The following is a 223,605-nucleotide window of genomic DNA, read 5'->3' on the forward strand; positions in this document are numbered from 1 at the left end:
TGCTCCACGACGGCGTCGAGGAGCAGCACGGTGTCGTCGTACCGCTTCTGGGTGCGCTCGGTCAGCTCCGCCGTCCGCGCGAGCAGCCGACCGATGCTAGGAACGGCGTAGGTGCGGTACAGGGCCAGCTCCAGGGCCCGGGCGTAGTCCCAGGGAAATTCGAACGCCACGCTGAGCCGGTAGATCTCGACGGCGTCCGCCACCGGGTCCATCCGACGGATCCGCTCGAGCCGCTCGAAGCGCTTCACCGCGCCGTCCCCCTTCTGTCGCCGGAACTCCAACTCTACGTTGAACTGCAGCAGATGGACGATCGACGGCAACCCCGTTCAGGGGGAAGGTGGGGCACGTGTTCGACGCGATACGCAAGTACACCGCCAGATTCCGTATCTCCTCGCACGCCGGGGCCGCGGGCGCTCGGGAACGGCGTGCACACAACTTGTTCGAAGCCGCGGCCGCCTATGTGGCGGCCTGCGCGGAGGACGACCAGGACCGCATCGACGAGGCGGCGACCTGGGTGTCGCCGGAGGCGCTGTCGTTCGGAGTGAACGAGTTGGCGTGCCGGGCCGTCCTCGCGATCGCCCGGGAGCGTGACGAGTCGCCCGGGGCGGTGGCGCGCGACCTCCTCGGGCTTCCGGCGGCCTGAGACGAACGCTTCCGATCGGCGGGCATTTCGCCCCCGTCCAGGTGGAAACCTGCAGCTCCGCGTGGTGTGCGGAGTCGTGACAAGGGCCTTCCGCTCGCACTAGGGTGCGCGCCGATGGACGAACGACTGGGAGGCAGGGATGGCCGGAACCGACGATGAGGCCGTCGCCGCCGCGGACGAGGCGCTGTATGTGCTCACGGCGGTGCTGCTGACGCCTGCGCAGTTTCCGAGCGTGCTGGGCGACGACTACCCGGAGGCCTGTGCGGCGCTGGGCCTCGCGCCACGCGCCGACGGGTACGGCCTGGTGCTCGGCCAGGGCGGTGACGGTGCCCGCTGGACGGTGGCGATCGACGACGTCTCGCTGGTCGCCGTGGCGATCGCGTCCTGGGACTGCGGCATGGAGTACGAACTGTCGCCGGACGAGAGGACCGTCGTGGCCGCCCTGCCGGGCTGGCCGCTGGCGGTCGCCGTCGCCGCGCCCGGGGTGCCCGCGCCGCACGATCCCTCGCCCGAGGTCGCGGACGGGCCCGCCCTGACTCCGCCGGACACCAGTACCTGGGGGCCGGCCCAGCGGCGGCTGGGCGCCGACGAGATCGCGCTGCAGTGGGCGGTCTGGCGGGAGCAGATCGGTGACGACCACTTCCGCTCGTCCGACAAACCGGCCGAGACGCCCGACGAGCCGGCCGAGCCGACGGAGACCGCCGCGGACAGCGAGGAGGGCCTGCCGGAGGGCGGCCACCAGGGCGTCCGGCGCGTGCTGACGGAGGCGCGTGCCTACATCGACTCGCCGCCGCCGCTCGGCCGCGTGCGCTCGTCGTTCGCCCCCGGGGACGCCCGGACGCTGCGCGCCGACGGTCCCGGGTGGTCGATCGTGGCCCGCACCGACGACATCGCGTTCGTCCTGCTCGACGAGGAGCCCGGGGAGGTCCTGCCGGTGGGCCGGGGCCCCGAACTGCCCAGCCTGCTGGAGGCGCTCGACAAGATGGCCGTGCGGCCGAACTGACCGCTCCGGGACCGCGCCTCTCACGGAAGCGCGGTCCCCGACGGCGCCGGGCGCGTCCTCGGTCTCGTCGGCGAACGGATCAGGCCCCTCGGCCCGTCCCTCAGCGGCCGATCTCCTTGCGTGCGACCCGGCGGAGCCTGCGCCGCTGCGAGGGGTCCAGCGTCAGGTAGGCGGCGGCCGGAACCCCCACCACGATCAGGAACGCCACCCACCAGGGAAGCCATATCAGCAGGATGAGACCGACCGCCACACCCCCTGCGGCGATCTTCGCGTTCTTGGACATCAGCGTCGCCTCCTTCACGGCCACTGCCGCTCTCTACTCCGAGAACGGCCCCGCGCTCCCCGCGGTTCCGGATCCCGACCCTGAGACATCCCTGAGACGCGCCCCCTAGTGGCTCAGGTCACAGGGTAAGCCTTCGGCGTGAGCGTCCGGAGTGCCGCGGTCCGACAGTCCGGTGTGCTGCGGTCCGGCACCTCCGGGCGGGTGGTCAAATTTGACCATGTCAGCCATCCGGCGGTCTGCGGGAACGACCCGACGAGCGGTGGACGCCGCTAGTTCATCCCCGGGTCGTACGGCGTTCCTCCGGAGGCCCAAATCTGGCCGCAGTCAACGCACTTGCTCCCAGGAGGCCCGATGTCCCCGTACGCCACCGGCCGGCGCCGTGTCCGCCGTTCCCTCACCGTGGGCCTGCCCACGGCCCTGGCCGCCGCCCTCGTGGCCGCGGGGACGGCCACGGCGACGCCGTCCGGGGACGCCCGTGTCATCCGCACGGCGACCCTCGGGGAGATCCCGCTCGGCGCGTTCAGCAACGCGCTGCTGCCGGGTACCGTCGACGACGACCACGGAGTGGATCTCGGCGGCATCGGCAGCGACATCTACCCGGCGGGCCGCAAGGGTGAGTACTGGACCGTCACCGACCGCGGCCCGAACGGCCAGATCAAGGTGGACGGCAAGAAGCGCCGGACGTTCCCGGTGCCGGGATTCGACCCGGCCATCGTGAAGATCCGGGTCTCCGGGAACACCGTCGAGGTGATCGACGCGATTCCGATCACCACGTCCTCGGGGAAGGCCGTCACCGGGCTGCCCGACCGGAAGAGCCGCGACGAGGCGCCGTACACCTACGACGCCACGACCCCGCTCTCGTACGACCCGAACGGTCTGGACACCGAGGGCATCGTGCGGGCCGCGGACGGGACCTTCTGGCTGGTGGACGAGTACGGACCCTCGCTCGTCCACGTCTCGGCGCGCGGGAAGGTGCTCGCCCGCTACGTGCCCAAGGGGCTGAACCTCGCCGGAGCCGACTACCCGGTGGTGGAGGCCCTGCCGGCCATCCTGTTGCACCGGAAGATCAACCGCGGCTTCGAGGGGCTGGCACAGCTTCCCGGTGGCGACCTGGTGATGGCTCTGCAGAGCCCGCTCTCGCTGCCCGACGCGGACTCCGGGGACGCCTCGCGCACGACCCGGCTGCTGCGCTTCTCGCCGCGGAAGAAGGCCGTCACCGCGGAGTACGCCTACCGCTTCGACCCGGTGAACGTCGTCGATCCCTCTGAGGACGACACGTCCGAGCTGAAGATCTCCTCGGTGGTGGCCGTAGGCGGTGACCGGCTCCTGGTGGAGGAGCGCACCGACAAGGCGGCCCGGCTGCAGCTGGTCAGGCTGGGACACCGGGCCGACATCCTCGGCGGCCCCTGGGACGACGACACGACGTCTCCGTCGCTCGAGCAGCTGGACGACCCGGCAGCCGCGGGCGTCTCCGTACTGGCCAAGCGGCTCGTGGTGGACCTCGGCAAGGTGAGCGGCGTGCCGGGGAAGATCGAGGGCATCGCGCGCGTGGACGACCACACGCTCGCCCTCATCAACGACAACGACTTCGGCATGACCGACGGCGCGGGCGCGTTCGACGCCCAGGGCCGCCTGGTCGACAGCGGCATCAGGACGACCGTGACGTACGTCCGGCTGCCCGGGAGCCGGTGAGGCACGTCAGGGGAGTTCGTCCGAGAGAGAGGGCAGAAGGGACTCGAAATCGCTCGGGAGTGTGCTCGGCAGTCCCGACGGCAGTCCGCTCGGGAGGGTGCTGGGCAGTCCCGAGGGCAGTCCGCTCGGCAGCCGCGACGGCAGCCTGCTGGGCAGCTCGGTGGGCAGGCTGAAGGAGGGCCGGGGAGCGCGGCTCGTGCCCGTGCCGCTCCCGTCCGGCCCCTTCTCGTCCTGCGAGCCGTGGTGCCGGGAGGCCGTCAGCACCACGGTGAGGACGGCTGCGGCGACCACCAGAAGGGCCAGCAGGGCGAACAGCGGGCCACGGCGCCGCCGGGCGGGCTGGGGAGGCAGGAATCGGTCCGGCCCGCCCGACGGGGGCGGGCCGTAGCCGCCGTGCGGCGGTCCGAAGCCATCGGGCGGGGGCGGGGTGCCGCCGCCCGGCGGTTCGGGCGGCACGGGAGGTACGGGCGGCAGGGACATACCGTCCAGAGTCCCCACCGCCCGGTCACGGGGCCACCCGCGCGCGGAAGCTGATACCGGCTCATGCCGTGGACCGCACGATTCCGCGGCACCCCGCGCGGAGAGCTGTCAGCCGGACGTCCTGCTGAAACTCCCGAAGGCCGCAGGCACGCGCGCGGCCGGCTCGAAAAGGCCTCCCCCCGCGCGCGTGCGCAGTCAGCCCCGCGCGCCCAGCAGGTGGTCCATCGCCAGCTGGTCGAGACGTTCGAAGGCCATCCCGCGCGCGGCGGCCGCCTCCACGTCGAAGTCCTCGAAGGCCGTGCGGTCGCCGAGCAGGGCCTGCAGACCGTCGGCCGCGGTCGGCAGCGCCAGCTGGTCCAGACGCGAGGCGCGCAGCGCGTCCTGGACCTCCGGATCGGCGCGGAAGGCGGCCGCACGCTCCTTCAGCACGAGGTAGTTGCGCATGCAGCCGGCCGCCGACGCCCACACGCCGTCGAGGTCCTCGGTCCGCGGCGGCTTGAAGTCGAAGTGGCGGGGCCCTTCGTAACCGGCGCTCTCCAGGAGGTCGACGAGCCAGAACGCGGCCCGCAGGTCACCCGCACCGAACCGCAGGTCCTGGTCGTACTTGATGCCGGACTGCCCGTTGAGGTCGATGTGGAAGAGCTTGCCCGCCCACAGGGCCTGCGCGATCCCGTGCGGGAAGTTGAGCCCGGCCATCTGCTCGTGCCCCACCTCCGGGTTGACGCCGTACAGCTCCGGGCGCTCCAGGCGCTCGATGAACGCCAGCGCGTGGCCGACCGTGGGCAGCAGGATGTCGCCGCGCGGCTCGTTCGGCTTGGGCTCGATGGCGAAGCGGAGGTCGTAGCCCTGGGCGGTGACGTACTCACCGAGGAGGTCGAAGGCCTCCTTCATGCGGTCGAGGGCGGCGCGGACGTCCTTGGCGGCGCCGGACTCGGCGCCCTCACGACCGCCCCAGGCGACGTACGTGTGCGCGCCCAGTTCGGCGGCGAGATCGATGTTCCGGATCGTCTTGCGCAGTGCGTAGCGGCGGACGTCCCGGTCGTTGGCGGTGAACGCGCCGTCCTTGAAGACGGGGTGCGTGAAGAGGTTCGTGGTGGCCATCGGGACGGTCATGCCGGTCGCGTCCAGGGCCTGCCGGAACCGCTTGATGTGCGACTCGCGCTCGGTGTCGGAGGACCCGAAGGGGATCAGGTCGTCGTCGTGGAAGGTCACCCCGTGGGCGCCGAGCTCGGCCAGGCGCTGCACCGTCTCGACCGGGTCGAGGGCACGGCGGGTGGCGTCGCCGAACGGGTCCCTTCCCTGCCAGCCGACGGTCCACAGGCCGAAGGTGAACCTGTCCTCGGGGGTGGGCTGGTAGCTCATGCCGCGGCTCCTTGCTGGGTACGACTATTTCGTCATGGCCGTTTACAAATTAGTATGCAGACGCACCTCTGGGAAGAGACAACGTGTCTTTGACGACACGGCGTCTTCGACCATCGTCGGCGGATGCCGTCGACAGATGTCTCAGCCAGCTCACAGCACATCCCGCAGATCCGCGGAAGAGGAGAGCCCGATGTCAGCAGCCGAGGGTCCGCTCGTCGTCGGCGTGGACACGTCCACCCAGTCCACGAAGGCGCTGGTCGTGGACGCAGCCACCGGGGAAATCGTGGCGAGCGGCCAGGCGCCGCACACCGTGACCTCCGGTGCGGGCCGGGAGAGTGATCCGCGCCAGTGGTGGGCCGCCCTGCGCGAGGCGCTGCGCCAGTGCGGTGAGCCCGCGCACGAGGCGGCCGCGGTGTCGATCGGCGGCCAGCAGCACGGCCTGGTCACCCTGGACGAGCGGGGTGAGCCGGTTCGCCCGGCGCTGCTCTGGAACGACGTCCGCTCGGCGCCGCAGGCCCGCCGGCTCGTCGAGGAGCTGGGCGGCCCGAAGGGCTGGGCGGAGCGCACCGGCAGCGTGCCCGGAGCGTCGTTCACGGTGACCAAGTGGGCGTGGCTGGCCGAGCACGAGCCGGAAGCGGTTCGCGCCACGAGTGCGGTGCGGCTCCCCCACGACTACCTCACCGAGCGTCTGACCGGTCAGGGCACCACGGACCGTGGCGACGCCTCCGGCACCGGCTGGTGGGCGTCCGGCACGGAGGCGTACGACGAGGAGACGCTGGCGCACGTGGGGCTCGATCCCGCGCTGCTGCCCAGGGTGGTGCGTCCGGGCGAGGTGGCCGGCACCGTGCGCGAGCACCACGACCTGCCGTTCTCCAAGGGCACCCTGGTGGGGCCGGGCACCGGTGACAACGCGGCCGCCGCGCTGGGCCTCGGGCTGCGGCCGGGCGCCCCGGTGCTGAGCCTCGGCACCTCGGGCACCGTCTACGCCGTCTCCAAGCACCGCCCCGCCGATCCCACGGGCACGGTGGCGGGCTTCGCCGACGCGCACGGGGACTGGCTGCCACTGGCCTGCACCCTGAACTGCACGCTCGCCGTGGACCGGATCGCGGCCCTGCTGGGCCTGGACCGGGAGGCCGTCGAGCCGGGAACCTCCGTCACCCTGTTGCCGTACCTGGACGGCGAGCGCACCCCGAACCTGCCGAAGGCCTCCGGCCTGCTGCACGGCCTGCGGCACGACACGACGCCCGGCCAGTTGCTGCAGGCGGCCTACGACGGCGCCGTGCACGCGCTGCTCGGCGCGCTCGATCTGGTGCTCGACGCGGAAGCGGACCGCAGCACCCCTCTCCTGCTGATCGGCGGCGGAGCCCGGGGCACCGCCTGGCAGCAGACGGTGCGGCGGCTGTCGGGGCGGCCGGTCCAGGTCCCGGAGGCCGGGGAACTGGTCGCCCTCGGTGCCGCTGCGCAGGCCGCCGGCCTGCTGACCGGCGAGGACCCGGCGGCGGTGGCCCGCCGCTGGAACACGGCCGCGGGGCCGGTGCTGGAGGCCGTGGAACGGGACGAGGCGACGCTGGCGCGGATCAGCGGGGTACTCTCCGACGCGGCCCCGCTGCTGGAGCGGGGGACCGAATCGAGCTGAGCCCGGCGTAACCACGAAGCCGAGCCCGCCCGGGACGAGGATCGACGCAGGCATGACAGCACCGCTGCACGAGGGCCGCCCGCCCGGTACCGGACGCGCCCTGCCCGACACCCAGCAGGGCATGCGCCGGCGCAACCTGGCCCGGGTGATGCACGCCGTCAGCGCCCAGGGCCCGCTGTCCCGGGCCGCGGTCGCCTCGCGCATCGGCCTGACACGTGCCGCGGTGTCGACCCTCGTGGACGAGCTGATCCGCTGGGGGCTGCTGGAGGAACTGGGCCCCGAACGGCCGGGCCGGGTGGGCCGCCCCGGATCGGCGCTCGCGGTGAGCGGGCGCGGTCCGGCCGGAATAGGTGCTGAGGTCGGCGTCGACCATCTCGCGGTGTGCGCGGTCGACCTGCGTGGCACCGTCCGGGCCCGGGCCGTGCGGCACGCAGCGAACCGGGGCCGCGCCCCGGAGCCGGTGATCGAGGAGCTGACGGCGCTGGTCCGCACCGTCGTGGCCGAGGCGGACCGGGACGGGCTGTGGCCCGCCGGTCTCGCGGTCGCCGTGCCGGGACTCGTGGCGCGGGACGGCCGTACGGTCGTGCGCGCCCCGAACCTCGCCTGGAGCAACACGGACCTCGGCCCCCTGCTGCCCGCCGGACTGCCCCTGACCGTCGACAACGAGGCCAACTTCGGCGCGCTGGCCGAACTGTGGCTCGGGGGCGGCACACCGCGCGACTTCCTGCATGTGTCGGCAGAGATCGGCATCGGCGCCGCGGTCGTCGTGGACGGACGACTGCTGCGCGGCACGAGAGGGTTCGCGGGCGAGCTGGGCCATGTGCCCGTCCACCCCGACGGCCCCCCCTGCCCGTGCGGCGGGCGCGGGTGTCTGGAGCAGTACGCCGGTGAGGAGGCGGTGCTGCGAGCGGCCGGGCTGGAGCCGCACGAGGACGTGGTCGGCCTGCTCGCCGGACGTGCGGAGAAGGGTGACGAAGACGTGCGGCGGGCGCTGCGGGACGCCGGTACGGCGCTCGGCATAGCCCTGACCGGGGCGGTCAATCTGCTCGACCCCGAGACGGTCGTCCTCGGCGGGGCACTCGCCGGCCTCTCCCCCTGGCTGCTGCCGTCGCTGGAGGACGAGCTGACGGGCCGCACGGCGGGACCGGCCTGCCCGGTGTCGGTGTCCGAGCTGGGCCCCGAAGGTCCGCTGCTGGGCGCCGCCCACTCCGTCGTCCGGGCCGTCCTCGACGATCCGGCGGCGGTGGCGGAACGGCCCTGACGGCCTGGTCTCACTCCATCGGGTGGCCGAGTTGTCCACAGCTCGCGCGTTGTCCACGGAACCGCGGCGCACTCTTCTGCCCAACTCGCCCGCGCCGTACCGTGATTCGCACGAGGCGCGGCCGCCGGGACTTCGCGGCGCAGCGCTCGCGGGACGAGAGGACACACGCGTCGAGTCGGCGTCCGCCGGCACACATCGGGGGGACACATGCGCGGGGAGACGACCGGGGCACTGCGGCGGGACGCCATCGGGCTGCGCGAGGTTCTGTTCCAGAGCATCACGGCGATGGCGCCGGCCGCCGCGGTGGCCGCCTCGATTCCGTCGGGAGCCGCCTCGCCGGCGGCAGTCTGCCCCTGGCCGTGCTGATCGCCCTGGTGGCCTGCCTGTTCACCGCGTCCTGCGTGGCCGAGCTGGCACGCGAGTTACCCGCTGCGGGATCGGTGGCCACCTACGCTGCCCGGGGTCTCCATCCGGCCGTCGGCTTCCTCGTCGGCTGGGGTTACGTCTTCGTGGAGATGCTGGTCCCGCCACTGCTGTTCCTGCAGCTGGGCTTCACCACGGCGGACACCCTGCACGAGGAATGGTCCTCGTATCCGGCGGACCTGTGGTGGCCTTGGTCGCTGGCGGGCGCCGTAGTGATCGCGGCCGCCGGATACCTCGGCGTCCGCGCCTCGGCCCGCTTCGGCACCGTCCTCGGCATCTTCGAGATCCTCGTCCTGCTGGTGTTCGCCGGCTTGCTGATCGGCAAGGCGGGTGACGCCAACACGCTGTCCGTCTTCGGCACGTCACACACCGCCGACGGATACTCCGGGGTCGGCGGGGTCTTCGCCGGGTCCGTGTACACCGTCCTCGCGTTCGCCGGGTTCGAAGCCGCGGCGCCGCTCGCCGAGGAGACCCGCGACCCCCGCCGGACGATGCACCGCGCGGTCCTCGGAGCGGCCCTGGGCATCGGTGTGTTCTACGTGGTCACGACGTACGCGATGACCGTGTACTTCGGCCCCGACCGCTTCGCCGGGTTCGGCGCGTCGGGCGCCGCCTCCTGGGAGGGCGTGGCCCGGGCCTCGTTCGGTTTCTTCTGGGTGCTGGTGTTCCTGGCGGTGGTCAACTCGACGATCGCCAACGCCAACGCGTGTTCCAACGTCTCGACCCGCACCGCCTTCGCCCTCGCCCGCATCCGGGTGCTGCCCCGTCTGCTCGCCACGCTGCATCCCCGGCACCGCTCCCCCGTGGTGGGGGTCGCGGTCCAGACCGTCGTCGCGGTCGGCGCGGTGCTGGGGCTCGGTCTCGCCTACGACCCGGTGACCGCGTTTCTGCTCCTGGCCACGGTGATCGTCACCGTCGTCGTCGGTGTCTACATCGTCGTGAACCTGGCCTGCGCGGGCTACTTCCTCCGGTGCGGCCGGGAGTCGTTCAAGCCGCTACGGCATCTGCTGTTCCCGCTGCTGGGCATCGCCGCGTTCGTCCCGGCACTGCTGACGGCCGCCGGGATCCCGGTGTTCGACTTCGTGACCGAGCTCTCGGCTCCGGTGTCGTACGCGGGTCCGGTGGTCGGCCTCTGGATGGCGGCCGGCGCGCTGGTGCTCCTGGTGCTGATACGGCGTCACCCCGAGCGGATAGCCGCGACCGCGCGGGTGCACGTCGAGGAACCCGACGCGGTCGGCAGCGCCCGGGACGGGACCGCGTCCCGCTGAACCGCGGGCGACGGATCGGGGACGCCCCGGAGGGACCCGAGCCGTGGCCGACGCCGGCGCGCGACGGCTGTGCGGCCGACAGCGCGGCGGCACGCCGTCAGGCAGCTCCACCGCCATCGCGCCGCAGCGGAGCACGTCAGCCGGCCCCGCCCGCCACTCCTCCGCTCCTTCTCGGCGGAAGGAACCGAGGCGCCCCTCCACGACTGCTCCTCGACGGTTTCCGCACCGATGACCGACCCAGCAGAAAGGACCGATGCCGCGATGACCGACCCCCGGATCCTGACCGTGCGCCCGGAACCGGACGAGTACGCCTGGACGTTCGGCGGTGCTCCCCCGGTGGCCCGGATCGAGCCCGGAACGGTGCTCGACCTCTACACGGAGGACTGCTTCGCGGGCCGTGTGCGGTCCGAGAAGGACCTCGTCTCCGAGGTCTGCGAGTTTCCCTTCCTCAACCCGCAGACCGGACCCTTCCACATCGAGGGTGCCGAGCCCGGGGACACCGTCGCCGTGCACTTCGTGTCCGTCGAACCGGCCCGGGACTGGGCCGCGTCGACCACCGTCCCCCTCTTCGGCGCCCTCACCTCGACCCACGCCACGGCCACCCTGCAGCCCCCGCTCCCGGAGCGGGTCTGGATCTGGCAGCTCGACCGAACCCGGCGCACCGCCCTCTTCCGGGCACAGGACAGCGACATCGAGCTGGAACTGCCCCTGGACCCGATGCACGGCACCGTGGGCGTGGCTCCCGCCAACCTCGAGGTGCGCTCGGCCCTGGTCCCGGACGCGCACGGCGGGAACATGGACACGCCCGAGATGCGGGCCGGGGTCACCTGCTATCTGGGGGTCAATGTCGAAGGTGCCCTGCTCAGCCTCGGTGACGGCCACGCGCGGCAGGGCGAGGGCGAGACCTGCGGGGTGGCCGTGGAGTGCGCGATGAACACAGTGGTGATCGTCGACCTGCTCAAGGGCGTCGCCACTCCCTGGCCCCGGCTGGAATCGGACACGCATCTGATCTCGACCGGCTCGGCGCGCCCACTGGAGGACGCGTTCCGGATATCGCAGCTTGACCTGGTGCAGTGGCTGGTACGCGACTACGGGTTCGGCGAGCTGGACGCCTACCAGTTCGCGACCCAGGCGGTCGAAGCGCCGTTGGCCAACGTGTGCGACACCAACTACACGTGCGTGGCCAAGCTCCGCAAGGAGTGGCTGCCCGCACGGGAGACCTACCGCGGCCTGCACGCGCGGCTGCGGGAGACGGCCCGGACGCTCCGTATCTGACGCCGCATCAGCCACCCTGGCATGTGACGTCTCTCCCCCCACACCCGCTTCCGAAAGGCGGCCGCCGATGGACACCGACCGGTCCGGACCGCAGCTCAGCAGACGACGCGTCCTGAGGGGCGCGGCACTCGCCGCCGTCCCCTACACATTGCTCCCCGACGCCCGTGCGGGCGCACAGGGAGCCGTCGACTATCCCAAGGCCGAGTGGCAGCCGGCGAGCACCGGCAACTACACCTCCTCCGACCGCCCCGGCGCCTACGCCGTCGACCGGGTGATCATCCACGTCACCCAGGAGACCTACCCGGACACCCTGGCCATCTTCCAGAACCCGCAGAAGAAGGTGTCCGCGCACTATGTGGTCCGCTCGGCGGACGGGCACGTGGCCCAGTGCGTGCGGGAGGCCGACGTCGCCTGGCATGCCGGCAACTGGGACTACAACACCCGCAGCATCGGCATCGAGCACGAGGGCTGGGTGGACCGGCCCGACTACTTCACCGACGCCCTCTACGAGCAGTCCGCGCAGCTGACGGCGGCGATCTGCGCCCAGTACGGCATCCCCAAGGACAGGGAGCACATCATCGGCCACTACGAGGTGCCGGGCTCCGACCACACCGATCCGGGACTGTACTGGGACTGGGTCCGCTACATCAGACTGGTCAATTTCGTCTAGGAGGACGTCGAACCGGTTGTCGGCGCGAACACGGCGCGTGACGATGGTCCCAGCCGTTTCACCGTCCGGGGAGGACGAGTTGACCGATCCGTGGGTGGCCCTGGAGCCGGGGGCCGACCCCGCCGAGCGAGTCCGGGTGCTGCGCCGGGCGCACGAGACGTTCACCACGGCGGGCACCGTGCCGCGCCCGGTGCGGTCGGTGGTGGCCGAGTCGTGGCGGCGCAGCGCACGGGCCGGCGTGGGGCCGGACGGCTCCGCGAGCGTGGAGCTGACCGACGGCGATCTCGGCGCCTACCGGGCCGAGCACCCCCTGGCCCGGGTGATGCCGCTGTTCCGGGAACTGATGGGTACGTTCGCCGCCGACGGGGAGCACCTGCTCGCGGTGTGCGACGCCTACGGCAGGCTGCTGTGGGTGGAGGGGCACTCGGCGACCCGGCGCAGGGCGGACGGAATGAACTTCGTGCCGGGGGCACGCTGGTCGGAGACGGCGGTGGGCACCAACGCGCCGGGTACCGCGGTCGCCCTCGACCGGCCGGTGCAGGTGTTCGCGGCGGAGCACTTCATACGCCGGGTGCAGCCGTGGACCTGCGCGGCCGCGCCGGTCCACGATCCGCACACCGGCCGGGTGCTCGGCGCCGTCGACATAACTGGTGGTGACGGGCTGGCGCATCCGCACAGTCTCGGCTTCGTCCAGGCGGTGGCGCGGGCCGCCGAGTCGCAGCTCGCGCTGCTCGCACCGCCTCCGCCTGCCGAGGACGGCGCCCTGCTGAGCGCACTCGGCCGTGACGAGGCCGAACTCCGCGTGGACGGCCGCGCGATCAGGCTCAGCCGCCGGCACAGCGAGATCCTCGTCCTGCTCGCCCGGCATCCCGAGGGGCTGACCGGGGACGAACTGCTGTGCGCGCTGTACGCCGACGAGTCGGTGACACCGGTGACGCTCCGTGCCGAACTGGCCCGGCTGAGGCGCCTGGTGGGGCCGGGGCTGCTCGCGTCACGGCCGTACCGGCTGACGGCGGCGGTCGAGTCGGACGCCACCGTGGTGGAGCGGCGGCTCGAGACGGGCGCGCTCACGTCGGCGGTGGAGGCGTACTCCGGCCCGCTGCTGCCGGGTTCTCAGGCTCCGGCGGTCGTACGGCTCCGGCGTCGCCTGGCCGACGGCCTGCGGATGGCGCTCGTCGCCCACCGCGACCCCGATCTGCTCGCCGACTGGGCGCACGCGACGTGGGGTGAGGACGACCTCGATGTGTGGCGGGCGCTCGCGGCGGTGCGGCCCACGGCGCCGGTGCGGGCGCGGCTCGCGGCACTGGAGGCCGAGCTGGCCGCCCCGGCCCGCCGGACCACCGTGCCGTCCCGCGGCGCAACGTACCTGCAACGTCCGCCCGCCTAGCCTCGCGCCGAGAGCTGCCCAACGGCGGGCAGCGCTTCTCCGGGAGGCAGACCAGCATGACCCGTTACGCGGCGCCCGGCACCGAGGGCGCGATCGTCTCCTACCAGGCGCGCTACGACCACTTCATCGGCGGTGAGTACGTGCCGCCCGTGCGGGGGCAGTACTTCGAGAATCCGTCGCCGGTCAACGGGCAGCCGTTCACCGAGATCGCGCGCGGTACGGCGGAGGACGTCGAACGGGCGCTGGACGCGGCGCACGAGGCCGCGCCCGGGTGGGCCCGCACGTCGGTGACGGAGCGCTCCGACATCCTGCGGAAGATCGCGGACCGCATGGAGGCCAACCTCGAGTCCCTCGCGGTGGCAGAGAGCTGGGAGAACGGCAAGCCGGTGCGCGAGACGCTGGCGGCCGACATCCCGCTCGCCATCGACCACTTCCGCTACTTCGCGGGCGCCATCCGTGCGCAGGAGGGCTCGCTGGGCGAGATCGACGACGACACGGTGGCGTACCACTTCCATGAGCCGCTGGGGGTCGTCGCGCAGATCATCCCGTGGAACTTCCCCATCCTGATGGCCGCCTGGAAGCTCGCGCCGGCGCTGGCCGCGGGCAACGCGGTCATCCTGAAGCCGGCGGAGCAGACCCCGGCCTCCATCCACTACTGGATGAGCCTGATCGCGGACCTGCTGCCGCCGGGCGTGCTCAACATCGTCAACGGCTTCGGAGTGGAGGCCGGAAAGCCTCTGGCCTCCAGCCCACGCGTGGCGAAGGTCGCGTTCACCGGAGAGACCACGACCGGGCGGCTGATCATGCAGTACGCCTCGGAGAACATCAAGCCGGTGACGCTGGAGCTCGGCGGCAAGTCGCCCAACATCTTCTTCGACGACGTCTGGGCGCACGACGACGACTTCCGGGACAAGGCCCTCGAGGGCTTCACGATGTTCGCGCTCAACCAGGGCGAGGTGTGCACCTGCCCGTCCCGGGCGCTCGTCCAGCGCGGCAACTACGCCGAGTTCCTCGAGGCGGCCGTGGCCCGCACCCGGCAGATCAAGCCGGGGCACCCGCTCGACACCGACACGATGATCGGCGCCCAGGCCTCCAACGACCAGCTGGAGAAGATCCTCTCCTACCTGGACATCGGCCGGCAGGAGGGCGCCAAGGTCCTCACCGGCGGCGAACGCGTCGAGTACGACGGCGAGCTGAAGGGCGGCTACTACGTCCAGCCGACCATCTTCGAGGGCGACAACCGCATGCGGATCTTCCAGGAGGAGATCTTCGGCCCCGTGGTGTCGGTGGCGTCGTTCGACGACTTCGACGACGCGATCAAGATCGCGAACGACACGCTGTACGGCCTGGGTGCGGGCGTGTGGACCCGGGACATCAACACCGCCTACCGCGCGGGCCGCGCGATCCAGGCGGGCCGCGTCTGGACGAACTGCTACCACGCCTATCCGGCACACGCGGCGTTCGGCGGCTACAAGCAGTCCGGCATCGGCCGCGAGACGCACAAGATGATGCTGGAGCACTACCAGCAGACCAAGAACCTCCTGGTGTCGTACTCCCCGAAGAAGCTGGGCTTCTTCTAGGCCGCTGGAAGGGGCGCCTGGCCTGGGAGCACTCCCGTCAGGCGCCCTTTCGGGCGTACTCCTGCGGCCGTCACCCGGGCGGCCCATCGGCGGCGCTCGGCACGCTGCTGAATGTCCGGTTCAGGGCGCTTTCGAACAGAGCATCGGGGGTGAACCGCCGCCGGCCGGGTAAGCGCGTCTACTCGACGGCATCGAGGAAGGGGAGAACCATGACAGTGGATCCCGAACCTGCCGAAGCTTCGCTCGCCGCGGAGCATGTGGCCGAATCGATGATCGAGTTGTGGCAGCGGGCCCACGAGGACGTCGCGCCGACGATTTCGGCCGAGCAGATGCGCGGTCTGCTCGTGCTGGAGAACGACCCGGGGTATCCGGCCGGAATCGCCAGGGACCTCGGTGTGGACCCGGCTTCGGCGACGGAGCTGTTCGGCCGGCTGGAGCGGCGCACGCTGGTACGGCGCGCTCCGTCCGGCGAGTTCCGGCTCACCGGAGCCGGAAAGTGCGTGCTCGAAGCGACGCGTCAGCGCCGTCGGCAGCTTCTGGAACAGACCCTGCTCACGTCCGCGGCACCGGACCGCCCGGTGCTGCGCGACGCGATCAACCAGCTGTACGGACTGGTGAGCCCGGTGGCCCGGGTGCCGCGCAGCCGCTCGCCGCGCTGACCCGGCTCGGCGCCGGTCTCCCGTGCGCGACTAGCCGGCGTCGTGAACGACGGTGACGGCCCGCGCGGGCCCTGGGGTGCGCCGGGTCGCGTCGAGGTTCCAGTCCAGGCGCAGGACGGCGAGGTCGTCGGTGTGCCGGTCGGCGTTGAGAGTGCGGGTTCTCGCGACGAGCTGGTCGAGGTGGGTACCGGGGTCGGGAGCGCGGACATCGCAAGGCCGATGCCGGTGCCCGGATAGGCGTCCTTGGTGTGCAGCAGCTGGAAGAGGACGAAGACCTTCTCCTGGGACTCGGGCGCGATGCCTATGTGTCGCCGACCGCGAACTCCCACATCCCGTCGGCCGGGGTGGCGCTGAAGTGGTGCGCGGCGGCCGGTCGGGACTGCGGAACTTGATGGCGTTCGACAACAGGTTCTGCCGGAGCATGCCCAGTTGGGTGGTGTCGCCGACGACCTCGGGCAGCCCGTACTGACCACGTCCTCCGCACCCGACGACGTCACCGGCGCCTACCGCCACCACGCCAACGCCTACGTCACCAAACCGGTCAACCTCGAAGAGTTCGAGGCGGCGGTCCGCAGCATCGACACCTTCTACCTCGACATCGCCGTCAAGCCTCCGAGGGAGTAGGGAGCGACCGAGCGGGGGGGGCAGCGCACTGCTTGTCCTACGAATGGGTGGGTACAGCGTTTGCGTGAGTTGATTTCCGTCCGGTTCAGGGGTTCCTGAAAGTGATCTGTTCGTGACGCGGCTCGGTGATGCCGGAGACGGCCAGGCATCCGCGGGCGGCGACGGCCCGGAAGCCGCCGCGCTGGAGCTCGCCGAGGCCGTGGAGAGTCTGTCCGACCTGTGGTCGGCCGCCCCACAGAGGGCGAGCATCGTCCTGTCGCCTCATCAGTTGCGGGGCCTGCGGATCCTGGAGGCCGTGCCGGGGCTGAACCTCACCGCCCTCGCGGAGCGCATGGACATCGGCCTCCCCACGGCCAGCCGGCTGTGCGACCGCCTGGAGGCGGCCGGTCTGCTGGAGCGGGTACTGCATCCTCACAAGCGGCGCGAAGTGCGGCTGACCCTCACGGGCCATGGCCGGAACGTACTCGCCGAGGTGGCCGCACGGCGGGCGCGGGCGCTCGCCGCCGTCCTGGCGACGATGCCGACCGTCGAACGTGCGGCACTGGTGCGGGGCATGCTGGCGTTCCTCAGGGCCCAGCGACACGGGGCCGGCCAGGGCGACGGCTCCGGCGCGAGCGAGGAGTGACGGACGGCGGACACCCCGCGGTGACGGACGAGTGCGCGACGGCGCCGGTCCGGTCCCGTACCGGAGCCGCACCCAGACGCCGCCGTGTGTCAGCCCGTCGCGGTCACTGGTCCGCCGGGCGGCCGCGCCAGTCCAGGCAGACCACGAGCGCGTCGTCCTCCGGAACGGCCTCGCCCCGATGGCCCGTCAGCTCGCGCAGGATGGAGCGCGGCACTTCGGCGGCGGGCAGCAGCCGGGTGGACTGGATCGCCCGGGCGAGAGCGGCGTCTCCATAGGTCTCGCCCTTCGGCGAGGCCACCCCGTGCACACCGTCGCTGACGAAGACGAGCCGATCGCCGGGCTCGACCTGGAACTCCTGCGCCACGTAGTCGGTCTCCTCGAACATGCCCAGCGGCAGCTGGGCCTCGAAGGCGACGCGCTCCACCGTGCCGCGTCGCAGGCGCAGCAGTTGCGGGGAACCGGCGTCCACCACACGCGCCCGCCCGGTGACCAGATCGAAGTCGAACATCAGCACGGACAGATAGCAGCGCCCCCGGTAGTGGGCGTAGACGGCCTGATCGGCCAGGGCGGCCTGGTCGGCGATGGAGATGCCGGCCCGCCGCGCGTTGCGCAGGGCGTTGATGGCGAGATTCGTCAGCAGGGACGCCTCTATACCCTCGCCCATGCCGTTGGTGACGTACAGCGTCAGGTGGTCGGCGGTGGCCGACCAGTCGTAGTTGTCGCCGAAGATGGCGTAGGCGGGCTCCAGTTGAGCGGCCAGGTCGTACTCGTGGCGTGAGCACGAGCGGCCGGGCAGAAGCTGCCACTGCATCTCGGCGGCGAGGGTGAGCCGGTCCTTGCGCCGCGCCTGCAGAAACAGGTCCGTGTCGCGTTCGGCCACGAACACCTCGCGTCCCAGCACCTCGGCGATCTCGCGGAGTTCGTCCTGGTGGCGGCGGGCGTGGTCGCTGTCGGGCAGGGTCACGGACAGCACCCCGATCCGGTCGCCCCGCACGGTGACCGGCAGGTGCAGGCGCACGCGGCCGTCCGGGAGGCTCTCGGCGTAGCACTGCTGCGAGCCGAACGCACGCCCCTCCGGGCTGTTGTGCACCGACACGGGGGCACGTGTATGGGGCAGCACGGACACCGGCTGCAGCACGGTCAGGCTGTAGTCGGCCATGAACAGCTCGACGGCCTCCGACGCATACTGCTCGAGGAGTACGCGGCGGACTTCGTCGTGCAACTCGTGGGGAGCCGCTGTGCGCAGGGCGCGTTCAGCGACGACGAATCTCTTCACGATGAGCGATGAACCAATCTCTTGCCGGACATGGTGTGAGCCTCGACCGACGAGGCGATGTTCCCCCGGGCCGCGCGCCGCTCGTGCAGGGCCTCTGACGCGCTCCGGTCGTGCGGGGCCTCTGCCGCCCACCCGTACCTAGTACGCTGGCGGGCACCCCAGTGCCTGCGAAAGTGTGACTGTGACTGCCTTCCACCGCCGCCCGGAGCCCGAAGAGATCGCACACGTGACCTCCACGGCCGCGGTGCTGCTGGAAGTCCTGTGGGGCCGCGCCTCCACCGCGCCGGCCTCCGCCTCCCAGCTGCGCCTGCTGCATATCCTCGAGCACAACGACGGCATCAACATGCGCAGTCTCGCCGAGTCCCTGGCCTCGACGCCGCCGTCGACCAGTCGGCTGGTCGACCGACTGCAGGCCGCCGGCTTCGTGGAGCGCGAGAACAGCCCCGAGGACCGGCGCGAGGTGCGGCTCCGCCTGAGCGGCCGGGGGCGCGCCTTCCTCGCCGACCTGCGAGCGCGCCGGGAAGCGGAACTGAGGACGGTCCTCGACCTGATGCCGGCGTCGAAACGGACGGCACTGCGGGAGGGGCTGGAAGCGTTCTGTGCCGTGGCCGCCGCGCAGATGCACGGCGACTCGCACGGGTCCGGGAGAAGGACGGCCTGAACCTCCCGGCCGGCCACGGCCGTTTCCCCGGCCCCGTGGCCCGCACACGGAGCGACCTCCGCCGACCGGAGCATCTCGGATCCTTCCCCGTGCACATCTGACACGGTTACTTTGTTGTCTCCCGACCATAGTTGTCAAACGGCAACAGTGTGCGCCCGGTGATCCTCGGTGGACGCTCTGCGGCCCTCTCAGAACTCCGGTTACCCCGTGCGGCGGCCTATGCGCGGTGACTGTGGTGCACCTCTCGGCCGAGCCCTGGGTCAGCTCCGTTCAGGTGACGCCACAGAGGGCGGGGCCCGCGTCGCCGATGTGCCGGGGGATCATGAGCAGGGCGGCGGGGCCCGAGGAGTCGATCCAGGTCAGGCCGCGGAAGTCCAGCCGGACCTCGCTGGGTCGCGGATGGCGCTGGAGATGCCGGACGACCGTGTCCACCAAGTCGTCGCCGGTGCCGCAGTCCAGCTCGCCCGCGATGTGCGCGGTCCACAGGGTGGGTTGGCCGGTGATCTCGACGTGGAACTCGGTGGGCGCGTGCTCGGTCATGCGTCGGCGGTCGGTCCGGGGGCGGGGTCGGTGGGGCGGCTGCGTATCGTACGGGTTCCGTCTCGGAGCAGGCTCAACGCGCTGGAATGGTCACGCGGTTGTTCGGCCAGGACGTCCGGGCCCGCCGGCCGGGAGCGCGCCGGCACGTCCGCCGCGCGGCGCGCATCGGGGGCCGTCGATCGGCTCCCAGGGCTCGGGGGGGCTGCCGTCGGGACCGAGGGCCCGGCCCCCGGCCACGGCCGGGATCCCGACTGCCTGGCGGGCCGTGTCGAGCAGCAGCGTTTGCTCGTCGGTCCCGTCGGCCGGGGCGTCCCGGACGACGGCCACGGCGTCGTACTCGTCACCGGCCGCGACGGCCTTTCCCCGCCGGTCGCGGAGCGCGACCCCCTCGGCGGGGTGGGTCATCCGCCACTCCTGGGACGCGGATGCCGGGCGTCGCCGTCGACGGCCGACAGGGGGCCGGTCCTTGGGGCGCTGACGGCGAGGACCGCCATGTCGTCGTGACGGCCCGTTCCGAGCCACTGGGCAGCGAGCATCTGGACGCGTTCCACCACGGCCTCCGCCGGCATGCCCGCGCACTCCGCCAGCGCGCGCCGCAGCCGGTGCTCGCCGAAGAACTCGTCACCGAGCGGCCCGCCACGCGCCTCGGTGATCCCGTCGGTGTAGAGCAGGCACGTCTCCCCCGGCGCGAGCGTGGTCTCGACCGTTCGGGCGGTCGCCGCGGGCAGCGCACCGACGAGGGTGCCCCGGGTGGGGACGTGCTGCACCTCGCCGTTGTTGCGGACGATCAGGGGCGGCGGGTGCCCTGCGCTCGTCAGCCGCACCCGCACGCGACCTCCTCGACGGCTCACCGAGGCAAGCACCAGCGTGGCGAACCGCGTGTGATGGGAGGTCAGCAGGGCGCCGTTGAGCAGAGTCAGGACCTGCTGGTGGTCCGCCGCGAGCGGCAGCAGCGCGTGCAGGGTGTTGCGGATCTTGCCGGTCAGCACGGCCGCGTCCAGGCCCTTGCCCGCCACGTCACCGAGGACGACGAAGGTTTCCCGCACGGGATCGGCGCCCGGGTGGAAGTCGTAGAAGTCCCCGCCGACGCGTTCGTGGTCCTTGGCCGGACGGTATCCGGCCGCGTAATCCACTCCGTGCACCCGATGCAGGGCCGGGGGGAGCAGTTCCCGCAACAACGTGGAGGTGACGGCGGCCTGTTCGGAGTACAGCCGGGCCGCCGAGAGGGCGGCGCCCGCCCGTGCGGCGAACAGCCGGACGAAGACCTCCTCACCGCCGGAGAAGGACCTCTCGGTGCTGGAACGCAGCAGGACCAACGCTCCCGCGGGCACCCCGTGTCCGGGCAACGGGGCGATGATGACGGAACCCACCGCCCCCGAGAATCCTTCGGGAAGCAGCCAGTCCGGGATGTCGTCGGGGTTGATCCACCGCGCCGGAACGGGCGGGAAGCCCCGTAGTGCCTCGCCGAGGCCGGGAACGCCGCGCGGATCGATCTTCCGGGTCACCTGCGTCACGGGCCCGCCGCGCCGTGCGTACGTCAGGGGGTGGCGCCGGCCGTGCGCGGGAGCGACGAACACGGCCGCCTCGGCCAGATGTTCGGCGGCCATGGAGGCGACCGCCTCCATACAGCGCGGTGGGTTCAGGGTGGACAGGAACGTGCTGGAGACCTCCGCCAGGACGCGGGACCGCTGCTGCGCACTGTGCAGAGCCCCTTCGGCCAGGCGGCGGTCGGTTTCGTCGACCAGCCACCACACCACGTCCCCACCGGCGGACGGAGAGGGGTGCGCCTCGAAGACGCGCTCCTCGATGGCGCCCGTCAGCGGGGCGGGTGTGGAGCCCGTCCCCGCGTCGACGACGCTTCGGTGCGCGTCGGACAGCCAGGCCGGGACGATGTCGTGGAGCCGGTCACCACCCGACGCGTCCGGCAGCAGCGCGCCGGCGGCCCGGTTGAGCTGCACCAGACCGCCGTGCCGGTCTACGACCAGTACGGGACAGGGGGCCTCGCCCCACGTCACACCGACACTGGCGGCGGCGTCGCGCGGGCGGGCCGGAGAGCCGCGGAAAGCGCACACAAGCAGGGGCACGCGTCGTGCGCACCCCACCACCTTCCTGCGCTCGGAAATAGATGCCTTACGGCAACAGTTCCGCATCCGGCTGTCAGGCGCAAGCCGCTTCACACGGTCGATACCGACGGGCCGGGGAGGTGACCCTGCCAAGGGACCGGTCGCCCGCGTATGCGAATCGAGTTCACGCACCTTTGCCTTCGGTGAGAGCGATGCGGACGGTGACCCTCTTGCCCACCGGCTCGCGCTGCACCTCGAAGCCCTCGGCGACGGCCAGGACGATCTCCAGGCCGTGTTGGCCGACCCGGCCGGGTTCGGCAGCCCGGGCCACCGGCAGCACGGGATCGGAGTCCCAGACCGACACCTCGACCCGGCGGCCGACGATCCGCAGGTCCATCAGGATCGGTCCCGGCGCGTACTTGCAGGCGTTGGTGACCATTTCGCTGACGACCAGCTGCGTCAGGTCGAGCGCCCGGGCCGGGACCGCGACGCCGTGTTCGGTCTGCGCGTGCGTCAGGAACAGCACGGCCCGGCGTCGTGCCTCGGCGATACAGCCGACGCCTCCGTCGAACGCCGCGGTGGCCCGTACCGGCTCGTGGGCCATGGCCCACGAGCCGTGCGCGCGGGCCGCGGAACCCGCGGAAGCCGACTTCACCACGTTCACGTGGCCGCCTGTACCCGCCTTCTCCGGCTCCATGGCTCGGATGGTGTTCGAGGACGGGGCGGTCAGCGGGTCGTTAGCATCCCTTCCCTGAGCCGCTTGAGCGTACGGGAGAGCAGACGCGACACATGCATCTGGGAGACGCCGAGGCGTTCCCCGATCTGGGCCTGTGTGAGCTCGTCGACGAAGCGCAGATGCAGGATCAGCCGGTCCCGCTCGCCCAGTTCGGCGATCAACGGGGCCAGGGCGTGGAAGTCCTCCACCAGTTCCAGCGCCGCGTCCTCGGCCCCGATGAAGTCCGCCAGTGCGGTCTCGCCGTCCTCGCTGCTGCCGATCGTGGCGTCCAGGGAGGCCGAGTTGTAGCCGTTGGACGCCAGCCGGGCCTCGATGACCTCCTCCTCGCTCAGGCTCATCAGCTCCGCCAGCTCCTTCACCGTCGGCGTACGGCCCAGCCGGCTGCGCAGCTCCTCGGTCGCCCGCGCCAGTTGGACCCGGGCCTCCTGCAGGCGCCGGGGGACGTGCACGGCCCAGGAGGTGTCCCGGAAGAACCGCTTGATCTCTCCCACGATGTACGGCACGGCGAATGAGGTGAACTCCACCTCACGGGACAGCTCGAACCGGTCGATCGCCTTGATCAGGCCGATCATGCCGACCTGGACGATGTCCTCCCGCTCCTCCGGCCCCCGGCTGCGGAACCGGGCCGCCGCGAAGCGGACCAGGGACATGTTCATCTCGATGAGCGTGTTCCGGGCGTACTGGTATTCGGGCGTACCCTCCTCCAGCACCGCCAACTGGTCGAAGAACACCCGGGACAACGCGCGGGCGTCCTGGGGAGCCACAGCGGAAGGGTCCGTCAGTTCGGGCAACTCGGCCACATCGGGTGCCGTCCGCGCGTCCGTCTTCACCATGCTCGCCCTGGTCAAGGTATTCCCCTCCCGCATCCGTACGGCATCCACGCCGACGACCTGTTGACGACGCCCGCGTACCCGGCTCCGCGCTGCGCATTCCTCCGGGGTTCGAGCGGATGTCCCACCCGCCTCGCTCATCAGCCACCCGCGGTGCGCAGCGCCGCGTCGCGGGAGTCGGTGATCGTGAAGTGGTCGTAGGTACCGCTGATCGTGAGCAGCCGGGCGACGCTGTCCTGGAGCGGGCCGCAAAGGACGAACGCACGGCCGCCGGCGTGGTGCCGCTGGTGCGCGTCGAGGAGGGAGCGGAGCAGTTGGCTGTCGCCGAAGGTCAAGCCTGTGAGATCGACCACCGTGGCCGGCAGACCGCACTCGTCCGCCTCGGTCCAGGCCGCCGCGAGCAGATCACACTCGTCGTAGTCCATTTCGCCGCGAACCGTGACCTCGATGACACGACTGTGCCGTACGACCCGCACGACCGTCTCTGACTCCCACTGCATCCCGTCATCCTGTCACCCTTCGGCCGACGGCGGCGAGCCCGCTCCAGGAGGACGGTCATGCCTGTGACGTGGGCCGTTTCCGGCCCGCGCGGCCGGTGGCCGGTGGCCGGTTCACGGGGGAGAAGGCGACACTATTCACGAAGAAGAAGCAGTCCGCGACCGACCGGCGGGCACGGCCGAGAGCCTGGGCGGGTGACGACGGCGGTGTCATGACGAGGCCGGTGGCTACCGGACGCCGACCTGGTCGATGGTGCTCAGTACCTCCTGAGCCACGCCGTGCTGGCCCTCCCGCTCCATGGTGAGGGCCAGACGCCGCAGGAACGCGTTCTTCAGGGCGTCCTCCTCATCGGGGTCGATGGTCTGCCGCTGAAGGGCTATGGAGATCGCTTCGAGGAATCCGTCGGTGTCGACCTCGGCCTTGCGCCGGTAGTAGTCCGCTCCGATGCGGCTGCGGTCGGAGGAGCCGGCCACCCCCTGCGGCACCCGGTAGAGACAGGGAACGGACGGCAGATAGGCAACCGACGTGCCTCCCGCGGACATACGGAACCAGGCGTGTGCGTCCTCGGAGGCGCGCACGTGCGGGAAGCCGTGGCTGAGGGCCAGTTCGGTGCGCACCGCGACCGTCGACGTGAGCGTGGTGTACCCCGTGTCGACGCCCATGCGGATCCACGCGCCCGGCCCCTCGACCGGGTCGTCGCGGTGTGACTCGATGATTTCCAGCAGCGAAGGCGTGAGCCGTGCGGGCGGGACGAGGGCGCCGGCCTCGTCGATGACGGAGAACGTCGAATACACGAAGTCCACATCGGCGCGCTCGTCGAAGGTCCGGCGGGTCACCTCCAGACGCCGGTGATGCGCGATGTCGTCCGCGTCCTGGAACAAAACGAAGGGCGAGCCGTGCTCCCAGGCCCACTGGACGCCCACATTGCGGCAGAATCCCTGTCCGCGGTTCACGTCCTGCTGCAGGACGGTCGTCCGGTCCGGGTGGCGGTCCTGTAACGCCCGCAGCCGTTCCCGGTCCTCCGCCCGTGGCGAGGCGTCGTCGACGATGACCAATTGCCAGTCCTGGTCGGTCTGCCGGTGCAGACTCTCCAAGCTCTGCGTCAGATACGCGTCCGCTCCCGCCGAGTCCGCGTAGTGCGGCATGACGAAGGTGGCGGTTGTCGGAGAAGCCATTTTTCCCTGCCTCGTCTTTCGTCGAAAGTCCGGTGCCACACGGTGCTGATCATTCAGGTGCCGGCGCGCGGTGGCCACAGAGCCCACGCACGCAGGACCACTTCGGCACCGTAGGCCCAGCACTCCGAGGTGGACGGCGCCCTCGTCCCCGACGATCTGCGGTGTCTGGTTCTTGGGGGCCACCGTGCGGCAGGTCAGGCGCGCACGGCCCCGAAGTGACATCCCCTGTATCGGGCGCCGACAGAGCTTGGCAACTATTTGTCTCCGATCGGCAACTCCTTTGCGCAGACCACTTGGCACCCCCCCCGATGAACTGGCAAATACAGGAGGGCGAGGGCGCCGCCGTCTCGGGCAATCATCCACGCATGGTCATCACACCGGCCGACGGCCGCGCGGGCATCGACGCCGCGCTGGTACGACGCCTGATCGCCGCTCAGTTCCCGCAGTGGGCCGGGTTGTCCGTGGTCCCCGTGGAGGTCGACGGCTGGGACAACCGCACCTACCGCCTCGGTGACGACATGTCGGTCCGGCTGCCCACCGCGGCCGGCTACGTCCCCGCGGTGGACAAGGAGTGCACGTGGCTGCCACACCTGGCGCCGTCCCTGCCCCTCGCCATTCCCACGGTCCTGGCCAAGGGAGCCCCGGACGAGGGATACCCCTTCCCCTGGTCCGTACGCGGCTGGCTGGACGGGAGGGCCTCCGCCCCGGAACGCATCACCGACATGGCGCAGTTCGCGGTCGCCGTCGCGGACTTCCTCCTGGCCCTCCAGCGCTGCGACACCACCGGCGGCCCCCTCGCCGGGGCGCACAGCTGGTACCGCGGGGCGTCGCCGGCCCACTACGACGACGAGACCCGCCGCTGCCTGGCCGCCCTCGAGGGCCGTATCGACACAGAACGGGCCGCCGAGGTCTGGGGGGCCGCCCTCGCCGCCGAATGGCGGGGTACGCCCGTGTGGTTCCACGGGGACATCGCCGGCGGCAATCTGCTGGTGACGGACGGTAAGTTGACGGCCGTCATCGACTTCGGCACCTCGGGGGTCGGCGACCCCGCCTGCGATCTGGTGATCGCGTGGACGATGTTCTCGGGCGACAGCAGAGACGCGTTCCGGCGCACGGTCGGCCAGGACGCCGGCATGTGGGCCCGGGCCCGCGGCTGGGCCCTGTGGAAGGCGATGCTGGTCCTGTCCGAGTGCATCGACACCGATGAGACCTCGGCCGCCGTCAACCGGCGCGTGGTCGACGAGGTCCTCGCCGACCACGGGCGCTTCGCCTAGACGGATGCCGGCTCGCCGAGGTGCTCGAAGACGGGGCATGACCGTGTCGTCCAGCACCTCGGCGGCGTCCCGGCCCCGGCCGTTCGGGCCGGGGCTGACCGGCGACGGTGAGGTCCGCGGAGCGCAGTTCCTCGACCCCGCCCGGAAGCGGTCGATGGTGTGGCACAGCCCCTCCTCCAGCCCCTCCTCCAGCCCCTCCTCCAGCCCCTCCTCCAGGCCGCCGACAGGACGCCGACCCAGGGTCCGGCCGGCCCGCTCGACGGCCGGGCGGCGCCGCGGCGGGTCGTCCTGGGGCAGCTGCCGGGGGCGACCGGCGCGGAGACCCCCGGTCATGCGACTGCACGCGTTGCGGCAGGCGGGGCGCCGGGTGCCCGGTGACGTGGCCGTGGCCGGCTTCGACGACTCCCCCGTGGCCGCCGACTCCGACCCACCGCTGACTTCCGTGCGGCAGCCGCTGGAGGAGATGGACCGGGAGATGGACCGCCTCGTGATCGCCCGCCTCGACAACGAGGAAGTGAGGGAACCGCAGGTGGTCCTGCGCCCCGCGCTGGTCGTACGCCAGTCCGCGTGAGCGCCCGCGCACGGCAGGGGCGCGATCACCGACGGATCGAACCCGCCGGTAACCGCGCTCGGCCGCGCCGCCGGCCGACCGTCTCGAAGATCGACCGCCCCGTCGGCCGACCCCTTCGAAGATCCGCCGACCACCCGCGGCAGCCTCCTCAGGCCGCCCATGCCCTTGCTCCCCTCCCCCGCCGACGTCGCGAGCGCGCGGCGGGCGCCCGCACCGGGAGACGGCCCGACCACGCGGTGGGCACCCGCACCGGAGGCGGCGGCGCCGACGTCCGGCGGCGTCGATCGGGGTGCTGGTCGGCGCCGCCGTGGCATATGCCCGGCCTCGTGGACGCTCAGCTCCCGCCCCTGCCCGCCGAAGGGCCGTTTCATGGCATATGACCCGCCTCGACGGCACCGGGATCCCTGTCCTGACCCGCTGGAAGGCCCACCATTCGGGTGATCCACGGTGCGGCCCCGGTGCCGCGAGGAGCCGGGGAACACGGGCCTGTCGAGCGTTCCGGGCTCGACCGGTGGTCGATTCGAAGTGGCAGCGTGCCGATGCCGGGCCGAGACTGAATTTGGCGGTTCGTGATCAGGAAAAGAGCACGCGCCTCGAGCTTTTCCATGGCTCGGTGAGCCGTTTTCCTCTGTGCTCGAGGGCCCCGCACCCCGCCACCGGCGGCCCTCGGCGACCCAGACGTTCTCCAGGAGTTCGAATGGTGGAGCAGTCCTCCGAGGTCCATATAGCCGGGCCGGACGAAGGCATCGTCACCAGGCGGAATGACGCCGGCACGGCAGGGACGGGCGTCGAGAGCGCCCTCGCGGACGCCCTGGCCGCCGTCGTGTGCGCCGACCGCGTCGCGGTCGACAGCCACTTCTTCCAGGATCTCGGTGCCAACTCCCTGGTGATGGCCCAGTTCTGCGCGCGCGTCAGGAAGAGAGTGGACCTGCCGTCGCCGTCCATGAAGGACATCTACCGGCACCCCACGATCCGGAGCCTGGCGGCAGCCCTCGCGACGGCCGCCCCGCATCCGGCCGCGTCACCGGCCCCCGCCGCACCGTCGACGCCGGAGCAGTCGCCGGCTCCGGTGACGCGGGCGAGCCGGTGGACCCATGCCCTCTGCGGAACGTTCCAGCTGCTGGCGTTCCTGACCTACTCCCTGGTCGCCGGGTTCATCACCGCCGCAGGATACGAGTGGGTGGCCTCCGGTTCGGGCCTGGCCGGCATCTACCTGCGGTCGTTCCTGTTCGGCGGCCTCGGCTTCATCGCTCTCTGTCTCTTCCCGATCATCGCCAAATGGCTGCTCGTCGGCCGCTGGAAACCCGGGGAGTTCCCCCTCTGGGGCCTGTCGTATCTGCGCTTCTGGCTGGTCAAGGTACTGCTGCACGCGAATCCGATGATTCTCCTCGTCGGGACTCCGCTGTACGTGCTGTACCTCCGGGCGCTCGGCGCACGGGTCGGCAAGGGTGTCGCCATCCTGTCCCACTCCGTCCCGGTCTGCACCGACCTGGTCACGATCGGTGCCGGCACCGTGATCCGCAAGGACTCCTTCCTCCTCGGCTACCGGGCGCACGCGGGGCGCATCCAGACCGGCCGCATCACAATCGGCCGCGACGCGTTCATCGGCGAGAAGACCGTCCTGGACATCGACACCTCGATGGGCGACGGCGCACAGCTCGGGCACGCGTCCGCCCTGCACCGGGGCCAGGCGGTCCCGGACGGTCAGCGCTGGCACGGGTCGCCGGCGCAGCCGACGGAGACCGACTACCTGCGGGTCGCCCCGGCCGCCTGCGGCACCGGGCGCCGGTTCTGGTTCGGCCTCGGCACGCTGCTCCAGCTGTTCCTGCTGTACATACCGCTGACCGTCGGCGGGCTGTACATGCTGTTCACCGGCGTGCCGGCGATCGGCAGGCGCCTCGACCCGCAGACGGCCGCGCTGTCGCGGCCGGAGCTGATCGACGACGCGCTGATCCTGTCCCTCGTGCTGTTCTTCGGCTTCCTGGTGCTGGGCCTCGTCGCGCTGCGCACCGTTCCGCGGCTGCTGAGTCTCGCCGTCAAGCCGGACCGCGTGTATCCGCTGTACGGATTCCACTACGCGGTGCACCGGGCGATGGCCCGCATGACGAACATCAGGTTCTTCACCTGGCTCTTCGGTGACAGCTCCTACATCGTGTACTACCTGAGAGCGATCGGGTACGACCTGTCGCACGTCGAGCAGACCGGGTCGAACTTCGGCACCGAGGTGCAGCACGAGAACCCCCTGCTGGTCTCCGTCGGCAGCGGGACGATGGTGGCCGACGGACTCTCCATCATGAACGCGGACTACTCCAGCACGTCCTTCCGGGTGTCCCGGGCGTCGATCGGTCCGCACAACTTCCTGGGCAACAACATCGCCTATCCCACGGGCGCCAGGACGGGCGAGAACTGCCTGCTCGCGACGAAGGTGATGGTTCCCCTCGACGGCGAGGTCAGGGAAGGCGTGGGGCTCCTCGGTTCGCCCAGCTTCGAGATCCCCCGGTCGGTGGAGCGCGACTCACGGTTCGACGACCTCAGGACAGGCGACACACTGCGCCGTCGTCTCGCCGCGAAGAACCGCTACAACCTCCGCTCTATGATCCTGATGCTGTTCGCCCGCTGGGTGCACACCTTCGTGCTCACGCTCTTCGCGCTCGTCTCCGTGGACATGTACGGCGTGGTCGGACACGTGGTGATCGCCCTGTATCTGGCGGTGACGCTCGCCTTCTCCCTCGCGTACTACGTCCTGGTGGAACGCTGCATCAACTGGTTCCGCGCGCTGCGGCCCCGGTTGTGTTCCATCTACGACCCGTACTTCTGGTGGCACGAGCGCCTGTGGAAGGTTCCGGACCGGCACCTCGTCATCCTCAACGGAACGCCGTTCAAGAGCCTCGTCTGGCGGCTGCTGGGGGTGCGCATCGGCCGCCGGGTCTTCGACGACGGCTGCTATCTGACCGAGCGGACCCTCGCCACCATCGGGGACGACTGCACCCTCAACGCCGGCAGCAAGATCCAGTGCCACTCGCAGGAGGACGGCACCTTCAAGTCCGACGTCATCACGCTCGGTGCCGGCTGCACGCTGGGCGTCGGCGCCCACGTGCACTACGGCGTCACGATCGGCGACGGCGCGGTGCTGGCGCCCGACTCCTTCCTCATGAAGGGCGAGGAAGTTCCCCCGCACGCCCGGTGGGGCGGCAACCCCGCCGTGGACATGCCGGATGCCGCCGAGCAGTCCTGCGGCACCGTCCCGGCGACACCACCGTCTTCGGCCGACGCCGCCGCGACGACCGCGAGTTGAGGAAGGCCATTCGATGGGAACGCACGTGGAAGCGGACCGGGAGTTCTGGAGCCGGGTGCTGACCGCCGGCGGTGCCACCACGGTGCCGCGATGGGTGCGGGAGCCGGTTCCGGGAGCGGCCGAGTACGAGGCGGTCGTGCCGGACGGCGTGGCGGACGAGGCGCGTGGACTGGTCCAGCGGTCGGGAGTGCCGGTCAGTGCGCTGCTGCTGGCCGCGCACGCCAAGGTGCTGGCCGCGCTGTCCGGTGAGCCCGAGGTGGTGACGGGGTACGCCGCCGGGGTGCGGGGCGAGCCGCTGCCGTGCCGTCTGGTGGTTCCCCCCGGGTCCTGGCGCGCACTGGTGTCGGCCGCTCACCACGCCGAGGCCGAGGTGCTCGCGCACCGGGAGTTCCCGGTGGACGAACTGTGGCGGGAGCTGGGTGCGGCGGAGCCGTCGTACGAGGTGGTGTGCGGCCCGATGGAGGCCGAGGACGCCCTGGTCGACCACGGCGTCCTGCACGTGCGCTGGGCCGACCGGGAGGGACGGCTCAGGCTCCGGCTGCGGTACCGCACGGACCTCCTGGACGCCGAGGCCGCGGCCCGGATCGCCGGCTACCACCTCTCGGCGCTCCGGCTGATGACGGCCGACGTGGACGCCGACCACACCCGGCAGAGCCTGCTGTCGCCCGAGGAGGTGCGCGAGCAGCTGGAAGGGCTGGCCGGGCCCCACCGGCCGCTGCCGGACGCGCGGGCGCACGAACTGTTCGAGCAGCGTGCGCGGGCGCACCCGGACACGGTGGCGGCCGTGCACGGCGAACGGGAGTGGACCTACGGCGAACTCGACGCGCGCGCCAACCGGCTGGCACGTGCGCTGCTGGCGCGGGGACTGGGCCGCGAGGACGTGGTCGCGGTGGTGACCGAACGCCATCTCGACTGGCTGGCCGCGACCCTGGCCGTCTTCAAGGCGGGCGGCGCGTACCTGCCGATCGAGCCGCACTTCCCGGCCGGTCGCATCGCGGCGACCCTGTCGCGGGCCGATTGCCGGCTGGTCCTGACCGAGTCCGGCAGCACCCGGACACTCGACGAGGCACTGGCCACGCTGCCGGGGACCCGGCGGCTGCTGATCGACGACGCGTACGCCGAACCGCACGCCGACAGTGCCCCCGGGGTGAGGGTCGACGCCGGCCAGCTGGCCTACATCTACTTCACGTCCGGCTCCACCGGTGAGCCGAAGGGCGCGATGTGCGAGCACGCGGGCATGCTCAACCACCTCTTCGCCAAGATCGACGACCTGGGGATCGGCGAGGGGTCCGTGGTGGCGCAGACCGCCCCGCAGTGTTTCGACATCTCGCTGTGGCAGCTGGTGTCGTCGCTGCTGGTGGGCGGCCGGACGCTGCTGGTCGGGCAGGACGTGATCGTGGACGTGGAGCGGTTCGTCGACACCCTGGTGCGCGGCCGGGTCGCTGTGGCGCAGCTCGTGCCCTCCTATCTGGAGGTCGTCGTCGCGTACCTGGAGCAGCGTCCCCGCGCCCTTCCGGACCTGCGGTGCGTGTCGGTGACCGGCGAGGCGCTGAAGCGGGAGCTGGTCCAGCGCTGGTTCGCGATCCAGCCGGGGATCAGGCTGGTCAACGCCTACGGGCTGACCGAGACGTCGGACGACACCAACCACGAGGTCATGGACGAGGTGCCCGAGCGCGTACTGCTGGGGCGCGCGGTCAACAACGTCCGCGTCCACGTCGTGGACGAACACCTGTCACTGGTGCCGCTGGGTGCCCCGGGACTGATCGCGTTCTCGGGTGTCTGTGTGGGCCGGGGCTACGTCAACGACCCCGAGCGGACCCGTGAGGCCTACCGGAAGGACCCGTACCGGCCCGGCGAACGGCTCTACCTCGGGGGCGACTGGGGACGCTGGCAGCCCGGCGGCAAGCTGGAGTTCCTCGGACGGCGGGACAACCAGGTCAAGATCCGGGGCTTCCGCATCGAGATCGGCGAGATCGAGAACGCCCTGCTGCGAGTGGCCGGGGTGCGGGACGGCGCGGTCGTCTGCACCGAGCGGGCCGACGGGAGCAAGCACCTGATCGCCTTCTACACGGGCGGCCGCCGGCAACCGGACGAGCTCCGCGAGGCGCTCGGCACGGTGCTGCCCGCCTACATGGTCCCCTCCGCCTTCCACTGGCAGGAGAGCCTCCCGCTGACCGCCAACGGCAAGACCGACCGCAAGGCCCTGACCGCGCTGGCCGAACGGACGGAAGCACCGGCCGCCGAGGGCGACGCGCCCCTCGGGCACGACCGCGCGCCGCGCACGCCGACCGAGCGGAAGCTGGCGGCGACCTGGGCCGGTCTGCTGGGCGTGCCCGAGCACCGGATCGGCCGGCAGGACCACTTCTTCGACTCCGGCGGCACCTCCCTGACGGCCGTCAGACTCACCATCGCGCTCGACCGCGCGGTGTCGCTCAAGGACATCACCCGGCACCCCGTCCTCGCCGACCTGGCCGCCCTCCTCGACGGCGCGGCCCGGCAGCATCCGGAGCTGCTCCAGCCGCTGTCCCCGGCGGGCGGTGCGCCGGAGTGCGCGCTGGTCTGCTTCCCCTACGCGGGTGGCAATGCCGTCAACTACCAGCCGATGGCGAGCGCGTTGGCGGGCAGCGGCATGGCGGTCCTCGCTGTGGACCTGCCCGGTCACGACCTGGCCGCCCACCACGAGCCGTTCGCGTCGATCGAGCAGGTGGCGGAGCGGGTGGCCGACGAGATCACCGCGCGTGGCCTGACCCGGGTCCTGCTGTGGGGTCACTCGTCGGGCACCGCGCCGGCCCTGGAGACGGCCAGGAGACTCCTGGAGCGCGGGGTGGACGTGACACGGGTGTTCCTCGGTGCGCAGCTGCTCGGTACCGCCCCCGACCGGCGCGCCGCCGTCGGCGAACTGACGAGCCTCGGCGACGCCGAGATCGCCGCTCGGCTCGCCGCGGACAGCGGCTACACCGAACTCGCGGAGCTGAACGAGCGGCACGCCGAGCACATCGGCGCCGCCTACCGGCACGACTGCGTCTCCGCGCACCGCTACTTCTGCGAGGTCCTGGACAGCGGCCGGCCGGCGAAGCTGCCCCTGCCGGTCTCGGTGGTGGTCGCCGCCGACGACCCGCACACCTCCGGCCACGCCCGGCACCACCGGGACTGGCTGCTCCTGGCCGAGCACGTGGACCTGCACGAACTCCCCGACGGCGGCCACTACTTCACCCGCACCCGCCCGGCCGAGGCAGCACAGGCCGTCCTGGGTGTCGTGGCACCGCTGGCCTCCTCCTGAGACGCAACCGAAGGGATACCGAGATGTCGTCCTCACCCTTGGCAGCACCCCTCGACGTGGAGCTGCGGCCGGACAGACCCGCGATCCTGCATGTCGAGGGTCCACCGGACGCGCCGAGTTGGGCGGCCGCGCACCGCGAGTCGGTGCGCGCGCAGGTCGCCGAGCACGGGGCGCTGCTCGTGCGCGGCCTGGAGCTGCGCGAGACCTCCCAGGTCGGCGCCGTCTTCGAGGGGCTCACCGGTGGTCTCATGCGGGAGCGGGAGGCCTTCGCCCCACGTGAGGCGTACGGCCCTGGCCTGTACGCCTCCACGACGTGGCCGGCCAACCAGCCGATGTGCATGCACCACGAACTGAGCTACACGCTGGAGGTCCCCGGCCTCATGCTGTTCGCGTGTCTCTCCGCGCCCACTCAGGGCGGGGCGACCGCCGTGGCCGACGCCGAAGAGGTGCTCCAGGCCCTGCCCACGGGGCTGACGGAGCGGTTCGAGCGTGAGGGCTGGCTGCTGACCCGCAGCTACAACGACGAGATCGGGGCGTCCCTGGCGGAGTCGTTCGGCACCGACGACCGCGCCGAGATCGAGCGCTACTGCGCCGCCAACGCCATCGACTTCACCTGGACGCCCAACGGCTCCCTGCACACCGAGCAGCGCCGCAGCGCCGTCGTACGGCACCCGCTCACGGGCCGGCGCTGCTGGTTCAACCAGGTCGCCTTCCTCAACCAGTGGACGCTGGACCCGGAGGTCCGCGAGTACATGGTGGACGTCTACGGCGAGGACGGGCTGCCCTTCAACACCCGCTACGGAGACGGCAGCCCGATCGGCGAGGACGTCGTACGGCTGCTCAACACCGCCTACGAAGCGCACACCCGGCGCGAGCCCTGGCAGGCCGGTGACCTGATGCTCGTCGACAACATCCGCACCGCGCACAGCCGGGAGGCCTTCACCGGTGAGCGGCAGGTGCTGGTCGGCATGGCCGAGCCCCGCCGCCTGGCCGACGGCTGCCCCACCCCGGAGGCGAGCCGGCGATGACCCACTCGATGTCAGCGGCCGCCCGGTCGGCCACGCCGCACGCGGCCTCGGTGCCGACGTTCGCGGTCATCTCCGGTACGCAGGTGCAGGAGGCGCTCAGCGGGCGCGAGAAGGAGATCGTGGAGCTGGTCGAGGCCACCTACCGGCTGCACGGCGCCGGGGACTCGGTGAACCCCCCGTCGTACTTCCTGCGCTTCCCGGACCGTCCCAGCGCACGGATCATCGCGCTGCCGGCCTCCATCGGCGGGTCGGTCCACGTGGACGGCCTGAAGTGGATCTCCAGCTTTCCGGACAACGTGGGTGCCGGGCTGCCCCGGGCCTCCGCGGTCCTCATCCTCAACGACCCCGAGACGGGCTACCCCTTCGCCTGCCTGGAGAGCTCCATCATCAGCGCGACCAGGACGGCGGCGTCCGCCGCGCTGGCCGCGGACTGGTTCAGCCGCTCCCGGCCCCGCCCGAGGCGGATCGGGTTCTTCGGCACGGGCCTGATCGCCCGCTACATCCACACCTTCCTGGCCGGCACCGGCTGGACCTTCGACACCATCTTCGTGCACGACGTGTCCGCCGACAGCACGGCCGGCTTCCGCGGCTATCTGGACCAGGCCGGGACCGCCGCGAAGGTCACCGTCCACGAACGCGCCGAGGACCTCGTCCGCTCCAGCGACCTCGTGGTCTTCGCCACCGTGGCCGGTGCGCCCCATGTCACGGACCCGGCCTGGTTCGCCCACAACCCGCTGGTCCTGCACATCTCGCTGCGCGACCTCGCGCCCGAGGTCCTGCTGGGCTCGGCCAACTTCGTCGACGACGTCGAGCACTGCCTGAAGGCCGACACGTCGCCCCACCTGGTCGAGCAGCGCACCGGCAACCGCGACTTCCTGAACGGCACCCTCAACGACGTGATGCTCGGCCGTGCCGCCCCGCCCACCGACCGCCCGGTGATCTTCTCGCCGTTCGGACTCGGCGTCCTCGACCTCGCCGTCGGCAAGTACGTCTACGACGAAGCAGCAGGGGCGGGCAACCTCCGCCTCATCGACGACTTCTTCCACGACCTGCGCCGGTACGGCTGAGGCTGTCGCCCTCGGCCCTGGCACCAGGAGGCCCACCGTGCCCGTAATTTCCGCTCCCCATGATTTCAACGAAGGCCGGCTCTTCGTCGACCTCGAGTCGATCTTCGGACACCCCCTCTACCTGAAGTGCGAGGGTTTCAACTTCGCCGGCTCCATCAAGTTGAAGGCCGCGAACGAGATGGTGGAGAGCGCCGAGCGGGACGGGGTCCTGACGCCGGATTCCATCCTCGTCGAATCCTCCTCCGGGAACCTGGGCGTGGCGCTCAGCATGATCGCCGCGAGCAAGGGCTACCGGTTCCTGTGCGTGACGGACTCCCGTTGCAACCTGTCGACCAGACTGCTGATGGAGGCGCTCGGCAGCCAGGTGCACGTCGTGGCCGACCTGGACGAGAACGGCGGGTTCCTCGGCACCCGGATCGAGTACGTCCGCTCGCTGTGCGCGTCCGACGAGCGGTACGTGTGGCTCAGCCAGTACACCAACTCGGGCAACTGGCGGGCGCACTACCGCACGACGGCGCCGGAGATCGCCGCTCACTTCCCGCGGCTGGACGTGCTGTTCATCGGCGCGGGCACCGCCGGGACCCTGATGGGCTGCGCGCGCTACTTCCGGGAGTGGCACCGGCCCGTGCGGATCGTCGCCATCGACAGCGTGGGCTCGGTGGCGTTCGGCGGCGAGCCGGGCCGCCGGATGATCCCCGGCCTGGGGATGAGCATGGTTCCCCCGCTGCTCGACGAGTCCTTCGTGGACGAGGTCATCCAGGTGGAGGAGGCGGACACCATCCGTACCTGTCACCGCATGGCCAGACGGGGCTTCCTGTTCGGCGGCTCCACGGGGACGGTGGTCAGCGGCGCGACGGACTGGCTGGCCCAGCACGACACGCACGGCCTCACCGCGGTGGCCATCGCACCCGACCTCGGCGAGCGGTACCTCGACACCATCTACCAGAGCAACTGGCTGCAGGACCTGTACGGCGATCACATACTCGACTCCGAACAGGTGAGCACCACGTCCGAGAAGAACAAGGCCGGCTCGCGGGCGCCGAGCCGCCGGCCGAGACGGTAGCGGCGCCTCCCTCGGGCCACGGCGCGGAGCCGACAAGGGCTCCGCGCCGCTGGTCCGCTCCGGTCCGCTCCGGTCTTAGGAGGCGCCGAAGGCGTCGACGCCCGTCAGCTCCGCGGACAGCGCCCACAGCCGCGCCGCCTGTTCGGGGTCCGTCGCCCAGGCCTTGACGCCGAAGCGCTCGTCGCCCTCGGACGCGGGCTCGGCGATGTCGCAGTCCTCGAGGTAGACGCCGCCCGTGCCCTCCAGCTGGGGCGAGGTCGCCGCCCACACCTGGGTGGCCGCGCCCTGCTGCGGGGACTTGAAGCCCTCGGGGTTGAGCACGTTGCCCTGCTCGTCGATCCAGCCGCGCTCCACCATCTCCTCCTTGGGCAGGTGCCGCTGGAGCGGGGTGATGATGCCGCCCGGGTGGAGCGAGAAGGCGCGCACGCCGTGCTCCTTGCCGAGCCTGTCGAGCTGGACGGCGAAGAGGACGTTCGCCGTCTTGGCCTGGCCGTAGGCCTCCCACTTGTCGTAGCCGCGCTGCCAGTGGACGTCGTCCCAGCGGATGCCGGAGAAGTGGTGGCCGCGGGAGGAGACGGCGACCACCCGGGCGCCGCCGGGTTCGATCGCCGGCCAGAGCCGGTTCACCAGGGCGAAGTGCCCCAGGTGGTTGGTGGCGAACTGGGCCTCCCAGCCGGGCCCGACCCGGGTCTCCGGGCACGCCATGATCCCGGCGTTGTCGATCATGATGTCGACGGTGCGGCCGGAGGCGAGGAACCGCTCGGCGAACGCCCGCACGCTCTCCAGGTCCCCCAGGTCGAGCTCGTCCAGTTCGACGCCGCCCACGCCCGCCAGCGCCTCCCGGGCGGCGTCCGGACGGCGGGCCGGCACGACGACCTCGGCGCCCGCCCTGGTCAGCGCCCGGGTGGTCTCCAGGCCGAGTCCGGAGTAGCCGCCGGTGACGATCGCGAGCTTTCCGGTGAGGTCGATGCCCCGGAGGACCTCGTCGGCGGTGCTCTCGGCGCCGAACCCCGAGCCGATCTTGTGCTGTGCAGTGGTCATGACCGGAACGCTACGAATTGGAGCGCGCTCGAAGTCAAACGGAAACGCCCGTACGGCCCTGCCGGCGCGTGCACCCCGGTCATGTCCTGGCCTCCTGGCTGTCCGCGGCGGTGACGGTGTGGGACGGTGCCGGTACCGCCCCGGGCCGGCGGTAGACGTACGGCGGTGCCTCGGGCCGGCCCCCGTCGGCCAGGTCGCGGACGAGGTGATGGTCGGGGGACAGCGCGCACGCCGGGTCGGTGCGGGTGGCGTCGCCGGTGAGCGCGAACGCCTGGCAGCGGCAGCCGCCGAAGTCCTCCTCGCGGCGGGGGCACTCGCCGCAGGGGCCCGTCATCCAGCCGGTGCCGCGGAAGCGGTTGAAGGCCGGGGACCGCTCCCAGATCCAGGCGAGCGGACGGTCGCGCACATTGGGCGGTTCGAGGTCAGGCAGGGAGGCGGCGGCCGGGCAGGGCAGCGCGGTGCCGTCCGGTGCGACGGTGAGCGAGACCGCGCCCCAGCCGCCCATGCAGGGCTTGGCGACGCCGTCGAAGTAGTCGGGGACGACCCACACCAGGTCGATGCGCCCGGCGAGTTGGTCCCGGCGGCGTTCGACGGTCTCCCGGGCGCGGGCGAGCTGGTCGCGGGTGGGCAGCAGCGCGGCGCGGTTGAGCAGGCCCCAGCCGTAGAACTGCGTGTTGGCCAGCTCGATGCGGTCCACTCCCCAGGCCATGCCCAGCTCGATGAGCGCGTCGACGGCGTCGAGGTTGTCGCGGTGCAGTACGACGTTGAGGCCGAGCGGGAGCCCGGCCCGGCGGACCAGAGCCGCGGCCCGTTCTTTCGCGGCGAAGGAGGAGGGGCGTCCGGCGATGCGGTCGTTGGCGCCGGACTCGGCGTGCTGCACGGAGAGTTGGACGCTGCGCAGCCCGGCCCCGGTGAGCGCGGCCAGCCGGGCCTCGTCCAGGCCGGTGCCGCTGGTGACCAACTGGGTGTAGATCCCGGCGGCTTCGGCGGCGGCGACGATCCGCTCGAGGTCGTCCCGCAGCAGCGGCTCGCCGCCGGACAGATGCGTGTGCACGATGCCCAGCTCACCGGCCTGGCGCAGCACGTCGGTCCACTGGTCGGTGGTCAGTTCCGTGGAGCGACGGGCCAGTTCGAGCGGGTTCGAACAGTAGGGGCAGTGCAGCGGGCAGGCGTGGGTGAGTTCGGCGAGCAGCGCCCAGGGGCGTGCGGGGTTCCCGGCGGAGACGGCCTTCACGTCGGTCACCTGAGCCAGCCCTCCTGCCGCATGCGGTCCAGGAATGAGGGGACGGTGGCGGCCACCGGTGCGCCGGGGAAGCGCCCGGCCAGCTCACCGACGATCCCGTGCACGGTACGGGTCCCGTCGCACAGGCCGACGACGGTGCCGGCGTGTCCTTCCAGGACGACCACGCGTTCCGGCATGACCAGCAGGTCGGCGCCGCGTACGGCGTCGTGCCGCAGCGCCAGCGCGGGGGCGAGGGCGGGGCACCACTGGTTGTCGGGCTCGGGCATCACACGCGCTCCCGCCGGTCGTCCCGGTGCTGCGGTCCGGCCTGCTCGGGCCGGCCGGCTCGCTCGTCCTGCCCGTCGGGCTCGGGCCGGCCGGCGTGCTGCACGGCGTCGAGCAGGGCCCACAGCACGTCGCACTTGAAGGAGAGCGCGGCCACGGCCCGTTGCTGGTCCCGGCGGGTGCGGGCCCACTCGAGGACGAGTTCCAGCGCCTCGGCGCTGTCGCGCCGGCCCTGGTCGACGCGGGTGCGGAAGTAGGCGAGCCCGTCCTGGGCGATCCAGGAGTAGTGGCGCTCGAACGCCTCGATGCGCAGGCGCATCAGGTCGGGAGCGGTCAGCTCGGTGAGCGAGGCGGCGACGGCCTCCAGGGGTGAGCGCAGGCGGCAGAAGTTGACGTAGCCCTCGACGGCCAGCCGTACGCCCGGCAGTACCTCCTCGCCCGACAGCAGGGTCCGGCGGTCCAGGCCGGCCGCCTCGCCGAGTCGCAGCCAGCGCTCGATGCCGCCCTCGGCCTCGCCGCGCCCGTCGTGGTCCTCGATCCGCCGCACCCACTTGCGCCGCAGCCGCGACGAGTCCAGCTTGGCGACGATCAGCGCGTCCTTGACCGGAATATGACGCTGGTAGTGGAAGCGGTTGGTGATCCAGCGGCGCAGCTCGGCCGGGGTGAGATCGCCCTGGTGCATGCGGACGTTGAAGGGATGGCGGTCGTGGTAGCGCCCCTGGCCCACCTCGCGCAGGCGGGCCTCGAACTCGGCGGGGCTCCAGGGCTCCGTCGGCGGGACAAGTGTCGTGGTCACAGCTCGATCACCATTCCGTCTTCGGCCACCTCGAGGCCCAGCCGGGCGAGCCGCTTGTGCTGCGGTGCGGCGGGGTCGACGAGGGGATTCGTGTTGTTGAGGTGCGTGTAGAGACAGCGGGCGGACAGCGTGGCGAGGATGCGCGCGGTGCCGCCCGGTCCGTCGATGGGCAGGTGGCCCATGCCCGTGGCGGTGCGGGTGGAGATGCCGGTGTGGCGGGGCTCCGCGTCGTCCCAGAAGGTGCCGTCGACGATGACGCAGTCGGCCTCGGCGGCGGCCTGCCGCAGCGCCTCGGACCATTCGGCCACGGCGGGTGCGTAGAGGGCGGATCCGCCGGTGGCCGGGTCGTACAGGTGCAGCGCGACGACCCAGGCGTCGTGCCCGGGGGCGTCGGCGGCGTAGCGCGGGCGCTTGCCCGAGACGGGCACCGCGCTGATCCGTACGCCGGATGCGTGCGCGTCGGCGGTCAGCGGCCGCGCGCCCCGGCAGTCCAGTTCCCGCCAGGTCAGGTCGGTGTAGGGGGTGAGCACCCGGCTCAGGCGCAGTCGGTCGTCGAGGGCCTGGCGGACCGGGGCGGTGGCGAGGATCTCCAGGCCGTCGGCCTCGCGCAGCCGCCAGATGCCCAGGGTGTGGTCGAGTTCGGCGTCGGTGAGGACGACTCCGGCGATCGGCGTCTGCCGGGGCCGGGGCCCCGGGGTGAGGACCGGGTGGGCCTCGATCTGGTCGCCGATGTCGGGGGTGGCGTTGACGAGGTACCACCGGCCCTCGTCGGCACGGACGGCAAGCGAGGCGTGTCTGCGGCGCCGACCTGAGTGGGCGCGTGCCCCGGAGCACCCGGGGCACGCGCAGTTCCACTGGGGGATGCCGCCGCCGGCCGCGGTGCCCAGCACCTGCAGCAGCATGCCGGCGGCTAGCGGACGCTGAGCGAGTAGGCGGTGACCTCGAGCGCGGTGTCGACGATCGCGTACCCGGGCGTCTGCCACGCGGTCTGCTCGGTCTCCTCCGCGGTCCCGGCCGCCTGCTCGACCTGCTCGATGGCTTCGTTCATGGTGCGTACCTTCCTTTCGGCAAGGGTGAGTTGACCCTCCCTGGTCGGGAGGGGGGTCTTCACTTGAGGGTCACCTGGAGGACGAGGTCCATACCGGGGCCGCGGTCGCTCGTGCCCAGCCAGAGCTGGTCGGCGCCGGGTACCTTGGCAATTCCGCGCAGCCGCCCGTAGACATTGGTGTAGTACGACGTCGCCGGTCCGATGTTCCGACCGGAGGAGTCGATCGGCAGCGACCACAGCCGCTCCCCGCGCAGGGCCGTCGCGTAGATGACGTCGTTGACGATGGCGATCTGGCCGGGTACTCCGCCCTGGGCCGGATTCCAGACGAACTTGGGATTCGTCATGCCCTTGGCGGAGCACGGGCCCTCGCAGGCGGGCCAGCCGTAGTTCCTGCCCGGCTCGATCTGGTTCAGTTCGTCCCAGGTGGCCTCGCCGATCTCGTCCTCCCACAGCCTGCCGCGCGCATCCCACGCCAAGCCCTGGGGGTTGCGGTGACCGAGGCTGTAGACACGATTGCCGAACGGGTTGCCGGGCGCCGCCGCACCGGTCCTGGTGATGCGCAGGATCTTCCCGTTGAGGGAGTTCGGGTCCTGTGCCAGATTCCCGGTCAGGGCATCGCCGGTGGTCACGTACAGATATCCGTCGGGTCCGAAGGCGATCTTGCCGCCGTTGTGGTCCCCACCCCGCTTGATTCCGTCGACCAGGACGGAGTAGCCGCTGAGCGTGGAGCCGTTGAAGCGCATCTTCACGACACGGGTGTCGTTGGCGGCCGTGTGGACGAAGAACACGTCCTGGTCCGTCGTGCCGTTCCAGGTCGGTGAGGGCGCGACCCCCAGCAGCCCGCCGACGCCCACCCCGGGGCCGCCGGTCCCGATGGCCGTGTAGGGCACCGTCCCCACCAGCTTCTTGGTGCCGTCCCGCTCCTGCAGATAGACCTGGGACGTGTGACGCTCGGTCACCAGTGCTGCCCTGCCGCTCGGCAGGAAGGAGATGGCCCAGGGCCTGGTCCACTTGTCGGAGAGGGTGGACACGCCCGACGGCGAGCCGCCGACGACCGCTCGGGCCTCTGTCCCGGGGCCCGTCGCCGATGGGGCCGCGGTCGCCGGCGGCTGGACGGCGATGAGAAGAGCGGCTGCGGCGGTGCCCGCGGCTACGCCCGGACGGACGCGACGCAGCGCCGAATGCGCCAAGCGTGACATGTGATGCCTTTCTACCGTGTCTGACGGCCGCATGATGCGTGACGGGAATGGTGCGACCGAATGCGAACGACAGGTGCGCTCAATGAGTATTGAGCGCGCCCCTTGAAACGATGACCAGTCGGACCCCGCCATCCAGCTGACGGGCTATTCCGTGGCGACGCGAATACTGCGGCGCGGCTGGACAAAGGGTTCACGAAAATGATCCTGGGCTCGACTCGCCGACCACCGGTGCACCGGCGTCGGAAATCCCCTCCTACGAGTGACCGGTCGTCATGGCAGTTGGGGCAGCGTCACTTCCGGAATCGACTGAGCGTCCACGGGCGGCCATGGATCTACCGCTCGGGCGAGCAGTCGGCCTGGCCGCCGACGGGCTGCTTCGGCGTGCCCGGGGCGGCCGAGGCCGCCGCGGGGCTCGGCACGGACGCCGTGGCGGGCGTCGGGCTCGGGGACTCGGCCGGGCTCGGCGACTCGTGCGTGGACCGGCTCGGACCGAGGCACGGAGGCGGGAGGGCGGGGGCTGTCGGCTGGGACGCATCGCTCGCGCTCTGCGCCCCGATACAGTCGACGAACTGCACGAAGCCGGGCCGGTCGACGCCGTCCGCGACCACGAAGTCACGGGCCGGGTGGCTGCGGAACAGGCACATGTCGTAGCGGGCGACCGCCGGAGGGGTGTCCTTCGGTGCGGCCGTGCGGTACTCGTGGCGGCCCACCAACTGGCAGGAGTCGTAACGGATCAGCGGTCCGCGCGGACCCACCGTGTAACGATGCGGGCGGACGTCGGCGGAGAAGTCCCGGTAGCCGAGGGCGGTGTCGTCGCAGTCGCTGAAGTGGACCGTCCCGCTCTTCCACACGCAGTCGATGACCACCGCGTCGGGATTGCGCACCTCGAAACGGATGTCCTGGGCGTGGAACCGCTGCACCGAGTCATGGTGCTGGGCGACGGGGAAACGGAAGAAGGTGCTGGTGGTGCCGTAGGCCTCGGTGCTCTGCGGGCGTTTGCCGGTGATGATGTACGAGCCGCCCCGGCAGGCGATCGATCCGCCGTAGGGGAATTCCAGGAAATTCCCCCACTCGTATTCGACTTTCATGTCGGTGAACCAGTAGTTGAGGAACTGGTCCTGGTCGTTCGGTTCCTCCTGACCGCGCCGTGTGAGCCCCGAGTAGAGAAACGCCCGGCGATAACTCCCGCCGACCCGGCACGCCTCCCATCGCATCTCCGAATTGGTGTTCGTGCCGTCCAGGGCGAGCCCGTACTCCCATTCCCCGGACCACTCGCACTCCGAGAACCGGTAGTCCTGCGCCTGCCCGGTCGAGTACGAGTTGAAGAAGGAGGCGCCGGGCGTGGCCGAGCGGAACGTCATGCGCTCGAAGGAGAGGTTCGACCAGACGTCCTCGTTGCGGCAGAGATGGGAGCCGGGCCCGGTGTCCGGGCGGAACACGAGGGTCGTCATGCGCTTGCCCGCCCCGGAGAAGCGCAGGCCGTTCGCGGGCCGCGGCGGAGCGGTGCCGTTCAGCAGCGCGTGCGGACGGGTGATGAGGAACTCGCCGGCCGGGATCTCGATGACGACGCGTCCGACCCTCCCGGAGACGCGGGCGGCGGCGAACGAGTAGGCGATCTCGAACGCTCCGGTGTCGTCGGTCCGCCCGTCGCCGACCGCCCCGAGGTCGGCCACGTTGACCACGGATTCCGGCAGCGCCGGGGAGCGTCCGCGCCCGGACGGGGTGCCGAGGGCGGAGGCGCCGGGGGTGGACAGGGACGTCGCGGCCAACACCGACGCTCCGCCGCGCAGCAGATGCCGACGGCTGACACAGGACATTTCGCCACCCGTTTCCGTCATCGTCTCCTTCTTTCGGGTGCGTTCCTATTCCTGGGAAGCCAGCACGTCCTCCTTCGCCTCCGCCGCGCTCTGCCGGCCGCCCGCGTCCGGGGACACCAGTTCCAGGGCACCGCGCAGCAGGGTGCTGGAGGTGTGCATGGTGTAGGGAAAGTAGACGACGTCGACGCCGACCTGGGCGAAGCGGCGTTCGAGGGCCTGCCACTTGGCCGTTCCCCGCCAGTCGTCGCCCTTGAAGACGACATGGAAACCGATCTCCTCCCACCTCTCGAACTTGTCGTCCTCCGACTCGACGACGGCCTCGTCGACGTGGCGCAGGCTGCGGACGATCTCCAGGCGCTCGGCGAGCGGAATGACCGGGGACCGGCCCTTCATCCGCCGGGCCAGATCGTCGGAGGTGACTCCCACGACGAGGCGGTCGCAGTGCCGGCGTGCCTCTCGCAGGATGTTGAGGTGCCCGATGTGGAAGAGGTCCCAGACCCCGGGCGTGTACCCGATGCGTGTCAGGCTCACGTGGCACCCGCCGCACCGTCGGTGGCCCTCCCGGGCACGGCGACCTTCAAGGGGGCGGACTTCCGTGAGGTGTTCGTTCCGTCCGTCACCTCGATCGTGTACTCGTGGCTTGTACCGGCGGGCACCGAGTCGGTGTAGCTCATCGACGGACGGTTCCAGAAGGTGGACGCCGAGCGCTGGCTCGAGACGGGCCGCCCGTCCCGGTAGAGCCGGTAGGTCAGCGCGGCGGTGTCCCGGTCCCACGAGGCCTGCCAGCGGACTGTGACCTCGCCGGGGGTCGCGGCGGCCAGCTCGAGGGACGGAACCCGCGGCGCCCCGGTGTCGGGTCCGGTCCCGAAGCGGGTGATGCTCTGCTGCGGTCGGTCGTTGACCTCGGTGAACTCGCCGCCGACCCACAGGGTGTCGTGCGCCAGCGTCATGGCGCGGGGCCCCAGCGCCTCCCCCAGGCCGTTGTCGGTGTCGGGGAACCAGTGCAGGATCGCCCCGTTGTCGACCGACTGGGCCAGCAGGTGCTGCCGGTGCGAGCCCCGGTCGCCCCGCTCGGGGAATCCGCCGGGTGCCCCCGCGCAGTTGTGCGCGTGCGAGCCGCTGTAGAGAACACCGCGGTGCAGGAGCAGGGCCTGGGTGGCGCCCTGGCAGTCGTCCTTCCACACCATGCCGCCGTCGTCCAGACGGCCCGCCATGCGGCCGTCGTAGGAACCCGGACCGTGGCCGTCACCGCCCAGGTAGAAGCGGGTGTCGTCGTGCGTGATGGTCCTCACCGTCGAGTTGGACGGGATCCAGCCGGGAAAGGAGCGCACCGTCGCACCGGTGCCCGGGTTCAGGGCGGCCAGCGCGTGGCTCCCCTGGCCGTTGGCCGTGTCGAAGTCGCCTCCGACGAGGACCTCGTGGTGCGACGGTACGACCGACAGGGCGCGCACCGTGCGGTCGAGGTCCGCCGTGAACGGCAGCACTGAGCCGGTGGGGGTGAGGGCCGCGACATGCTTCCTGGCATGGCCGCTGATCCGGTCGAAGTCACCGCCGAGATACACGGTGTCGCCCGTCGCGTCGATGGCCCGTACGGTCGCGGACACCCCCGGCCTGAAGTGCTTGCGCAGGGAGCAGTCGGCCGTGTTCAGGGCGACCGCGCTCGCCACGCCGGTGGTTCCGACCTGGCTGAAGGAGCCGCCCACGTACAGCACCCGGCCGTCCGGCGAGGCCTTGAGGGCGCGTACGGTGTCGTCGCCGCCGGTGAACGTCGGCGCGCAGGGCAGCAGGGCGCCGGTCGCGGCGTCGAACGCGGCGAAGTTGCGGCGCCGGACCTCCCCCTGGCCGGGAGCGGCGCCCGGCGGCCGCACGGAGTCGAAGGTGCCCCCGACGTAGACGACACCGCGCGCGGCGGCCAGCGACCAGACGATGCCGTTCGTCTGCCAGGTGGCCAGTGGATCGGCGGTGAACGAAGTCCTGGGTGCTGCGTCGGTGGCCGCGGCGAGTGAGGCGTTGGACAGGGCGGCGGAGCATAGGAGGGAGGCGGCGACAGCCTTGGCGGCCGCGTTCGTCGGGAGCTTTCTCAGGCGCAATGGACACCCCGGATAGCAGTGATGTGGGCGGCGCACGGGGAATGGCGCGGGGGCTTCCCGGACCAGGAGCCGGTGACCCCGCGTGGACTCATGCGGCACGACGGCGCAGCACTCCGACCAGTTCACTCACTCCCAGCGACTTCCGATACCACCACAAATTAGTACCAAATGTGCACATTCCAAAAGTCATTCCCACGGCGAGTCCTGACGGAGTGTCACCTGCCCAGGTGCGGACGGCCGCCAGCACCACCGAGACGACCAGCCCGACACCGAGGGCGGTCGTGTAGCCGCGGTCCACGGTCGTGAAGCCGAGCCGCCGGCGGATGAGCAGGGCTGCCGCGAGGTTCTCCACGATGATGGCGGCACCCCAGGACACGGCGGCGCCGAGGGCGCCCCACGCCGGCACCGCGAGCAGTCCGACGGCCAGTTGCACCGTGAACGCGGCTGCGGTGATGGCCAGATGCCAGGAACTCTTGCCCGCCATGAGCAGCACGGTCTGCGCGTTGCCGACCGCGACGTTGACCATCGAGGCCACGCACAGCGCGACAAGGGCGGGCGCGCCGTGGGCGAACTCCGCTCCGAAGAGCGACAGTACGGTCCGGGGGAAGCCGGCGATGAGGACGAACAGCGGCCACGAGAAGAGCACGACCCAGCAGGTCGAGACGTGGTGCAGGTGGCGGGCCTCGGCGACCTCGTCGACGGCGAGCAGCCGGCTGATCTCGGGTGCCACGGCGAGCCTGATGGCGAGTTGCAGCAGGGTGCCCGCGGTGACGACGCGGCCGATGGCGGTGTAGACGCCCGCCTCGGTGCTGGTGGACAGCGCCGACAGCAGGATGACGCCGACCCATACGGCGCTGATGTCGAAGACGGAGGACACCGCGCGTGGTGTCGAGAAGCGCCAGAAGGCCCGCCAGGGCGCGGCTCCCTGCCCGGCCGGCGGCGCCGTCGTGCCCCGTGCGGCACGGCAGCGGCGCAGGGCCAGCCACGCGGCGACGGTCCCGGCCAGGGCCGGCAGCAGCCAGGCCGCTGCCAGCGGCAGCATCCCGGGCGCGTAGTACGCCACGGGAACGGCGATCAGCACCCGCAGCACGGGCTTGCCGATCTGCTCCACGCCGACGAACGGCACCACCGTGCCGTGGCCCTGCGTGGCGCCGAGCAGGACCAGTCCGACGGTGGCGGCCGGCAGGAACAGCGCGAAGAGCCGGACCAGGGTGACCGCCTCGGCGGACCCCAGGTGCGGCAGGAGCGTGGTCGCCACCGCGGGGAACAGCAGCAGGGGCAGGGCGGCCACGGTGGCGGCCACGGCCGCCGGTACGACGGCCGTGCGCAGCAGGGCGCCGACCGAGCGGCCACCGCCCACGGCGAGGTCGCGGGACACGAAGCGGATGAGCCCGGTGTCGGCCCCGAGCTTGCAGGTGTTGCTGAGGATGGTGAACAGGCCCACGCCCGTGAAGACCGCCCCCGCCCCGCCCGCTCCGACGGCGCGGGTGATGAGGCCGACGAAGAGGAAGGCGAAGACGGCGTTCGTCGCGGAACCCGCCACCCCCCACCACCCGCCCCGTGCGGCGGCGGCGACCCCGCTCGGGGCCGTGGCCCGGGCGGGGGTGGGCGCGGTCTCGCCGGGCGCGGTCACCCGCGGGAGACCGTGAGCGTGTCGTCCGCGGGGAGTTCCACGAGCTGCGCGGCAGCCTCGTCCGCGGGACGGCGTGCGAGGCTGCGGCGCAGAACGGCGCGCAGGTTTCCGCGGGGACGGCCGGTGTCGAGCACGGCGCCGAGGAGGGTCCCTCCCGAGCAGCCGATCAGCTCGTACGCCCGTCTGAGGTCGTCCCGCCGGGTGGCGCCGAGACCGGCGACCAGGAGTACCCCGTCGACGTGCTGGGCGACGGCCAGCGCGTCGGTGTGCTCCAGGAGCGGCCGGGTGACGACGACCGCCGTACGGGAGTCGGCGCCGGGCAGCATCCGGCGGACCGCGGCGGCCACGCCCGCCTGGACGTGCGCACCGGTGCCGCCGCTGGAGCAGCAGGCGAACCGGCCGGCGGTGCCGGCGTCGACGAGGACGCCGCCTTCGGGCAGGGACTCCTCCTGCGCCGCGCGGGCGCCGTCCGGCACCAGCGGCAGCCCGGGCGCGAGGCCGGGGGCGTCGGGATCGGCGTCCACGAGCAGCACCTCGTCCCCACACTCGGTCAGGGCGGCGGCCAGGTTCACGGCCACCTCGCCGGCCGCGGCGCCTCGCCGGGGGGCCACGACGAGTACCCGCCCGGCGCCTGCCGGGAGCCCGGTCCTGCGCAGCCGGTAGGCGAGGGCGCGGTAGGCCTCCGTGCGGTCGCCGCCCTTCCGGCCGACCGTCAGCAGGCCGGCGGCCCCGTCGTTCGCGTCGTTCGCGTCGCTGTCGTCGTTGTCGTGGGGCAGCATGCCGAGCACCGGAGCGCGCAGCGCGGTCCGGACCTCCTCGGCCGACCGGATCCGGGAGTCGAAGGCGGAGCGCAGCCAGGCCAGCAGGATGCCGAAGGCGAGACCGCCCGCCAGTGCGAGCATGAGCAGGACCGGTCGGCCTGGCCCCGACGGCAGGGTGGGCGCCTCGCCCCTGCGGACGATGTCGCCTCCTTCGGTGTCACGGGAGTTGATGTCGGAGACGCGCTTGTGGAGGGCGGCGAGCTCGCTCTGCGCGGTGGTGGGGTCCCCGCCGTCCTCCTCCGTCTTCTTGGCCTGCCGGGCCACCGCAGCCATCTGCTCCTCCACACCGTGGGTGGCCCGCTTCAGGGCGGCGTCGTTGCGCTCCTTGCGGTCGGCCAGATAGGCCTCGGCGAAGGCGTTGGCGCCACGTGCCGCGCGCTCGGGGGTCCTGGCGGTGAACTCGAAGCGGAGCACCTGGGACTTCGCCGGGTTGGTGATGCGCAGATCGTCCCCGAGCGCCGCGGCACTGCTTTCGGGCTCCCCCAGGGCGTGCCCCGCGCGGATGGCGACCGCGGCACTGGCGGCGATCTGCTGCTCGGTGCCCATGCTGACCTGGCTGTCGGCGGCGACGCTGACCGTGCCGAAGGGATCGGCGGTGGAGCGTACGAGGACCTCGCTCGTGGAGGCGTAGGTGTGGGCGCGGGCCATCGCGAGGGCCACCCCGCCGAGCAGTCCCAGGACGATCCCCAGCGCGATCAGGGCGCGGTGGCGCAGCAGTCGGCGCAGTTGGTCGCGTAGCTGTTCCGGCTCGTCGTACGGGTCGTCGAAGTGGATGGGGCCGGTCACGAGTGCCCTCCTGTTCCGGGGATCGGTGCGTGGCGGGTGGGTGCGGTGGGCATCGCCGACGGGAACCGGGATGCCCGGGCCGTACGGGTGGTGATGAGCAGCGGGACGGTCACCAGCAGCGTCAGCGGGCCCACGATGCCGAGCAGGCTGCCGCGCAGGAAGACCAACTGGTAGAAGGCGAAGGCCGGGACCAGGAGTGCCGCTAGGGTCCCCGGCCGGCCGCGCAACCGGTGCCGTACGTCGTCCATGCGGCGTCCGGCGGCGCCGAGCAGGAAGAAGACCAGGGCCACCGATGGCGGGCCGGCCCACAGATAACTCTCGATCCACAGGGGCGCGGAGAGGTTGAGGAAGTCGTAGCCCGCGTACCGGGCCAGTGCGATGCCGGTGTCCTCCGGCTTGTCCGGCCACACCGAGCGCGGGACCGGGAACAGCGGCGGACCCAACGCGCTCTGGGGTTCGAACCCCTTTTCCCGCGCGTAGTCGATGCCGGTCTGCACCTGCTGGAAGGCGTCGTAGTCGCCGTTGGTGGTGAACTGCTCGGCGAGGGAGACCACGGCGACCTCTTCCCGCTCGCTGTAGCGGAAGTAGTCGCTGTACGGGAAGACGAGGAGGACGGCCGCCATGACGGTGGCCGCGATGACGCGGAAGGCGCGGGGCCGGCACAGCCGGGGCGTGATGAACAGCAGGGTCAGCAGCACCGTGCCGGCCCAGAACCGCGGCTTGCTCACGGGGTTGTTGACGACGACGTTCAGCACCACCAGCAGCGGCAGCAGCAGCACACGGACACCGCGCAGCAGCCGGTCGCCGCGTGGCCGGGTCGGCAGCCGCAGCAGACCCACCAGCGCCCAGAACGCGGGCACGGACAGCGACCAGTTGCGCAGGGCCTGCAGGAAGGCGTCGTCCGAGTTGTCCATGGCACCCGCTTCCCGCAGTGCCTGACGGCTCGTGAAGTAGGCCTGCAGTCCGCCGGGTTGGCCGGGGATCAGCACCACGGCGAGGGCGAGGGCGAGTGCGCACAGCGACACCAGGCGCCAGGGTGAGAGGCGGCGGGAGAGCAGCCGCTCGACCGGCCCGGGTGAGGTGGCACCCGGGCGGGCGGCGCGCGCGTGCTCCCGGCGGGCGGCGACGGCCGTGCCCGCGCTGTGGGCGAGGAGCCCGAGTTCGACGACGGCCACGGCCGTGAGGGAGGTTCCCTCGTCGGCCCGGTAGGGCCACGGGTAGGCGTCGGTGGCGAGCATGGCCAGGGGTGCCAGGCCGAACCAGATGTAGGCGAAGATCCAGAAGCCCAGGGCGACGAGCCGCACCCGGGTCGCGGTGAGTACACGGGTGAGCGCCACCCCGGTGTGCACGACGACGGCACTCTGCAGAGCGAGCGCCGCCGACACGTGCGTGCCGCGTGACTGGAGGATCAGGCCCGGCAGCAGGACGACCAGCGTCCCGGTCCACAGCGAGACCGCGGCCACACTGCGCACGCCGGCGTCCCGCGTCCCGACTTCTCCGCTACTCGGACATTTCGGCTGAAACATCATCGACAGCTTTATAACGCTCTTTCTTGGCGAATCACCCCAGGCGCGCGCGAATCGGTGACTCCGCGCGGCCGTCCGCGAAACACAGTCATCGGGTGACTGCCGGAGGTCGAGCGGCGTGCCATTTACCGCAAATCACCACAAATATGTATTGCTACTCGCTGAAAGGTCACCGTGCGGACCGGCGATGGACCGAAGTGACATTGCGCGGGAGGGCCGCTGACCGCACATCAGATCTCCGGACAGAGGAGTTGCCCATGAGCAAGCAGGTCGACGTCGTCGTAGCCGGTGGCGGGGGATTCATCGGCGGTCATCTAGTGGGCGGCCTGCTGGCCGAGGGGCTGACCGTCCGCTGCATCGACATCAAGCCGCGGCACGAGTGGTACCAGGTCCACGACGCCGCGGAGAACGTGATCGCCGACCTGTCGCTCCTCGACGACGCGCGGGCGGGCGTCCGGGGCGCACGGCAGGTGTACATGCTGGCCGCGGACATGGGCGGCATGGGCTTCATCGAGAACAACAAGGCCGCCTGCATGATGTCGGTGCTGACCAGCACGCACATGCTGCAGGCCGCGCACGAGAGCGGTGTGGAGCGCTACTTCTACTCGTCCTCCGCCTGCGTCTACGCCGCCGGCCGGCAGACCGACCCGAACGTGACCGCGCTGCGGGAGGAGGACGCCTATCCGGCGCAGCCGGAGGACGGCTACGGCTGGGAGAAGCTCTTCTCCGAGCGCATGTGCCGCCACTACACGGAGGACTACGGGTTCACCACCCGCGTGGCCCGCTACCACAACGTGTACGGCCCGCACGGCACATGGGCGGGCGGCCGGGAGAAGGCACCGGCCGCGGTGTGCCGGAAGGTGGCCGAGGCGGTCCTCAGCGGAGACCACCGGATCGAGATCTGGGGCGACGGCCTGCAGACCCGTTCCTTCATGTACATCGGCGACTGCCTGCACGGCACTCGAATGATCATGAACGGAGACAGCGGCGTACCGGTCAACCTCGGCTCCTCGGAACTGGTGACCATCAACCAACTCGTCGACACCGTCGAGGAGATCGCCGGTATCCGCTGCGAGCGCAGCCACCGGCTCGACGCCCCGCAGGGCGTGCGCGGCCGCAACTCCGACAACACCCTGATCCGCGAGATCCACGGCTGGGAGCCGTCGATCTCCCTGATCGACGGCCTGGAGAGGACCTACGCCTGGGTCTACGACCAGGTCAAGCGCTCCCAGCAGTGATGCCGGGCCACGCGCGAGGAGACGGAGAGCCGATGCGCGTCTTCGTCCACGACTACAGCGGACACCCGTTCCAGGCCCAGTTGAGCCGGGAGTTGGCGCGCCGGGGCCACGACGTCGTCCACTCGACCTGTACGGCCTACGTCTCCGGCAAGGGCAACCTCGCCGCGGACTCCGGCGGCCCGCGCTTCGTGACCATCGGGGACGGCACGAGGCTGAGGAAGGAGGCCTATTTCCACCGGCTGCACCAGGAGACCCGGCTCGGCCTCGAACTGGCGCGTCAGGTGCACCGCGAGAGGCCCGACGTGGCGCTGCTGTCCAACCTGCCGATCCCGACGCTGGCCGTGACCGCGGCCGTGCTGGGCAGGCTGCGCATCCCGTGGGTGCTGTGGCACCAGGACGTGACCGCGGTCGCGCTGAAGAGCTTCGCCGCCGCCGGGGTCGCGAAGTCGATGGGCGTCGCCGCCAGGGTCTTCGAAGCGGCCGAGAAGTGGTCCGCGCGCCGGGCCTCGGCGGTCGTGGTGATCGCCGACTCCTTCGTGCGGGTCCACGAGGCGTGGGGCACCGCCGACAAGGTCACGGTCATTCCCAACTGGGCGCCGCTGGACGAGATCGTCCCGGTGGCACGGGCCAACGCCTGGTCGGACGAGCACGGTCTGAACGGCGTGCGGACGGTGCTGTACTCGGGCACCCTGGGGCTGAAACACAATCCGGAGCTGCTGGTGCGGTTGGCCGAGCGGCTGCGTGACCGGGGTGTTCCGGTGCGGCTCGTCGTCGTCAACGACGGCCCCGCCGTGCCCGTTCTCAGGGAGGCGGCCGCGGCCCGCGGGGTCGATCTGGCCCTGCTGCCCTTCCAGCCCTACGGGCGGCTGCCCGAGGTGCTGGGCACCGGTGACGTCCTCGTCGTCCTCCTGGGCCCGGACGCGGGGCAGTTCTCGGTCCCGTCCAAGACGTTGTCCTACCTGTGCGCAGGGCGGCCGGTGCTCGGTCTGATGCCCGGCGACAACCTTGCCGCGCGGCTGCTGTCACAGGCGGGGTCGGCGGTGTTCCCGCCGGAGGAGCCGGCGCTGGACGGTGCGGCCGCGTGGGTCCAGGAGATCCTGTCCGACCCGGCCCGGGCCGAGCGGCTGGGCAAGGAGAGCCGCGCGCTGGCGGAGCGGGAGTTCGCCCTGCAGGGCTGCGCGTCCCGCTTCGAGGACATCCTGCGCACGGCGAGCCGGGCTCCGCTGCGCTGAACGGCAGGGGGCCGGCTGCGCTCGGCGGCCGGCCCCCTGCCGTCGTCCTCGCAGCTCAGCGCGGCCGGCCCCGGTAGAGCTCCTCCAGCCGGTCCACGACCGCGCGGATCGAGAACACCTCGTCGATCGCGCGGCGGCCCGCGTCGGCCATTCTGCGGCGCAGTTCTCCGTCCGCGAGGAGCGTGGCCACAGCGTCGGCCAGCGCCTCCGGGCTGCCGTCGGTCACCGAGGCCGCTTCCCGGCGGGCCAGTTCGGCGGCGATGCCGCTGCTGTCCGTGCACACCACGGGCGTACCTTCGGCGAGCGCCTCCAGGACCGTCATCGGGAACGGCTCGCGCACGCTCGGCAGCACGTACACCGCGGCCCTGCGGTACGCCGCCAGCGCGGCGGAGTGGTCCAGCGCGCCGCCGTAGGCGACCACGTCGGTCAGGCCGCGCTCCGCGATGAGCCGGCGCACCCCCGTGAGGGAGCCCTCGTCGGCGCCGTGGAGCGTGAAGCGGGCCTCGGGCAGTTCCTTGTGGACCAGGGCGGCCATCTCCACGAACGCCTCGGGACGTTTGCGCGGGTGCAGCCGGGCCAGGAAGACCACCTCGTGCTCGCCGCGCGGCGGCCGGTCCGCCGTGTCGGCCGGCACACGCAGGCCGTTGGGCAGGCGGACCAGTTCCGGGCCGCGCGGGCCGAGCACCGCGGACAGTTCGCGGCGTTCCCGGTCGGTGAGCACCAGGCAGGCGCGGGCCCGGCGCAGCAGGGGCACGAACAGCCGGTCGAAGACGCGCGCGGCCAAAGCCGTGCGCGGCTCGACCATGCCGTGGGTCTGTGTCACGAAGTCCGCGCGCCTCAGCCGGGCCACGGCGAGCGCGGCGAGGGAGACCAGGTCGCGGCCCGCGTGCACGTGGACGGCGTCGGCGCGGCCCATGGCCCGCCACAGGTCCCGCAGCAGCAGGGGGTGCATGAGCCCGAGGCAGCCCCGGCCGGGGACGACCCGCCAGGCCGGGCGGGAGACGAAGGACACGGCTCCGACGCGCCCGGGCGCCGGTGCGGCGCCGCGCCACAGCGACACCAGCGTCACGTCGTGACCGCGGGCGGCGCACTCCTCGAGCTGCGCGGCCGCCACGCTCGTCGGACCGCCGAAGGCCCCGTCGTCGCTGACCAGCGTGACCACGTGGACCAGTCTCATGCCCGACCTCCAGCCGTCAGGACGGAGTCCTCCGGGACGTCCTGGTGGGCGACCACGCCGGCGCCCACCACCGCGCCCCGGCCGACGGTGACCCCGCGCAGCACCACGGCACGGGCCGCGACCCAGCTGCCCGGCTCCAGCCGGATGGGGCCGTTGTCGAACTCGAAGGTGGCGGAACGACGGCGGTGGCTGCCGGTGCACAGCAGTGCGCTCTGGGAGACGCAGCAGTCGCTGCCGATGGTGACGGGCTCGAGGTTGAGGATCCAGGCGCCCTCGCCGATCCACACGTCGTCGCCGACGTCCAGCTTCCACGGCCAGTGCACCCGCACGCCGTGTCGGATCAGCACCCGCCGGCCGACGCGGGCGCCGAAGGCACGCAACAGCGCCGGCCGCCAGCGGGCGGGGAACCACCACTTGGCGAAGAGCAGATGGAGGGCGGCGAACCAGGCGGCCTGGACGAGCAGGGGGCGACCCTTGTCGTATCCGGCTCCGGTGAAGCCGCGCAGGGATCGGGCCACGACGGGCCGGTGGGCCGGGCCCGTCACGGGGTCACCGGGTGGCGGGGCGGCCGCGGTCTGCGCCATGAGAGTGTCCTTTTCCGAGGGCCGAGGCGTCCACATCCCTGATCCTTCACGTGGGGGCGGGGCGACGGCCCGTGATTCCGGCGTGTTGGCGGCAGGCTTGCCCGGATGGCGGATCGGTTCCCCCGGAACGCACCGGCCGGGTGGTGCCACCCTGGCCGGGAACACCCTTGCTCAGTAGGCGCCTTGCCCGTTGAGGACCGCGCGTACGGTGCGGGCGATCACGTTCATGTCCACGGCAAGGGACCAGTTGTCGACGTAGCGCAGGTCGAGCGCCACCGTCTCGTGCCAGGACAGGTCCGAGCGTCCGCTCACCTGCCACAGCCCGGTCAGGCCCGGCTTGACGCTGAGCCGGCGCATCTCCACCTGGTTGTACTTGACGACTTCCTCGGGCACCGGGGGGCGCGGCCCGACCAGGGACATGTGGCCGAGGAGGACGTTGAACAGCTGGGGCAGCTCGTCGAGCGAGTAGCGGCGCAGAACACGTCCCAGGGAGGTGATCCGGGGGTCGCGGCGCATCTTGAACATGTGGCCGTCGTTCTCGTTCGCCGCCTCCAGCTCGGTCTTGAGCCGGTCCGCGCCGACCACCATGGTGCGGAACTTCCACATGAGGAAGCGGGTGTTGTGCCGGCCCACCCGCGTCTGCCGGTACAGGGCCGGGCCGGGTGAGCCCAGCCGGACGGCCAGCGCCAGCAGGAGCAGCAGCGGCGAGAGCAGCATGATCAGCAGCAGAGCGCCCACGCGGTCCACGGCGGCCTTGAGCAGCGTCGGCGTGCCCCGGCGCAGCGGCGGCACGATGTGCAGCAGGGTGAGTCCGGCCGCCGAGGTGAGCCGGACCCGCCGGCGGGCGACGTCGATGATGCCGGGCAGCACGACGAGCGGGCACCCCCGGTCGTGCAGCGTCCAGGACAGCAGGCGCAGCCGTTCCCCCGACAGGTGCGGGCCGGGCACCACGAAGACCAGGTCGGCCGCGAAGGTGTCGGCCGCCCCGAGCACCACCGTGGCGTCCTGATCGGGGGTCTCGGGCGCCTCGCGGGGCAACCGCAGGTCCACGGGCACGCCGGAGAGCACCTCTCCCTCCCCGACCGGACAGGATCCGACGATCACGTACGCGTGGTCGGTGCGCTGGGCGAGCTGCGCGACCACGGCGTCGACCGTCGGGCCCTCACCGACCACCAGGACGTGGCGCAGCGCGCGGCCGGCCCGGCGGGCGGCACGCAGATGACGGTGGATCAGCTTCTGACAGACCGTCGTGAGGATCAGCGCGGGGATCAGCGCCGTGAAGGCTTCGGCCGGCGCACTGTCCAGGCCGCACACCACCCGCAGCGCGGCCAGGGCTCCGACCAGGACCAGCCAGTCCCTGGTGACGGCCCGCAGAACGCCCCCGTCGCCCCAGGCAGAGTGGGTGTACCGCTTGCCGACCACCCTGATCAGCGGCCACAGCAGGGCGGCGGCGGCCGCCAGACGCAGGGGGTGGGGCTCGCGGACGTCCACGATCGCCGCCGCGACCGGCAGCGCCGCGCCGGCCAGGTCCACACCGATCGACAGGGGTCCGTACCAGCGCGCCTGGGCGCCGTCCGGGTGGGCGGGCCGGCGCGGCAGGGGAACGGATACTTCTCGGGATGCCGCGAGTCTGAACGGCCGCATGCCACTCCTTCGGAGCTCCAATCGCAGACAACAGGCGCGGCCCACCCGCAGAGTTCACTCGCGGGTCGAACGCACCTTCATGCGATCTTTATATCAAGCGATAGACAACTATTTCGGATTTGCCCCCACTGTGATGTTGGGACAGACACCGCATGAGTGATCTCCTGCTGCACAGTGCCGCCATGGACGACGCGACCGCCGGCGGCCGGCCGGTCCGTCGGCCCCGCCCCGCCCACCGGATCGTCCGGTGAAGGCGCCGTCCACCCGGCCGGGCGTCCGTTCCCGCCGCGCGGTCCTCACCCTGACCGGCGCCGTCGGCATCGCCGGGGCCGCCGCCCTCACCCTCGTCCTCCCCTACGGGGAACGCGGCGCACCGGCCCACGCCGGGCACCCGGCCGCGGGCGCCTCGGCCCGCCCGGGCGGCGAGGTGCCGTCGCCCGGGGCCCCGGGCATCGGCGATCCGCTCGTGCCACTCGACGGCAACGGCGGGTACACGGTTCGCCGCTACACCCTCGACTTCGACTGGCTGGCCCCCGCCACGCCGTTCCCCGCGACCGCCACGATCAGCGCCACCGCCACGCAGGCCCTGTCCCGCTTCGACCTCGACTTCGCGGGCAACACGCTGCGCGCGGTCACCGTCGACGGCGCGCCGGCCCGGGCGGTGCGCCACGGCGACGAGCTGGTCATCACCCCGGCGAAGCCGATCGCCCGCGGGCGCGCGTTCTCCGTCCGGGTCGCCTACACCGCGGACCCGACGCAGCGTCGGCACCGCGACGACGCGATCCAGGACTACGGCTGGGTGCCCACCCCTGACGGCACCCTGCTGTCGCCGCAGCCCAACGGGGCCAGGATGATCTTCCCGGCCGACGACCACCCCAGCCTGCGCGCGCCGTTCACCTTCCGCGTCACCACCCCACCGGGCCTCACCGCGGTGGCGGGCGGCAGGCTCGTGGAGCGCGTGCGGCGACCCGACGGACGAATCCGGTGGACGTACGACTCCGAGCATCCGGTCGCGGCCCAGCTGGTCCAGCTGGCCATCGGCAGGTTCGCCGTCGTGCACGGCACCGGCCCGCGCGGACTGCCCGTCCGGGACGTGGTCCCGCAGGACCTGGTCGACGGCACCGAGGAGTACCGCTCGCTCACCCCCGAGCACCTGGCCTGGCTGGAACAGCGGCTCGGCCCGTATCCCTTCCGCCGCTACGGCGTACTGGTCGGGAACGGCGACCTGCCGGTGGCGCTGGAGACGCAGTCGCTGTCCGTCGTGCCCAGTGCCGACCTGCTGGGCGACCGGGTCGACGCCGAACGCAACCTCGTCCACGAACTCACCCACCACTGGACGGGGGACAGCGTGGCGATCCGGCGGTGGTCCGACCTGTGGCTGAGCGAGGGCCACGCCCGGTTCTACGAGCGCCTCTACTCCGACAGCCACGGCGGCCCCGACCTCGAGGACGCGATGCGGGCCGCGTACGAACAGCACGACCAGTGGCGGCACGACGACGGAGCGCCCGCCGAGCCCACCGAGCGGACCCTGTTCCGCCAGATGCGCTACGACGGCTCCGCGCTGGTGCTCTACGCGCTGCGCCAGAAGGTGGGCGAGGACACCTTCGCCCGGATCGAGCGGTCCTGGGTGACGACGTACCGGGGCCGCGCAGCCGGCACCCGAGACTTCGTCAGACTGGCGTCCGACGTGGCCGGACGGGATCTGACGCCCTTTCTGAACCCGTGGCTGTACGGGCCGCACACCCCGCCCATGCCCGGCCGTCCCGACTGGCGGGTGGACCCGGTCGAGGAGGACTGATCCCTCCCCCGCGGGGACGGACGGCCTGCCGCCGACCGGGTGGCCTGTGCCCGGCCGCTCCTCCACGCCGGTGACGCTCGGCGCGACGCGGCGCGCGAGGCACGGAAACGTACAAGGGGTGACGCGCAGGGCAACCTCCATTGCCCTGGTCGCATTTGTCCTGGCCTCACCGAACCCGTTGGAGGCAGCCCGCATGAAAAAACGCGTCGCCCCACGCGTCTCCCGTGCCGTACGCGGACACCGGCGGATCATCTGCGTGACCGCTTCGGCGGCGCTGCTGGTGCCGTTCCTGATCGACCGCTCGGCCGACGTCGGCGTGCCGGCCGACCAACGTCTGCAGGACGACTACACGGCCGCCGCGGACGAGTACCACGTGCCCCGAAGCGTCCTCATGGGAGTGTCCTACCTGCAGTCCCGGTGGGACTCCCATCAGGGCACCCCGAGCGTCGTCGGCGGCTACGGGCCGATGCACCTGGTGGACGCCCGCAAGTCCCCGGCACGGAAGTCCCCGCAGTCGTCCGCCCTGCCGAGCGCCGCGGCGGCGGGGCCACCGGCCTCGCACGAGACGAGCCCACCGGCCCGGCCCGCCGCACAGTCGGCGGACCTGCAGCGGGCCGCGATCCTGACCGGACTTCCGGCCACACAGCTGCGCACGGACGCCGCCGCCAACGTGCGCGGCGGCGCGGCCCTCCTCGCGGCGACCCAGCGGCAGCTCGGCAAGGCGCTCAGCGCCAACCCGGCGGACTGGTGGGACACGGTGACTCGCTTCCCGGGCACGAGCGACCCCGGCTCCGCGCAGACCTACGCGAACGACGTCTTCGACGTGATCCGGCAGGGCGCGGAACGCGTCACCGACACGGGACAGCACGTCACCCTCCCCGCGAGCCCCGGCGTTCGCCCGCGCGCTCCGCTTGCGCAGGGCGGGCCGCGGCCGAAGAACGTCGAGTGCCCGCCCGAGCTGTCCTGCTCCTGGCTCGGCGCGCCCTACGTGAGGATCGACGACGAGGCGTACGGCAACCACGACCTGGCCGACCGCCCCAAGGACCAGCGGATCGACTACATCGTCATCCACGACACCGAGGCGCCCCTGGCGTCGATGCTCCTGACCATCCAGGATCCGGAGGAGGCGTCGTGGCACTACTCCATCCGCTCCAGCGACGGGCACGTCACCCAGCACATCAAGACCAAGGACGCGGCCTGGCACTCCGGGAGCCAGTTCGTCAACGCCCGCTCGATCGGCGTCGAGCACGAGGGCTTCCTCCGGCACCCCGACGCCTGGTACACGGAGCAGATGTACCGGTCCTCGGCCCGGTTGGTGCGGTACCTGGCGAAGAAGTACCAGGTTCCGATGGACCGGCAGCACATCTTCGGCCATGACAACGTGCCGGCCCCGACCGAGGACAGCATCCCGGACATGCACGACGATCCCGGCCCCTTCTGGGACTGGCGGCACTACTTCGACCTGCTCGGCGCGCCGCTGAAGGCAACGGCCGGACCGGACAGCGACATCGTGATGATCCTGCCGGACTACGCCCGCCACAAGCCGCGTTTCACGGGGTGTGCCAAGCCCGGTGTGCCGTGCGCGCCGCACGGCTCGAGCGCCGTCCGGCTGCACAGCGACCCGGACGACAACGCCCCGCTCATCCAGGACCCGGGCCGGCGCCCGGGCGGCGAGGACTCCACGGAGGACGTCAACGACCTCGGCTCGCGGGTCTCGGCGGGTCAGACCTTCGCGGTCGCCGGGCGCAGCGGTGACTGGACGGCGATCTGGTTCCAGGGCCACAAGGCGTGGTTCAAGAACCCGAAGGCCCGTCCGACGGCCGTCGGTGAGCGCGGCCGGGTGGTCACCCCGAAGGCCGGCCTGAAGGAGATCTCCGTGTACGGCCGCGCCCTCCCGGAGGAGGACGCCTACCCGGAGGGCATCGACGAGCAGCCCGAGTCGCCGCTCCCCTACTCCCTGCGCGCGGGCCAGCGGTACGTGACCCAGTCCCGGGTCCTCGGTTCCTACATCGACCGGTCGTCCTTCGGCGACTCGCCGGCCCCGGTGGTGCAGGGTCAGGAGGCGTACTACGAAATCCAGTTCGACCACCGGCTCGCCTACGTCCGGGCGAGCGACGTGGACGTCCTGACCCCGCGGGCCACCGCGGTCCCGTCCCGGGACAAGGCCCGCTCCCCCCAGAGCTGACCCGGCCGGGGCCCGGCCGCTCAGAGGCCGGCGGCCCGGTGCGTGGGGCGGCCCGCCACCACCGTGAGCAGGACCGGAAGGTGGGCCAGCTCGCCGTCGGGTACCTCCAGCGGGTTCTCGGCCAGGACGGTGAGGTCGGCGCGGTGACCGACGGCGAGCCGGCCGGCGAGGTTCTCCTCGCCGGCCGCCCAGGCGGCGTTGAGGGTGATGCCCTGGAGCGCCTGCAGTGCGGTGAGGGCCTGTGCGGGTCCGTGCGGGGGCAGGGAGAGGTCGGCGGGGCGGCGGTGCCGGGCGCCGGCCATGACCTGGAGCGGCGGGTACGGAGCGATGGGCCAGTCGGAGCCGAGGACCACGCGCGCTCCGGCCGCCCACAGGTCACGGCAGCGGAACGCGCGCGCCGCCCGCTCCTCGCCGAGCCGGCGCGACCAGTTGTCGGTGTGGTCGGCCCGGGTGAACTCGCAGCAGTGGGTGGGCTGCATGGACGCGGCCACGCCGAGCCGCGCGAACCGCCGTACGGTGTCGTCGGGGACCGTCTCGATGTGCTCGACCCGGTGCCGTACCGGGGCCGGGCTCTCCGCGTGGGCCTTCTCCACCGAGTCCAGCACATGCCGTACCGCCGCGTCACCGATCGCGTGGGTGGCGGTGGGCACGCCGGCGCGGTGGAGGGCGGCGACGACCTGGGTGTAGCGCTGCGGGTCGGGCCAGTGGGCGTGGGCCGACTCGCAGTGGCAGTCGGGGGCTTCCAGCCAGGCGGTGCCGTTGTCGATGGTGCCGTCCATGAACAGCTTCACGCCGGCGACCCGCCACAGCGCGCCCCCGGTGCCCTGCAGCCGGACCAGTCCGGCGACGGCTTCGTCGTCGTCCTCCGGCCGGCACCAGGGGGCGACCCGCAGCCGCAGGGGCAGCGCGTCCGCGGCCTCCAGCGCGGCGTAGACCGACTGGCTCGCGCCGTTCGCGTCCATGGCGTGGCCGCCGGTCAGGCCCGCCGCGGCCATGGCCCGCAGCACCTCGGCGGTACGGGCCCGCACCTCGGCCTCGGTGGGGCGGGGCGCGACGGACTCGACGAGTTCGCATGCCGCGTCCTCCAGCAGCAGTCCGGTGGGCCGTCCGTCGGCGTCGCAGACGATCTCGGAGCCCTGGGCGAACTCCCGCGGGCCGTCTACGCCCGCCAGTTCCAGTGCGCGGCCACTGGCCAGTACGGAATGTCCGTCGAACAGATCGACGAGGGCGGGAACACCGTCGAGGACCGGGCCGAGAGCGGCCGCGGCGACCGGCTCGCCGCCGAAGGCGTTGGGGTCCAGGCCCCAGCCGCGCAGGTCGCCAGCGGGTCGTCCGTGTGGAACTCCCCCGCGGCGACGCCCTCCCGGACCAGGCCCTCCAGTCGCCCGCGCCAGGCGGACTCCTGCTCGGCGACCCGGTCCCGCAGAAGGAGGCGGTGGCCGGCTGGACCGCGCTCGGCGGGTTCCTGCCCGGCACCGCGGTCTGCTGTCTCGGGGCGTTCGCGGCGACCGCGGTCGACATGAGCGACCCGCAGAGAGCGCTGGCGCGGCTGCTGCCCGGCTGGTTCCGCCCGGTGTTCCTGCTCGCGCTGGTCCTCGGCACCGTGGCCCTGAACGCCCTGACCGCCTACAGCGCCGACCCCGCCCTGCAGGCCGTCGGCATCCGCGTCCGGCGCTCGCTCAGCGTCCTGGTCGACGGAGCCGTCTCCGTCTCGCTGACCCTGTACGCGCTGCTCGTGTCCGACTTCCTGGACACGGTCGGGAACGTCCTGCAGCTGACCGTGGTGCTGCTCGGTCCCAGCATGGCCGTCTACGCCACCGACATCGTGCTGCGCCGCAACCGGTACGACGGCATCGCCCTCGCCGACGAGACCCCGGGCAGCCCCTTCTGGTACTCCGGCGGGGTCAACTGGTCCGGCGCGCTCGCCCTCGCGGCGGGTGTCGCCGCCTCCGCCCTGTGCGTCGACACCGTGTACACCGGGCCGGTGGCCGCCGCCCTGGGCGGCGTCGACCTCGCCCTGCCCGTGGGGTTGGTGGTGGCCTCGGGCGTGTACGCGGTGTCACGGCGCGGGATACGCGGGACGGGCTGACCGCGGCGGCCGCGACGTCTCACACGTCGCCGAGGAAGCCGGGATCGGCAGGTCCCATCTGCCGGGCGAAGTCCGCTGCCACGCCCAGGACTTCATACATCGCCACGGCACGCCTGCTGGTGGCCGCGAGGTCGTCGTGCGCCTCCTCGGACCACAGGAACGGGTAGACGGACAGCCCCTGCGAGAGGTCCAGGGCGGCGGCCTCCTCGCGCCACCCCGGCGGGCGCAGGCCGTCGTAGGGCCCGACAGCAGCCACCACACCCAGGTGGAGTGGCCCATGTCCATGGCCTCCCACTCCAGGGTGTCGGGGGCGAAGTAGGTCATCTGCCCGGGGGCGCCCGGGCGACCCGCGGCGGCCGGGTCGTGGCCGTTCAGCGCGAACACCCCGCCGAGCACGTCGTGTCCGACGACGAGCCCGGACGCCGGGTGCCAGGCGGGATCGAGCTCCGCCGGGAACCGGTTGACCAGGCCCAGGCTCGGCAGACCGCCGGTCGCCACCGAGCCGCCGCCGAACACCCGCACCCACCCGTCGTCCAGGACGAGTCCGCCGCAGTGCAGCACCAGCGCGCCGAGCGCCGAACGCGCGGTGACCTGCATCTGCAGGAGGCACCGGCGGCCCTCTTCGGGGGCACCGGGCAGCACACGGACCGGTGTCGCAGCGGCCGCGAGCATCTCCTGGACCTCCGGCCAGGCCGGATCGTCCACCTGCGTCAACTCGTCGATCTCCCGCACCGCAGGATCATGGCACGCCCGCCGCACCGGGTCCGCGGGCCCCCCGGGCCGGCCCCGGCCGCGCCGGGCGGCCGTCCGCCTACGGGCGGCTCCTGCCACCGGATAGGCTGCCCGCACCGTCCGCCCGCCGTTCGTCCGCCGTTCGTCCGACAAGTGGAGCCGCGAGATGTACGTACGCCGAGTCGTGCCCAACGTCCGGTCGACCGAACTGGCCGAGAGCGCGGAGTTCTACGGGGTCATGGGTTTCGAGGAGGTCATGAACCACGGGTGGATCGTGACCCTCGCGTCCGCCGGGAACCCGGCCGTCCAGCTGAGCCTGATGCGCGAGGACCGCACCGCGCCCGTCGCCCCCGATCTGAGCATCGAGGTGGAGGACGTCGACGCGGTCCACACGGCGATGCGGGAGCGCGGCGCGGAGATCGTGTACCCGCTCACCGACGAGGAGTGGGGGGTGCGACGGTTCTTCGTCCGGGACCCCGACGGCAAGGTGGTCAACGTCCTCGGGCACCGCTGACCCCGGACCCGGTCCAAGGACGCCCGCTGGACGCACCGCTGACGGTCCGTGAGACTGGGTCGCGCCCTACGCTCCCGGCTCTTCAGGACGGTGACCATGGAAGAGGTAGTCCCCCGCGTCGAACTGACCCCGCGGGCCGCCGAGCTGGTGCGCCGGCTGCGTGCGGAGCACGGCCCCCTGATGTTCCACCAGTCCGGCGGGTGCTGCGACGGCAGCGCGCCCATGTGCTACCCGGACGGCGAGTTCCGCACCGGCGGCTCGGACGTGCTGCTCGCGGAGCTGGCCGTGGAGGGCGTCGAGGAGCCCGTGACCTTCTGGATGTCCCGCAGCCAGTACGAGGCCTGGAGCCACACCCGGCTGATCGTGGACGTGGTACCCGGACGGGGGAGCGGTTTCTCGCTGGAGGCACCCGAGGGAGTGCGTTTTCTCACCCGTTCTCGCGTAGTCGACGCCTAGCCACCCCGCGGGCCATCGCCGTCTGGTGCACTTCCCCCCAGTACTGGGACAGTTGACGAGGCATCAGGGGGCACAGTGACGCGCGATCGACGGCAGACGACAGCGGGCAGATCGGTTCTCACGGTTCTCACGGCGTTCGGTGTGCTGGCCGGTGCGGCCCTGACGGGGGCGGGACCGGCCGGTGCCGTACCGCTCGGCGATCGCATCGCGCCGGGCGTCACCTACCGGCAGTTCGACATCCACGCGGCCGCAGGGGAGGCGCACGCCCACCTGCTGACCGTCGACCTGGCCAACCCGCACGTCCGTCTGGACCTGCTGTACCCGGGAGCGGTGGCGGCCCGCGCGACCGTCTCGAGGCTGGCCGACGCGGCCGGCGCCGTCGCCGGGGTCAACGGCGACTTCTTCGACATCACCGAGACCCAGCACCCGGGCGTCGAGGCCACGGGCGCGAGCGTGGGACCGGCGATCGCGGACGGGCACGTGCTCAAGGCGGCGGTGCCGAACGGCCAGCGGTTCGGACCCGCGCTGCCGCCCGGCACCAGCACGCGGGACGTCCTCGGCGTGGGCGCCGACCGGCGCGCCCACCTGGACCGCCTCACCCTCACCGGCACCGTCAGCACGCCGCAGGGACGGCTGCCGCTCAAGGGCCTCAACCAGTACGCGCTGCCGCAGAACTCCGTCGGCGCCTTCACCTGGCGCTGGGGCAGCGCCTCCCGGGTGCGCGCCATCTGCGGCACGGACACCGACCGGGCGGCCGGGTGCAGCGCGGACACCCACGAGGTGACGGTGCGGGGCGGCCGGGTGGTCGCCGCCTCCGACACCCCGGGCAGCGGCACGATCGCCTCGGGCACCACCGTTCTGGTGGGCCGCGAGGAAGGCGCGCGGCAGCTGCGCAAGTTGTCGCCGGGCGACCGGGTGTCCGTCACGCACGCCCTGGTGGCGGCCACGGCGAAGGTCCCGTACGCGTTCGCGATCGGCGGCTACCCGGTCCTGCGGAACGGCAGGCCGCTGTCCGGTCTTGACGACACGACCTCCGCCGTACGCACCGTGGTGGGCTTCAAGGGCGGCGGACGGCAGTTGCTGCTGCTCGCGCTGGACGGGGCCGCCGCCTACCGCACCGGCATGACCATCGCCGAGGAGGCGGCCACCATGCGCGAGCTCGGCGCGTCCGCCGCGTTCAACCTCGACGGCGGCGGCTCGACCGAGATGGTCACCCGCGCTGCGGGGGCGAGCGCGGTGGAGGTCCGCAACCATCCGAGCGGCGGCGCCGAGCGCCCCGTGGCGAACGGCGTCGGCGTCTTCTCGTACTGACCCGGCCCGATCAGGGTTTGAGACTGCTCACCAGGTCGGCCGTCGCGGTCAGCCCGCTGTGGATGGTGGGCGCCATGCTGGTGCTGGCCAGGTAGAAGCCGAGCAGCATGCACACCAGGGCGTGCGAGATCTTCAGCGCCCCGTTGCGCATGAAGATCACGGCAATGATCAGGAGCAGCAGCACCACAGAGATGGAAACGGCCATCGGGAACCTCCTCCGCCACGCCCCATGAGCGGCGTTCGGCCGCAAGTGTGACGTAGCGGAGGGTTCGTCCGGGCGGCTGACGTGTCCGCCGATCGAGTGGTCTTATCCGGACTGGTGTGCGTCGAGGAACGCCTCCAGACCCGCGAGGTCGTCGGTGTTGAGCTGGTCGACGCCGGCGGCGAGCAGCTCCGTCCACAGGGCGTCCCGGGCCGGGCCCGCCGTGTCCGGGGTGGCCCAGAACCGGATCCGCTGCCCGCGCGCGTGGGCGGCGCCGGTGATGCCGCGCAGCTTCTGCCGCTCGGCGTCCGGGAAGGCGCCCTCGCCCTGCCAGGTGAAGTTCAGCGTCCAGTTGTCGCTGATCAGCGGGATGAAGGAGGCGGGCGCCGCGCTGCCGAGGTCGGTGAGCCGGCCGTCGTAGAAGGCGCGGCGCTCGGTCTGGGCCTCCATCGGTACGCGGGCGGCGCGGTCGCCGGAGATGACGGCGGTGACCGGACCGGGGTTGACACGGCCGTGCGCGTAGGTGGTGAACAGGTGCGGGTGGCGCCTGAGGTGCCGGTCGAGTTCGAGGTACGTCGAGGAGCCCTCGGTCTTGATGTCGATGAGGAGCTGGACCGGCCGGCGCTGACCCCGGTACACCGAGCCCTGGTTGGCCCTGACGCGGGCGGCGAGCGGGTCGAGGTAGAGGGATTCGAGGGTGCGGGTCGGATCCAGCTCGGAGGCGTCGTGGCCGACGAGGAGCTGGTCGCCGACGAGGAAGATGTCGGCCTCGACGCTGCCGAAGCGGTGGTCGAGGGCGTCGAACAGGGGCCGCGGGTGCTCGTAGTCGTTGTGGGCGTGCGCGTGCCACAGCGGGCGCGGGCCGCGGTGGCCCCCGCCCGCCCAGGCCTGGGCCGGGGGAAGGGTGATCGCGCCCGCGAGGGCGGCGCCGAGGGTGGTGAGGGCTCTGCGACGGGTGGTGAGGGCCATGCGCTGCCTCCCTTGGGGTGCCGGATGGGACCGAAGGGAGTATGCGTTCGACACACACCCAACGGCCCCCATCCGGACGGGAGTTCGCCCTCTGTTCACTTGTGGCCGGCGAGCGGGGCAGCCGGCTCGGGGGTGCGGGGAACCGTGCGCCCGGCTCCACCGCACCCGCCGCCGACGAGCGTCGGTCAGGGCCCCAGGATGTCGACCAGTTCGGCCAGTGCCTCCCGGTGGGCGCCCGCGGTCCCGTAGGCGATCGAGTCGGCCTTGGCCCGCTTCAGGTACAGGTGGATCGGGTGCTCCCAGGTCATACCGATACCGGCGTGGAGCTGCAGCGCCTCCTCGGCGGCGTGGACGGCGACGGGCGCCGCGTACGCCTGGGCGACGGCGACCGACACGTCGGTGTCCTCGCCGGAGGCCAGCGCGTCGGCGGCGGCACGGGCGGCGGCCCGGAGGTTGACGACCTCCAGCCACAGCTGGGCGAGCCGGTGCTTGAGCGCCTGGAAACCGCCGACCGGCCGGTTGAACTGCTTGCGCTCCTTCAGGTACCGGACGGTTTCGGTCAACGCCCAGTCGGTGAGGCCGAGTTGCTCGGAGGCGAGCAGCCCGGCGGCACTGCGCAGGGCGCGTCGTACGGCGGGTTCCGCGTCGCCGATGCGGCGGCCGGGCGCGCCGTCGAGGGTGACGGTGGCGAGCGGGCGGGTCAGGTCCAGAGAGATCTGCGGGGTGACGGTCACCGCCTCGGCGGCCACGGCGTACAGCCCGCCGTCGTCGGCCGGGACGAGCAGGACGTCGGCGGCGGCCGCGTCCGCGATGCCGGACAGCTCCCCGTGCAGGGTGCCGTTCTCCAGCCGTACGGCCTTCGGGGCGGCGCCCGGGGACACGTGCAGCCCGACGGCGAGGGCGCCGATGGTCCGCCCGGAGGCCAGCCGGCCCAGCAGCTCCTCGTCCTCGCAGGCCAGCAGGGCCTCGGTGGCCACGACCGCGCTGGTGAGGTACGGCACGGGAGCCACTGCCCGGCCCAGCTCCTCCAGTACGACCGCGACTTCGCGGTGGGTGGCGCCCTGGCCGCCCTGCGCCTCGGGCACCAGCAGCCCGGCGAGGCCCATGCCCTCGGCGAGGGACTTCCACAGGGCGAGGTCGTGCGGGGCGTCCGACTCGGTGCGGACGATCACATCGGGCGCCGCGCAGTGGTCCGTGAGCAGGTCGCGGACGGCTGCGCGCAGCGCCTCTTGCTCCTCGGAGTAGAGGAGATCCGGCTGGGTGCTCATCGGGCCAGGTCCTTCCAGGCGACGTCCTTGTCGGTGCGCGGCTCGGCGGGCAGGCCCAGGACGCGCTCGGCGACGATGTTCAGCAGGACCTCGCTGGTCCCGCCCTCGATGCTGTTGCCCTTGGAGCGCAGGTAGCGGTAGCCGGCGTCACGGCCGGTGAAGTCCACCAGCTCGGGGCGGCGCATGGTCCAGTCGTCGTACAACAGGCCCTCCTCACCGCGCAGTTCGACTTCCAGGCCGCTGATCTCCTGATTGAGGCGGGCGAAGGCGAGCTTCATGCCGGAGCCCTCGTAGCCGGGCTGGCCGGCGACCAGCTGCTGGCGCAGGCGTTCGGCGGTGAGACGGGAGACCTCGGACTCCACCCAGAGCTTCAGCAGGCGCTGGTGCAGGTCGTGGGTGCGCAGTTCGGGGTTTTCCCGCCAGGTCCTGGCGACCGGGCCGATCATGCCGCCCTCGCGAGGCAGGCGCATGCCGCCGATGGAGACGCGCTCGTTCATGAGCGTGGTCTGGGCGACCCGCCAGCCGTCGCCGACCTCGCCGAGACGGCGTGCGTCGGGGATGCGGACGTCGGTGAGGAAGACCTCGTTGAACTCGGCCTCGCCGGTGATCTGGCGCAGCGGCCGCACCTCGACACCCGGGTCGGTCATGTCGCAGACGAAGTAGGTGATGCCCGCGTGCTTGGGCACGTCGGGGGCGGTGCGGGCGATGAGGATGGCCCAGCGGGCGATGTGGGCGCTGGACGTCCACACCTTCTGCCCGTTGACCGCCCAGGTGTCGCCCTCACGGGCGGCCCGGGTGCCGAGAGCGGCCAGGTCGGAGCCGGCGCCGGGCTCGCTGAACAGCTGGCACCAGACCTCCTCGCCCGTCCACAGAGGCCGCAGGAACCGCTGCTTCTGCTCCTCGGTGCCGTACTTCAGGATCGTCGGCGCGGCCATGCCGAGGCCGATGCCGATGCGCCGGGGGTCGTTGTCGGGCGCGCCCGCGGCCTCCAGTTCGGCGTCCACCACGGCCTGGAGGACGCGCGGGGCACCGAGTCCGCCGAGGCCCTCCGGGTAGTGCACCCAGGCCAGGCCGGCGTCGAAGCGGGCCCGCAGGAACTGAAGTCGGTCGGTGTCGGCGGGCGGATGCGCGGCCAGCAACTCGCGTGTGCGGCTGCGCAGTTCCTCGGCGTCGGTCATGCGGCGGCTCCCTTCTCCAGGACGACGGCCACCCGGCCGGTGGTCACGCCGTCGGCGACCCGCTGCACGGCGACGGCCGCGCCGTCCAGCGGCACCCGCTCACTCACCAGCGGCTTGATCGCGCCCCGCGCGGCCAGCTCGGTGAGCTGCTCGTGGCAGTGCAGGACCAGCCCGGGGTTCTTGGTGTTGTACAGGCCCCAGTGGAGCCCGAGGATCGAGTAGTTCTTCACCAGGGCGTGGTTGAGCGCGGGGCTCGGGATGGTGCCGCTCGCGAAGCCGACGACCACGATCCGTCCCTCGAAGGCGACCAGCTTGGCGGACTGCGCGTAGGCCTCGCCGCCGACGGGGTCGTAGATCACGTCGGCACCCCGGCCGCCGGTGGCCTCCTTCACGGCCGCGACGACGTCCTCGGCGCGGCGGTCGACCACCACGTCGCAGCCCAGATCCCGGGCGACGCCGGCCTTGTCCGCGCCGCCGACCACGCCGATCACCGTGGCTCCGGCCGCCTTGCCCAGCTGCACGGCCGCGCTGCCGACGCCACCCGCGGCGGCGTGCACGAGCAGGGTCTCCCCCGCTTCCAGGCGGGCTCGGCGGTGCAGACCGAACCAGCCCGTCTGATAACCGATGTGCAGCGCGGCGGCCTCGGCGTCGTCCAGCGAATCGGGCGCGGGCAGCAGGGCGCGGGCGTCTGCGACGGCGTACTCGGCGAAACCGCCGTACGGCAGTGCCGGGTTGGCGATCACCCGGCGGCCGTCCTCGGTCTCGGCGCAGATCTCCACACCCGGCGTGAACGGCAGCGGCGGCCGCACCTGGTACTGGCCCCGGCACAGCAGGGCGTCCGGGAAGTTGATGTTGGCGGCGCGCACGCGCAGCAGCACCTGACCGTCGCCGGGCGTGGGGCGTTCCACCTCCGCCAGGCGCATCACCTGGCTCGGCTCGCCGTTCTCGTGCACTTGCCATGCCTGCATGCGGGGCCTCCACGGGACTGCTTCGTCTGACCGGGTCCAACGGCATACTAAGCGGTCGCTTGCCAATCAGGGAACAGTCGATCGCGTCACGTGCGCGTCGGCCGCGCCCGTACGTGCATCCGTTCCCCCTGCGACCCGAACAGGCTCAGGAACTCCGCGGGCCCCTCCCCCGTCGACCCGAACCAGTGCGGCACCCGCGTGTCGAACTCGGCCGCCTCCCCCGCCGACAGCACGACGTCGTGCTCGCCCAGCACCAGCCGCAGCCGCCCCGAGAGCACGTACAGCCACTCGTAGCCCTCGTGGCTGCGCGGTTCCGGCTCCTGTCTGCGCTGCGGTTCGCGCACCTTGAAGGCCTGGAGGCCGCCGGGCCGGCGGGTCAGGGGCCAGAAGGTGCGGCCGTGGCGTTCGAGGGGCTTCGCCCGCACCCGGGGATCGCCGACCGGCGGGGCGCCGACCAGCTCGTCCAGCGGAACCTGATGGGCCTGGGCGATCGGCAGCAGCAGCTCCAGGCTGGGTCGGCGCAGGCCGGACTCCAGCCGGGACAGGGTGCTGACGGAGATCCCGGTCGCCTCGGACAGCGCCGCCAGGGTCACCTCCCGCTCCTTTCGGATCCGCCGCAGCCGGGGGCCCACGCCCGCCAGCACGTCGTCTGTGCCGTCGGTGCTCTCGGGGCGTTCGGTATTCATGCCCACATTGCAGAATCGGCAAAGACGTTTGTCAACGCGGCAGCGTCCGCGCGACCGTCGGCGGCGACGGTGGTCACATGACCGACAGGTACGAGGTCGTCGTGGTGGGAGGCGGCGCGGAACTTCTTTTCGCCGGCCTCGACGCGGCCGTGCGGGTGTAGACCGAGCGCCGCCGGGTCACCCTGACTGCATGCTGCTGACCCGGCTCGCGGAGGTATCCCGGGAGGTGGCCGCCACGTCGGCCAGGTCCCGCAAGACCGCCCTGCTCGCGGAGCTCTTCCGGGACGCGGAGGCGGACGACGTGCCGATCGTCATCCCCTATCTGGCCGGACGGCTCCCGCAGGGGCGGCTCGGCGTGGGCTGGAAGGTGCTGAGCCGCCCGGTGCCGCCCGCCGCCGAGCCCTCCCTGAGCGTGCGGGAGGTCGACGCGCTCCTCGGTGAGCTGGGCAAGGTGTCGGGGCCCGGCTCCCAGGCGGAACGCGCCCGGATCGTCGGCGAGCTGATGGGCGCGGCCACCGAGGGGGAGCAGCGCTTCCTGCTCGGCCTGCTCACCGGCGAGGTCCGGCAGGGCGCGCTCGACGCGGTCGCCGTGGAGGGCCTCGCCCGGGCCACCGGCGCGGACCCGGCGGACGTACGGCGGGCGGTGATGCTCGCCGGATCGCTGCAGTCGGTGGCCCAGGCGCTGCTGGCCGACGGGCCCGGGTCCCTGGACCGGTTCCGGCTCACCGTCGGCCGCCCGGTGCTGCCGATGCTGGCCCACAGCGCCTCCTCGGTCGCCGAGGCGGTCGAGAAGCTGGGCGCGTGCGCGGTGGAGGAGAAGCTGGACGGCATCCGCGTGCAGGTCCACCGGGAGGGCAGCACGGTACGGATCCACACCCGCACGCTGGACGACATCACCGACAGGCTCCCCGAAGTGACCGCCGCCGCACTGGGGTTGGCGAGCGAGCGGTTCATCCTGGACGGCGAGGTGATCTCCTTCGGCGCGGACGGCCGGCCCCGCTCCTTCCAGGAGACCGCCGGCCGGGTCGGCTCCCGGAGCGATGTGGCGAAGGCCGCCCGGGAGCTGCCCGTCTCCCCCGTCTTCTTCGACGTGCTGCTGGTCGACGGCCAGGACCTGCTCGACCTCCCGTTCGCCGAACGGCACGCGCTGCTGGCCGATCTGGTGCCCGGGCCGATGCGGGTCCGCCGGACCGTGGCGTCGGGGCCGCAGCACATCCCGGAGGCGGAACGCTTCCTCGCCGACACGCTGGCCCGGGGCCACGAGGGCGTGGTGGTCAAGGCGCTGGCCGCCCCCTACAGCGCGGGCCGGCGCGGTGCGTCCTGGCTGAAGGTCAAGCCCGTGCACACGCTCGACCTGGTCGTACTGGCCGCCGAGTGGGGCCACGGCCGCCGCACCGGCAAGCTGTCCAACCTCCACCTCGGCGCACGCAACCCGGACGGCAGCTTCGCGATGCTGGGCAAGACCTTCAAGGGCATGACCGACTCGATGCTCGCCTGGCAGACCGAGCGGCTCCAGGAGCTGGCCGTGTCCGAGGACGCCTGGGGGGTCGGGGTCCGCCCCGAACTCGTCGTGGAGATCGCCTACGACGGCTTGCAGCGCTCCTCCCGGTACCCCGCCGGCGTCACCCTGCGTTTCGCGCGTGTGGTCCGCTACCGCGAGGACAAGGGACCCGAGGACGCCGATACCGTGGAGGCCCTGCTGGCAGCCCACCCGGAGGTCGAGCCGTGACGGTGCGTGCGACGAAGCACAGTGCGGGACTGCTGTTGTTCCGGCACACCGACGACGGACTGGAGGTCTTGCTCGGCCATATGGGCGGACCGTTCTTCGCGAAGAAGGACGCGGGGGCGTGGACCGTGCCCAAGGGAGAGTACGAACCGGACGAGCCCGCCTGGGAGGCGGCCCGGCGGGAGTTCCAGGAGGAGCTGGGCCTGGCGCCGCCCGACGGGGAGGCCGTACCGCTGGGCGAGGTGGCTCAGGCCAACGGCAAGATCGTCACGGCGTGGGCGGTCGAGGCGGACCTGGACCCCGGGACGGTCGTCCCAGGAACCTTCACCATGGAGTGGCCGCCGAGATCCGGGCGGACGCAGGAGTTTCCGGAGCTGGACCGGGTGGCGTGGGTCGGTCTCGACCGGGCTCGTGAGGTGATCGTCAAGGCCCAGGCCGCGTTTCTGGACCGGCTGGCGGAGCACTCGGCCTGAACAGGGGTCTACGCGTTGCGACGGGCGCGGTCGCGCGCGAAGGTCGAAGCAAGCCCGCTCCCAGGGAGGTCAGCCATGCCCATCGCGACGGTGAACCCGGCGAACGGCGAGACGCTCAAGACGTACGAGCCCATGGGCGAGGAGGAGCTGGAACGCCGGCTCCAGCTCGCCGAGGCGACGTTCCGCACCTACCGGACGACCTCCTTCGCCGACCGCGCCCGACTGCTGAACAAGGCCGCCGACCTGCTGGACGAGGACCAGCAGGAGATCGGCCGGGTCATGACCACCGAGATGGGCAAGCCGGTCAAGCAGGCCCGCGCGGAGGCCGCGAAGTGCGCCAAGGCGATGCGCTGGTACGCCGAACGCGCCGAGGGACTGCTGGCCGACGAGGAGCCGCCCGAGTCGGACGTGCGGGACTCCGGCGCCTCCCGGGTCCGGGTCAGCTACCGGCCGCTGGGGCCCGTCCTCGCCGTGATGCCGTGGAACTTCCCGCTGTGGCAGGTGATCCGCTTCGCCGCGCCTGCGCTCATGGCGGGCAACGTGGGCCTGCTCAAGCATGCCTCGAACGTCCCGCAGACGGCCCTGTACCTGGAGGACCTCTTCCACCGCGCGGGCTTCCGGGAGGGCTGCTTCCAGACCCTGCTGATCGGCTCGGGCGCGGTCGACGACATCCTGCGCGACGAGCGGGTGAAGGCGGCGACGCTCACGGGCAGCGAGCCGGCGGGCCGCGCGGTCGCCTCCACCTCCGGCGAGATGATCAAGAAGACGGTGCTGGAGCTCGGCGGCAGCGACCCGTACGTCGTCATGCCCTCCGCCGACCTCGACCGGGCGGCGCAGGTCGCCGTGACCGCACGCGTGCAGAACAACGGGCAGTCCTGCATCGCGGCCAAGCGGTTCATCGTGCACACCGACGTCTACGACGCCTTCGCCGAGAAGTTCGTCGCCGGCATGAAGGCGCTCAGGATCGGCGATCCGCTGGAGGAGGAGACCGAGATCGGGCCGCTCTCCAGCGAGCAGGGGCGGGCCGACCTGGAGGAGCTGGTCGACGACGCGAAGCGGAGCGGCGCCCGGGTGCTGTGCGGCGGCGAGCGCCCGGAGGGACCGGGCTGGTACTACCCGCCGACCGTGCTGGCGGGCATCACCCGGGAGATGCGCATCCACCGCGAGGAGGCGTTCGGACCGGTCGCCACGCTGTACCGGGCCGGCGACCTGGACGAGGCGCTGCTGATCGCCAACGACTCGCTGTTCGGACTGAGTTCGAACGTGTGGACACGGGACGAGAACGAGGTGGAGCGGTTCGCCCGGGACCTGGAGGCGGGCGCCGTTTACGTCAACGGGATGACCGCCTCCCATCCGGCGTTCCCGTTCGGCGGCGTGAAGCGGTCCGGGTACGGACGTGAGCTGTCCGGGCACGGAATCCGGGAGTTCTGCAACATCACCACGGTTTGGCAGGGTGCGTGAGCACTGCGCGGCTACCATCCCGTTTGTGAACCGCGAAGTGACTCTGCCTCTGATCGTCGACGACCGCGGTACCTTGCAGGTGGCTGCGGCCGACGTGAGTAAGTTGTTGCGGACCGTGGGTGGGCGGTGGCTGCATCTTGTCGAGGCCGGGGAGCAGCTCGACGAGGACACCGTGGCCGCGTTGACCATTGAACTGGCAAAGCTGGCGGACCGCATCGACGTCGCCTGCATCGCGCACAGCAGTGGAGCGCCGTAGGGGTCGGGGCCGGGCCGTTGACCTGCGGGTACGGGGCGAGTTGGGCGGTCGTCGAGGCCAGTGGCGCGGCGGCCGGAGGGGCTGGGCACCGAATCCGATCCGTACCTCTTGTCCCCGATTCGGAGTAATCCGACGAGAGATCGTCGCCCCCTTGGGTGAACCTGAGTGGACCACCTTCTGACCGGCGGGCGCGAGCCTGCTGGACGGCGAAAGCAGGGACGCTCATGGCTACTTTGTGCAGACCCTCGGTGTCCGTACCAGAGCACGTGATCACGATGGAGGAGACGCTGGAGCTCGCGCGTGAACACCACGCGGACCACCCCCAGCTCGCGCTGGCCCTCCGGCTGATCGAGAACACGGGCGTCCGCACCAGGCACATCGTGCAGCCCATCGAGGAGACCCTCAAGCACCCGGGGTTCGAGGACCGCAACAAGCTCTACGAGGCCGAGGCCAAGGCCCGCGTCCCCGCGGTGATCCAGCGGGCGCTCGACGACGCCGAGCTCCTGACCACCGACATCGATGTCATCATCTACGTGTCGTGCACGGGCTTCATGATGCCCTCGCTGACCGCGTGGCTGATCAACGAGATGGACTTCTCGAGCACCACCCGCCAGCTCCCCATAGCCCAGCTGGGCTGTGCGGCCGGCGGCGCGGCCATCAACCGGGCCCACGACTTCTGTTCGGCCTACCCGGAGTCCAACGCGCTCGTCGTGGCCTGCGAGTTCTGCTCGCTGTGCTACCAGCCCACCGACCTCGGCGTCGGCTCGCTGCTGTCCAACGGCCTGTTCGGCGACGGCATAGCCGCGGCCGTGGTGCGCGGCCGCGGCGGCACGGGCGTCCATCTGGAACGCAACGGGTCGTACCTGATCCCCAAGACCGAGGACTGGATCGCGTACGACGTCCGGGCGACCGGCTTCCACTTCCTGCTGGACAAGCGGGTGCCGACCACCATGGAGCCGCTCGCCCCGGCGCTCCAGGACCTCGCGGGCACTCACGGCTGGGACGCCGCCGACCTGGACTTCTACATCATCCACGCGGGCGGTCCCCGAATCCTCGACGACCTCAGCAAGTTCCTGCAGGTCGACCCGCACGCGTTCCGGTTCAGCCGGTCCACGCTCACCGAGTACGGCAACATAGCCAGCGCCGTCGTGCTGGACGCGCTGCGCAGGCTGTTCGACGAGGGCGGTGCCGAGCACCGGGCACGCGGGCTGCTCGCCGGGTTCGGTCCCGGCATCACGGCCGAGATGACCGTGGGCCGCTGGGTCAAGGACGGCGAACAGCGATGAGCGAGGAGACCCTCACCGGGCTCCTGCCCCCGGTCCGGCACTGGCCGGCCGTCGACCTGGCCGGCACGGACTTCGACCCGGTGCTGGCCGAGCTGATGCGCGAGGGCCCGGTCAGCCGGATCCAGCTGCCCAACGGTGAGGGCTGGGCGTGGCTGGTCACCCGCTACGACGACGTGCGCATGGTGGCCAACGACCCCCGCTTCAGCCGCGAGGCGGTGATGGGCAGACAGATCACCCGGCTCGCCCCGCACTACATACCGGACCGGGGCGCGGTCGGCGTCCTGGACCCGCCCGACCACACCCGGCTGCGCCGCTCGGTCGCCGCCGCGTTCACCACCAAGGGCGTGGAGCGGGTCCGGGACAAGGCGCGCGTGATGCTGGACGAACTGGTCGACGAACTCATCCAGGACGGGCCGCCCGCCGACCTCACGGCGACGATCCTCAGCCCGTTCCCCGTCGCGGTGATCTGCGAGCTGATGGGTGTCCCGGCCGCCGACCGGCACGACATGCACATCTGGACCCAGCTGATCCTGTCCTCCTCGCACGGCAAGGAGGTCAGCGAGCGGGCCAAGCACGAGATGAGCGCCTACTTCTCCGACCTCGTCGGGCTGCGCGAGGGCGGCACGGCCGAGGACGTCGCCTCGCTGCTCGGCGCCGCCGTGGGCCGGGCCGAGGTCAGCCTGGAGGAGGCCGTAGGTCTCGCCATCCTCCTGCAGATCGGCGGCGAGGCGGTCACCAACAACAGCGGGCAGATCTTCTACCTGCTGCTGACCCGACCCGACCTGGTGGAACGACTGCGTTCCGACCCCGGGTGCCGGCCGAAGGCGATCGACGAGCTGCTGCGCTACATCCCGCACCGCAACGCCGTCGGCCTCTCCCGGATCGCCCTGGAGGACGTGGAGATCAGGGGCGTGCGGATCCGGGCCGGCGACCCGATCTACGTCTCCTACCTGGCCGCCAACCGCGACCCGGACGTCTTCCCCGACCCGGAGACCATCGACATCTCCCGCAGCCCCAACCCGCACGTGGCGTTCGGCTTCGGCCCGCACTACTGCCCCGGCGGCATGCTGGCCAGGCTGGAGTCGGAACTTCTGGTGGACGCCCTGCTGGACCGGATACCGGGGCTGAAACTCGCCGTACCGCCGGAACAGGTGCCCTTCAGGAAGGGTGCGCTGATCCGGGGTCCCTTGGCCCTGCCGGTGACGTGGTGAGCGGCGGATGACGACGACCGAGGGACTGTCGGTACCGGAAGGGCCCGCGTCACGTGGAGAGGCGCCGGCCCGGACGGATCCGTCGGCCCGGGAGTTGACCACAAACGACGGGCTGCTGGTGCCGCCGGGCCACGGCCGTGTCGTCGAGACACCGGCCCAGCGCGTGACCTTCAAGGTCACCGGCGCGCACTCGCGGATGGCCTCCACCTTCGAGGTGGAGGTCCCGCCGGGCTTCGACGTCGGCGCCCATGTGCACACGCGCAGTGAGGAGTTGTTCTACGTGCTCGAGGGCGAGCTGGACGTCCTCGCCTTCGAGCCGCGCATCCGCACCCCCGACAACTGGCAGAAGTGGGAGTCGGTTTCGGGTACCAAGGTGGTCCGGGCGACCCCGGGCACGGTCATCGTCGTACCACCGGGATGCCCGCACGCGTTCGCGAACCCGACGGACACGCCCGCGAAGATGTTCTTCCAGGCCTCTCCCCCACCGGACCACGAGCGCTACTTCGAGGAGCTGCTGGAGATCCTCGGCAACGGCGGCCCTCCCGACCAGGAGGCCATCGAAGCGCTGAGGGCGAAGTACGACATCCAGCAGCTGACACCTCTGAGGCACCGGTGAGTGTGTCCACCCCGAAGGGGCGCGGGGCTGTGATCGACATGCGGCTCCGCCGCGAGCGCGTCCAGCCACGCCGGACCGGCGAACCGCGGCGCACCGCGCCCCCATGGCACTACCGGATGGGCATCCCCGCCAGGGTCCGCGCGATGACCAGCCGCTGGATCTCGCTCGTGCCCTCGAAGATCGTGTAGATCGCGGAGTCCCGGTGCATCCGCTCGACCGGGTACTCGCGGGTGTACCCGTTGCCGCCGAGGATCTGGATCGCCTGCGCGGTCACCTTCTTCGCGGTCTCGCTGGCGAACAGCTTCGACATCGACCCCTCGGCCGCCGTGAACGGCTTGCCGTTGACCGCCATCCAGGAGGCCCGCCACACGAGCAGACGGGCCGCGTCGATCTGGGTCCGCATGTCGGCGAGCTGGAAGGCCACACCCTGGTTGTCGATGATCGGCCGCCCGAACTGCTCACGGGTCCTGGCGTAGTCGAGGGCGACCTCGTACGCGGCCCGGGCGGTGCCGACCGCCATCGCGCCGACCGCCGGCCGCGAGGCCTCAAAGGTGGCCATCGCCGCGTTCTTCACCCGCTCGCCGCCGGCCTTCGCCTTCTCCCGGGCCCTGGCCAGCCGCTCGTCCAGCTTCTCCTTGCCGCCGAGCAGGCAGGAGCCGGGGACGCGGACGTTGTCGAGGATGACCTCGGCGGTGTGCGAGGCGCGGATGCCGTGCTTCTTGAACTTCTGGCCCTGGGCGAGACCCGGCGTGCCCGACGGGACGATGAAGGACGCGTGGCCCTTCGAGCCCAGCTCCGGGTCGACGCAGGCGACCACGACGTGGACGTTGGCGATGCCGCCGTTGGTCGCCCAGGTCTTCGTGCCGTTGATCACCCACTCGTCCTTGGCCTCGTCGTACACGGCGCGGGTGCGCATGGAGGCGACGTCGGAGCCGGCGTCGGGCTCGGAGGAGCAGAACGCGGCGACCTTGACGTCGTTCGCGTCGCCGTACATCTGGGGGATCCAGGTACCGATCTGTTCCTCGGTTCCGTTGGCGAGAACGCCCACGGCGGCGAGACCGGTGCCCACAATGGAGAGGGCGATGCCCGCGTCGCCCCAGAACAGCTCCTCCATGGCCGTGGGGATACCGAGGCCGGTGGGGTCGAAGTACTGCTGCGCATAGAAGTCGAGGGAGTAGATGCCGACCTTCGCGGCCTCCTGGATGACCGGCCAGGGAGTCTCCTCACGCTCGTCCCATTCGGCGGCCGCGGGGCGGATGACGTCGGCGGCGAAGCCGTGCAGCCAGTCCCGGACCTCCTTCTGTTCGTCGTTGAGCTCCATGGTGAACTCGGCCATGTCCCCTCCAGCGGCGTTTGGTGCGGTGTTACTAGCGGTAACCCGAGTGTGTTACTGACCGGTAGGAAAAGTCAACTCCCGAGGACGCCTCGGCATCCCGTTCGATGTCAGGGGCATGGACAGTGCTAGTTTGCGCAGGCGTCACCGAATCAGCACGGGTGGGGAGAGCACATGGACACCACGCAGCGGACCGATCAGCAGCGGTCCGCCGACCGCCGACGGCGCGAGCTGCTGGAGGCCGCGGACAGAGTGGTTCTGCGTGACGGTCCGCAGGCCTCGATGAACGCCATCGCCGCGGAGGCCGGCATCACCAAGCCGATCCTTTATCGCCATTTCGGCGACAAGGGCGGGCTTTACGCGGCCTTGGCCAAGCGGCACACGGACGCCCTGCTCGATTCGCTGCGGGCGGCACTGGACGCTCCGGCCGAGCGGCGGGAGCGCGTTGAGTCCACGCTGGACACCTATCTCGCGGCGATCGAGGCACGCCCTCAGGTGTATCGGTTCCTCATGCATCCTGCGGAGGCAGGCCAGGGAGGCGACCAGGGCTTCGACGTCGGGAAGCACAGCGCCCCGCTGCTGCGGCGGATGGGTGAGGAACTGGCCCAGGTCATCGAGGAGCGGCTGGATCTCGGACCCGGAAGTCAGCAGCTGGCCCGGGTCTGGGGCCACGGGATCGTCGGGATGATGCACGCTGCGGGTGACTGGTGGCTCGGGGAGCGGCCGTGCTCCCGGGCCGAGTTGGTGAGGTCTCTCGCCGATCTGCTGTGGGGGCGCCTCGCGGCGGCTGGCGACAGGATCGGCGGTCCGGGCTTCTGACCGTGTCCTCTCGCCTGCGGGCGCGAGGGGTCTGGTCGCGCTCACGCGGCGGAGCCGCATGTCGATCACGGCCCCGCGCCCCTAGGCGGGACCACCGGCCCGGTGCCACGAAGCTCGCTCGATCTGCCTCATGAGCCTGCGGCGCCGCCGGCCGGTCACGTGGTCGGCGTACACCGTGCCGTCCAGGTGGTCGCACTCGTGCTGCAGGCACCTGGCGAAGAAGCCCGTGCCGTGCACGGTGACCGGTTCTCCGGTCACGGTGCAACCCTCGACCACCGCGTGGTCGTAGCGCTCGGTCCCCGCCTCCAGGCCCGGCAGGGACAGGCAGCCCTCCGGGCCCCGGACGACCACGCCGTCCGTGTGCACCAGACGCGGGTTCACCACATGCCCGAGATGCCGGACATCCTCGTCGTCCGGGCAGTCGTACACGAGCACCCGCAGCGGCACCCCGATCTGGTTCGCGGCCAGGCCCACGCCCTGCGCCGCGTACATGGTCGCGAACAAGTCCTCCACGAGGGCGGCCAGTTCGGCGCCGAAGTCGGTGACGTCCGCGCAGGGCTCGCGCAGGACGGGGTCCGGAAGCAGGGAAAGAGGCCGGACGCGCCCGTGGGCGCCCGGGATCGAGCCGTGTCGCATGGCGGCAAGGGTACGGTTCGTTTCAGCTCATGCCCGCCGCACAGGCATGGACCGGGATTCGGGTGTGCGAATGGATCTCGATAGGCTGAGGTCCACACCACGCTGCCGGATGGCCCCAGGCGCGGCGCGTACGCAAGGAGGATCGAGAACTGATGGCAGGCAACTCGGACCCGCTCTCGCCGCGGGCCAAGCTGGCCGTGACCGCGGGCAAGGCGGTCGCTGCGGCATCCCGCGCCGCCGGGCGCGGCAGCGGGTCGGTGATCGGTGGCCGGGTCGCGCTGAAACTCGACCCCGACCTGCTCGCCCGGCTCGCCCAGAACCTGGACGTCGTCCTGGTGTCGGCGACCAACGGCAAGACCACGACCACGCGGCTCATCGCGGAGGCGCTGCGCGCCGCGGGCCCGGTGGTGTCGAACGCGCTCGGCGCCAACATGCCGGCCGGTATCACCTCCGCGCTCTCGGGCGGCTCGGAGGCGAAGTTCGGCGTCATCGAGGTCGACGAGAAGTACCTGGCCGGTGTGGCCCGCGACACCGACCCCAAGTGCATCGCCCTGCTGAACCTCTCCCGCGACCAGCTCGACCGCGCCGCCGAGACCCGGATGCTCGCCGAGAACTGGCGTGAGGGACTGGCCGGGTCCAAGGCCGTCGTCGTCGCCAACTGCGACGACCCGCTGGTGGTGTGGGCCGCCTCCTCCTCGCCGAACGTGATCTGGGTCGCGGCCGGGCAGATGTGGCAGGAGGACGCCTGGTCCTGCCCGTCCTGCGGTGGCGTGATGCAGCGCCCCGGCGACGACTGGTACTGCGGCGAGTGCGGCTTCCGCCGGCCGACCCCCACCTGGGCGCTGTCCGGGGACCACGTCCTCGACCCGCACGGCTCCGCCTGGCCGATCCACCTGCAGCTGCCCGGCCGCGCCAACAAGGCGAACGCGGCCAGCTCCGCGGCCGTCGCCGCCGTCTTCGGGGTGCCGCCGCAGGTCGCCCTGGAGCGGATGTACCAGGTGCAGGCGGTCGCCGGACGCTACGACGTGGTCCAGTTCCAGGACCGCGACCTCAGGCTGCTGCTGGCCAAGAACCCGGCCGGCTGGCTGGAGACGTTCTCCCTGATCGACCCGCCGCCCACCCCGGTGATCCTGTCCGTGAACGCCCGCGGGGCCGACGGCACCGACACCTCCTGGCTGTGGGACGTCGACTACACGCGGCTGACCGGTCACCCGATCTTCGTGATCGGCGACCGGAAGCTGGACCTCGCCGTCCGTCTGGAGGTCGCGAACCAGCACTTCCAGGTCTGCGACGACCTCGACCAGGCCGTCCAGGCGGCCCCGCCGGGACGCATCGAGGTCATCGCGAACTACACCGCGTTCCAGGACCTGCGCCGCCGCGTCGGCAACTGATCTTCGAAGGGCGATCACCTCATGAGCGACAACCAACTGCGGCTGGTGTGGATCTACCCGGACCTGCTCAGCACCTACGGCGACCAGGGCAACGCGCTGGTCGTGGAGCGCCGGGCCCGCCAGCGCGGCCTGGACGTGGCACGGCTGGACGTGCGCAGCGACCAGCCGATCCCGACCTCCGGTGACATCTACCTGATCGGGGGCGGCGAGGACCGGCCGCAGCGGCTCGCGGCCGAGCGGCTGCGCCGTGACGGCCATCTGCAGCGGGCGGTGGAGAACGGCGCCATCGTCTTCTCCGTCTGCGCCGGCTACCAGATCCTCGGCCACGAGTTCATCAACGACCTCGGCCAGCGCGAGCCGGGCCTCGGCCTGCTCGACGTGGTGTCGGTGCGCGGCGAGGGCGAGCGGTGTGTCGGTGACGTGCTCGCGGACATCGACCCGCAGCTCGGCCTGCCCCAGCTGACCGGCTTCGAGAACCACCAGGGCGTCACCCACCTCGGCTCCACCGCCCGCCCCTTCGCCCGGGTGAAGATCGGCAAGGGCAACGGCACTGGGGACGGCACGGAGGGCGCGTACAACGGGACGGTATTCGGCACGTACATGCACGGCCCGGTGCTGGCCCGCAACCCGCAGATCGCCGACCTGCTGCTCAAGCTGGCGCTCGACGTCAACGCGCTGCCACCGACCGACGACCGCTGGTACGAGGCGCTCCGCAACGAGCGCATCGCGGCTGCGCAGCAGCCTGCGTAGTCACCGCTGCGCAGCAGCCTGCGTGGACACTGCTAGCGCGGCAGCCCGCGTAAGCGCCACGTCAGGGACTTTTCAGCACCTTCCGGCACGCTCGTTGTGGGCCCGCCTGACGCGCCGTCCGCTCACATGTGCGGGCGCGTCCAGCAGGCGGACGCCCGCTACGGAGCCACCCCCTCACGCCGGTAGGGTGGCCGGGAATCCGCCGGACGACGTGGTCCGGTTTCCCGGCCCACGTTGAGAAGGTATTTCGGGCTATGCGCATTGGTGTCCTCACGTCCGGCGGCGACTGCCCCGGCCTGAACGCCGTCATCCGGTCCGTCGTGCACCGTGCCGTCGCCGACCACGGCGACGAGGTCATCGGCTTCCGGGACGGCTGGAAGGGCCTCCTGGAGTGCGACTACATGAAGCTCGACCTGGATGCCGTGGGTGGCATCCTGGCACGCGGCGGCACCATCCTCGGCTCCTCCCGGGTCCAGCCCTCGCACCTGCGGGACGGCGTGGAGCGGGCCAAGGGCCACGTCCAGGAACTGGGCCTGGACGCGATCATCCCGATCGGCGGCGAGGGCACGCTGAAGGCGGCCCGGCTGATGTCCGACAACGGCCTGCCCATCGTCGGCGTCCCCAAGACCATCGACAACGACATCGCTGTCACGGACGTCACCTTCGGCTTCGACACGGCCGTGGGTGTCGCGACCGAGGCCCTCGACCGGCTCAAGACCACCGCGGAGTCCCACCAACGCGTGCTGGTCGTCGAGGTCATGGGCCGGCACACCGGCTGGATCGCGCTGCACTCCGGCATGGCGGCCGGCGCGCACGCCATCGTCGTGCCGGAACGCCCCTTCGACATCGAGGAGTTGACGAAGCGGGTCGGCGCGCGGTTCGAGGCGGGCAAGCGGTTCGCCATCGTGGTCGCCGCCGAGGGTGCCAAGCCGCGGCCCGGCTCCATGGAGTTCGACGAGGGCGGCAAGGACATCTACGGCCACGAGCGCTTCGCGGGGATCGCGCGTCAGCTGTCCATCGAGCTGGAGCAGCGGCTCGGCAAGGAGGCGCGGCCGGTCATCCTCGGGCATGTGCAGCGGGGCGGGACGCCTACGGCGTACGACCGGGTGCTCGCCACGCGGTTCGGCTGGCACGCCGTGGAGGCCGTGCACCGGGGCGAGTTCGGGAACATGACGGCGCTGCGGGGGACCGACATCGTGATGGTCTCGCTGGCGGAGGCCGTGGAGACGCTGAAGACGGTTCCCGCCGAGCGGTACGACGAGGCGGAGTGCGTCCTGTAGTCCGGCCCAGGACAACCCGCCCCCGGTCACCGGCGTGACCGGGGGCGGTTCTACTCTTGGGGGCGGACAGACGCGTACAACCCCCACGAATCAGGAGCCGGCGGATGGATCACAGCGGGCACGGCATGATGATGGATCTGCCGCCGTTCACGCTGGCCCGAGGGCTTGAGTGGTCGGCGGACCCCTTCTTTCTCATCGCCTGCCTGGCCGGGCTTGCTCTGTACGGCTGGGGTGTCGTGCGGCTGCGACGGCGCGGGGACTCCTGGCCGGTCTCCCGGACCGTGTCGTACGTCGCCGGCGTTCTCACCATCGGCCTGGTGATGTGCACGAGGCTCAACGACTACGGCATGGTCATGTTCAGCGTGCACATGGTGCAGCACATGGTGATCAGCATGCTGTCGCCGATCCTGATCCTGCTCGGCGCCCCGGCCACCCTGGCGCTGCGCGCGCTGCCGGTGGCCGGCAGGGGCCGCAAGGGTCCGCGCGAGCTGCTGCTGGCGCTGCTGCACAGCCGGTACATGCGGGTCGTCACCCACCCGGTGTTCACGATCCCGCTGTTCATCGCGAGCCTGTACGCGCTGTACTTCACGCCGCTGTTCGACTTCCTGATGGGCTCGAAGACCGGGCACGTCGCGATGATGGTGCACTTCCTGGCCGTGGGTGTCGTGTTCTTCTGGCCGATCATCGGCGTGGATCCGGGCCCGCACCGGCCGGGTCACCTCATGCGGATGCTGGAGCTGTTCGCGGGCATGCCGTTCCACGCGTTCTTCGGCATCGCGCTGATGATGGCGTCGACGCCGATGGTGGAGACGTTCAGGAACCCGCCCGCCTCCCTCGGCATCGACGCGCTGTCCGACCAGAACGCGGCGGGCGGCATCGCCTGGGCGTTCAGCGAGGTCCCGTCCGTGCTGGTCCTGATCGCACTGCTGTTCCAGTGGTACGGCTCCGAGCAGCGGCAGGCCAGGCGCAAGGACCGGGCCGCCGACCGGGACGGTGACAAGGAGCTGGAGGCGTACAACGCCTATCTGGCCTCCCTCAACGCGCGCGAGGGCTGAGTACGCGGTATCCCGTCCGGGCGGGATTCGGGGCACCATGGTGGTGGACGGACCACGAGGAGGGTGTCGCGATGCCCGGTTCCACGAACGGTTCCACCAAGGCGATGGGGGCGATGACCGTCGGCGGGCTCGTCGTCGTCACGGCCTACACGGTCGCCCTCGGAAGCAACGGCTGGCTGTGGTTCGGATGGGTGGTGCTCGGGCTGCTGACGCTCGCCATGGTCGTCACCCAGTCCTAGCGTCCACCGGAGCGGGCTGCGCTGATTACAGTGCCCGCATGAACAGCAGGACCGCGTCCTTCGACGAACTCGACCGGAAGATCATCACCGCGCTGATGGCGAACGCCAGGACCAGCTTCGCCGAGATCGGTGCGGCGGTCGGGCTGTCCTCCACCGCGGTCAAACGGCGCGTGGACCGGCTGCGGGAGACCGGTGTGATCACGGGGTTCACGGCGACCGTGAAGCCCTCCGCGCTCGGCTGGCGCACGGAGGCGTACGTCGAGGTGTACTGCGAGGGTGCGGCCCCGCCCCGGCGCCTGGCGGAGGTGGTGCGCAACCACCCGGAGATCACGGCGGCCATGACGGTGACCGGTGGCGCCGACGCGCTGCTGCACGTGCGGGCGCGGGACGTGAAGCACTTCGAGGAGGTGCTGGAGCGTATCCGGGTGGAGCCCTTCATCCGGAAGACGATCAGCGTGATGGTGTTGTCCCACCTCCTCCCGGACAGTCCGGAAGCGGGGGCGACCCTCGCGGCCCCGGAATAACACCCGACAGACGCAGAAGTCGTGCGTCGTGCGCCGATACGACGCAGCGATGCTGCGCATCCGCGCAGCTTTTCTTGCTTGTCCTCCGCAACCCTCCCTTTCTACGGTGGTCTCACCCTCAGTGACACCCAGACAAGCGGAGGAAACCCTCTGTGCCCGAAAGCCGTGTGCCGCGACCTCGGCGCTTCCTCGTCTGCGAACCCAGACACTTCGCCGTGCAGTACGCGATCAATCCCTGGATGCACCCCGACAAGCCGGTCGACGTGGATCTGGCCCAGGAGCAGTGGCAGGCGCTGATCGGCGTCTACCGCGCCCACGGTCACACCGTCGACGCGGTCGAGCCGGTCCCGGGCCTGCCCGACATGGTCTTCGCCGCGAACGCGGCCTTCGTGGTCGGCGGCCGGGTCTTCGGCTCTCTGTTCCACGCGCCGGAGCGGCGCCCCGAGTCGGTCCACTACGACACCTGGTTCAAGGGGGCGGGGTACGACGTGTACCGCCCCGAGTCGGTGACCGAGGGCGAGGGCGACCTGGTGTGGACCGGCCGGTACGTGCTGGCCGGCACCGGGTTCCGCACGACCCGTGAGGCCCATCGCGAGGCGCAGGAGTTCCTCGGCCACCCCGTGATCGGCCTGACCCTGGTGGACCCGTACTTCTACCACCTCGACACGGCGCTGTTCGTGCTGGACGAGGACAACATCGTCTACTACCCGGAGGCCTTCTCGCCGGGCAGCCGGGAGGTGCTGAAGCGCCTGTATCCGGACGCGGTGCTCGCCACCCGCGACGACGCCATGGCGTTCGGTCTGAACTCCGTGTCCGACGGCCGGCACGTCTTCATCGCCCCCATCGCCGAGGCGCTGGCCGAGCGCCTGGCCGACCACGGTTACGTCCCCGTCCCCGTCGACCTGTCGGAGTTCCACAAGGCCGGCGGTGGCATCAAGTGCTGCACCCAGGAGATCCGCTGATGACCGCACCCGCGCGCACGCGCACGTCCGACGACCTGATCAAGGCGGAGGAGCCGGTCCTCGCGCACAACTACCACCCCCTGCCCGTGGTGGTGGCCCGGGCCGAGGGCACCTGGGTGGAGGATGTCGAGGGCAACCGCTACCTCGACATGCTCGCCGGGTACTCGGCGCTCAACTTCGGCCACCGGCACCCCGCGCTGATCGAGGCCGCGCACCGTCAACTGGACCTGCTGACACTCACCTCCCGCGCGTTCCACAACGACCGGCTCGCCGGGTTCGCCGAGCGGCTCGCGGGGCTGACCGGCCTGGACATGGTGCTGCCGATGAACACCGGCGCGGAGGCGGTGGAGAGCGGCATCAAGGTGGCCCGCAAGTGGGCATACGACGTGAAGGGCGTCCCGGCCGACCGGGCGACGATCGTCGTCGCGGCTGAGAACTTCCACGGCCGTACGACGACCATCGTCAGCTTCTCCACGGACGAGTCGGCCCGGGCGGGCTTCGGCCCCTTCACGCCCGGCTTCCGGGTCGTTCCGTACAACGACCTGGCCGCGCTGGAGGCGGCGGTCGACGAGACGACGGCGGCGGTGCTGCTGGAGCCCATCCAGGGCGAGGCCGGGGTGATCATCCCGGACGAGGGCTATCTGGCCGGCGTCCGTGAGCTGACCCGCCGCAAGGGCTGCCTGTTCATCGCCGACGAGATCCAGTCCGGCCTCGGCCGCACCGGCCGTACCCTCGCCGTCGAGCACGAGGACGTCGTCCCGGACGTGCTGCTGCTCGGCAAGGCGCTCGGCGGCGGCATCGTCCCGGTGTCGGCGGTGGTGGCCCGGCGCGAGGTGCTGGGCGTGCTGCATCCGGGCGAGCACGGCTCCACGTTCGGCGGCAACCCGCTCGCGGCGGCGGTCGGCACGGCGGTGGTCGAGCTGCTGGAGACGGGTGAGTTCCAGCGCCGGGCGACCGAGCTGGGCCTGGTGCTGCGCGACGGCCTGACCGAGCTGGTGGGCCGGGGCGTGACGGGTTTCCGCTCGCGCGGGCTGTGGGCGGGCGTGGACGTCGATCCGGCCATCGGCACCGGCCGGGAGATCAGCGAGCGCCTCATGCGGGAGGGTGTCCTGGTCAAGGACACCCACGGCTCCACGATCCGGCTGGCGCCCCCGCTGACCATCACGGCCGAGGAGCTGCGCTCCGCGCTCGGCGCGCTGGAGAAGGTGCTCGGCGAGGGCGACTGAGGCGGGGCAGGGGGGCCGGCGGTACCGGCCGGTCCCCCTGCCCACTCGGTCAGCCCCTGCCGGTGCCCTCGCCCTGGCCGAGGAGCCGCTTCATCTCCTTGATCTCGGCGTTCTGGGCACCGACGATGTCGCCGGCCATGCCCTTGGCGGGGCCGTACTCGCCCCTGCTCTTCTCCGTGCCTGCCATCTCGACCGCGCCCTGGTGGTGTTCGACCATCAGGGACAGGAACTTCGTGTCGAAGTCCTTGCCGGTGGCCTTCTTCAGGGCGGCCATGTCGTCGTCGCCCATCATTCCGGCCATGCCGGACATGCCGGCGTGGCCCGAGTGATCCATGCCGGACATGGGGACCTGCTCGCCCCAGGCCTTCAGCCAGCCGGTCATGGTGCGGATCTCCGGGTCCTGCGCCTTCTCGATGCGCGCGGCGAGGTCCTTCACCCGGGCCGAGGAGGCCCGGCCGTCGGCGAGCCGTGCCATCTCCAGGGCCTGCCGGTGGTGCGGGATCATGCCCTGGGCGAACGCCACGTCCTGGGCGTTGTGGGCCTTGGCGGTGGACGCGCTCGGGCTCGCGGCGCTGCCGTGGCCCGCGTGGGCGCCGGCGTCATCACCGGCGCCGCCGCAGGCGACGAGGACGAGGGAGGCGAGGCCGGTCACCGCGACGAGGGCGGCACGGCGCGTCAGGGTACGGGTGGTCATGCTGAACTCCTGCTGTTCGATGGTGTCTTCGGGCACGCGTGGGAGGACGACCGCGGCGCACGCGGTCGTCGCGGCCTCTAGATCCGCAGGAGTTGGAGTTCGGCCAGGGAGGGTGGTGCGCGGGCGCCGTCCGGCCCGGTGACCCCGCGCGAGCGGGGGACGGCGGCCGGTACCGCGGCGGTCGCGGGATCGGGGACGAGCGCGGGCAGTTGCGGGCCGCCGTTCACGGCCCCGGACGCGCAGGTGGGATCGGCGTGGTGCAGGTGGTGGCCACCGCAGTGGCCGTCGTCGCCCGGACAGTCGTCCTGGGCGGTGAGCGCGACACCCATGTGTGCGGCGCGGACATGCTCCGCGTGACCGGTGCCGCCACCGGGCGCCAGGGCGTGCATGCCCAGCAGCCCGGCCAGCACCGCGAGTACGAGCAGCGCACGCCACCGCCGCTGGGGCGGTCGCGGGGGCAGCTCTCCGGTGCTGGGCATCGGGGACATCGTACGAGGGCGTGGGCGGCGAAAGTGCCAGGGCCCGCCGGTGCGGTGGGTCCCACGGGTGCGGTGGGTCACACCGGTGCGGCGGGTCGCGCCGGGATCCCTTGACGCGAGCCCAGCCAGTCGATATGTACATGCCATTGCTTTGGTATGGACCAATCCTGTGCGGCCTCGCTCGCCGATCCGGCGCCCAACCCCCATGGAGGCAGCAATGCGAAGACCTTCGGCACTCGTCGCCCTGTGCCTCGGAGTGCTGCTCCTCGCCCTCGCCCCACCCGCCGACGCGGCGGGCTCGCCCACCGCGTCCTTCTCCACCACCTCGGCCTGGGACGGCGGTTACCAGGGCGCGTACACCGTCACCAACGGCGGCGGTACGACCCTCTCCGGATGGACCGTCGAGTTCGACCTGCCCTCGGGGACCACGGTCGGCTCGTACTGGGACGCGCTGCTGACCCGCAGCGGAGACCACTACACCTTCAAGAACCGCGAGTACAACGGCTCGTTGGCGCCCGGCGCGAGCGCCACCTTCGGCTGGGTGTCGAGCGGCACCGGCGTACCGTCCGGCTGCCGGCTCAACGGGGCGTCCTGCTCGGGCGGTTCCGGCGGCGGGGACACGACGCCGCCGGGCGTGCCGACCGGTGTGACCGTGGGCTCCGCGACCTCCTCGTCCCTGACGGTGCGCTGGACGGCCGCCACCGACGACTCCGGATCCGTCGCCGGCTACGACGTCTCGCGCGACGGCGGCACCCCGGTCGCCGTGACCGGGACCTCGTACACCGTCACCGGGCTGCAGGCGAACACGGGTTACTCGTTCCGTGTGCGGGCCAGGGACGCGGCGGGCAACGTCTCCGCCTACAGTGCGGCCGTCAGCGGTACGACCGCCTCCTCGGGCACCCAGCCGGGCGGCGGCGTGCACACCGCGCCGTACATCGACATGGGTGCGTGGCCCACGCCGAGCATGCCCGACATGGCCTCCGCGAGCGGGATCAAGAGCTACACCATGGCGTTCGTCACCGCCTCCGGATGCAAGGCGATGTGGTTCAACGCCTACGATCCGCGCGACGGCTGGGCCAAGGACCAGATCGACGCGATCAGGGCGGGCGGCGGTGACGTCAAGGTCTCCTTCGGCGGTGCCTCCGGCATCGAACTGGCCCAGGCCTGCGGCTCGGTGGACTCGCTCTACGCCGAGTACAACGCGGTCGTCGACGCGTACCACCTGACGTACGTCGACTTCGACATCGAGGGCGCGGCCGTCGCCGATCCGGCCTCGGTCACCCGCCGTTCCCAGGCCCTGGCGCGCCTGCAGCAGGCCCACCCGGGGCTGCGCGTCTCGCTCACACTGCCCGTGCTGCCGGAGGGCCTGACCGCGGACGGCGTGAACGTGGTCAAGGCGGCGCGCGACGCGGGCGTCGACCTCGACGTCGTCAATGTCATGGCCATGGACTACTACCGGAGCGTCGACTACGGTGACGCCGCCCTCCAGGCCGCGCAGAGCACCTTCACCCAGCTCAAGTCGCTCTACCCCGCCAAGTCCGACGCGCAGCTCTGGGCGATGACCGGGGTGACGCCGATGCTCGGCCAGAACGACGACGGCCACGTCTACGACCAGGCCGACGCGCGCCAACTGGTCGCCTTCGCGCAGAGCAGGCACCTCGGGGAGCTCGCCTTCTGGGAGGCGACCCGGGACCGCAATGCCTGCACCGGCGCCCTGTACCGGTGCACGAACGTCCCGCAGTCGCCCTACGAGTTCGCGAAGATCTTCGCGGGATACACCGGCTGACACACCGTCGGTGCCGCCCGGACCCGCTTGCCCGTGCCATGAGTCACCGGCGGGGCGAGCGGGCCGGGTGTCCGGGTCATCCGCGCGGACGGTGCGCGGGGGTCTGCGAGTGGCCGTACCAGTCGTGCACCACGGCACTGCCCACCACCAGGTCCTGGACCGACGCCCGGCGCCGGCTCGCGGGGATCCACACCAGGCCCAGTGGGAAGAGGAGGCACAGGACGGCCCGCAGCACGGCGGCGACCGGGCCGATCCGGAGCCCGGAGCGGGTGGTCACCCGCAGCCCCATGAGGTGGTCGCCGACGGTACGCCCGGCCGTGCCCCAGCTGCCCGCGAGATAGACGAGCGCGACGGCGGAGCCGAATCCCGCCGCGCCCCCGAGGCCGAGGTCGGGCAACTCGAGCGGAGGGCCGAGAAGCAGATAACGCAACGCCGCGTAGCCGAAGTCGACGGCCGCGACCGTACCGAGCACGACGAGGACGTCGATCAAGGCCGCCATCACGCGCGTGACGATCCCGGCCGGCCGTCCCTGGACGACCACCGAAGGCTGGGGACGCGCCACCGAGGTCACGGTGTCCCCGGTCCCCTGTCCGGTTCCCCGGACCGCTCGCCGGGCGCCGGCCCGGTCGGCGGGGCTCCCCCGTCCGGCCCGCCGCGGTGCAGCAGCCGCTCGGTGATCCGGTCCACGAACCGGTCCGCACGCGCGTTCTGCTCGCGGAAGGCGTCCAGCGTCTCCGCCGTGATGCTGCCGCCGGTGTCCCTGACGATCCGCCCGACGTCCAGCTCTTCCAGGACCTGCTCGGTGTACGTCGCCAGGTCCACGCGGGCGAGGACCGCGTCGAGGTCGATACGCCGGGCGACTCGGTCGACGTCCAGCCGGTCCACCACCGCGTCGAGGTCGACACGGGCGAGGACGGCATCGAGGTCGACGCGGGTCAGGAGGGTGTCGACGTCGACGCGGGCCAGGACGGCGTCCAGGTCGAGGCGGGCGAGGACGGAGTCGAGATCCACCCGGGCGAGCAGGGCGTCCAGGTCGACGCGCCCGGCCACACGGTTCACGTCCAGGCGGTCGGCCACGGCATCGACGTCGAGCTCGTCTACGACGGCGGCCGTGACGGCCCGGACGAACGCGCGCGCCAGGGGGCGCGCCTCGTTCCGCGCCCGTTCCCGTTCCGCCGCTCCCCGCGCGCCCCAGTGGGCGATGCGGCGGTCCACCGCGTTCAGCACCTTCGGGGGCACGAACAGCCGCGTCGTGGCGCGTGCCCAGTATCCGGCCCGGTCGGCCGTGTCCACGACCGCGGACACCGACCGCCGCTGGACCTCCAGCGCGAGACCGAGAACGGCGTCGCCCAGCGGCGTCGGCCGACCGGGGCGCGGATACCGGGGGCGCGCGGCGGCGACGGTCTCCGAGGCGATGTCGGCCAGGCCCACGACCAGTCGCGTGACGCCCATGACCACCGGCCGCGCAAGGCCGTCCCCGCCCGTCCCACCCGTCGGCGACGAGAGGGGCGAGTCGTCCGCCGTCCTGTTCACCCGGGTATCGGACCACACCGGGCCGCTCCTGCCCTCACCCGCCGGGGGTGATCCTCCCCGGGGGCGTGCGCCCTCGTCCGGGCGCAGGCGTAAGTGCTCCGGACGTCCGGCGGAGAGCAGGAATGGACCGCGCCACGCAGCATTGTCCCGCGCATGCGACTGAACTGATGGAGCGTCATCGTGCTCCGGTCCGTTCCGAGTTGTCGCCGTGCCGGGACCGTGCAATCCCTGGAGGGCCGTGATGCGTATCGACTGTCGGAAAGCATTTCCCACTTGGCCCCATACACATGACAACTGGATTCCGTCATGAACTCCACCAATGCCGCCGAAGTCGTCTGGAGGGGGCTCGCCGTGTCCTGCGCCGCAGCCAACGCGGTGGTGCACACACTGCTCGTCCCCGATCACCTGGAGGAGATGTTCTACATAGGCCTGCTGTTCGCCGTGGGAAGCGCCGTCATGGTCGTAGTCGCAGTGGGGCTCGTCGTCATGAAGCGTCCCCTGGCCGCCTGGCTGACCGGGGCACTGGTCAGCCTCGGCATGATCGTCGGGTTCGCGCTGTCACGTACCGCCGGGCTACCGGGCGGTTACTACGAAGCCGGCTGGGAAGCACCGTACGGGCCCCTGTCCGTGCTGGTCGAAGGGTTGTTCGTCGTCGCGTTCCTCGCCTGGCTCGGAGACCGGGCGGCGCACGGCGCAGCGCCCGGACTGCCCTACCGGACGGCTCGTGAGCGGGTCCCGGCGGAACGCGGCGTATCGAAGGGCTGGTGATCACCACATCCGGGACAGTGCGCCTTCCCCACCCCGGGAATACCCCTAGGGGGTAAATGGTTGGAGTGTGGTGCTCCACTCCGACAAGGGGAGGTCGACGATGGACCACACCGCACACCAGCACCAGCACCAGCACAACTCCGGCCCCGGCACTTCGTGGCGCACGGCCGCGCAGGCGACGCTGCACTGCCTGACGGGATGCGCCATCGGCGAGGTCCTGGGCCTGGTCATCGGTACGGCCGCCGGCCTGCACAACGTGGCCACGGTCGTCGTCTCGATCGCGCTGGCCTTCGTCTTCGGCTATGCGCTGACCATGCGGGGCGTCCTGCGCGCCGGACTTCCGGTCCGTCAGGCCGTGAAGGTCGCCCTGGCCGCGGACACGGTGTCCATCGCCGTGATGGAACTGATCGACAACACCGTCATCGTGGGTGTGCCCGGGGCCATGGACGCGGGCCTGTCCGAGGCGCTGTTCTGGGTCTCGCTCGCGGTGTCCCTGGTGCTTGCCTTCGCGCTGACGACTCCGGTGAACCGGTGGATGATCGGTCGCGGCAGGGGGCACGCCGTCGTGCACGCGTACCACTGACGGCCGCCCGCGCTCACCTGACGTACGCCATCCGGTCGACCCACTGAGACAGCGTGAGCGACCCGGTCAGCGCCTTGCGGGCCGGGCCGCGCCGACGGCACCGCCGGGCCGCCGCGGTCGCGTGGCGCCCGGCCGCACCGTGCCTGTTCGGCTGCCGCTGCGAGCCGGTGTCGTCGGTCAGGGCCTCGCGCAGGGCCGACAGGTGCCCGGCCACGGCGGCCAGGCAGTCGTGCTCGTCCCGGCACGGGGCGCACACCGCCAGGTGGGGGCCGACGGCACTGGCCTCCTGGGGCGCCAGAAGCTGGAGGGCGTGCCCGGCCAGCAGGTCACGGTACGCACGGCAGTCCTCGACGTAAGCAGACATGGTGGGCTCCTTTCGGTAGCCCCCAGGTTCGCTCAGGAGCGCCCCTGCGCGCGTCGTCCCCGCGCAGACACTCCTGGGTACTGCGGCCGCAGTAGCCGACAGGTGGTGCTCATACGGAGAGGGACGGGGAACCGGGTTCCGCCGTCGCGCTGACCAGGCCGCACCGGTAGGCGCTGACCACGAGCTGGGCCCGGTCGCGTGCCCCGATCTTGGTCATGGCCCGGTTCACGTGGGTCTTGGCCGTCAACGGGCTGACGAACAGTTGTTCGGCAATCTCCTCGTTCGACAGGCCGAGCGCGACGAGCCTGGTCACGTCGCGCTCGCGGGGGGTCAGGCACTCGAGCCGCTCGTGCACGGCGGCTGTGCAGGGTTCCGGCTGCGCCAGGAAGCGGGTGATCAGCGCCCGGGTGGCCGCCGGCGACAGGAGCGACTCACCGTCGGCGACCGTGCGGACGGCGTCGAGAAGTTCCTCCGGCCGCGCACCCTTGCCGAGGAAGCCGCTCGCGCCCGCCCGCAGCGCCTGCGCGACGTACTCGTCGTCCTCGAAGGTGGTCAGGATGAGGACCTTCACCGTCGCGAGCTCGTCGGCCTCGCCGATCAGCCGCGTGGCGACGAGACCGTCCATCTCGGGCATGCGGATGTCCATCAGGACCACGTCGGGTCGCCGGTCCCTGGCCAGTTCCACGGCTTCGCGGCCGTTGGACGCCTCACCCACCGTCTCCATGTCCTCGGCGGCGTCGAACAGCATCTTGAACGTGCCGCGCAGCAGTGCCTGGTCATCGGCCAGCAGTACCCGGATCGTCACGCCCGTCTCTCCTCCAGCAGTGTGTCCGGCACCGGCTCGCCCGTCGCCGAGCCGGGTCGCAGCGGCAGGTCGGCGGTCACGGTGAAGCCGCCCCCGGGCCGCGCCCGCGCGGTGAGCCTCCCGCCCACGCTCGCCGCCCGCTCACGCATGCCGATCAGCCCGTGCCCGGTCCCCGGCCGGGGTGCCTGCGGCTCGGCGCGCCCGTCGTCCTCGACGGTGATCGTCAGCCACTGCGGGCGGTAGTGCAGGAACAGGCGGGCGTGATCCGCCGCCGCGTGCTTGCGTACGTTGGTCAGGGCCTCCTGCACGATGCGATAGGCCGCCAGGTCCACCGCCGGCGCGAGGGGCTCGACGGCACCCCGCCGGGTGTGCCGGACGGCCAGGCCGGTGCGTTCGAACGAGGCCAGCAGGGCCGGCACCTGCGCCAGGCCCGGAATCGGGTCGCGGGGCGCCTCGGGATCATCGGACTGCCGCAACAGGCCCACCGTGACCCGCAGTTCGTCCAGCGCGGACCCGCTGGCCTCCTGGATGTCCGTCAGTGCGGCGAGCAGTTGCTCGGGACGCCCCCGTCCCAGATGGACGGCGACGCCGGCCTGGGCGTTGATCAGGGCGATGTGGTGGGCGACGACGTCGTGCAGCTCACGCGCGATCCGCACGCGTTCGGCCGCCACCCGCTGCTGTGCCTCCTGCTCACGGGTCCGCTCCGCGTGCTCCGCCCGCTCCTCCACGGCCGCGACGTAGGCGCGGCGTGAACGCACCCCGTCCCCGACCGCCGCCGGCAGCGCCGTCCACGCCAGCAGCGCGACGTTGTCCGGCTCCAGCCAGGAGCCCGGCGCGTGCAGGACATCCGCTCCGACCAGCAGGGCCGCCGTGGCCGCCGCCGTGGTCCAGGTGGTGCGCCGGTCCGTCCACGCGGCAACCGTGTAGACGGACACGATGACCGGGCTGATCACCAGCGGGCTCTCCCGGAAGCCGAGCAGCTGGAAGCCCACTCCGCAGCCGACCGCCACGGCCGCCACGGCGAACGGGTGCCGGCGGCGCCACAGCAGCGCGCAGCAGCCGATCGCGGCGAGCACGAGGGCGGGCCAGCGCAGCGTGAACCGGTGCTCGTGCGGAACGACGGACGCGGCCACGACCGACAGCACGAACAGCCCGGCCGCCCCGAGTGCGTTCCACATCCCGCTCCGGGCGCCTCGCCCGCTCCCGCCACCGTTGGTCGCCGCCATGGCACCACCGTAAGGACGCCGGCCGCACCCTGCCGGGTCCGCGCAACCGGTCCGCGCCCCGATCCCCAGATCCGACGGCCCGACAGGGTCTTTCAGGGGCTGAGCCCTTCGAGTGACGAGACCCCTGGCCCTGCGCCGCCCGGCGGACACGGGGCCGCAACGAGGACGCAACGGGTGGGTGGCGGCGGCCCTGCTCAGCGCGGGTCGTTCCTAGCATCAGGGGTACAGGGGGCGGCCGGCACGCTCCCCCAGGGGGAGGGGATTCCATGCGGTCGGCACTCTCGTGGCCGCTGTTCCGGCGCTGCGTCGGGATCGTCGCGGCGGGCGCGGCCCTGGCCGCGAGTTCCGGGTGCACGGTTCCCGTCGACGCCTTCGCCGGCATCTCCGTGACGGGTGACGGCCGTCTGCTCGGCGTCATGATGGTCTGCGGGCACCGGATCGACGGCGCGACCCTCTACGTGGACAGCGCCGACGTCCACGACACGGTGACCGTGGGTTCCTGGACGGCCGACCCCTCCCTCTCGGCCGGACTCGCCACCTGGACCCTCGACGCGCCTTCCCCCGGCTGGACCGCGACGAAGTCCCCCATCCACCTCACCGCCGGGACCACCTACGCCCTGTACGGCTGGACCAAGGACGACTCGTGGTCGTCGGACAGCGTCTCCTTCACCCTCGCCGACCGGGACCGGCTCACCCCCGGAACGGTCCGCTACGACACCGTCTCGGCCGACGGTGACGAAAAGACGGTCACCGTCCCCCTGGCGAAGTTCGAAGCCACGGTCTGCCAGGACGGATGACATCTCTCTCCGCCTCTCCCGCCTGATCACCCGTCAGCGCGGTCGGCGTCGGGCCGGCACCGACACGCCCGGGCCCGGTTCCCCGCGACCGCCCATGCACTTACACTGACACCCCACCAGACGCCGGTTGACCTGCTAGAACACGGCGGTTGGGCCGATCCGCCGGAGTGAGGAGCGACCCCTTGTTCTACTACCTGCTCAAGTACGTGCTGCTCGGCCCCCTGCTCAGACTGGTCTTCCGGCCCCGCATCGAGGGGCTGGAGAACGTGCCGGCGTCGGGGGCGGCGATCGTCGCCGGGAACCACCTCTCCTTCTCCGACCACTTCCTGATGCCGGCGATGCTGAAGCGGCGCATCACCTTCCTCGCCAAGGCCGAGTACTTCACCGGGCCCGGCATCAAGGGGCGGCTCACCGCGTTCTTCTTCCGCAGCGCCGGGCAGATCCCCGTGGACCGCTCCGGCAAGGAGGCGGGCCAGGCCGCGATCCGCGAGGGCCTCGGAGTGCTGAGCAAGGGGGAGCTGCTGGGCATCTACCCGGAGGGGACGCGGTCGCACGACGGGCGGCTCTACAAGGGCAAGGTCGGGGTCGCCGTGATGGCGCTCAGGGCAGGGGTGCCGGTCGTGCCCTGCGCGATGATCGGCACCTTCGAGGCGCAGCCGCCCGGGAAGGTCATTCCGAACATCCACCCCGTCGTCATCCGCTTCGGCAAGCCGCTCGACTTCTCCCGCTACGCCGGCATGGAGAGCGAGAAGGCCGTTCTGCGGGCCGTCACCGACGAGATCATGTACGCGATCCTCTCGCTGTCCGAGCAGGAGTACGTCGACCAGTACGCGGCCGTCGCCAAGGCGGAACAGGCGGCGGAGAAGAAGGAGCGCAGGTTCCCGAGGGCCCCGCTCAGCTGAACTCTGCTCTCGGCAGAAGGACTTCGGTGCGGGTGTCCCCCGTGTCTAGGGTCGCCGCATGAAACACGCTGTGGTGATCGGAGCGAGTGGGCAGATCGGCCGTCCGACGGTGGACGCGCTGGCGCGGGACGGTTGGGAGGTGACGGCCGCCTCGCGGGGCGGCGGCCGGGACGGGTCGTGGGGCGAGGGGGTGCGGGCGGTCCGGCTGGACCGTTCGGACGACGCGGCGCTCGCGGCCGTGGTGGGCGACGGCTGCGACCTGCTGGTCGACCTGGTGGCCTACGACGCCGGGCACGCACGGCAGTTGACGGCCCTCGCGGGCCGGATCGGCTCGGCGGTGGTGGCCTCCAGCGTGAGCGTGTACGAGGACGGCGAGGGACGGGGCTTCGACACCCAGGGAGAGCCCGACGGCTTCCCGGTCTATCCGGTGCCGGTGGCGGAGACCCAGCCGACGGTGGCGCCGGGCGAGGCGACCTACAGCACCCGAAAGGCCGCCCTGGAGCGTGAACTGCTCTCGGCACGGGACACGTTGGCGGCGACCTTGCTGCGGGCGGGTGCCGTGCACGGGCCGTACAGCCCGCTCCCGCGCGAGCTGTACTTCGTGAAGCGGAACCTGGACGGCCGGCGCCGGCGGGTGCTCGCCCACCGCGGGGAGAGCCGGTTCCATCCGTCGAGCGCCCGGAACATCGCCGAACTGGTCCGGCTGGCGGCGGTCCGGCCGGGGTCCCGGGTGCTCAACGCCTGTGATCCGCAGGCGCCGACGGTCGCCGGGATCGGGGCGGCGATCGACGCGGTCATGGGGGTGGAGACGGAGACGACGCTCGTGGACGGGCCACCGCCCGGGGGCTCCGTGGGCGGGACTCCGTGGTCGGTACCGCTGCCGGTCGTCTTCGACATGTCCGCCGCCGAGCGGGAGTTGGGCTACCGGCCGGTGGTGTCGTACGCGGAGAGCCTGCCGGAGACGGTGGAGTGGCTGACCGGCGCGCTGCACGGCCGTGACTGGCGGGAGCGCTTCCCGCTGCTGGCGCGGGCTTGTCCGGACGTCTTCGACTACGCGGCCGAGGACGCCTGGCTCGCCGGCGGATGACGAAGGGGCGGCCGGAGGTCCGGTCGCCCCTTGTCGTGCGTACCTCTGAGCGGTTACGGCTTGGGCGTCGCGTGCGGCGCGCAGGTCACGTCGGAGGTGTCCAGCCTGCCGTCGATCAGGTAGGCGTCGACCCGCTCGTTGATGCACGGGTTGACCAGGCCGGTCACACCGTGCGAGCCCGCGTCCTTCTCGGTGATCAGGCGGGAGCCCTGGAAGCGCTTGTGCAGTTCGACGGCGCCCTGGTAGGGGGTGGCCGCGTCACGCGTGGACTGCACGATCAGCACCGGCGGCAGGCCGCGGTGCGTCTTCACGTCCACCGGGGTCTGCTGCTTCGCCGGCCAGGTGGCGCAGGGCAGGTTCATCCAGGCGTTGGCCCAGGTCATGAACGGGTAGTCCTTGTTGAGCCGGGTGTTGTCCCGGTCCCACTTCCGCCAGCTGGTGGGCCACTTGGCGTCGGCGCACTCGACGGCGGTGTAGACGGCGTTGCCGTTCTCCGCGCTGATGTTGCCGGCCGTGTCCGACAGGTCGGGGGCGGCCGCGTCCACGAGCGCCTGGGTGTCACCGGCGACGTACTTGCTGAAGACCGTCGCCACCGGCACCCACGAGGAGTCGTAGTACGGGGCGCTCTGGAAGAAGGAGATCAGCTCGGCCGGGCCGACGACCCCGCCGAGGGGACTCTTCTTGGCGGTGGCACGCAGCTCGAGCCACTTGGCCTGGACGGCGGCGCGGGTGGTGCCGAGGTGGAAGGCGGCGTCGTTCGCGGCGACCCAGTCCTCCCAGTCCTTCCAGCGGCCCTCGAAGGCGACGTCCTGGCCCAGGTTGGCCTCGTACCAGATGTTCTCGCGCGAGGGGTTGACCACGCTGTCCACGATCATGCGGCGCAGGTGGCCCGGGAAGAGAGTGCCGTAGACGGCGCCGAGGTAGGTGCCGTAGGAGACGCCGAGGTAGTTGAGCTTCTTCTCGCCCAGCGCGGCACGGATGACATCCAGGTCGCGGGCGGTGTTCGGCGTGGTCATCTGGGGCAGCATGGCGCCGCTGTGCTCGGCGCAGCCCTCCGCGTACTCGCGGGCGAGCTTGCGCTGCGCGGTCTTGTCGGCCTCGGTGTCCGGCACCGGGTCGGCCTTGGGCGCCTTCACGAACTCCTGCGGGTCGACACAGGAGATGGGCGCCGAGTGGCCGACACCGCGCGGGTCGAAGCCCACGAAGTCGTAGGCCTTGGCGGCGTTGGCCCAGATGGCGCTCTTGGTGGTGACACGGCGCGGGAAGCGCAGACCCGAGCCACCGGGACCGCCCGGGTTGTAGACGAGCGCGCCCTGGCGCTCCTTCTGGGTGCCGGTGTTGGCGATGCGGTCCACGGCGAGCTTGATCTGCTTGCCGTACGGGTGGGCGTAGTCCAGCGGAACGCGCACCCAGCCGCACTGGATGGGCTTCTCCAGCCCCCAGTCGGCCGGGCAGTCCTGCCAGTCGATGCCGGCCTTGGCGGCACGGGCGGCGGCGATCTCGGCGCCCCGGGCCTCGCGGTCGCGGCCGTGGCGGCTGTCGGCGCTGGCCGCGGGAGCCGACACCGCGCCGGCGATCAAAGTCGCGGTGACGAGTGCTCCGGCGGAACCGAGCGCCAGCAGACGGCTCTTCGGTCTGTTGTCCCTCAAGTGGGCCCCTCCCCCTACTACTTGGCTACAAGTGGTCCGGCGGGGATCCTCTCCGCTGTGAGCCGTCCGAGAACAGGGGTCGCAGACCTTCTTTACCAATCCGATAAACGGACGATCACGTCTCGCTGAGCGGAGCACCCTGAGCGAGCATGGCCAGCGCCCCGTCCAGCAGCCGTCGCAGCGCGAGCGCGTCGGGGGCGACGGCGCTGACGAGTACGGCAGGACCGGCGAGCGGCACCAGCGCGGCACACTCCCCCAGCATCCGGGAGGCCACCGGCCGCACGGCGAACTCAGGGCGCACGACGACCAGTTGGCCCACCGAGCGGTGTCCGGCCAGCACGGCGGGGCCGTCCCAGCCGCCCGGCGCCCCGGGCCCGCAGGACAGCTGCTGGTCCAGCACGGTCCGGCCCGCGACCCGTACCGTGAGCTGGCTGGTGAGCCGCCCGGGCTCCTCCCCGAACCGGCCCAGCACCTGCTCCTCGCGCAGCACGAGGCGTGCCCCGGCGCCGAGTTCGGCCCGGGTGGTGAGATGCAGATCGCTGCCCTCGGCCGAGATCAGCTGCTCGGGCAGCCAGTGCAGCTCCCCTCCGTCGGCCACGTCGAGCCGGACGTCGTAGCGGGCCTCGCCCTTGGCCTGACCCGGGAGCGCGATGGTGGCGGCGGCGGAACCGACGTGCAGCCGGGCGCCCTCCTCCACCCGCGCGTCCACCGAAAAGCGGTCACCCCCGAGCGGGCCGCTCATCGCTCCGACGACCATCACCCGTGCCTCGCCGCCGCTCGCGCGGGTGCGGCGAAGGGCCAGCGGGCCCTCGCCGTCCAGCACCGGCAGCGCCGTACCGCCGCGTCCGTCGGGACGGGCGACGAGCCGCGCGTGCGCCCGGACGCCGGTCGTCGTCATGCCGTCCACGCGGCGAGCCGCCCCCGCACCCACGCGGCCACCTCCGCGACCCCGCTCTTCCCACGCAACGTCTGGAACACGACCGGGAGTTCGGCCCGCTGCGCCTTGGCGTCGGCGGCCATCCGGGCGAGGTCGGAACCGACGTACGGGGCGAGGTCGGTCTTGTTGACGACGAGCAGGTCGGCGGTGGTGACACCGGGGCCGCCCTTGCGCGGGATGTCGTCACCGCCGGCGACGTCGATCACGAAGATCTGCGCGTCCACGAGCCCCTTGGAGAAGGTGGCGGTGAGGTTGTCCCCGCCGGACTCGACGAGGATCAGGTCCAGCGGACCGACCGCGTCCTCCAGGTCCTCCACGGCTTCCAGGTTGGCGGAGATGTCGTCGCGGATCGCGGTGTGCGGGCAGGCGCCGGTCTCCACGGCCGTGATCCGCTCGGGCGGCAGAACGGCCTCCCGGAGCAGGAACTCGGCGTCCTCCCGGGTGTAGATGTCGTTGGTGACGACGGCCAGCGACAGCTCGCCGCGCAGCGCCCGGCACAGCGCCGCGACGGTCGCGGTCTTCCCGGACCCGACGGGCCCGCCGAGCCCGATCCGCAGCGCGCGGCGCGAGCCGTCGGGGCGATGGGCGTCCGCGCTGACGGCGGAGGCTCCGTGATGGGTCTGGTCGAGGTGCATGTACGGCTCCAAAGTCTGTTTCTGCGGTGCTTCTCGGCCCGGCCGGGGCTTCCGGTCAGGAGGCGAACAGCCGTACCGGCCAGGCCGCGTGCCACTCGGCACCGACCTCCAGCAATGGCCCCGACGCCGCGGGCAGGGCATCGACACCCTCGTCGAGCGCCCGCCGCGCCGCCTCCACGGCCGTGTCCGCGACCCGGTCCAGCTCGGGTGCCAGCCGCGCCAGTACGCCCGTCGCGTCGAACGGATCGAGGCTCAGCAGACGGACCGTGGCCGTCGCCGGCCCGCTCACGCTCTCGTACGCCGCGCAGTACGCCGCGTCCTCGGGCCCGAGCCCGGCCGCCCTGGCCGTGACCCCGAGCACCACCGGCTGGTGGGCCCCCTTGGGGAACTCCTCCGCCAAGGCGTCCAGTTCACCGGAGGGCCAGCTCGCGCGCGCGGCCCGCATCAGCTGCCGGCCGAGCCTGCGCGCGGCGGTCCGCAACGCCGGCGAGGGCGTACGGGCGTCCGCTGCCGCGTCCAGTTCCACGGGATCCACTCCGAGCACGGCGGCGGCCGCCAGCGCACCGGCGACCAGCCCGGCGGTGTGCAGCCGTCCCCGGCAGAAGTCCTCCAGGCTCGCGGCGGAGGTGATCCGTCCCGCCTTCACGGCGGCCTCCGCCCCGCCCGAGTGCGCGTGCCCTCCGGCGGGGAAGCGGCCGTCTGCCAGGACGAGCAGTGCTGCCCTGCTCATCAGAAGAGGAAGTAGCGCTGGGCCATGGGCAGTTCGGCGGCCGGTGCTGCCTCGACCAGTTCGCCGTCGATGTGCACGGCGAAGCTGTCGGGGTCGACCCGCACCCGCGGCCGTGCGTCGTTCTCCCGCATGTCCGCCTTGGTCACCCCGCGCGTCGACTCGATGGCGACGAAGCGCTTGCCCAGCTCCAGCCGCTCCGGCAGCCCGTCCTCGACGGCCATCGGGGCCACGAAGTTGACCGAGTTGGCGGCCGGCGCCCGCCCGATCGCCCCGTACATCGGGCGGGGCAGGATCGGCTGCGGCGTTGGGATGGAGGCGTTGGCGTCGCCCATCTGCGCGTAGGCGATCTGGCCACCCTTGATGACGAGGTGCGGCTTGACCCCGAAGAACGCGGGTTCCCACAGCACCAGGTCGGCGAGCTTGCCCGTCTCGACGGAGCCGACCTCGCGGGCGAGGCCCTGGGCGAGGGCGGGGTTGATCGTGTACTTGGCGACGTAGCGCCGGACCCGGTGGTTGTCCGCCCGCCCGTCACCGGGCAGCGCGCCCCGGCGCTGCTTCATCACGTGCGCGGTCTGCCAGGTGCGCAGGACGACCTCGCCCACGCGGCCCATGGCCTGGGCGTCGGAGGAGATGATCGAGATCGCGCCGAGGTCGTGCAGGACGTCCTCCGCGCCGATGGTGGACGGCCGGATCCTGGACTCCGCGAAGGCCAGGTCCTCGGGCACCGCCGGGTTGAGGTGGTGACACACCATCAGCATGTCGAGGTGTTCCTCGGCGGTGTTGACGGTGTACGGCCGGGTCGGGTTGGTGGAGCTGGGCAGCACGTGCGGTTCGGAGACGACCGTCATGATGTCCGGCGCGTGTCCGCCGCCGGCGCCCTCGGTGTGGTACGCGTGGATGCCACGCCCGGCGATGGCGGCGAGGGTGTCGCCGACGAAGCCGGCCTCGTTCAGGGTGTCGGTGTGGATCGCGACCTGGATGCCGGTCCGTTCGGCCACCGTGAGGGATGCGTCGATGACGGCCGGGGTGGAGCCCCAGTCCTCGTGCAGCTTCAGGCCGAGGGCGCCGCCGCGGATCTGGGACAGCATCGCCTCGTGCGAGACGGTGTTGCCCTTGCCGAGGAATCCGACGTTCACCGGGTACTGCTCCATCGCCTCCAGCATCCGGGCCAGGTGCCAGGGACCGGGCGTCACGGTGGTCGCCTTGGAGCCCTCGGCGGGTCCGGTGCCGCCGCCGACCAGGGTCGTGATGCCGGCGGACAGCGCCTCGTCGGCGATCTGCGGGCAGATGAAGTGGACGTGCGCGTCGATGGCGCCCGCCGTGAGGATCCGCCCGTTGCCGGCGATGACCTCGGTCTCGGGGCCGATGACCAGTTCGGGGTGGACGCCGTCCATGGTGTCGGGGTTGCCGGCCTTGCCGATGCCGGTGATCCGGCCGTCGCGGATGCCGACGTCGGCCTTGACGATGCCCCAGTGGTCGACGACGACGACACCGGTGATGACGGTGTCGGGGGTGCCCTCCGCGCGCGTGGCGCGCGACTGGCCCATGGATTCTCGGATGACCTTGCCGCCGCCGAAGACCGCCTCGTCCCCGGCGAGGCCGGGGCCGCCGGAGCGGTCCTCCTCGATCTCGATCAGCAGGTCGGTGTCGGCGAGCCGGATGCGGTCACCGGTGGTGGGACCGAACAGGTCGGCGTAGGCGGCGCGGGAGATCTCAGGCATCGAGGGCACCTCCGGTCTCGCCGCGCAGTCCGGGCACGATCCGGGCGCCGGTGAGGGGCACGAGTTCGATGTCGACGGGGATACCGGGCTCGAAGCGCACGGCGGTGCCGGCGGCGACGTTCAGCCGCTTGCCGCGCGCGGCGGCCCGGTCGAACTCCAGGCCGGGGTTGGCCTCGGCGAAGTGGTAGTGGGAGCCGATCTGGACCGGCCGGTCGGCGGCGTTGAGCACGGTCAGCCGGGTGACCTCACGGCCCTCGTTGTAGACGACCGCGCCGTCCGCGAAGAGCACCTCTCCGGGAATCATCGCGGAACCCCCTCAGATGATCGGCTCGTGGACGGTGACCAGCTTGGTGCCGTCCGGAAAGGTGGCCTCGACCTGTACGTCGTGGATCATCTCCGGGATGCCGTCCATGACGTCGTCCCTGGTGAGGAGCTTGCGGCCGGAGGACATCAGCTCGGCGACCGTGCGGCCGTCACGCGCGCCCTCGAGGATGTGCGACGTGATGAGGGCGACCGCCTCCGGGTGGTTGAGCCTGAGCCCACGGGCCCTGCGCTTCTCGGCCACGTCGGCCGCCACGTGGATCAGCAGCCTCTCTTGCTCGTGCGGGGTCAGTTGCACGTCCCACCTCACAGTCCTTGCTCCGGACCGTGCGGGGTCCGGTTGCCGCGGCCACCACGACGGGCTAGGTGTAACACACAGACAAATTGCCCGACGGTGAACAACGCGGGCAGAAAAACCCCTGGTGGCGTGGATCCGCAGGCTAGTTGGCCGGAGTTTCAGCGACGTTAACCAGACCTTGATCGACACATGACCGGGCGATGGGCTCGCTCATACCGCGCCCCTCGCCCGCGTTCCGCCCCTCGCCCGTGCCGCTACGAGGCGCCGGGCCCCCGGTGCTCGGCCGCGATCCCGAAGCGCTGCCGCTCCCGGGCCGCGGGCGAGACCTCACGGACCCCGGACACGGAGCTGACCACCTGCTGCTCCTCGGCCGGCTCGTCGAGGGTGTCGAGCCGCTCCAGGTCGGCGGCCGAGACCAGCGCGACGAGCGGCTTGCCGTGCCGGGTCACCACGACGCGCTCACCGCCGTACACCACCCGGTTGATCAGGTCGGCGAGCTCAGCCCTGGCTTGCGTCACCGGAATCTCGTAGGCCATGTGTCCATCATAACGTCATGTACATCCTGTACATTTTTTACAGAAGCGAGGCCGTCGAGGCCCTGTCGCGAGGAGGGGTATGCCCATGACCCGACCGTCCGCCCGTCACGTCCTGCCCGAGTTCTCCGAACGCACGACCGCGGGCCTGCGCACGCTGGACCCTTATTCGAAGCTGTTCGAGAACCGGGTCGTCTTCCTCGGGACGCCGCTCGACGACACCGCGGCGACCGACGTGATCACGCAGTTCATGCAGCTCGAACACACGGCGCCGGACCGGGACATCACGCTGTACCTCAACTGCCCGGGGGGCTCGTTCGGCGCGATGACGGCGGTCTACGACACGATGCGGTACGTCACCTGCGACGTGGAGACCTACTGCCTGGGCCAGGCGGCCTCGGCGGCCGCGGTGCTGCTCGCGGCCGGGACGCCGGGCAAGCGGTTCATCCTGCCCGGCGCGCGCGTGGTGCTGAAGCAGCCCGCCCTGCCCGAACCGGCGCAGGGCCAGCCGAGCGACCTCCTGATCCAGGCCGAGGAACTGGTCCGGACGCGCGGGCTGATGGAGGACATGCTCGTCCGGCACACCGGACGCGCCGCGGAGCAGGTCCACCAGGACCTGGAGCGCGACCTGGTGCTGGACGCGCCGGGCGCCCTCGCGTACGGCCTGGTGGACGGCGTCGTCCCGAGCCGCAGGGCCGCCCACGGCAGCGGGCACGCGGGGTGAGCCGCCGATGCCGCCACCGGAACTTCCGCCGCTGCCCGCGCTGACACGCGCCGAGGGCGAGTTGATCGACCGTTACCTGGAGGCGGTGGACCTGCTGGGCCGGATCAACCCGGCGCAGACCGGGGACACCTACCGCGGGCTGCGCGCGGCGCAGGCCCTGGTGCGCAAGGCGGCCGAACTGCGCGACGCGCTGGCCCTGATGCACCAGCGGGGCGAGACGGAGCTGCACGGGGACACGCTCGCACGCGCCCTGCGGGTGCTGGACGGCGAGCGCCGCACCGCGCGCGTCGTGCTCCCGCCCGACTGCGTCGCCTGATCCGGACGCTCGTCCGGCCCGCACGGTCCCGCGTGTCGACGGACCGTACGGGCCGGACTCGAAACGGCCCGAACGACGTACCCCCGGCCGGCGTATCTCCGGACCTTTTTCCCGGTGTCCCGACTTGCGCGGCAGGGGGGTTTCAGGTCCGCGAGGAGGTGCTCCGCCCCAGGTCCGGGGCTACGTGCGGGATCTGACGGCGAATCGAACACAGCTCTGTCCACCCGAACGGGTGAGTGGTGAGTAACGCCACAAATCCCCGGTTGCGTTGGGATTTTCGGACTCCTGTGAGTGAAGATCCCTGTCTGACGACAAGCCCCCGCCACCGCGGCGGGGCGGTCCGGGCGGACGCCGAGTCCTGCCGCCGCCCGGATGACCGGTCGACAGGAGTGGATCGGCAGGAGTGGAGGACCCAAGCAAGACGGGTCGCCGGAACGGATGTTCGTCGCAGACGGACGATCGTTGCGAGCAGCCCTTGGGGTGAAGCCGCGGCAACGCGGCCGGGCAACTTCGCCAGCCCGAATCCGACAGGTCATCCTTCACAGGCGGCTGACGAAGGGTTGCGCATGACTGCGCTCAATCGTGTCCCGTCGCTCATGGCCCGGGCCGGTACGGCCTCGGCCCTCACCCTCGCCGCCGTGGGTGGCTCGATCGCGGTCCCGGGTGTCGCCACCGAGGCCTCGGCCGCGCCGAGCCTCGCGACGAAGGCACTCCAGATCGCGGCCTCCAAGAAGGGCGCTCCGTACCAGTGGGGGGCCACCGGGCCCCGCAGGTTCGACTGCTCGGGGCTGACGCTGTACTCGTTCAAGAAGGCGGGCAAGAAGCTGCCGCGTACGGCCGCACAGCAGTACAACAAGACGCACCACATCTCGGCCAGGAGCCGCAAGGCCGGTGACCTGGTGTTCTTCCACTCGGGTTCGAGCGTCTACCACGTCGGCATCTACGCCGGGAAGAACAAGATCTGGCACGCCCCGCGGACCGGGTCCGTGGTGCGCCTGGAGAAGATCTGGACCAGGAGCGTCTGGTACGGCCGGGTCAGCTGACCCGGGCTCACGGCCGGAGCGGCTCCAGCAGCAGGGCCGCTCCGAGGGCCGTCAGCGCGGCCCCGGTGCCCGCCTGAAGCAAGCGGGCGGCCCGGGGCCGGCGCAGCCACCTGCCCAGCGGTGTCCTGGGCAGGGCCGGCACCGCGACCAGTACGGCCGCGACTCCGGCCACCGCCGTCCTCGTGTGCATCCGGAGGCCGCCCGCGACGCCGAGCCCGCGGACGGCGCCGGGCCGGCGGGAGACCAGGGCGCTGCGTTGCAGTCGTAGGCGGGCTCGTCGAGCTGTCGGTCGCCGACCACGACCCGCCGGCCGGGGTGACGGCATGGCGGCGGGTGAGGTGGACCCGGCGCCGACCAAGGCCCACCACCCGGGCGAGGCCGCGCCCGGGCCGGCCTCGGTCGGCCCGGATCCGGTCCTGGGAGGCCCTGCTCGCCGCGCCGGGCACCACTGCGGCGCTGCTGGTGCCGACCCCCGGGTACGCCGTGCTCCGCGCCCTCGTCGGCGCGGGGCTCGGGGCGGCCGTCGTACCGGGGATGGTGGCGTGGACCGCGGTCACTCCGGTCCGGGTGCGGCCGCTGGGGGCGGGACGGCTGCGTCGCACGATCTCGGTGGCCTACCGGACCGACGAGGCCGCTCCGGCGGCGGAGGCGTTCCGGGCACTGCTGCACGGGGGCGTTCGGCCGGACGCGGCGGACGGAGGAGCGTCAGCGCCCGTCCCGGTGAACCGTCGCACGCCCGGGGGGCGTCGGTTCCTCCGGCGCGACGGCGAGGAAGACGGACGCGGAGCCGGTGGTGGACCCGCGGGGCCGCCGGGAACGGTCGGAGAGGCCCTGGGACTCGTGCTGTCCCGTCGCCGTGGCCGCCGGCCCGGCCGGCAGGCTCCAGGGGAGTTCGATGGAGACCGTCTTGCCGCCCTCGCGGGTGGGGCGGATGCGGAGTTTGCCGCCGCACTCGGCGGTGAGCCAGCGGATGATGACCATGCCCCGCCCGTTGTCCTGCTGGACGGCGGCGGGCAGTCTCTTCGGAAAGCGCGGATGGCTGTCCGTGACACCGATGCGCAGGTGTTCGTCACGGTCCAGCGCGATGTCGACCGTGAAGGTGGGTGACTGACCGAAGGTGTGCTGTACGGCGTTGGTGGCGAGTTCGGAGACGATGAGCCGCACGGTGTCGGCCACTTCCGTGTCCGACGGCAGGCCCCACTCCGCGAGCGTGCCCACCACGTAGGAGCGGGCCGCGGAGACCGAGGCGGGATCGCTCGGCAGAGTGACGGATGCTTCCAGATGGTCTGCCATGGCGACGTCGTCCCTTTCCCACGGGACCGCAGTCCGACGAGGAGCGGATGGTTCGAGTACGGTCCCGGACTGGTGCTTCGTCGCCAGACTGCCATCACCGGCCCGGTCAGGGGAGCGATCCACCAGGATATGCATATATCTGTCGCCCAAAGCGGTGAACTCTGCGACGGGTAACCGTATTTGGGCGGCCCGGAAGGAGTAAGGAGTACCCATGCAGAACGGTCCCGCGGTACGACGCCGAAAGCTGGGCGCCGAACTGCGCACGCTGCGCACCGGAGCGGGGCTCACCAGCGGCGAGGCGGCCCGTGTCGTGGGCTGGCACCAGTCGAAGGTGAGCCGCATCGAGACCGGCGCGAGCGGCGTGAAACCGTCCGATGTCCGGTTACTTCTCGATGCCTACGGCGTGCGGGACGGACAACTGCGTGAGTTGCTGCTGGTGTTGGCGGGGTCCGAGGAGACGGGTGACCGCAGCCGGTGGTGGCATGCGTACCGTGGCGTGCTGCCGCCCACCTACCGGGACTTCATCAGCCTGGAGTCGCAGGCGAGCGGGATGCGCACCCTGGAGACCACGGTGGTCCCGGGCCTCCTGCAGACGCCCGAGTACGCCCGCGCCGTGACTCGGGCGGCCGTGGGCGCAGTGGACGCAGTGGACGAGGAGCGGCTGGACGCGCTGGTGGAGGTGCGGCTGGCCAGGCAGGACGTGCTGCGCGCCGATCCGCCGCTGAAGCTGACCGCCGTGCTGGACGAGGCGGTGCTCAGGCGCGAGATCGGCGGCCCCGAGGTGATGGCGCGCCAGCTGGAACGGCTGCTCGAGACCGCGCGGCTGCCCCAAGTGCGGCTGCATGTCCTGCCGTTCACCGCTGGGGCGCATGTCGGCCTGACCGGACCTTTCGTTATCTTCTCATTTCCGAGCACTTCTGATCTGGATGTGGTTGTCCTTGACCAGTTGACGAGTAGCCTCTATCTGGAACGGAAAGAAGACCTCATGGCCTACTCAGAGGCCTTCAACGCCCTTCAGATCCAAGCCCTTTCACCCGAGGACTCGTTGGATTACATCGCCGGGATAGGTGACGGCGCGTAAGGAGGCACCATGTCAGCACTGCCTCGGAACGTCCCTGCCAGTACCGATCTGCACGACGTGCGATGGCTGCGCAGCAGCTACAGCACCGGAGCGAACAACTGCGTGGAGACGGCCCGGCCGCACTCCGGCCCCTGGGCCGGGCTGCTCGCCGTGCGCGACTCCAAGGACCCGGCCGGACCCGCGCTGCTCTTCTCCCCCGGGAGCTGGGCGGGGTTCACGGCCACGCTCCGCTGATCCCCTGCCCCCACTTCCCTGACCAACTCGACCGACCCTACTGATCAGATCCGATCACATTCGTGCGATTCTCGGCCGTGTCACGCCGACTCATGGTCGCGTTTCGCCGATCACACGTACAGCGCGTTCGATCTCGGCTCCGGAGAGGTCCGCGCGGGCGGTCAGCCTCAGCCGTGAGATGCCGTCGGGCACGGAGGGAGGACGGAAACAGCCCACGGCCAGGCCTGCCGTACGGCAGTCGGCCGCCCAGCGCACGGCCTGCTCCGGGGACGGGGCCCGCACCGAGACCACCGCGGCGTCCGGACACACCGCCTCCAGACCCGCGGCGGTCAGACGCGCGTGCAGCTCGGCGGCGACCGCGCGGGCCCGTTCCGCCCGCGCCGGCTCGCGCCGCAGCAGCCTGAGCGCCGCCAGCGCCGCACCCGCGGCCGCGGGTGCCAGGCCCGTGTCGAAGATGAACGTCCGGGCGGCGTTGACCAGGTGGTCGATCACCCCGGCCGGACCGAGCACCACTCCGCCCTGGCTGCCCAGCGACTTGGACAGCGTGGCCGTCACGACCACGTCCTCGGCGCCCGCGAGACCGGCCGCGGCCGGGGCGCCCCGGCCGCCGTCGCCCAGCACGCCGAGACCGTGGGCGTCGTCCACGACCAGCCCCGCGCCGTGCTCCCGGCACGCCTCGGCCAGTGCCGCCAGCGGCGCCGCGTCCCCGTCGACGGAGAACACGGTGTCGGAGACGACGATCGCCTCCCCCTCGCGCGTGCCGAGCGCCTTGGCCACGGCCTCCGGGTCGGCGTGCCCGACCACCTGGGTGGTGCCCCGGGCGAGCCGGCATCCGTCGATGAGCGAGGCGTGGTTGCCGGCGTCGGACACGATCAGGGAGCCGTGCGGGCCCAGCGCGGTGACCGCGGCCAGGTTGGCGGCGTAGCCGGAGGAGAAGACCAGGGCCGCCTCGAAGCCGCAGAAGTCCGCCAGCTCGCGCTCCAGCTCGGTGTGCAGCTCGGTGGTGCCGGTGACCAGCCGCGAGCCGGTGGAGCCGCCGCCCCAGGTCCGCGCGGCCCGCGCCGCGCCCTCGGTGACCTCGGGATGGTGGGCCAGGCCCAGGTAGTCGTTGCTCGCCAGGTCCAGCAGCGGCGAGTCGGCGGGGCGCGGGCGCAGGGTCCGTACGAGTCCGGCGCGGCGACGCGCCTCGGCCTGCTCGTCGATCCAGCCGAACGCCATGGGTCCTCCGGGGCTTTTGTAGGTAGCGGACAGACCCTAGCGGGACGACCCGCCGCCCACGGTGTGGCAATACCCACACGTCGAACTGTCAGTGTTGTGCAAACTCTCCTTGGCCCGGAGCGGCCCCGTAGGACAGGATCGGCTCTCATGGACCTGCTGAACACGCTGGTGGACAAGGGGCTTCGGCGCGAGCTGCCGACCCGCGAGGAAGCTCTGGCCGTGCTGGCCACCTCCGACGACGACCTGCTCGATGTGGTGGCCGCGGCCGGCAAGGTGCGCCGGCAGTGGTTCGGCCGACGGGTGAAACTCAACTACCTCGTCAATCTGAAGTCGGGCCTGTGTCCGGAGGACTGCTCCTACTGCTCACAGCGGCTCGGCTCCACGGCCGGCATCCTCAAGTACACCTGGCTCAAGCCCGACGAGGCCTCCGCGGCAGCCGCCGCGGGCCTGGCCGGAGGGGCCAAGCGGGTCTGCCTGGTGGCGAGCGGGCGCGGTCCGACGGACCGTGACGTGGACCGGGTCTCCGACACCATCAAGGCGATCAAGGACTCGAACGAGGGCGTCGAGGTGTGCGCCTGCCTCGGTCTGCTCTCCGACGGCCAGGCCGAGCGGCTGCGCGAGGCGGGCGCGGACGCCTACAACCACAACCTGAACACCTCCGAGGCCACGTACGGGGACATCACCACCACCCACACCTACGCCGACCGGGTGGACACGGTGCACAAGGCGCACGCGGCCGGTCTCTCCGCCTGCTCGGGTCTGATCGCCGGCATGGGCGAGAGCGACGAGGACCTGGTCGACGTCGTGTTCTCGCTGCGTGACCTCGACCCGGACTCGGTTCCGGTGAACTTCCTGATCCCGTTCGAGGGCACCCCGCTCGCCAAGGAGTGGAACCTCACCCCGCAGCGCTGCCTGCGCATCCTCGCGATGGTCCGCTTCGTCTGCCCGGACGTCGAGGTGCGCATCGCGGGCGGCCGCGAGGTCCATCTGCGCACGATGCAGCCGCTCGCGCTGCACCTGGCCAACTCGATCTTCCTCGGCGACTACCTGACCAGCGAGGGCCAGGCGGGCAAGGCCGACCTGGAGATGATCGCGGACGCCGGCTTCGAGGTGGAGGGCGCCGGCGAGGTCACGCTCCCGGAGCACCGGGCGACGGCCGCCGCCGTGGGCGGCTGCGGATCGCACGAGAGCGCCGGGGGCGGCTGCGGGTCGCACGAGAGCGCCGGGTGCGGATCCGTCTGCGGCTCGCACGAGGGAACGGACGTGTGCGGTACGGCCGCTGCGCCCGCCGCGGCCGAGCCGCGCACCGACCTCGTCGCCGTCCGCCGCCGGGGCGCCGGTACGGACCTCGCGCCCAATGCCTGACCTGACCGGCCCGGGCGTGTCCGAGCTGCTGGAGCTGGACCGGCGGCACGTGTGGCATCCGTACGGTCCGATGCCCGGGCGTGCCGAACCGCTCGTCGTGGAGTCGGCGAGCGGGGTCCGGCTGCGGCTCGCCGACGGTTCGGGCGAGCTCGTGGACGGCATGTCCTCGTGGTGGTCGGCGATCCACGGCTACAACCACCCCGTACTCAACGAGGCCGCGCACGAGCAGCTGAGTCGGATGAGCCATGTGATGTTCGGGGGGCTCACGCACGAGCCCGCCGTACGTCTCGCGAAGCTCCTTGTCGACATGTCGCCCGACGGCCTGGAGCATGTGTTCCTGGCCGACTCCGGCTCGGTGTCGGTCGAGGTCGCGGTGAAGATGTGCCTGCAGTACTGGCGCTCGCTCGGCCGGCCCGGCAAGCAGCGGCTGCTGACCTGGCGGGGCGGTTACCACGGCGACACCTGGCAGCCGATGTCGGTGTGCGACCCCGAGGGCGGGATGCACGAGCTGTGGACCGGAGTGCTCCCGCGCCAGGTGTTCGTGGACCCGCCTCCGGCCGAGTACGTGGAGTCGTACGCGCAGGAGTTGCGCTCGGCGATCGAGCGGCACGCCGACGAGCTGGCCGCGGTGATCGTGGAGCCCGTGGTGCAGGGCGCGGGCGGGATGCGGTTCCACTCCCCCGCGTATCTGCGGGTGCTGCGCGAGGCGTGCGACGCGCACGATGTACTACTGGTGTTCGACGAGATCGCCACCGGCTTCGGGCGCACGGGCGCACTGTTCGCCGCGGAGCACGCGGCCGTCAGCCCCGACGTGATGTGCGTGGGCAAGGCGTTGACCGGCGGCTATCTGACGATGGCGGCCACCTTGTGCACCGCGCGCGTCGCGGACGGCATCTCGCGGGGCGAGGTGCCGGTGCTCGCCCACGGGCCGACGTTCATGGGCAATCCGCTCGCGGCGGCGGTCGCCTGCGCCTCGATCGGGCTGCTCCTCGGGCAGGACTGGCGTGCGGAGGTCGCGCGGATCGAGCGCGGCCTGCGCGAGGGACTCGCTCCGGCCGCGGACCTGCCGGGCGTCAAGGACGTCCGGGTGCTGGGCGCGATCGGGGTGGTCCAGCTGGACCACGAGGTGGACATGGCCGCGGCCACCCGGGCCGCCGTGCGGGAGGGCGTGTGGCTGCGCCCGTTCCGCGACCTGGTCTACACGATGCCGCCGTACGTCACCGGTGACGCGGACGTGGCACGGATCGCGCGCGCGGTGTGCGCCGCGGCGCGGGAGGGATGAGATGCCGGTACTGGTGATCACGGGGACGGGCACGGAGGTCGGCAAGACGGTCACGACCGCGGCCGTCGCCGCCACGGCGCTCGCGGCCGGGCGTTCGGTGGCCGTGCTGAAGGCCGCGCAGACCGGAGTCGGGCCGGACGAACGCGGGGACGCGGACGAGGTGGCGCGGCTGGCGGGTCCGGTGACGGCCGCCGAGCTGGCCCGCTATCCGGAGCCGTTGGCACCGGGTACGGCGGCCCGGCGGGCCGGGATGGCCCCGGTGCATCCGCGGGAGGTGGCCGAGGCCGCGGCCAAGCTGGCCACCGAGCACGATCTGGTGCTGGTCGAGGGTGCGGGCGGGCTGCTCGTACGGTTCGACGCCGCGGGCGGGACGCTGGCGGACGCGGCCCGGCTGCTGAACGCGCCGGTGCTGGTGGTCGCGACGGCCGGCCTCGGCACGCTGAACACGACGGAACTGACGGCTCGTGAACTGCGGTCGCGGAAACTGGAGCCGGCCGGTGTGGTGATCGGCAGTTGGCCGGACGCCCCCGACCTCGCCTCGCGCTGCAACGTCGCGGACCTGCCGGAGGTCGCCGGCGCCCCGCTGCTCGGCGCGCTGCCGGCCGGGGCCGGGGCGCTGTCGCCCGCCGGTTTCCGCGCGGCGGCCCCCGGATGGCTGGCGCCGCGCCTGGACGGGACGTGGGACGCGGAGGCATTCCACATCCGACAGGCGCCCTGACAAACCTTCCGGCCTGGGACGACAGGGCCTTGACCGAGGTTGCTGCCGTCCCGGGAGGAAGGCACTGCGCAACACACACCGGCGCCCACCCTCACGCCGCGACGTCGCGGACCTGCCCGAGACCGCCGACGCCCCGCTGCCGCCCGGCGCCGGGACACTGTCTCCCACCGGACTCCGCGCCGCGGCCCCCGGATGGCCGGCGCCGCGCCTGGACGGGACATGGGACGCGCAGGCATTCACATCCGACAGGCGCCCTGACAAACCTTCCGGCCTGGGACGACAGGGCCTTGACCAAGGTTGCTGCCGTCCCGGGAGGAAGGCACTGCGCGCACACAGTCCTCGCGCCGAGGTGAGGCACGGCAGCGGTTCGGCGGACGTCCCTTCGACACGCAAGCCGTTCGGTGGGGGTGCGACGGGGCTCCCCGGGGGACAATCACCGTAGGCCCGACCTGTCCGGGAGGTTGCCATGCGCTTGTTGTCGGCCGGTTCCGGCACGGTGGCGCGGAGCCCCGTCCACCATCCGCTCTTCGCCCGCTACTACGCCCGGCTCAGCGTGGGCGCCGAGACCCGGCTCGGGATGGCCGGGATGCGCGAGCGGCTGCTCGCCGGGCTGTCCGGGCGGGTGATCGAGATCGGCGCCGGCAACGGTCTGAACTTCAGGCACTATCCGGGGACCGTCGCGGAGGTCGTCGCGATCGAACCGGAGCCACTGCTCAGGAAGTTGGCCCTGCAGTCGGCGCTGCGCTCACAGGTGCCGGTGGACGTGGTGCCGGGGGCGGCGGAGGCCCTGCCGGTGAAGAGCGAGGCCTTCGACGCGGCCGTGCTGTCGCTGGTGCTCTGCAGCGTGCGGGACGTGACGCGGACGCTGGGCGAGGTACGCCGGGTACTCAAACCGGGCGGCGAGGTGCGGTACTTCGAGCACGGGCGGGGCGGCGGCCGGATGATGACGCTGACCCAGCGCGCCCTGGACCGGACGCTGTGGCCGATGCTGAACGGCGGCTGTCACCTGGCGCGGGAACCGGTGGCCGCGCTGCGCGAGGCCGGGTTCGAACTCGGCCCGCACCGGCGGGTGCTGATGCCGGAGCGAGGTCCGAGGCTGCCCACCTCGTACTGCGCGATCGGCGTCGCGTGGCGGCCCGAGGAGCCGGCGGAGCGCTGATCACAGGCTCCAGCGGCGCAGCTCACGGGCGATGTCGTCGATGCCCGCGTCGCCGCTCTTGACCAGCCGGGCGAGGTCGCGCACCTGCTCCGGTGTGGTGACGACCTTCAGGCCGCTGGCCACCAGGTAGGCGTAGGCGACGGCCGAGGCGAACAGCGCGTTGGAGCGTTCCAGCGCGGGCACGTGCACGAGCAGTTGCAGCAGTGCGGCGGCGCGGGCGTGCGGGGTGTCGTAGACGGGCACGCCGAATATCTCGGCCCGGTGGCGGGCGACGGCGGCGACCAGCGCACCCCAGTCGGCGACCTGCGGGTCCCCGGGCGTCCGCTGTTCGGCGAGCATGAGCAGCCAGGCGAGGTCGATGCTGAGATCGTTCAAGGGATCAGCTGCGGCCTGCTGCGGAGTCGGTGCCGCGTGCCTCGGCGAACTCCTCGGCGAACACGGACGCGTACTGCTTCATGAAGTCGGCGGCGGCGTCCACGAAGGCGCGGCCGGCCTCCCCGGCGTCCTGTCTGACCAGCTCTTCGATGTAGCGGTTGACGCTCATGCCGCGGGCCGTAGCACGCTCGCGGGCCGCGCGGGCGGTGTCCTCGTCCACGCGCACGTTCAGCTGGGTCTTCGCCATACCTCGACGCTAGCGCCGAAATGCTAGCAACGGCAAGGGGTGCGGTCCGCATCCGGAAGGTGTCCCTTACACGGTGTCCTGTCCTCGACCCCAGGAGGGATTCCGGGTGTGGAACGGGTCACACTAGGCTCGGCCGGTACGAGGGAGTCGACGACCGGGAGGCGGCCTTGTCCACACCAGCTGCGGAGCACGCGCCGGGCCGGGCACCGGACGGCGGGATCGCGGCCCGCGCCCGCGGGCTGACGAAGGCGTACGGCTCGGGCGAGACGACCGTGCTCGCCCTGGACTCGGTGGACGTGGACATCGCGCGCGGCCGTTTCACCGCCGTGATGGGCCCCTCGGGCTCGGGGAAGTCCACACTGATGCACTGCCTGGCAGGCCTGGACAGTGTGTCGGCCGGTCAGGTCTGGCTCGGCGGCACGGAGATCACCGGTCTGAGGGACCGGGAGCTGACCCGGCTCAGGCGGGACCGCGTCGGCTTCATGTTCCAGTCGTTCAACCTCATCCCGACGCTGAACGCGGCCGAGAACATCACCCTGCCCATGGACATCGCGGGCCGGAAACCCGACGAGAAGTGGCTGGACCAGGTCATCGACACCCTCGGTCTCCGGGGGCGGCTGACCCACCGCCCGGCCCAGCTCTCGGGCGGCCAGCAGCAACGCGTCGCCTGCGCGCGGGCGCTGGTCTCCCGGCCCGAGCTGATCTTCGCCGACGAACCGACCGGCAATCTGGACTCGCGGGCGGGGCTCGAGGTGCTCGGCTTCCTGCGCGACGCCGTGGACGACCTCGGGCAGACCGTGGTCATGGTCACCCACGACCCGGGCGCCGCCGCCCACTCCGACCTGGTGCTCTTCCTCGCCGACGGACGGATCGTGGACGAGATGGAGCGGCCGACGGCGGACGCCGTGCTCGAGCGCATGAAGGCGTTCGACGTGGTGCGCGGACGGCTCGGAGACGACGCGATCGCTCAGGAGGACTGACCCGGTGCTCAAGGCGACCTTGCGGAGTTTCCTCGCGCACAAGGGCCGGCTGGCCCTGTCCGCGCTCGCCGTCGTCCTGTCCGTGGCGTTCGTCGCGGGCGCCCTCATCTTCTCCGACACCGTGTCGCGCACCTTCGACCGGCTGTTCGCCTCCACCTCGGCGGACGTGACGGTCGGGCCCAAGGAGGACCTGAAGGGCCGCGCACCGAGCGGCGCGGTGCAGACCGTGCCCGCGGCCCTGAGGGAACGGGTGACGAAGGTCGACGGCGTCGCCGCGGCCCGCGCGGACGTGTCGGTGCAGAACGTGGTGGTGGTCGACGACCACGACAGATCCGTCGGCCCGACCAGCGGCGCCCCCACCATCGCCACCTCCTGGTACGTCACCCACCGCAGTCCCGTGAAGCTGACCTCCGGTCACGCGCCGCGTGGTGCGGGCGAGGCGCTGCTCGACGCGGACACCGCCGACAAGAAGCACGTGCGGATCGGCGACACCCTGACGGTGCAGGCCCAGCCGGGCACGTTCCGGGTCCGGGTCGTCGGCATCGCCACGTTCACCACCACCAACCCGGGCTCGGCCCTGGTGTTCCTGGACCCCGCGGTGGCGGCCCGCGAGCTGCTCGGCTCCGCCGACCGGGCCACCAGCATCTCGGTGGACGCGGCCAGAGGCGTGACCGACGCGGAACTCAAGCGCCGCGTGGGCGAGGCGATCGGCAGCGGCCCGTACGACCTGAAGACATCCGACGAACACGCCAAGTCGGCCGCGGCCGACCTCGGCGGTTTCCTGGACGTCATCAAGTACGTGATGCTGGGCTTCGCCGGCATCGCCGTGCTCGTGGGCATCTTCCTGATCGTCAACACCTTCTCCATGCTGATCGCCCAGCGCACCCGCGAGCTCGGCCTGCTGCGGGCGCTGGGCGCCGACCGGCGGCAGGTGCGGCGCTCGGTGCTCACGGAGGCGGTGCTGCTCGGCGTGGTCGGCTCCACACTGGGCCTCGCGGCCGGCATCGGTCTCGCGTTCGGGCTGATCCGGCTGATGCGCGCGTTCGGGATGAACCTGAAGGCCACGGAGATGGTCATCGGCTGGGGCACGCCCGTGGCGGCGTACGCCGTCGGCGTCGGCGTCACCTTCGTCGCCGCGTACCTGCCCGCGCGGCGCGCGGCGGGCGTCTCGCCGATGGCGGCCCTCGCGGACGCCGAAGTCGCGGGCGTGGGCAAGCCGTTGAAAGTGCGGGCGATCGTCGGAGCCCTGGTCGGGGCGGTGGGCGCGGCCGCGCTCGCCGGGTGCGCGACCGCCTCGAGGACCGCCTCGGCGGCCTCCCTGCTGGCCCTCGGCGTGGTGACGACGCTGATCGCGACCGTGATCGCGGGGCCGCTGCTGGTGCGGCCGGTGATCCGGGTCCTGGGCGGCGCCTTCCCCGCGCTGTTCGGGTCGGTCGGCCGGATGAGCCAGCGCAACGCCCTGCGCAATCCGCGCCGTACCGGGGCCACCGCGGCAGCGCTGATGGTGGGCCTGGCGCTGGTCGGCGGGATGTCGGTGGCGAGCGCCTCCATGTCCGCGTCCTTCGACCGGCAGATCGACAAGACGCTGGGCGCCGACTTCACCGTCCAGAACGGCAACTTCCTGCCGTTCACCCAGGAGATCACCGACAAGGTGCGCGGCACCGAGGGCGTACGGCTCGTCGTACGGCAGCGGTTCGCGCCAGTGGCGGTACGGCTGCCCGACGGCAGCCGGGTGAAGACGACCGCCGCCGGTTACGGCCGCCGGCTGGACGAGGTCGCCCACGTCACCTATGCGGCCGGGACCTCCGCGGCGGCCCTCGCGGACGGCGGCCTCGGCATGGACGCCGGCTTCGCCGAGGACCACCGGGTGCGCCTGGGCAGCACGCTGGCCGTCGAGTTCCCCGGCGGCCGCACGGCCAGGTTGCGCGTGGGCGCACTCACCGACCAGGACGGCAGCGACGGATTCGGCATGCGGGGCGGGCTGTTCCTCGGCATCGGCACCGTGCAGAAGTACGTGCCGGGCGGTCAGGACGCCGCGCTGTATGTCGACAAGGCCTCGGGCACCGGCGCCGACCGGCTGCGCTCCCGCCTGGAGCGGACGCTGAAGCCCTATCCGCAGGTCCAGGTGCGCGACCAGGCCGACTACAAGAATCTCGTGCACGACCAGATCGCCGTGCTCCTCTACCTGGTGTACGCCCTGCTCGGGCTGGCGATCGTCATCGCGGTGCTCGGTGTGGTCAACACCCTCGCGCTGTCGGTGGTGGAGCGCACCCGGGAGATCGGGCTGCTGCGCGCGATCGGGCTGGGCCGGCGGCAGCTGCGGCGGATGATCCGGCTGGAGTCGGTGGTGATCGCGGTGTTCGGCGCCGTACTCGGCCTGGGTCTCGGGCTCGTGTGGGGCGTGTGCATCCAGCAGGTGCTGGCCCTGCAGGGCATGACCGCGCTCGCGATCCCCTGGGGCACGATCGTGGCGGTGGTGATCGGCGCGGCGGTGGTGGGCATCGTCGCGGCCCTGCTGCCGGCGCTGCGGGCGTCCCGGATGAACGTGCTGACGGCGATCGCGCACGAGTGACGGCACCTACCGGCGGGCATGCCGCGGGCGTGATGGAATCGGAGGCCGAGACTCAAGTCACTTTTCACTGAGGAGAGTTCATGCCGCGTCCGTTCCGTTTCGGGGTCAGCCTGCTCACGCCCTCACCCGCCGCGGAGTGGCGGGCCAAGTGCCGTCGCGCCGAGGAACTGGGATACGACGTGATCCTGGTCCCGGACCACCTCGGCATGGTCGCGCCGTTCCCGGCGCTGGTGGCGGCCGCCGAGGCGACCGAGCGGCCCCGGCTCGGCACGTTCGTGCTCAACGCGGGCTTCTGGAACCCGGCGCTGCTGGCCCGCGAGGTCGCGACCACCGACGCGCTCACCGGTGGCCGTCTCGAACTCGGCCTCGGGACCGGCTACGTCCGGTCCGAGCACGAGACGGCCGGGCTGCCGTTCGGCTCCCCGGGCGAGCGGGTGGACCTGCTGCGGCGCACGGTCGGGGAACTGGACCGACTGCTCGGCTCCGCGGAACACCCGCCGCGTCCGGCGCAGCGGCGCGTGCCCCTGCTGATCGGCGCCAACGGCGACCGGATGCTGCGGCTGACGGCCGAGCACGCGGACATCGCGGCCTTCACCGGGGCCCGGCCCGGGCGCGCCGCGGGCACGCTGGAGCCGCTCACCGCCGGGGAACTGGACGAGCGCGTGGCCCGCTACCACACGTCGGCGGCGGGCCGGGCGGAACCCGCCGAGCTGAACCTGCTCCTCCAGCTCGTGGCCGTCACCGACGATCCGGAGCCCGTGCTGAAGCCGCTGCTGGAGCGGCAGCCCCAGCTCACCCTGGAACAGGCGCTGGCCCTGCCCATCGTGCTGGCCGGCCCCCTGGACGACGTGGTCGCGCGGCTGCGGGCGCAGCGGGAGCGGTTCGGCTTCTCGTACCTGACCGTCCTGGAGCCGTACATGGAGGCGTTCGCGCCGGTGATGGCACGGCTACGGAAGGAGTCCGCATGATGGAATTCCCGGGCGGGAGCGCTGCCCCGTGATGGGGTGACCCCATGATCGAACCGCGTATACGTGCCGCCCGGCCGAGCGACCTGGACGCCGTCCTCGCCTTCTGGAGGACGTCCGCCGAGGGGACCAGCATCAGCGACGACCGCGCCGGGGTGGAGCGGCTGGTCGACCGTGATCCCGAGGCGCTGATCCTCGCCGAGCAGGAAGGGGAGCTGGTCGGCACGGTCATCGCGGGCTTCGACGGCTGGCGCTGCCATCTGTACCGGCTCGCCGTGCATCCGGAGCGGCGCCGGCGGGGCATCGGCTCGGCGCTGCTGGCCGCGGCCGAGGAGCGGTTCGTACGGCTCGGCGGGCGGCGCGGGGACGCGATGGTGCTGGTCCGCAACGAGAGGGCGCAGCACGCGTGGCGGGCGGCCGGATACGCGCCGGAGGAGCGGTGGCGGCGCTGGGTGAAGCCCCTCACCGACTGAAGCGTGCAGGGCTCGCGGGCCGGCTCCGAAGGCCTCACGGACCGACCCCCGGGAACTCTTTGCCCATCCTTTACCATTGAGGGAGCACTCGGCCCCCATGAAAGGTTGTGAGCGTCCGCCCATGGGCGATCCTCCCGGTCCTCGACACCGCGCGATCCACCCCGCCCTGTCCGATCATGGGAGAGGGGTGACCCGATGACCGAAGTGCTGCTCCTTCTGGTGGCGATCCTGCTCTCGCTCGCCTGCGGCGCCTTCGTGGCGGCCGAGTTCTCGCTGACCACGGTGGGACGCGGCGAGCTGGAGCGGGCCGCCCAGCGCGGCGAGCGCGGCGCGGCGGGCGCCCTGAAGGCCGTACGGAACCTGACGTTCCAGCTCTCCGGCGCACAGCTCGGCATCACCGTCACCAACCTGGTGGTCGGCATGCTCGCCGAGCCGTCGATCGCCAAGCTGCTCGCCGGGCCGTTCCGGGCGATGGGGCTTTCGCCCACCACGGCGAATTCCGTCGCGCTGGTGCTGGGCACGGCGTTGTCGACCGTGTTCCTGATGGTCGTCGGCGAACTGGTGCCGAAGAACTGGGCGATCTCCTCGCCCCTCGCCGTGGCCAAGCGGGTGGGCAACCCCCAGCGCTGGTTCAGCGCCGTCTTCCGCCCCTTCATCACACACCTGAACAACACGGCCAACCGGTGCGTGCGCCGCATCGGCATCGAGCCCGCCGAGGAGCTGGCCTCCGCGCGCGGGCCCCAGGAGCTGGCCGCCCTCGCCCGGCACTCCGCCAAGGAGGGCTCCCTGGAGGCGGACACCGCCGAGCTGTTCGTCCGGACGCTGAACCTCGCCGGCCTCACCGCGGAGAACGTGATGACCCCGCGCGTCCAGGTCGTCGCCCTGGACACCCTGGCGACCTGCGAGGACGTGGCGAACGCGACCCGGGCGACGGGCCTGTCCCGGTTCCCGGTCTACCGCGGCAGCCTCGACTCGGTGGCCGGGGTCGCCCACATCAAGGACGTCCTGGCGCTGCCCGCCGAGGAGCGGCGCCACCGCTCCGTCACCCATGTGATGCGCGAGCCGCTGCTGGTGCCCGAGTCGCTCACCGTCGACCGGCTGCTGGACCGACTGTCCGGCAAGCGCACCATGGCCGTCGTCATCGACGAATACGGCGGCACGGCGGGCGTGGCGACGCTGGAGGACATCGTCGAGGAGGTCGTCGGCGAGGTCCGGGACGAACACGACCCGCACGAGACGCCCGACCTCGCCCCCGCCGGAGCCGACGAGGGGGGCCGGGCCCTGTACTCGGCGGACGGCGCCGCCCGCACCGACCAGCTCGCGCGCGTGGGTCTGCGCGTGCCCGAGGGGCCGTACGAGACCCTGGCCGGTCTGGTCGCCACCGAGCTGGGCCGCATACCCGCGGTCGGGGACGTCGTGGAGGTGTCCGGCTGGCGGCTGGACGTGGTGGACGCCTCGGGGCGCCGGGCGGCCCGCGTGCTGCTGCACGCACCGCTGGACGACGACAGGGGAGCCGAGAGAAGCGACGGAACCGCGGAGGGGGCGCGATGACCGCCGTACAGCTGCTGATCGGTCTGGCGACGCTGGTCGTCAACGCCTTCTTCGTGGGCGCCGAGTTCGCGCTGATCTCCGTGCGACGCTCACAGGTGGAGCCGCTCGCCCAGGAGGGCGACCGGCGGGCGAGGAGCGTGCTGTGGGGTCTGGAGCACGTGTCCGCGCTGCTGGCCGCCGCCCAGCTGGGCATCACCCTGTGCACGCTGGTCCTGGGTGTGGTCGCCGAGCCGGCGATCGCGCATCTGCTGGAGCCGGTGTTCCACGCGCTCGGCGTGTCCACGGGCGCGGGTCACGCCGTGTCCTTCGTGATCGCGCTGGCCCTGGCGACCTATCTGCACATGCTGCTGGGCGAGATGGTGCCGAAGAACATCGCGCTCGCCGAGCCGGTGCGCAGCGCCCTGCTGCTCGGCCCTCCGCTGGTCACGCTGTCCCGGGCGCTGCGTCCGGTGATCTTCGCGGTCAACGCCTTCGCGAACGGGTTGCTGAAGCTGCTCAGGGTCGATGCCAAGGGCGAGGTCGCGGCGACCTTCACGGACACCGAACTCGCCGAGATCGTCAAGGACGCCAGCCAGGCGGGCCTGATCGACGACCGGGCGCAGGAGCGGCTGCACGACGCCCTGGAGCTGGGCAGCCGGCCGGTACGTGATGTCGTGGTGCCGCTGGAACGGGTGGTCTACGCGCGCGTGGGCGTCACCCCGGAACAGCTGGAGCGGCTGTCGGCCGCGTCGGGCTTCTCCCGCTTCCCGGTGGTCGACGAGGGCCGCAGGATCGTGGGCTATCTGCACGTCAAGGACGCGCTGGACGCCTCGCCGCAGGACGTGCCGTTCCGGCTGCGCGACATGCGGTCCATCGCACGGGTGCGCGAGAGCACCCCCCTGGACGACGTGCTCACGGCGATGCGCCGCAGCCGGACGCACCTCGCGGCCGTGCTCGGCGACGACGGGCGGCTGGCCGGCCTGGTGACCATGGAGGACGTGCTGCGGGAGCTGTTCGGGCAGCCCGTGTGACGCCGTCGGCCGGCGGCCGGCCGAGGGCGACCGACCGACGGGTATGGAGCCGGGATACCATCGCTGTCGCCATGCACACGAATCCCACACCTCCTCCGTACTCCAGCCTGGTCGCGGTCGGCGACTCCTTCACCGAGGGCATGTCGGACCTGCTGCCCGACGGCTCCTACCGGGGCTGGGCCGACCTCCTCGCCACGCGGATGGCCGCCCGCAACCCCGGCTTCCGGTACGCCAACCTCGCCGTGCGCGGGAAGCTGATCGGGCAGATCGTCGACGAGCAGGTGCCCGTGGCGGCTGCGATGAACGCCGACGTCGTCACGCTCGTCGGCGGGCTCAACGACACACTGCGCCCGAAGTGCGACATGGGCCGGGTGCGCGGTCTGCTGACGGAGGCCGTGGAGCGGCTGGCCCCTTCGTGCGGGCAACTGGTGCTGATGCGCAGTCCGGGCCGGCAGGGTCCGGTGCTGGAGCGGTTCCGGCCGCGCATGGAGGAGCTGTTCGCCTGCGTCGACGAGCTGGCCGGGAAGCACGGCGCCCTGGTGGTCGACCTGTACGGGGCGCCCTCGCTGGCCGACCCGCGGCTTTGGGACGTGGACCGGCTGCATCTGACGGCCGAGGGGCACCGCAGGGTCGCCGAGGCGGTGTGGCAGACCCTCGGGCACGAGGCGGAGGACACCGAGTGGCGCACGCCGATGGCCGCCACCGCGCCGGCGGGCTGGATGATGCGCCGGGCGGCGGACGCACGGTTCGCGCGGCAGTACCTGATGCCGTGGATAGGACGGCGGCTGACCGGCCGCTCCTCCGGTGACGGCCGCCCGCCGAAGCGGCCGGAGCTGCTGCCGTACGAGGCCCAGGCGTAGCGTCTCCGCCATGACCACCCGGGTGATCAACCTCAGGGGCCGGATCCACGAGTTCGGCCCCCGGCTGGAGCACGCCCCCTCGGACGTGGTCTACGTCGGCCGCCGCTGGACGATGGGCGGCTGGGACCTGCCCCGGCACCCGCTGTACAACCCGTTCGCCTACGACACCCCGAAGAGGAAGCGGGACGGCACCCGGGCCGAGGTCATGGCGATGTACCGGACCCGCCTGCTGGAGCGGCCGGAGCTGCTGGACCTGGTCGCGGAACTGCGGGGCAGGACGCTGGCCTGCTGGTGCGCGCCGGAGCCGTGCCACGCGGACGTGCTGGCCGAACTGGCGGACGGGGACGACACGGACGAAGGGGCGGACGGGAACGGCCCGGGCGACGGGGCGAACGCGGACGGCGCGGACGACAGGGTGGACGGGGAGAATCCGGGCGGCCTCGGCGGCGTGGCGCACGTCTCGTAGCTTCCGCCGAACAACCCCGTGGCGCTGGCCTGCACGAATCGCCAGTAGAATCCGTCTACGTGACTTCAGCGCCCGCCAAGCCCCGCATCCCGAACGTCCTCGCCGGACGCTACGCCTCCACCGAGCTCGCCACGCTCTGGTCTCCCGAGCAGAAGGTGAAGCTGGAGCGGCAGCTCTGGCTCGCCGTGCTGCGGGCCCAGAAGGACCTCGGCATCGAGGTGCCGGACGAGGCGATCGCCGACTACGAGCGTGTCCTCGACACCGTCGACCTGGCCTCGATCGCCGAGCGCGAGAAGGTCACCCGGCACGACGTGAAGGCGCGGATCGAGGAGTTCAACGACCTCGCCGGGCACGAGCACGTGCACAAGGGCATGACCTCCCGTGACCTCACCGAGAACGTGGAGCAGCTGCAGATCCGGCTGTCGCTGGAGCTGATGCGCGACCGCACGGTGGCCGTCCTGGCGCGCCTCGGCAAGCTGTCGGGCGAGTACGCCGAGCTGGTCATGGCGGGCCGCTCGCACAACGTGGCCGCGCAGGCCACCACCCTCGGCAAGCGGTTCGCGACCGCCGCCGACGAACTGCTGGTCGCGTACGGCCGCGTCGAGGAGCTGCTGGGCCGTTACCCGCTGCGCGGCATCAAGGGCCCGGTCGGCACCGCTCAGGACATGCTGGACCTGCTCGGCGGCGACGCGGCGAAGCTCGCCGAGCTGGAGGACCGGATCGCCCGGCACCTGGGCTTCTCGCAGGCGTTCACCTCGGTCGGCCAGGTCTACCCGCGCTCGCTGGACTACGAGGTCGTGACCGCCCTGGTACAGCTGGCTGCGGCGCCGTCCTCGCTGGCCAAGACGATCCGGCTGATGGCCGGGCACGAGCTGGTCACCGAGGGCTTCAAGCCGGGCCAGGTCGGCTCCTCGGCGATGCCGCACAAGATGAACACCCGCTCCTGCGAGCGTGTAAACGGCCTGATGGTGATCCTGCGCGGCTACGCCTCGATGACCGGCGAGCTGGCCGGTGACCAGTGGAACGAGGGCGACGTGTCCTGTTCCGTGGTGCGCCGGGTCGCGCTGCCGGACGCGTTCTTCGCCCTCGACGGCCTGCTGGAGACGTTCCTGACCGTGCTCGACGAGTTCGGTGCCTTCCCGGCGGTGGTCGCCCGCGAGCTGGACCGCTACCTGCCGTTCCTCGCCACCACCAAGGTGCTCATGGGCGCCGTGCGTTCCGGAGTCGGCCGCGAGGTCGCGCACGAGGCGATCAAGGAGAACGCCGTCGCCACCGCGCTCGCGATGCGCGAGCAGGGCGCGGAGCGCAACGACCTGCTCGACAAGCTCGCCGGCGACGGGCGACTGCCGCTCGACCGCGAGCAGCTGGCGGCGCTGATGGCCGACAAGCTGTCCTTCACCGGTGCCGCCGCCGCCCAGGTCGGCGTGGTCGTCGGCCGGATCGAGGAGATCGTCAAGCAGCACCCGGAGGCCGCCGGCTACACCCCCGGAGCGATCCTCTGACCCGTTCCCCCCGCTTCACCCAGGCGGAACTGGAGGCCGCCCGCGACCGTCTCGTCCCGGACGTGGTCGCGGACGGTCTCCATGTGCTGTTCTGCGGCATCAACCCGGGCCTGATGACGGCGGCCACGGGTCATCACTTCGCCCGTCCGGGCAACCGTTTCTGGCCGGTGCTGCACCTGTCCGGCTTCACCCCGAGGCTGATGAAGCCCGCCGAGCAGCGGGAGTTGCTGTCGTACGGGCTGGGCATCACGAACGTGGTGGCGCGGGCGACCGCGCGGGCCGACGAGCTGAGCGCCGAGGAGTACGTCGAGGGCGGGCGGCTGCTGACGGCCAAGGTGACGCGGTGGCGGCCGAGGTGGCTGGCCGTGGTCGGGGTGACCGCGTACCGGGCCGCCTTCGGCGACCGCGCCGCGCAGGTGGGTCCACAGGAGCGGACCGTCGGGGACTCCCGGGTGTGGGTGCTGCCCAACCCCAGTGGGCTGAACGCGCACTGGACGGCGGCGACCATGGCGGAGGAGTTCGCGCGGTTGCGGGAGACGGCGGACACGACGGATCAGGGAGGGTCCGTTTCGGTCACCACGCCGAGGAGCTGAAGGGGCAGCTCCTTGTCCCAGTGGGACACGCCGAGCGCGACCCACCGGCCCGAGCCGCCGGCCTCCCACAGCTGGACGTCCGGCACGTGCTCACTGAGGCCGGCCCACGGCTCCTCGACGTCCTCGCCCTCCATGGTCCGGCCGAAGACGCCGCGCAGACTGAAGTGCTGCGCGGGCCCCCATCGCTGCGTCAGCCGCTCCGCCAGGCCGTCCCGGTCCGCCTCGTACTGGGCCGCCGTCTCCTCCCACGCCGTGCCGTCGTCCTCCCAGAAGTCACCACTGGTCTGTAATGCGGCTATGTGATAGCCGGGACCGCTCTCGCCGTGCTCCGACCGGCCGTACACCGCGGGGAACTCCCGGGCGCACAGCCGGTCTATGAGGGTCAGGCACTTCGCGATGTCCATGTGATCCAGTAAAGCGGGCCCCACTGACAATTGGCGTGCCGTCAGGCGTCCCTGCGCCACACGCTCCAGGCCCCCGCGAGCAGGGCGGCCGCCGTCCACAGCGCGCTCACCGCGAGTCCGCTCCAGGGGCCGAGGACGCCGTCCCAGGTGCTGTGCAGCACCACTTGACCGGCGCGGTCGGGCAGGAGGTCGGCGACGCCCGAGGACATGTCGCCGATCACGAAGGACACGATCAGCAGGAACGGGATCAGTACGGAGAGGGTCGCGACACCGCTGCGCAGCACGGCTGTGAGTCCGGCGGCGAACAGCGCCATCAGCGTGAGATGGAGGCCGCAGCCGACGGCGCCGCGCAGCCCCTCGGTCCAGTTGGGACCTGAGGCGCCGAGAACGGCCTTGCCCACCAGCAGCGTCACCAGGCCGGTGAGGAGGCCGACGGCGAGCACGGGCAGGGCGATCGCCGTCGCCTTCGCGGCGAACCAGCGCCGCCGGTCGGGCACGGCCGAAAGGGACAGCCGCAGCGCACCGTCACGGAACTCCGAGGACAGGGCTGTCGTACCGAAGGCGATCGCGGCGATCTGCCCGAAGCTGACGCCGAAGAACGCCGAGAACAGCGGGTCCGTGCCGTCGGCGTCGGCGGCGGCGAGCGCGGAGAACGCGGCGGTGAAGGCGGGGATCGCGACCAGGCTGCCGACGAGCGGGCGCAGGGTCCGGACCTTGATCCACTCGGCGTGCAGAACGGGGGCGAACGGCATGGTCAGGCCTCCTGGGGCTGTGCGGTGAACTCGGTCTCGGCGGCGGTCAGATCGAAGTAGGCCTGCTCCAAGGTGGCCTCCCGGGCGGCCAGTTCCAGTACGGGTACGCCCGCCTCGGAGATCAGACGGCCGATGTCGTCCACGCGTGCGTGCCGCACGGTCCAGGTCCCGTCCTCGCTCCGGGAGGCGTCGTGCCCGTGGCGGGCGAGCAGGTCGCCGAGTGCGGCGGCGTCGGTGGTGCGGATCCTGACCTCGGGCCGTACACGCGCGTGGATGAACTCCTGGACGGGGGTGTCGGCGAGGAGGCGGCCGCGGCCGAGGATCACCAGGTGGTCGGCGAAGGCGGCGGTCTCGTGCATCAGGTGGCTGGAGACCAGGACGGTACGGCCCTCCGCGGCGAGCCCGCGCAGCAGGGTGCGGATCCAGACGATGCCTTCGGGGTCGAGGCCGTTGGCGGGTTCGTCGAGCAGGATCACCTCGGGGTCGCCGAGCAGGGCGGCGGCGATGCCGAGCCGCTGGCGCATGCCGAGGGAGTACGTCCTCACCCGGCGTCCGGCCACCGAGGCGAGCCCGGTCTCCTCCAGGACGGCGTCGACCCGGCGCGCCGGGATGCGGTTGCTCGCCGCCAGGGCGCGCAGATGGGCGTGCGCGGTGCGGGAGCCGTGCGCGGCCCGGGCATCGAGCAGGGCGCCCACCCGGCGCAGGGGTTCACGCAGTTCGCCGTAGGCGTGCCCACCGATCGTGGCGGTGCCCGAGGTCGGCCGGTCAAGGCCGAGGACGAGCCGCATGGTGGTGGACTTTCCGGCGCCGTTGGGACCGAGGAAGCCGGTGACACGGCCCGGGCGGACGCTGAAGGTGAGGTGGTCCACGGCCCGCCGGCTGCCGTACTCCTTGGTGAGGTCTCGTACGTCGATGCTGGTCATGGCTCCAGCCTGGCCGGGTGCGGCGTTCGGCTCCTCCCCCGCCGGTGGAGATCGTCTCCCCCCTGCGGGGGAGGCCCGTTGTCGGTGCCGCCTGCGAGGATGGCCCCATGGCCCGCTTCCTGCGCCCGCTGCTGCGCGGGACGACGTACACGCGCCTGCTGCACCTGTGGGTGCCCATGCTGATGGAGAGCGTGTGGCTGTTCATCGACATGTCCAAGCCATGGGTGCCCGCGCTCGTCCTCGTTCCGGTCGGGCTCGTGCCCGCCGTGCGGGTGGGCGAGGGCGTCCAGGCCCGCCTGCTGCTGACGCCCGGCAGGGAGGAGACGGGCATCTCCGTTACCCCGTCGGCGAGTTGGCGCGACCGGGGGCGCACGGTGCTGTGGCTGGAGCTTCGGATGCTCCTGGCGGTGCCGACGACGTTCGCCTCGGTGTGGTTGCCGATCCTCACCTACGAACTGGTCCGGCTCGCCTGCGGGTACGCCAACCCCACCTCCCCGCTGCTGGCCTGGGCACGGCCGCACTGGGCGTACGGGCTGCTCGCCCCGCTTCCCCTGCTCGCCCTGTACGGAGTGGTGGCGGGCCTCGGCGCGCTGGTCACCGCCCTCGCCCGCCGGCTCCTCGGGCCGTCCGCGGGGGAGCGGCTGGCCGCACTGGAGGAGCGCACCGAGCAGCTGCTGGAACGCACCCGCATCGCACGCGAGTTGCACGACTCCATCGGGCATGCCCTGACGGTGGCGGTGGTGCAGGCGGGGGCCGCGCGGGCGGCGGGGGATCCGGAGTTCACCGAACGGGCCCTGGTGGCCATCGAGGAGACCGGCCGGGCCGCCCTCGAGGATCTGGAGCGGGTGCTCGGAGTGCTGCGCGAGTCCGAGCGGCCGGCGAGCGCCCGGCCCACACTGGCCGACGCCGACCGCCTCCTGGACTCGGCGCGCGCCTCCGGCGCCAAGGTCGACGCGGAGGTCACGGGACCGCTGGCGGCGGTGCCGGGGCCGGTCTCGCGCGAGGGCTACCGCATCCTGCAGGAGGCGCTCACCAATGTGCTGCGGCACGCGGGAGCCGTGCCGGTGCGGGTCCGCGTGTCCGTCGCCGACGGCACGCTCCTCCTGGAGGTCCGCAATCCGCTGACGGCCGCGATACCGGGCCCCGGGCGGGGCAGCGGGCTGCGTGGCATACGCGAGCGCGCCGCTCTGCTCGGGGGCAACGCCCTTACGGGGCCCGACGAAGGGGACTGGCAGGTGCGCGCGGAGCTGCCGCTCGGTTGATCTACGCTGGCCGGATGCCGGTCACCGTACTCCTCGTAGACGACGAACCCCTGGTCCGCGCGGGTCTGCGCGCCGTGCTGGAGGCCCAGCCCGACATCGAGGTGGTGGGCGAGGCGGCCGACGGGGCGGCGGTCATCCCGCTGGTGCGTCAACTGCGCCCGGACGTGGTCGCGATGGACGTCCGCATGCCACTGATGGACGGGATCGAGGCCACACGCGCGGTGCTGCGCACGGTCGACGCCCCGCCCAGGATCCTCGTGGTGACGACCTTCGAGGAGGACGAGTACGTGTACGAGGCGCTGCGCGCGGGAGCCGACGGGTTCCTGCTGAAGCGGGCGCGGCCGGCCGAGATCGTCCACGCGGTGCGGCTGGTGGCGGAGGGCGATTCGCTGCTGTTCCCCGCGTCCGTACGCCAACTCGCGGCCCGGTACGGCGGCAACCGGCCGCCGAGTGCCCCGCTTTCGGATGCCGGGTTGACGGAGCGGGAGGCGGAGGTGCTGCGGCTCATGGCGCGGGGTCTGTCGAACGCGGAGATCGCCGGCCGGCTGGTCGTCGGGACCGAGACGGTGAAGTCGCACGTGAGTGCCGTACTGGCCAAGCTCGGGGCGCGCGACCGCACCCAGGCGGTGATCGCCGCCTACGAGTCGGGGTTCGTCGCGCCGGGCTGATCCGCGGGCAGGCGGGAACTGCCGGACAGCGGGTCGGTGGCCCGCCACTCGCCGGGGTGCGCCGGGCCGAGTACGATCCGCCCAACACGGCCGCGAGCTGGAAGGACGGACGGTGGGGCAGCTGACCGGTGGCGATCCGTCGCTGCTGCGAAGGATCAATTCCGCGGTGGTGCTGCACGCGCTGCGTGCCACGGACTGCGCGACGCTCACCGAGATCGCCCGGGTCACCGGACTGTCCCGGCCGACGGTCGAGGGGGTCGTGGAAGGGCTCATCGAGGCCGGGCTCGTGGTCGAGAAGGCCGCCGAGGAGGGCACCGCACGCCGCCAGGGCCGGCCCGCCCGCCGGTTCCGCTTCCGGGCCGAGGCCGGGCATCTGCTGGGCCTGGAGATCGGCGCCCACCGGGTCGCCGCGCTCCTGTCCGACCTGGACGGGCGGGTGATCGGCGCGCAGGCCAAGCAGGTGGACGAGACGGCCCCCGCGGACGAGCGGCTGGACCGGCTGCGCGGCGCGGTGGCAGAGCTGCTGCGCCGGGCCGGGGTGGCACGCGGCTCGCTGCGGGCGGTGGGCGTGGGCACCCCGGGCATCGTGGAGGCCGACGGGACGGTACGGCTGGGCACGGCACTGCCGCAGTGGACGGGCCTGCGGCTCGGTGAGCGGCTCAGCCGCTCCTTCAAGTGCCCGGTGCTGGTGGAGAACGACGCCAACGCGGCGGCCGTCGCCGAGCACTGGAAGGGTGCGGCGACGGAGACGGACGACGTGGTGTTCGTGCTGGCCGGGCTCAGTCCGGGCGCGGGTTCGCTGATCGGCGGACGGCTGCACCGCGGGTACGGAGGGGCTGCCGGGGAGATCGGCGCGCTGCATCTGCTGGGCCGGGAGGCGACCCCGGAGACCCTGCTGTCCACCACCGACGAGCCCTTGCACCCGCTGGACGAGCAGGCGGTCGCCGAGGTGTTCGCGCTGGCCCGCAAGGGCGACCAGCGGGCACGGGCGGCCGTCGAGCGGTTCATCCAGCGACTCGTCCACGACGTGGCCGCGCTGGTCCTGGCCCTCGACCCGGAGCTGGTCGTGATCGGCGGCTGGGCGGCCGGCCTGGACGGGGTACTCGATCCGCTGCGCCGCGAACTCGCCCGCTACTGCCTGCGCCCGCCCCGGGTGGCGCTCTCCGTGCTCGGCGAGGCGGCCGTGGCCACGGGCGCCCTGCGGCTGGCCCTCGACCATGTGGAGGAGCAGCTGTTCGCGGTGGAGGGCACGGTGACGGCGCGCCGGTGAAAGGGGCGGAGACCCGGCCGGCGCTCGCCAGGCCGTTTTTCCTCCGCCTGCCCACCGCTCACCCGGCACCCGTGAAACGCCCGGCGCCCCGGTGGAGTTCCGGGGCGCGGCGAGGTGTGCGCGGTGTCAGGAGGCCCGCTGCTCGGGGTCGTGGTGTATCTCGACGTCGGGCGAGTCGCCGAAGGTGAGGCGGCAGGTGTCGGCGCGGTAGGTCGCCACGGAGAGCGCGGCGGTGCGGCCCTCGGCGAAGAAGCGGGTGGTGACCATCAGGACGGGCGCGCCGGGCAGCCGGTCGAGGTCCTTGGCGTCGTCCGCGCGGGCCGAGCCGAGCTCGACGGCACGGTCCTGGCCCTCGAGCTCCAGGCGCTGCAGCTCACGCAGCACCGCACGCGCGCGTGCCGGGCCGGACGGGGCGTCGATCGCGGTGAGGTCGGGCACCGAGGCGGCCGGGACGTAGAGCAGCTCGGTGGCGACGAGCTGTCCGTGGGACATCCGGGAGCGGCGCACGGTGTGCACGGCTTCGCCGGAACCGGTCTCCAGGGCCGCGGCGACGGCCGCCGGCGGTGCGGACTGGTCGCAGTCGACGGGCTGCCAGGCGTCCTCGCCGGCCCCCGGCCAGGTGTGCCGCTCGGTGCCGACGTCCACGCCCACGCGCGGCGGCGCCACGGTCGTACCGACACCGCGGCGGCGCTGCAGCCGGCCTTCCAGCTCCAGCTGTTCCAGGGCCTGGCGGAGCGTGGCGCGGGCCACGCCGAAGCGGGCGGCCAGGTCGCGTTCGTTGGGCAGGATCTCGCCGACCGAGAACTCGGAGTCCAGTGCCTCACTGAGCACGGTCTTGAGATGCCAGTACTTCGGTTCCGGCACCGATTCCAGCTGCGTGGTCCCCACCCTGTCCTCCGCAAGAGCCGTGGTCCGGCGGTTTTTAGCGCCCTTGTTTATTAAAGGTTGTTGCACTTATCTGCGACCATAGGGCGGCCGTCACCCTTGGTCAAGACCAATCCTCGATCCCTGGGGCGACGCACGGGCCCCGCGCCGTGGAGCGTTCACGAGGCGTTCGTACGTGGCCGCATGTGTGACATCCCGGCAAAGCCCCCGTCGCACGACGGGGGCCTGCGGGGCGCACGGCTCAGTGGCCGGCCAGGGAGTGCAGCTTGTCGGGGTTGCGGATGATGTACACCGTGCTGACGAGACCGTCGGCGACGTCCACCTGGAAGACGGTGTCGGGCTTGCCCCCGGCCAGGGTGAGCACGGCGGGGCCCCCGTTGACCTCGACGAGCCGGAAGGACAGGTCGGTCACGTTCCTGGCCGCGACGCCGGCCAGGAAACGGCCCACCTTGTCCGCGGAGTGCAGGATCCGCACCGGCGCCTTGGCCTTGCCGCCGCTGTCGGCGACGAGCCGCGCCTCGGGCGCGAGCAGGGACATCAGACCCTGGAGGTCGCCGTCGACGGCGGCCGCGAGGAAACGTTCGGTCAGATCACGGCGCTGGGCGGGGTCGACCTCGTAGCGCGGCCGCCGTTCCTCGACGTGCCGGCGGGCCCGCCCGGCGAGCTGCCGTACCGCCGCCTCGCCGCGGTCGAGCAGCGCGGCGATCTCGGCGTACGGGTAGCCGAACGCCTCCCTGAGGACGAAGACGGCGCGCTCCAGCGGCGACAGCGACTCCAGGACGACCAGCACGGCGAGGGAGACGGAGTCGGCGAGCAGGGCGCGCTCCGCGGTGTCCGGGACCGCGTCGCCGAACTCGGTGACGTACGGCTCGGGCAGCCACGGGCCGACGTACGCCTCGCCGCGCGCCTTCACCTGGCGCAGCCGGTCGATGGCCAGCCGGGCGGTGATGCGCACGAGGTAGCCGCGCGGTTCTCGGACCTCCGCACGGTCGGCGCGGGACCAGCGCAGCCAGGCGTCCTGGACCACGTCCTCGGCGTCGGCGACACGGCCGAGCATGCGGTACGCGACTCCCATGAGGAGGGGCCGGTGCTCTTCGAAGACGTCGGTCACGGTGTCGGCGCTCACCACCCCATCCCAGCCGACACGCCCCGCCGGTGTCCAGGCGGAATCGCCGTGCCAGGGAGTGGCCCGACCCAGCCGACCCTCTTCAACTTCGAGGTGCGCCGGAGGCATTGAGGGCGTGCGGGCGCGGCGGGCGCGCGGCGACCGGGGGCTACCCGCTGGTAGCAATTGCTGACAAGCTGTCTACGGCGTCCGTCAGCAGCCCAGTCGAGGAGCACCCCCATGTCCGCCACCGTCTCCTTCAAGGTCCCCACTCCGCACGGCCGGAAGGACGTGACCGTCTCCTACGCGCGCGTGGGACGCGGCGAACCCTTGGTCCTGCTGCACGGCATCGGCCACCACCGGCAGGCCTGGGACCCGGTGGTGGACATCCTCGCCACCGAACGCGAGGTGATCGCCGTGGACCTTCCGGGCTTCGGCGCGTCCCCGGGCCTGCCGGGCGGTCTGGCCTACGACCTCCCCACCACCAACTCCGTGCTCGGCGCCCTGTTCGAGGCCCTGGAGCTGCACCGCCCGCACGTGGCCGGAAACTCGCTGGGCGGCCTGCTGGCCCTCGAGCTGGGCCGCGAGAAGCTCGTGCGGTCCGTCACGGCCCTCTCCCCGGCCGGGTTCTGGACGGAGGCCGAGCGGCGATACGCCTTCGGGCTGCTGCTCACCATGCGCGGTATCGCCCAGCGGCTCCCGCTGCCCCTGGTGGAGCGCCTGTCGCGGACCGCGGCCGGGCGCACCGCGCTGACGAGCACCATCTACGGCCGTCCCGCCCGCCGTGCGCCCGAGGCCGTGGTCGCCGAGACGCTCGCCCTCGCGGGGGCCACCGGCTTCGACGCGACCCTGCGGGCCGGCAGCACCGTCCGGTTCACCGACGATCTGCCGGGCCTGCCGGTCACCGTCGCCTGGGGCACCCGGGACCGGCTGCTGGTGCGCCGTCAGGGCATCCGCGCCAAGACGATCATTCCGCACGCCCGGCTGGTACGACTGCCCGGCTGCGGACACTGCCCGATGAACGACGACCCGGCGCTGGTCGCGCGCGTGATCCTCGACGGCAGCCGCTGAACGGCACGGGCCCGGCCCCGGTCGCCCGGCTCCCGTCGTCAGCCCGGAGGACGCCCCACGGCTCAGGTGCGGGTTTCCGGCGTTCCGGGTCCTGGCTCCCGCACCGGCAGCGCGTGGTCGGCGCCCGGTGCCGCGGCGGCGCTTCGGCGGCGCGCGGCGGGCCGGAGTGCGACGGCGGGGCCCAGCGCGCCGGAGCCGAGATCGACCCCGGCGCCCACCAGGGCGCTGCCCACGGCCTGCGCGGGCCCGCAGGCGCCGGTGCCGACGAGTGGGGCGGTGCAGGCGGCGGCCACCGGGATGAGCCCGGAGAAGAGCGTGGCCCGCTCGGCGCCGAGCCGCTCCATCCCCATGTACCAGCACACGAAGCCGACGACGGTGACGACGGCCGCCTGCCACAGCAGCGCGGCCGTCTCCGTGGCGGCGGGACGGCGCAGCCACGCGCCCCCGTCCAGGACGGCGCCGGCGAGGGCGGCCTCGACGGCGGCGACGCCGCACACCGTCGCGGACAGCAGCCGCGGACCGAGCGGACGCAGCACCGGCACGGCGAGGACCGCGAACCCCACCTCGCCGCCCAGCGCACACGCCGAGACACTGATCTCCGGCCCGCCGTCCGGTTGTTCACCTGCGGTTCGCGTGCGCGTCTCGGCGCCCCAGTAGGTGTGGCTCTGCACACTGGCCGGAACCCGTCCCAGGAGGCGCAGCCATGTCACACCGTCCGTTCCCGGGCCGCCGCAGCGTACTGCGCGGCTCCCTGGCCGCGTCGGCGGCCCTGAGCCTGCCCGCGGGCCTCGCCGCGGCGCCGGCGTTCGCCCTCTCCGGCCGCCCCGAGGCGGGCTGGGGCGTGCAGACGGGCGACGTGACCGCCGACTCGGGCCTGGTATGGGTGCGTTCGGACCGTCCGGCCTGGATGATCGTGGAGACGTCGGCCACCGAGTCGTTCCGCGACCCGCGCAGATGGCACGGCCCGCTGCTGGGCGCCGACACGGACTTCACCGGCACCACCCGGCTGCACGGCCTGCCCTCCGGGGAACAGATCCACTACCGCGTGCTGCTCGCGGACCCGGACGACCCGCGCCGTACCGGCGAGCCCGTGACGGGCACCTTCCGCACCGTCTCCCGGCGCCGCCGGGACGGCGTGCGGTTCCTGTGGTCGGGCGACCTGGCCGGGCAGGGCTGGGGCATCAACCCCGACCGCGGCGGCTACCGGATCTACGACGCCATGGCGAAGCTGGACCCGGACTTCTTCCTGTGCAGCGGCGACAACATCTACGCCGACGGCCCGATCACCGCCACCCAGGCCCTGCCCGACGGCGGCACCTGGCGGAACATCACCACCGAGGAGAAGGCCAAGGTCGCCGAGACCCTCGCGGAGTACCGGGGCAACTTCCGCTACAACCTGCTCGACGAGAACCTCAGGCGGTTCAACGCCCAGGTGCCGTCGATCATCCAGTGGGACGACCACGAGGTGCGCAACAACTGGTATCCGGGCGAGGTGATCGCATCCACCGACACCCGGTACACCGAGAAGAGCGTCGACGTGCTGGCGGCGCGCGCCCGGCGGGCGTTCAGCGAGTACTTCCCGATCTCCACGCTGCGGCCGGGCGCGCGGGAGGGCCGCGTCCACCGCGTGCTGCGCCAGGGCCCGCTGCTCGACGTCTTCGTGCTGGACATGAGGACCTACCGCAACGCCAACTCGCCCGACGACCAGACGGTGGACCCGCAGGGCATCCTCGGCCGGGAGCAGCTGGAGTGGCTCAAGCGCGAGCTGTCCCGGTCGCGCGCGGTGTGGAAGGTGATCGCCGCCGACATGCCGCTGGGTCTGGTGGTGCCCGACCTGATGGAGAACAGGCCGAACTTCGAGGCGGTGGCGCAGGGCGACCCGGGCGCTCCGCTCGGCCGTGAGCTGCAGATCGCCGAGCTGCTGCGGTTCATCAAGCACCGCCGGATCACCGGCACGCTGTGGCTGACGGCCGACGTGCACCACACCTCGGCCCAGCACTACCAGCCGTCGCGGGCCGCGTTCACCGACTTCGAGCCGTTCTGGGAGTTCGTCTCCGGACCGCTGAACGCCGGTGCGTTCCCGGCCAGCGCGCTGGACGACACCTTCGGTCCTGAGCGGGTGTTCGTGAAGGCGCCGACCGCGTCGAACGTCTCGCCCGCCGGCGGCTACCAGTTCTTCGGCGAGGTCGACATCGACGGCGACAGCGGCGAGCTGACGGTACGGCTGCGCGAGCAGGACGGCACGGTGCTGTTCACGCAGACCCTGAAGCCGGGCCGGGTCGGCCAGTAGGACACCGGCGGGGCCACCGGGTCCCGTACCCTCTGAGCCGGTCCGCGCTCCGGCGTCATCCCCCGGAGCGCGGCCCGGCTCCAGGCCCGCAACTCGACTCCGGCTCTGCGGACGCGGGCCGTCGCCGCGCTGGGCGTCGCTGCGGCCGGCCGCGACGAGGTGTACGAGGAGGTGCTGCCGCCCGCCCCGGAGCCCGTGCGGCTGGCGCCCGCGCCGCCGACGGCGGAGGAGGTGGCCGAGGAGATGGGCGCGCTGCCGGCCTCCGAGGGTGACGTGGCCGCGTTCGAGCGGGCGCTGGACGGTCTGGTGCGGCACGCGTACCAGGACCCGGCCGGGTTGCGGGAGGCGCTCGTACCGGTGGTCGCGCACCGGTGGTGGGCCAGGGACGAGCACCGGCAGTGGCCGCGCACGGACGACATGTTCGGCAACTCCCGCTACGGCCTCTTCAACGCCCAGGACGGTCTCGACCTACTCCTCGCGGCCGTGCACGGCACGGTGAGCACGGCGACGCTCCGCGCGGCGAGGCGGCGGGGTCCGCAGGAACACGAGTGCACGCACAGCGGCCTCGCGCGGGTCTTCGGCTCCCGGCTCCGCGAGCTGGCGTACCGGCTGCGCACGGAACCCATGCCGCTGCTGCTGGCCACGCCCACCTGGAGCACGAGCCTGCTGGAGCCGGACGAGCTGGTGGCCCGCCTGGCCGAGTACCGGCGGCTGGACGCCCGGGTCGGCGCGACCGACTTCGCCCAGGCTCTGCTGCGGGTGCGCAGGGACGACCGCGCGGCGGCCGAGCGGGCGGCGCGGCAAGCCAGGCGCTCGGCACGCCGGAGGGGGCGCGGCTGGCCCGCCGGCTGGGCACGGGCAACACCGTTCCCGAGATCAGGCGGCGCACCAAGGGCGTCCGGATCCTGCTGGAGCTCGCCGAACTTCTAGAGCTGCAGGACGGTTTCCCGCAGGACTTCCACCGGCTCGGCCGGCCGATGTCCGTCTTCGGCGACCTCTGGCGCTGCAACCACTGGGACCACGCGATACGCCGGCACTGGCTCGCCGTGCTCCCGGAGCGGCGGGAGCTGGTCGCGGCGCGAATACTGCACGACCTGGCCGACACGGCGGTGGAGGACGACCGGGGCGCGGCGGTGCTGCCGCTGCTCGCCGAGGCGGGCGGTGCGGCGGGCGAGGCCGTGCACCTGTGTGTGGCGTACGGGCTCGGTGCCCGGCACCAGGAGGACCGGCTCGCCGCCGTGGACGCCCTGCTGGTCCTCGCCGCGCGGGGGCAGTTGGACGCGGCGCGGCTGGGCTCCGATCTGGGCGAGCTGGTGGGGCGCGGTGCGGTGAAGCCGCAGCGGCCGGCCGACTCGTTGCGGACGGAGGCGGCCACGGGAGCCGACGCGACGGTGTGGGAGATGCTCCGGCACGCGCTGCTGCCCGTTCCGCTGGCCGGCCTCGTGACCGCCCGCCCGGAGGCGGCGGCGGTGGCGGCCCGGGGCCTCGGGGACCTGATGGCGGTGGCGGCCGAATGCGCCGAGCGGTCCGGGGCACGCGGTGAGGTGCCGCACCTGGCGGCGATCGCCGCCCGCGGCGGCTCGTCCCGCCTGGTCACCGAGGCACGGCGGCTGCGGGACGCGCCGGCCGAGGAGGTGGCCGCCCGACGCGTGCCGGGATCCCCGCACACCACACCAGTAGAAATCGCAATAAAAAGGGCGGAAGCATGCTTTACCCATCGGTCACAAACCGTTCGTGATCACGCAACACCGTTCCTTCACAGTGGCTGCATGACTCCAGACATGCCTCAAGTGACCCGGGCCAGGCACGGACGGCCCGTGCACCACTGGCGGCGCGACCTCGTCGAACTCGCCGCCCTGTTCACGGCCGTCGCGGTGGCCGACGGAGTGGCGAACCTGATCGGGCACGGGCCCGACGGTCCGACGCTGCTGGTGATCTCGGCGATCGTGCTGGCCGCGACGGCGGGCTTCCACACCTGGTGGGCTCGGCGCCACGGGCACGCACCGCCGGCCGAGCATACCGATGCCCGGCCGACCGCCGCACCGCGGCCGGCCGGGCCCTCGCCGGAAGCGGACGCCTCGGAGCAGGACGTGGATGCGGCGAGCACGCTGTGGCGGATGCGGACGACGGTGAAGGACGAGCCGGGTTCGCTGGCGGCGCTCTGCGCGGCGCTGGCCGGACGACGGGTCGACATCCTCAGCCTGCAGACGCACCCGTTGGCCGACGGCACGGTGGACGAGTTCCTGCTGCGGGCGCCCCGGGCGCTGACGGCGGCCGAGATCACCCGGGCGGTCTCGCTGGCCGGGGGCGCGTCCACGTGGATCGAGCGGGCCGACGCCCACGACCTGGTGGACGCGCCCACCCGGGTCCTCGGTCTGGCGGCGCGCACCGCGCTGGACGCGGCGGAACTGCCGCTGGCACTCCGGCAGTTGCTGGGCCGGTGCACGATCCGTTCCCTGCCCGCGAGGCCAGTCGGCGGGGGCCGCGGGCCGGAGCCCGTGCCGGTCGAGGGGGTTCTCGAGGACACCGTGATGCGGCTGCGGGCGCCGGAGGGCGGCGTGCTCACCCTGGAGCGGCCCTACCTGCCGTTCACACCCACCGAGTTCGCGCGGGCCAGGGCGCTCGTGGAGCTGGACAGCCGGCTCGGTCCGCGGATCCCGCGTGGCCACGACGTGCTGACGCTGCCCGAGGGCAACGACATCGCCGTGCGCCGCGTGGACACCGGCGACCTGGCGGCGGCCCGGGCGATGCACGAGCGGTGCTCGCAGCGCACCCTCGGCATGCGGTACCACGGGCCCGTCGGCGACGCCGACCGCTATCTGACCCATCTGCTCAGCCCCCGCTTCGGGCGAACGCTGGCCGCGCAGACCCGCTCGGGTCGCATCGTCGGCCTCGGGCATCTGCTGTGGGACGGCGACGAGACCGAGGTCGCCATGCTGATCGAGGACGAGTGGCAGCGGCGCGGGATCGGCGCCGAGCTGCTCGGCCGTCTGGTGACGATGGCGGTGGAGGCGGGCTGCGAGAGCGTGTACGCGGTGACGCAGGCCTCCAACACCGGGATGGTGGCCGCGATGCGCGGTCTCGGGCTGCCCCTGGACTACCAGATCGAGGAGGGCACCCTGGTCATCACGGCCCGCCTGGACACCGTCCCCGCCGCCGCCCGGCGACCGTTCGACGCGAGCGAGCAGCGGCTCGGCGGCACGGCGCGCCGCGACTGATCCGGCTCGTCGTACGGCCCGGCGGTCTCCCGCCGGGCCGTCGTCGTGCGCAACCCCGTCAGCGCACGGCTTCCCGCAGCGGCACCGGCGTCCGGTTCCGCTCCCCCAGGGCGTGGTCCAGGTCCGCCCACAGGTCGTCGACGTCCTCCAGGCCCACCGACATCCGCAGCAGCCGGTCGCTCACCCCGGCCCCGCGCCGGTCGTCGGCGTCGACGATGCGGTGACTGATGGATGCGGGGTGCTGGATGAGGGTGTCGACGCTGCCCAGGCTCACCGCCGGGGTGATCAAGCCCACCCGGGCGATCACCTCGTGCGGGTCACCGTGCACCTCGAAGGCGACCATCGCGCCGCCGAGGCGCGGGTAGTGGACGCGGGCCACGCGCGGGTCGGCGGCGAGCCGGCGGACCAGTTCGGCGGCGCTCGCGGAGGCGGCGCGGACCCGCACCGGCAGCGTGGACAGACCCCTGAGCAGCAGATAGCCGGCCAGCGGATGCAGGACACCACCGGTGGCGAAACGTATCTGCCGAAGCCGTCCGGCGAACTCCTCGTCGCAGGCGACCACGCCGGCCAGGACGTCGCCGTGGCCGCCGAGGTACTTGGTGGCGCTGTGCAGCACCAGTCGCGCGCCCTGTTCGGCGGGGCGCTGCAGGACGGGCGTGGCGAAGGTGTTGTCGGCGAGCAGCGGTACCGAGCCGCAGGCGTGGGCGACGGCCCGCAGGTCGACCTCGGCGAGGGTGGGATTGGCCGGCGACTCGACCATCACGAGACCGGTGTCGGGGCGCAGCGCGTCGGTGATGCCGGCCGGGTCGGTCCAGGTCACCTCCGTGCCGAGGAGCCCGGCGGTCAGCAGGTGGTCGCTGCACCCGTACAGGGGCCGCACGGCGACCACGTGGCGCAGGCCCATGGCCGAGCGGGCGAGCAGGACCGCGCTGAGCGCCGCCATCCCGCTGGCGAAGGCGACGGCGGACTCGGTGCCCTCCAGCCTGGCGAGGGCGGTCTCGAAGCGGGCGACGGTCGGATTGCCGAGGCGGCCGTAGATCGGCGGCCCGGCCGGGTCGGCGCCGTCGGTGGCGAAGGCGTCGATGCGGGCGGCCTCCCCGCGGCTGTCGTAGGAGGGGTAGGTGGTGGACAGGTCGATGGGCGGGGCGTGCAGGCCCTGGCGGGCGAGGTCGTCGCGCCCGGCGTGCACGGCTTCGGTGGCCAGTGCTCTCGATGCGGTGCGTACGGCGTCGTAGGCACCCGTGCTCGCTGTGTCCATGGGCGGAAGAGTGAACAGTGAACGGTTCACCGGAATCGAACACCGTGCTACGTTCGGCCAATGGCCGAATCTGTCGTACTGGATCCGGTGGACCTCCATCTGTTGCGGCTGCTGCAGAACGACGCCCGGACCACCTACCGCGACCTCGCCGCGCAGGTGGGCGTTGCGCCGTCGACCTGTCTGGACCGGGTGACGAGGCTGCGCCGCTCGGGCGTGATCCTCGGCCATCAGCTCCGGCTCGATCCGGCGAAGCTGGGGCGGGGCCTGGAAGCCTTGCTGTCGGTGCAGGTCAGGCCGCATCGCCGGGAGTTGGTGGGGCCCTTCGTGGAACGCATCCGCGCGCTGCCGGAGTCGCGGACCGTGTTCCATCTGACCGGACCGGACGACTACCTGGTGCATGTGGCCGTGGCGGACATGGCCGATCTTCAGCGGCTGGTGCTGGACGAGTTCACCGCACGGAAGGAAGTGGCCCGGGTGGAGACCCGGTTGATCTTCCAGCAGTGGGACTGCGGACCGATGCTGCCTCCGGCCACGCCCTGAGCTGAATCAGGGATACGTGGGTGACGCAGGCATACTCCCCGTACGAGGATGGGCGCCATGTCTGAGATCCAGAGCCTGCTGCCCCGCCAGGTCGCCGACGCCTACGTGGACGACCTCATCGCCCTCGACCCCGTCACCGGTACCTACCTCGGTGTGAAGGAGAGTTCGAGCAGGCTGCCCGACTACTCCCCGCGGGGCCAGGAGGCTCTCGCGGAGCTGGCGCGGAGCACCCTCGCCCGGCTCGAGGAGGCGGAGCGGCTGCCCGGCGCGGACAGTGACGTCGAGCGTCGCTGCGGCCGGCTGCTGCGGGAGCGGCTGACCGCCGAGCTGGCCGTGCACGAGGCCGACGAGCACCTGCGCGCGGTCGGCAACATGAGCACGCCCGGCCACTCCGTGCGGGACATCTTCACGGTGACACCGGCGCAGACCGAGGAGGACTGGGCGGCGATCGCCGAGCGGCTGCGCGCGGTGCCGGCCGCGCTCGCGGGCTACCGGGAGTCCCTGGCGCTCGGTCTGGAGCGCAAGCTGTACGCGGCGCCGCGGCCGACCGCCACCTTCGTCGAGCAGCTCACCGAGTGGTCGGACACCGACGGCAAGGGCCGCGGCTGGTACGAGGACTTCGCCGCCGCCGGCCCGGAGACGCTGCGGGCCGAGCTGGACGAGGCGGCCCGCACGGCGACCGCCGCCGTGGTGGAGCTGCGCGACTGGATGCGGGACGTGTACGCGCCGGCCGTCGAGGGCGCCCCGAACACGGTGGGCCGCGAGCGGTACGCCCGCTGGGCCCGCTACTTCAACGGCACCGACCTCGATCTGGACGAGGCGTACGCGTACGGCTGGTCGGAGTTCCACCGCATCCTCGGCGAGATGAAGCGGGAGGCGGAGAAGATCCTGCCGGGTGCGGAGACGCCGTGGGTGGCGCTCGCCCACCTGGACGAGCACGGGCGGCACATCGAGGGTGTCGAGGAGGTCCGGGAGTGGCTGCAGGGTCTGATGGACCGGGCCATCGCCGACCTGGACGGCACGCACTTCGAACTCGCCGAGCGGGTAAGGCGGGTGGAGTCGCGCATCGCGCCGCCCGGCGGTGCCGCCGCCCCGTACTACACGGCCCCTTCCGAGGACTTCTCGCGTCCCGGCCGGACCTGGCTGCCGACCATGGGGCTGACCCGGTTCCCGGTGTACGACCTGGTGTCCACCTGGTACCACGAGGGCGTGCCCGGGCATCATCTGCAGCTCGCGCAGTGGGCGCACGTGGCCGAGAACCTCTCGCGCTACCAGGCCACGGTCGGCGGGGTCAGCGCCAACGCGGAGGGCTGGGCGCTGTACGCGGAGCGTCTGATGGACGAGCTGGGCTACCTCACGGACCCCGAGGAGCGGCTCGGCTACCTGGACGCGCAGATGATGCGGGCCGCCCGGGTGATCGTCGACATCGGCATGCACCTGGAGCTGGAGATCCCGGCGGACTCGCCGTTCCGTCCCGGTGAGCGCTGGACGCCGGAGCTGGCGCAGGAGTTCTTCGGCTCGCACAGCAGCCGTCCCGCGGACTTCGTGGAGAGCGAGCTGACCCGGTACCTGACGATTCCGGGCCAGGCGATCGGCTACAAGCTCGGTGAGCGGGCCTGGCTGCTGGGCCGCGAGAACGCCCGCGAGCGGCACGGCGACGCGTTCGACCTGAAGGCCTGGCACATGGCGGCCCTCTCGCAGGGCTCGCTGGGCCTGGACGACCTGGTGGACGAGCTGTCCCGGCTCTGACCCCTTCGGGGTGTCAACGCCGGAAGCCGCCCTCGGAGTTGACGACCTCACCGGTGATCCAGCCCGCCTCGTCGGTGGCCAGCCACGCGACGAGCCGGGCCGGGTCGTCGGGCCGGCCCCAGCGTCCGGCCGGGAACCGGGCGGCGACGGCCGCGTGCGCCTCGCCGGTGGCGTAACCGGTGTCGACGGGGCCGGGGTTGACGGTGTTCACGGTGATGCCGTGCTCGGCGAGGGCGGTCGACAGGGAGCGGGTGATCGAGGCGAGGGCGCCCTTCTGCAGGGCGTAGGCGATCTCGCCGGGCATGCCGCCCGCGATGTCCTGTCCGGAGGTCATCATCACGACGCGCCCGCCGGGGGTGCCCCGCGGGAGCCGGGCGCGCGAGCGGGCGTAGGCCTGGACGAGCAGCAGGACCGAGCGGGTGTCCACCGCCCAGTGGGCGTCCAGCATCGCGGCGTCGATCTCGTCCAGGGTGCCGTCGGATCCGCTCATGGCGTGGTTGGCGACGAGGATGTCGAGCCGGCCGAACTCGCTTGTGACGGCGTCGACCAGCCGGGCCGGTGCCGCCGGGTCGGCCAGATCACCGGGTCCGGAGGTGACCCGGGCCCCGGGGTCGCCGAGCGCCTCGCGCACGGAGCCGGCGACGGCCTCGGGGTCATCGGCACCCCAGGGCATCGCGGCGTCGTGCGGCACATGGTGATGCAGGTGGACACTCGCCCCGTACGCGGCGAGCCGCCGGGCGACGGCGTGGCCGATGCCGGCGCGTCGGCCGGCGCCGGTGACCAGGGCGACGCGGCCGCGCAGGGGCAGCGGTTCGCGCAGCAACCCACCGGGGGTGGGGTCGGCAGGTTCAGGCATGGACGGTCACGCTACGCAGTCTGCCGTGGGGGACGCGAGCCGATAAGAGCGGGGAGCCTCTCCCAGGGGCCCACCCACCCGTATCGCCGCCGCGCCCGAACTCGGCCATGTGGCCTCCCCCGGTGGCGGGGACGGCGCGATGTCGGCTTGCTGGTCCCGGGGCCGATGCGAAGGAGGCGGGCCGGGGATGCAGGGAAAGGGTCCGGGGCAGCAGGCGCTGGAGACCCCGCGTGCCGCCGGGCTGGCCGGAGTCGTGTTCGCGCTGTTGCTGGCGGCGACGATCATCCTGATCCGGCTCGGGTTCCCCGAGGGCGCCGAGGCGGTCACCGCTCCTGGCTTCACGGGCTCCTCCCGGCGCCGCGCGGTGCAGACGGCCCTCGAGCTGGTGCCGTTCGCCGGCATCTTCTTCCTGTGGTTCGTCGGCGCCGTACGGGAGCACGTGGGCGCGGTCGAGGACAAGTTCCTCGCCACCGTCTTCCTCGGCAGCGGGCTGGTCTTCACCGCCACGTTGTTCGGCGCCGCCGCGGCTGCCGGAGCCGTCCTGGCCCTCGCGCACCCCTCCGGCGGCAGTCCCGGAGTGCCCACCTGGGACTTCGGCCGCAACTTCGCGTACACGCTGCTGACGGGGTACGCCATGCGGATGGCGGCCGTCTTCGTGTGCTCCCTGTCGGTGATCGGACACCGCCTCGGCGTCCTGCCGCGCTGGCTCTCGGCGCTGGGCTTGCTGACCGCCCTGATCCTGCTCTTCGTCTCCTCGAAGGTGCCCTGGGTGGAACTGGTGTTCCCCGCCTGGGCACTGGTGATCAGCGTCTACATCATCGGGGCGAGCGCCCGCCGAAGGCCCCGTACCGCCGTGTCCGCGTGACCCGGCCCGGCGGCGGCTCCCCACCCGGCCGGTCGCTCACCCGAACGGCTCGCCCCAGCGGGCGAGGCCTCCGGCCGGGCTCCCATGCTGGCGAGCGGGACATGACCGCCGTCCGGAGAGCCCGCGCGCGACGCGGTGGTGCGCACCGGACCTGGCCACCGGAAGGGCGGAGCGTCGATGAGGCTTGTCGTCGATCTCAACAAGTGTCAGGGGTACGCCCAGTGCGCGTTCCTCGCGCCCGATGTCTTCGCCATGCACGGCGAGGAGTCGCTGATCTACGACCCGCGGCCGGACGAGGAGCAGCGCGAGCGGCTGGCGCGTGCCGTCGCCGCCTGCCCGGTGCAGGCGATCACGGCCGACGGTCTGGACGGTACGGGTGAGCACGCCTCGTCCGGCCGGGAGGCGTCCGATGGCCGCTGACTACATGGAGTGGCTCAGGCACGAGGGCCGGATCGTGATCGTGGGCGCCTCGCTGGCCGGCTTGCGGGCGGCCGAGACGCTGCGCGCCGAGGGCTTCGGCGGGGAACTCACCCTGATCGGCGACGAACCGTACGAGCCCTACGACCGGCCGCCGCTGTCCAAGGGTGTCCTGCTGGGCATGGCGTCGCCGCGCCACACCGATCTGCCGCACCGCGGGGAGATCGACGCGAAGTGGCGGCTCGGCGTCCCGGCGGCCGGTCTCGACCTGTCGGCGAAGCGGGTGCGGCTGGCCGACGGGGACGAGGTGGAGTACGACCGGCTGCTCATCGCGACCGGTGTCCGGGCCCGGCCCTGGCTCAAGGAGGAGGAGGGCCGGCTGGACGGCGTCTGCCTGCTGCGGACACGGGACGACGCGGTCGATCTGTACCAGCGGCTGAAGGCGGGGCCGCGCCGCGTGTTCGTCATCGGTGCGGGGTTCGCCGGTTCGGAGGTCGCCTCGGCCTGCCGGGAGATGGGCATCTCCGTCACCGTGGCGGAGCGCGCGGGTGCGCCGCTGGTGGGAGCGCTCGGCGGAGTGATCGGCGCGGTCGCCGCCGATCTGCAGACCGAGAACGGCGTGGATCTGCGTACCCGGGTCACCGTGACCTCGCTGGAGGGCGACTCGGTCGGCAGGGTGCGGGCCGTGCACCTGTCCGACGAGAGTGTCGTCGAGGCGGACGTCGTGGTGGTCTCGCTGGGTTCGCTGCGGAACACGGACTGGCTGGCCGGGTCGGGGCTGGGCGCCGGGCCCCGGGGCATCGCCTGTGACGCGGGCTGCCGGGCCTTCGACTTCCGGGGCATCGTCACGGACGACGTCTTCGTCGCGGGGGACGTCGCGCGCTCCCCGCACGCGCTGTTCGGCTACCAGTTCCTCTCGCTCGAGCACTGGGGCAACGCCGTCGCGCAGGCGGAGACGGCCGCGCACAACATGATCTGCCACGGGGCCGACCGACGGCCGCACCTGTGGATGCCCGCCTTCTGGTCCTCGATGTTCGGCGTGAACATCAAGTCGGTCGGCGTGCCGCCCATGGCCGATCAGTTCATGGTCACACAGGGTTCGCTGGCCGAGCGCCGGTTCGTCGGCGTGTACGGCTACCAGGGCCGCGTCATCGCCGCCGTGAGCTTCGACAACACCCGGTGGCTGGAGTTCTACGCGCGGCAGATCGAGCGGGGCGCGCCGTTCCCGGTGGAGTTCCCGACGATGGACCGGCGGCCCGAGGGCCGGCAGCCGGTGGCGGCCGACTTCCCCGACCCGTCGCTGCCCACCCACGGCCCCACCGTGACCCTCAGCGGCTACTCACCGGCCGACCAGCAGCTGGTCTTCCACCCCGCCCGCCACTGACCGCCGCCCGGCCCGACGTCCAAGGACCCGTCATGACTGAAGCCTCGCTGGTGAGCCGGATCACCGACTTCGCGAACCGCGCCAACCCGTATCCGCTGTACGAGGAGTTGCGCAGGACCCCGGTGCTGCACGAGGAGGAGGGCGGTCCCTACCTCCTCAGCTCGTACTACGACATCAAGGCCCTGCTCCACGATCCGCGGATCAGCTCCGACGCCGCCAACGTGGCCGCCTCCGGACGCGACGCGCTGAACGAGGCGCAGGAGACGGGAGGACTGCCGCCGTCCTTCCTCCGCCTGGACCCGCCCGAGCACGACCGGCTGCGGCGCATCGCCAACAGCGGCTTCGGGCCGCCCCACCGGCCGCGCCGGGTGGAGAACCTGCGGGGCGACATGGCGGCGACCGTCACCCACCTGATCGACGGTTTCGGAGACGCACGGCAGATCGACCTGGTCGACCAGTTCGCCTATCCCTTCCCGGTGACGGTGATCTGCCGGCTGCTCGGGGTGCCCCGGGAGGACGAGCCGAAGTTCCGCGGCTGGGTCGATCCGCTGGTCGCGAGCCTCGACCCGGGGACCCGGCAGGGCGCGGACGACGAGTTCGTGAAGACCCTGCAGGAGTCGCGGATGGCGCTCGGCATGTATCTGGCCGGGCTGGCCGAGCAGCGCACCAAGGAACCGCAGGACGACCTGCTCTCCGACCTCGTGAACAGCGAGGGCCCGGCCGGCTCCATGACGATGATGGAGGTGCTCAGCACCGCGGTGCTGCTGCTGATCGCCGGTCACGAGACGACGGTCAATCTCATCACCAACGGGATGCTCACCCTGCTGCGCCACCCGGACGTCCTGCGGCGGCTGCGGGAGGATCCCCGGCTGTCGGTCAACCTCGTGGAGGAGCTGCTGCGGTACGAGCCGCCGGTGCAGATCGTGCCGCAGCGCACCTGCATCACCGACATCGAGGTGCGCGGGGTCACCATCCCCAAGGGCTCGCGCATCTGGCTCATGATCGCGGCCGGCAACCGGGACCCGGAGCGCTTCAAGGACCCCGAACGGTTCGACCCGGACCGCGAGGACATCCAGCACCTCGGCTTCGGCAGCGGCATCCACAGCTGCTTCGGCGCTCCGCTGGCCCGGCTGGAGACGCAGATCGCCCTGTCCGAGCTGGCCCGCCGGCTGGAGAACCCGCGCCTGGTCGAGGACCCGCCGCCGTACCGGCCGAACGCCGTGCTGCGCGGCCCCCGCCATCTGAACGTCGCCTTCGACAACCTGAGCTGACCGCTCCCGGGGTCAGTGCGCGAGCCGTCTGAGCTGGACGAGCCCCACCCAGGTCTCGGGTCCCGGCTGGGCGTACGCGGCACGCACCGCGTACGGGCCCGGTTCCAGCGGGACCCGCAGGTGCTCCGCCCCCTGTGCCGCGCCGCCGGGCCAGGCCGAGTCGAACAGCACCACCGGTCCGGGCACGTTCCAGCGGATCTCGTCCTCCCACACGGCCGCGTCGAGCGCGGCGGGGAGCTGGGCCAGCAGCTCGTGCTCGGAGCCGGCGGCGAACCAGCGCACGAAGGCGCCCCGGTCGGGCAGGTAGGAGGTGGAGGCGGGTTCGTCACCGAAGACGAGGGCCACGCTGTCGCCGACCGGGAGCAGGCCCACGTAGCCGTCGACCTCGCACGCGCGGTCGTAGTCCGTGGCGAGTTCCTCGCTGTCGGCGCCCGCCCAGAAGGGCAGCACCGTCTCCGGTACGGCTATCAGCGGGCCGCCGCCCGACTCCACCCACTCCAGCGCGCCTGGATCCGCGTATCGAGCCATGGGCAGAACCTACACGGACGGAAGTCAGCAGCCGCACTCTCCCGCCACGGGGGCCGTCAACGGGTCCGCGTCCCGGCGTGCCGGGCCCTCCCAGGTCTCGTACGCGAAGCCCTCGCGCGCCCAGTACTCGAAGCCGCCGAGCATCTCCTTGACCTGGTAGCCGAGTTCGGCCAGGGCGAGAGCGGCGCGGGTGGCGCCGTTGCAGCCGGGGCCCCAGCAGTACGTCACCACGGGGACGGACTTGTCGAGGAGCCGCTCGGCCTGCTCGGGGACGAGTGCGGTCGGCAGGTGGACGGCGCCCGGGACGTGCCCCTGATCCCAGGACTCGGTGGAGCGGGAGTCGACCACGACGAAGCCGGGGTCACCGCCGGCCGCGAGCGCGGCGGCCACGTCGGAGACGTCGGCGTGGAAGGCGAGACTCGCGCGGAAGTGGGCGGCGGCCTCGGCTGGGGTGGCCGGGGCCACGCGCAGGACGGGGTTCACGGAGGTCTCAGTGATCATGCTGAAAATCTATGGCCCACGACCGGCTCCCTGAAGTGATGATCCACGGGGCTGTCCTTGCCCGGCCGGGGATTCCCCTGCTATCCATCCTGGATGACCGCGTATTCCCCGGACGCCACCGACTGGCGCATTCTCGACGTCCTCCAGCGGAACGGGCGGGCGAGCTACGCCGACCTGGCGCGTGAGGTCTCCATGTCGCCGAGCGCCGTCACCGAACGGGTCCGGCGGCTGGAGGAGGCCGGCGTGATCCAGGGGTACGCGGCGGTCGTCGACCCCGAACGGCTCGGCCTGGCGATCATGGCGTTCGTGCGGCTGCGGTACCCGAACGGCAACTACAAGCCGTTCCACGACCTGGTGGCCTCGACGCCCGAGATCCTGGAGGCGCACCACGTGACGGGCGACGACTGTTTCGTCATCAAGGTCGCCGCACGCTCCATGTCCCATCTGGAGGAGGTCTCGGGAAGGATCGGCACGCTGGGTTCGGTGACGACGAGCGTGGTGTACTCCTCACCGCTCCCCCGCCGCCCCCTCGGCCGCTGACCTCGTCACACGCCCCGCTGTCGCAGCGACGACCCCGCTCTGCCCTTCACGACCTCCAGCTGGGCGTGGATCCGGCGGCGCAGGTCGGGGACGTGGCTGACGATGCCGACGCTGCGGTCGCGTTCACGCAGGGAGTCGAGGACGTCCAGGACCTCGTCCAGGGTCTGGTCGTCGAGGCTGCCGAAGCCCTCGTCGATGAAGAGGGTGTCCAGGCGGACGCCTCCGGCCTCGTCGGTGACGACGTCGGCGAGGCCGAGGGCGAGGGCGAGGGAGGCGAAGAAGGTCTCGCCGCCGGACAGCGTGGCCGTGTCCCGCTCGCGTCCGGTCCAGGCGTCCACGACATGCAGCCCGAGTCCGCTGCGGCCGCGGCCGGTGCGGTCGTCGGAGTGGACGAGGGTGTAACGGCCCGACGACATGCGCTGCAGCCGCACGGTCGCGGCGGCGGCGACCTGCTCCAGGCGCGCCGCCAGCACGTACGACTCCAGGCGCATCCTGCGCTCGTTGTCGGCGGAGGTGCCCGCTGTCAGGGCGGCCAGACGGGCCACCCGGTCGTACTCCTCGCGCAGCGGGCCGAGGCGGCGCACGCCCTCGGTGGCGCGGGCCGAGAGCCGGTCCAGTTCGGTGCGGCAGCGGGCCGCCGCGTCGCGTGCGGAGGCGGCGTCGCGCAGCCGCCGTTCGGCCTCGGCTGCCGTCCGCTCCGCCGCGCCGGGGTCGACGGGCGGCTGCTGGGCGGCGGCCGCGGTGTCGGCCTCGGCGAGTACGGCGCGCACGGCCGCCTCCTCCGACTGCCAGGCGTCCAGACGGTGTTGCAGCTCGCGGTGGGCGGCGTCGTCCAGCAGGGCGGCGGCCGCGGCCTGCGGGGTGTCGAAGCCGGCGCGGTAGGCGGCGTCGGCGAGACGGGCGTCGGCGTCCTTGAGGCGCTGGGCGGCGTCCTCGGCGGCGCGTACCGCGTCGGCGGCGTCGGTGAGCAGCGCCGCCAGCCGCTCCAGCTGTGCGGCGCGGGCGGCCACGCTCGCCGCTGCTCCGCGCGCCTGTATCAACTCCTTTTCCAGCGCGGTCTGTTCGCGCTCCAGGGTCTCGCGCCGGGTGAGCCGGGAGGCGGTCCGTACGGCGGCCTGCTGGCGGTCGGCCAGGCGCCGCTCGCGCTCGTGCTCGGCGCGCCGCAGCTCCTCGTGGGCGGCGTGCAGGGCGGTGGCGGCACGGCGGGCGCGTACGTACTCCTGCTCCAGCTCGTCGGCCTCGGCGGCGAGCCGGCCGGTGGGGGTGTCACCGGCCTCGGCGGTGGCCGCGGCCAGGGCCTCGCGCACGACGCCCAGGCGCCGCTCGTCCTCGGTGTGCTGCTCGCCGGCCCGCTGGTGGGCGGCGAGGGCGCGCTCCTCGGCCTCGCGGTCGACGTGCCCGGCGACCTTGCGGGCCGGCGCGGGGTGTTCGGTGGCGCCGCAGACGGCGCAGGGCTCGCCGTCGGTGAGGTGCGCGGCCAGCTCGGCGGCGATGCCGTTCAGGCGCTGTTCCTTGAGGTCCAGCCAGTGGGCGCGGGCGTCCAGGGCGTGCTGCGCCGAGGCGAGGGCCCGGCGCTGCGCCGCCTCCAGGTCCGCGGCCAGCTCGTCCCGGGTCCGTGCCGCGTCGAGGCGCCGCCGTGCGGGTTCTCGCTGGACGGCGAGCTGTTCGGCGCGGCTGGCCGCCTCCTGGGCGGAGTCGATGCGGGACTGCAGGGCCGCGCGCACGCCGTCCCACTCGGCGAGCCAGACGTCGGCCTCGCGCAGGACCTCCTCGTCGGCGCGTTCCTGCCGGTCCAGACCGGCCCGTTCGTCGGTCAGTCCGGCGAGCCGCCCTTCCGCGCGCCGGGCCGACTCCAGCCCGCCCAGTTCCTCGGCGGCGCGGCGGGCGGCGGCGGCGAGGCCCGTGGGACCGGCGTCGGCGTGGGCGTCTGGGAGCGTCCCGCGCACGCGTGCCTCGGCCGCGGCGGCCGCGCGGTGTTCGGCCTCGGCGGCCTCCCGCAGCTCCAGCGCGGGCGCCACTGCCTCCGCCTTGCGTGCGCGTGCCATGCGCTCCTGCGCCTCGCGGTGGGCGTCGGCCCGCTCCCGCAGCAGCTCGGCCCGCCGCCGCGCCTCGGCGAACCGGCTCTGCAGCCGGGCGAGTTCGCGTGCGTCGTCCAGGGCGCGCCGGGCCGCGGCGTGGCCGGACTCGGCAGCGGTGAGCCGGCAGTGGGCGACGGTGAGTCGCTCCCGGGCGGTGCCTCGGGCCACGGCGGCGGCGCCGAGGACGGCATCGGCCAGGCCGGGCTCGCCGGGGCCCAGCTCGGGCAGCTCCATGGCGTCGCCCGCCTCCTGCTGCATGCGGTGCGCGTCGGCAAGGAGCGCGGCGTCGCCCTCCCGTACCCGGGCCTCGGTCGCGCGCCGGCGTTCGGCGAGCCGCTTCTCCACGTCGGCGAAGCGCTGGGTGTCGAAGAGACGGCCCAGGAGGCGGCCGCGGGCCTCGGCGTCGGCGCGCAGGAAGCGGGCGAAGTCGCCCTGGGGCAGCAGGACGACCTGGCAGAACTGCTCGCGGCTCATGCCGAGGAGCCGGGTGATCTCCTCGCCTGTCTCCTGGTGGGAGCGGCTGAGGTCCTTCCAGGCGCGGGTGTGGGCGTCGTACTCGCGCAGCCAGGTCTGGGCCTTGTCGACCGTCATGCCCTTGCCGCGCAGCTTGCGCCGCTCCCACGGCGGCTGCCGGGTGATCTCCAACCGCCGTCCGGCCACGGTGAGTTCGAGGCGGATCTCGGTGCGGGTGCCGGGTTCGGCGTGGTCGCTGCGCAGGTTCATGCCCTGGCCGCTCTGCCGGGCGCCGGGCACGGAGCCGTAGAGCGCGTAGCAGACAGCGTCCAGGACGGAGGTCTTGCCCGCGCCGGTGGGGCCGTGCAGCAGGAAGAGCCCGGCGGCGGACAGCGCGTCGAAGTCGACGCTGCGGGAGCCGCCGAAAGGCCCGAACGCGGTGATGTCGAGCCGGTGCAGCCTCACCGGGCCACCTCCCGTACGGCGTCGTCGGCGCGCACGGCGTCGAAGGCGTCGCGCAGCACGGCCGCCTCCTGTTCGTCGGGCCCGGCGCCGCGCACATGGGCCACGAAGTCCTGGGCGATCTGCTGGTCGCTGCGCCCGGCGAGCCGGCGGGCGTAGGACACAGCCGGGTCGTCGGGGGCCCGCTCCGGGGCGAAGACCAGGCTGAGGGTGTGCGGGAAGCGCTCGGTGAGCCGGGCCATGGGGTCGGCCGGGCGGACCGGGTCGGTGAGGGTGGCCTCGACCCAGGCGTCCTCGTGGCGGGACAGCGCGGGGTCGGCGAGCAGGTCCTCCAGGGTGCCCCGGACGCGGGCCAGCGGGCGCGGCACCGGGCAGTCGACGCGCTCCGCGGTGACCGAGCCGTCGGCGGCCAGGTCGACCAGCCAGACACTCTTGCGGTGGTCGGCCTCGGAGAAGGAGTAGGCGAGCGGGGAGCCCGAGTAGCGCACGCGCTCGGTGATGGTCTGGCAGCCGTGCAGATGCCCGAGCGCCGCGTAGTCGACACCGTCGAAGACCCCGGCCGGTACGGCGGCGACCCCGCCGACCGTGATGTCCCGTTCGCTGTCGCTCGCCTCGCCGCCGGTGACGAAGGCGTGGGCGAGGACGACGGAACGGGTGCCCGGCGCCCGTGTGGCGAGGTCGGCGCGGACGCGGTCCATGGCGGCGGCGAGCACGGCCTCGTGACCGGCCCTCTCCACCGCGAACTCGTCCTTCACCAGCGCCGGTTCGAGGTACGGAAGCCCGTAGAAGGCCACGTCTCCGTGGGCGTCCCGCAGCACGACCGGGCGGCCGGCGGCGGCCGGCTCGGTGCGCAGATGGATGCCCGCCCGGTCGATGAGTCCGGCGCCGACGCCGAGCCGGCGGGCCGAGTCGTGGTTGCCGGAGATCATCACCGTGGGCACGCCCAGGTCCGCCAGGCGGTGCAGGGCGTCGTCGAAGAGCTCGACCGCGGCGAGCGGCGGCACCGCGCGGTCGTACACGTCCCCGGACACGACCACCGCGTCGACCGCGTGCTCGCGCACGGTGGTGACGAGGTGACCGATGAACTCGGCCTGGGCCCCGAGCATGTTCACCCGGTGGAAGGCCCGGCCGAGGTGCCAGTCGGACGTGTGCAGGAGTCTCATGATCCCCGAGACTAACGGCCGGGTCCGACATCACGGGCGGTTGCTCCCGTATCAGACCGTCACGACCCGCCCCACATGCGCCCGTTATGCCTGGTTCGAGGCGAATGGTGCTCCGCGAGTGACGCGAACCTCACGTGTGAACCTCACGCGTCCCCGTAGGCCTCTCCGCCCAGTTCGAACCCGGCCGTGCCCGCCGTCACATCGGCGAGCCAGGCGCGGAAGGCGTCCACGTCGGCGTCCGGCAGCCCGATCTCGATCGTGACGGCCTCGCCGTAGCGGACGTCCCGGACCTCGCGGCCGGTGGACCGCAGGTCGTTCTCCACCTTGCCCGCGCGCTGGTGGTCGACGGTCACCGTGGCCAGCCGGAAGCGGCGCCGGGTGAGGGTGCCCAGGGCGTCCAGGGCCTCGCCGACCGCTCCGCCGTAGGCCCGGATGAGCCCGCCGGCCCCGAGCTTGACGCCGCCGTAGTAGCGGGTGACGACGGCGACCACGTACCGCATCTCGCGGCGCAGCAGCATCTGGAGCATGGGCACGCCTGCGGTGCCGCCCGGTTCGCCGTCGTCGCTGGCCCGCTGGACGGACGCGTCGGCACCGATGACGTACGCCCAGCAGTTGTGCGTGGCGTCCGCGTGCTCCTTGCGGACGGCCGCGATGAACTCCTGGGCCTCCTGCTCGCTGGCCGCCGGGGCGAGGGCGCACAGGAAACGGGAGCGGTTGATCTCGGTCTCGTGCACGCCCTCGCGGGCGACCGTGCGGTACTCGTCCTGCATCCCGCCAGCCTATGCGAGCGCCGGGTCGCCGCTGATCACGGTCTCGGGGCACTCGGCCGGCGTGCGGGCGGGAGAGGTGACGCCGCCCACCCCCCTTTCTACTTCCGTCGGCTCTACTTCCGTCGGCCGCCTTCCCCTTTCTCCTTCTTTCCGCGGGGCACGGTGAACGACGTCAGCAGGGCCGTTCCGGGCGCGAGGGCCGGCCAGCCGGTGCCGCGCCAGGCGAGCACGGCGAGCGCGCAGGTCGGGAACTTCACGCGCACCCTGTCCAGCGTGTCCTCCAGACCGTCGCCGGCCAGTTCCAGGACCAGCTCCTCGAGCCCCGGGTTGTGCCCGACCAGCAGCAGCGTCTCCACTTCCCGCGGCACTTCGTGCACCGCCTCGAGCAGGTCCGGCACGTCGGCCGCGTACAGCCTCCGGTCGTAGCGCACCGTAGGCGGCGTGCCCCACTGCGCGGAGGCCAGCTCCCAGGTGCGGCGGGCACGTGCGGCGGTGGAACAGAGGGCGAGGTCGGGCAGGAAGTCGGCCTCGGCCATGACGCGCCCGGCGGCCGGGGCGTCCCGCAGGCCGCGCGGCGCGAGCGGACGGCGGTGGTCCTCGACACCCTCGGGCCAGGCGGACTTGGCGTGCCGCAGCACGACCAGCCGGCGCAGCGGGCCCGCGCCCGCCCGCTCGATCACGCGAAGCTCCCGAGGTCACGGGCGAGGTCGAGGGCGAGCAGGCGGTCCGCGTAGACGTACGTCTCGAACCGGGCCCCGTCGGGCACCTCCGGCGCGCTCTCCACGTCCCGCAGCACGCCCAGCACTCCGGGCAGGTCGAGATCGTCCTCCCAGGCGGTCCGCAACCGCGCCCGCACCTCGTCGGGCACCGGCCGCGACGGCTGCCGTGCCCACCCGGCGACGGCGCGCCGCCAGCGGGCGAGGGTCCGCGCGGCCTCGTCGAGCCCTCCGCGGTCCAGCCGTACCGGCGTGCTCCGCGGAACGGAGAGCAGACACAGGCGCAGGGCGGCGGGGTCGGAGAGGAGGGCCTGCAGGTCGAGCGGGGACGAGCCGTCCGGCGCGGCCGGTACGGCGGGGTCGCCGCGTACGGCGTCCGCCGCCCCGGCCGCCGCGCCCCGCACACCACCCTCCGCACCCGCCGCGCCCGGCTCGCCGGGCCCGGCCGCCCCCGCCCAGGCAGCCGGCGCCACGGCCAGCAGGGGACCCTCGCCCGGCGGGGCCCCGGTGCCTTCTCCCACCACATGGATCACCTGCGCCTCCCCCAGGCCCGACGCGAGGTCGCGGCCGTCCTCGAAGGGGCGGACCGCCAGGGTCGTCGCGGCCGTGCGGAGTTCGGCGTGCCGGCGGGGTGCGGTGAGGATGGTCCAGACGGGGGTGCCGCCGAGCTCCAGGGCGCGGACCAGGACGTCCGCGGTGAGGAGTACCCGCAGGGCGGTCAGATCGAGGCCCGAGGCATAGGCCTCGATCCGGGTCAGGCCGCGCCGGGCGGGCGCGGCGGCGACGGGCTCACCGGTTCGGGCGTCGAGGATGCGCAGCACGGCCCGAGCGTAGGCGTGCGGGCGGCCGTACGCAGGCACCTTGCGCCGATTCCGGTCGCCGTGGCGGGGCACCGGGGGGAATCAGCACGTGGCGGGCACGGTTGCCCGGACGACGGTTTTCCACGCAGCCCGAGGAGGCGGCCGTGTACGGCGACGAAGCGACGATCCGCAGGATCCTGACCGAACTGGGTGACACCTGGGCCGTGGTCGGCCTGTCCTCGAACCGGCGCCGGGCCGCCTACGGGGTGGCGCAGGTGCTGCAGCGGTTCGGCAAGCGGATCGTGCCGGTGCACCCCAAGGCGGAGACGGTGCACGGGGAGCCGGGCTACGCGTCGCTGGCGGACATCCCCTTCGAGGTGGACGTGGTCGACGTCTTCGTCAACAGCGATCTCGCGGGCGCGGTGGCAGACGAGGCCGTGGCCAAGGGGGCGAAGGCCGTCTGGTTCCAGCTGGACGTCGTCGACACGGCCGCCTACCAGCGGGCCCGGGCGGCGGGTCTGGACATGGTGATGGACCGGTGCCCGGCGATCGAAATTCCCCTTCTGGGGTGACCTGTCTCACCTTCTTCTCACAATTCGCCGCTGAATATTGACATTCGCGTCGGGCGTTGACCTGTGGGAAGACTGAATTCAAGTCAGGCAAGATCCGAGGTCAAGACTTCACCAACACTCTTTTGTCGACGCAGAAAGCGTCCCTATTGTGTGGCGCTGTTGTCCGTTAAGACTGCGTTAAACGATCTGAGAGGCCACTTGAACATGGTGAAAGTCGACCATGCAGCGCCTACAACCACGAAAGGCCAGGGCGGTCTGCGCCGTGACGTCGGCCTGATCGGTCTGATGTGGGCCTCCGTGGGCTCCATCATCGGCTCCGGCTGGCTGTTCGGCGCCGAGAAGGCCGTCGTGGTGGCCGGCCCCGCGGCGATCATCTCGTGGGTGATCGGCGCGGTGGCCATCGTGCTGCTGGCCCTGGTGCACGCCGAACTCGGCGGCATGTTCCCGGTGGCCGGCGGTACGGCCCGCTACCCGCACTACGCCTTCGGCGGCCTGGCCGGCATGTCGTTCGGCTGGTTCTCCTGGCTCCAGGCGGCCACCGTGGCGCCGATCGAGGTCGAGGCCATGATCGGCTACGCCAAGCACTGGCACTTCGCCGACGGGCTGCAGCGCGCCAACGGCACGCTCACCACCAGCGGCATCATCGTCGCGGTCGTCCTCATGGCGGTCTTCGTCGCGGTCAACTTCCTCGGTGTCCGTGTCCTCGCGCACACCAACAGCGCGGCCACCTGGTGGAAGATCGCCGTCCCGCTCGCGGCGATCTTCGTCATCGCCATCGGCAACTTCCACCCGGGCAACTTCACCTCCGAGGGCTTCGCGCCGTTCGGTGCCAAGGGCGTTCTCGCCGCCATCAGCTCCAGCGGCATCATCTTCGCGCTGCTCGGCTTCGAGCAGGCGATCCAGCTGGCCGGGGAGAGCCGCAACCCCAAGCGTGACCTGCCCCGCGCGACCCTCGGTTCGGTCGCGATCGGCTCGGTGATCTACATCCTGCTCCAGGTCGTGTTCATCGTCGCGCTGCCGCACAGCTCCTTCGCGCACGGCTGGGCGAAGCTCGACTTCCCCGGCATCAGCGGCCCCTGGGCGGGTCTGGCCACGCTGGTGGGCCTCGGCTGGCTCGGCCTCGTCCTGTACGCCGACGCGATCATCTCCCCCGGCGGCACCGGCCTGATCTACACCACCGCCACCTCCCGCATCTCCTACGGCCTGGCCAAGAACGGCTACGCGCCCAAGGTGTTCGCCAAGACGGACTCGCGCGGTGTGCCGTGGTTCGGTCTCATCGTCTCGTTCGTGACCGGCGTGGTGTGCTTCCTGCCGTTCCCGAGCTGGCAGGAGCTGGTCAGCTTCATCACCTCGGCGAGCGTCCTGATGTACGCGGGCGCGCCGCTGGCCTACGGCGTCTTCGCCGACCGCCTGCCGCACCACGACCGCCCGTACCGGCTGCCCTTCGGCAAGATCGTCTCGCCGCTGTCGTTCGTGGTCGCCAACCTGATCATCTTCTGGTCCGGCTGGGACACCCTGTGGCGGCTCGGCTTCGCGATCCTGCTCGGCTACGTGCTGCTCGGCTCCTACGCCTGGTACGCGATCCGCAAGAACCTGCCCGACGCGCCCCGGCTGGACTTCAAGGCCGCGCAGTGGCTGCCCGGCTACCTCCTCGGCCTCGGTGTGATCTCCTACCTGAGCACCTTCGGCGGCGACGGCACCATCCCGCTGTACTGGGACATCCTGGTCGTGGCGGTGTTCTCGCTCGGCATCTACTACTGGGCCAAGGCCACCGCGTCGAAGCCCGAGGCGATCGAGCGCAGCATCGACGAGGTCGTGGTCACCGACGCTCCGGCGCACTGACCCAGCACCTCTCCCGGTGTCCCGTCAGCCACGGCAACTCCGCCGTGGCTGACGGGACACCGTCATAATGCGGGGGTGATCTCCCCTTCCCCCCACACCGACTCCCCGTCCGAGGAACGCCGTACGGTCGTCGTCGTGGGCGCCGGCCCCGCCGGGCTCACCGTCGGCAACCTCATGCGGGCGGCCTCCGTCGACTGCGTGGTCCTGGAGACCGAGAGCAGGCAGTTCGTCGAGACCCGGCCGAGGGCCGGCGTCATCGAGGAATGGGCGGTGCGCGCCCTGGAGCGGCGCGGCCTGGCCGGCAACCTGCTGGAGCGGGCCCAGGTGCACGACGCCTGCGAGTTCCGCTTCGACGGCGAGCGGTACCGGTTCTCCTACGGCGAGCTGACCGGCCGGCACCACTGGGTGTACCCCCAGCCCCTGCTGGTGACGGACCTGGTGCGGGAGTACGCCGACGTACGCGGCGGCGACATCCGCTTCGGCGTGCGCGACGTACGGCTGCACGACCTGGACTCGGACCGGCCCGCGGTGTCGTACCAGTGCCCCGAGACGGGTGAACGGCGGCTGCTGCGCTGTGACTTCGTCGCGGGCTGCGACGGGGCGCGCGGGGTGACGCGGGACGCGGTCGCGCCGGAGCGGACACGGATCGCGCGGCAGGACGACGGCATCGGCTGGCTGGCCCTGCTCGCCGAGGCCCCGCCCTCCTCGGACTGCGTGCTGTTCGGCGTCCATCCGCACGGTTTCGCCGGGCACATGGCCCGCAGCCCCGAGGTCACCCGCTACTACCTGCAGTGCCCGCCCGGCGACGACCCGGAGAACTGGCCGCACGAGCGGGTCTGGGCCGAGCTGCGCACCCGGCTCGGCGCGGCCGGAGCGCCGCCGCTCGCGGAAGGCCCGCTGATCGAGAAGCGGGTGCTGGACATGCATCACTACGTCGTCGAACCCCTCGTGCACGGGCGGCTGTTGCTGGCCGGCGACGCGGGCCATCTCACGGCGCCGATCGCGGCGAAGGGCATGAACCTCGCCCTGCACGACGCCTTCCTGCTCGGCGACGCGCTCGTCGCGTACGTCACCCGGGGCGACGACAGCGGCCTGGACGGCTACTCCGAGGCGTCCCTGCGGCGTGTGTGGGACTACCAGGAGTTCTCGCAGTGGCTGTCGGACATCTACCACGGCGTCGCCTCGGGCGATCCGTTCCGGGCGGGCACCACGCTGGCCCGGCTGCGCCGCCTGTTCACCTCGCCGGCGGCGGCGACGGCCTTCGCCGAGCAGTACCTGGGCGCGGCTTCCGCCTTCTGAGCCCCGAGGTGCCCGCCCTGCCGGAGGGGCTCAGCGCTCCGCTTCGGGAACCCGCTCGGCCAGGCGGTGGTCGGCCACCTTCAGCGCCTCGTCGACCAGGCGGCGCAGATGGCCGTCGCGCAGCGCGTAGACCACGCGGCGGCCCTCCTTGCGGGTCGTCACCAGACCCGCGAGGCGCAGCCGGGCCAGGTGCTGGCTGACGGCGGGGCGTGCGGCTCCGCACGCCTCGGTGAGGGTGGTGACGTCGGCCTCGCCCGTCGTCAGGGCGTGCAGCAGCGTGAGGCGGGTGCGGTCGCCGAGCAGGGCGAGGAGTTCGGCGGCGACCGCGAACTGCGCGTCGCCCGGGGTGCGCGGCTGCGCATGGTGCGCAGGTGACAGGTGCATGCGTGCGCTCATACGCACATAATGGCTTCATGGGCGCCGTCGCGTCCATTCCCGCACCGAAAGGGGATCCACGTGAGCGACCTGCACACGCACCACCCCGGCGACGAGCACGGGCACCGGCACGGCCCGGAACCCCACGGCCACGCCCACCCCTCCCCCGGGTGGCGCCACCGCCTCGCCCACCTGTTCACCCCGCACTCGCACGAGACCGCCGACAAGCTCGACCGCGCCCTGGAGTCCTCGGCGCGGGGCATGCGCGCGCTGTGGGTCTCGCTGGCCGTGCTCGGGGCGACCGCGCTGGTCCAGGCGGTGGTCGTCGTGGTCTCCGGTTCGGTGGCGCTGCTCGGGGACACCGTGCACAACGCGGCCGACGCGCTGACGGCCGTACCGCTGGGCATCGCCTTCGTGCTGGGCCGGCGTGCGGCGACCCGTCGGTTCACCTACGGCTACGGGCGCGCCGAGGATCTGGCGGGTCTCGTGATCGTGCTGACGATCGCCGCCTCCGCCGCGTTCGCGGCCTTGGTGGCCGTCGGGCGGCTGCTCGATCCGCGTCCGGTCGAGCACCTGCCGGCGGTGGCGGTGGCCGCGCTGGTCGGGTTCGTGGGCAACGAGTGGGTGGCCAGGTACCGGATCCGGGTGGGCCGGGAGATCGGCTCGGCCGCGCTGGTCGCCGACGGCCTGCACGCCCGGACGGACGGGTTCGCCTCGCTCGCCGTCCTGCTGGGCGCCGCGGGCGCGGCCCTGGGATGGCGGTTCGCCGACCCGGTCGTGGGTCTGGCGATCACCGCCGCGATCGCGCTGGTGCTGCGGGACGCGGCGCGGGAGGTGTTCCGGCGGGTGATGGACGCCGTCGACCCGGCACTGGTGGACCGGGCCGAGCGGGCGGTGCGTGGGGTGCCGGGGGTGCGTGCCGTGGGCGAGCTGCGACTGAGGTGGATCGGGCACCGGCTGCGGGCCGAGCTGGCGGTCGTGGTGGACGGCGAGGCGACGGTCCGCCGGGCGCACGCGATCGCCGTCGAGGCCGAACACGCCCTGCTGCACGCCGTTCCGGGGCTCACGGCCGCCCTGGTGCACGCGGACCCGGCACCGGTGCCCGGCGAGACAGACCCGCACCTGGCGCTGGCCCATCATCCGACGGCCTGAGCTCAGGCGACGCCGAGCCCTTCGAGCACCACCGCGCCGGGCAGCTCCGCGAGCGCCTTGCCCGGCACCAGCAGCTTGCCGCGCCTGCGCCCGCTGCCGATCAGGACGTAGGGCAGGTCGACCACGGCCGCGTCCACCAGCACCGGCCAGTCGGCGGGCAGCCCGATCGGGGTGATGCCGCCGTACTCCATGCCGGTCTCGCCGGTCGCCGTGTCCATCGCGGCGAACGAGGCCTTGCGCGCGCCGAGTTGGCGGCGCACCACGCCGTTGACGTCGACCCGGGTGGTGGAGAGCACCACGCATGCCGCGAGGGTGGTCTCGCCGCCCCGCTTGCCCGCGACCACCACACAGTTCGCGGACCGCTCCAGCAGATCGCGGCCGTAGTGCTCCACGAAGACGGCCGTGTCGGCCCAGCGCGGGTCGGTGTCGACGTGGACGATCCGGTCGGCGGGGACGCTGCCCCGCCAGTGGCGTACGGCGTCGGCGACGGGCGCGGTCAGCTCGTCCAGGCAGTCCGGGGCGGGGGTCGCGGTGTCGAAGTCTCCGATGGGTGCGCGCATGCCCGCACGCTAACAAGACCCGCCCGCCCGCCGTACCGGCGTCTCAGACCACGGGCGGCACGGAGACCGCCATCACCATCTCCATCGGCACGTCGCCGGTGTTGGCGTACACATGCGGGAGGTTGGCCTCGAAGGAGGCGCTCGCACCGGCCGGGACGCGGTAGTCCTCACCGTCCACGGTGAGCGTCAGCTCGCCCGCGGTGACGTGGACCAGCTCGACCGTGCCGCCGGGGTGCGGTTCGGAGGGGCTGCGGTCGCCCGGCATCAGCCGCCAGTCCCACATCTCCAGCGGCCCCGGGGCCTCCGTGCCGGCGAGCAGCCGGTTGTAGCTGCCGGCCTCGGTGTGCCACAGCCGCACGGCGCGCTCGGCAGGGACGATGCGGACCTTCGGACCCCGCTCGTAGTCGAGCAGCGTGGTCACGCTGACCCCGAGCGCGTCGCCGATCTTGACGACGGTGCCGATGCTCGGGTTGGTGCGGGCCTGCTCGATCTGGATGAGCATGCCGCGGCTGACACCGGCCCTGGCGGCGAGCACGTCCAGGGTGAAGCCGCGCACCGCACGCCAGTGTTTGACGTTGCGCGCCAGGGACTGGGTCAGGAGCTCGAGGTCCGACACATCACATCCAGAGGGTTCACTGTATTGAATGGCAACGTTTATGTGATTGGACTACGGTGTGGTGTACCCAGCCGTTCACCGCACTGTACTGCGAGGTGGCCCGTGACAGCATTCTTCGCGCTGACCACCAGTCTCCTGTGGGGGCTGGCCGACTTCGGCGGCGGGCTGCTCACGCGACGCACGCCCGCGCTGACGGTGGTGGTCGCCTCCCAGGCCGTCGCGGCGGTCGTGCTCGGCGCGATCGTGGTCGCGACCGGCGGCTGGAGCGAGGCGGGTCCGCGGTTGTGGTTCGCGGTCGCGGCCGGTCTGGCCGGCCCGGTGGCCGTCTTCTCGTTCTACAAGGCACTCGCGCTGGGCCCGATGGGCGTGGTCTCCCCGCTGGCCACGCTGAGTGTGGCCGTACCCGTCGGTGTGGGCCTGGTGCTCGGCGAGCGCCCGGGGGCCCTGCAGGTCGCGGGCATCGCGGTCGCCGTCACCGGCGTCGTCCTCGCGGGCGGCCCGCAACTGCGGGGCGCGCCCGTGCAGCGCCGGACGATCCTGCTCACCCTCGTCGCGGCGCTGGGCTTCGGCACGGTGTTCGCGCTGATCACGGAGGCCTCGACGAATGTCACCGGCCTGTTCCTGTCGCTGTTCGTCCAGCGCGTGACGAGCGTCGCGGCGGGCGGCGCGGCCCTGCACGCGTCCGTCCGGCGCGGCACCCCCGCCCTGCCCGAGGGCGGCCTCCCCCTGACCGCGCTGCCGGCGCTGGCCTTCGTCGGCCTCGCGGACGTGGCCGCCAACGGCACCTACGCGGTCGCCGCCCAGCACGGACCGGTCACCGTGGCGGCGGTGCTCGCCTCCCTCTACCCGGTGGTCACCGCACTGGCCGCACGCGGCTTCCTCAGCGAGCGACTGCGCGCCGTCCAGGCCGCTGGCGCGGGACTCGCCCTGCTGGGAACGCTGCTCCTGGCGACCGGCTGAGTCAGCCGTCGGCCTCGATGCGGGCCAGCTGCTCCACGGCCTCCTCGTCGAGATCGGCCAGCGCGCGCAACTGCTCCGGCGTGATCCCGTCCGGGAGCGGCACCGGCGCCGGGGTCCGCAGCGGCGGCTGCCAGCCGTCGTCGGGCGTCCAGCGGCGTACGACCCGGGCGGGTGCCCCCGCGACCACGGCATGGTCGGGCACGGTCCCGCGCACCACCGCGCCCGCCGCCACCACCACGTTCCGGCCGATCCGCGCCCCGGGGAGGATCACCGCACCGGTGCCGATCCAGCAGCCCGGGCCGATCTCCACCGGCTCCATGCGCGGCCACTGCCTGCCGATGGGCTCGTGCGGGTCGTCGTAGGAGTGGTTGGTGGAGGTCACGTAGACGTACGGCCCGAAGTAGCAGTCGCTGCCGATCGTGACCGTGGTGTCGGCGATGACATGGCTGCCACGGCCGAGCACGGCCCCGTCGCCGATGCGCAGGATCGGGTCCGGGCCGAGGTCCAGGTCCGGCATCAGGCCGGCGGTGAGGGTGACCTGCTCGCCGATGATGCAGTGGGAGCCGAGGTGGATCCAGGGCTCGCCGAAGACCGTGCCGAGCGGGAAGGCCAGCCGGGTGACTTCGCCGATCGAGCCGAAGCGCAGGCTGCCGGGGTTCTCGGCCGTCACCGATCCGGTGCGCTGTATCCACGCCCAGGCCGCGTGGACGGCGCGTTGCGCTGCGCGGCCTCGCCAGGATGAGAACGTGTTCTTGCTCTTCGGCACGGGGTCAAGTTACTCGGCGGGAGCCTTCGGCATGAGGGTGGGCTGCTGTGATCTGTGCCCCACTCCTGTCGTACGGTGCGAAGAACTACTGACTCGAGGAGAGCTGATGACGCACCAGGCGTTGATCGTGGGCATCGGTGGGAAGGAACCCCGGCTCGATGCGGAGGTGTTCGTGGCGCCCACGGCATCGGTGATCGGGGACGTGACGCTGCGCTCGGGGGTGAGCGTCTGGTACGGCGCCGTTCTGCGGGGGGACGTCGAGAAGATCGAGGTCGGCGCCGGCAGTAATGTCCAGGACAACTGCACTCTGCATGCCGACCCCGGGTTTCCGGTGAGCGTCGGGGAGCACGTCTCCATCGGCCACAACGCCGTGGTGCACGGGGCGACCGTGGAGGACGACTGCCTCATCGGGATGGGGGCGACCGTGCTCAACGGGGCCGTGATCGGGGCCGGGTCACTCGTCGCCGCTCAGGCGCTGGTGCCGCAGGGGATGGTCGTGCCGCCCGGGTCGCTGGTGGCGGGGGTGCCCGCCAAGGTGAAGCGGACGCTCTCCGAGGAGGAGCGGCAGGGGGTCACCCTCAACGGGACCATGTACGCGGAGCTGGCCAAGGCGCATCGCGGGGTGCACGAGTAGGTCCTCGGCGGGTGCGGGTTCGTGGGGGCCTCACGCAGGACCCCGCGCCCCTCGGCCCGGCTCAGTCCCCGGCGCCCACAGGCTCTGCTTCTCGCTGTTCCGTCTGGACCTTCCTGGCCCTGCGCTTGATGATCAGCATCGAGGTCAGGCCGATCAGGACCGCCGCCACCAGGCCCAGGTACGAGAAGCGCTTGAGCCAGTCCTCGGCGACGACGCCGACGTAGTAGATGACGGCCGTGGTGCCGCCGGCCCAGCAGATGCCGCCGAGGACGTTCGCGGTCAGGAACTTCCAGTACGGCATGTGGAGGACGCCCGCGAGAGGACCGGCGAAGATGCGCAGGAGGGCGACGAAGCGGCCGAAGAAGACGGCCCACATGCCCCACTTCTCGAAGGACCGCTCGGCGGTGGCGACATGGCCCTCGCCGAAGTGTCTGGGGAACTTCCTGCCCAGCCAGGCCAGCAGCGGCCGTCCGCCCTTGCGGCCGATCGCGTAGCCGATCGAGTCGCCGATGACGGCGCCCGCGGTCGCGCACACGCCGAGGACGACCGGGTTGATGCCGGAGTGCTGGGAGGACATGAGCGCCGCCGACACCAGGACGATCTCGCCCGGCAGCGGGATGCCCAGGCTCTCCAGGCCGATCACCAGGGCCACCACGGCGTAGACGGCGGCCGCGGGCACCGTGTCGAGCCACTCCTGGACGTGCACCGCCGATTCCTCCCCTGTCACCGTTCCTGTCTGCCGGGGCGTGGCTTGCGCAGCGCGCCCCATGGGAAGGCTACCTGGTCGGCTGTGAACGACGGCTCCCGCGCACGCGCCGCGGCACCGTCCCGCCCTCGCTCCTTCGGTTTTCGGACATCCCGGTGTCATGCGGGAGGGGAAGGCTCCCCGAGGTTTCGCCGGTCCGCCTCCCCCAGGCCCCCTGCCGGGGCCCGATGCGGAAGGACGACGTCCCCGTGTCCTCACTGTCCCCGCTCTCCCCTCCCTCCCCACCCGTCGTGCCCGCCGTGCCCGACTGTGCCCGGTCCGAGACTCCCGCGCGCCGTGGCCCCTTCATGGCGGCCCGGCCAGTCCGGCTCGCCCTGTGCCTGTCTCCCCTGCTGCTCGCCGCCGGCTGGGCCCTGGCCAACCGGCCCGTGGCGTACGAGGGTGCCGCGCGGCTGGTCGCCGCCGACCCCTGGTGGCTGCTGGCCGGGGCCGGGTTCACCTGTCTCACCTGGGTGGCGGCCTCCTGCGTCCGGCAGGGCGCGCTGCCGGACCGGCTTCCCCCGGGGCCGCTGCTCGCCTCACAGTTCGCGGCGGGTGCCGCGAACCACGCGCTGCCGGGTGGCCTCGGCGCGCACGCCGTCACGGTGCGCTTCCTGCGCACCCGGGGCGTACCGCTGGACCGGGCGACCGCCTCGATCGGCCTGTACTCCCTGGCCAAGTCCAGCGCGAAGACGCTGGTGCTGCTGGTGTTCCTGGTGTCCTCGCCTGCCCGGCGGAGGCTCGGCGACCTGCTCCCGGACGGGCGGGTGCTGGTGCCCGCCGTCGCCGTCGCGGTCGGCGCGCTCGCGGTGGCGGGGGTGCTTCTCACGGTCGTACGGTCCTTGCGGCGCCCGGTGACGAGGCTGGTCCGCTCGGCCCTCGCCGACGCGCGGGTGGTGCACGGCCGGCCCTGCCGGGTGCTGGCGCTGTGGGGCGGGGCGGCCGCGATGCCCCTCGTGCAGGCGGGCGCGCTCGTCTGTGTGGGGGCCTCGCTGGGCCTGGGCCTGCCCTGGCACCACGTGGTCCTCGCCTATCTGGCGGCGGGTACCGCGGTCGGGGCCGTACCGGCGCCCGGCGGTCTCGCGGTGGACGCGGCGCTGGTGTGGACGCTGGTCGCGTTCGGCGCGACGCCGGCGGTCGCCACCGCCACGGTGATCGGCTACCGGGTGCTGACCGACTGGCTGCCGCTGCTGCCGGGTGCCGTGGTGCTGTCGGCACTGATCCGCGCCGGGGCGCTGTGAACGCTGTGGAGCTGTGAGCGCCGTGATGCGGTGCGCGCCGTGATGCGGTGCGCGCCGTGATGCGGTGCGCGCCGGTCAGTCGCGCCGGGCGACGAGACGGTAGGCGTTGGACAGGCCGAGGCGGTGGGACAGCGGTCGTACCGCGATCCGGTCCAGCAGGGTGGCCGTGAGCAGGGCGGGCACGCCCGCGAGCAGGACCGCGGTGCGCAGGGAGCGCCGCAGGGCGCCGGGCGGCTCGGGCAGCCAGGGTGCGTCCTCGCGCGGGGCGGTGTGGTCGAGGGCCAGCCAGACGGCGGCGAGGAGGTCGACCGGGTCGTGCGGCTCGGCGTGCTGCTCGGCGACCACCGTGAAACCGAGTCCGGTCAGCCGCTGCCGCAGGTTGGCGACCGGGATGAAGTGCAGGTGCTGCGGCTGCAGCCAGGGCAGCCACCAGCGGCCGAGCAGGCGGGCGTAACGGCTCTGCGGGTCCGGGACCTCGATGAGCAGGTGGCCGCCGGGACGTACGACCTCGTGGGCGGCGCGGAGTTCGCGGTCCGGGTCGGTGCTGTGCTCCAGGTAGTGGAACATGCTCACCACGTCGTAGCGGGCGGCCAGGTCGGGCGCGAGATCGGGGAAGGCGCCGCGGTGGGCGTGCTCCACCCGGCCTTCCCTGGCGGCCAGTTCGACGCCGTCGGTGAAGTCCAGCCCGTCGAAGGCGGTGCCGGGCAGGACCGTGCGCGCGGCCTCGCAGAAGTGGCCGTGGCCCGTGCCCACGTCCAGCCAGTTCTTCGGGGTGGGGTCGTGCGGTGCCATCGCACGCGCGCGGTCCCGGTACATCGCGGTGCGGCCGCCGAAGGTGCCGCTCATCCGCTGTTCGCCGAGGCCGTCGTAGAAGTCGCGGTAGTAGAACTCCAGTCCCTCGTCGGTCAGTCGGGGGTTCTGGAAGGTGTGGCCGCAGTCCGCGCAGCGGTCGAGGCTGAAGTGGCCGGGCTTGTGCTGGAGCAGGTCGGTGGTGCGCAGGCGGGTGGTCAGCCGGCCGGAGGCGCACCAGGGGCAGGTGGTGCGTCTGGGCGCGAAGAAGCGGTCCGTACCGTCGGACAGGTCGGCCTGGTAGGCGGGGCGCAGGGCGGCTGTCCGCTCGCTCTTCTTGCCGGTTTCGCTCATCGGCTCTCCTCGGCCCGTCGTGTACTGCTGTTCGCCGCCAGTCGTTCGAGGTGAGCGGCGGCCGCGCGGGCGCCGCCCGCCGCGCGGAACGCGGTGCGGACGCGGGCGGCGGCCGCCCGGTGGGCGCGGTCGTGCAGGACGGTGTCGAGGGCCGCGCCCAGCCGGGTGGCGGTGACCCGGCCGAAGCGGACCCGGACCCCGGCGCCCGCGTCCACGACCTGTGCGGCCACCACGGGCTGGTCGTCGCGGATGGGCGCCACGACGAGCGGCACACCGTGCCAGAGCGCCTCGCACACCGTGTTGTGCCCGGCATGGCACACCACCGCGTCCATCCGTTCCAGCAATGGGAGTTGGGGCACGGACGACAGGATCAGTACGTCCTTGTCGGTGCCGTCCGCGGGCAGCGTGCCGCCCGGATCCACGAGCACCGCCTGCACCCGGTCGGCGCGTTCGCGCAGCGCGGTGACGCACTCGGAGAGGAAGCGGCCGCCGGCGTCGGCGTTGGCGGTGCCCAGGGTGACCAGCACCTTCGCCCGGCCGGGGTCCAGCCGGTCCCAGGGGAAGCCGGGCCCGGCCGGGCGGTCGGCGAGGGACGGGCCGACGTAGTGGATGCGCTGCCCCAACGGCGCCTGAGGGCCGATGAGTTCGGGTGTACTGAAGACGAGCAGCAGGTGGGGTGAGTAGCGCGGGTCGGCGGTGCCGGCCGGGTCGCCGATCCGGGCGCGCAGCCCGGTCAGGCGCTGCCGCAGCCACTCGGCGACCCTGGGCAGCCCGTCGTAGGCGCCGGTGAACTCGGCCGAGGTGGTGGCCGAGGTCGCCCAGGGCAGGCCGAGGCGTTCGGCCACCAGGGCGCCCGCGAGGGCCTGCTGGTCGGCGACCAGCACGTCGGGGCGGAAGTCCTCGGCGGCCGCGCGGACGCCCGGGGCCATCGCGTCGGCGAGCGGCACCAGGTACCACTCCCACAGGAACTTCAGCGCCTCCGCGCCCCGCAGATCGGGCGGCCGTACGGCACCCTCGGCGCCCGGCACCGGGCCCGCGCACCCGAACACCTCGGCGTTCTCGCCCGCGAGCCGGCGCACCAGCGCCGGGTCGGCGCACGCCCACGCCACCCGGTGTCCGTTCGCGGCGAGCCGGGCGGCGACACCGACGGCCGGGTTGATGTGCCCGACCAGGGGCGGGACGACGAACAGGAACCCGCTCACCGGGCCCCCGCCCCGGCGCCGCTGACGGAGCGGATCAGGTCCGAGATGTGCCCGCCGACGGTTCCGGCCGCCTCGACCAGCACCGAGTGCTCGTGCCCCGGCAGCACGACCGGCCGGAAGTCCGCGAGCAGCGCCTCTTTCAGGGGCACCAGTTCCACCAGGTCCGAGTCGCCGCCGTACACGCCGAGGACCGGGCAGCGCACGGCCCTGATCTGCTCTTCGTTCAGCACCCGGCTGGCGGGGATGTCCCGGCCGAGGGTGGTCTCCCGGGCGAGCCGGGCCGCGCCCTTGGCCAGCCGGGCGGTGTTGTGGCCGCGGTGGGCGGTGATCCAGGCGATGGCGTCGGCCTCGTTGTGGGCGAGTTGGGTCACCACGCGGCGCAGGATGCCGCCCATTTTCGCCGCCCAGGCGGCGGTCGCCGGTTCGGACTCGATCAGGGTGAGGCTGGCGGTGCGTGCGGGGTGGCGGGCCGTGTGGCCGAAGGCGATGGTGCCGCCGTAGGAGTTGCCGACGAGGTGCACGGGCCCGGTGATGTCCAGCCGGTCGAGGAGTGCCTCCAGGTCGTCGATGTTGTGGTCGAGGGTGTAGCCGTCCGGCGGGCGTTCGCTGCGGCCGTGCCCGCGCAGGTCGTACATGACGACGTCGAGGCCGGCCGCCGCGAAGGCGGGGGCGACGGTGAAGTAGTAGCTGGCCAGGCTGTCGGTGAGCAGCCCGTGCACGAGGACGACCGTGGCGTGCGGGGTGCGGCCGTCCGGGGGGCCCGTCCGCTGGACGTGCAGCCGGATTCCGCCGGCGTCGATCATCGCCATGGCTCAGCCCGCCTCCGTGGTCCGCAGGCTCCACACCACGTACTCGACGAGCCGGCCCACGGTCAGCTCGATGATCTCGTCGAAGTCCATGCCGGCGAGGAACTCGGCGAGGTTGACCCGCCGCCCGTACCGCTCCTCCAGCAGCCCCGCGAGGGTGACCAGGTCGATGCTCTCCAGTTCCAGGTCGCGGTTGAAGGTGGTGGACAGCCCGATCACCATGTCGTCCTCGCCGTACTCGGCGAGGACGGTGCGGAGCATGCCGGTGATGTCGGCGAGCACCGTGTCGGTGGTGGGCTGCGCGGGCAGCGGTGGGGTGGGGTTCATCGGGGGTACTCCTCGGCTGCTTCGTCGTCTCGTCCGTCGTGCGCCGCGGGCCCCGTCGTCCAGGCCACGACGTAGGCGCGTGGGGGTAGAGCGGGCGGATTGACCGCGTGCGCGCAGTGCACGGGGTAGGCGCGCTCCAGGCGGCCGGAGACCACCAGTCGGGTGCCGTCCGGGGCGGCCTCCAGCACCCTGAAGTCCCTGGGGCGACCGCCGAATCCGACGCCCTCGGCCTTGGCCACGGCCTCCTTGGCGGCCCAGAAGCGCGTGAACCACAGGGCCTCGGAGCCGGGTTCGTCCGCGGATCGGGCGTGCAGCAGCCGGAGTTCGTCCCGGCCGAGCGCGGTGGCGAGGGTCGCGGGGTCGCGCGGGGCGACCTCTTCGACGTCGATGCCCGGCCCGGGGTGGGGGGTGTGCGGCCGTACGATCGCCACGCCTGCCTCGGCCCGGTGGGCGAGCGAGACGTCCAGCGGGGGGAGCGTGCGGCCGTGCACGCCGGTGACGCGGGGGCGGCCGAGTTCGTCGTTGTGGACCCGGATCTCCGCCGGGAAGACGGGGCCTTCGCCGTGCTGCCACAGCCACAGCCGTACGGCGTCCTTGACCGCGATACGGCCCAGCAGCCACTGTCTGCGGCCGCGCGGCGGACGTTCGGCGTACTCGGCGCGCTCCGCTCGGCCCAGCGAGTTGCGCATGATCAGCTCCCGTGAGGCGAGGTCCGGCCACCGCTCGTGCACGAGCGCCCAGCCGCCGGGCCGGGCCTCGGAGAGGGTGTGGCGCTCCGGGAAGCGTTCGACGGGCCGGGTGTGCGGGTCGTTGTCGAAGCGGCGGTCCTGCCAGCCGGTGAGCACGGCCCACACCCGGCCGTCGACGATCAGCTCCGCGTCGGCCTCCAGGACGGTGTCGGTGAGCGAGGTGACGCGCAGCAGACAGGTGACCCTCGTGCCGGGTGCCGGGTGGGGTCCGTGGAACCGCATGTGCCGCATCTGCACGGGGAACACCACGGTCCGTTCGGTGCGGGTCGCCATGATCCAGTAGCCGAGGAGCTGGCCGACGTTGTCCAGGAGCGCGCCGGGTGCCGCGGGTGCGGTGATCACTCCGCGGATGTGCCGGTCGCCGATCGCGGTCAGCTCGGTGAGGCCCTGGAACGCGGGGCCGTGGAACATCCAGCGGTCACGGTAGAGCTGGGCGGCGGTGTGCTCGGGGGCGCGTTCGAGGGTGTCCGGGCGTGGGCTCGGCGGGGGCGGTGCGGGGTGGTGCGGGGCGAGTTCGACCACGGCGCGGGCCGTGGGGCCGAAGGTGACGGCGACGCGGTCCGCGTGCCCGGGCTCGGGGATGACCGTGACGGGCACGTCGACGGGGGGTGTCGCGGTGAGCCACCGGTCGAACCGCGCTCCGTGCACGGCGACCGCGCGCATCCCGGGTGCCGCGTCCTCGGCCGCGTCCATCATGTGCCGGACGATCGTGGTGGCGGGGACGACCGGCCAGCGGTCCTCCACGTCCGGCCAGCCGGGGCGCTGCGGGAAGAAGCAGTGGTCCAGGAGGTGGGGCATGGTGTGAGCGGAGACGCTGACGGTCGTGGGGCCGGTAGCCGGGGCGGTGACGGTGGGTGCGGGGACCCGGGCGGTGGTCCTGCCCGTCGCCGTCGCCCCGTCGGCTCGGCGGCCGCCCGCGGCGATCAGCTCCGCCGCCGTGTCCGCGGTGTCCCGCAGCAGGGCGGTCAGCTCGGCGGCGGCCGGGAAGCGCGTGGCCAGGTCGTCGAGCGGGGAGGTGCCGGGCCGGGCCGGCTGCGACGGGCGCGCCGACGGCCGGTTCGGCCGCAGCTCCGACCGCAGCGCCTCGAGGGCGGGCCCGGCCAGGGACACCAGGGCGCCGTCGAGGTCGAGGCGGACGGGCGGGCGCCGGGGTGCGGCCGCGCGCGCGTCGGCCCGGGGAACCGCCGGTGCCACGCGCGCCCCGGCCGTCCACAGCGCCGTCGCCACCCGGCGCAGCTGGGCCATGCCCGGGCGGTGCGGGGAGTTGGCGGCGACGGCCAGGTGGTCGCGGTCGCCGAGGGTGTCGTCGACGAGGGAGGCCAGCTGTCCGGGGCCGGCCTGCACGAAGGTGCGGTGACCCGTCGCGTACAGCGCCTCGATCAGCTCACGGAAGCGCACGGGCTCCAGCAGGTGCCGTACGAACAGTTCGCGCACCGCCGTCTCGTCCCGCGGGAAGGGCGCCGCGGTCGTCCCGGACCACACCGGCACGGCCGGCGGATGGAGCCGGAAGCGGTCGGCGGCCTCCTTGATGGGCGCGAGGTACGGCTCGAGCATCGGCGTGTGGAAGCCGGAGCGGAACGGCAGCACCTGGCACAGGACACCCTGGGCGCGGAAGGACCGTGCGAACTTCTGGACCGCCGCCTCCGGCCCGCAGACCATCGACTGGTGCGGCGCGTTGTCGTGGGACAGCACGATCCCGGAGCCGGCCCACGCCTCGGCGAGGGCGGCGCGCACCCGGCCGGCCGAGGCTCCGAGCGCGGCGAAGGCGAGGCCCGGCACGGTCACCGAGTCCGGGTCGAACTCGGCCATGAAGGCGTCGACCTGGTCGTCCGAGTACAGTCCCGCCACCGCCATGGCCGTCCACTCGCCGACGCTGTGCCCGGCGACCGCGTCCGGCACGAGCCCCATGCGACGCAGCGCCGCGTCGAGCAGCCGGCCCACGCCGACCACCCCGAAGCCGTGCCGTCCGACGTCACCGGGCCGTACGTCCGCGCCGGCGAGCGGGGGCAGGCCGAAGTGGGCGGCGATGTCGTCGGTGCGGGGCGCGAAGTCGCCCTCCAGGCCGGGGAAGACGAAAGCCAGCCCGCCGCCGGGGCCGAGCAGCGGGGCGGGCCGGAACCAGACGTCGTTGCGGCCCTGCCAGGCGCGGCCCCTGCCGACGGCGCGGCGGGCCAGGGCCAGCCGCTTGGCGTTGGGGTCCACGACGCCGAGGCGCACCGGGCCGGCGTCGGGGTGCGGCCGAGCGGGGTCGAGGCCGCCGGCGAGGACGTCGGGGTCACCGGCGTCGAGGAGGGCGGCGAGGCCGTCGGTGCCGTCGGCGGCGAGCAGCAGGACGCGTTCGGGCTCGGCGATCAGGGTCCGGGCCCGTCGCGCGCCCGGTCGTGTGCCCGGCGCCTCCTCCAGCACCACGTGGGCGTTGATCCCGCCGAACCCGAAGGCGTTCACGGCGGCCCGCCGCACCGGTTGCTCCGGGCCGGTCTCCCAGGGGTGCGACCGGGACAGGGTGCGAAAGCGCGTGGCCGCGAGGGCGGGATGGGGGTCGTCGCAGTGCAGGGTGGGCAGCAAGGTGCCGTGGTGCAGGGCCAGGGCGGCCTTGACCAGGCCCGCCACGCCCGCGGCCGGCATGGTGTGGCCGATCATCGACTTCACCGAGCCGAGTACCGGCCGCTCGTCGCCCTGAGCCGGGCCGGGCCCGAACACCTCGGCGAGTGTGGCGAGTTCGGCGGCGTCACCGGCCGGGGTGGCGGTGCCGTGCGCCTCCAGCAGGCCGAGCGAGCGCGGTGCGGCGGGGTCGAGCCCGGCGGCCCGCCAGGCCTGGCGCACGGCACGCGCCTGACCGCCGGGGTCGGGGGTGACCAGGCCCGCGGTACGGCCGTCGCTGGCCACGCCGGTGCCGCGGATCACCGCGTACACCCGGTCGCCGTCGCGTTCGGCGTCCGCGAGCCGTTTGAGTACGACGACGCCGGTGCCCTCGCCGATGAGGATGCCGTCGGCCTCGCGGTGGAAGGGGCGGATGCGCTGGGTCGGGGAGAGGGCGCGGAGCTGCGAGAAGACGCTCCACAAGGTGATGTCGTGGCAGTGGTGGACTCCCCCGGCCAGCATCATGTCGCAGCGGCCGTTGGCGAGTTCGGTGACCGCCTGGTCGACGGCGACCAGGGAGGAGGCGCAGGCCGCGTCCACGGTGTAGGCCGGACCCCGCAGGTCGAGCCGGTTGGCGATGCGGGAGGCGGCGAGGTTGGGGACCAGGCCGATCGCGGACTCGGGGCTGTCCGGGCCGAGCCGTTCGGTGAACGCCGCCCGTACCCGGTCCAGCTGGGTGGAGGACAGTTCGGGCAGTAACTCGCCCAGCGTGCGCACGAGTTGTCCGGCGGTGCGCACCCGCTGGTCGAGCCGGACCAGGCCGGGGGTGAGGTAGCCGCCCCGGCCCAGTGCCACACCGATCCGGTGCCGCTCGGGCAGCCGGTCCTCGCCGCCCGCGTCGGCGAGCGCGGCGGCGGCCACGTCGAGGGCGATCAGCTGGTCGGGTTCGGTGCCCTGCACCGAGGCGGGCATGATGCCGTACCGGGTCACCTCCACCTCGGCAAGGCCGTCCACGAACCCGCCGCGCCGGCAGTGGATCCGATCGGGGACGGCGGTCCCCGCCGCCGGGCCGGGGTGGTAGTAGTCGGCGTCCCACCGGCCCTCGGGGACCTCGCGGATCGCGTCGACGCCGTCGCGCAGGTTGCGCCAGTAGGCGTCGAGGTCCGCCGCACCGGGCAGCAGCACCGCCATCCCCACCACGGCGACAGGAGTCTGATGTTCCGTCATCTCACCAGCCCGAGGCGGTGTAGACGACGGCGCGGGCCGAGGGGTCGCCCCAGGCCAGTTCCCGGAGCAGGGCCGCGGTGCCCTCGTCCGGGTCGATCAGCTTCACTCCGCGGCGGGCGTACTCCCGGCCGAGTTCCTCGCCGACCATGCCGCTGTGCGGGCCGGCCGGTGCCCAGGGTCCCCAGTGCACGGTGAGCGTCCGGTGGCCGGTCCGCTCGGCCCAGTCGGCGCCGAGGCGCTCCAGGGCGTCGTTGGCGGCGGCGTAGTCGGCCTGGCCGCGGTTGCCGAGCACGGCGGCGATGCTGCCGAACAGCACCGTGAACCCCGGTCCGTCGGGCAGGTCCTCCAGCGCGGTGAGCAGGGCGGCGGCCCCGGCGGTCTTCGTGCCGTACACACGCCGGAAGGACTCGGCGCTCTTCTCGGCGATGAGCCGGTCCTCGATCACTCCGGCGGCGAAGACGACCCCGTCGAGGCGTCCGTGTTCCGCGTGGATCTCCTTGACCGCCTGCAGTGCGGCGTCCCGCTCGCGGAAGTCCACCGAGCGGTAGCGGGCCTCGCTGCCGAGGGCGGCGAGTTCGGCGAGCGTGGTGGTGATCTCCCGCTGTGCCAGCACCAGTTCGGCGGCGCGGTTGATCTCCGACGGCTTCGCCGAGCCGTTTTCGGCGAGGGCCGCGCGCAGCTCGACGGCGGTGCGGGCGGTCGCGATCCCGGGGGGTTCGGGCGCGGTGGCGGCGGGGGTGCGGCCGAGCAGTTCGACGCGGCACCGGCTCGCGGCGGCCAGCGCGGTGGCGAATCTCGCCGTGATGCCCCGGGCGCCTCCGACCAGCAGCACCACGGAGTCCCGGTCGAGCCCGAGGGCGGCGGCCTCGGCGGCGCCGTCACCGGCGGGTCCCGCGCCGGTGCTGCCGAGCGGTCCGAGCGGCGCGGGGACCAGCTCCGGCCCGTGCCGCCGGCCGTTGGCGGTGCGCAGCACGACGGGGGCCGGTGCCGGGGCGATCAACTCGGCGAGCAGGGCGTCGGAGACGGCCTCGGGATCGGTGTCGGGGACGGTCACGATCCGGGCGAGCAGGTCCGGGTACTCACGGGCGACGGTGCGGAAGAGGCCGTGGAGACCGGCCGACCGGGTCGCCCGCTCGCCGTCGGCCGGCTGGACGGCCAGCAGCGTCCGCGGGGCGCGCGCCAGGGCCGCCTGGAGCACGGGGAAGGCCTCGGGCAGCACCGGCAGCTCCGGCCCCGGGAGCGCGCCCAGGTACAGGACGCCGTCGACCCTGCCGTCGGCCTCGCCGAGGAGATGGGCATGGTCGACGGTGACCGTGTCGGCGCCGTGCGCACGCAGCCGTGCGGCGACCTCGGCCGCCGCTCCCCCGCCGTCGCCGAGGAGGACGAACCGGTTGCCGGAAAGAGCGGCGACGGGGTCGGCCGAGGGGGGCGGCAGGGTCACCGGGCGCAGCTCGCAGCGCTTCGGCGCCTCGCCGAGGGGCGTCCGATCGCTTGAGGGCGCCTCACCGGCCGCCTCGTCGCCGTCGAGCCGCGCCCTCAGCCACGCCGTCACCGCCGCCGCCGTACGCGCCTTGGCCAGGTCCTCCAGCTCCGCGTCGGCCAGCAGCTCGGCACCGCCCGCGATGCCGAGGCGCCGGGCGAGTTCGCCCGCTATCTCGGCCCGCTTGATCGAGTCGATGCTCAGATCCGCCTCGAGGTCGAGATCCGGCTCGATCATGTCGACGGGATAGCCGGTGCGCTCGCTGATGATCTCCAGGACCACACGGTCGACGTCCCGCTCGGGCTCGGGGGCCCCGGGCGACTGTGGTTCGGCGGCCGGGAGTTCGGGGAGCTCGACCCGAGGCGCCGGCGCGGGTGCGGCGGGCACCGCCGGGACCGTCCCGGGTGCCGCGCCGAAGTAGGTGAGCAGCACGTCCCGCTGGGCCGCGATCATCTCCCGGCTGGTGCGCAGGAATTCGGAGATCAGCGCGTCCCGGTCGGCCGGGGCTCCGTCCTGCGGGTTCGTCGTCACAGTCGTCTCCTCGACTCGTCGGGCCGGTGCGAGGGCACCGGGGAGGAGTGCTCCGGCGGCGGTGCGGACGAGGTGTCCGTCGACCGTCCAGCCAGGCCGTCGCGGCTCCGGTGTGCGCAGCGCGTCGACGGCGTCGCGGCCCCCGAGGAGCCAGGCGGTGCGCACCGGCAGCCCGGCCACGGCCAGTTGGCCGAGGGCGTCGAGCCAACCGGGCAGGCCGCTGTCGGCGTGGGGCTCGCAGGCGACGGTGCGATGCGGGCGGTCGCCGAGGATCCGGCCGACGAGCCGGGTCAGGACCGTGCCGGGGCCGGCCTCCACGAAGATCCGCGCCCCCGCCTCGTACATCGCCTCGATCTGTGCGGCGAAGGCGACCGGCGCGCCGATCTGGGCGGCGAGTTCGGCGCGTACGGCGTCGGGGTCGGGCGGGTACGGGGCGGCGGTGCGGTTGGCCCAGACGGGGAACTCGGGGGTCCGTACCGTCTTGTCCGCGAGGACCTTGGCGAACCGCTCCCCGGCGGCGGCCACCACCGGGCTGTGGAAGGCACAGGCGACCGGGATGCGGCGGGCCGTCAGTCCGGCCTCGCGCAACAGCCGTACGGCGGCGTCGACTTCGGCCGTGGGGCCCGAGATCACGGTCTGCTCGGGCGAGTTGCGATTGGCGACGACGACCGACTCGGGCGCCCCGGCGGCGCTCAGGGCGCGCACGACCTCCTCGGCGCCGGCTCCGACGGCGGCCATGGTGCCGGGCTCGTCACCGGCCGCCGCCAGGATCGCGCCCGCCCGCTCGCCGCTCAGCTCCAGCAGGGTCTCGGGGTCGAGGGCCCCGGCCGCGCTCAGGGCGACCAGTTCGCCGTAGCTGTGTCCGGCCGCGAGGTCCGGGGTGATGCCCGACGCGGTGAGGAAGGCGTGGGCGGCGAGCCCCGTGATGCCGAGGGCGGGCTGTGCGGCCCGGGTGTCGGTGAGGGCGGCCCGTCGGCGTTCGCGGGCGGCCTCGTCGAACGCGGCGGGTGGGTACAGGGTGTCGGCGTGAGCGCGGCCGAGGTGCAGGTAGTGCCGCAGCTCGGGCAGGGCGACCAGCAGGTCGGCGAGCATGCCGGGCCGCTGGCTGCCCTGGCCGGGGAAGAGGAAGGCGACCTTGGCGTCACCGGCGACGGGTTCTGCAGTGCGGATTCCGGCCGTCGGGTCCTGCTCGCCGGCGAGGAGGCGTCTCAGCCGCCCGGTCAGGTCGTCCACGTCGCGGGCCACGACCGCCGCCCGCACGGGCTCGTGGGAGGTGTCCGCGCGACGGGCCGCGGCGAGCGCGAGGTCGCGCAGGCGCCAGGGGCGGCCGTCGGACTCGGCGGCCCGCAGGATCTCTTCCACGACCCGGTGCGCGGCCGCCGTGTCCTTCCCCCGGAACAGGAACAGCTCCGCGGGCCAGGCGTCCAGGGTCTGTCGCGGCGCCACGGCACCCCTGTGGGCTCCGATCACGGCATGGAAGTTGGTCCCGCCGAAGCCGAACGCGCTGACCCCGGCGAGGCGTTCCGCCGCCGGGGCCGCCCAGGGCCGGGCGCGGGTGTGGAAGGCGAACGGGCTGTTCTCCTCCGACCAGGCCGGGTTCGGGCCCTCCAGGTGCAGGGTGGGCGGCTTGACGCCGGTGTACAGGGCAAGGGTCGCCTTGATCAGGCCCGCCAGTCCGGCGGCGCACTTGGTGTGCCCGATCTGCGATTTGACCGAGCCGAGCGCACAGCTGCCGGTTCCGGCGCCCGCCTCGGTGAACACCTCGCCGAGCACGGTGAGTTCGGTGCGGTCACCGACGACCGTGCCGGTGCCGTGCGCCTCGACCAGGCCGACCCGGGCGGGCGAGACACCGGCGTTGCGGTAGGCGCGCCGCAGCGCGGTTCGCTGGCCTTCGGGGCGGGGCGCGGTCAGGCCGAGGGAGCGGCCGTCGCTCGCGGAGCCGAGGCCCTTGATCACGCCGTACACGCGGTCGCCGTCGCGTTCGGCGTCCGCGAGCCGTTTGAGGACCACGCATGCCACGCCCTCGCCGAGGGCGATGCCGTCGGCGGAGCCGTCGAAGGCGCGGGACCGGCCGCTCGGCGAGAGGGCGTGCACAGAGGAGAACAGGACGAAGTCGTTGATGCCGTTGTGCAGGTCGGCTCCGCCGCACAGCACGACGTCGCTGCCACCGGAGACGAGCTCCTTGCAGGCCACGTCGAGCGCGGCGAGGGAGGAGGCGCAGGCGGCGTCGACGGTGTAGTTGGCGCCGCCGAGGTCCAGCCGGTTGGCGATGCGGCCGGAGATGACGTTGGCGAGCATGCCGGGGAAGGAGTCCTCGGTCAGCCGGGGCAGCTGGTCCTCGAGACCGTCGGGGACCTTGCCGTAGTACGACGGGAGGACGGCGCGCAGGGTGGCGGCGTTGGACAGGTCGCTGCCCGCCTCGGCGCCGAAGACGACGGAGGTGCGGGAACGGTCGAACTCCCGCCCCCGCTCCCCGTATCCGGCGTCGTCCAGGGCCCTGCGGGCGGCCTCCAGGGACAGCAGCTGGACCGGCTCGACGCTGCCGAGGGAGGCCGGCGGAATGCCGTAGCGCAGCGGGTCGAAGGGGATACGGGGCAGAAAGCCGCCCCACTTGGACGCCGTGCTGCCGGCCGCGTGGTGCACGGCGGGGTCCCAGCGGTCGGCCGGGACCTCGGTGACGGCGTCGTGTCCGGCGACGACGTTGGCCCAGAAGGTGGCGAGGTCGGGGGCCTGCGGGAACATGCAGGCCATGCCGACCACGGCGATGTCGAGGGGCTCGGGGGGCTTCGGTTCGGGGGTGCGCCGGGCGGCCTGCCGGGCGGTCCGGGCGGTGAGCAGGTCGGCGGCGCCGTCGGTGACCGCGTGGTGCAGCCGGGCGACGGTGGTCGTGGCCGAGCGCAGCACGGCGACCTCGCCGGCCATGAACATCCCGTCGCTGAGCTGTCGTTCCTCGCCGACGCCGGTCAACTCGCCCTTGGGTGAACGTTCGACGCCCTTGCTGGCGATGCGCAGCCGTCCCACGTTGAGCCGCTCCAGCGCCTCCCACACCTCGCGGTCGGATGTGCCGGACGCGCGCAGCCGGCCCTCGTGGTCCCGGTAGTCGGCGGTGAAGGGGCTGGGCACGCAGCGGGTGGCGTGGCCGGGCGCGGTCTCCAGCAGGGCGGTCGTGGTGGCGGTCAGCACCTGCCGCTGGAAGAGCGGCTGGATCGCGCCGAGCCCCACTGCCTCCTCGGTGAACAGGTAGGCGGTGCCCATGAGGACGCCGACGGCGGCTCCCCTTTCGGTGAGGGGTGCGGCCACGGCGGCCGCCATCGCGGCGGACCGCTCGTCGTGGATCCCGCCCGCGAGGAAGACCTCCAGCTGCCGTGCGGTCCCGTCGTCGGCGCCGGCCTCGGCGAGGAAGTCCTCCAGCACGGCGAGCTGGGCCTCCCACAGCGGGAAGGAGGCACGCGGTCCGACGTGTCCACCGCACTCGGAGCCCTCGAACACGAACCTGCGCGCCCCGGCCCGCAGGAACTGGCCCAGCAGCCCCGGCGAGGGCACGTGCAGGAAGGTGCGGATCCCGGCCCGCTCCAGCGCCTCGGCCTGCGCGGGCCGGCCCCCGGCGATGATCGCGTGCGTGGGGCGCAGCTCCCGTACGGCTTCCAGCTGGGCGTTCCTGATGTCCTCGGGCGCGAAGCCGAGCACGCCCACGCCCCAGGGCCGCCCGTCGAGCACGGCACGCGCCTCGGTCAGCATCGCGCGGGTCCGCTCGCCGTCGGCGAGGGCGAGCGCCAGGAAGGGCAGCGCACCGTCCTCGGCTACGGCGGCGGCGAAGGCGGCCTGGTCACTGACCCGGGTCATGGGCCCCTGGGCCACCGGCAGCCGGGTACCGAGTGCCCGACTCATGGGCGAGCCGGGCCGAAGGGCACGAGCGGGACCACCGCCGATCGCCTCGCCGGACCCGCCGGTCAACTCCTCCGGCCCGCCGATCGCCTCCACGGGCACGCCGGTCGACTTCTCCGGCCCGCCGATGGCCTCGTCGGACCCGCCGATCACCTGCACCGGCCCGCAATTCGCCTCGTCGGACCCGCCGGTCAACTCCTCCGGCCCGCCATTCGCCTCGAACGGCCCACCAATCGCCTGGCGCGACCCACTGTCGCCGCCCGGCACCACGGACCCACCGTCCGCCGACTCCACCCGACCATCGCCGCCCGACACCACGGACCCACCGTCCGCCGACTCCACCGGACCGCCATCGCGGGACCCCGCCCGCCCGTCGCCGTCCAGCACCACGGACCCACCGTCCGCCGACTCCACCGGACCGCCATCGCGGGACCCCGCCCGACCATCGCCGTCCAGCACCACGGACCCACCGTCCGCCGACTCCACCGGACCGCCATCACCGGGCCCCGCCCCACCATCGCCGCCCGACACCACGGACCCACCGCCGCGCGACACCACGGACCCATCGCCGCCCGACACCACGGACCCACCGCCGCGCGACACCACGGACCCATCGCCGCCCGACACCACGGACCCACCGTCCATCGGTGACGCCGACCCGGTGCCGGTCGGCTCCGCGAAACCGCCGCCCGCCGGTGTTCCCGGCCCGCCGGTGTGCGGTTCCCCGGGGCCCGTCGGGGCGGCGGCGATCTCCTGGATCGCCGTCCTGAGTGCCCGCACCGTCCCCCGCACGTCTGCCCACCGCTCGGCGAACCGCGCGGCGAGGAAGCCGTCCTCGCCCACGGGCAGGAGCTGGCGGCGCGGGTCCCGCGCGCCGAGCAGGGCCGCGACCGCGTCTGCGTCGGCGTCGTCGGCCGGTAACGGCGGGGTGTCCGGGCCGCGCCTGCGCAGCACCCGGTGCCCGGCGACGACCACCGTCTCGGAGCCGTCCAGGGAGCGCAGCGCGGCCCGCACCGCCTCCGGCAGCCGCGACTCGGCCAGCAGGGCCAGTTGGCTGTCGAGGACGACACCGGCCGCCCCGCCGGCGACGGCGGCCGCCGCGGTACGCGGCCCGATGCCTCCGCAGGCCCACACGGGGACATCCAACCCGGCGTCCGAGAGCAGGTGTTGGAGCAGCACGAAGGTGCTCAGCCCACCGACCCGGCCGCCGCTCTCGGCACCCCGGGCGATCAGCCCATGGGCCCCGGCGCGGACCGCCTCCCGCGCCTGCGCCAGATCCATGACCTCCGTCAACACCCGGTTACGCGCGGCCACTTCGGCGATGTTCCAGGGCGCGTCCGCGGCCAGGACCACGATGTCGGGGCCGTCGTCCAGTTCGCCGGGGCCCAGGGCGCATCGGCTGGTCACCCGCACGCCGTAGGGTCCCGGCGCCGCTCTTCTCAGCCGGGTGAGTTCCTCGCGGGATCTTCGGTCGCCGTCGCCGAGGTCGAGGACGCCGAGCGCGCCGGCTCCGCAGGCGGCCGCGGCGAGCCCGGCGTCGGGTTCTCCGAAGGGGGTGAGGCACAGGAGCAGGTCGTGGGCGCGCACGGGCGAGGTCATGATGCTCCGAAGAGTCGGCAAGACAGCACGGTGGGGGGTGTGCGGCAGGACACTCTGGTGCGAGGGCACCGGAACCTAGCGAGGCGCTTACTCGCGGGTCAATAACGCCGCGTCAGTTTCGCGGGCGGTGGCATCGATTCGGCCAGCGCGCAGAATTCCCCCACAAACGCCGGAAATCCGAGCAATCCCCTTCGGTCGCACGGCGCCGCGGCCGTCCGCGTCCTCTCGGCACACCCCCACAAGGCCGTCAAAGCGCCGGGCATATTCACCGCGCACTCATCCAGTGGCAACGTGCCGGGACACGACAGCGGCTTCTGTAAATTCACGATGACTTCCGCCCGGTGGCTCGATCCCGGCACGCGGCCGACCGGACGGTGGCACGACCGCCCGAGGGCGGCGGGCGGGGGGACGGGCGAGGGCCACCCGTAGGGGCGGCCCTCGGTCCTCAGCCGAGCAGCGTGCCGACGGCCGTCGGCACGGAGGCGAGGGTTCCGGCGACCGGCGAGACGAGCGCGCCGACCGGGTCACCGGGCGGGGCCGGTTCCGCCGGAGGGGGATCCTGGTGGGCGCCGACCTGGGCGATCCGGGTCTCGTACCCCGACTCGGACCGCCGGCGGCCGTGCCCGGTCTTCCCGCGCGGGACGTCCTTGTCCGGTAGTCCGGGCGGCTGTTCGGCGGCCTTCTCCGAGGCTCGGGGCCGTGGCGATTCGCCCGTGCCCCGAGGGCTCGCGGGCCGTGCCACCCCGGCGGCCTCCGGCTCGAGGACCCACCGCTGCCGGCTCGAGCCGTCGCGGGCCGCGACCACCACGCGCTCCGCCGGGTCCCCGCCTTCCGGGGCGAGCGCGAGACCCTCCGGTCGGCGCAACAGGAGTTCGCCGCGGACCGTGAGGTCGTACGACACCTCCCCGGCGGCCACCACGCAGCCGGACACCACGACGCCGCGCGTCCCGGGGTCGGCGGCGAGGCAGAGGGTGGGATCGACCGCGCTGCGCAGCAGTCCGTCGTCCTCGTACGACCACTGCTGCGACCCGGCGGCCGAGCACTCCGCCAGCCGGGCGCCGGCGCCCGGCTCCACCCGGCCGCCGCGGACGTCCAGGCAACGGCCGGAGGCGAGGCTGCGCAGCCTGCCGTGGGCGACCTCGACGGGCTCGCCGACCGAGGCGGCGGACGGGGAGGCGGCGAGGGACCGCCCGCCGGCCGCATCGCCGGCGCCGGGCCGGCCGGCGTGGCCGGCCGGGGCGCCCCAGGTGCTGTCGGCTCCCGGGACACCGCTGTCATCGGACCAGCCCTTGGCCACCAGCACGGTGGCGAGCAGCGCGAGCGAGGTGAGACCGACGCCGACCGCCAGGGCCGTACGGCGCCTGCCCTCGGGCGTGGTGCGGTGCCGGCCGCCCGCCGCCGGGTGTGCCGCGTGGGGTGGGGGCGGGCCCACCTGGGGGGCGCAGCGGCCCGCGCGTGAGTCGAGATAGCGGCGGGCCCCCCAGCCGAGCACGGTCTCGGCGAGCAGTACGCCCAAGCCGCTTTCGAAAAGGCCGAGTTGTTCGGCGGCGTACCGGCAGTGACGGCAGACCGTCAGATGCTGCCGCACTTCGGGCAGCAGTGAGCCCCCGCGGCGCAGGGACACGTCCAGGAGCCGGTTGTGGAAACGGCATTCCCTGGAGGGCGCGAGTTCCCGGTGGGCGCGTACACAGCCCGCCCGGAATTGCTCGCGCGCCCGCTCGAGGGCGGTCGCGGCGGTGACCGTGTCAACCCCCAGCAGACCAGCGGGTATGTTTATGGGCTCGGCCTCGACCTCGGTATGCCACAGAAGGCATTGGGAGGCGCCGGGCAGGGCCTGGAATGCGCGTTCGGCGAGTTGCCGCCTTTCGGGCGCGCCGGGCGTCGTCGCGCGTAGACCACGACCGCCGGTGGGTTTGCGCAATTCCGGCAGGACCACGCACGCTCCCTCGTCAGCGGCCCAGGCGCGGACGGTGTCGCGGACCGCCACCAGCAGCCGCGGGCGCAGGGCGCCGCCGACCGCCGGCCGGCCGAGCACCTGGTGGAAGGCGGCGGCTGCCACCAGATGGGCGTTGGGCCCGGCCGTGGCCAGGCAGACGATCGCGTAGTCACGGGTGGCCCGCCAGTGCCGGGCCAGCAGCAGGGCGACGGCGTGATGACGGCCGTCGTCGGGGCCGCCCAGTCGGGCGACGAGATCACGGTCGGACTCTCCCGGCAGCGGACCGGGGCAGGGCGGGAACGGCGGGCGTGGGGGGTAGGGGGACTGCACGGAACACCATTTCCTTTCCAGCCGCAGGACGGCGTCCGAAAGGGCGTCCTGTCGGAAGGCAGTGGCTGATTGGTGCATACCTGAGGGGCTCGGCCTACTGTTCGGCTCGGGCCTTTGCCCTCTCATGGGGAGGCTCACCTTGGCACACGCGCCTTACAGGAAACAAGAAGTTCGAATGCCCCGGCCGCGAACTCAGGGAAATTGCACAATAGTTACCGGCGGTATCCCCATACGCTCGCGAAGCGGCGGTCGTACGACGGGCAACTTGTGTGCACCCAGAGCCCAATGACACACGGAATCTTCAACTTCCCGCCCGCCTCTCGGCCACCACCCACAGCCGGTTCCCACGTTTCTCTCGGCGCGCTCTCATCCGCGTGCCGCAGCATGGCCGCATGATCGCCCTCGACTCCACAGCGACCCCCGCCTCCACCCGCACGGTGCGCAAGGCCGTCGTCCCGGCCGCCGGGCTCGGTACCCGGTTCCTGCCCGCGACCAAGGCGACGCCGAAGGAGATGCTGCCCGTCGTCGACAAGCCGGCCATCCAGTACGTCGTGGAGGAGGCCGCCGCGGCCGGTCTCGACGACATCCTGATGGTCACCGGACGGCACAAGCGGGCCATCGAGGACCACTTCGACCACGCCTTCGAGCTGGAGCAGGCGCTGGCGGCCAAGGGCGACACCGTGCGCCTGGACGCCGTACGCGATCCCGCGCGGCTCGCGGACATCCACCACATCCGCCAGGGCGATCCTCTCGGCCTCGGCCACGCCGTGCTGTGCGCCCGCCACCACGTCGGGAACCAGCCGTTCACCGTCCTGCTCGGCGACGACCTGATCGACCCGCGCGAGACCCTGCTCAGCCGCATGCTGGACGTCCGGGACCGGTACGCGGGCAGCGTGGTGGCGCTGATGGAGGTCGCCCCGGCGCAGATCCACCTCTACGGCTGCGCGGCGGTCGAACCCACCGGCGAGGACGGTGTCGTACGCGTCACCGGTCTGGTCGAGAAGCCCTCGCCCGAGAGGGCGCCGAGCCGCTACGCGGTGATCGGCCGCTATGTTCTCGACCCCGCGGTCTTCGACGTCCTGGAGCGCACCCCGCCCGGGCGCGGCGGCGAGATCCAGCTGACCAACGCCCTCCAGGACCTCGCGGCCACCGGCACGGTGCACGGGGTGGTCTTCGACGGCCTGCGCTACGACACCGGCGACAAGGCCGACTATCTGCGCACGGTGGTCCGCCTGGCCTGCGCCCGCCCGGACCTCGGACCGGAGTTCCAGGGCTGGCTCAAGGAGTTCGTGGCGGCGCTGGAGGGCGGCGAGGCCGGGGCTCGGGAGCGGCGCCGGGCCGCCTGAGGCGCCACGAGGACGGGAGGGACCCGGCCGGGTCCCTCCCCCGAGTCCAATGTGGGTCCTAGCTGTTGGGACGCAGGGTCCACACCACCGTCATCTCGCCCGTCACGGCTCCGTCCGCGCGCCGGATCTCGATCGCCACCGGGAACTCGGGGCGCTCCCCCGCGTCCAGTTCGGCCACGACCTCGGCGGCCGGGCGGCCCAGCGTCGCGGTCGCCGTGACGGCACCCATCGCCAGCTTCTTGTAGGCGATCTCGGCCCGCACGGCGAGCGGCACGGCACGTGCCAGCTGGTCACCGAACGCGGCCAGCACGATGGCGCCGCTGGCCGACTCCCCGAGCGTGAACATCGCGCCGGCGTGCGGCCCGCCCACGTGGTTGTGGTACGCGTCCTGGTCCGGGAGGGACACCACGGCCCGCTCCGGAGAGGTCTCCAGGAACTGGAGGTTCAGCGTCCGGGCCATGGGAACGGTGGCGGCGAGCATGTCGCCGATCGACATCTGGTCTGCGCTCATGGCGACATGTTACTCACGAGTAGCAGAGCCTGGCCAGAGCCGGGCGCGCTTCGCTACAGCCCTGACGAGGGGCAGTGACCGAATCGTGTCCCCGGCGCCGCTAGTGTGGGCGCCCATGTGGCCAGGACAGCAGCAGCCGCCCGGGGGCGAGCAGAACCCGCAGCACAACCCGTACCAGCAGCCGGGGTACCAGCAGCCGAATCCGTACCAGCAGCCCGGCTACCAACAGCCCGGCCCCTATGCGCAGCAGCAGCCGCAGTGGGGGGCGCCGGCACCCGCGGGTCTCCCGCAGCCCCAGCCGGGCGGCGGTAGCGGCGGCGGTGGCGGCAACCGGACGAAGGTCGTCGCGATCGTGGCGGCCGCGGCCGTGGTGGTGGCCGCGGGCGTGACCGGATTCCTGGTGCTCGGCCACAAGGACAAGAAGGACGAGGCCGACAAGCCGAGCGGCCCGGCCACCTCGTCGTCCTCGGATCCGAGCGCGTCCCCGTCCGGCTCGGACGACGACCCGCGCGGCAACGAGAGCGAGAAGCCGACCATCGCGGGCTGGAAGGTCGTGGTGAACCCCAAGTGGGGCATCGCCTTCGATGTGCCGTCGGACTGGGAGGTGGAGTCCCCCGGCGTCGCGGTCAACTTCGACTTCCCGAAGACCGAGAAGGACAAGGGCATCACGATGTCGGGCCTGGCACAGTACAAGGCCAAGTGGTGCACGTCCGACGACGACAAGGACGGCCGCACCGAGGACACCCCGCTGGCGGTCGTGGGCAGCAAGGGCGCCAGCGGTGCCAAGAACACGGACGAGATCGCGATCAACACACCGCCCTGGTGGGTCTACGGCGGCTACACCATGCCGGACAAGAAGAGCATCTCGTGGGACAAGAAGGCCACGCCCTTCAAGACCGCCTCGGGCATCCAGGGCAGCTACGCCTGGGCCCAGTCGGCCCACACGCCGCGCAAGGGCAAGTGCGTGACCGACGGCAAGGCGCTCACGTTCGGCTTCCAGAACTCGGCCCACGACTACGTGTCGTTCGACTTCTACGGGGCCACGGGCGTGAAGGGCGAGGTTCCCCGGGCGACCGTCCTGAAGGTCCTCAGCACGGTCCGGCTGCACGGAACCCCGACGAACGACTGACCCCGCCGGGGTGTTCCGGCCCGCCGCGACACGGTGGGCCGGAACACCCGGGGCATCAGGCCTGACCGAGGTAGCCCCGGTAGATCCAGTGGCCGTACAGCGAGCCCGGGCCGTCGTCGGAGACCTGGCAGTTGGAGATGCACTCCCAGGTGCCGTGGCTGTTGTCGCACTCGTAGTGGGAGACCACGTGGTGCCCCTTGAGCGCGTGACCGATCACCTTGCCGCTCGGGGACGGCGTCTTGTGGATCGGAGCGTCCTTCTTCAGGACGTAGCGCTGCCCGACCTCCTGACACCTGATCGTCGACGAGGCCGAGGCGGGCGTGGCGAGCACGGCCGGTACGGCCGCGCCGAGGAGCGCGACCGTACCGACGAGGGCCGCGACATGCTTGCGCATGAAGTTCCTTTCTTCTCTTGTGGAGCAAATACATCATCGCCATGACAAATGGTCATGAGCATGACTAGTTCAGCTTAAAGGCTCCCGCACCACAGTCAAAAAACCGACACGCGCGGCGAGTTGGGGATCGGCGCGGACCACCGGAAACCGGATGGTGTTCCTGCTCATCGGCGGCGCGGTCGCGGACCGGCCGCCCCGGCACCGGGTGACGGTCGCGGCCAACGCCCTCAACCGCCTGTCCCAGGGAGCCTTAGCACTGCTCGTGCCGGCCGGTGAGCCACGGTCGTGGCAGATGATGCTGCTCACCTCGCTCGGCGGGACCGGGCAGGCGTTCTTCGACCCGGCGGCCGAGGGCATGCCGATGTCGTCGATGCGGGGGGAACAGGCAGGCCGGGCGTTCGCCCTCTTCCGCATGGCCACGCAGGGAGCGGCCCTCGGCGGAGCCGTGCTCGGCGGTGCCCTGGTTCGCGGCGATCTGCCCCGGTCGGGTGCTCGCGATCGACGCGGCGGCCTTCGCCCTCGCCGGCGCCCTCCGCTCCTTCCTCGACGTCGGCCACATCTCGCCGCACGCACCGGGCGAGGGCATGCCGGCCGATCTCCGGGAAGGCCGGCGGGAGTTCATCGGCCGCCCCTGGCTGTGGGGCATCGTCGTCCAGTTCTCCCTCGCCAACGCGGTGGCCGGCGCGGCCGACGCCGCCCACGGCCCCCTCGTGGCCCGCGACAGTCTCGGCGGGGCGGTTCCCTGGGGCTTTGCGCCGGCCCCGTTCGGCGCGGGCACGATGGGCGGCGCCCTGCCGATGACCCGCCGGCGCCACTCGCCGGGCCCGGCCTCCGTCTTGATCAGGACTGAGTGGCGGCGGCTCAGCGGTGAGGGATGCCGCCAAGCGCCGAGGGTGACTCCCCGGCGGGCACCCTGGGGCCGGTGGGGCGCGAAAGAAACGGAAGCTCATGTTCTATGGCGTCGGTCACAGCGCTTCGCCGACAAACCGGCACGCTTAGTAGAAGCGATATGGCAGACATCCGAGTATTTGTCCGTCTTGGCCCGGATGTGGATCCCGCCGCGCGTCCTGGGATTCCCCCGGTCGGCCCGGCCGTCCGTTGCCCCGTGATGCAAGGCTTCTGACGCCGCGACAGCTTCGCCTCCTGCCCGCCATGTACGGACCGGACACCCGTGCACTGCCCTGGCGAGGTCCCGGGACCTACGAGGCGACGTAGTGGCGGGGACCCTTTGCGCTCCCTGTCCAGCCGTTCTAAGAATGACGACCCACAGGACGTCGCCGCAGTTCGGAACCGGTGTTCACACAGAGTCGACCGTGCACCGGGCGCTCGGCGTCACCGAGTGAGTAGGAGCCCCCCACATGAAGTCGTCCCGAACGTCCGCGAGACTCCTCGCCCTCGCTCTCGGCCTGGGTCTGGCCTCCAGCGCGCTGGGCGCGGCGGTGCCGGCCAGCGCCCAGACGGCCGACACACCGTCCGGTGCCACCGGTACCTCCGTGGCGCAGTACACCGGGTCGGTTGAGGAGGCCGCGAACAACAAGGCGTTCTTCGAGGCCGTGCTCAAGTCCGTCGCCGAGAAGCGTGCCGCCCAGCCGAACGCGCAGGCGGTGACTCTCTACTACAACGCCTCCCAGGCACCGAGCTTCCGTTCGCAGATAGCGAGCGCGGCCTCGATCTGGAACAGCTCCGAGTCCAACGTCAAGCTCCAGGAGGCGTCGACCGGTGGTGCCGACTTCTCCTACCGCGAGGGCAACGACCCGCGCGGTTCCTACACCTCCGCCAACGGCCGGGGAAGCGGCTACGTCTTCCTCGACTACACCCAGAACCAGCAGTACGACTCGGTCCGCGTCGTCACCCACGAGACCGGGCACGTGCTGGGCCTGCCGGACGACTACGGCGGGCCGTGCAGCGAGCTGATGTCGGGCGGCAGCGCCGGCCCGTCCTGCACCAACCGCGCCCCGAACGTCACCGAGCGCTCGCGTGTCGACCAGCTGTGGGCCACCGGACTCGGGCAGGCCCCGGACACGGCGCGATCACCCGAAGCCACCGGCCCCCTCGCAGGCGGTGTCGCCGGTGAGGGCGGGGAACCGACCAGTGGCGATGCCCAGGCTCCCGGCACGCCCGCGATCACCGCGCCGGCACCAGTCCTGATCCGTGTTGGCTGATCCACGGCAACAGCAGATCACCCAGCAGTACGCACAGTCCGAACACCGCCAAGGACCCTGCCACGACCGACAACCACCGTGACGCCCGAGTCACCTGGCGCCCCCTCGGGCTGAACTGGACATCCAACTCGCCACCAGGGCACGCCACGCCGCCTCTGTCGTGACAGATGTCGGCATGAGGACAAGCCCTCCCGGGTCTCGGCCTACGACTGGTTCGGCTCGGTCTCGCTGATGCCCCTCGCCACGGCCCTGGCCGGCCCCGCCGAGACCGCCTTCGGGCGCACCGCCTCCCTGTGGGGCTGCGCGGGCCTGGTCGTCCTGGTCACCGCCCTGGTCCTACTGGTCCCTGACGTCCGCAGGCCGACCCGCCGCACCGGGTGGACGAGCACCACCCGGCTGCCCTCAGCCGATGCCGAAAGCCCCGTCGGGGGGCTCGGGTGAGGGCACGGCGTCGGCGTCCCGCACCGGCCGGGCGGAGCCGATGAACTCCCGCAGCCCCGGGCCGTGTTCGACGCGGGCGGGAAAGGCGTCGGCGGCCGTGCGCCGGGCCACGCCCGCCGTGTCGACGGCCCGGTGCGAGGCGAGAAGGACCGCGTTGCCGAACCGCCGGCCGCGCAGCACGCCCGGCTCGGCGATCAGCGCCAGCTCCTCGAACACGGCGGCGAACGTGGCCAGTTGGGAGCGCAGGAAACCGAACGGCGCCGCGTCGGCGAGGTTGGCCAGATAGACCCCGTCGGGTCGCAGCACGCGCTCGGCCTCTTGGGCGTAGGCGAGCGTGGTGAGGTGGGCCGGGACGCGTGAGCCGCCGAACACATCGGCGATCAGCACGTCGGCCGAGTCGCCCGGGGCGACCTCGAGCCAGGCCCTGGCGTCGGCGGCGTGCAGCGCGACACCGGAGCCGTCGGGAAGCGGCAGACGCTCGACGACCAGGTCCAGCAGCGCCCGGTCGGCCTCGACCACGTCCTGCCGCGAGCCCGGCCGGGTGGCGGCGAGGTACCGGGGCAGCGTCAGTGCTCCTCCACCCAGGTGCACCACGTCCAGCGCCGCCCCGGCCTCGCCCACGGTGTCGAGCACATACCCGAGCCGCCGCGTGTACTCGAACTCCAGATGCGCGGGCTCGTCCAGGTCGACGTACGACTGCGGCGCCCCGTCGACGGTGAGCAGCCAGGCCCGCTCCCGGTCGACGTCGGGCATCAGCTTGGCGGTGCCGTGATCGACGGCCCTGGTCACGGGTATGGCTTCAGTCACGGATCCATTGTCACCGGTACGGCCCACGGCGCGGGGACAAACCCCAGGTGCGCGGGGCACCGCGCGACCGGCCACGACCGGCCCGCGGTCCCCCGCACACCTCGATCCTCACGAGCCGACGGAGACGACCGTCCCGGCCCCGACGGTCCTGCCGCCCTCACGGATGGCGAACCCGAGCCCCGGCTCCAGCGGCACCTCCCGCCCCAGCTCGACGGTCATCCGCACCGTCTCCCCGGGCCGGGCGACCGCCGCCTCACCGAGGTCGACGTTCCCCACGACGTCCGCCGTGCGGATGTAGAACTGCGGCCGGTAGCCGGTGGACACGGGCGTCGTCCGACCGCCCTCCCGCGCGGACAGCACGTACACCTGCGCGGTGAACCGCCGGCTGGGCACCACACTGCCGGGCGCGGCCACCACGTGCCCCCGGCGGACCGCGTCTCTCGGGACACCCCGCAGCAGCAGCGCCACGTTGTCCCCGGCCTGCGCCTCCTCCATCGGCTTGCCGAACGTCTCCACGCCGGTCACGACGGTCTCGACGTCCGCCCCGAGCACCTCGACCCGGTCACCGACCCGAACCCTGCCGCGCTCCACGGCCCCGGTGACGACCGTCCCGCGGCCGGTGATGGTGAGGACGTTCTCGACGGACAGCAGGAACGGCGCGTCCAGGTACCGCTCGGGCATCGGCACGTAGGTGTCCACCGCGTCGAGCAGCGCCTCGATCGACGCCGTCCAGCGCGGTTCGCCCTCCAGGGCCCGCAGCCCGGAGACCCGTACGACGGGCACCGCGTCCCCCGGGTACCCCTGCGCGGTGAGCAGGTCGCGGACCTCCAGCTCGACCAGGTCGGTCAGCACAGCGTCCTCGCCGTCCCCGACGGCGTCCGCCTTGTTGATGGCGACGACGATGTGGTCGACGCCCACCTGCCGGGCGAGCAGCACGTGTTCGGCGGTCTGCGGCATGATCCCGTCGAGAGCGGAGACGACGAGGATCGCCCCGTCGAGCTGCGCGGCGCCGGTGACCATGTTCTTGACGTAGTCGGCATGGCCCGGCATGTCGACGTGGGCGTAGTGCCGGGTGTCGGTCTCGTACTCGACGTGCGCGATGTTGATGGTGATGCCGCGGGCGGCCTCCTCCGGGGCGCGGTCGATGCGGTCGAAGGGCACGAAGGTGCCGGTGCCGCGCTCGGCGAGGACCTTGGTGATGGCGGCGGTCAGGGTGGTCTTGCCGTGGTCGACGTGGCCCATCGTGCCGATGTTCAGGTGCGGCTTGGTGCGCACGTATGCCGTTTTGGACATGGCTGTACCTCGAAGCCTCTCAGCCGTACGGAATGCGGGACCCCGGGGATTCGCCGACCCTCCCCCTGCGGGGTCCGCCGGACGATCCGGAGAGGGTCAGCTTCGGGCGCCGTCGACAGCGGCCACGAGGATCGGGACGGCAGCCTTCGGGGCATCCGCGACCGCGGATGCTGCGAGGAGGAAGGCGTGCCGGAACATGTCGACGATCATCGCCGACGGTTTGTCCGGCGTCGAATGGTTTTTCGCGGTACGCGCGTGGGCCTCGCGGGACGGGCGCCGGGGCTCAGGAGCCGATGTTCCTCAGCGCCTCGCGGACGGTCAGCGGCGCGAACCGGCCCCGCTCCCGCGCCAGGAAGTCCCGTACGGCCGCGGGGTCGGTCTTGGCGTACTCCCGCAGGGCCCAGCCGATGGCCTTGCGCACGAAGAAGTCCGGGTGCCCGGACTGGAGCAGGCAGTAGCCGAACAGCCGCTCGGTGTCGGTGCGTTCTCTGTAGCGGAGCTGGTGCAGCAGGGCCGTACGGGCGGCCCAGAGGTCGTCGTCCGTGATCCAGGCGTCCATGTCGGCCGTGAGCCCGGGGTCGGCCGCGACCAGGGCGCCGACGACGTGCACGGCGAGCAGGTCGACGGTGTCCCACCAGGGGACGGTGGTGATCAGGTGCCGGGCGACGGGCAGGAAGGCGGAGGAGCAGCGGGGCGCGTGGCGGCGCAGGTAGTCCACGGCGAAGTAGTGGTACTCGCGCTCCGGCAGCCGCCAGCAGCGCAGGGCTATCGCGGTGCAGTCTGCCTCGCCGGGCCGGGGCGTGCCGGCCAGAACGGCGCGGGACAGCGCGCGGCGGGCCGGGGTGGGGATCCCGAGGAAGGGCGCCACGTCCTTCATGTACGCCCGCATCGAAGCGGCCCGCTCCGGATCGGCCGCCTCGGAGTACGTGGCGGTCAGCCGCTCCAGCACGGAGTCGGCGAGAACGCTTCGCGGCACGTCCGTCGGGGCCGCACCTGTGCGGGACATGGAACGCACTCTACTGTGCGCGCGGAGCATTTATTCGAACGCGCGATTGAATCCGACCCGCCTGCCGGGGGTACGGACCCGGCCCCGTCCACGTGGGTTGCGGCCCCCTCCGTACGGGGGTTACCTGGAAGTACCGGCGGTGAAGCGGGCACATGGGGGCCACGGCGCAGTCCGAGGCCCGGGCCTTTCTGTGCGTCCCCCGGCAGCGGCCCTTCCCCTCGCCGCCGTCATCCAGCGTTCCACGCGGAGGTGACACAGGTGAAAGCCGTCGTCTACGAAGAGCCCTTCAGTGTGGCGGTGAGGGACGTCCAGGACCCTCAGATGCAGCATCCCAACGATGTCCTCGTACGCGTCACGTCGACCGCGATATGCGGCTCGGACCTGCACATGTACGAGGGCCGCACGGCGGCCGAGTCGGGCATCGTCTTCGGACACGAGAACCTCGGCATCATCGAGGAGGTCGGCAGCGGCGTGGCCTCCCTGTCCAAGGGTGACCGCGTCGTGATGCCCTTCAATGTCGCCTGCGGATTCTGCAAGAACTGTCTCGCCGGAAAGACCGGCTTCTGCCTGACGGTCAACCCGGGCTTCGCCGGCGGGGCCTACGGCTATGTGGCGATGGGCCCGTACAAGGGCGGCCAAGCCGAGCTGCTGCGGGTGCCGTACGCCGACTTCAACTGTCTGAAGCTGCCCCCGGGCGAGGAGTTCGAGACCGATTTCGTGCTGCTCGCCGACATCTTCCCGACCGGCTACCACGGTTGCGAACTCGCCCAGGTGTCCCCCGGCGAGAGCGTGGCCGTCTACGGCGCCGGACCGGTGGGGCTGATGGCCGCCTACTCCGCGCTGCTGCGCGGCGCGGCGAAGGTCTTCTCCGTCGACCGGGTGCCCGAGCGGCTCGCCAAGGCGGAGGAGATCGGAGCCATCCCGATCGACTTCACCAAGGGAGACCCGGCCGAGCAGATCAGGGAACAGACCGGAGGTGAAGGAACCGACAAGGGCGTGGACGCCGTCGGGTACCAGGCCCAGGCGCACGACGCCAGCCACGAGGAACCCGCCATCGTCCTCAACGAGCTCGTCATGACGGTGCGCCCCACCGGCATGCTCGGCGTGCCGGGGCTGTACGTCCCCTCCGACCCGGGCGGACCCGACGAGCACGCAAAGCACGGCCAGCTGCTGGTCTCCATCGGCAAGATGTTCGAGAAGGGCCAGCAGATGGGCACCGGTCAGTGCAACGTCAAGCGGTACAACCGCCAGCTGCGCGACCTGATCATCGCAGGGCGCGCCAAGCCCAGCTTCGTGGTCTCCCACGAGCTGCCGCTGGACCAGGCGCCGCAGGCGTACGAGAAGTTCGATAAGCGGGTCGAGGGCTACACCAAGGTGGTACTCCACCCCGGTCACGCTCTCGCCGCGTGAGACACGGGCCCGGGCGCCAGGGGTGCCCGGGCCCTTCGCCGCGCGCCGCCGTCCGCCGGCTGTCACCGCCGGGCCGGGACGGTGATGCGACACACTTGACGGCGATCACACCCTTCCGTCGGTTAGTGTCGCCGGATGCTCGATGCCAACCGCTCTGGCACCGCCACGGCCTCTCCCCGGGCCGCCGCCACGGAGCTCGCCGTCCCCGCGGCCATACCGGCCCCGCCCGGGATACCCGCCCGCTGCAAGCGCGCGCTGCTGTCTCCGTACGCGCGGCTGTCCCTGCTGCTGGCACTGCTCGCGGCCGGTGCGTGCTGCGTGCTGCTGTTCGAGCCGCAGCGGCTGCTGACGCACGGCTGGCCGCCGCAGCTCGGCGGGGCCGCCGCGGCCCTCGTGTTCGCGGCGGCGTACGGGCTGTGCACGGTGGCGTTCGTGCCGCGCCCGCTGCTGAACCTGGCGGCGGGGGCGCTGTTCGGCTCGCAGGTGGGGCTGTCGACGGCACTGGCGGGCACGGTGCTCGGGGCCGGGGTGGCCTTCGGACTGGGCCGGATGCTGGGGCAGGACGCGCTGCGCCCGCTGCTGCGGGGCCGCTGGCTGAAGGCGGCCGACGGGCAGCTGAGCCGGCACGGGTTCCGCTCGATGCTGGCGGCACGGCTCTTCCCGGGTGTGCCGTTCTGGGCGGCGAACTACTGCGCCGCCGTCTCCCGGATGGGCTGGCTGACGTTCCTGCTGGCCACGGCGGTCGGCTCGATCCCCAACACGGCCGCCTACGCGGTCGCCGGCGCCCGCGCCTCGGCGCCGACCTCGCCCGCCTTCCTGGTCGCGATGGCCGCCATAGCGCTGCCGGCACTGGCGGGCACGGTGGTGGCCTGGCGCAAGCGCCACCACCTGCGGGGCCACTGAGCCGTCAGACGCCTTCGAGGATCATCGCGTTGGCGAGTCCGCCCGCCTCGCACATGGTCTGCAGGGCGTAGCGGGCGCCGCGCTCGCGCATCGCGTGGACCAGGGTGGTGGTCAGCCGGGTGCCGCTGGCGCCGAGCGGGTGGCCGAGGGCGATGGCGCCGCCGTGCACGTTGACCTTGGCGAGATCGGCGCCGGTCTCCTGCTGCCAGGCGAGGACCACGCTGGAGAAGGCCTCGTTGATCTCGAAGAGGTCGATGTCGTCGAGGGTCAGCCCGGACCGCCGGAGCACCTTCTCGGTGGCCGGGATGACGCCGGTGAGCATGAGCAGCGGGTCGGATCCGGTGACGGAGAACCCGTGCAGGCGGGCGAGCGGGCGCAGGCCGAGCCGGGCCGCGGTCTCGCTCGAGGTGATCAGCACGGCGGAGGCGCCGTCGTTGATCGGGCTCGCGTTGCCCGCGGTGACGTTCCACTCGATCTGCGGGAAGCGCTCGGCGAAGGCGGGGTCGTAGTAGGCGGGCTTGAGTCCGGCCAGGATCTCCGGGGTGCTGCCGGGCCGTACGCACTCGTCACGGGCGACGCCGTCCAGCGGGGCGACCTCGGCGTCGAAGAGGCCGGCCTGCCACGCGGCGGCGGCCTTGTGGTGCGAGGAGACCGCGAACTCGTCCATCCGCGCGCGCGAGAGGGACCACTTGGCGGCGATCAGTTCCGCGCTGACGCCCTGCGGGACCAGGCCCTCCGGGTAGCGCTCGGCGACGCCCGGGCCGAACGGGTCCTTGCCGGCAGGCACGTTCGACCACATCGGCACCCGGCTCATCGACTCCACGCCGCAGGCGACGACCAGGTCGTACGCGCCCGAGATGACGCCCTGCGCGGCGAAGTGCACGGCCTGCTGGGAGGAGCCGCACTGGCGGTCCACGGTGGTCGCCGGGACCGTCTCGGGCAGGCCGGCCGCGAGGACGGCGTACCGGGTGGTGTTCATGGCCTGCTCGCCGACCTGGTCGACGGTGCCGCCGATGACGTCGTCGATCAGAGCCGGGTCGACGCCGGAGCGCTCGACCAGGGCGCGCAGGGTGTGGGCCAGGAGTTGCACGGGGTGGACGTGGGCGAGGGAGCCGTTCGGCTTTCCCTTGCCTATGGGGGTGCGTACGGCTTCGACGATGACTGCGTCGCGCATGGTGCGGGCCTCCCGCGGACGTCGGAGCGACAGCGCGCTCGGTTACCAGTGAGTAGGAAATCCGAACTCACCATAACTCGGTAAGTTGGAAAATCAAACCCTCACCTAGACTGAGCCGCATGGCCGCCACGAAAGACCCGCGCCCCTGCTCCATCGCCGACGCCCTCGCCCTGGTCGGCGAGAAGTACTCCCTGCTGGTCCTGCGGGAGGTGTGCCTGGGCAACGGCCGCTTCGACCAGCTGGTGCGCAACATCGGCGCCCCGCGCGACATCCTGGCCACGCGTCTGCGCCGGCTCGTGGACGCCGGCATCCTCACCAAGCGCGCCTACAGCGAGCGCCCGCAGCGCTTCGAGTACCGGGCCACGCAGGCGGGGCTGGAACTGGAACCGGTCCTGATGACCCTCAAGGAGTGGGGCGACCGCCATCTCCGCAAGGGCGAGGACCTGCCCATGGTCGTCGAGCACGTCTGCGGCAACGAACTGGTCCCGCGGGTCACCTGCGAGGCCTGCGGCGCCCCGGTGCGCCACGAGGACCTGAAGGCCCACCCGCAGGCGCCGGGCTGGACGGTGCAGGGACCCACGGCGGCATGAGGATCCCGGTCGGGTGACCCGCGGGACGGGCGGGAGCCCGGCGACCGGGCCTACGGCTCCGGGTAGACCTCCAGCCGCCCGCACATCCCGAACTTCCCGTGTTCCGAGGGGCGTTCGGCCCGTACTACGGCGTCGGCGAGGTGCGTCAGTTCCACTGTGGCGCGTTCGCAGTCGATGCGGATGCGGCTGACCTCGTCGGGGCTCAGCACGCTGTTGACGACGGTCGCCGGCGCACCGCTCTCAAAGCGGACCAGCGCGGTGGAGACGTCCTCGGTCTCCACGTCGTGCACCAGCCGTCCGGCCATGGCCCGCACGTCGCTCCACGGCCCGAGCAGGTCCAGCAGCAGATCCATCTGGTGGATGCCGTGCCCCATCGCCGGGCCGCCACCCTCGGTGTGCCAGCGGCCCCGCCAGGGCACGGCGTAGTAGGCGGTGTCCCGGTACCAGGTGGTCTGGCAGTGGGCCACCAGCGGGCGCCCCATCGCCCGTTCGGCGAGCAGTCGCCGCACATGCCGCGCCCCGGAGCCGAAGCGGTGCTGGAAGACGATCGACGCGTACGGCCCGCCGTCTCCCCCCTCCTTGGCCTCGATCGCGTCGAAGTCGGCGAGTGAGGGCACCGGCGGCTTCTCGCACCACACCCCGGCCCCGGCGCGCAGCGCGGCCACCGTCTGCGCGCGGTGCAGCGTCGGCGGGGTGCAGATGGTGACCAGGTCGGGCCGCTGTTCGGCGAGCATCCGGTCCAGGTCGGTGTAGGCGTGCGGGATGCCGGCCGTGGCGCAGAAGGCCTCCACTGCGCCCTTGTCGATGTCGACGGCGGCGACGACCTCGGTCTCCCCCTCCTCGGCGAGCCGGGCGAGCGCGGGGAGATGCGATCCGCGCCCGATGGCCCCGGTGCCGACGACGGCGGCCCGGATGCGTCGGCCGGTGAACGGGGCGGTCGAGCGAGGGTTACGGGGGCGGGGCTGGGGCGGGTGGGAAGAGCGGGGCACGGGCGGGTGGGAAGAGCGGTGCAGGGGCGGCTGGGAAGAGCGGTGCATGGGCTGGTTCAGCACTCCTCCGGGAACGGGGCGGGCGCGGTGCGGCGGGTGCAGCAAGCGCTTTCTCCTGCGCTGCAACGTAAGCGGCGCCGCCGGGGCGGGTCAACACCCGGGGACGGGGGCGAGCACCAACCCCTGTGCGCCGCCCGCCATCTGGGCCCGCTACGCTGCCTTCGTCACATGATCACCACGTAGCCCATCAGCACTTGGACGCCGTACCTCCATGTCTTGGTTTGAATCCCTCGTCCTCGGACTCGTCCAGGGGCTGACCGAGTTCCTCCCGGTCTCCTCCAGTGCGCACCTGCGGCTGACCGCGGCCTTCTCGGGCTGGAAGGACCCCGGGGCGGCCTTCACGGCGATCACCCAGATCGGTACGGAGACGGCGGTCCTGATCTACTTCCGCAAGGACATCGGGCGGATCGTCTCGGCCTGGTTCCGGTCCCTGTTCGACAAGGCGATGCGGCGGGACCACGACGCCCAGATGGGCTGGCTGGTGATCGTCGGCTCCATACCGATCGGCGTGCTCGGCGTGACCCTCAAGGACCAGATCGAGGGGCCGTTCCGGGATCTGCGGATCACCGCGACGATGCTGATCGTCGTCGGCCTGGTGATCGGCGTCGCGGACCGCCTGGCCGCCCGCGACGAGACCGGCGGCCGGCACCGGGCACCCAAGCAGCGCAAGGCGCTCGAGAACCTCGGCGTCAAGGACGGCCTGATCTACGGCCTCTGCCAGGCCTGCGCCCTCGTCCCCGGCGTCTCCCGCTCCGGCGCCACCATCAGCGGCGGCCTGTTCATGGGCTACCGGCGCGAGGCCGCGGCCCGTTATTCCTTCCTGCTGGCCGTCCCGGCGGTGCTCGCGTCCGGGGTCTTCGAGGTGAAGGACTCGGTGGGCAACGGCGATGTGGCGTGGGGCCCGACCCTGTTCGCGACGGTGATCGCGTTCGCGTCGGGGTACGCGGTGATCGCGTGGTTCATGAAGTGGATCTCCAACAAGAGCTTCATGCCGTTCGTCTGGTACCGCGTCACGCTCGGCATCGTCATCATCGCGCTCGTGACGGCGGGCGTCCTGAGCCCGCACGCGGCGGAGTCGGCGAGCTGATCGGCCCACCGCCGCACCGCCGTTTCGGACATCTCCCGCACCCACGCGGCACGACCGCCCCTCCGGGCCGCCCCGCGAGCCACCGAAGTACCCCTGGCCTGCTCGTTCGGCGGCACTGAGGCGATGAACGGGCGTACCGCGCCCGGCACTTCACTTCAACCCGCACCCTCCCCCACCCGGCAGCTCTCCAGGGCATATGCCTCCCGGTCCGGCCGGACCGGGCACGGCGGCGCGCTCCGGCGGTGACCAACCCCATACGTTCTCCGTAGCCGTTCGGTAGCGCACTGTCAGTGCTTGCCCCTAGGCTTGTCCGCATGTCCCCCGATTCCATGCCCCCTGGTTCCGTGCGCTCTGCCGCCGAGGTGAACGAGCAGATCCGGGCGCTGTGGCTGCGTGCGGGCGGCACCCTGTCGGCCCAGGAACGCGCGGAGTACGAACTGTTGGTGGTCGAGTGGGCCGAGGCGATCCGCGGGGAGGTCATCAAGGCGGCCTAGATTCCGCAGCGCCTGCACCAAGACTTTCGGGATCGAAGTCGCGACATCGACACCGACTACTGCGACGGCGAGCCGCGGGGAGCCGCCATCGATCTTTGGCCGCTGTATGACGAGTCCGGCTACGCGGCCTTCGGCTGCCTCTTCGGAGTGCGCAACTACGCGGACTCGCCACCGCTTGCATCAGACCGCGGTCTTCCCACCGATCTGTCGAGCGGGGTGGGCTCCCAGCCGGGGCTGGGCGGATCTTACTTCGTTGGTTCCAGCAACCGCGCCTGATCACTTCATCGACCGGCTGACCTGGCGCACGAAATCGCTGCCATCGACGCTGCGTCAACAGCTCACGTAGGGTCCATGGCCGTCGGAAGCCCTGTCCGCAGTAGGCGTGCCGCCCGCGGACTTGAGCGCCATCCCTCGATGCGCTGAGCACGTACTCAACAGCTTCAGCCAAACCTGCGGCTGTCCGGTAACACTCTCTCGACTCCCCGAACCCCCTCGTACGGTCTGACACTTGTGCACCTATTCGCACACATGTTTGAAGCTTCTACGGGGAAGGACACAGGCTTTCGTGCGAAAGACCGCACGGTGGTTCAGCAACCGCCGTTTCCACTCCCACGCCGCCCTGTGCGCGATCGTGCTGGCGCTCGTGCCGTTATCCGCACAAGGAACGGCGTCGGCGGCCACTTCCGGCGTCGAGCCCACCTCGCCGGCAGCAAGGCCGGCCGCCGGCCCAGAACGGGTCACCATCGCCGCGAACGGTCGGCCGGAATCAGGGAAGAACCCGTCCGCGGGCCCGACGTTCCATGAGACCTCGGGCGTGTGGCAGGTGGACCGCTCCACAGTCACCCTGCGGAACACAGTGACAGACCCGGACAAGGACAAGGCGGACCTGACCTTCGAAGTGTGGACCGTCGGCGCCGACGGGAAGCCGGGCAGCCGAGTCAAGCTGAACGACAGCGAATTCGGCGTCATGGTGTCGCCGATGGTCGACTCGGGCAAGACGGCTCAGGTCACCGTCGACTACGGCCGGCTGAAGCCGAACACCGCGTACTTCTTCCACACGTCGGCCTACGACGGCGCTCTGTACGAGACCGAATGGTCGCCGTGGGCGAAGTTCAAGATCCGTGACCGCGCGGTGGACATCAAGTTGCCCGAGCCGGATCCTCAGGCGCCGAGTGTCGACCTGGACGCCTACCAGGAGCCGCAGGTCGCTCAGCGGAACATGCCCGCACCGCCCACGCCGCTGACGAAGAACAGCCTGCCGGCGCCGCTCGGCAAGGGCTGCACACGCATGGCACCCGACAAGATCAATTGTTTGGTTGTCGGAAATCCGGGCGAGCTGACGAAGGCCCAGCGGGCGGCCGTGCAGAAGAAGCTGACCGCCAGGGCATCGGTCGGCAACTTCTTCGCCTGGTGCGACAACCTCAACACCGGCAAGGACTACGTCAAGCGCACCGAGGCATGTCTGAAACGGGCGACACCGCTGCACAGTTACACCTACAGCAACCTGCCCAACGGGCAGACGATCCTCGTGGGTGACGCCATGTTCGCCTCCGAGATCCAGGTGAAGCCGGACCCGCAGGCGACCACGTTTCAGCAGCGGTGGTGGCTGGTTCCGGTCTACTTCAAGGACTTCGAAGGCAAGCAGTCCGAATGGGGTCCGTTGACGGTTCGGCCCGAGTTCACCTGCACCCCGCAGTGTTCCACCAGCGCACCCGATTGGTCCGCGCCACCGACGTGGAGCACCACTGGCACAGACCTGCACAGCACTTACGCCACGTTCACCCACACCGCCACAGGGACGGACACCAGCAACGTCTACTCCGTCCAACTGGTGTGGAAGTGGCACGCATCCACACCGAGCACGATCAAGGAGTGGGACGGCGACCTCGGCACCTCGGTACCGGACGTCAACATCCGCTGTGACAAGGTGGCCAGTGCCAGTAGGCCCGGCTGTGTGTTCTCGGCCTACACGCCGACGTGGGTAATGAACTTCAAGAAGTACCCGCCGGCCATCGCGCACGGCTGGCTGGTCCAGTCGAAGCTGCCCAACCACCCCGGTAGCAAGGCGGCCGGCGCGCCGATGAAATATCTGCCGGGCAAGACGCTGAACCAACATCGGCGCGATCCCAACGACAACCGCAAGGTCATCTGTCCCCAGACAGACGGGAAGGGCTGGGCCGTCGCCAGGGGGAACCCCGACACGACGTTGCTGCCGGACCTGCGCTCCGATGACACCCGGTCCTGCGACGAGTTCGCCTATGCGTCGACCTACAACAGCGGCGGTATGCCGGCGAACATCGGCGGCCTGAACCCGGTCACGTCTGGAGACGGGTGCGTGCAGACCTTCGCCACCCGCGTCAGGCAGGGTGAGTGGCACCTGTACGACGAGATCCGCCAGCCGGCGCCGACCTGGAAGGAGTTCTGTGGACGGTCCTCCATGTCGACGTGGATCAACTCGGGATCGATGGGCGGCTTCTCCAGTACGTTCGCGGCGGCCGGCAAGTTCCACCTGCTGGACGAAGATCAGTACTGGGTGGCCTTCCCCGAGTTCGCGAATTGCGACGCGACCAAGGCAACCGTGAGGTGTACGCCGAAACCGTAGAGCACGGACGGACGAGAGCGGACGGCCTGACGGAGTGTGTCACCAGCAGGCCGTCCGCTGGCGTCTCTCTTACAGATCCCGCAGAGACGTCATGCCGTCCTTGAAGCCGTCTCTCGGATCGATCCAGGTCAGGCCCGCACCCTGGATGACCGGCTGACTGAACTCGTCCTCCGTACCGTCCGCGTAGCGCAGGCACCGCCGCTCTTCCAGGGCAGACGCGATCTCTTCGAGCCAGTCAGCAAGGGGCAGGCCGATGGGTTCGCTCTCCTGGTCGACAGCCCAGGTGCCGACGTTGCCGTAGGCCTGCTCGTCCTTGCGTGCGTCTACGTAGTAGCCGAACCACCCGTCACCCGCGTTGTATGCGAAGGGGATCAACCCCGGCTCGCGCTCCCAGTGCTGCGTCATCTGTTCATACTGGATCTGGACGGATCGAAGGGGCAGCCAGCCTTTGCCGGCAGGCAGCCAGTCTGCGTGGCCGTGGCTTGCGACGGGGTCCGCAGGGTCGACACCGGCCGAGCCGTCGTGAAGCAGGTACCACGCCCGCAGGGCAGGGGGGAACCGGTACCCGATCGCGTCCTCCGCGGTCGCGATCTGCTCGGCTGTGGCCGGCGAGCGCAGCAGGGCGGCGGAGGCCGGGGCGTACCGGCCAAGCCAGGTCTCGATCCGTTCGCACGCTCCCTGCGTCCGGTACACGGCTGCGGCGATCGGCTGTAACTCGGCGTGCATCCGTCCTATGTCGTCGGTCATGCCGGCAGCGTACTCGCAGACGAGTCCCAGACCTCTTGGCCGACCGGGTGCGCCGGGATGCACCCCGACAGTTCTGGGAGGCCGCTCATTCTGGTCGGCCGGGATGGTCAAACGGGGAAAGCTCCAGGCACGCGGCGCTTGTATGCGCCCTGCTCTCCCTCCGCGACGAAGTCGTTGGAGGAGGCACCCCCGGAGCGCCGAAGTACGAGGGGGCGTGAAGGCTGAACCAGTGTTCACGAGGACGGATTCGGCCGCCCGGCCTCCCCCGCACCACCGAATATCCGGCGTGCCTCTTGGCACCTGGCCCCCGGTGCCCAAAACTGTGCCGATGACGCAGCGCGTGGAGCTCGCTACCGTGATGGACCGGCTGGCCGTGGACGAGTTGGTCACCGAGTACGCGGTGGCCGTGGACGACGGTGACTGGGCGGCGTACCGCGGACTGTTCACCGCGGACGGGCGGGCCGACTACCGTTCCGCCGGCGGCATCGAGGGCGAGGCCGGCCGGGTGGCCGGGTGGCTCGCGGAGAGCCTGGAGCTGTTCGCGATGCGGCAGCATCTGATCGTCAACCGGCGGGTGCGGTTCGGGACCCTGGAGCACGACACCGGGGACACCGCCCGCGTGCGGGCCGACTACATCAACCCCATGCGGTTCGCCGACGGCTCCGGCGCGCCGGACCTGGAGTGCGGCGGCCGGTACGACTTCGGGCTGCTGCGCACGCCGCAGGGCTGGCGGCTGCGCCAGGTCGTGGTGCAGGAGAAGTGGCGCAGGATGCCCGAGCGCAGCCCGGCGGCCGTGCCCGAGTGAGCCGCCCGGGCGGCCCCTGCGCCCCCTGTCGGAGATCGCTTCCGGCGCGCACACTGGAGGCAGCGCTGGGTAGGGAGACTCCTTATGAGGACGATCGACCGCTGGCTGAACTCCCCCTGGCGGCGCTCGTGCGCCGTCGCCCTCGCGGGCGCCCTGCCCGTGTTCGCCTTCCCCGCGCCCTCGCTGTGGTGGTTCGCCTACGTCGCCCTGGTCCCGTGGATCCTGCTGGCGCGCTCGGCGCCGACCGGGCGGCGGGCGCTGTACGACGGCTGGTGCGGCGGCTTCGGGTTCATCGTGGCCGTGCACCACTGGCTGTTGCCGAGCCTGAACGTGTTCCTCTTCGTGATAGCCGCTCTGTTGGGCGTGCTGTGGGCCCCCTGGGGCTGGCTGGTCCGGCGGTTCCTCGGCGGGGTGCCGTCACCGGGGCGTGGCGCGGCCGCCCTGCTGGTGCTGCCGTCGGCGTGGCTCGCGGTGGAGCTGGTCCGCTCCTGGCAGGCCCTCGGCGGGCCCTGGGGCATGCTCGGCGCCAGCCAGTGGCAGGTGGGCCCGGCGCTGCGGCTGGCCTCGGTGGGCGGGGTGTGGCTGCTCAGCTTCCTGGTCGTGGTCGTGAACGTGGCGGTCACGGTGCTGGTGTCCGTGCGGGAGTCCCGGGTGCCCGCGCTGGCCTCGCTGGTCGCCACGGCCGCCGCGACCTCGGCCTCCTGGGCGTGGGCGCCCCGCCCGGAACTGGAGGGCGGGGTACGGATCGCGGTCGTCCAGCCGGGTGTCGTCGACGGGCGCGACAGCGGCGACAAGCGCTTCGACCGTGAGGAGCAGCTGACCCGGCGGCTCGCCGGGCAGGGCGTCGACCTGGTCGTCTGGGGCGAGTCCAGCATCGGCTTCGACCTGCGGGACCGGCCCGACCTGGCCCGGCGGGTCGCCGCGCTGTCCCGGCAGACAGGCGCCGACGTGCTGGTCAACGTGGATGCCCGCCGCTCCGACCGGCCCGGCATCTACAAGAGCTCCGTGCTCGTCGGCCCGAACGGCCCGACCGGCGAGCGCTACGACAAGATGCGGCTCATCCCGTTCGGCGAGTACATACCGGCCCGCTCCGTGCTGGGCTGGGCCACCTCGGTCGGCAGGGCGGCCGGCGAAGACCGGCGGCGCGGCACCGAGCCGGTCGTGATGAACGTCGGGCACGGGCTGCGGGTCGGCCCGCTGGTGTGCTTCGAGACCGCGTTCCCCGACATGAGCCGCCACCTCGCCGAGGACGGCGCGGACCTGCTCCTCGGCCAGTCCTCGACCTCGACCTTCCAGGGCAGTTGGGCGCCCGAACAGCACGCCTCGCTGGCCGCGCTGCGCGCCGCCGAGACCGGCCGTCCGATGGTGCACGCGACCCTGACCGGCGTCTCCGCCGTCTACGGCCCGGGCGGGCAGCTCATCGGCCCGTGGCTGGGCACGGACGCGAGCACCGCCCGGGTGTACGACGTACCGCTCGCGCACGGCGTCACCCCGTACGTCCGCTACGGCGACTGGCCGGTGTACGGCGCGCTGCTGGTGCTGGCCGCCCTGGGCGTGGGCGAGGGCGTACGGGCGCTCAGGCTGCGTCGGGCAGCACCGCTCGCACCACCCGCTCGCACAGTTCGTGAGTCGCCAGTGCGTCCCGGGCGCTGAGCACCTTGCCCGCGCGCACGGCGTCGAGGAAGGCGAGGACGGCCTGCTCGATGCCCCGCTGCCGGGCGACCGGGACCCAGTCGCCGCGCCGGCGCACCGTCGGCTGCCCCTTGTGGTCGACGACCTCGGCGAGGTTGAGCACCTGACGCTTGGTGTCCTGCCCGGAGACCTCGAGGATCTCCTCGGCGGAGCCGCTGAGCCGGTTCATCACGCCGAGCGCGGTGAAGCCGTCCCCGGCGAGCTGGAGGACGACGTGGTGGAGCAGCCCGTTCTCGGTGCGGGCGCGCACGGTCACGTCGTCGACCGGACCCGGCGCCAGGAACCGCAGGGTGTCCACGACGTGGATGAAGTCGTCGAGGATCATCGAGCGCGGTTCCTCGGGCAGCCCGATCCGGTTCTTCTGCATGAGGATCAGCTCGCGCGGGTGATCCAGGCACTGCGCGTAGGCGGGGGCGTAACGCCGGTTGAAGCCGACGAAGAGCGGGACGTTCCGCCGCTCGGCCAGGGTCACCAGCCGATCGGAGTCGGCGAGGTCGTAGGCGAGCGGCTTGTCCACGTACGTGGGTACGCCCGCCTCCAGCAGCCGGGTGACGATCTCGAGGTGGGCGGTGGTGGGCGCGTGCACGAAGGCCGCGTCGAGGCCCGCGTCCAGCAGGGAGTCCAGGATCGGGTGCCGTCGTTCCCGGGGCAGGTGCAGCGAGTCCGCGACCCGGTCCAGGGTGGCGGGCGTGCGGGTCTGGAGGTGGAGGTCGACGTCCGGCTGTGTGCCCAGCACCGGCAGGTACGCCTTCTGCGCGATGTCCCCGAGTCCGATGCAGCCGACCTTCACGTGCTCTCCCCTACCGCTTGCCTGCGCCTGCTTCCCCGGAAGCATACGGCGGCCGCCAGTCGGCGATGCCCTCGAAGCCGCGCAGGAAGAGCGCGGGACCGGCCTTGGAGAGGGCGGCGATCGCCGTGTCGCGTACGGCGACGGCGACGCGGTTGCCGGCCATGTTGAGGCGGGCCACCCGGACGGCCCGGCGGGCGATCGCGGTGGTCCGCGGGAGGCGGGCGGCGGTGTAGGCGCTCAGATCGCCGCTGTGGTGGGCCAGGACGACGGCGTCCTCGACGGCCTGGTTGCCGCCCTGGCCGAGGGTCGGCGGCATGGCGTGGGCGGCGTCGCCGAGGAGGGCGACGCGGCCCGAGTGGTGGGCGGGCAGGGGCTCGGCGAGGTGGTGGACGTCGTGGCGCAGCACGTCCTCGGGGCGGGCCGCCGCGAGGACGGCGGGGATCGGGTCGTGCCAGTTCCCGAACCGGCGCAGGAGTTCGGCCTTCTCGTCGTCCGGTGCCCGCTCCCCCGGCGGGGTCATCGCGGCCGCGTAGGCGTAGACGCGGCCGTCCTCGAGCGGGTGGGTGCCCCAGATGCGGCCCCGGCCCCAGGTCTCGTGGGAGGCGAACTCCACGCCGGGCACCGGGATCAGGAGCCGCCAGGTGGTGAACCCGGCGTACACCGGGCCCGGGTGGTGCGGGAACAGCGCGCTCCGTACGCGGGAGTTGATGCCGTCCGCGCCGACCACCAGCTCCGCCTCCAGTTCCTCGCCGCCGGTGGTCACGCGGGCCGGGCGGGTGCCGTCCCCGGGCTCGGCGAGGGCCGCGGGGGCCGCCGTACGGACGGTGCCGGGCGGGAGCAGGGCGGCGAGGCGGCCGACGAGGGTGGTGCGGGGCAGCAGGACCAGGGGGCCGCCGAACCTGGCGGCGGCGGCCTCCGCGCTGGAGCGGGACAGCCAGCGTCCGCCGGGGGTGCGCAGGCCTCCGTCGCCCTGCCAGGCGGCCAGGTCGCGGATCTCGTCGCCGATGCCGAGGACGTCCAGGGCGCGCAGGGCGTTCGGGGCGAGCGAGATGGCCGCGCCCACCGGCTCCAGTGAGCGGGACCGCTCCAGCACGGTGACGTCCCAGCCCCGCTGATGCAGGGCCGCGGCCGCGGTCAGGCCTCCGATGCCGCCGCCGATGACGAGCGCGCGTGCCGACTGTGTCATGACGCCTCCTGGAAACTACAGCTGTAGTTCCTTCGACTGTACTACAGACGTAGTGAGACAGGTAGGGTCGCCTCATGTCCGAACGCACCCCGAACGCGACCCGCGCCGGTCTGGTGGCCGACACCGCCCTCGCCCTGCTCGCCGAGCGCGGGATGCGCGGGCTGACGCACCGGGCGGTGGACGAGGCGGCCGGGCTGCCGCAGGGCTCGACCTCGAACGTGGCGCGCACCCGGCAGGCGCTGCTGGAACTCGCGGTGCGGCGGCACGCCGAGCGGGAGGCGCGGGTGCTCGCGGTGGAGGAGATGCCGGACCCGAGCGGCGGGCTCGACGCTCTGGCCGAGGGGCTGGCGCTGGCGGTGCACCGCTCCCTGACCGGCGGCCGCGAGCTGCTGATCGCCCGCTACGAACTGGCCCTGGAGGCCACCCGCCGCCCCGAACTGCGGACCCTCTACGACGCGACCGGCGCCGTCTTCAAGGAGCAGCTGGCCGCGATGCTCACCGCCGTCGGCTCCACGGACCCGGCGCGGCACGTGCTGTCGCTCATCGCCTGGGCGGACGGGCTGATGTTCTCCTGCGCGGCCGGTTCCTTCAGCGCCCGGGTGCCGAGTCTGGAGGAGGTGCGCAGGGGGGTGCGGGAGCTGCTGAGGGGAATGCTGGAGGCCTGAAAACCCGCTGGTCGCACGGTGCGCGGTGTTGCGAGGATGCGGGCATGACGAGCGAACGCCACGAGCCCGCCCAGAACGCCGGTGAACGCGCCATGCTGGAGGGCTGGCTGGACTACCACCGCCGGACCCTGGCCTGGAAGTGCGAAGGCATGACCGACGAGCAGCTGCGCACCGCTTCCGTGCCGCCGTCCGAGCTGTCCCTCATGGGCCTGGTGCGGCACATGGCGGAGGTGGAGCGGGGCTGGTTCCGCAAGGTGCTGGTGGGCGACGACCCGGGGCCGATCTACTACACGGAGGACGACCGGGACGGCGAGTTCCACCTCACCGAGGCCGACACCTGGGAGGAGGCCCACGGCACCTGGCAGGCGGAGATCGAGACGGCCCGGCGCAACGCGGCCGGCTTCGGGCTCGACGACCTCTCCCGGGGCAGCAGCCGGTTCACCGAGGAGCCGTTCAGCCTCCGCTGGATCTACACGCACATGATCGAGGAGTACGCCCGGCACAACGGCCACGCCGACCTGGTCCGCGAGCGGATCGACGGCGCCACCGGCGACTGAGCGTCATCCTCGGCACCCGAGGACCCCCCCGTATGGTGCACGGGATCACTCGTGCGGGTGCCTCCACCTCCGATGCACGGTGCCAAGGCGGGGGCGGACCCAGCAGAGTTGCGCGGGTGCATCGAACGACGACGACCGCAGCGCTGCTGGTCTCCGTGGCCGTCTCGGCCCTCTCCGGCTGTGTGACGGTACAGCGCCAGGCGACACCCGCGCCGCCGGACACGGCACGCTGGCAGACCACGGCGCCCCGGCCGGACGGCAGCGCCAGGCCGCGGGTGGTACAGGCACCGGCGCGAGAGGCACTGGAGATGGTCGGCCCGTCCAAGCGCCGGCCCCGCGCCGCCGCGTCCGCCCCGGACCGGGCCCCGGCGGCACCACCGGTCGCCCAGCGCCCGCCGGCGCCGCCCGCGCAGCCCCGGCCGCACCCGGACCGCCCGAGGCTGCCCCACATCGACGTCCCGGACGTGCCGCGGCCCGGCCCGAACGCTCCGGACGTCTGCGCCCTGGGCAAGGAGTACGGCGGCTGGCGTCAGGACAGCCCCGAGGCGGCGATCTGCGAGCGGGCGTACGGCCGTTGACCCCGCCGCACGGTCGCGCGCACCACGGCCCGCCGGAGCGGCCCTAGGCGGTCGGCCGCTGCCGGGGCGGCCCCCAGGAGTCGCCGTCCGCGGAGCCGTCCTCGCCGAGGCGCAGCTCCAGACGGCTGATCGCCGCGCGTACCCCGTCGCCGTAGCCGTCGTCGGTCAGGGATCCGGAGGCGCGGCGGGCCCGGCGCAAATGGCTGCGGGCGGCCTCGGCGCGGCCGAGCTTGACGTAGTCGGCGGCCAGGTTGAGGTGGAGAGAGGGGAGGAAGGCGTGCACGCTCACCGGGTCACCGGTGCCGCGGCCGTCGGCCAGTTCCTCCGCCGCGGACAACGCCCGCAGGTCCCATGCCAGTTCGTCGGAAGGGTCGTCCTGGGTGTCGGCCAGGTAGTGGGCCAGGGTGCAGCGGTGCAGCGGTGCGCCGTCCTCGCCGATCTCCGCCCACAGCTGCAGGAAGCGGCGCCTGGCCTCCTCGCGGTCGCCGCCGTGATGCAGCATCACGACCTGCCCGATCCGCGTCAGCACGGCATCCGGCGCCGCCTGCTCCTGTCGCTCCGCCACGGTGCCCTCCGGGGGTTTGCCGGGTTGTCCGGTCCCGACGGTAATCGGGAGCGGCGGCATTCCTGGTCAGGCTGCGCCGTGGTGCGATCGGCCGGTGACCGAGCGCGGGTCCCTTGCGGCTGGTCACGCCCAGGCGGCGGAGCCGCACATCGATGCGGCCCCACGCCCCTTCGGGAACTGCGGTGCCCCCGGCTCCACCGCTCCTGTCGCCGGTCAGGCCAGGTTCGGGATGCGCCAGTCGACCGGCTCATGCCCCTGCAGGGCGATCGCCTCGTTGATCTGCGTGAACGGGCGGGAGCCGAAGAACTTCTTCGCGGACAGCGGGGAGGGGTGCGCGCCCTTGACCACGATGTGCCGGCTCTCGTCGATCAGCGGGAGCTTCTTCTGCGCGTAGTTGCCCCACAGCACGAAGACCGCCGGGTCGGGCCGGGAGGCCACGGCGCGGATGACGGCGTCGGTGAACTTCTCCCAGCCCTTGCCCTTGTGCGAGTTGGCCTCGCCGCCCCGGACGGTGAGCACCGCGTTGAGCAGCAGCACGCCCTGCTGCGCCCACGGCATCAGATAGCCGTTGTCCGGGACGGGCAGGCCCAGCTCCTCGCGCATCTCCTTGTAGATGTTCCGGAGGGACGGCGGGGTCTTCACGCCCGGCCGGACGGAGAAGCACAGGCCGTGGCCCTGACCCTCGCCGTGGTACGGGTCCTGGCCGAGGACGAGGACCTTGACCTTGTCGTACGGCGTGGCGTCCAGCGCCGCGAAGACCTCCTCGCGCGGCGGGTGGACGGGACCCTTCGCCCGCTCCTCCTCGACGAACTCGGTCAGCTCCTTGAAGTAGGGCTGCTGCAGTTCGTCGCCCAGAACCCCGCGCCAGGACTCGGGCAGCATGGCGATGTCGGTCACGTCAACGTCCTCACGATGTCAATCAACTACGGCGTGCGGTCACTTCAGGCCTCAGAACCTACAGGCGACCACTGACAACCGGTGCCGCGAGGGTGTTCACCAGCTGGTCTTGCGGTGCAGCTCCCACATCATCATGATCGTGGACGGGTCGAGGGCCTGCTCGCCGCCCGAGATGTCGTCGTTGGCCGCGATGAACTGCCTGCCCTGCCACAGCGGCAGCAGCCGGGCGTCGTTCACCATGATCTGCTGGGCCTCCTCCAGGTCCTTCACCACCTTCGCGCGGTCGCTCTGGGCGCGCGAGCGGGGCAGCAGCACCGAGGTGATCTGCTTGGAGGGGTAGGGCGTACCGAGGGCGTTGTGGTCACCGACGAACGGCGCGATGAAGTTGTCGGCGTCGGGGAAGTCCGGGAACCAACCGCGGCCGAACACCGGGTACTCGCCCTTCTGGTAGCCGACCACGTAGGTCTTCCAGGGGCGGCTCTTGAGGGTGATCGTGAACAGGCCCGAGGCCTCCAGCTGCCGCTTCAGCTCCTTGAACATCACGGCCGTCTCGGAGCCGTAGCGGTCGGTGGTGTACCAGAGGGTGAGCGGGACACGCTGGGTGATGCCCGCGTTCGTCAGGATCTTGCGGGCCTTGGGGACGTTCGGGTCGCCGAAGCTGTCGAAGAAGGCCGTGGTGTGGGCGGTCAGGCCCTTGGGGACCATGGAGTACAGCGGGTCCACGGTGTCCATGTAGACCTTGTGCGCGATCGCGCCGCGGTCGACGACCTGGGCGATGGCCTTGCGGACGGCGGGCTGCTTGGCCCACGGGTCCTTGGGGTTGAACACCAGGTAGCTGATGTCGGTGCCCGCGCCGTCCACCAGTTGCAGGTCGGAGTTGCCCTGCCGCTGCAGGGTGATGATGTCGTCGGCGGCCAGACCGCGGTAGGTGACGTCGATCTGCTTGTCGCGCAGCGCCTTGACCATGCTGGCCGAGTCCTGGAAGTAGCGGATGGTCACCGCGCTGTTCTGCCGGTCGGCGAAGCCCTCGTAGTGGTCGTTGCGGACCAGGACGGCCTGCTTGCCCTCCTGGTACGACTGGAGCTTGTACGGCCCGGAGCCGAAGACCTGGTTGTCCTTGCGCAGGGAGTTCGCCGGGTAGTCGTCGGGGTCGACGATCGACATGGCGGGGGTGGCCAGCACGAACGGGAACGTGGCGTCGGACTGGTTGAGGTGGAAGACCACCTCGCTGTCGCCGACCGCCTCCACCCGGTCCAGGCTGCCGAGCAGTCCGGCGGGGCCGCTCGGAGCGTTGATGGTGCGGATGCGGTTGATCGAGTGCTGGACGGCCTCGGCGTTCAGCGGGTCGCCGTCGGCGAACTTCAGGCCCCCACGCAGCTTGCAGCGGTAGGTCCGGCTGCTGGAGTCCGTGAAGGAGCAGCGCTCAGCGGCGTCGGGCTGCGGGGTGGTGGCACCGTTCGGGTAGGCGAGGAGCGTCTGGAAGATGTTGCGGTACAGCTCCCAGGACCCGTCCCAGGCGCCGGCCGGGTCCAGCGTACTGGGGGCGCTGGTGGTGCCCACGACGATCGGGCCCTTGCTGTCGGGATCGCCGTCGGACAGCAGACCGCAGCCCGCCACCAGGGATAGGGACGCGATCGCCGCGACTCTCCGCAGGAATCGGTTCCGGTTGAACACGCGCACGCTCCTCGATCTGCCATACCAAGGGTCGGCAGACCATACCGCAGCGTCCGGCCCCCCGAACCTCCTCCGGAGCAGGACTTCTTGATCGATTGAGCTATGACGACGTTGTCATGGCACTGTGCGCACCCCGTACAGCGTTTCGGGCGCCGTTCCGCTGGGAAACGGCGCCCGAACGAGACGACCGGACGGAGCGGGTCAGGCGCCCACGCCGGCGTTGAGGAAGATGCCGCCGTCCACGACGAGCGTCTGGCCGGTGACCCAGTCGGACTGCGTGGAGGTGAGGAACGCGGCCGCCCCGCCGATGTCGGAGGGCACGCCGAGCCGGCCGAGCGGGTAGGCGGCGGCCGCCTCCGCCTCCCGGCCCTCGTACAGGGCCTGGGCGAACTTGGTCTTCACGACGGCCGGGGCGATGGCGTTGACCCGCACCTTGGGCGCGAACTCGTGCGCGAGCTGCTGGGTCAGGTTGATCATCGCGGCCTTGCTGACGCCGTAGGCGCCGATGAACGGCGAGGGCGCGAGACCCGCGATCGAGGCGATGTTGACGATCGCGCCGCCGTTGTCCTTCTGCCAGGCGTGCCAGGTCTTCTGGGCGAAGCCGAGCGCCGAGATCACGTTGGTCTCGAACACCTTGCGGGCGACGTCCAGGTCGAGGTCCGCGATGGGCCCGAAGACCGGGTTGGTGCCCGCGTTGTTGATCAGGTGGTCGACGCGGCCGAAGGCCTCCATGGTGCGCTCGACGGCCTCGGCCTGGTGGGCGAGGTCGTGGGCCTTGCCGGCGACGGCGATGACCCGTTCGGCGCCGAGCTGCTCGACGGCCTCCTTCAGGGCGTCCTCGTTGCGGCCGGTGATGCACACGCGGTCACCGCGGGCGACCAGCGCCTCGGCGACGCCGTAGCCGATGCCGCGGCTCGCGCCCGTGACCAGGGCGACCTTGCCGGAAAGCTCCGGGAGTTCAGTCATGTCCGTTGTTCTCCGTTTTTCTGAGTTTCCCCGAGTTTTCCCGAGTTTCCCCGAAGCCCTAGTCCAGCGGTCCGCCGGCGACGTACAGCACCTGGCCGGAGACGAAGCCGGCCGCCTCGCCGGTGAAGAAGGCGATGGCGTTGGCGATGTCCTCGGGCTCACCGACGCGCTGCACCGGGATCTGGGTGGCGGCGGCCTTCTTGAAGTCGTCGAAGCCCATGCCGACGCGGTCGGCGGTGGCCTTGGTCATCTCGGTGGCGATGAAGCCGGGGGCGACGGCGTTGGCGGTGATGCCGAACTTGCCCAGTTCGAGGGCGAGGGTCTTGGTGAAGCCCTGCAGACCGGCCTTGGCGGCGGAGTAGTTGACCTGGCCGCGGTTGCCGAGCGCCGAGGAGGAGGAGAGGTTGACGACCCGGCCGAAGCCCGCGTCGACCATGTGCTTCTGGACGGCCTTGGTCATCAGGAACGAGCCGCGCAGGTGCACGTTCATGACGGTGTCCCAGTCGGAGACGCTCATCTTGAACAGCAGGTTGTCGCGCAGCACGCCCGCGTTGTTGACCAGGATCGTCGGGGCGCCCAGCTCCGCCACGATCCGGGCGACGGCCGCCTCGACCTGCGCCTCGTCGGAGACGTCCGCGCCGACCGCGATGGCCTTGCCGCCGGCCGCGGTGATCTTCTCGACGGTGTCCTTGCAGGCGGCCTCGTCCAGGTCGATCACGGCGACCGCACGACCCTCGGCGGCCAGTCGTACGGCGGTGGCGGCGCCGATACCGCGCGCCCCGCCGGTGACTACCGCGACCCGCTGTTCAGTGGTGGACATGTGCTGCTTCTCCTCGCCCTTGAGAGAACCTGTCTGGCTCCTGAGTGAGCCAACCATGCGGTGAGCGACCGCTTAGTACCTTCAACACCCGTGACGCTAGAAGCCCTGGCACCCGGTGTCAACGGGACACCGGGCCGGTGTGATCCATTACCTCACCAGGAGGTCCAGCAGGCGCTCGGTCTCGGCCGCCGGATCCGTGGTCAGACCGGTGTGCACCGGCCCGGGTTGCACGATGGTGGAGCGCGGCGCGATCAGCCAGCGGTAGCGGCGCCCCGCGTCGTCGCCGGCCGCCTGCCCGGCCTCCTGCCCACCCGCGCAGTGGCGTTCGACCGCGCCGAGCGCGGCCCGCACCCCGGCCACGTCGGCGGCCGGGTCGAGGGCCAGCAGCCGGGCCTCGTCGAGATGGGTGCGGGCTCCCACGTAGGCCCGGGCGCGGCAGTAGACGACCACGCCCGCGTTGATGCACTCGCCGCGCTCGACGCGGGGTACGACCCGCAGCAGCGCGTACTCGAACACGTCCCGGTCACCGCCCTGGCCCGCCCGGGTGATGTGGCGCTCGGTCACATGACCGGCCATGTGAATGTGGCGCTCGCTCACTTGTCCTCCTCGATGCCGGTGATGCGCTCGGCGATGACGGCGGCCCGGGCGAGCAGCGGCCGGACGTAGGCCCTGCGGAGGTCGTCCGGGGTGTCGAAGCCGGGCTCGTCGGCGAGCCAGGCGTCCGGGATCTCGGCGGTGACCTCGGTGAGGAGGTCCTCGGTGACCCGGGGGGCCAGCTCGGCCGCGGCGGCGGTCACGTCCGGGGCGAAGCGGGCGAGGGCGTGGTCGGAGGCGTCGTAGGGACGGGCCGCCGAGGCCTCGGCGGAGGGCCAGTTGTGGTGCCAGATCATCGTGGCGCCGTGGTCGATGAGCCACAGCTCGCCGCGGTGCACCAGGAGGTTGGGGTTGCGCCAGGAGCGGTCCACGTTGTTGATCAGCGCGTCGAACCAGACGATCCGCCCGGCCTCCCCGGGGCTCACCGGGAAGGCGAGCGGGTCGTAGCCGAGCGCGCCGGAGAGGAAGTCCATGCCGAGGTTGGTGCCGCCGCTGGACCGCAGCAGCTCCTGCACCTGCTGCTCGGGTTCGCCGAGCCCCAGGACGGAGTCCAGCTGGACGGTGACCAGGCGGGGCATCCGCAGTCCGAGCCTGCGGGCGAGTTCGCCGCAGACGACCTCGGCGACCAGTGTCTTGCGGCCCTGTCCCGCACCGGTGAACTTCATGACGTACGTCCCGAAGTCGTCGGCCTCGACGAGCCCCGGCAGCGAGCCGCCCTCACGCAGAGGCGTGATGTAGCGCGTCGCGGTGACTTCCTTGAGCATCGCCCCAGGTTACTGGGACGGGGCCGCCGGGCCTGGTAGACAGCTGACCGACAGCCGTGGTTCGCGGCGGTCTCATGCCCCGGGGCAAGGATCTGGGTGCCGTCTGAACGGGTGGCGCCCCAGGACCGTACCCCTGGGCGGATCACGAACAGCTCCGCGGAAGGGAACGCCCACATGACCAGCGCATCGCTCAAGCCCGAATCGGGACCGGCCCGCCGTACCGTCGTGGCGGCGGCCGGAGCGGCCGGGCTCGCCGCCGCGCTGACCGCCTGCGGTTCGGGCGACGACTCGTCGAACACCGTCGACACCGGGTCCGGATCCTCCGGTGCCGCAGGCTCCACCGGCTCCACCGGCTCCGCGCAGAACGGCGGCTCCGCGGCCGGCGGCACGGCGCTCGCCAAGACCTCGGACATCCCGGAGGGAGGCGGCAAGATCTTCAAGGACCAGGGCGTGGTGGTCACGCAGCCCTCGTCGGGCACCTACAAGGCGTTCTCCTCGAAGTGCACGCACCAGGGCTGCGCGGTGAGCAGCATCGAGAACGGCGTGATCGTCTGTCCGTGCCACAAGAGCCACTTCTCCGTCGAGGACGGGAGCGTGAAGCAGGGTCCCGCGACCCAGGCGCTGCCCGCCACGAAGATCACCGTCTCCGGCGACGAGATCAAGCTGGCCTGAGCCGCGTCACGCCCGCTGGCGCGGCCGTTCGAAGCAGCCGAGCACCTCGTCCGTGGTCGTGACGGTGGCGACCAGGGCGAGGGTGTTGCGGATCATGACGGGTGTGTAGTCGGCGGGCACGCCCGCGATGGCGTCGGCCGGGACGACGGCGGTGTAGCCGCGGTTGACCGCGTCGAACACCGCGTTCGGGATCGCCACGTTGGCCGAGACGCCGGTGACGATCAGGGTGCGGCAGCCGAGATTGCGCAGCAACGCGTCGACCTCGGTGCCCTGGACCGGGGACAGGCCGTGCAGCCGTCGCACGACGAGATCATCCTCGGTGACCTCGATCGGCGGCGCCACCCGCACCGCCGTGCTGCCGCTCAACTGCTGTACGGGGAGCCGTTCGGCGGCCCGGAAGAGGCGGGCGTTGCGGCCGGCGCCGCGGCCGTCCGGGCGGCGCTCGGCGATGGCGTGGATCACCTGCACCCCGCTCTCGTGCGCGGCGGCGACCAGCCGGGCGACGTTGCGCAGGGCGCCGGAGGAGCGGGCCTCGCGGGCGAGTTCGGGCAGCGCGCTGTCCGGGCCGACCACCCCCTGCTGGCACTCCACGGTCAGCAGCACGGTCGCCGCGCGATCGAGCAGGTCGCCCAGCGCTTCGTACGACGGCATGGCGCCTCCTTTCGCCGAGGTGCGGGGCGGTGAGAGTAACCACCCCGGCTCGCGAGGGGAAGACGAGCCGACGGAGGGGCCATTCCCTTTTCTGACGTGATGTCAGAGGATCAACACAGCACGGAAGTTCCTCTGGCACGACGTGGGAGAAGAGGGGGCCGTATGACCGTCACTCAGCAGCGCCGGGGCCGGAAGATCATGATGACGCCCGGTGAGCTGGACGAGTTCCTCACGAGCCAGCGCACCTGCCGGGTCGCGACCGTCTCGGCGGACGGCGCGCCGCATGTGAGCGCGCTGTGGTTCGCCTGGGACGGCACCTCGCTGTGGCTGTACTCGGTGGTGCGCAGCAGGCGCTGGGCCCAGCTGCGCCGCGACCCCCGGGTGGCGGTCGTGGTCGACTCGGGCGAGGAGTACGACCAGTTGCGCGGGGTCGAGCTGTCCGGGCGGGTGGAGTTCGTGGGCGAGGTGCCGCGGACCGGGGAACTGTGCGCCGAACTCGACACGGCGGAGACGCTGTTCGCGCGCAAGAACTTCGGGCTGGACGAGATGCCGCACGACGGCAGGCACGCCTGGGCCCGGCTGACCCCGGAGAAGACCGTGTCCTGGGACTTCCGGAAGCTGGGGGCGCCGTAGCGGTCAGCCGAGCTGCCGGGCCGCCGCCCGCAGGGCCTCGACCGCCGCGCGGATCGAGGGGCGGCGGTCCGCGTCGGCCCGCCAGACGACGTACACATGCCGGCGCACGCGCTGGCTGAGCGGGATCATGACGATGCCCGGGGGCACCGGGTGCCGGCCCAGCAACGGTGCGATGCACACGCCCAACCCGGCAGCCACCAGGCCGAGCTGGGTGTGGGTCTCGCCGGCGCGGTGGCCGACGATCGGCTCGATGCCCTTCGAGCGCAGCGTGAACATCAGCCACTCGTGGCAGAACTCGCCCTCGCCCCAGGTGATCCACTCGTCCTCCGCGAACTCGGCGAGGTCCACCTCGTCCCGGTCCGCGAGCCGGTGGCCCACGGGCATGGCGACATCGGCCGGATCGTCCAGCAGGGGCGCCTTGACCAGGCCGTCGGGCACGGGCATCGGCTTGTTGTACCAGTCCAGGACGACCGCGAGGTCGAGGTCGCCGCGCACGACGCCGGCGATGCCCTGCTCGGGTTCGAGTTCGCTGGAGCGCACCCGCAGCCCCGGGTGCTGGGCGCGCAGGGCGGCGAGCGCCGTCGGGAACAGGCCGCGGGCGGCGGTCGGGAACGCCGAGAGGCGCAGTTCGCCGACGACCTGGCCGCGGTGCGCCTCCAGGTCGGACTGGGCGAGCTCCACCTGCGAGAGGATCCGCGCCGCGTGCTCTGACAGCAGTCGCCCGGCGTCCGTGAGCCGTACTCCGCGCCCGTTCTTGGCGAGCAGCCGCTGGCCGACCTCACGCTCCAGCTTGCCCAGCTGCTGGGAGACCGCGGACGTGGTGACGTGCAGCGCGTCGGCGGCGGCGCTGACCGAGCCGTGCCGGGCGAGGGCGTCGAGGGTGCGCAGGCGCTCGAGGTTCAACATGTAAGTGATTCTAAGAGGTATCAGGTGAGAAATTTCGATTGTGCTACGAGGTTGCCTCCAGCATCGTTGAGGTCATGAGCACGGTCACCGCATCCAGGACGCAGTCCCCCGCCACCGCCCCTCCCCGCCCCCGCCTCGACTGGCGGCTCCGCTTCGGCGCCCTGTCGCTGATCTGGGGCTTCAGCTTCCTGCTGATCAAGGTGGGCACGGAGAGTTACGCACCCTTCCAGGTCACCCTGGGTCGGCTGGTGTTCGGTACGGCGGTCCTGGCGGCGGCGATGGCCGTGAAGCGGGAGCGGCTGCCGCGCGGGGCGCGCACCTGGGGGCACCTGGCGGTCGCCGCCTTCTTCCTGAACGCGCTTCCGTTCTCCCTCTTCGCCTACTCGGAGCTGACCATCCCCTCCACGCTGGCCGGGATCTGCAACGCCACCTCGCCGCTGTGGGGAATGGCGCTGTCCCTGGTCGCGCTCTCCGAGGACCGGCCGACACGGGTTCGCTTCGCCGGCCTCGGCCTGGGGTTCCTGGGGGTGCTGACCGTGCTGGGGGCGTGGCAGGGGTTCCACGGTCTGGATGCCACGGGTACGGCGATGGCGCTGCTGGCGTCGCTGAGCTATCCGGTCGGCTGGATCTACGTGCGGCGGACGCTGGCCGGGACGGGCAACTCCCATCTGTCGATGACGGGGGCGCAGCTGCTGTTGGCGACGCTGCAACTTGCCGTCGTCACACCGCTGTTCACCTCGTTCCCGACCCGCTTCCCGGTCGCTCCGCTGCTGGCCGTCGCCGCGCTGGGGGCTCTGGGGACGGGGCTTGCGGTGCTCATCCAGTACGGGTTGGTCGCGGAGGTCGGGCCCACCACGGCGCAGATGGTCACCTATTTCATCCCGGTCATCGCCACGGCCGCGGGAGTGGCGATTCTCGGAGAGTCGCTGCGGTGGACCACGCCGGTGGGCGCGGTGATCGTTCTTGCGGGGGCCGCGCTCACCCAGGTGCGGAAGAAGGCCTGAAAGGGCCTGCTCACACGTAGGTTCGCACCGGTGTCGGACCCATCGCCGCCGCTACCGCGTCCGCCAGGGGACCCGTCTCCTCCGGGGTCAGCGTCGAGATCGTGACGCGGATCCCCGGTGGTGCGTTCAGGCGGAACCGGGCTCCCGGAGTGACCGCCCAGCCCGCGTGGAGCAGTCGGGCCACCACGCCCGTCTCGTCGGGGACCGGCACCCAGACGTTCATGCCGCTGCGGCCGCGCGCCGTCACACCGCGTTCGGCCAGCGCCTCGACCAGGGCGTCCCGGCGGGCGCCGTACGAGGCCGCCACCTCGCGCGTGTCCACCGCGCCGTCGCTCCACAGCCGCACCACGGCCCGCTGGACGAGCCGGCTCACCCACCCGGGACCCAGCCGCTGCCGCCCCCGCACCCGGTCGACCGTGACGTCGTCCCCGGTGAACACCGCCAGGCGCAGATCCGGGCCCCAGGCCTTGGCCGCGGAACGCACGAAGGCCCAGTGCCGGGTGGACCCGGCGAGCGGATGCAGGGGCACGTCGACGATGCCGTGGCCGTGGTCGTCCTCGATCAGCAACGTCTCGGGGTACTCCCGCAGCACGGACCGGAGCGCACGCGCGCGCGGGGCGGTCAGCGCGGCGCCGGTGGGGTTCTGCGCCCGATCCGTGACGATCAGGGCCCTCGCCCCGGACTCCAGCGCGCGGCGGACCTCCTCGGGGCGCGGCCCTTCGTCGTCGACGCCGACGGGCACGGTGCGCAGTCCGAGCGCCGGGACCAGATCCAGCAGGCTGCCCCAGCCGGGGTCTTCCACGGCCACCCGGTCACCCGGCTTGAGGTGCGCGGCGAGGACCCGCTCGACGGCGTCCAGGGAGCCGGATGCCACGGTGACGGGGCCGTCCGGCACCCCGTCGGCGTCCAGGGCGGTGCGGGCGAGGTGCGCCAGCTCGGGCTCCACCGGATCGTGCCCGTACAGCACCGGTTCCCGGTCGCTCCGCGCCGCGGCCGCCGCGAACGCCTCCGCCAGGTGTGGCAGCAGCGCGGGGTCCGGGTTGCCGTCGGCGACGTCCCGCACCCCCTCGGGCACGTCCACCCTGATCTGCTCACGCCCGGTCGTGGCCGGCTTCGGCCGGACCCTGCTGCCCCGCCGCCCGGCGGTCTCGATCACCCCGCGCTCGCGCAGGGTGCGGTAGGCGGCCGCCACGGTGTTCGCGTTCACCCCGAGCCGGACCGCCAACTCCCGCATGGGAGGCAGTGGTTGGCCCGGCTCCAGCTCCCCGGAGCCGACCGCTCGCTCGACACTGGCGGCGATCTCGGCTGCGCCCTGCCCCTGAATCGGATACTCTCCTAGCACAAAACTAATTATGCACTAGTGCAATGGAGAACACCATGCAGGGGACCCAGGAAACGCAGCCGCAGCCCGCCGCGTACACCCCGACCGACCGCACGGTGCCC

Annotated in this window: 207 protein-coding genes and 11 pseudogenes (2 of these 218 cut by a window edge); 113 read left to right on the top strand and 105 right to left on the bottom strand. The window is 72.4% G+C overall.

Annotated elements, in window-relative coordinates; genetic code table 11:
- Positions 1 to 248, bottom strand: partial view of an oxygenase MpaB family protein gene (locus AC07CM_RS16330; protein ID WP_478877284.1) — the beginning only. 658 nt of this gene lie to the left of the window's left edge; 248 of the gene's 906 nt are visible here — the first part of the coding sequence; the start codon lies at positions 246 to 248; its stop codon lies beyond the left edge, outside the window.
- 98 nt (positions 249 to 346) lie between these two features.
- Here AC07CM_RS16330 and AC07CM_RS16335 point away from each other — a divergent pair, with 98 nt between their 5' ends.
- The gene (locus tag AC07CM_RS16335) at positions 347 to 643 is read left to right on the top strand and encodes a hypothetical protein (RefSeq protein ID WP_478877053.1); all 297 of its coding nucleotides are present in this window, start codon (positions 347 to 349) and stop codon (positions 641 to 643) included.
- 139 nt (positions 644 to 782) lie between these two features.
- On the top strand, positions 783 to 1,646 hold the full coding sequence (locus AC07CM_RS16340) for a hypothetical protein (RefSeq protein WP_478877054.1): 864 nt from the start codon (positions 783 to 785) through the stop codon (positions 1,644 to 1,646).
- Positions 1,647 to 1,746: 100 nt separating this feature from the next.
- Here the strand turns inward: AC07CM_RS16340 and AC07CM_RS16345 are convergent, their stop codons facing one another.
- The gene (locus AC07CM_RS16345; protein ID WP_061917615.1) at positions 1,747 to 1,929 is read right to left on the bottom strand and encodes a hypothetical protein; all 183 of its coding nucleotides are present in this window, start codon (positions 1,927 to 1,929) and stop codon (positions 1,747 to 1,749) included.
- 351 nt (positions 1,930 to 2,280) lie between these two features.
- On the opposite strand from AC07CM_RS16345, the gene AC07CM_RS16350 reads away from it, so the two are divergent.
- Positions 2,281 to 3,621, top strand: a complete 1,341-nt coding sequence (locus tag AC07CM_RS16350) for an esterase-like activity of phytase family protein (protein ID WP_478877055.1) — start codon at positions 2,281 to 2,283, stop codon at positions 3,619 to 3,621.
- Between the two features lie 6 nt (positions 3,622 to 3,627).
- Here the strand turns inward: AC07CM_RS16350 and AC07CM_RS16355 are convergent, their stop codons facing one another.
- Both AC07CM_RS16355 and xylA read right to left on the bottom strand, forming a co-directional pair.
- Positions 3,628 to 4,101: a hypothetical protein gene (locus tag AC07CM_RS16355; RefSeq protein WP_478877056.1), complete on the bottom strand. Its 474-nt coding sequence runs from the start codon at positions 4,099 to 4,101 to the stop codon at positions 3,628 to 3,630.
- 195 nt (positions 4,102 to 4,296) lie between these two features.
- Positions 4,297 to 5,463 (bottom strand): xylose isomerase, encoded by a 1,167-nt coding sequence (gene xylA, locus AC07CM_RS16360; RefSeq protein WP_478877057.1) that lies wholly within the window; start codon positions 5,461 to 5,463, stop codon positions 4,297 to 4,299.
- A gap of 190 nt (positions 5,464 to 5,653) precedes the next feature.
- Between xylA and xylB the strand changes: the two genes are divergently transcribed.
- From xylB to AC07CM_RS16415, 11 genes and pseudogenes are all read left to right on the top strand, one after another.
- Positions 5,654 to 7,099, top strand: a complete 1,446-nt coding sequence (gene xylB / locus AC07CM_RS16365; protein ID WP_478877058.1) for a xylulokinase — start codon at positions 5,654 to 5,656, stop codon at positions 7,097 to 7,099.
- A 52-nt stretch (positions 7,100 to 7,151) separates the two neighbouring features.
- On the top strand, positions 7,152 to 8,360 hold the full coding sequence (locus AC07CM_RS16370) for an ROK family protein (RefSeq protein ID WP_478877059.1): 1,209 nt from the start codon (positions 7,152 to 7,154) through the stop codon (positions 8,358 to 8,360).
- Between the two features lie 207 nt (positions 8,361 to 8,567).
- A complete protein-coding gene (locus AC07CM_RS16375) occupies positions 8,568 to 8,726 on the top strand; it encodes a hypothetical protein (protein ID WP_478877060.1) in 159 nt (52 codons plus the stop codon).
- Positions 8,720 to 10,051, top strand: a complete 1,332-nt coding sequence (locus AC07CM_RS16380; protein ID WP_478877061.1) for an APC family permease — start codon at positions 8,720 to 8,722, stop codon at positions 10,049 to 10,051. Before AC07CM_RS16375 ends, AC07CM_RS16380 begins: the two co-directional genes overlap by 7 nt.
- A gap of 261 nt (positions 10,052 to 10,312) precedes the next feature.
- A complete protein-coding gene (locus AC07CM_RS16385; protein ID WP_478877062.1) occupies positions 10,313 to 11,326 on the top strand; it encodes an acetamidase/formamidase family protein in 1,014 nt (337 codons plus the stop codon).
- Between the two features lie 67 nt (positions 11,327 to 11,393).
- On the top strand, positions 11,394 to 11,996 hold the full coding sequence (locus AC07CM_RS16390) for an N-acetylmuramoyl-L-alanine amidase (protein ID WP_478877063.1): 603 nt from the start codon (positions 11,394 to 11,396) through the stop codon (positions 11,994 to 11,996).
- A gap of 79 nt (positions 11,997 to 12,075) precedes the next feature.
- Positions 12,076 to 13,383, top strand: a complete 1,308-nt coding sequence (locus AC07CM_RS16395) for a winged helix-turn-helix domain-containing protein (protein ID WP_478877064.1) — start codon at positions 12,076 to 12,078, stop codon at positions 13,381 to 13,383.
- Between the two features lie 56 nt (positions 13,384 to 13,439).
- Positions 13,440 to 14,963: an aldehyde dehydrogenase gene (gene adh / locus AC07CM_RS16400; RefSeq protein ID WP_478877065.1), complete on the top strand. Its 1,524-nt coding sequence runs from the start codon at positions 13,440 to 13,442 to the stop codon at positions 14,961 to 14,963.
- Between the two features lie 209 nt (positions 14,964 to 15,172).
- The gene (locus AC07CM_RS16405; RefSeq protein WP_478877066.1) at positions 15,173 to 15,622 is read left to right on the top strand and encodes a hypothetical protein; all 450 of its coding nucleotides are present in this window, start codon (positions 15,173 to 15,175) and stop codon (positions 15,620 to 15,622) included.
- 462 nt (positions 15,623 to 16,084) lie between these two features.
- Positions 16,085 to 16,246: pseudogene (locus tag AC07CM_RS16410) on the top strand (response regulator); the annotation flags it as partial.
- Between the two features lie 112 nt (positions 16,247 to 16,358).
- Positions 16,359 to 16,871: a MarR family winged helix-turn-helix transcriptional regulator gene (locus AC07CM_RS16415; RefSeq protein WP_478877067.1), complete on the top strand. Its 513-nt coding sequence runs from the start codon at positions 16,359 to 16,361 to the stop codon at positions 16,869 to 16,871.
- A gap of 103 nt (positions 16,872 to 16,974) precedes the next feature.
- On the opposite strand, the gene AC07CM_RS16420 is transcribed toward AC07CM_RS16415, so the two are convergent.
- Entirely contained in the window at positions 16,975 to 18,147 is a 1,173-nt protein-coding gene (locus AC07CM_RS16420) for a PP2C family protein-serine/threonine phosphatase (protein WP_478877068.1), read from the bottom strand.
- A 175-nt stretch (positions 18,148 to 18,322) separates the two neighbouring features.
- On the opposite strand from AC07CM_RS16420, the gene AC07CM_RS16425 reads away from it, so the two are divergent.
- Positions 18,323 to 18,808, top strand: a complete 486-nt coding sequence (locus AC07CM_RS16425) for a MarR family transcriptional regulator (protein ID WP_478877069.1) — start codon at positions 18,323 to 18,325, stop codon at positions 18,806 to 18,808.
- Positions 18,809 to 19,078: 270 nt separating this feature from the next.
- Here AC07CM_RS16425 and AC07CM_RS16430 read toward each other — a convergent pair whose 3' ends face one another.
- The 7 genes from AC07CM_RS16430 to AC07CM_RS16460 form a co-directional block, all read right to left on the bottom strand.
- A complete protein-coding gene (locus AC07CM_RS16430; RefSeq protein WP_478877070.1) occupies positions 19,079 to 19,348 on the bottom strand; it encodes an STAS domain-containing protein in 270 nt (89 codons plus the stop codon).
- A gap of 90 nt (positions 19,349 to 19,438) precedes the next feature.
- A complete protein-coding gene (locus AC07CM_RS16435) occupies positions 19,439 to 19,753 on the bottom strand; it encodes a hypothetical protein (protein ID WP_478877071.1) in 315 nt (104 codons plus the stop codon).
- Positions 19,750 to 21,432 (bottom strand): PP2C family protein-serine/threonine phosphatase, encoded by a 1,683-nt coding sequence (locus tag AC07CM_RS16440; protein ID WP_478877072.1) that lies wholly within the window; start codon positions 21,430 to 21,432, stop codon positions 19,750 to 19,752. Before AC07CM_RS16440 ends, AC07CM_RS16435 begins: the two co-directional genes overlap by 4 nt.
- 163 nt (positions 21,433 to 21,595) lie before the next feature.
- Positions 21,596 to 22,015 (bottom strand): ATP-binding protein, encoded by a 420-nt coding sequence (locus AC07CM_RS16445; RefSeq protein WP_478877285.1) that lies wholly within the window; start codon positions 22,013 to 22,015, stop codon positions 21,596 to 21,598.
- A gap of 122 nt (positions 22,016 to 22,137) precedes the next feature.
- Positions 22,138 to 22,980, bottom strand: coding sequence for an RNA polymerase sigma factor SigF (locus tag AC07CM_RS16450; protein WP_478877286.1), 843 nt, complete (start codon positions 22,978 to 22,980; stop codon positions 22,138 to 22,140).
- A 137-nt stretch (positions 22,981 to 23,117) separates the two neighbouring features.
- On the bottom strand, positions 23,118 to 23,477 hold the full coding sequence (locus tag AC07CM_RS16455; RefSeq protein ID WP_478877073.1) for an STAS domain-containing protein: 360 nt from the start codon (positions 23,475 to 23,477) through the stop codon (positions 23,118 to 23,120).
- Between the two features lie 225 nt (positions 23,478 to 23,702).
- Positions 23,703 to 24,650 carry a glycosyltransferase family 2 protein gene (locus AC07CM_RS16460; protein WP_478877074.1) on the bottom strand — a complete coding sequence of 316 codons (948 nt, stop codon included), beginning with the start codon at positions 24,648 to 24,650 and terminating at the stop codon, positions 23,703 to 23,705.
- A 365-nt stretch (positions 24,651 to 25,015) separates the two neighbouring features.
- Here AC07CM_RS16460 and AC07CM_RS16465 point away from each other — a divergent pair, with 365 nt between their 5' ends.
- The 7 genes from AC07CM_RS16465 (at position 25,016) to sbnA (ending at position 36,228) form a co-directional block, all read left to right on the top strand.
- Positions 25,016 to 25,924 (top strand): aminoglycoside phosphotransferase family protein, encoded by a 909-nt coding sequence (locus AC07CM_RS16465; RefSeq protein ID WP_478877075.1) that lies wholly within the window; start codon positions 25,016 to 25,018, stop codon positions 25,922 to 25,924.
- Between the two features lie 331 nt (positions 25,925 to 26,255).
- The gene (locus AC07CM_RS16470; RefSeq protein WP_478877076.1) at positions 26,256 to 26,495 is read left to right on the top strand and encodes a substrate-binding domain-containing protein; all 240 of its coding nucleotides are present in this window, start codon (positions 26,256 to 26,258) and stop codon (positions 26,493 to 26,495) included.
- A gap of 697 nt (positions 26,496 to 27,192) precedes the next feature.
- Positions 27,193 to 29,790 (top strand): Pls/PosA family non-ribosomal peptide synthetase, encoded by a 2,598-nt coding sequence (locus tag AC07CM_RS16475; protein WP_478877077.1) that lies wholly within the window; start codon positions 27,193 to 27,195, stop codon positions 29,788 to 29,790.
- A gap of 13 nt (positions 29,791 to 29,803) precedes the next feature.
- Complete coding sequence (locus tag AC07CM_RS16480; protein ID WP_478877078.1) at positions 29,804 to 33,070, top strand: non-ribosomal peptide synthetase; 3,267 nt, start codon at positions 29,804 to 29,806, stop codon at positions 33,068 to 33,070.
- Positions 33,071 to 33,093: 23 nt separating this feature from the next.
- Positions 33,094 to 34,098, top strand: a complete 1,005-nt coding sequence (locus AC07CM_RS16485) for a TauD/TfdA family dioxygenase (protein ID WP_478877079.1) — start codon at positions 33,094 to 33,096, stop codon at positions 34,096 to 34,098.
- Entirely contained in the window at positions 34,095 to 35,165 is a 1,071-nt protein-coding gene (sbnB, locus tag AC07CM_RS16490; RefSeq protein ID WP_478877080.1) for a 2,3-diaminopropionate biosynthesis protein SbnB, read from the top strand. Before AC07CM_RS16485 ends, sbnB begins: the two co-directional genes overlap by 4 nt.
- Before the next feature lie 37 nt (positions 35,166 to 35,202).
- A complete protein-coding gene (gene sbnA, locus AC07CM_RS16495; RefSeq protein ID WP_478877081.1) occupies positions 35,203 to 36,228 on the top strand; it encodes a 2,3-diaminopropionate biosynthesis protein SbnA in 1,026 nt (341 codons plus the stop codon).
- A gap of 75 nt (positions 36,229 to 36,303) precedes the next feature.
- Here sbnA and AC07CM_RS16500 read toward each other — a convergent pair whose 3' ends face one another.
- The 13 genes from AC07CM_RS16500 to AC07CM_RS16560 all read right to left on the bottom strand — a co-directional run bounded on the left by AC07CM_RS16500 (position 36,304) and on the right by AC07CM_RS16560 (position 50,438).
- On the bottom strand, positions 36,304 to 37,269 hold the full coding sequence (locus AC07CM_RS16500; RefSeq protein ID WP_478877082.1) for an SDR family NAD(P)-dependent oxidoreductase: 966 nt from the start codon (positions 37,267 to 37,269) through the stop codon (positions 36,304 to 36,306).
- 79 nt (positions 37,270 to 37,348) lie between these two features.
- Positions 37,349 to 38,512: a pyrroloquinoline quinone biosynthesis protein PqqE gene (pqqE, locus tag AC07CM_RS16505; RefSeq protein ID WP_478877083.1), complete on the bottom strand. Its 1,164-nt coding sequence runs from the start codon at positions 38,510 to 38,512 to the stop codon at positions 37,349 to 37,351.
- The gene (gene pqqD / locus AC07CM_RS16510; protein ID WP_478877084.1) at positions 38,509 to 38,778 is read right to left on the bottom strand and encodes a pyrroloquinoline quinone biosynthesis peptide chaperone PqqD; all 270 of its coding nucleotides are present in this window, start codon (positions 38,776 to 38,778) and stop codon (positions 38,509 to 38,511) included. Before pqqD ends, pqqE begins: the two co-directional genes overlap by 4 nt.
- The gene (gene pqqC, locus AC07CM_RS16515; protein WP_478877085.1) at positions 38,778 to 39,572 is read right to left on the bottom strand and encodes a pyrroloquinoline-quinone synthase PqqC; all 795 of its coding nucleotides are present in this window, start codon (positions 39,570 to 39,572) and stop codon (positions 38,778 to 38,780) included. Before pqqC ends, pqqD begins: the two co-directional genes overlap by 1 nt.
- Positions 39,569 to 40,474 (bottom strand): pyrroloquinoline quinone biosynthesis protein PqqB, encoded by a 906-nt coding sequence (pqqB, locus tag AC07CM_RS16520; RefSeq protein ID WP_478877086.1) that lies wholly within the window; start codon positions 40,472 to 40,474, stop codon positions 39,569 to 39,571. The genes pqqC and pqqB overlap by 4 nt, the downstream gene beginning before the upstream one ends.
- Positions 40,475 to 40,482: 8 nt before the next feature.
- Positions 40,483 to 40,620 (bottom strand): pyrroloquinoline quinone precursor peptide PqqA, encoded by a 138-nt coding sequence (gene pqqA / locus AC07CM_RS16525; RefSeq protein ID WP_478877087.1) that lies wholly within the window; start codon positions 40,618 to 40,620, stop codon positions 40,483 to 40,485.
- 59 nt (positions 40,621 to 40,679) lie between these two features.
- Positions 40,680 to 41,819: a PQQ-dependent sugar dehydrogenase gene (locus AC07CM_RS16530; RefSeq protein WP_478877088.1), complete on the bottom strand. Its 1,140-nt coding sequence runs from the start codon at positions 41,817 to 41,819 to the stop codon at positions 40,680 to 40,682.
- A 332-nt stretch (positions 41,820 to 42,151) separates the two neighbouring features.
- Positions 42,152 to 43,657, bottom strand: coding sequence for a glycosyl hydrolase family 28-related protein (locus AC07CM_RS16535; RefSeq protein WP_478877089.1), 1,506 nt, complete (start codon positions 43,655 to 43,657; stop codon positions 42,152 to 42,154).
- Positions 43,658 to 43,681: 24 nt separating this feature from the next.
- Positions 43,682 to 44,167 carry an FAD synthase family protein gene (locus AC07CM_RS16540; protein WP_478877090.1) on the bottom strand — a complete coding sequence of 162 codons (486 nt, stop codon included), beginning with the start codon at positions 44,165 to 44,167 and terminating at the stop codon, positions 43,682 to 43,684.
- Complete coding sequence (locus AC07CM_RS16545; RefSeq protein ID WP_478877091.1) at positions 44,164 to 45,726, bottom strand: fibronectin type III domain-containing protein; 1,563 nt, start codon at positions 45,724 to 45,726, stop codon at positions 44,164 to 44,166. The genes AC07CM_RS16540 and AC07CM_RS16545 overlap by 4 nt, the downstream gene beginning before the upstream one ends.
- 88 nt (positions 45,727 to 45,814) lie before the next feature.
- Positions 45,815 to 47,359, bottom strand: a complete 1,545-nt coding sequence (locus AC07CM_RS16550; RefSeq protein ID WP_478877092.1) for a lipopolysaccharide biosynthesis protein — start codon at positions 47,357 to 47,359, stop codon at positions 45,815 to 45,817.
- On the bottom strand, positions 47,356 to 48,966 hold the full coding sequence (locus AC07CM_RS16555) for a hypothetical protein (RefSeq protein ID WP_478877093.1): 1,611 nt from the start codon (positions 48,964 to 48,966) through the stop codon (positions 47,356 to 47,358). The genes AC07CM_RS16550 and AC07CM_RS16555 overlap by 4 nt, the downstream gene beginning before the upstream one ends.
- Positions 48,963 to 50,438: a hypothetical protein gene (locus AC07CM_RS16560; protein ID WP_478877094.1), complete on the bottom strand. Its 1,476-nt coding sequence runs from the start codon at positions 50,436 to 50,438 to the stop codon at positions 48,963 to 48,965. The genes AC07CM_RS16555 and AC07CM_RS16560 overlap by 4 nt, the downstream gene beginning before the upstream one ends.
- A 311-nt stretch (positions 50,439 to 50,749) precedes the next feature.
- Between AC07CM_RS16560 and AC07CM_RS16565 the strand changes: the two genes are divergently transcribed.
- Together AC07CM_RS16565 and AC07CM_RS16570 are read left to right on the top strand one after the other, a co-directional pair.
- Positions 50,750 to 51,730: an NAD-dependent epimerase/dehydratase family protein gene (locus tag AC07CM_RS16565; protein WP_478877095.1), complete on the top strand. Its 981-nt coding sequence runs from the start codon at positions 50,750 to 50,752 to the stop codon at positions 51,728 to 51,730.
- A gap of 32 nt (positions 51,731 to 51,762) precedes the next feature.
- On the top strand, positions 51,763 to 52,962 hold the full coding sequence (locus tag AC07CM_RS16570; protein ID WP_478877096.1) for a glycosyltransferase family 4 protein: 1,200 nt from the start codon (positions 51,763 to 51,765) through the stop codon (positions 52,960 to 52,962).
- A 55-nt stretch (positions 52,963 to 53,017) separates the two neighbouring features.
- Here AC07CM_RS16570 and AC07CM_RS16575 read toward each other — a convergent pair whose 3' ends face one another.
- From AC07CM_RS16575 to AC07CM_RS16585, 3 genes are all read right to left on the bottom strand, one after another.
- Positions 53,018 to 54,139, bottom strand: a complete 1,122-nt coding sequence (locus AC07CM_RS16575; RefSeq protein WP_478877097.1) for a glycosyltransferase — start codon at positions 54,137 to 54,139, stop codon at positions 53,018 to 53,020.
- The gene (locus AC07CM_RS16580; protein WP_478877098.1) at positions 54,136 to 54,723 is read right to left on the bottom strand and encodes a DapH/DapD/GlmU-related protein; all 588 of its coding nucleotides are present in this window, start codon (positions 54,721 to 54,723) and stop codon (positions 54,136 to 54,138) included. The genes AC07CM_RS16575 and AC07CM_RS16580 overlap by 4 nt, the downstream gene beginning before the upstream one ends.
- Before the next feature lie 171 nt (positions 54,724 to 54,894).
- Complete coding sequence (locus tag AC07CM_RS16585; protein ID WP_478877287.1) at positions 54,895 to 56,256, bottom strand: exopolysaccharide biosynthesis polyprenyl glycosylphosphotransferase; 1,362 nt, start codon at positions 56,254 to 56,256, stop codon at positions 54,895 to 54,897.
- A 358-nt stretch (positions 56,257 to 56,614) separates the two neighbouring features.
- On the opposite strand from AC07CM_RS16585, the gene AC07CM_RS16590 reads away from it, so the two are divergent.
- Together AC07CM_RS16590 and AC07CM_RS16595 are read left to right on the top strand one after the other, a co-directional pair.
- Positions 56,615 to 58,165, top strand: a complete 1,551-nt coding sequence (locus AC07CM_RS16590) for a M1 family metallopeptidase (RefSeq protein ID WP_478877099.1) — start codon at positions 56,615 to 56,617, stop codon at positions 58,163 to 58,165.
- 193 nt (positions 58,166 to 58,358) lie between these two features.
- The gene (locus AC07CM_RS16595; protein ID WP_478877100.1) at positions 58,359 to 60,350 is read left to right on the top strand and encodes an N-acetylmuramoyl-L-alanine amidase; all 1,992 of its coding nucleotides are present in this window, start codon (positions 58,359 to 58,361) and stop codon (positions 60,348 to 60,350) included.
- A 20-nt stretch (positions 60,351 to 60,370) separates the two neighbouring features.
- Here AC07CM_RS16595 and AC07CM_RS16600 read toward each other — a convergent pair.
- Positions 60,371 to 61,666 (bottom strand): annotated as a pseudogene (locus AC07CM_RS16600) (amidohydrolase); the annotation flags it as partial.
- A gap of 113 nt (positions 61,667 to 61,779) precedes the next feature.
- On the opposite strand from AC07CM_RS16600, the pseudogene AC07CM_RS16605 reads away from it, so the two are divergent.
- Positions 61,780 to 62,439, top strand: a pseudogene (locus tag AC07CM_RS16605) (cytosine permease); the annotation flags it as partial.
- Positions 62,440 to 62,458: 19 nt separating this feature from the next.
- Here the strand turns inward: AC07CM_RS16605 and AC07CM_RS16610 are convergent.
- Positions 62,459 to 63,111: pseudogene (locus AC07CM_RS16610) on the bottom strand (DUF2625 family protein).
- Positions 63,112 to 63,337: 226 nt separating this feature from the next.
- On the opposite strand from AC07CM_RS16610, the gene AC07CM_RS16615 reads away from it, so the two are divergent.
- The 3 genes from AC07CM_RS16615 (at position 63,338) to AC07CM_RS16625 (ending at position 65,452) form a co-directional block, all read left to right on the top strand.
- Complete coding sequence (locus AC07CM_RS16615) at positions 63,338 to 63,685, top strand: VOC family protein (RefSeq protein WP_478877101.1); 348 nt, start codon at positions 63,338 to 63,340, stop codon at positions 63,683 to 63,685.
- Between the two features lie 96 nt (positions 63,686 to 63,781).
- Positions 63,782 to 64,141, top strand: coding sequence for a DUF779 domain-containing protein (locus AC07CM_RS16620; RefSeq protein WP_478877102.1), 360 nt, complete (start codon positions 63,782 to 63,784; stop codon positions 64,139 to 64,141).
- Between the two features lie 141 nt (positions 64,142 to 64,282).
- A complete protein-coding gene (locus AC07CM_RS16625) occupies positions 64,283 to 65,452 on the top strand; it encodes a phosphodiester glycosidase family protein (protein WP_478877288.1) in 1,170 nt (389 codons plus the stop codon).
- 10 nt (positions 65,453 to 65,462) lie between these two features.
- Here AC07CM_RS16625 and AC07CM_RS16630 read toward each other — a convergent pair whose 3' ends face one another.
- The 6 genes from AC07CM_RS16630 to AC07CM_RS16655 all read right to left on the bottom strand — a co-directional run bounded on the left by AC07CM_RS16630 (position 65,463) and on the right by AC07CM_RS16655 (position 70,723).
- Complete coding sequence (locus AC07CM_RS16630; protein ID WP_478877103.1) at positions 65,463 to 65,657, bottom strand: hypothetical protein; 195 nt, start codon at positions 65,655 to 65,657, stop codon at positions 65,463 to 65,465.
- Positions 65,658 to 65,759: 102 nt separating this feature from the next.
- Entirely contained in the window at positions 65,760 to 66,623 is an 864-nt protein-coding gene (locus AC07CM_RS16635; protein WP_478877104.1) for a phosphatidylinositol-specific phospholipase C/glycerophosphodiester phosphodiesterase family protein, read from the bottom strand.
- 185 nt (positions 66,624 to 66,808) lie between these two features.
- Entirely contained in the window at positions 66,809 to 67,891 is a 1,083-nt protein-coding gene (locus AC07CM_RS16640; RefSeq protein ID WP_478877105.1) for an acyl-CoA dehydrogenase family protein, read from the bottom strand.
- Positions 67,888 to 69,069, bottom strand: a complete 1,182-nt coding sequence (locus AC07CM_RS16645; RefSeq protein ID WP_478877106.1) for an acyl-CoA dehydrogenase family protein — start codon at positions 69,067 to 69,069, stop codon at positions 67,888 to 67,890. Before AC07CM_RS16645 ends, AC07CM_RS16640 begins: the two co-directional genes overlap by 4 nt.
- The gene (locus AC07CM_RS16650) at positions 69,066 to 70,037 is read right to left on the bottom strand and encodes an NADPH:quinone oxidoreductase family protein (protein ID WP_478877107.1); all 972 of its coding nucleotides are present in this window, start codon (positions 70,035 to 70,037) and stop codon (positions 69,066 to 69,068) included. Before AC07CM_RS16650 ends, AC07CM_RS16645 begins: the two co-directional genes overlap by 4 nt.
- 86 nt (positions 70,038 to 70,123) lie before the next feature.
- Positions 70,124 to 70,723 (bottom strand): helix-turn-helix domain-containing protein, encoded by a 600-nt coding sequence (locus AC07CM_RS16655; RefSeq protein ID WP_478877108.1) that lies wholly within the window; start codon positions 70,721 to 70,723, stop codon positions 70,124 to 70,126.
- Between the two features lie 190 nt (positions 70,724 to 70,913).
- On the opposite strand from AC07CM_RS16655, the gene AC07CM_RS16660 reads away from it, so the two are divergent.
- From AC07CM_RS16660 to AC07CM_RS16690, 7 genes are all read left to right on the top strand, one after another.
- A complete protein-coding gene (locus AC07CM_RS16660; RefSeq protein ID WP_478877109.1) occupies positions 70,914 to 72,452 on the top strand; it encodes an ATP-dependent DNA ligase in 1,539 nt (512 codons plus the stop codon).
- Positions 72,449 to 72,922, top strand: coding sequence for an NUDIX hydrolase (locus tag AC07CM_RS16665; RefSeq protein ID WP_478877110.1), 474 nt, complete (start codon positions 72,449 to 72,451; stop codon positions 72,920 to 72,922). Before AC07CM_RS16660 ends, AC07CM_RS16665 begins: the two co-directional genes overlap by 4 nt.
- A gap of 75 nt (positions 72,923 to 72,997) precedes the next feature.
- Positions 72,998 to 74,383, top strand: coding sequence for an NADP-dependent succinic semialdehyde dehydrogenase (locus AC07CM_RS16670; protein ID WP_478877111.1), 1,386 nt, complete (start codon positions 72,998 to 73,000; stop codon positions 74,381 to 74,383).
- Positions 74,384 to 74,408: 25 nt separating this feature from the next.
- Complete coding sequence (locus AC07CM_RS16675; protein WP_043477773.1) at positions 74,409 to 74,639, top strand: DUF6213 family protein; 231 nt, start codon at positions 74,409 to 74,411, stop codon at positions 74,637 to 74,639.
- A 224-nt stretch (positions 74,640 to 74,863) separates the two neighbouring features.
- Entirely contained in the window at positions 74,864 to 75,925 is a 1,062-nt protein-coding gene (locus AC07CM_RS16680) for a type III polyketide synthase (RefSeq protein ID WP_478877112.1), read from the top strand.
- Positions 75,922 to 77,136, top strand: a complete 1,215-nt coding sequence (locus tag AC07CM_RS16685; RefSeq protein ID WP_478877113.1) for a cytochrome P450 — start codon at positions 75,922 to 75,924, stop codon at positions 77,134 to 77,136. Before AC07CM_RS16680 ends, AC07CM_RS16685 begins: the two co-directional genes overlap by 4 nt.
- A gap of 94 nt (positions 77,137 to 77,230) precedes the next feature.
- On the top strand, positions 77,231 to 77,752 hold the full coding sequence (locus AC07CM_RS16690; protein ID WP_478877114.1) for a cupin domain-containing protein: 522 nt from the start codon (positions 77,231 to 77,233) through the stop codon (positions 77,750 to 77,752).
- A 109-nt stretch (positions 77,753 to 77,861) separates the two neighbouring features.
- Here the strand turns inward: AC07CM_RS16690 and AC07CM_RS16695 are convergent, their stop codons facing one another.
- Entirely contained in the window at positions 77,862 to 79,088 is a 1,227-nt protein-coding gene (locus AC07CM_RS16695) for an acyl-CoA dehydrogenase family protein (RefSeq protein ID WP_478877115.1), read from the bottom strand.
- Positions 79,089 to 79,259: 171 nt separating this feature from the next.
- On the opposite strand from AC07CM_RS16695, the gene AC07CM_RS16700 reads away from it, so the two are divergent.
- Entirely contained in the window at positions 79,260 to 79,904 is a 645-nt protein-coding gene (locus tag AC07CM_RS16700) for a TetR/AcrR family transcriptional regulator (protein ID WP_478877116.1), read from the top strand.
- Positions 79,905 to 79,985: 81 nt separating this feature from the next.
- Here the strand turns inward: AC07CM_RS16700 and def are convergent, their stop codons facing one another.
- Complete coding sequence (def, locus tag AC07CM_RS16705; RefSeq protein WP_478877117.1) at positions 79,986 to 80,540, bottom strand: peptide deformylase; 555 nt, start codon at positions 80,538 to 80,540, stop codon at positions 79,986 to 79,988.
- Positions 80,541 to 80,692: 152 nt separating this feature from the next.
- On the opposite strand from def, the gene AC07CM_RS16710 reads away from it, so the two are divergent.
- From AC07CM_RS16710 to rocD, 8 genes are all read left to right on the top strand, one after another.
- Complete coding sequence (locus AC07CM_RS16710; RefSeq protein ID WP_478877118.1) at positions 80,693 to 81,931, top strand: MurT ligase domain-containing protein; 1,239 nt, start codon at positions 80,693 to 80,695, stop codon at positions 81,929 to 81,931.
- A 21-nt stretch (positions 81,932 to 81,952) separates the two neighbouring features.
- Positions 81,953 to 82,681, top strand: coding sequence for a type 1 glutamine amidotransferase (locus AC07CM_RS16715; protein ID WP_478877119.1), 729 nt, complete (start codon positions 81,953 to 81,955; stop codon positions 82,679 to 82,681).
- Positions 82,682 to 82,935: 254 nt separating this feature from the next.
- Positions 82,936 to 83,961: a 6-phosphofructokinase gene (locus AC07CM_RS16720; protein ID WP_478877120.1), complete on the top strand. Its 1,026-nt coding sequence runs from the start codon at positions 82,936 to 82,938 to the stop codon at positions 83,959 to 83,961.
- A gap of 104 nt (positions 83,962 to 84,065) precedes the next feature.
- Positions 84,066 to 85,016: a cytochrome c oxidase assembly protein gene (locus AC07CM_RS16725; protein WP_478877121.1), complete on the top strand. Its 951-nt coding sequence runs from the start codon at positions 84,066 to 84,068 to the stop codon at positions 85,014 to 85,016.
- A gap of 71 nt (positions 85,017 to 85,087) precedes the next feature.
- Positions 85,088 to 85,255, top strand: a complete 168-nt coding sequence (locus tag AC07CM_RS16730) for a hypothetical protein (RefSeq protein WP_101372805.1) — start codon at positions 85,088 to 85,090, stop codon at positions 85,253 to 85,255.
- A 38-nt stretch (positions 85,256 to 85,293) separates the two neighbouring features.
- Complete coding sequence (locus AC07CM_RS16735) at positions 85,294 to 85,779, top strand: Lrp/AsnC family transcriptional regulator (RefSeq protein ID WP_478877122.1); 486 nt, start codon at positions 85,294 to 85,296, stop codon at positions 85,777 to 85,779.
- A gap of 152 nt (positions 85,780 to 85,931) precedes the next feature.
- Positions 85,932 to 86,741, top strand: a complete 810-nt coding sequence (gene ddaH / locus AC07CM_RS16740) for a dimethylargininase (protein ID WP_478877123.1) — start codon at positions 85,932 to 85,934, stop codon at positions 86,739 to 86,741.
- The gene (gene rocD, locus AC07CM_RS16745) at positions 86,741 to 87,967 is read left to right on the top strand and encodes an ornithine--oxo-acid transaminase (RefSeq protein WP_478877124.1); all 1,227 of its coding nucleotides are present in this window, start codon (positions 86,741 to 86,743) and stop codon (positions 87,965 to 87,967) included. Before ddaH ends, rocD begins: the two co-directional genes overlap by 1 nt.
- 49 nt (positions 87,968 to 88,016) lie before the next feature.
- On the opposite strand, the gene AC07CM_RS16750 is transcribed toward rocD, so the two are convergent.
- On the bottom strand, positions 88,017 to 88,661 hold the full coding sequence (locus AC07CM_RS16750) for a DUF305 domain-containing protein (protein WP_478877125.1): 645 nt from the start codon (positions 88,659 to 88,661) through the stop codon (positions 88,017 to 88,019).
- A 77-nt stretch (positions 88,662 to 88,738) separates the two neighbouring features.
- Entirely contained in the window at positions 88,739 to 89,140 is a 402-nt protein-coding gene (locus tag AC07CM_RS16755; protein WP_478877126.1) for a DUF6153 family protein, read from the bottom strand.
- Between the two features lie 217 nt (positions 89,141 to 89,357).
- Between AC07CM_RS16755 and AC07CM_RS16760 the strand changes: the two genes are divergently transcribed.
- Positions 89,358 to 90,926, top strand: a complete 1,569-nt coding sequence (locus tag AC07CM_RS16760) for a cellulose binding domain-containing protein (protein WP_478877127.1) — start codon at positions 89,358 to 89,360, stop codon at positions 90,924 to 90,926.
- A gap of 76 nt (positions 90,927 to 91,002) precedes the next feature.
- Here AC07CM_RS16760 and AC07CM_RS16765 read toward each other — a convergent pair whose 3' ends face one another.
- Both AC07CM_RS16765 and AC07CM_RS16770 read right to left on the bottom strand, forming a co-directional pair.
- The gene (locus AC07CM_RS16765; protein WP_478877128.1) at positions 91,003 to 91,488 is read right to left on the bottom strand and encodes an RDD family protein; all 486 of its coding nucleotides are present in this window, start codon (positions 91,486 to 91,488) and stop codon (positions 91,003 to 91,005) included.
- Between the two features lie 5 nt (positions 91,489 to 91,493).
- On the bottom strand, positions 91,494 to 92,459 hold the full coding sequence (locus AC07CM_RS16770) for a hypothetical protein (protein WP_478877129.1): 966 nt from the start codon (positions 92,457 to 92,459) through the stop codon (positions 91,494 to 91,496).
- 306 nt (positions 92,460 to 92,765) lie between these two features.
- On the opposite strand from AC07CM_RS16770, the gene AC07CM_RS16775 reads away from it, so the two are divergent.
- On the top strand, positions 92,766 to 93,227 hold the full coding sequence (locus AC07CM_RS16775) for a hypothetical protein (RefSeq protein WP_478877130.1): 462 nt from the start codon (positions 92,766 to 92,768) through the stop codon (positions 93,225 to 93,227).
- 100 nt (positions 93,228 to 93,327) lie between these two features.
- A complete protein-coding gene (locus AC07CM_RS16780) occupies positions 93,328 to 93,810 on the top strand; it encodes a DUF4396 domain-containing protein (RefSeq protein WP_478877131.1) in 483 nt (160 codons plus the stop codon).
- Positions 93,811 to 93,823: 13 nt separating this feature from the next.
- On the opposite strand, the gene AC07CM_RS16785 is transcribed toward AC07CM_RS16780, so the two are convergent.
- The 3 genes from AC07CM_RS16785 to AC07CM_RS16795 form a co-directional block, all read right to left on the bottom strand.
- The gene (locus AC07CM_RS16785) at positions 93,824 to 94,174 is read right to left on the bottom strand and encodes a zf-HC2 domain-containing protein (protein ID WP_478877132.1); all 351 of its coding nucleotides are present in this window, start codon (positions 94,172 to 94,174) and stop codon (positions 93,824 to 93,826) included.
- A gap of 109 nt (positions 94,175 to 94,283) precedes the next feature.
- Positions 94,284 to 94,979, bottom strand: a complete 696-nt coding sequence (locus AC07CM_RS16790) for a response regulator transcription factor (RefSeq protein ID WP_478877133.1) — start codon at positions 94,977 to 94,979, stop codon at positions 94,284 to 94,286.
- A complete protein-coding gene (locus AC07CM_RS16795; RefSeq protein ID WP_478877134.1) occupies positions 94,976 to 96,205 on the bottom strand; it encodes a sensor histidine kinase in 1,230 nt (409 codons plus the stop codon). The genes AC07CM_RS16790 and AC07CM_RS16795 overlap by 4 nt, the downstream gene beginning before the upstream one ends.
- A 266-nt stretch (positions 96,206 to 96,471) precedes the next feature.
- On the opposite strand from AC07CM_RS16795, the gene AC07CM_RS16800 reads away from it, so the two are divergent.
- The 3 genes from AC07CM_RS16800 (at position 96,472) to AC07CM_RS16810 (ending at position 98,991) form a co-directional block, all read left to right on the top strand.
- Entirely contained in the window at positions 96,472 to 97,002 is a 531-nt protein-coding gene (locus AC07CM_RS16800) for a hypothetical protein (protein ID WP_478877135.1), read from the top strand.
- Positions 97,003 to 97,184: 182 nt separating this feature from the next.
- Positions 97,185 to 97,904, top strand: a complete 720-nt coding sequence (locus tag AC07CM_RS16805; protein ID WP_478877136.1) for a lysophospholipid acyltransferase family protein — start codon at positions 97,185 to 97,187, stop codon at positions 97,902 to 97,904.
- Positions 97,905 to 97,962: 58 nt separating this feature from the next.
- Positions 97,963 to 98,991 carry an NAD-dependent epimerase/dehydratase family protein gene (locus tag AC07CM_RS16810; RefSeq protein WP_478877137.1) on the top strand — a complete coding sequence of 343 codons (1,029 nt, stop codon included), beginning with the start codon at positions 97,963 to 97,965 and terminating at the stop codon, positions 98,989 to 98,991.
- Positions 98,992 to 99,044: 53 nt separating this feature from the next.
- Here AC07CM_RS16810 and AC07CM_RS16815 read toward each other — a convergent pair whose 3' ends face one another.
- The 8 genes from AC07CM_RS16815 to AC07CM_RS16850 all read right to left on the bottom strand — a co-directional run bounded on the left by AC07CM_RS16815 (position 99,045) and on the right by AC07CM_RS16850 (position 105,818).
- A complete protein-coding gene (locus tag AC07CM_RS16815; protein WP_478877138.1) occupies positions 99,045 to 100,640 on the bottom strand; it encodes an alpha/beta hydrolase in 1,596 nt (531 codons plus the stop codon).
- A gap of 115 nt (positions 100,641 to 100,755) precedes the next feature.
- On the bottom strand, positions 100,756 to 101,538 hold the full coding sequence (locus AC07CM_RS16820; protein ID WP_478877139.1) for an urease accessory protein UreD: 783 nt from the start codon (positions 101,536 to 101,538) through the stop codon (positions 100,756 to 100,758).
- Positions 101,535 to 102,212, bottom strand: coding sequence for an urease accessory protein UreG (ureG, locus tag AC07CM_RS16825; RefSeq protein WP_478877140.1), 678 nt, complete (start codon positions 102,210 to 102,212; stop codon positions 101,535 to 101,537). The genes AC07CM_RS16820 and ureG overlap by 4 nt, the downstream gene beginning before the upstream one ends.
- A 55-nt stretch (positions 102,213 to 102,267) precedes the next feature.
- On the bottom strand, positions 102,268 to 102,942 hold the full coding sequence (locus AC07CM_RS16830; RefSeq protein ID WP_478877141.1) for an urease accessory protein UreF: 675 nt from the start codon (positions 102,940 to 102,942) through the stop codon (positions 102,268 to 102,270).
- Entirely contained in the window at positions 102,942 to 104,663 is a 1,722-nt protein-coding gene (locus tag AC07CM_RS16835; RefSeq protein WP_478877142.1) for an urease subunit alpha, read from the bottom strand. Before AC07CM_RS16835 ends, AC07CM_RS16830 begins: the two co-directional genes overlap by 1 nt.
- Complete coding sequence (locus AC07CM_RS16840) at positions 104,656 to 104,967, bottom strand: urease subunit beta (RefSeq protein ID WP_478877143.1); 312 nt, start codon at positions 104,965 to 104,967, stop codon at positions 104,656 to 104,658. The genes AC07CM_RS16835 and AC07CM_RS16840 overlap by 8 nt, the downstream gene beginning before the upstream one ends.
- A gap of 12 nt (positions 104,968 to 104,979) precedes the next feature.
- Positions 104,980 to 105,282 carry an urease subunit gamma gene (locus AC07CM_RS16845; protein ID WP_451377073.1) on the bottom strand — a complete coding sequence of 101 codons (303 nt, stop codon included), beginning with the start codon at positions 105,280 to 105,282 and terminating at the stop codon, positions 104,980 to 104,982.
- Positions 105,283 to 105,536: 254 nt separating this feature from the next.
- The gene (locus tag AC07CM_RS16850; RefSeq protein ID WP_478877144.1) at positions 105,537 to 105,818 is read right to left on the bottom strand and encodes a type II toxin-antitoxin system Phd/YefM family antitoxin; all 282 of its coding nucleotides are present in this window, start codon (positions 105,816 to 105,818) and stop codon (positions 105,537 to 105,539) included.
- An 85-nt stretch (positions 105,819 to 105,903) separates the two neighbouring features.
- Between AC07CM_RS16850 and AC07CM_RS16855 the strand changes: the two genes are divergently transcribed.
- The 3 genes from AC07CM_RS16855 to AC07CM_RS16865 all read left to right on the top strand — a co-directional run bounded on the left by AC07CM_RS16855 (position 105,904) and on the right by AC07CM_RS16865 (position 107,898).
- Positions 105,904 to 106,539 (top strand): ATP-dependent Clp protease proteolytic subunit, encoded by a 636-nt coding sequence (locus AC07CM_RS16855; protein ID WP_478877145.1) that lies wholly within the window; start codon positions 105,904 to 105,906, stop codon positions 106,537 to 106,539.
- A 7-nt stretch (positions 106,540 to 106,546) separates the two neighbouring features.
- Complete coding sequence (locus AC07CM_RS16860) at positions 106,547 to 106,855, top strand: hypothetical protein (protein WP_478877146.1); 309 nt, start codon at positions 106,547 to 106,549, stop codon at positions 106,853 to 106,855.
- A gap of 566 nt (positions 106,856 to 107,421) precedes the next feature.
- Entirely contained in the window at positions 107,422 to 107,898 is a 477-nt protein-coding gene (locus AC07CM_RS16865) for a C40 family peptidase (RefSeq protein WP_478877147.1), read from the top strand.
- Positions 107,899 to 107,905: 7 nt separating this feature from the next.
- Here the strand turns inward: AC07CM_RS16865 and AC07CM_RS16870 are convergent, their stop codons facing one another.
- Positions 107,906 to 108,088 carry a hypothetical protein gene (locus AC07CM_RS16870; RefSeq protein ID WP_478877148.1) on the bottom strand — a complete coding sequence of 61 codons (183 nt, stop codon included), beginning with the start codon at positions 108,086 to 108,088 and terminating at the stop codon, positions 107,906 to 107,908.
- Positions 108,089 to 108,360: 272 nt separating this feature from the next.
- Here AC07CM_RS16870 and AC07CM_RS16875 point away from each other — a divergent pair.
- A pseudogene (locus AC07CM_RS16875) lies at positions 108,361 to 108,507 on the top strand (LysR family transcriptional regulator); the annotation flags it as partial.
- A 228-nt stretch (positions 108,508 to 108,735) separates the two neighbouring features.
- Here the strand turns inward: AC07CM_RS16875 and AC07CM_RS16880 are convergent.
- Positions 108,736 to 109,191, bottom strand: a pseudogene (locus tag AC07CM_RS16880) (ATP-binding protein); the annotation flags it as partial.
- A gap of 211 nt (positions 109,192 to 109,402) precedes the next feature.
- Here AC07CM_RS16880 and AC07CM_RS16885 point away from each other — a divergent pair.
- Positions 109,403 to 110,272 carry a helix-turn-helix domain-containing protein gene (locus tag AC07CM_RS16885; RefSeq protein ID WP_478877149.1) on the top strand — a complete coding sequence of 290 codons (870 nt, stop codon included), beginning with the start codon at positions 109,403 to 109,405 and terminating at the stop codon, positions 110,270 to 110,272.
- Between the two features lie 9 nt (positions 110,273 to 110,281).
- Positions 110,282 to 110,506 (top strand): DUF397 domain-containing protein, encoded by a 225-nt coding sequence (locus AC07CM_RS16890; RefSeq protein ID WP_478877150.1) that lies wholly within the window; start codon positions 110,282 to 110,284, stop codon positions 110,504 to 110,506.
- Positions 110,507 to 110,596: 90 nt separating this feature from the next.
- Here AC07CM_RS16890 and AC07CM_RS16895 read toward each other — a convergent pair whose 3' ends face one another.
- Positions 110,597 to 111,724, bottom strand: coding sequence for an 8-amino-7-oxononanoate synthase (locus tag AC07CM_RS16895; protein ID WP_478877151.1), 1,128 nt, complete (start codon positions 111,722 to 111,724; stop codon positions 110,597 to 110,599).
- A gap of 147 nt (positions 111,725 to 111,871) precedes the next feature.
- Here AC07CM_RS16895 and bioB point away from each other — a divergent pair, with 147 nt between their 5' ends.
- From bioB to AC07CM_RS16915, 4 genes are all read left to right on the top strand, one after another.
- Entirely contained in the window at positions 111,872 to 113,089 is a 1,218-nt protein-coding gene (bioB, locus tag AC07CM_RS16900) for a biotin synthase BioB (protein WP_478877152.1), read from the top strand.
- Entirely contained in the window at positions 113,082 to 114,371 is a 1,290-nt protein-coding gene (locus AC07CM_RS16905) for an adenosylmethionine--8-amino-7-oxononanoate transaminase (RefSeq protein ID WP_478877153.1), read from the top strand. The genes bioB and AC07CM_RS16905 overlap by 8 nt, the downstream gene beginning before the upstream one ends.
- A 1-nt stretch (position 114,372) precedes the next feature.
- Positions 114,373 to 115,089, top strand: coding sequence for a dethiobiotin synthase (bioD, locus tag AC07CM_RS16910; RefSeq protein ID WP_478877154.1), 717 nt, complete (start codon positions 114,373 to 114,375; stop codon positions 115,087 to 115,089).
- Positions 115,090 to 115,555: 466 nt separating this feature from the next.
- Positions 115,556 to 116,248, top strand: a complete 693-nt coding sequence (locus AC07CM_RS16915; protein ID WP_478877155.1) for a class I SAM-dependent methyltransferase — start codon at positions 115,556 to 115,558, stop codon at positions 116,246 to 116,248.
- Here the strand turns inward: AC07CM_RS16915 and AC07CM_RS16920 are convergent, their stop codons facing one another.
- Entirely contained in the window at positions 116,249 to 116,623 is a 375-nt protein-coding gene (locus AC07CM_RS16920; RefSeq protein WP_478877156.1) for a fic family toxin-antitoxin system, toxin component, read from the bottom strand.
- Between the two features lie 4 nt (positions 116,624 to 116,627).
- Complete coding sequence (locus AC07CM_RS16925) at positions 116,628 to 116,870, bottom strand: toxin-antitoxin system HicB family antitoxin (RefSeq protein WP_478877157.1); 243 nt, start codon at positions 116,868 to 116,870, stop codon at positions 116,628 to 116,630.
- Positions 116,871 to 117,037: 167 nt separating this feature from the next.
- On the opposite strand from AC07CM_RS16925, the gene AC07CM_RS16930 reads away from it, so the two are divergent.
- From AC07CM_RS16930 to mug, 10 genes and pseudogenes are all read left to right on the top strand, one after another.
- On the top strand, positions 117,038 to 117,850 hold the full coding sequence (locus AC07CM_RS16930) for an ABC transporter ATP-binding protein (RefSeq protein ID WP_478877158.1): 813 nt from the start codon (positions 117,038 to 117,040) through the stop codon (positions 117,848 to 117,850).
- A 4-nt stretch (positions 117,851 to 117,854) separates the two neighbouring features.
- A complete protein-coding gene (locus AC07CM_RS16935) occupies positions 117,855 to 120,422 on the top strand; it encodes an ABC transporter permease (protein WP_478877159.1) in 2,568 nt (855 codons plus the stop codon).
- A gap of 80 nt (positions 120,423 to 120,502) precedes the next feature.
- Positions 120,503 to 121,390 (top strand): LLM class F420-dependent oxidoreductase, encoded by an 888-nt coding sequence (locus AC07CM_RS16940; RefSeq protein ID WP_478877160.1) that lies wholly within the window; start codon positions 120,503 to 120,505, stop codon positions 121,388 to 121,390.
- 44 nt (positions 121,391 to 121,434) lie between these two features.
- Positions 121,435 to 121,860, top strand: a complete 426-nt coding sequence (locus AC07CM_RS16945; protein WP_478877161.1) for a GNAT family N-acetyltransferase — start codon at positions 121,435 to 121,437, stop codon at positions 121,858 to 121,860.
- A 195-nt stretch (positions 121,861 to 122,055) separates the two neighbouring features.
- Positions 122,056 to 123,411, top strand: a complete 1,356-nt coding sequence (locus AC07CM_RS16950; RefSeq protein WP_478877162.1) for a hemolysin family protein — start codon at positions 122,056 to 122,058, stop codon at positions 123,409 to 123,411.
- Entirely contained in the window at positions 123,408 to 124,421 is a 1,014-nt protein-coding gene (locus AC07CM_RS16955) for a hemolysin family protein (RefSeq protein WP_478877163.1), read from the top strand. The genes AC07CM_RS16950 and AC07CM_RS16955 overlap by 4 nt, the downstream gene beginning before the upstream one ends.
- A gap of 71 nt (positions 124,422 to 124,492) precedes the next feature.
- Positions 124,493 to 125,281 carry an SGNH/GDSL hydrolase family protein gene (locus tag AC07CM_RS16960; protein ID WP_478877164.1) on the top strand — a complete coding sequence of 263 codons (789 nt, stop codon included), beginning with the start codon at positions 124,493 to 124,495 and terminating at the stop codon, positions 125,279 to 125,281.
- Positions 125,282 to 125,291: 10 nt separating this feature from the next.
- A pseudogene (locus AC07CM_RS16965) lies at positions 125,292 to 125,621 on the top strand (DUF4326 domain-containing protein); the annotation flags it as partial.
- Positions 125,622 to 125,806: 185 nt separating this feature from the next.
- Positions 125,807 to 127,249: an adenylosuccinate lyase gene (gene purB, locus AC07CM_RS16970; protein ID WP_478877165.1), complete on the top strand. Its 1,443-nt coding sequence runs from the start codon at positions 125,807 to 125,809 to the stop codon at positions 127,247 to 127,249.
- A 62-nt stretch (positions 127,250 to 127,311) separates the two neighbouring features.
- Positions 127,312 to 127,842 carry a G/U mismatch-specific DNA glycosylase gene (gene mug, locus AC07CM_RS16975; RefSeq protein WP_478877166.1) on the top strand — a complete coding sequence of 177 codons (531 nt, stop codon included), beginning with the start codon at positions 127,312 to 127,314 and terminating at the stop codon, positions 127,840 to 127,842.
- Here the strand turns inward: mug and AC07CM_RS16980 are convergent.
- The 3 genes from AC07CM_RS16980 to AC07CM_RS16990 are packed head-to-tail and all read right to left on the bottom strand — an operon-like array spanning position 127,803 to position 129,921.
- The gene (locus AC07CM_RS16980; RefSeq protein ID WP_478877167.1) at positions 127,803 to 128,246 is read right to left on the bottom strand and encodes a hypothetical protein; all 444 of its coding nucleotides are present in this window, start codon (positions 128,244 to 128,246) and stop codon (positions 127,803 to 127,805) included. The two genes, mug and AC07CM_RS16980, sit on opposite strands and share 40 nt — an antisense overlap.
- Positions 128,247 to 128,287: 41 nt before the next feature.
- Complete coding sequence (locus tag AC07CM_RS16985) at positions 128,288 to 128,998, bottom strand: ABC transporter permease subunit (RefSeq protein WP_478877168.1); 711 nt, start codon at positions 128,996 to 128,998, stop codon at positions 128,288 to 128,290.
- A 2-nt stretch (positions 128,999 to 129,000) separates the two neighbouring features.
- Complete coding sequence (locus AC07CM_RS16990) at positions 129,001 to 129,921, bottom strand: ABC transporter ATP-binding protein (RefSeq protein WP_478877169.1); 921 nt, start codon at positions 129,919 to 129,921, stop codon at positions 129,001 to 129,003.
- Positions 129,922 to 130,028: 107 nt separating this feature from the next.
- On the opposite strand from AC07CM_RS16990, the gene AC07CM_RS16995 reads away from it, so the two are divergent.
- From AC07CM_RS16995 to AC07CM_RS17005, 3 genes are all read left to right on the top strand, one after another.
- Positions 130,029 to 131,183, top strand: coding sequence for a sensor histidine kinase (locus tag AC07CM_RS16995; protein ID WP_478877170.1), 1,155 nt, complete (start codon positions 130,029 to 130,031; stop codon positions 131,181 to 131,183).
- A gap of 14 nt (positions 131,184 to 131,197) precedes the next feature.
- Positions 131,198 to 131,851: a response regulator gene (locus tag AC07CM_RS17000; protein ID WP_478877171.1), complete on the top strand. Its 654-nt coding sequence runs from the start codon at positions 131,198 to 131,200 to the stop codon at positions 131,849 to 131,851.
- 112 nt (positions 131,852 to 131,963) lie between these two features.
- The gene (locus AC07CM_RS17005) at positions 131,964 to 133,121 is read left to right on the top strand and encodes an ROK family transcriptional regulator (protein ID WP_478877172.1); all 1,158 of its coding nucleotides are present in this window, start codon (positions 131,964 to 131,966) and stop codon (positions 133,119 to 133,121) included.
- Positions 133,122 to 133,247: 126 nt separating this feature from the next.
- On the opposite strand, the gene AC07CM_RS17010 is transcribed toward AC07CM_RS17005, so the two are convergent.
- Together AC07CM_RS17010 and AC07CM_RS17015 are read right to left on the bottom strand one after the other, a co-directional pair.
- Entirely contained in the window at positions 133,248 to 134,009 is a 762-nt protein-coding gene (locus tag AC07CM_RS17010; protein WP_478877173.1) for a GntR family transcriptional regulator, read from the bottom strand.
- A gap of 238 nt (positions 134,010 to 134,247) precedes the next feature.
- Positions 134,248 to 135,132, bottom strand: coding sequence for an RNA polymerase sigma-70 factor (locus AC07CM_RS17015; protein WP_478877174.1), 885 nt, complete (start codon positions 135,130 to 135,132; stop codon positions 134,248 to 134,250).
- 219 nt (positions 135,133 to 135,351) lie between these two features.
- On the opposite strand from AC07CM_RS17015, the gene AC07CM_RS17020 reads away from it, so the two are divergent.
- Positions 135,352 to 136,182 carry an alpha/beta fold hydrolase gene (locus AC07CM_RS17020; protein ID WP_478877175.1) on the top strand — a complete coding sequence of 277 codons (831 nt, stop codon included), beginning with the start codon at positions 135,352 to 135,354 and terminating at the stop codon, positions 136,180 to 136,182.
- Between the two features lie 62 nt (positions 136,183 to 136,244).
- On the opposite strand, the pseudogene AC07CM_RS17025 reads toward AC07CM_RS17020, so the two are convergent.
- Positions 136,245 to 136,787, bottom strand: a pseudogene (locus AC07CM_RS17025) (EamA family transporter); the annotation flags it as partial.
- 98 nt (positions 136,788 to 136,885) lie between these two features.
- Between AC07CM_RS17025 and AC07CM_RS17030 the strand changes: the two are divergent.
- From AC07CM_RS17030 to AC07CM_RS17040, 3 genes are all read left to right on the top strand, one after another.
- Positions 136,886 to 138,472 (top strand): alkaline phosphatase D family protein, encoded by a 1,587-nt coding sequence (locus AC07CM_RS17030; protein WP_478877176.1) that lies wholly within the window; start codon positions 136,886 to 136,888, stop codon positions 138,470 to 138,472.
- 171 nt (positions 138,473 to 138,643) lie between these two features.
- Positions 138,644 to 139,402: a DUF7824 domain-containing protein gene (locus tag AC07CM_RS17035; protein ID WP_478877177.1), complete on the top strand. Its 759-nt coding sequence runs from the start codon at positions 138,644 to 138,646 to the stop codon at positions 139,400 to 139,402.
- Between the two features lie 839 nt (positions 139,403 to 140,241).
- On the top strand, positions 140,242 to 141,690 hold the full coding sequence (locus AC07CM_RS17040) for an N-acetyltransferase family protein (protein ID WP_478877289.1): 1,449 nt from the start codon (positions 140,242 to 140,244) through the stop codon (positions 141,688 to 141,690).
- A gap of 58 nt (positions 141,691 to 141,748) precedes the next feature.
- Here the strand turns inward: AC07CM_RS17040 and AC07CM_RS17045 are convergent, their stop codons facing one another.
- Positions 141,749 to 142,948 (bottom strand): trans-sulfuration enzyme family protein, encoded by a 1,200-nt coding sequence (locus AC07CM_RS17045; RefSeq protein ID WP_478877178.1) that lies wholly within the window; start codon positions 142,946 to 142,948, stop codon positions 141,749 to 141,751.
- Between the two features lie 60 nt (positions 142,949 to 143,008).
- On the opposite strand from AC07CM_RS17045, the gene AC07CM_RS17050 reads away from it, so the two are divergent.
- Both AC07CM_RS17050 and AC07CM_RS17055 read left to right on the top strand, forming a co-directional pair.
- Complete coding sequence (locus AC07CM_RS17050; RefSeq protein WP_478877179.1) at positions 143,009 to 143,488, top strand: Lrp/AsnC family transcriptional regulator; 480 nt, start codon at positions 143,009 to 143,011, stop codon at positions 143,486 to 143,488.
- A 57-nt stretch (positions 143,489 to 143,545) separates the two neighbouring features.
- Positions 143,546 to 145,237, top strand: coding sequence for a DUF885 domain-containing protein (locus tag AC07CM_RS17055; RefSeq protein ID WP_478877180.1), 1,692 nt, complete (start codon positions 143,546 to 143,548; stop codon positions 145,235 to 145,237).
- A gap of 13 nt (positions 145,238 to 145,250) precedes the next feature.
- Here the strand turns inward: AC07CM_RS17055 and AC07CM_RS17060 are convergent, their stop codons facing one another.
- Positions 145,251 to 146,093 (bottom strand): SDR family oxidoreductase, encoded by an 843-nt coding sequence (locus tag AC07CM_RS17060; protein WP_478877181.1) that lies wholly within the window; start codon positions 146,091 to 146,093, stop codon positions 145,251 to 145,253.
- 187 nt (positions 146,094 to 146,280) lie between these two features.
- Between AC07CM_RS17060 and AC07CM_RS17065 the strand changes: the two genes are divergently transcribed.
- From AC07CM_RS17065 to AC07CM_RS17080, 4 genes are all read left to right on the top strand, one after another.
- Entirely contained in the window at positions 146,281 to 146,958 is a 678-nt protein-coding gene (locus tag AC07CM_RS17065; RefSeq protein ID WP_478877182.1) for a hypothetical protein, read from the top strand.
- 177 nt (positions 146,959 to 147,135) lie between these two features.
- On the top strand, positions 147,136 to 147,378 hold the full coding sequence (locus AC07CM_RS17070; protein ID WP_478877183.1) for a ferredoxin: 243 nt from the start codon (positions 147,136 to 147,138) through the stop codon (positions 147,376 to 147,378).
- Positions 147,368 to 148,759, top strand: coding sequence for an NAD(P)/FAD-dependent oxidoreductase (locus AC07CM_RS17075; protein WP_478877184.1), 1,392 nt, complete (start codon positions 147,368 to 147,370; stop codon positions 148,757 to 148,759). Before AC07CM_RS17070 ends, AC07CM_RS17075 begins: the two co-directional genes overlap by 11 nt.
- A gap of 32 nt (positions 148,760 to 148,791) precedes the next feature.
- Complete coding sequence (locus AC07CM_RS17080; protein WP_478877185.1) at positions 148,792 to 150,030, top strand: cytochrome P450; 1,239 nt, start codon at positions 148,792 to 148,794, stop codon at positions 150,028 to 150,030.
- Between the two features lie 12 nt (positions 150,031 to 150,042).
- On the opposite strand, the gene AC07CM_RS17085 is transcribed toward AC07CM_RS17080, so the two are convergent.
- Both AC07CM_RS17085 and AC07CM_RS17090 read right to left on the bottom strand, forming a co-directional pair.
- On the bottom strand, positions 150,043 to 150,558 hold the full coding sequence (locus tag AC07CM_RS17085; protein ID WP_478877186.1) for an immunity 21 family protein: 516 nt from the start codon (positions 150,556 to 150,558) through the stop codon (positions 150,043 to 150,045).
- Between the two features lie 24 nt (positions 150,559 to 150,582).
- Positions 150,583 to 151,059, bottom strand: a complete 477-nt coding sequence (locus AC07CM_RS17090) for a rhodanese-like domain-containing protein (RefSeq protein ID WP_478877187.1) — start codon at positions 151,057 to 151,059, stop codon at positions 150,583 to 150,585.
- Between the two features lie 93 nt (positions 151,060 to 151,152).
- Between AC07CM_RS17090 and AC07CM_RS17095 the strand changes: the two genes are divergently transcribed.
- Positions 151,153 to 151,599, top strand: coding sequence for an Lrp/AsnC family transcriptional regulator (locus AC07CM_RS17095; RefSeq protein WP_478877188.1), 447 nt, complete (start codon positions 151,153 to 151,155; stop codon positions 151,597 to 151,599).
- 5 nt (positions 151,600 to 151,604) lie between these two features.
- Here the strand turns inward: AC07CM_RS17095 and AC07CM_RS17100 are convergent, their stop codons facing one another.
- The 5 genes from AC07CM_RS17100 to AC07CM_RS17120 all read right to left on the bottom strand — a co-directional run bounded on the left by AC07CM_RS17100 (position 151,605) and on the right by AC07CM_RS17120 (position 158,062).
- Positions 151,605 to 154,595, bottom strand: coding sequence for an AAA family ATPase (locus tag AC07CM_RS17100; protein ID WP_478877189.1), 2,991 nt, complete (start codon positions 154,593 to 154,595; stop codon positions 151,605 to 151,607).
- A complete protein-coding gene (locus AC07CM_RS17105; protein ID WP_478877190.1) occupies positions 154,592 to 155,755 on the bottom strand; it encodes an exonuclease SbcCD subunit D in 1,164 nt (387 codons plus the stop codon). The genes AC07CM_RS17100 and AC07CM_RS17105 overlap by 4 nt, the downstream gene beginning before the upstream one ends.
- A 143-nt stretch (positions 155,756 to 155,898) precedes the next feature.
- A complete protein-coding gene (locus tag AC07CM_RS17110) occupies positions 155,899 to 156,525 on the bottom strand; it encodes a YigZ family protein (RefSeq protein ID WP_478877191.1) in 627 nt (208 codons plus the stop codon).
- 113 nt (positions 156,526 to 156,638) lie between these two features.
- The gene (locus AC07CM_RS17115) at positions 156,639 to 157,205 is read right to left on the bottom strand and encodes a SixA phosphatase family protein (RefSeq protein ID WP_478877192.1); all 567 of its coding nucleotides are present in this window, start codon (positions 157,203 to 157,205) and stop codon (positions 156,639 to 156,641) included.
- A complete protein-coding gene (locus AC07CM_RS17120) occupies positions 157,202 to 158,062 on the bottom strand; it encodes a hypothetical protein (RefSeq protein ID WP_478877193.1) in 861 nt (286 codons plus the stop codon). Before AC07CM_RS17120 ends, AC07CM_RS17115 begins: the two co-directional genes overlap by 4 nt.
- Positions 158,063 to 158,205: 143 nt before the next feature.
- On the opposite strand from AC07CM_RS17120, the gene AC07CM_RS17125 reads away from it, so the two are divergent.
- The 3 genes from AC07CM_RS17125 to AC07CM_RS17135 all read left to right on the top strand — a co-directional run bounded on the left by AC07CM_RS17125 (position 158,206) and on the right by AC07CM_RS17135 (position 161,754).
- Positions 158,206 to 158,613: a CoA-binding protein gene (locus AC07CM_RS17125; RefSeq protein WP_478877194.1), complete on the top strand. Its 408-nt coding sequence runs from the start codon at positions 158,206 to 158,208 to the stop codon at positions 158,611 to 158,613.
- 204 nt (positions 158,614 to 158,817) lie between these two features.
- Complete coding sequence (locus tag AC07CM_RS17130) at positions 158,818 to 160,455, top strand: APC family permease (protein WP_478877195.1); 1,638 nt, start codon at positions 158,818 to 158,820, stop codon at positions 160,453 to 160,455.
- A gap of 75 nt (positions 160,456 to 160,530) precedes the next feature.
- A complete protein-coding gene (locus AC07CM_RS17135; protein WP_478877196.1) occupies positions 160,531 to 161,754 on the top strand; it encodes a 4-hydroxybenzoate 3-monooxygenase in 1,224 nt (407 codons plus the stop codon).
- A gap of 30 nt (positions 161,755 to 161,784) precedes the next feature.
- Here the strand turns inward: AC07CM_RS17135 and AC07CM_RS17140 are convergent, their stop codons facing one another.
- Complete coding sequence (locus AC07CM_RS17140) at positions 161,785 to 162,150, bottom strand: ArsR/SmtB family transcription factor (RefSeq protein WP_478877197.1); 366 nt, start codon at positions 162,148 to 162,150, stop codon at positions 161,785 to 161,787.
- A gap of 9 nt (positions 162,151 to 162,159) precedes the next feature.
- On the opposite strand from AC07CM_RS17140, the gene AC07CM_RS17145 reads away from it, so the two are divergent.
- Positions 162,160 to 163,281 carry a cation diffusion facilitator family transporter gene (locus AC07CM_RS17145; protein ID WP_478877198.1) on the top strand — a complete coding sequence of 374 codons (1,122 nt, stop codon included), beginning with the start codon at positions 162,160 to 162,162 and terminating at the stop codon, positions 163,279 to 163,281.
- Positions 163,282 to 163,283: 2 nt separating this feature from the next.
- Here AC07CM_RS17145 and AC07CM_RS17150 read toward each other — a convergent pair whose 3' ends face one another.
- Positions 163,284 to 163,841: a YbaK/EbsC family protein gene (locus tag AC07CM_RS17150; RefSeq protein WP_478877199.1), complete on the bottom strand. Its 558-nt coding sequence runs from the start codon at positions 163,839 to 163,841 to the stop codon at positions 163,284 to 163,286.
- Between the two features lie 43 nt (positions 163,842 to 163,884).
- Complete coding sequence (locus tag AC07CM_RS17155; protein ID WP_478877200.1) at positions 163,885 to 164,457, bottom strand: helix-turn-helix domain-containing protein; 573 nt, start codon at positions 164,455 to 164,457, stop codon at positions 163,885 to 163,887.
- Between the two features lie 102 nt (positions 164,458 to 164,559).
- On the opposite strand from AC07CM_RS17155, the gene AC07CM_RS17160 reads away from it, so the two are divergent.
- Entirely contained in the window at positions 164,560 to 165,417 is an 858-nt protein-coding gene (locus AC07CM_RS17160) for an EamA family transporter (RefSeq protein WP_478877201.1), read from the top strand.
- Position 165,418: 1 nt separating this feature from the next.
- Here the strand turns inward: AC07CM_RS17160 and AC07CM_RS17165 are convergent, their stop codons facing one another.
- Complete coding sequence (locus AC07CM_RS17165) at positions 165,419 to 166,183, bottom strand: acyltransferase (RefSeq protein ID WP_478877202.1); 765 nt, start codon at positions 166,181 to 166,183, stop codon at positions 165,419 to 165,421.
- 106 nt (positions 166,184 to 166,289) lie between these two features.
- Between AC07CM_RS17165 and AC07CM_RS17170 the strand changes: the two genes are divergently transcribed.
- Positions 166,290 to 166,817 carry a gamma carbonic anhydrase family protein gene (locus AC07CM_RS17170; RefSeq protein ID WP_478877203.1) on the top strand — a complete coding sequence of 176 codons (528 nt, stop codon included), beginning with the start codon at positions 166,290 to 166,292 and terminating at the stop codon, positions 166,815 to 166,817.
- Between the two features lie 61 nt (positions 166,818 to 166,878).
- Here AC07CM_RS17170 and AC07CM_RS17175 read toward each other — a convergent pair whose 3' ends face one another.
- Complete coding sequence (locus AC07CM_RS17175; protein ID WP_478877290.1) at positions 166,879 to 167,523, bottom strand: DedA family protein; 645 nt, start codon at positions 167,521 to 167,523, stop codon at positions 166,879 to 166,881.
- A 227-nt stretch (positions 167,524 to 167,750) separates the two neighbouring features.
- Between AC07CM_RS17175 and AC07CM_RS17180 the strand changes: the two genes are divergently transcribed.
- Complete coding sequence (locus AC07CM_RS17180) at positions 167,751 to 168,803, top strand: lysylphosphatidylglycerol synthase transmembrane domain-containing protein (RefSeq protein WP_478877204.1); 1,053 nt, start codon at positions 167,751 to 167,753, stop codon at positions 168,801 to 168,803.
- Between the two features lie 75 nt (positions 168,804 to 168,878).
- On the opposite strand, the gene AC07CM_RS17185 is transcribed toward AC07CM_RS17180, so the two are convergent.
- The 7 genes from AC07CM_RS17185 to AC07CM_RS17215 form a co-directional block, all read right to left on the bottom strand.
- Positions 168,879 to 169,946, bottom strand: a complete 1,068-nt coding sequence (locus tag AC07CM_RS17185) for a class I SAM-dependent methyltransferase (protein WP_478877205.1) — start codon at positions 169,944 to 169,946, stop codon at positions 168,879 to 168,881.
- The gene (locus AC07CM_RS17190) at positions 169,943 to 171,148 is read right to left on the bottom strand and encodes a glycosyltransferase (RefSeq protein ID WP_478877206.1); all 1,206 of its coding nucleotides are present in this window, start codon (positions 171,146 to 171,148) and stop codon (positions 169,943 to 169,945) included. Before AC07CM_RS17190 ends, AC07CM_RS17185 begins: the two co-directional genes overlap by 4 nt.
- The gene (locus tag AC07CM_RS17195; protein WP_478877207.1) at positions 171,145 to 171,957 is read right to left on the bottom strand and encodes an alpha/beta fold hydrolase; all 813 of its coding nucleotides are present in this window, start codon (positions 171,955 to 171,957) and stop codon (positions 171,145 to 171,147) included. The genes AC07CM_RS17190 and AC07CM_RS17195 overlap by 4 nt, the downstream gene beginning before the upstream one ends.
- Before the next feature lie 3 nt (positions 171,958 to 171,960).
- Positions 171,961 to 172,281: an acyl carrier protein gene (locus AC07CM_RS17200; protein WP_478877208.1), complete on the bottom strand. Its 321-nt coding sequence runs from the start codon at positions 172,279 to 172,281 to the stop codon at positions 171,961 to 171,963.
- Positions 172,278 to 176,837, bottom strand: coding sequence for a beta-ketoacyl synthase N-terminal-like domain-containing protein (locus AC07CM_RS17205; protein WP_478877209.1), 4,560 nt, complete (start codon positions 176,835 to 176,837; stop codon positions 172,278 to 172,280). The genes AC07CM_RS17200 and AC07CM_RS17205 overlap by 4 nt, the downstream gene beginning before the upstream one ends.
- 1 nt (position 176,838) lies before the next feature.
- A complete protein-coding gene (locus tag AC07CM_RS17210; protein WP_478877210.1) occupies positions 176,839 to 184,332 on the bottom strand; it encodes an SDR family NAD(P)-dependent oxidoreductase in 7,494 nt (2,497 codons plus the stop codon).
- 445 nt (positions 184,333 to 184,777) lie between these two features.
- Positions 184,778 to 186,598 (bottom strand): RICIN domain-containing protein, encoded by a 1,821-nt coding sequence (locus AC07CM_RS17215; protein ID WP_478877211.1) that lies wholly within the window; start codon positions 186,596 to 186,598, stop codon positions 184,778 to 184,780.
- 392 nt (positions 186,599 to 186,990) lie between these two features.
- On the opposite strand from AC07CM_RS17215, the gene galU reads away from it, so the two are divergent.
- On the top strand, positions 186,991 to 187,944 hold the full coding sequence (galU, locus tag AC07CM_RS17220) for a UTP--glucose-1-phosphate uridylyltransferase GalU (protein WP_478877212.1): 954 nt from the start codon (positions 186,991 to 186,993) through the stop codon (positions 187,942 to 187,944).
- Positions 187,945 to 188,002: 58 nt separating this feature from the next.
- Here the strand turns inward: galU and AC07CM_RS17225 are convergent, their stop codons facing one another.
- Positions 188,003 to 188,455 carry a DUF4442 domain-containing protein gene (locus AC07CM_RS17225; protein WP_478877213.1) on the bottom strand — a complete coding sequence of 151 codons (453 nt, stop codon included), beginning with the start codon at positions 188,453 to 188,455 and terminating at the stop codon, positions 188,003 to 188,005.
- Between the two features lie 115 nt (positions 188,456 to 188,570).
- On the opposite strand from AC07CM_RS17225, the gene AC07CM_RS17230 reads away from it, so the two are divergent.
- On the top strand, positions 188,571 to 189,584 hold the full coding sequence (locus tag AC07CM_RS17230) for a DUF8017 domain-containing protein (RefSeq protein WP_478877214.1): 1,014 nt from the start codon (positions 188,571 to 188,573) through the stop codon (positions 189,582 to 189,584).
- A gap of 55 nt (positions 189,585 to 189,639) precedes the next feature.
- Here AC07CM_RS17230 and AC07CM_RS17235 read toward each other — a convergent pair whose 3' ends face one another.
- Positions 189,640 to 189,978, bottom strand: coding sequence for a hypothetical protein (locus AC07CM_RS17235; protein ID WP_478877215.1), 339 nt, complete (start codon positions 189,976 to 189,978; stop codon positions 189,640 to 189,642).
- Between the two features lie 151 nt (positions 189,979 to 190,129).
- Between AC07CM_RS17235 and AC07CM_RS17240 the strand changes: the two are divergent.
- From AC07CM_RS17240 to AC07CM_RS17250, 3 genes and pseudogenes are all read left to right on the top strand, one after another.
- A pseudogene (locus tag AC07CM_RS17240) lies at positions 190,130 to 190,784 on the top strand (MFS transporter); the annotation flags it as partial.
- 552 nt (positions 190,785 to 191,336) lie between these two features.
- Positions 191,337 to 192,140: a snapalysin gene (gene snpA / locus AC07CM_RS17245; RefSeq protein ID WP_478877216.1), complete on the top strand. Its 804-nt coding sequence runs from the start codon at positions 191,337 to 191,339 to the stop codon at positions 192,138 to 192,140.
- Between the two features lie 177 nt (positions 192,141 to 192,317).
- Positions 192,318 to 192,581 (top strand): annotated as a pseudogene (locus AC07CM_RS17250) (MFS transporter); the annotation flags it as partial.
- Here the strand turns inward: AC07CM_RS17250 and AC07CM_RS17255 are convergent.
- The 3 genes from AC07CM_RS17255 to AC07CM_RS17265 all read right to left on the bottom strand — a co-directional run bounded on the left by AC07CM_RS17255 (position 192,543) and on the right by AC07CM_RS17265 (position 195,687).
- Complete coding sequence (locus AC07CM_RS17255) at positions 192,543 to 193,388, bottom strand: spermidine synthase (RefSeq protein WP_478877217.1); 846 nt, start codon at positions 193,386 to 193,388, stop codon at positions 192,543 to 192,545. The pseudogene AC07CM_RS17250 and the gene AC07CM_RS17255 sit on opposite strands and share 39 nt — an antisense overlap.
- Positions 193,389 to 193,496: 108 nt before the next feature.
- Entirely contained in the window at positions 193,497 to 194,681 is a 1,185-nt protein-coding gene (tuf, locus tag AC07CM_RS17260; RefSeq protein ID WP_478877218.1) for an elongation factor Tu, read from the bottom strand.
- Positions 194,682 to 194,964: 283 nt separating this feature from the next.
- Positions 194,965 to 195,687 (bottom strand): DNA alkylation repair protein, encoded by a 723-nt coding sequence (locus tag AC07CM_RS17265; protein WP_478877219.1) that lies wholly within the window; start codon positions 195,685 to 195,687, stop codon positions 194,965 to 194,967.
- Positions 195,688 to 195,945: 258 nt separating this feature from the next.
- On the opposite strand from AC07CM_RS17265, the gene AC07CM_RS17270 reads away from it, so the two are divergent.
- Together AC07CM_RS17270 and AC07CM_RS17275 are read left to right on the top strand one after the other, a co-directional pair.
- Positions 195,946 to 197,097 carry a glutathione-independent formaldehyde dehydrogenase gene (locus AC07CM_RS17270; protein WP_478877220.1) on the top strand — a complete coding sequence of 384 codons (1,152 nt, stop codon included), beginning with the start codon at positions 195,946 to 195,948 and terminating at the stop codon, positions 197,095 to 197,097.
- A 135-nt stretch (positions 197,098 to 197,232) separates the two neighbouring features.
- Positions 197,233 to 198,000: a TVP38/TMEM64 family protein gene (locus AC07CM_RS17275; RefSeq protein ID WP_478877221.1), complete on the top strand. Its 768-nt coding sequence runs from the start codon at positions 197,233 to 197,235 to the stop codon at positions 197,998 to 198,000.
- 4 nt (positions 198,001 to 198,004) lie between these two features.
- Here AC07CM_RS17275 and AC07CM_RS17280 read toward each other — a convergent pair whose 3' ends face one another.
- On the bottom strand, positions 198,005 to 199,174 hold the full coding sequence (locus AC07CM_RS17280) for a thiolase family protein (protein WP_478877222.1): 1,170 nt from the start codon (positions 199,172 to 199,174) through the stop codon (positions 198,005 to 198,007).
- 119 nt (positions 199,175 to 199,293) lie between these two features.
- Here AC07CM_RS17280 and AC07CM_RS17285 point away from each other — a divergent pair, with 119 nt between their 5' ends.
- Complete coding sequence (locus AC07CM_RS17285; protein ID WP_478877223.1) at positions 199,294 to 199,764, top strand: winged helix-turn-helix transcriptional regulator; 471 nt, start codon at positions 199,294 to 199,296, stop codon at positions 199,762 to 199,764.
- 137 nt (positions 199,765 to 199,901) lie between these two features.
- On the opposite strand, the pseudogene AC07CM_RS17290 reads toward AC07CM_RS17285, so the two are convergent.
- Positions 199,902 to 200,801: pseudogene (locus AC07CM_RS17290) on the bottom strand (Gfo/Idh/MocA family protein); the annotation flags it as partial.
- Positions 200,802 to 201,024: 223 nt separating this feature from the next.
- On the opposite strand from AC07CM_RS17290, the gene AC07CM_RS17295 reads away from it, so the two are divergent.
- The 3 genes from AC07CM_RS17295 (at position 201,025) to AC07CM_RS17305 (ending at position 204,996) form a co-directional block, all read left to right on the top strand.
- Positions 201,025 to 201,900, top strand: coding sequence for an undecaprenyl-diphosphate phosphatase (locus AC07CM_RS17295; RefSeq protein WP_478877224.1), 876 nt, complete (start codon positions 201,025 to 201,027; stop codon positions 201,898 to 201,900).
- Positions 201,901 to 202,214: 314 nt separating this feature from the next.
- Positions 202,215 to 202,394 carry a hypothetical protein gene (locus AC07CM_RS17300; protein ID WP_478877225.1) on the top strand — a complete coding sequence of 60 codons (180 nt, stop codon included), beginning with the start codon at positions 202,215 to 202,217 and terminating at the stop codon, positions 202,392 to 202,394.
- Positions 202,395 to 203,025: 631 nt separating this feature from the next.
- Positions 203,026 to 204,996, top strand: a complete 1,971-nt coding sequence (locus AC07CM_RS17305; RefSeq protein WP_478877226.1) for a hypothetical protein — start codon at positions 203,026 to 203,028, stop codon at positions 204,994 to 204,996.
- Positions 204,997 to 205,065: 69 nt separating this feature from the next.
- Here AC07CM_RS17305 and AC07CM_RS17310 read toward each other — a convergent pair whose 3' ends face one another.
- Positions 205,066 to 205,743: an SMI1/KNR4 family protein gene (locus AC07CM_RS17310; protein ID WP_478877227.1), complete on the bottom strand. Its 678-nt coding sequence runs from the start codon at positions 205,741 to 205,743 to the stop codon at positions 205,066 to 205,068.
- Between the two features lie 328 nt (positions 205,744 to 206,071).
- Between AC07CM_RS17310 and AC07CM_RS17315 the strand changes: the two genes are divergently transcribed.
- Both AC07CM_RS17315 and lnt read left to right on the top strand, forming a co-directional pair.
- A complete protein-coding gene (locus AC07CM_RS17315; protein WP_478877228.1) occupies positions 206,072 to 206,548 on the top strand; it encodes a nuclear transport factor 2 family protein in 477 nt (158 codons plus the stop codon).
- A gap of 84 nt (positions 206,549 to 206,632) precedes the next feature.
- Positions 206,633 to 208,201 carry an apolipoprotein N-acyltransferase gene (lnt, locus tag AC07CM_RS17320; RefSeq protein WP_478877229.1) on the top strand — a complete coding sequence of 523 codons (1,569 nt, stop codon included), beginning with the start codon at positions 206,633 to 206,635 and terminating at the stop codon, positions 208,199 to 208,201.
- On the opposite strand, the gene AC07CM_RS17325 is transcribed toward lnt, so the two are convergent.
- The gene (locus tag AC07CM_RS17325; protein ID WP_478877230.1) at positions 208,125 to 209,030 is read right to left on the bottom strand and encodes a Gfo/Idh/MocA family protein; all 906 of its coding nucleotides are present in this window, start codon (positions 209,028 to 209,030) and stop codon (positions 208,125 to 208,127) included. The genes lnt and AC07CM_RS17325 overlap by 77 nt on opposite strands.
- Positions 209,031 to 209,040: 10 nt before the next feature.
- A complete protein-coding gene (locus AC07CM_RS17330) occupies positions 209,041 to 210,216 on the bottom strand; it encodes an FAD-dependent monooxygenase (RefSeq protein ID WP_478877231.1) in 1,176 nt (391 codons plus the stop codon).
- Positions 210,217 to 210,290: 74 nt separating this feature from the next.
- Between AC07CM_RS17330 and AC07CM_RS17335 the strand changes: the two genes are divergently transcribed.
- The 3 genes from AC07CM_RS17335 (at position 210,291) to AC07CM_RS17345 (ending at position 212,016) form a co-directional block, all read left to right on the top strand.
- Positions 210,291 to 210,881 carry a TetR/AcrR family transcriptional regulator gene (locus AC07CM_RS17335; protein WP_478877232.1) on the top strand — a complete coding sequence of 197 codons (591 nt, stop codon included), beginning with the start codon at positions 210,291 to 210,293 and terminating at the stop codon, positions 210,879 to 210,881.
- Between the two features lie 44 nt (positions 210,882 to 210,925).
- The gene (locus AC07CM_RS17340; protein ID WP_478877233.1) at positions 210,926 to 211,438 is read left to right on the top strand and encodes a DinB family protein; all 513 of its coding nucleotides are present in this window, start codon (positions 210,926 to 210,928) and stop codon (positions 211,436 to 211,438) included.
- A gap of 116 nt (positions 211,439 to 211,554) precedes the next feature.
- Complete coding sequence (locus AC07CM_RS17345; RefSeq protein WP_478877234.1) at positions 211,555 to 212,016, top strand: hypothetical protein; 462 nt, start codon at positions 211,555 to 211,557, stop codon at positions 212,014 to 212,016.
- Positions 212,017 to 212,059: 43 nt separating this feature from the next.
- On the opposite strand, the gene AC07CM_RS17350 is transcribed toward AC07CM_RS17345, so the two are convergent.
- The 7 genes from AC07CM_RS17350 to AC07CM_RS17380 all read right to left on the bottom strand — a co-directional run bounded on the left by AC07CM_RS17350 (position 212,060) and on the right by AC07CM_RS17380 (position 218,296).
- A complete protein-coding gene (locus AC07CM_RS17350) occupies positions 212,060 to 212,581 on the bottom strand; it encodes a hypothetical protein (RefSeq protein ID WP_478877235.1) in 522 nt (173 codons plus the stop codon).
- A 213-nt stretch (positions 212,582 to 212,794) separates the two neighbouring features.
- On the bottom strand, positions 212,795 to 213,478 hold the full coding sequence (locus AC07CM_RS17355; RefSeq protein WP_478877236.1) for a uracil-DNA glycosylase: 684 nt from the start codon (positions 213,476 to 213,478) through the stop codon (positions 212,795 to 212,797).
- A gap of 96 nt (positions 213,479 to 213,574) precedes the next feature.
- A complete protein-coding gene (locus AC07CM_RS17360; protein WP_478877237.1) occupies positions 213,575 to 215,152 on the bottom strand; it encodes an ABC transporter substrate-binding protein in 1,578 nt (525 codons plus the stop codon).
- A 201-nt stretch (positions 215,153 to 215,353) separates the two neighbouring features.
- Complete coding sequence (locus tag AC07CM_RS17365) at positions 215,354 to 216,118, bottom strand: SDR family oxidoreductase (protein WP_478877238.1); 765 nt, start codon at positions 216,116 to 216,118, stop codon at positions 215,354 to 215,356.
- 58 nt (positions 216,119 to 216,176) lie between these two features.
- The gene (gene fabG / locus AC07CM_RS17370; protein ID WP_478877239.1) at positions 216,177 to 216,938 is read right to left on the bottom strand and encodes a 3-oxoacyl-ACP reductase FabG; all 762 of its coding nucleotides are present in this window, start codon (positions 216,936 to 216,938) and stop codon (positions 216,177 to 216,179) included.
- A 147-nt stretch (positions 216,939 to 217,085) separates the two neighbouring features.
- Complete coding sequence (locus AC07CM_RS17375) at positions 217,086 to 217,535, bottom strand: DUF3037 domain-containing protein (protein WP_478877240.1); 450 nt, start codon at positions 217,533 to 217,535, stop codon at positions 217,086 to 217,088.
- Entirely contained in the window at positions 217,532 to 218,296 is a 765-nt protein-coding gene (locus tag AC07CM_RS17380) for a HipA family kinase (RefSeq protein ID WP_478877241.1), read from the bottom strand. Before AC07CM_RS17380 ends, AC07CM_RS17375 begins: the two co-directional genes overlap by 4 nt.
- Positions 218,297 to 218,470: 174 nt before the next feature.
- Between AC07CM_RS17380 and AC07CM_RS17385 the strand changes: the two genes are divergently transcribed.
- Positions 218,471 to 218,968 (top strand): Rieske (2Fe-2S) protein, encoded by a 498-nt coding sequence (locus AC07CM_RS17385; protein ID WP_478877242.1) that lies wholly within the window; start codon positions 218,471 to 218,473, stop codon positions 218,966 to 218,968.
- 6 nt (positions 218,969 to 218,974) lie between these two features.
- Here the strand turns inward: AC07CM_RS17385 and AC07CM_RS17390 are convergent, their stop codons facing one another.
- Positions 218,975 to 219,619: a cysteine hydrolase family protein gene (locus AC07CM_RS17390; RefSeq protein ID WP_478877243.1), complete on the bottom strand. Its 645-nt coding sequence runs from the start codon at positions 219,617 to 219,619 to the stop codon at positions 218,975 to 218,977.
- Between the two features lie 162 nt (positions 219,620 to 219,781).
- Here AC07CM_RS17390 and AC07CM_RS17395 point away from each other — a divergent pair, with 162 nt between their 5' ends.
- Positions 219,782 to 220,252 (top strand): pyridoxamine 5'-phosphate oxidase family protein, encoded by a 471-nt coding sequence (locus AC07CM_RS17395; protein ID WP_478877244.1) that lies wholly within the window; start codon positions 219,782 to 219,784, stop codon positions 220,250 to 220,252.
- A gap of 3 nt (positions 220,253 to 220,255) precedes the next feature.
- On the opposite strand, the gene AC07CM_RS17400 is transcribed toward AC07CM_RS17395, so the two are convergent.
- Positions 220,256 to 221,158: a LysR family transcriptional regulator gene (locus AC07CM_RS17400; protein ID WP_478877245.1), complete on the bottom strand. Its 903-nt coding sequence runs from the start codon at positions 221,156 to 221,158 to the stop codon at positions 220,256 to 220,258.
- A gap of 74 nt (positions 221,159 to 221,232) precedes the next feature.
- Between AC07CM_RS17400 and AC07CM_RS17405 the strand changes: the two genes are divergently transcribed.
- A complete protein-coding gene (locus AC07CM_RS17405; RefSeq protein WP_478877246.1) occupies positions 221,233 to 222,162 on the top strand; it encodes a DMT family transporter in 930 nt (309 codons plus the stop codon).
- 10 nt (positions 222,163 to 222,172) lie between these two features.
- Here the strand turns inward: AC07CM_RS17405 and AC07CM_RS17410 are convergent, their stop codons facing one another.
- Positions 222,173 to 223,504, bottom strand: a complete 1,332-nt coding sequence (locus AC07CM_RS17410) for an aminotransferase class I/II-fold pyridoxal phosphate-dependent enzyme (protein WP_478877247.1) — start codon at positions 223,502 to 223,504, stop codon at positions 222,173 to 222,175.
- Positions 223,505 to 223,539: 35 nt separating this feature from the next.
- Between AC07CM_RS17410 and AC07CM_RS17415 the strand changes: the two genes are divergently transcribed.
- A protein-coding gene (locus AC07CM_RS17415) for a pyridoxamine 5'-phosphate oxidase family protein (protein WP_478877248.1) crosses the window boundary here: on the top strand, positions 223,540 to 223,605 show its beginning. Its footprint extends 618 nt past the window's final position; 66 of the gene's 684 nt are visible here — the first part of the coding sequence; it begins with the start codon at positions 223,540 to 223,542; its stop codon lies beyond the right edge, outside the window.

Source organism: Streptomyces sp. NPDC044061 (genome assembly GCF_056434305.1).

Bases quoted from the DNA above. Each gene is read 5' to 3' on its own strand.
- AC07CM_RS16340 (WP_478877054.1), top strand. From the start codon at position 783: ATGGCCGGAACCGACGATGAGGCCGTCGCCGCCGCGGACGAGGCGCTG.
- AC07CM_RS16345 (WP_061917615.1), bottom strand. From the start codon at position 1,929: ATGTCCAAGAACGCGAAGATCGCCGCAGGGGGTGTGGCGGTCGGTCTC.
- AC07CM_RS16350 (WP_478877055.1), top strand. From the start codon at position 2,281: ATGTCCCCGTACGCCACCGGCCGGCGCCGTGTCCGCCGTTCCCTCACC.
- AC07CM_RS16355 (WP_478877056.1), bottom strand. From the start codon at position 4,101: ATGTCCCTGCCGCCCGTACCTCCCGTGCCGCCCGAACCGCCGGGCGGC.
- xylA (WP_478877057.1), bottom strand. From the start codon at position 5,463: ATGAGCTACCAGCCCACCCCCGAGGACAGGTTCACCTTCGGCCTGTGG.
- xylB (WP_478877058.1), top strand. From the start codon at position 5,654: ATGTCAGCAGCCGAGGGTCCGCTCGTCGTCGGCGTGGACACGTCCACC.
- AC07CM_RS16370 (WP_478877059.1), top strand. From the start codon at position 7,152: ATGACAGCACCGCTGCACGAGGGCCGCCCGCCCGGTACCGGACGCGCC.
- AC07CM_RS16375 (WP_478877060.1), top strand. From the start codon at position 8,568: ATGCGCGGGGAGACGACCGGGGCACTGCGGCGGGACGCCATCGGGCTG.
- AC07CM_RS16385 (WP_478877062.1), top strand. From the start codon at position 10,313: ATGACCGACCCCCGGATCCTGACCGTGCGCCCGGAACCGGACGAGTAC.
- AC07CM_RS16390 (WP_478877063.1), top strand. From the start codon at position 11,394: ATGGACACCGACCGGTCCGGACCGCAGCTCAGCAGACGACGCGTCCTG.
- adh (WP_478877065.1), top strand. From the start codon at position 13,440: ATGACCCGTTACGCGGCGCCCGGCACCGAGGGCGCGATCGTCTCCTAC.
- AC07CM_RS16405 (WP_478877066.1), top strand. From the start codon at position 15,173: ATGACAGTGGATCCCGAACCTGCCGAAGCTTCGCTCGCCGCGGAGCAT.
- AC07CM_RS16430 (WP_478877070.1), bottom strand. From the start codon at position 19,348: ATGACCGAGCACGCGCCCACCGAGTTCCACGTCGAGATCACCGGCCAA.
- AC07CM_RS16435 (WP_478877071.1), bottom strand. From the start codon at position 19,753: ATGACCCACCCCGCCGAGGGGGTCGCGCTCCGCGACCGGCGGGGAAAG.
- AC07CM_RS16445 (WP_478877285.1), bottom strand. From the start codon at position 22,015: ATGGCCCACGAGCCGGTACGGGCCACCGCGGCGTTCGACGGAGGCGTC.
- AC07CM_RS16450 (WP_478877286.1), bottom strand. From the start codon at position 22,980: ATGGTGAAGACGGACGCGCGGACGGCACCCGATGTGGCCGAGTTGCCC.
- AC07CM_RS16455 (WP_478877073.1), bottom strand. From the start codon at position 23,477: ATGCAGTGGGAGTCAGAGACGGTCGTGCGGGTCGTACGGCACAGTCGT.
- AC07CM_RS16460 (WP_478877074.1), bottom strand. From the start codon at position 24,650: ATGGCTTCTCCGACAACCGCCACCTTCGTCATGCCGCACTACGCGGAC.
- AC07CM_RS16465 (WP_478877075.1), top strand. From the start codon at position 25,016: ATGGTCATCACACCGGCCGACGGCCGCGCGGGCATCGACGCCGCGCTG.
- AC07CM_RS16470 (WP_478877076.1), top strand. From the start codon at position 26,256: ATGCGACTGCACGCGTTGCGGCAGGCGGGGCGCCGGGTGCCCGGTGAC.
- AC07CM_RS16475 (WP_478877077.1), top strand. From the start codon at position 27,193: ATGGTGGAGCAGTCCTCCGAGGTCCATATAGCCGGGCCGGACGAAGGC.
- AC07CM_RS16480 (WP_478877078.1), top strand. From the start codon at position 29,804: ATGGGAACGCACGTGGAAGCGGACCGGGAGTTCTGGAGCCGGGTGCTG.
- AC07CM_RS16485 (WP_478877079.1), top strand. From the start codon at position 33,094: ATGTCGTCCTCACCCTTGGCAGCACCCCTCGACGTGGAGCTGCGGCCG.
- sbnB (WP_478877080.1), top strand. From the start codon at position 34,095: ATGACCCACTCGATGTCAGCGGCCGCCCGGTCGGCCACGCCGCACGCG.
- AC07CM_RS16500 (WP_478877082.1), bottom strand. From the start codon at position 37,269: ATGACCACTGCACAGCACAAGATCGGCTCGGGGTTCGGCGCCGAGAGC.
- pqqD (WP_478877084.1), bottom strand. From the start codon at position 38,778: ATGCCCGAGCCCGACAACCAGTGGTGCCCCGCCCTCGCCCCCGCGCTG.
- pqqB (WP_478877086.1), bottom strand. From the start codon at position 40,474: ATGCTGCTGCAGGTGCTGGGCACCGCGGCCGGCGGCGGCATCCCCCAG.
- pqqA (WP_478877087.1), bottom strand. From the start codon at position 40,620: ATGAACGAAGCCATCGAGCAGGTCGAGCAGGCGGCCGGGACCGCGGAG.
- AC07CM_RS16530 (WP_478877088.1), bottom strand. From the start codon at position 41,819: ATGTCACGCTTGGCGCATTCGGCGCTGCGTCGCGTCCGTCCGGGCGTA.
- AC07CM_RS16535 (WP_478877089.1), bottom strand. From the start codon at position 43,657: ATGACGGAAACGGGTGGCGAAATGTCCTGTGTCAGCCGTCGGCATCTG.
- AC07CM_RS16565 (WP_478877095.1), top strand. From the start codon at position 50,750: ATGAGCAAGCAGGTCGACGTCGTCGTAGCCGGTGGCGGGGGATTCATC.
- AC07CM_RS16570 (WP_478877096.1), top strand. From the start codon at position 51,763: ATGCGCGTCTTCGTCCACGACTACAGCGGACACCCGTTCCAGGCCCAG.
- AC07CM_RS16575 (WP_478877097.1), bottom strand. From the start codon at position 54,139: ATGAGACTGGTCCACGTGGTCACGCTGGTCAGCGACGACGGGGCCTTC.
- AC07CM_RS16580 (WP_478877098.1), bottom strand. From the start codon at position 54,723: ATGGCGCAGACCGCGGCCGCCCCGCCACCCGGTGACCCCGTGACGGGC.
- AC07CM_RS16595 (WP_478877100.1), top strand. From the start codon at position 58,359: ATGAAAAAACGCGTCGCCCCACGCGTCTCCCGTGCCGTACGCGGACAC.
- AC07CM_RS16615 (WP_478877101.1), top strand. From the start codon at position 63,338: ATGTACGTACGCCGAGTCGTGCCCAACGTCCGGTCGACCGAACTGGCC.
- AC07CM_RS16620 (WP_478877102.1), top strand. From the start codon at position 63,782: ATGGAAGAGGTAGTCCCCCGCGTCGAACTGACCCCGCGGGCCGCCGAG.
- AC07CM_RS16630 (WP_478877103.1), bottom strand. From the start codon at position 65,657: ATGGCCGTTTCCATCTCTGTGGTGCTGCTGCTCCTGATCATTGCCGTG.
- AC07CM_RS16635 (WP_478877104.1), bottom strand. From the start codon at position 66,623: ATGGCCCTCACCACCCGTCGCAGAGCCCTCACCACCCTCGGCGCCGCC.
- AC07CM_RS16640 (WP_478877105.1), bottom strand. From the start codon at position 67,891: ATGAGCACCCAGCCGGATCTCCTCTACTCCGAGGAGCAAGAGGCGCTG.
- AC07CM_RS16645 (WP_478877106.1), bottom strand. From the start codon at position 69,069: ATGACCGACGCCGAGGAACTGCGCAGCCGCACACGCGAGTTGCTGGCC.
- AC07CM_RS16650 (WP_478877107.1), bottom strand. From the start codon at position 70,037: ATGCAGGCATGGCAAGTGCACGAGAACGGCGAGCCGAGCCAGGTGATG.
- AC07CM_RS16655 (WP_478877108.1), bottom strand. From the start codon at position 70,723: ATGAATACCGAACGCCCCGAGAGCACCGACGGCACAGACGACGTGCTG.
- AC07CM_RS16660 (WP_478877109.1), top strand. From the start codon at position 70,914: ATGCTGCTGACCCGGCTCGCGGAGGTATCCCGGGAGGTGGCCGCCACG.
- AC07CM_RS16670 (WP_478877111.1), top strand. From the start codon at position 72,998: ATGCCCATCGCGACGGTGAACCCGGCGAACGGCGAGACGCTCAAGACG.
- AC07CM_RS16680 (WP_478877112.1), top strand. From the start codon at position 74,864: ATGGCTACTTTGTGCAGACCCTCGGTGTCCGTACCAGAGCACGTGATC.
- AC07CM_RS16685 (WP_478877113.1), top strand. From the start codon at position 75,922: ATGAGCGAGGAGACCCTCACCGGGCTCCTGCCCCCGGTCCGGCACTGG.
- AC07CM_RS16695 (WP_478877115.1), bottom strand. From the start codon at position 79,088: ATGGCCGAGTTCACCATGGAGCTCAACGACGAACAGAAGGAGGTCCGG.
- AC07CM_RS16700 (WP_478877116.1), top strand. From the start codon at position 79,260: ATGGACACCACGCAGCGGACCGATCAGCAGCGGTCCGCCGACCGCCGA.
- def (WP_478877117.1), bottom strand. From the start codon at position 80,540: ATGCGACACGGCTCGATCCCGGGCGCCCACGGGCGCGTCCGGCCTCTT.
- AC07CM_RS16710 (WP_478877118.1), top strand. From the start codon at position 80,693: ATGGCAGGCAACTCGGACCCGCTCTCGCCGCGGGCCAAGCTGGCCGTG.
- AC07CM_RS16715 (WP_478877119.1), top strand. From the start codon at position 81,953: ATGAGCGACAACCAACTGCGGCTGGTGTGGATCTACCCGGACCTGCTC.
- AC07CM_RS16720 (WP_478877120.1), top strand. From the start codon at position 82,936: ATGCGCATTGGTGTCCTCACGTCCGGCGGCGACTGCCCCGGCCTGAAC.
- AC07CM_RS16725 (WP_478877121.1), top strand. From the start codon at position 84,066: ATGGATCACAGCGGGCACGGCATGATGATGGATCTGCCGCCGTTCACG.
- AC07CM_RS16730 (WP_101372805.1), top strand. From the start codon at position 85,088: ATGCCCGGTTCCACGAACGGTTCCACCAAGGCGATGGGGGCGATGACC.
- AC07CM_RS16735 (WP_478877122.1), top strand. From the start codon at position 85,294: ATGAACAGCAGGACCGCGTCCTTCGACGAACTCGACCGGAAGATCATC.
- rocD (WP_478877124.1), top strand. From the start codon at position 86,741: ATGACCGCACCCGCGCGCACGCGCACGTCCGACGACCTGATCAAGGCG.
- AC07CM_RS16750 (WP_478877125.1), bottom strand. From the start codon at position 88,661: ATGACCACCCGTACCCTGACGCGCCGTGCCGCCCTCGTCGCGGTGACC.
- AC07CM_RS16755 (WP_478877126.1), bottom strand. From the start codon at position 89,140: ATGCCCAGCACCGGAGAGCTGCCCCCGCGACCGCCCCAGCGGCGGTGG.
- AC07CM_RS16760 (WP_478877127.1), top strand. From the start codon at position 89,358: ATGCGAAGACCTTCGGCACTCGTCGCCCTGTGCCTCGGAGTGCTGCTC.
- AC07CM_RS16775 (WP_478877130.1), top strand. From the start codon at position 92,766: ATGAACTCCACCAATGCCGCCGAAGTCGTCTGGAGGGGGCTCGCCGTG.
- AC07CM_RS16780 (WP_478877131.1), top strand. From the start codon at position 93,328: ATGGACCACACCGCACACCAGCACCAGCACCAGCACAACTCCGGCCCC.
- AC07CM_RS16785 (WP_478877132.1), bottom strand. From the start codon at position 94,174: ATGTCTGCTTACGTCGAGGACTGCCGTGCGTACCGTGACCTGCTGGCC.
- AC07CM_RS16795 (WP_478877134.1), bottom strand. From the start codon at position 96,205: ATGGCGGCGACCAACGGTGGCGGGAGCGGGCGAGGCGCCCGGAGCGGG.
- AC07CM_RS16800 (WP_478877135.1), top strand. From the start codon at position 96,472: ATGCGGTCGGCACTCTCGTGGCCGCTGTTCCGGCGCTGCGTCGGGATC.
- AC07CM_RS16810 (WP_478877137.1), top strand. From the start codon at position 97,963: ATGAAACACGCTGTGGTGATCGGAGCGAGTGGGCAGATCGGCCGTCCG.
- AC07CM_RS16820 (WP_478877139.1), bottom strand. From the start codon at position 101,538: ATGACGACGACCGGCGTCCGGGCGCACGCGCGGCTCGTCGCCCGTCCC.
- ureG (WP_478877140.1), bottom strand. From the start codon at position 102,212: ATGCACCTCGACCAGACCCATCACGGAGCCTCCGCCGTCAGCGCGGAC.
- AC07CM_RS16830 (WP_478877141.1), bottom strand. From the start codon at position 102,942: ATGAGCAGGGCAGCACTGCTCGTCCTGGCAGACGGCCGCTTCCCCGCC.
- AC07CM_RS16835 (WP_478877142.1), bottom strand. From the start codon at position 104,663: ATGCCTGAGATCTCCCGCGCCGCCTACGCCGACCTGTTCGGTCCCACC.
- AC07CM_RS16840 (WP_478877143.1), bottom strand. From the start codon at position 104,967: ATGATTCCCGGAGAGGTGCTCTTCGCGGACGGCGCGGTCGTCTACAAC.
- AC07CM_RS16850 (WP_478877144.1), bottom strand. From the start codon at position 105,818: ATGGCCTACGAGATTCCGGTGACGCAAGCCAGGGCTGAGCTCGCCGAC.
- AC07CM_RS16855 (WP_478877145.1), top strand. From the start codon at position 105,904: ATGACCCGACCGTCCGCCCGTCACGTCCTGCCCGAGTTCTCCGAACGC.
- AC07CM_RS16860 (WP_478877146.1), top strand. From the start codon at position 106,547: ATGCCGCCACCGGAACTTCCGCCGCTGCCCGCGCTGACACGCGCCGAG.
- AC07CM_RS16865 (WP_478877147.1), top strand. From the start codon at position 107,422: ATGACTGCGCTCAATCGTGTCCCGTCGCTCATGGCCCGGGCCGGTACG.
- AC07CM_RS16870 (WP_478877148.1), bottom strand. From the start codon at position 108,088: ATGCACACGAGGACGGCGGTGGCCGGAGTCGCGGCCGTACTGGTCGCG.
- AC07CM_RS16885 (WP_478877149.1), top strand. From the start codon at position 109,403: ATGCAGAACGGTCCCGCGGTACGACGCCGAAAGCTGGGCGCCGAACTG.
- AC07CM_RS16890 (WP_478877150.1), top strand. From the start codon at position 110,282: ATGTCAGCACTGCCTCGGAACGTCCCTGCCAGTACCGATCTGCACGAC.
- AC07CM_RS16895 (WP_478877151.1), bottom strand. From the start codon at position 111,724: ATGGCGTTCGGCTGGATCGACGAGCAGGCCGAGGCGCGTCGCCGCGCC.
- bioB (WP_478877152.1), top strand. From the start codon at position 111,872: ATGGACCTGCTGAACACGCTGGTGGACAAGGGGCTTCGGCGCGAGCTG.
- AC07CM_RS16905 (WP_478877153.1), top strand. From the start codon at position 113,082: ATGCCTGACCTGACCGGCCCGGGCGTGTCCGAGCTGCTGGAGCTGGAC.
- bioD (WP_478877154.1), top strand. From the start codon at position 114,373: ATGCCGGTACTGGTGATCACGGGGACGGGCACGGAGGTCGGCAAGACG.
- AC07CM_RS16915 (WP_478877155.1), top strand. From the start codon at position 115,556: ATGCGCTTGTTGTCGGCCGGTTCCGGCACGGTGGCGCGGAGCCCCGTC.
- AC07CM_RS16925 (WP_478877157.1), bottom strand. From the start codon at position 116,870: ATGGCGAAGACCCAGCTGAACGTGCGCGTGGACGAGGACACCGCCCGC.
- AC07CM_RS16940 (WP_478877160.1), top strand. From the start codon at position 120,503: ATGCCGCGTCCGTTCCGTTTCGGGGTCAGCCTGCTCACGCCCTCACCC.
- AC07CM_RS16945 (WP_478877161.1), top strand. From the start codon at position 121,435: ATGATCGAACCGCGTATACGTGCCGCCCGGCCGAGCGACCTGGACGCC.
- AC07CM_RS16950 (WP_478877162.1), top strand. From the start codon at position 122,056: ATGACCGAAGTGCTGCTCCTTCTGGTGGCGATCCTGCTCTCGCTCGCC.
- AC07CM_RS16955 (WP_478877163.1), top strand. From the start codon at position 123,408: ATGACCGCCGTACAGCTGCTGATCGGTCTGGCGACGCTGGTCGTCAAC.
- AC07CM_RS16960 (WP_478877164.1), top strand. From the start codon at position 124,493: ATGCACACGAATCCCACACCTCCTCCGTACTCCAGCCTGGTCGCGGTC.
- AC07CM_RS16980 (WP_478877167.1), bottom strand. From the start codon at position 128,246: ATGGACATCGCGAAGTGCCTGACCCTCATAGACCGGCTGTGCGCCCGG.
- AC07CM_RS16985 (WP_478877168.1), bottom strand. From the start codon at position 128,998: ATGCCGTTCGCCCCCGTTCTGCACGCCGAGTGGATCAAGGTCCGGACC.
- AC07CM_RS16990 (WP_478877169.1), bottom strand. From the start codon at position 129,921: ATGACCAGCATCGACGTACGAGACCTCACCAAGGAGTACGGCAGCCGG.
- AC07CM_RS16995 (WP_478877170.1), top strand. From the start codon at position 130,029: ATGGCCCGCTTCCTGCGCCCGCTGCTGCGCGGGACGACGTACACGCGC.
- AC07CM_RS17000 (WP_478877171.1), top strand. From the start codon at position 131,198: ATGCCGGTCACCGTACTCCTCGTAGACGACGAACCCCTGGTCCGCGCG.
- AC07CM_RS17020 (WP_478877175.1), top strand. From the start codon at position 135,352: ATGTCCGCCACCGTCTCCTTCAAGGTCCCCACTCCGCACGGCCGGAAG.
- AC07CM_RS17030 (WP_478877176.1), top strand. From the start codon at position 136,886: ATGTCACACCGTCCGTTCCCGGGCCGCCGCAGCGTACTGCGCGGCTCC.
- AC07CM_RS17040 (WP_478877289.1), top strand. From the start codon at position 140,242: ATGACTCCAGACATGCCTCAAGTGACCCGGGCCAGGCACGGACGGCCC.
- AC07CM_RS17045 (WP_478877178.1), bottom strand. From the start codon at position 142,948: ATGGACACAGCGAGCACGGGTGCCTACGACGCCGTACGCACCGCATCG.
- AC07CM_RS17050 (WP_478877179.1), top strand. From the start codon at position 143,009: ATGGCCGAATCTGTCGTACTGGATCCGGTGGACCTCCATCTGTTGCGG.
- AC07CM_RS17055 (WP_478877180.1), top strand. From the start codon at position 143,546: ATGTCTGAGATCCAGAGCCTGCTGCCCCGCCAGGTCGCCGACGCCTAC.
- AC07CM_RS17060 (WP_478877181.1), bottom strand. From the start codon at position 146,093: ATGCCTGAACCTGCCGACCCCACCCCCGGTGGGTTGCTGCGCGAACCG.
- AC07CM_RS17065 (WP_478877182.1), top strand. From the start codon at position 146,281: ATGCAGGGAAAGGGTCCGGGGCAGCAGGCGCTGGAGACCCCGCGTGCC.
- AC07CM_RS17070 (WP_478877183.1), top strand. From the start codon at position 147,136: ATGAGGCTTGTCGTCGATCTCAACAAGTGTCAGGGGTACGCCCAGTGC.
- AC07CM_RS17075 (WP_478877184.1), top strand. From the start codon at position 147,368: ATGGCCGCTGACTACATGGAGTGGCTCAGGCACGAGGGCCGGATCGTG.
- AC07CM_RS17080 (WP_478877185.1), top strand. From the start codon at position 148,792: ATGACTGAAGCCTCGCTGGTGAGCCGGATCACCGACTTCGCGAACCGC.
- AC07CM_RS17085 (WP_478877186.1), bottom strand. From the start codon at position 150,558: ATGGCTCGATACGCGGATCCAGGCGCGCTGGAGTGGGTGGAGTCGGGC.
- AC07CM_RS17090 (WP_478877187.1), bottom strand. From the start codon at position 151,059: ATGATCACTGAGACCTCCGTGAACCCCGTCCTGCGCGTGGCCCCGGCC.
- AC07CM_RS17095 (WP_478877188.1), top strand. From the start codon at position 151,153: ATGACCGCGTATTCCCCGGACGCCACCGACTGGCGCATTCTCGACGTC.
- AC07CM_RS17105 (WP_478877190.1), bottom strand. From the start codon at position 155,755: ATGAGACTCCTGCACACGTCCGACTGGCACCTCGGCCGGGCCTTCCAC.
- AC07CM_RS17110 (WP_478877191.1), bottom strand. From the start codon at position 156,525: ATGCAGGACGAGTACCGCACGGTCGCCCGCGAGGGCGTGCACGAGACC.
- AC07CM_RS17130 (WP_478877195.1), top strand. From the start codon at position 158,818: ATGGTGAAAGTCGACCATGCAGCGCCTACAACCACGAAAGGCCAGGGC.
- AC07CM_RS17140 (WP_478877197.1), bottom strand. From the start codon at position 162,150: ATGAGCGCACGCATGCACCTGTCACCTGCGCACCATGCGCAGCCGCGC.
- AC07CM_RS17145 (WP_478877198.1), top strand. From the start codon at position 162,160: ATGGCTTCATGGGCGCCGTCGCGTCCATTCCCGCACCGAAAGGGGATC.
- AC07CM_RS17150 (WP_478877199.1), bottom strand. From the start codon at position 163,841: ATGCGCGCACCCATCGGAGACTTCGACACCGCGACCCCCGCCCCGGAC.
- AC07CM_RS17170 (WP_478877203.1), top strand. From the start codon at position 166,290: ATGACGCACCAGGCGTTGATCGTGGGCATCGGTGGGAAGGAACCCCGG.
- AC07CM_RS17180 (WP_478877204.1), top strand. From the start codon at position 167,751: ATGCGGAAGGACGACGTCCCCGTGTCCTCACTGTCCCCGCTCTCCCCT.
- AC07CM_RS17185 (WP_478877205.1), bottom strand. From the start codon at position 169,946: ATGAGCGAAACCGGCAAGAAGAGCGAGCGGACAGCCGCCCTGCGCCCC.
- AC07CM_RS17195 (WP_478877207.1), bottom strand. From the start codon at position 171,957: ATGGCGATGATCGACGCCGGCGGAATCCGGCTGCACGTCCAGCGGACG.
- AC07CM_RS17200 (WP_478877208.1), bottom strand. From the start codon at position 172,281: ATGAACCCCACCCCACCGCTGCCCGCGCAGCCCACCACCGACACGGTG.
- AC07CM_RS17205 (WP_478877209.1), bottom strand. From the start codon at position 176,837: ATGACGGAACATCAGACTCCTGTCGCCGTGGTGGGGATGGCGGTGCTG.
- AC07CM_RS17210 (WP_478877210.1), bottom strand. From the start codon at position 184,332: ATGACCTCGCCCGTGCGCGCCCACGACCTGCTCCTGTGCCTCACCCCC.
- galU (WP_478877212.1), top strand. From the start codon at position 186,991: ATGATCGCCCTCGACTCCACAGCGACCCCCGCCTCCACCCGCACGGTG.
- AC07CM_RS17225 (WP_478877213.1), bottom strand. From the start codon at position 188,455: ATGAGCGCAGACCAGATGTCGATCGGCGACATGCTCGCCGCCACCGTT.
- AC07CM_RS17230 (WP_478877214.1), top strand. From the start codon at position 188,571: ATGTGGCCAGGACAGCAGCAGCCGCCCGGGGGCGAGCAGAACCCGCAG.
- AC07CM_RS17235 (WP_478877215.1), bottom strand. From the start codon at position 189,978: ATGCGCAAGCATGTCGCGGCCCTCGTCGGTACGGTCGCGCTCCTCGGC.
- snpA (WP_478877216.1), top strand. From the start codon at position 191,337: ATGAAGTCGTCCCGAACGTCCGCGAGACTCCTCGCCCTCGCTCTCGGC.
- tuf (WP_478877218.1), bottom strand. From the start codon at position 194,681: ATGTCCAAAACGGCATACGTGCGCACCAAGCCGCACCTGAACATCGGC.
- AC07CM_RS17265 (WP_478877219.1), bottom strand. From the start codon at position 195,687: ATGTCCCGCACAGGTGCGGCCCCGACGGACGTGCCGCGAAGCGTTCTC.
- AC07CM_RS17275 (WP_478877221.1), top strand. From the start codon at position 197,233: ATGCTCGATGCCAACCGCTCTGGCACCGCCACGGCCTCTCCCCGGGCC.
- AC07CM_RS17280 (WP_478877222.1), bottom strand. From the start codon at position 199,174: ATGCGCGACGCAGTCATCGTCGAAGCCGTACGCACCCCCATAGGCAAG.
- AC07CM_RS17285 (WP_478877223.1), top strand. From the start codon at position 199,294: ATGGCCGCCACGAAAGACCCGCGCCCCTGCTCCATCGCCGACGCCCTC.
- AC07CM_RS17295 (WP_478877224.1), top strand. From the start codon at position 201,025: ATGTCTTGGTTTGAATCCCTCGTCCTCGGACTCGTCCAGGGGCTGACC.
- AC07CM_RS17300 (WP_478877225.1), top strand. From the start codon at position 202,215: ATGTCCCCCGATTCCATGCCCCCTGGTTCCGTGCGCTCTGCCGCCGAG.
- AC07CM_RS17310 (WP_478877227.1), bottom strand. From the start codon at position 205,743: ATGACCGACGACATAGGACGGATGCACGCCGAGTTACAGCCGATCGCC.
- AC07CM_RS17315 (WP_478877228.1), top strand. From the start codon at position 206,072: ATGACGCAGCGCGTGGAGCTCGCTACCGTGATGGACCGGCTGGCCGTG.
- lnt (WP_478877229.1), top strand. From the start codon at position 206,633: ATGAGGACGATCGACCGCTGGCTGAACTCCCCCTGGCGGCGCTCGTGC.
- AC07CM_RS17330 (WP_478877231.1), bottom strand. From the start codon at position 210,216: ATGACACAGTCGGCACGCGCGCTCGTCATCGGCGGCGGCATCGGAGGC.
- AC07CM_RS17335 (WP_478877232.1), top strand. From the start codon at position 210,291: ATGTCCGAACGCACCCCGAACGCGACCCGCGCCGGTCTGGTGGCCGAC.
- AC07CM_RS17340 (WP_478877233.1), top strand. From the start codon at position 210,926: ATGACGAGCGAACGCCACGAGCCCGCCCAGAACGCCGGTGAACGCGCC.
- AC07CM_RS17365 (WP_478877238.1), bottom strand. From the start codon at position 216,118: ATGACTGAACTCCCGGAGCTTTCCGGCAAGGTCGCCCTGGTCACGGGC.
- fabG (WP_478877239.1), bottom strand. From the start codon at position 216,938: ATGTCCACCACTGAACAGCGGGTCGCGGTAGTCACCGGCGGGGCGCGC.
- AC07CM_RS17380 (WP_478877241.1), bottom strand. From the start codon at position 218,296: ATGCTCAAGGAAGTCACCGCGACGCGCTACATCACGCCTCTGCGTGAG.
- AC07CM_RS17385 (WP_478877242.1), top strand. From the start codon at position 218,471: ATGACCAGCGCATCGCTCAAGCCCGAATCGGGACCGGCCCGCCGTACC.
- AC07CM_RS17390 (WP_478877243.1), bottom strand. From the start codon at position 219,619: ATGCCGTCGTACGAAGCGCTGGGCGACCTGCTCGATCGCGCGGCGACC.
- AC07CM_RS17395 (WP_478877244.1), top strand. From the start codon at position 219,782: ATGACCGTCACTCAGCAGCGCCGGGGCCGGAAGATCATGATGACGCCC.
- AC07CM_RS17400 (WP_478877245.1), bottom strand. From the start codon at position 221,158: ATGTTGAACCTCGAGCGCCTGCGCACCCTCGACGCCCTCGCCCGGCAC.
- AC07CM_RS17405 (WP_478877246.1), top strand. From the start codon at position 221,233: ATGAGCACGGTCACCGCATCCAGGACGCAGTCCCCCGCCACCGCCCCT.